The organism is Bacillus sp. FDAARGOS_527 (genome assembly GCF_003812125.1).
Taxonomy (GTDB): Bacteria; Bacillota; Bacilli; order Bacillales; family Bacillaceae_G; genus Bacillus_A; species Bacillus_A paranthracis.
Genome location: NZ_CP033795.1, coordinates 5,115,001 through 5,277,296 on the forward strand (window position 1 = coordinate 5,115,001; position 162,296 = coordinate 5,277,296).

At 35.3% G+C, this 162,296-nt stretch carries 133 protein-coding genes, 16 tRNA genes, 2 rRNA genes and 5 pseudogenes (1 of these 156 running past the window's edge); 118 read left to right on the forward strand and 38 right to left on the reverse strand.

The features are described 5' to 3' along the window. The 31 genes and pseudogenes from EGX95_RS29190 to EGX95_RS29340 all read left to right on the forward strand — a co-directional run. A 23S ribosomal RNA gene (locus EGX95_RS29190) occupies nucleotides 1-1,165 on the forward strand (it extends 1,758 nt beyond the left edge of the window). Between the two features lie 100 nt (nucleotides 1,166-1,265). Continuing rightward, a 5S ribosomal RNA gene (rrf, locus tag EGX95_RS29195) occupies nucleotides 1,266-1,381 on the forward strand. Nucleotides 1,382-1,389: 8 nt separating this feature from the next. Next, nucleotides 1,390-1,464 (forward strand) — tRNA-Asn (locus EGX95_RS29200). A gap of 2 nt (nucleotides 1,465-1,466) precedes the next feature. Then, nucleotides 1,467-1,558: transfer RNA gene (locus tag EGX95_RS29205), tRNA-Ser, on the forward strand. Nucleotides 1,559-1,575: 17 nt separating this feature from the next. Continuing rightward, a tRNA-Glu gene (locus EGX95_RS29210) sits at nucleotides 1,576-1,650 on the forward strand. 5 nt (nucleotides 1,651-1,655) lie between these two features. Next, nucleotides 1,656-1,731 (forward strand) — tRNA-Val (locus EGX95_RS29215). Nucleotides 1,732-1,755: 24 nt separating this feature from the next. After that, nucleotides 1,756-1,832 (forward strand) — tRNA-Met (locus EGX95_RS29220). A gap of 3 nt (nucleotides 1,833-1,835) precedes the next feature. Next, nucleotides 1,836-1,911, forward strand: a tRNA-Asp gene (locus EGX95_RS29225). 9 nt (nucleotides 1,912-1,920) lie between these two features. Then, nucleotides 1,921-1,996, forward strand: a tRNA-Phe gene (locus EGX95_RS29230). An 18-nt stretch (nucleotides 1,997-2,014) separates the two neighbouring features. Continuing rightward, nucleotides 2,015-2,090: transfer RNA gene (locus EGX95_RS29235), tRNA-Thr, on the forward strand. 10 nt (nucleotides 2,091-2,100) lie between these two features. Next, nucleotides 2,101-2,184: transfer RNA gene (locus EGX95_RS29240), tRNA-Tyr, on the forward strand. A gap of 7 nt (nucleotides 2,185-2,191) precedes the next feature. Further along, nucleotides 2,192-2,265: transfer RNA gene (locus tag EGX95_RS29245), tRNA-Trp, on the forward strand. A gap of 19 nt (nucleotides 2,266-2,284) precedes the next feature. Beyond that, nucleotides 2,285-2,360: transfer RNA gene (locus EGX95_RS29250), tRNA-His, on the forward strand. A gap of 63 nt (nucleotides 2,361-2,423) precedes the next feature. Further along, nucleotides 2,424-2,498, forward strand: a tRNA-Gln gene (locus tag EGX95_RS29255). 5 nt (nucleotides 2,499-2,503) lie between these two features. After that, a tRNA-Gly gene (locus EGX95_RS29260) sits at nucleotides 2,504-2,578 on the forward strand. A 14-nt stretch (nucleotides 2,579-2,592) separates the two neighbouring features. Further along, nucleotides 2,593-2,663 (forward strand) — tRNA-Cys (locus EGX95_RS29265). 10 nt (nucleotides 2,664-2,673) lie between these two features. Further along, nucleotides 2,674-2,755: transfer RNA gene (locus EGX95_RS29270), tRNA-Leu, on the forward strand. Nucleotides 2,756-3,088: 333 nt separating this feature from the next. Beyond that, entirely contained in the window at nucleotides 3,089-3,808 is a 720-nt protein-coding gene (locus EGX95_RS29275; RefSeq protein ID WP_000532947.1) for a YebC/PmpR family DNA-binding transcriptional regulator, read from the forward strand. Nucleotides 3,809-3,929: 121 nt separating this feature from the next. Continuing rightward, complete coding sequence (locus tag EGX95_RS29280; RefSeq protein WP_000436092.1) at nucleotides 3,930-4,391, forward strand: NUDIX hydrolase; 462 nt, start codon at nucleotides 3,930-3,932, stop codon at nucleotides 4,389-4,391. A gap of 487 nt (nucleotides 4,392-4,878) precedes the next feature. Further along, the gene (locus tag EGX95_RS29285) at nucleotides 4,879-5,655 is read left to right on the forward strand and encodes a transglycosylase domain-containing protein (protein WP_000664704.1); all 777 of its coding nucleotides are present in this window, start codon (nucleotides 4,879-4,881) and stop codon (nucleotides 5,653-5,655) included. A gap of 187 nt (nucleotides 5,656-5,842) precedes the next feature. Next, nucleotides 5,843-6,493 (forward strand): DsbA family protein, encoded by a 651-nt coding sequence (locus tag EGX95_RS29290; protein WP_000841313.1) that lies wholly within the window; start codon nucleotides 5,843-5,845, stop codon nucleotides 6,491-6,493. A 114-nt stretch (nucleotides 6,494-6,607) separates the two neighbouring features. Continuing rightward, nucleotides 6,608-6,681, forward strand: a tRNA-Gly gene (locus EGX95_RS29295). 301 nt (nucleotides 6,682-6,982) lie between these two features. Continuing rightward, the gene (locus EGX95_RS29300) at nucleotides 6,983-8,530 is read left to right on the forward strand and encodes an IS200/IS605 family accessory protein TnpB-related protein (RefSeq protein ID WP_000859069.1); all 1,548 of its coding nucleotides are present in this window, start codon (nucleotides 6,983-6,985) and stop codon (nucleotides 8,528-8,530) included. A 248-nt stretch (nucleotides 8,531-8,778) separates the two neighbouring features. Next, nucleotides 8,779-9,921 (forward strand): tRNA epoxyqueuosine(34) reductase QueG, encoded by a 1,143-nt coding sequence (gene queG, locus EGX95_RS29305; protein ID WP_000345218.1) that lies wholly within the window; start codon nucleotides 8,779-8,781, stop codon nucleotides 9,919-9,921. 44 nt (nucleotides 9,922-9,965) lie between these two features. Beyond that, nucleotides 9,966-10,853, forward strand: coding sequence for an amidase domain-containing protein (locus EGX95_RS29310; RefSeq protein WP_000260539.1), 888 nt, complete (start codon nucleotides 9,966-9,968; stop codon nucleotides 10,851-10,853). A 58-nt stretch (nucleotides 10,854-10,911) separates the two neighbouring features. Continuing rightward, nucleotides 10,912-11,400 (forward strand): tRNA (uridine(34)/cytosine(34)/5-carboxymethylaminomethyluridine(34)-2'-O)-methyltransferase TrmL, encoded by a 489-nt coding sequence (gene trmL, locus EGX95_RS29315; RefSeq protein ID WP_000538147.1) that lies wholly within the window; start codon nucleotides 10,912-10,914, stop codon nucleotides 11,398-11,400. Between the two features lie 127 nt (nucleotides 11,401-11,527). Then, nucleotides 11,528-13,611, forward strand: a pseudogene (locus EGX95_RS29320) (EAL domain-containing protein). A gap of 392 nt (nucleotides 13,612-14,003) precedes the next feature. After that, complete coding sequence (locus tag EGX95_RS29325) at nucleotides 14,004-15,899, forward strand: PrkA family serine protein kinase (RefSeq protein ID WP_000353279.1); 1,896 nt, start codon at nucleotides 14,004-14,006, stop codon at nucleotides 15,897-15,899. Nucleotides 15,900-16,346: 447 nt separating this feature from the next. Next, on the forward strand, nucleotides 16,347-17,522 hold the full coding sequence (gene yhbH / locus EGX95_RS29330; protein ID WP_000503504.1) for a sporulation protein YhbH: 1,176 nt from the start codon (nucleotides 16,347-16,349) through the stop codon (nucleotides 17,520-17,522). 127 nt (nucleotides 17,523-17,649) lie between these two features. Continuing rightward, nucleotides 17,650-20,631 (forward strand): NEAT domain-containing protein, encoded by a 2,982-nt coding sequence (locus EGX95_RS29335; protein WP_000827918.1) that lies wholly within the window; start codon nucleotides 17,650-17,652, stop codon nucleotides 20,629-20,631. A gap of 107 nt (nucleotides 20,632-20,738) precedes the next feature. After that, nucleotides 20,739-20,924: pseudogene (locus EGX95_RS29340) on the forward strand (GNAT family N-acetyltransferase); the annotation flags it as partial. A gap of 102 nt (nucleotides 20,925-21,026) precedes the next feature. Here EGX95_RS29340 and opuD read toward each other — a convergent pair. Then, entirely contained in the window at nucleotides 21,027-22,577 is a 1,551-nt protein-coding gene (gene opuD / locus EGX95_RS29345; RefSeq protein WP_000591583.1) for a glycine betaine transporter OpuD, read from the reverse strand. A gap of 268 nt (nucleotides 22,578-22,845) precedes the next feature. Here opuD and colA point away from each other — a divergent pair, with 268 nt between their 5' ends. From colA to EGX95_RS29375, 7 genes and pseudogenes are all read left to right on the forward strand, one after another. Further along, nucleotides 22,846-25,743, forward strand: coding sequence for a collagenase ColA (gene colA / locus EGX95_RS29350; RefSeq protein ID WP_001036387.1), 2,898 nt, complete (start codon nucleotides 22,846-22,848; stop codon nucleotides 25,741-25,743). A gap of 247 nt (nucleotides 25,744-25,990) precedes the next feature. Beyond that, nucleotides 25,991-26,539 carry an NfeD family protein gene (locus EGX95_RS29355; protein WP_000242441.1) on the forward strand — a complete coding sequence of 183 codons (549 nt, stop codon included), beginning with the start codon at nucleotides 25,991-25,993 and terminating at the stop codon, nucleotides 26,537-26,539. Between the two features lie 12 nt (nucleotides 26,540-26,551). Next, nucleotides 26,552-28,126: a flotillin lipid rafts scaffold protein FloT gene (locus EGX95_RS29360; protein ID WP_000155026.1), complete on the forward strand. Its 1,575-nt coding sequence runs from the start codon at nucleotides 26,552-26,554 to the stop codon at nucleotides 28,124-28,126. Between the two features lie 236 nt (nucleotides 28,127-28,362). Beyond that, nucleotides 28,363-29,352 (forward strand): annotated as a pseudogene (locus tag EGX95_RS31200) (cache and HAMP domain-containing protein); the annotation flags it as partial. A 126-nt stretch (nucleotides 29,353-29,478) separates the two neighbouring features. After that, nucleotides 29,479-30,339 carry a methyl-accepting chemotaxis protein gene (locus EGX95_RS31205; RefSeq protein WP_372424941.1) on the forward strand — a complete coding sequence of 287 codons (861 nt, stop codon included), beginning with the start codon at nucleotides 29,479-29,481 and terminating at the stop codon, nucleotides 30,337-30,339. A 151-nt stretch (nucleotides 30,340-30,490) separates the two neighbouring features. Further along, a complete protein-coding gene (locus tag EGX95_RS29370) occupies nucleotides 30,491-32,101 on the forward strand; it encodes an ATP-binding protein (protein WP_002026953.1) in 1,611 nt (536 codons plus the stop codon). Continuing rightward, complete coding sequence (locus tag EGX95_RS29375; RefSeq protein WP_000503453.1) at nucleotides 32,101-32,793, forward strand: response regulator; 693 nt, start codon at nucleotides 32,101-32,103, stop codon at nucleotides 32,791-32,793. The genes EGX95_RS29370 and EGX95_RS29375 overlap by 1 nt, the downstream gene beginning before the upstream one ends. A 42-nt stretch (nucleotides 32,794-32,835) precedes the next feature. On the opposite strand, the gene EGX95_RS29380 is transcribed toward EGX95_RS29375, so the two are convergent. Next, on the reverse strand, nucleotides 32,836-34,140 hold the full coding sequence (locus EGX95_RS29380; RefSeq protein ID WP_000880438.1) for a CitMHS family transporter: 1,305 nt from the start codon (nucleotides 34,138-34,140) through the stop codon (nucleotides 32,836-32,838). A 252-nt stretch (nucleotides 34,141-34,392) separates the two neighbouring features. On the opposite strand from EGX95_RS29380, the gene EGX95_RS29385 reads away from it, so the two are divergent. The 14 genes and pseudogenes from EGX95_RS29385 to EGX95_RS29450 all read left to right on the forward strand — a co-directional run bounded on the left by EGX95_RS29385 (nucleotide 34,393) and on the right by EGX95_RS29450 (nucleotide 47,368). Continuing rightward, nucleotides 34,393-34,647 carry a hypothetical protein gene (locus tag EGX95_RS29385; protein WP_000857645.1) on the forward strand — a complete coding sequence of 85 codons (255 nt, stop codon included), beginning with the start codon at nucleotides 34,393-34,395 and terminating at the stop codon, nucleotides 34,645-34,647. Between the two features lie 134 nt (nucleotides 34,648-34,781). Continuing rightward, nucleotides 34,782-35,285 carry a nitrous oxide reductase accessory protein NosL gene (locus EGX95_RS29390; RefSeq protein WP_001260483.1) on the forward strand — a complete coding sequence of 168 codons (504 nt, stop codon included), beginning with the start codon at nucleotides 34,782-34,784 and terminating at the stop codon, nucleotides 35,283-35,285. A gap of 235 nt (nucleotides 35,286-35,520) precedes the next feature. After that, nucleotides 35,521-36,393 carry an ankyrin repeat domain-containing protein gene (locus tag EGX95_RS29395; RefSeq protein WP_000287348.1) on the forward strand — a complete coding sequence of 291 codons (873 nt, stop codon included), beginning with the start codon at nucleotides 35,521-35,523 and terminating at the stop codon, nucleotides 36,391-36,393. A gap of 147 nt (nucleotides 36,394-36,540) precedes the next feature. Continuing rightward, nucleotides 36,541-37,221, forward strand: a pseudogene (locus EGX95_RS29400) (GNAT family N-acetyltransferase). 307 nt (nucleotides 37,222-37,528) lie between these two features. Next, nucleotides 37,529-38,095 (forward strand): glycerol-3-phosphate responsive antiterminator, encoded by a 567-nt coding sequence (locus EGX95_RS29405; protein ID WP_000472009.1) that lies wholly within the window; start codon nucleotides 37,529-37,531, stop codon nucleotides 38,093-38,095. Next, nucleotides 38,092-39,189, forward strand: coding sequence for an ABC transporter ATP-binding protein (locus tag EGX95_RS29410; protein ID WP_000571386.1), 1,098 nt, complete (start codon nucleotides 38,092-38,094; stop codon nucleotides 39,187-39,189). Before EGX95_RS29405 ends, EGX95_RS29410 begins: the two co-directional genes overlap by 4 nt. After that, the gene (locus EGX95_RS29415; RefSeq protein WP_000573564.1) at nucleotides 39,189-40,121 is read left to right on the forward strand and encodes a carbohydrate ABC transporter permease; all 933 of its coding nucleotides are present in this window, start codon (nucleotides 39,189-39,191) and stop codon (nucleotides 40,119-40,121) included. Before EGX95_RS29410 ends, EGX95_RS29415 begins: the two co-directional genes overlap by 1 nt. Continuing rightward, nucleotides 40,118-40,939: a carbohydrate ABC transporter permease gene (locus EGX95_RS29420; RefSeq protein WP_000635930.1), complete on the forward strand. Its 822-nt coding sequence runs from the start codon at nucleotides 40,118-40,120 to the stop codon at nucleotides 40,937-40,939. Before EGX95_RS29415 ends, EGX95_RS29420 begins: the two co-directional genes overlap by 4 nt. 21 nt (nucleotides 40,940-40,960) lie before the next feature. Next, the gene (locus EGX95_RS29425) at nucleotides 40,961-42,337 is read left to right on the forward strand and encodes an ABC transporter substrate-binding protein (protein ID WP_000060606.1); all 1,377 of its coding nucleotides are present in this window, start codon (nucleotides 40,961-40,963) and stop codon (nucleotides 42,335-42,337) included. 400 nt (nucleotides 42,338-42,737) lie between these two features. Next, complete coding sequence (locus tag EGX95_RS29430) at nucleotides 42,738-43,442, forward strand: metallophosphoesterase family protein (protein WP_000821958.1); 705 nt, start codon at nucleotides 42,738-42,740, stop codon at nucleotides 43,440-43,442. Nucleotides 43,443-43,654: 212 nt separating this feature from the next. Continuing rightward, nucleotides 43,655-44,326, forward strand: coding sequence for a response regulator transcription factor (locus tag EGX95_RS29435; RefSeq protein ID WP_001238631.1), 672 nt, complete (start codon nucleotides 43,655-43,657; stop codon nucleotides 44,324-44,326). 11 nt (nucleotides 44,327-44,337) lie between these two features. Further along, nucleotides 44,338-45,573 (forward strand): sensor histidine kinase, encoded by a 1,236-nt coding sequence (locus EGX95_RS29440; RefSeq protein WP_000486862.1) that lies wholly within the window; start codon nucleotides 44,338-44,340, stop codon nucleotides 45,571-45,573. A gap of 222 nt (nucleotides 45,574-45,795) precedes the next feature. After that, a complete protein-coding gene (locus EGX95_RS29445) occupies nucleotides 45,796-46,617 on the forward strand; it encodes a hypothetical protein (protein WP_000728566.1) in 822 nt (273 codons plus the stop codon). Between the two features lie 13 nt (nucleotides 46,618-46,630). Further along, on the forward strand, nucleotides 46,631-47,368 hold the full coding sequence (locus EGX95_RS29450) for a C39 family peptidase (protein ID WP_000621157.1): 738 nt from the start codon (nucleotides 46,631-46,633) through the stop codon (nucleotides 47,366-47,368). 44 nt (nucleotides 47,369-47,412) lie between these two features. On the opposite strand, the gene EGX95_RS29455 is transcribed toward EGX95_RS29450, so the two are convergent. Together EGX95_RS29455 and EGX95_RS29460 are read right to left on the reverse strand one after the other, a co-directional pair. Then, nucleotides 47,413-47,946, reverse strand: a complete 534-nt coding sequence (locus tag EGX95_RS29455) for a DUF4871 domain-containing protein (RefSeq protein ID WP_000719662.1) — start codon at nucleotides 47,944-47,946, stop codon at nucleotides 47,413-47,415. 115 nt (nucleotides 47,947-48,061) lie between these two features. Then, nucleotides 48,062-48,988 (reverse strand): DMT family transporter, encoded by a 927-nt coding sequence (locus EGX95_RS29460; protein WP_001066058.1) that lies wholly within the window; start codon nucleotides 48,986-48,988, stop codon nucleotides 48,062-48,064. 120 nt (nucleotides 48,989-49,108) lie between these two features. Here EGX95_RS29460 and EGX95_RS29465 point away from each other — a divergent pair, with 120 nt between their 5' ends. Continuing rightward, entirely contained in the window at nucleotides 49,109-50,509 is a 1,401-nt protein-coding gene (locus tag EGX95_RS29465; protein ID WP_000891889.1) for a MocR-like pyridoxine biosynthesis transcription factor PdxR, read from the forward strand. A 34-nt stretch (nucleotides 50,510-50,543) separates the two neighbouring features. Here EGX95_RS29465 and EGX95_RS29470 read toward each other — a convergent pair whose 3' ends face one another. The 3 genes from EGX95_RS29470 to EGX95_RS29480 form a co-directional block, all read right to left on the reverse strand. Continuing rightward, nucleotides 50,544-51,056, reverse strand: a complete 513-nt coding sequence (locus EGX95_RS29470) for a GNAT family N-acetyltransferase (protein ID WP_000351212.1) — start codon at nucleotides 51,054-51,056, stop codon at nucleotides 50,544-50,546. A gap of 146 nt (nucleotides 51,057-51,202) precedes the next feature. Continuing rightward, nucleotides 51,203-52,657 (reverse strand): sensor histidine kinase, encoded by a 1,455-nt coding sequence (locus tag EGX95_RS29475; RefSeq protein ID WP_063246578.1) that lies wholly within the window; start codon nucleotides 52,655-52,657, stop codon nucleotides 51,203-51,205. Between the two features lie 65 nt (nucleotides 52,658-52,722). Next, complete coding sequence (locus EGX95_RS29480; protein ID WP_000238954.1) at nucleotides 52,723-53,394, reverse strand: response regulator transcription factor; 672 nt, start codon at nucleotides 53,392-53,394, stop codon at nucleotides 52,723-52,725. 329 nt (nucleotides 53,395-53,723) lie between these two features. Here EGX95_RS29480 and EGX95_RS30980 point away from each other — a divergent pair, with 329 nt between their 5' ends. Further along, the gene (locus EGX95_RS30980) at nucleotides 53,724-53,846 is read left to right on the forward strand and encodes a hypothetical protein (protein ID WP_001068392.1); all 123 of its coding nucleotides are present in this window, start codon (nucleotides 53,724-53,726) and stop codon (nucleotides 53,844-53,846) included. 356 nt (nucleotides 53,847-54,202) lie between these two features. On the opposite strand, the gene EGX95_RS29485 is transcribed toward EGX95_RS30980, so the two are convergent. Both EGX95_RS29485 and fdhD read right to left on the reverse strand, forming a co-directional pair. After that, entirely contained in the window at nucleotides 54,203-54,709 is a 507-nt protein-coding gene (locus EGX95_RS29485) for a GNAT family N-acetyltransferase (RefSeq protein WP_000405875.1), read from the reverse strand. Between the two features lie 231 nt (nucleotides 54,710-54,940). Then, nucleotides 54,941-55,747 (reverse strand): formate dehydrogenase accessory sulfurtransferase FdhD, encoded by an 807-nt coding sequence (gene fdhD / locus EGX95_RS29490; RefSeq protein ID WP_000529213.1) that lies wholly within the window; start codon nucleotides 55,745-55,747, stop codon nucleotides 54,941-54,943. Between the two features lie 297 nt (nucleotides 55,748-56,044). Between fdhD and fdhF the strand changes: the two genes are divergently transcribed. The 7 genes from fdhF to EGX95_RS29525 all read left to right on the forward strand — a co-directional run bounded on the left by fdhF (nucleotide 56,045) and on the right by EGX95_RS29525 (nucleotide 67,560). Further along, nucleotides 56,045-58,981, forward strand: a complete 2,937-nt coding sequence (gene fdhF, locus EGX95_RS29495; RefSeq protein ID WP_000840658.1) for a formate dehydrogenase subunit alpha — start codon at nucleotides 56,045-56,047, stop codon at nucleotides 58,979-58,981. Between the two features lie 12 nt (nucleotides 58,982-58,993). Next, nucleotides 58,994-59,476, forward strand: a complete 483-nt coding sequence (locus EGX95_RS29500; RefSeq protein WP_001040529.1) for a helical membrane plugin domain-containing protein — start codon at nucleotides 58,994-58,996, stop codon at nucleotides 59,474-59,476. Nucleotides 59,477-59,632: 156 nt separating this feature from the next. Continuing rightward, nucleotides 59,633-61,504: a glycerophosphoryl diester phosphodiesterase membrane domain-containing protein gene (locus EGX95_RS29505; protein WP_001164732.1), complete on the forward strand. Its 1,872-nt coding sequence runs from the start codon at nucleotides 59,633-59,635 to the stop codon at nucleotides 61,502-61,504. A gap of 369 nt (nucleotides 61,505-61,873) precedes the next feature. Next, nucleotides 61,874-63,007: an alanine dehydrogenase gene (ald, locus tag EGX95_RS29510; protein WP_001219742.1), complete on the forward strand. Its 1,134-nt coding sequence runs from the start codon at nucleotides 61,874-61,876 to the stop codon at nucleotides 63,005-63,007. A 103-nt stretch (nucleotides 63,008-63,110) separates the two neighbouring features. Continuing rightward, a complete protein-coding gene (locus EGX95_RS29515; RefSeq protein ID WP_001284880.1) occupies nucleotides 63,111-64,526 on the forward strand; it encodes an amino acid permease in 1,416 nt (471 codons plus the stop codon). Between the two features lie 266 nt (nucleotides 64,527-64,792). Continuing rightward, nucleotides 64,793-65,170, forward strand: coding sequence for an ArsR/SmtB family transcription factor (locus EGX95_RS29520; RefSeq protein ID WP_000829678.1), 378 nt, complete (start codon nucleotides 64,793-64,795; stop codon nucleotides 65,168-65,170). A 23-nt stretch (nucleotides 65,171-65,193) separates the two neighbouring features. Continuing rightward, nucleotides 65,194-67,560 (forward strand): heavy metal translocating P-type ATPase, encoded by a 2,367-nt coding sequence (locus EGX95_RS29525; RefSeq protein ID WP_000796604.1) that lies wholly within the window; start codon nucleotides 65,194-65,196, stop codon nucleotides 67,558-67,560. 203 nt (nucleotides 67,561-67,763) lie between these two features. On the opposite strand, the gene EGX95_RS29530 is transcribed toward EGX95_RS29525, so the two are convergent. Beyond that, nucleotides 67,764-69,227, reverse strand: a complete 1,464-nt coding sequence (locus EGX95_RS29530) for a nicotinate phosphoribosyltransferase (protein ID WP_000222889.1) — start codon at nucleotides 69,225-69,227, stop codon at nucleotides 67,764-67,766. Between the two features lie 200 nt (nucleotides 69,228-69,427). On the opposite strand from EGX95_RS29530, the gene EGX95_RS29535 reads away from it, so the two are divergent. The 3 genes from EGX95_RS29535 (at nucleotide 69,428) to EGX95_RS29540 (ending at nucleotide 72,699) form a co-directional block, all read left to right on the forward strand. After that, a complete protein-coding gene (locus EGX95_RS29535; RefSeq protein ID WP_001187930.1) occupies nucleotides 69,428-70,687 on the forward strand; it encodes a helix-turn-helix transcriptional regulator in 1,260 nt (419 codons plus the stop codon). 14 nt (nucleotides 70,688-70,701) lie between these two features. Beyond that, the gene (locus tag EGX95_RS30020; protein WP_000733137.1) at nucleotides 70,702-70,830 is read left to right on the forward strand and encodes an NprX family peptide pheromone; all 129 of its coding nucleotides are present in this window, start codon (nucleotides 70,702-70,704) and stop codon (nucleotides 70,828-70,830) included. Nucleotides 70,831-70,998: 168 nt separating this feature from the next. Continuing rightward, complete coding sequence (locus EGX95_RS29540; RefSeq protein ID WP_000730387.1) at nucleotides 70,999-72,699, forward strand: M4 family metallopeptidase; 1,701 nt, start codon at nucleotides 70,999-71,001, stop codon at nucleotides 72,697-72,699. 63 nt (nucleotides 72,700-72,762) lie between these two features. Here the strand turns inward: EGX95_RS29540 and EGX95_RS29545 are convergent, their stop codons facing one another. Further along, nucleotides 72,763-73,311: a TVP38/TMEM64 family protein gene (locus tag EGX95_RS29545; RefSeq protein WP_000852210.1), complete on the reverse strand. Its 549-nt coding sequence runs from the start codon at nucleotides 73,309-73,311 to the stop codon at nucleotides 72,763-72,765. Nucleotides 73,312-73,709: 398 nt separating this feature from the next. On the opposite strand from EGX95_RS29545, the gene EGX95_RS29550 reads away from it, so the two are divergent. Further along, on the forward strand, nucleotides 73,710-74,228 hold the full coding sequence (locus EGX95_RS29550) for an RNase A-like domain-containing lipoprotein (protein ID WP_000822707.1): 519 nt from the start codon (nucleotides 73,710-73,712) through the stop codon (nucleotides 74,226-74,228). 15 nt (nucleotides 74,229-74,243) lie between these two features. Then, on the forward strand, nucleotides 74,244-74,516 hold the full coding sequence (locus tag EGX95_RS29555; RefSeq protein WP_000288797.1) for a hypothetical protein: 273 nt from the start codon (nucleotides 74,244-74,246) through the stop codon (nucleotides 74,514-74,516). Between the two features lie 48 nt (nucleotides 74,517-74,564). Here the strand turns inward: EGX95_RS29555 and EGX95_RS29560 are convergent, their stop codons facing one another. The 3 genes from EGX95_RS29560 to EGX95_RS29570 form a co-directional block, all read right to left on the reverse strand. Continuing rightward, nucleotides 74,565-75,827 (reverse strand): VanW family protein, encoded by a 1,263-nt coding sequence (locus EGX95_RS29560; protein WP_000777381.1) that lies wholly within the window; start codon nucleotides 75,825-75,827, stop codon nucleotides 74,565-74,567. A gap of 234 nt (nucleotides 75,828-76,061) precedes the next feature. Further along, entirely contained in the window at nucleotides 76,062-77,075 is a 1,014-nt protein-coding gene (locus tag EGX95_RS29565; RefSeq protein ID WP_123805806.1) for an LCP family protein, read from the reverse strand. A 190-nt stretch (nucleotides 77,076-77,265) separates the two neighbouring features. Next, the gene (locus tag EGX95_RS29570; protein ID WP_000668853.1) at nucleotides 77,266-78,444 is read right to left on the reverse strand and encodes a NupC/NupG family nucleoside CNT transporter; all 1,179 of its coding nucleotides are present in this window, start codon (nucleotides 78,442-78,444) and stop codon (nucleotides 77,266-77,268) included. An 89-nt stretch (nucleotides 78,445-78,533) separates the two neighbouring features. Between EGX95_RS29570 and EGX95_RS29575 the strand changes: the two genes are divergently transcribed. The 3 genes from EGX95_RS29575 to aspA all read left to right on the forward strand — a co-directional run bounded on the left by EGX95_RS29575 (nucleotide 78,534) and on the right by aspA (nucleotide 81,922). Further along, nucleotides 78,534-78,920 (forward strand): SMU1112c/YaeR family gloxylase I-like metalloprotein, encoded by a 387-nt coding sequence (locus EGX95_RS29575; RefSeq protein WP_002081606.1) that lies wholly within the window; start codon nucleotides 78,534-78,536, stop codon nucleotides 78,918-78,920. Nucleotides 78,921-79,027: 107 nt separating this feature from the next. Beyond that, complete coding sequence (locus EGX95_RS29580) at nucleotides 79,028-80,326, forward strand: hemolysin family protein (RefSeq protein ID WP_000353304.1); 1,299 nt, start codon at nucleotides 79,028-79,030, stop codon at nucleotides 80,324-80,326. Between the two features lie 162 nt (nucleotides 80,327-80,488). Next, nucleotides 80,489-81,922: an aspartate ammonia-lyase gene (aspA, locus tag EGX95_RS29585; protein ID WP_000562155.1), complete on the forward strand. Its 1,434-nt coding sequence runs from the start codon at nucleotides 80,489-80,491 to the stop codon at nucleotides 81,920-81,922. 40 nt (nucleotides 81,923-81,962) lie between these two features. On the opposite strand, the gene EGX95_RS29590 is transcribed toward aspA, so the two are convergent. After that, complete coding sequence (locus EGX95_RS29590; protein WP_000109105.1) at nucleotides 81,963-83,582, reverse strand: L-lactate permease; 1,620 nt, start codon at nucleotides 83,580-83,582, stop codon at nucleotides 81,963-81,965. 811 nt (nucleotides 83,583-84,393) lie between these two features. Between EGX95_RS29590 and EGX95_RS29595 the strand changes: the two genes are divergently transcribed. After that, entirely contained in the window at nucleotides 84,394-84,681 is a 288-nt protein-coding gene (locus tag EGX95_RS29595; protein WP_000081427.1) for an ArsR/SmtB family transcription factor, read from the forward strand. 191 nt (nucleotides 84,682-84,872) lie between these two features. Beyond that, a complete protein-coding gene (locus EGX95_RS29600; RefSeq protein ID WP_000382683.1) occupies nucleotides 84,873-85,052 on the forward strand; it encodes an acid-soluble spore protein H in 180 nt (59 codons plus the stop codon). 38 nt (nucleotides 85,053-85,090) lie between these two features. Here the strand turns inward: EGX95_RS29600 and EGX95_RS29605 are convergent, their stop codons facing one another. Continuing rightward, a complete protein-coding gene (locus EGX95_RS29605; RefSeq protein WP_000338308.1) occupies nucleotides 85,091-86,440 on the reverse strand; it encodes a peptide MFS transporter in 1,350 nt (449 codons plus the stop codon). 381 nt (nucleotides 86,441-86,821) lie between these two features. Continuing rightward, nucleotides 86,822-87,787 carry an ABC transporter substrate-binding protein gene (locus EGX95_RS29610; RefSeq protein ID WP_001010252.1) on the reverse strand — a complete coding sequence of 322 codons (966 nt, stop codon included), beginning with the start codon at nucleotides 87,785-87,787 and terminating at the stop codon, nucleotides 86,822-86,824. A 172-nt stretch (nucleotides 87,788-87,959) separates the two neighbouring features. Between EGX95_RS29610 and EGX95_RS29615 the strand changes: the two genes are divergently transcribed. Genes EGX95_RS29615 through EGX95_RS29625 form a run of 3 tightly spaced genes read left to right on the forward strand, consistent with a single transcriptional unit; the run spans nucleotide 87,960 to nucleotide 90,853 of the window. Then, on the forward strand, nucleotides 87,960-88,964 hold the full coding sequence (locus EGX95_RS29615) for a FecCD family ABC transporter permease (protein ID WP_000925222.1): 1,005 nt from the start codon (nucleotides 87,960-87,962) through the stop codon (nucleotides 88,962-88,964). After that, complete coding sequence (locus EGX95_RS29620; protein WP_000760050.1) at nucleotides 88,961-90,019, forward strand: FecCD family ABC transporter permease; 1,059 nt, start codon at nucleotides 88,961-88,963, stop codon at nucleotides 90,017-90,019. Before EGX95_RS29615 ends, EGX95_RS29620 begins: the two co-directional genes overlap by 4 nt. Nucleotides 90,020-90,031: 12 nt before the next feature. Beyond that, nucleotides 90,032-90,853 (forward strand): ABC transporter ATP-binding protein, encoded by an 822-nt coding sequence (locus EGX95_RS29625; RefSeq protein ID WP_046951909.1) that lies wholly within the window; start codon nucleotides 90,032-90,034, stop codon nucleotides 90,851-90,853. A gap of 32 nt (nucleotides 90,854-90,885) precedes the next feature. On the opposite strand, the gene EGX95_RS29630 is transcribed toward EGX95_RS29625, so the two are convergent. Then, nucleotides 90,886-91,617 (reverse strand): class I SAM-dependent methyltransferase, encoded by a 732-nt coding sequence (locus tag EGX95_RS29630; protein ID WP_000885981.1) that lies wholly within the window; start codon nucleotides 91,615-91,617, stop codon nucleotides 90,886-90,888. Nucleotides 91,618-91,830: 213 nt separating this feature from the next. On the opposite strand from EGX95_RS29630, the gene EGX95_RS29635 reads away from it, so the two are divergent. The 4 genes from EGX95_RS29635 to EGX95_RS29650 all read left to right on the forward strand — a co-directional run bounded on the left by EGX95_RS29635 (nucleotide 91,831) and on the right by EGX95_RS29650 (nucleotide 95,095). Then, complete coding sequence (locus EGX95_RS29635) at nucleotides 91,831-93,021, forward strand: glycine C-acetyltransferase (protein WP_000095906.1); 1,191 nt, start codon at nucleotides 91,831-91,833, stop codon at nucleotides 93,019-93,021. A gap of 44 nt (nucleotides 93,022-93,065) precedes the next feature. Beyond that, nucleotides 93,066-94,031, forward strand: a complete 966-nt coding sequence (locus EGX95_RS29640) for an L-threonine 3-dehydrogenase (RefSeq protein WP_000723134.1) — start codon at nucleotides 93,066-93,068, stop codon at nucleotides 94,029-94,031. A 112-nt stretch (nucleotides 94,032-94,143) separates the two neighbouring features. Then, the gene (gene pyrE / locus EGX95_RS29645; RefSeq protein ID WP_000417033.1) at nucleotides 94,144-94,686 is read left to right on the forward strand and encodes an orotate phosphoribosyltransferase; all 543 of its coding nucleotides are present in this window, start codon (nucleotides 94,144-94,146) and stop codon (nucleotides 94,684-94,686) included. 79 nt (nucleotides 94,687-94,765) lie between these two features. Continuing rightward, nucleotides 94,766-95,095 (forward strand): NUDIX hydrolase, encoded by a 330-nt coding sequence (locus EGX95_RS29650; protein WP_001117692.1) that lies wholly within the window; start codon nucleotides 94,766-94,768, stop codon nucleotides 95,093-95,095. A gap of 38 nt (nucleotides 95,096-95,133) precedes the next feature. On the opposite strand, the gene EGX95_RS29655 is transcribed toward EGX95_RS29650, so the two are convergent. From EGX95_RS29655 to EGX95_RS29665, 3 genes are all read right to left on the reverse strand, one after another. Beyond that, on the reverse strand, nucleotides 95,134-97,017 hold the full coding sequence (locus EGX95_RS29655; RefSeq protein WP_001248870.1) for a vWA domain-containing protein: 1,884 nt from the start codon (nucleotides 97,015-97,017) through the stop codon (nucleotides 95,134-95,136). A 3-nt stretch (nucleotides 97,018-97,020) separates the two neighbouring features. After that, nucleotides 97,021-97,914 carry an ATP-binding protein gene (locus EGX95_RS29660; protein WP_000892979.1) on the reverse strand — a complete coding sequence of 298 codons (894 nt, stop codon included), beginning with the start codon at nucleotides 97,912-97,914 and terminating at the stop codon, nucleotides 97,021-97,023. A 127-nt stretch (nucleotides 97,915-98,041) separates the two neighbouring features. Further along, nucleotides 98,042-99,571, reverse strand: coding sequence for a cardiolipin synthase (locus tag EGX95_RS29665; protein ID WP_000743045.1), 1,530 nt, complete (start codon nucleotides 99,569-99,571; stop codon nucleotides 98,042-98,044). Nucleotides 99,572-99,803: 232 nt separating this feature from the next. On the opposite strand from EGX95_RS29665, the gene EGX95_RS29670 reads away from it, so the two are divergent. The 3 genes from EGX95_RS29670 to EGX95_RS29680 all read left to right on the forward strand — a co-directional run bounded on the left by EGX95_RS29670 (nucleotide 99,804) and on the right by EGX95_RS29680 (nucleotide 102,572). Beyond that, complete coding sequence (locus tag EGX95_RS29670) at nucleotides 99,804-100,040, forward strand: hypothetical protein (protein WP_000274352.1); 237 nt, start codon at nucleotides 99,804-99,806, stop codon at nucleotides 100,038-100,040. A gap of 30 nt (nucleotides 100,041-100,070) precedes the next feature. Continuing rightward, nucleotides 100,071-100,409: a hypothetical protein gene (locus EGX95_RS29675; RefSeq protein ID WP_001106391.1), complete on the forward strand. Its 339-nt coding sequence runs from the start codon at nucleotides 100,071-100,073 to the stop codon at nucleotides 100,407-100,409. Between the two features lie 459 nt (nucleotides 100,410-100,868). After that, a complete protein-coding gene (locus EGX95_RS29680) occupies nucleotides 100,869-102,572 on the forward strand; it encodes a putative bifunctional diguanylate cyclase/phosphodiesterase (RefSeq protein WP_000893364.1) in 1,704 nt (567 codons plus the stop codon). 31 nt (nucleotides 102,573-102,603) lie between these two features. On the opposite strand, the gene EGX95_RS29685 is transcribed toward EGX95_RS29680, so the two are convergent. Further along, nucleotides 102,604-104,001 carry an amino acid permease gene (locus EGX95_RS29685; protein WP_000448464.1) on the reverse strand — a complete coding sequence of 466 codons (1,398 nt, stop codon included), beginning with the start codon at nucleotides 103,999-104,001 and terminating at the stop codon, nucleotides 102,604-102,606. Between the two features lie 450 nt (nucleotides 104,002-104,451). On the opposite strand from EGX95_RS29685, the gene treR reads away from it, so the two are divergent. From treR to treC, 3 genes are all read left to right on the forward strand, one after another. Further along, complete coding sequence (treR, locus tag EGX95_RS29690) at nucleotides 104,452-105,162, forward strand: trehalose operon repressor (RefSeq protein ID WP_000987252.1); 711 nt, start codon at nucleotides 104,452-104,454, stop codon at nucleotides 105,160-105,162. Nucleotides 105,163-105,301: 139 nt separating this feature from the next. Then, complete coding sequence (treP, locus tag EGX95_RS29695; protein ID WP_000513933.1) at nucleotides 105,302-106,729, forward strand: PTS system trehalose-specific EIIBC component; 1,428 nt, start codon at nucleotides 105,302-105,304, stop codon at nucleotides 106,727-106,729. A gap of 13 nt (nucleotides 106,730-106,742) precedes the next feature. Then, a complete protein-coding gene (treC, locus tag EGX95_RS29700; RefSeq protein ID WP_000656096.1) occupies nucleotides 106,743-108,404 on the forward strand; it encodes an alpha,alpha-phosphotrehalase in 1,662 nt (553 codons plus the stop codon). A 32-nt stretch (nucleotides 108,405-108,436) separates the two neighbouring features. Here the strand turns inward: treC and gerKC are convergent, their stop codons facing one another. Genes gerKC through gerKA form a run of 3 tightly spaced genes read right to left on the reverse strand, consistent with a single transcriptional unit; the run spans nucleotide 108,437 to nucleotide 112,131 of the window. Beyond that, a complete protein-coding gene (gene gerKC, locus EGX95_RS29705) occupies nucleotides 108,437-109,561 on the reverse strand; it encodes a spore germination protein GerKC (protein ID WP_063246579.1) in 1,125 nt (374 codons plus the stop codon). Further along, nucleotides 109,542-110,648: a GerAB/ArcD/ProY family transporter gene (locus EGX95_RS29710; RefSeq protein WP_000185776.1), complete on the reverse strand. Its 1,107-nt coding sequence runs from the start codon at nucleotides 110,646-110,648 to the stop codon at nucleotides 109,542-109,544. Before EGX95_RS29710 ends, gerKC begins: the two co-directional genes overlap by 20 nt. After that, entirely contained in the window at nucleotides 110,629-112,131 is a 1,503-nt protein-coding gene (gene gerKA, locus EGX95_RS29715) for a spore germination protein GerKA (RefSeq protein WP_000139151.1), read from the reverse strand. The genes EGX95_RS29710 and gerKA overlap by 20 nt, the downstream gene beginning before the upstream one ends. Nucleotides 112,132-112,320: 189 nt before the next feature. On the opposite strand from gerKA, the gene EGX95_RS29720 reads away from it, so the two are divergent. The 11 genes from EGX95_RS29720 to EGX95_RS29770 all read left to right on the forward strand — a co-directional run bounded on the left by EGX95_RS29720 (nucleotide 112,321) and on the right by EGX95_RS29770 (nucleotide 122,632). Then, a complete protein-coding gene (locus tag EGX95_RS29720) occupies nucleotides 112,321-113,292 on the forward strand; it encodes a phosphotransferase enzyme family protein (protein ID WP_000401629.1) in 972 nt (323 codons plus the stop codon). A 159-nt stretch (nucleotides 113,293-113,451) separates the two neighbouring features. Further along, nucleotides 113,452-114,912, forward strand: a complete 1,461-nt coding sequence (locus tag EGX95_RS29725) for an alanine/glycine:cation symporter family protein (RefSeq protein ID WP_000387160.1) — start codon at nucleotides 113,452-113,454, stop codon at nucleotides 114,910-114,912. A gap of 143 nt (nucleotides 114,913-115,055) precedes the next feature. After that, nucleotides 115,056-115,784 carry an amino acid ABC transporter ATP-binding protein gene (locus EGX95_RS29730; RefSeq protein WP_154231092.1) on the forward strand — a complete coding sequence of 243 codons (729 nt, stop codon included), beginning with the start codon at nucleotides 115,056-115,058 and terminating at the stop codon, nucleotides 115,782-115,784. A gap of 12 nt (nucleotides 115,785-115,796) precedes the next feature. Beyond that, nucleotides 115,797-116,627: a glutamine ABC transporter substrate-binding protein GlnH gene (gene glnH, locus EGX95_RS29735; protein ID WP_000916483.1), complete on the forward strand. Its 831-nt coding sequence runs from the start codon at nucleotides 115,797-115,799 to the stop codon at nucleotides 116,625-116,627. 100 nt (nucleotides 116,628-116,727) lie between these two features. Next, nucleotides 116,728-117,384 carry an amino acid ABC transporter permease gene (locus EGX95_RS29740; RefSeq protein ID WP_001112677.1) on the forward strand — a complete coding sequence of 219 codons (657 nt, stop codon included), beginning with the start codon at nucleotides 116,728-116,730 and terminating at the stop codon, nucleotides 117,382-117,384. Then, nucleotides 117,385-118,029, forward strand: a complete 645-nt coding sequence (locus EGX95_RS29745; RefSeq protein ID WP_000345987.1) for an amino acid ABC transporter permease — start codon at nucleotides 117,385-117,387, stop codon at nucleotides 118,027-118,029. 205 nt (nucleotides 118,030-118,234) lie between these two features. After that, nucleotides 118,235-119,662 (forward strand): amino acid permease, encoded by a 1,428-nt coding sequence (locus EGX95_RS29750; protein ID WP_001187089.1) that lies wholly within the window; start codon nucleotides 118,235-118,237, stop codon nucleotides 119,660-119,662. Next, the gene (locus tag EGX95_RS29755; protein ID WP_000778864.1) at nucleotides 119,637-120,014 is read left to right on the forward strand and encodes an OsmC family protein; all 378 of its coding nucleotides are present in this window, start codon (nucleotides 119,637-119,639) and stop codon (nucleotides 120,012-120,014) included. Before EGX95_RS29750 ends, EGX95_RS29755 begins: the two co-directional genes overlap by 26 nt. Then, nucleotides 120,011-120,511: an HIT family protein gene (locus tag EGX95_RS29760; protein ID WP_002081592.1), complete on the forward strand. Its 501-nt coding sequence runs from the start codon at nucleotides 120,011-120,013 to the stop codon at nucleotides 120,509-120,511. Before EGX95_RS29755 ends, EGX95_RS29760 begins: the two co-directional genes overlap by 4 nt. 179 nt (nucleotides 120,512-120,690) lie before the next feature. Further along, entirely contained in the window at nucleotides 120,691-121,248 is a 558-nt protein-coding gene (locus EGX95_RS29765) for an RNA polymerase sigma factor (RefSeq protein WP_000869293.1), read from the forward strand. Next, entirely contained in the window at nucleotides 121,214-122,632 is a 1,419-nt protein-coding gene (locus EGX95_RS29770) for a hypothetical protein (RefSeq protein ID WP_000185141.1), read from the forward strand. The genes EGX95_RS29765 and EGX95_RS29770 overlap by 35 nt, the downstream gene beginning before the upstream one ends. 29 nt (nucleotides 122,633-122,661) lie before the next feature. Here EGX95_RS29770 and EGX95_RS29775 read toward each other — a convergent pair whose 3' ends face one another. Continuing rightward, on the reverse strand, nucleotides 122,662-123,657 hold the full coding sequence (locus EGX95_RS29775) for a helix-turn-helix transcriptional regulator (RefSeq protein ID WP_002026995.1): 996 nt from the start codon (nucleotides 123,655-123,657) through the stop codon (nucleotides 122,662-122,664). A 64-nt stretch (nucleotides 123,658-123,721) separates the two neighbouring features. Here EGX95_RS29775 and EGX95_RS29780 point away from each other — a divergent pair, with 64 nt between their 5' ends. Further along, a complete protein-coding gene (locus tag EGX95_RS29780) occupies nucleotides 123,722-124,246 on the forward strand; it encodes a dihydrofolate reductase family protein (protein ID WP_000085794.1) in 525 nt (174 codons plus the stop codon). Nucleotides 124,247-124,403: 157 nt separating this feature from the next. Here the strand turns inward: EGX95_RS29780 and EGX95_RS29785 are convergent, their stop codons facing one another. Beyond that, nucleotides 124,404-125,795, reverse strand: coding sequence for a sensor histidine kinase (locus EGX95_RS29785; protein WP_000822578.1), 1,392 nt, complete (start codon nucleotides 125,793-125,795; stop codon nucleotides 124,404-124,406). Nucleotides 125,796-125,806: 11 nt separating this feature from the next. Then, nucleotides 125,807-126,484 carry a response regulator transcription factor gene (locus tag EGX95_RS29790; RefSeq protein WP_000565489.1) on the reverse strand — a complete coding sequence of 226 codons (678 nt, stop codon included), beginning with the start codon at nucleotides 126,482-126,484 and terminating at the stop codon, nucleotides 125,807-125,809. Between the two features lie 173 nt (nucleotides 126,485-126,657). Here EGX95_RS29790 and EGX95_RS29795 point away from each other — a divergent pair, with 173 nt between their 5' ends. The 4 genes from EGX95_RS29795 to EGX95_RS29810 all read left to right on the forward strand — a co-directional run bounded on the left by EGX95_RS29795 (nucleotide 126,658) and on the right by EGX95_RS29810 (nucleotide 130,338). After that, nucleotides 126,658-127,905 (forward strand): cell wall-binding repeat-containing protein, encoded by a 1,248-nt coding sequence (locus EGX95_RS29795; protein WP_000738896.1) that lies wholly within the window; start codon nucleotides 126,658-126,660, stop codon nucleotides 127,903-127,905. Nucleotides 127,906-128,062: 157 nt separating this feature from the next. Further along, nucleotides 128,063-129,514 (forward strand): SulP family inorganic anion transporter, encoded by a 1,452-nt coding sequence (locus tag EGX95_RS29800; RefSeq protein WP_000487906.1) that lies wholly within the window; start codon nucleotides 128,063-128,065, stop codon nucleotides 129,512-129,514. A gap of 65 nt (nucleotides 129,515-129,579) precedes the next feature. Beyond that, a complete protein-coding gene (locus EGX95_RS29805) occupies nucleotides 129,580-130,002 on the forward strand; it encodes a universal stress protein (RefSeq protein WP_000277989.1) in 423 nt (140 codons plus the stop codon). 210 nt (nucleotides 130,003-130,212) lie between these two features. Further along, nucleotides 130,213-130,338 (forward strand): DUF4027 family protein, encoded by a 126-nt coding sequence (locus EGX95_RS29810; RefSeq protein WP_000738301.1) that lies wholly within the window; start codon nucleotides 130,213-130,215, stop codon nucleotides 130,336-130,338. Nucleotides 130,339-130,441: 103 nt separating this feature from the next. Here the strand turns inward: EGX95_RS29810 and opp4A are convergent, their stop codons facing one another. The 6 genes from opp4A to glpT form a co-directional block, all read right to left on the reverse strand. After that, nucleotides 130,442-132,223, reverse strand: coding sequence for an oligopeptide ABC transporter substrate-binding protein (opp4A, locus tag EGX95_RS29815; RefSeq protein WP_001039722.1), 1,782 nt, complete (start codon nucleotides 132,221-132,223; stop codon nucleotides 130,442-130,444). A 14-nt stretch (nucleotides 132,224-132,237) separates the two neighbouring features. Then, complete coding sequence (locus EGX95_RS29820; protein WP_000880733.1) at nucleotides 132,238-133,143, reverse strand: ABC transporter permease; 906 nt, start codon at nucleotides 133,141-133,143, stop codon at nucleotides 132,238-132,240. An 18-nt stretch (nucleotides 133,144-133,161) separates the two neighbouring features. After that, nucleotides 133,162-134,130: an oligopeptide ABC transporter permease gene (gene opp4B, locus EGX95_RS29825; protein ID WP_063246580.1), complete on the reverse strand. Its 969-nt coding sequence runs from the start codon at nucleotides 134,128-134,130 to the stop codon at nucleotides 133,162-133,164. A 14-nt stretch (nucleotides 134,131-134,144) separates the two neighbouring features. Further along, nucleotides 134,145-135,071 (reverse strand): ABC transporter ATP-binding protein, encoded by a 927-nt coding sequence (locus EGX95_RS29830; protein WP_001196377.1) that lies wholly within the window; start codon nucleotides 135,069-135,071, stop codon nucleotides 134,145-134,147. Next, a complete protein-coding gene (locus tag EGX95_RS29835; protein WP_000795378.1) occupies nucleotides 135,058-136,077 on the reverse strand; it encodes an ABC transporter ATP-binding protein in 1,020 nt (339 codons plus the stop codon). The genes EGX95_RS29830 and EGX95_RS29835 overlap by 14 nt, the downstream gene beginning before the upstream one ends. 283 nt (nucleotides 136,078-136,360) lie before the next feature. Beyond that, nucleotides 136,361-137,710, reverse strand: a complete 1,350-nt coding sequence (glpT, locus tag EGX95_RS29840; protein ID WP_000466372.1) for a glycerol-3-phosphate transporter — start codon at nucleotides 137,708-137,710, stop codon at nucleotides 136,361-136,363. Nucleotides 137,711-137,982: 272 nt separating this feature from the next. On the opposite strand from glpT, the gene EGX95_RS29845 reads away from it, so the two are divergent. The 10 genes from EGX95_RS29845 (at nucleotide 137,983) to inhA2 (ending at nucleotide 149,273) form a co-directional block, all read left to right on the forward strand. Further along, nucleotides 137,983-138,441 (forward strand): MarR family winged helix-turn-helix transcriptional regulator, encoded by a 459-nt coding sequence (locus tag EGX95_RS29845; protein ID WP_001132364.1) that lies wholly within the window; start codon nucleotides 137,983-137,985, stop codon nucleotides 138,439-138,441. Between the two features lie 19 nt (nucleotides 138,442-138,460). Continuing rightward, nucleotides 138,461-140,074, forward strand: a complete 1,614-nt coding sequence (locus EGX95_RS29850; protein ID WP_000437635.1) for an MDR family MFS transporter — start codon at nucleotides 138,461-138,463, stop codon at nucleotides 140,072-140,074. Between the two features lie 137 nt (nucleotides 140,075-140,211). Continuing rightward, nucleotides 140,212-141,183 carry a ribose operon transcriptional repressor RbsR gene (gene rbsR / locus EGX95_RS29855; protein ID WP_000104037.1) on the forward strand — a complete coding sequence of 324 codons (972 nt, stop codon included), beginning with the start codon at nucleotides 140,212-140,214 and terminating at the stop codon, nucleotides 141,181-141,183. A gap of 13 nt (nucleotides 141,184-141,196) precedes the next feature. Further along, nucleotides 141,197-142,093, forward strand: coding sequence for a ribokinase (gene rbsK / locus EGX95_RS29860; RefSeq protein ID WP_001132854.1), 897 nt, complete (start codon nucleotides 141,197-141,199; stop codon nucleotides 142,091-142,093). Continuing rightward, nucleotides 142,090-142,485: a D-ribose pyranase gene (gene rbsD / locus EGX95_RS29865; RefSeq protein WP_000716141.1), complete on the forward strand. Its 396-nt coding sequence runs from the start codon at nucleotides 142,090-142,092 to the stop codon at nucleotides 142,483-142,485. The genes rbsK and rbsD overlap by 4 nt, the downstream gene beginning before the upstream one ends. Before the next feature lie 18 nt (nucleotides 142,486-142,503). Further along, nucleotides 142,504-143,988: a ribose ABC transporter ATP-binding protein RbsA gene (gene rbsA, locus EGX95_RS29870; RefSeq protein WP_002081587.1), complete on the forward strand. Its 1,485-nt coding sequence runs from the start codon at nucleotides 142,504-142,506 to the stop codon at nucleotides 143,986-143,988. A gap of 2 nt (nucleotides 143,989-143,990) precedes the next feature. Next, nucleotides 143,991-144,926, forward strand: a complete 936-nt coding sequence (locus EGX95_RS29875) for an ABC transporter permease subunit (RefSeq protein ID WP_001074637.1) — start codon at nucleotides 143,991-143,993, stop codon at nucleotides 144,924-144,926. Nucleotides 144,927-144,940: 14 nt separating this feature from the next. After that, nucleotides 144,941-145,867, forward strand: a complete 927-nt coding sequence (gene rbsB, locus EGX95_RS29880) for a ribose ABC transporter substrate-binding protein RbsB (protein ID WP_000758968.1) — start codon at nucleotides 144,941-144,943, stop codon at nucleotides 145,865-145,867. Between the two features lie 34 nt (nucleotides 145,868-145,901). Beyond that, nucleotides 145,902-146,549 carry a fructose-6-phosphate aldolase gene (gene fsa, locus EGX95_RS29885; RefSeq protein WP_000667663.1) on the forward strand — a complete coding sequence of 216 codons (648 nt, stop codon included), beginning with the start codon at nucleotides 145,902-145,904 and terminating at the stop codon, nucleotides 146,547-146,549. Nucleotides 146,550-146,873: 324 nt separating this feature from the next. After that, on the forward strand, nucleotides 146,874-149,273 hold the full coding sequence (gene inhA2 / locus EGX95_RS29890) for a M6 family metalloprotease immune inhibitor InhA2 (RefSeq protein WP_001252993.1): 2,400 nt from the start codon (nucleotides 146,874-146,876) through the stop codon (nucleotides 149,271-149,273). Nucleotides 149,274-149,554: 281 nt separating this feature from the next. On the opposite strand, the gene EGX95_RS29895 is transcribed toward inhA2, so the two are convergent. Then, complete coding sequence (locus tag EGX95_RS29895) at nucleotides 149,555-150,727, reverse strand: MFS transporter (RefSeq protein WP_000873255.1); 1,173 nt, start codon at nucleotides 150,725-150,727, stop codon at nucleotides 149,555-149,557. 225 nt (nucleotides 150,728-150,952) lie between these two features. Here EGX95_RS29895 and bdhA point away from each other — a divergent pair, with 225 nt between their 5' ends. From bdhA to EGX95_RS29925, 6 genes are all read left to right on the forward strand, one after another. Continuing rightward, nucleotides 150,953-152,005, forward strand: coding sequence for a (R,R)-butanediol dehydrogenase (gene bdhA / locus EGX95_RS29900; protein ID WP_000645822.1), 1,053 nt, complete (start codon nucleotides 150,953-150,955; stop codon nucleotides 152,003-152,005). 118 nt (nucleotides 152,006-152,123) lie between these two features. Continuing rightward, complete coding sequence (locus tag EGX95_RS29905) at nucleotides 152,124-152,468, forward strand: potassium channel family protein (protein WP_000948234.1); 345 nt, start codon at nucleotides 152,124-152,126, stop codon at nucleotides 152,466-152,468. Between the two features lie 253 nt (nucleotides 152,469-152,721). Beyond that, nucleotides 152,722-153,573, forward strand: a complete 852-nt coding sequence (gene cerA / locus EGX95_RS29910) for a phospholipase CerA (RefSeq protein WP_000731014.1) — start codon at nucleotides 152,722-152,724, stop codon at nucleotides 153,571-153,573. Nucleotides 153,574-153,631: 58 nt separating this feature from the next. Beyond that, nucleotides 153,632-154,648, forward strand: a complete 1,017-nt coding sequence (gene sph / locus EGX95_RS29915) for a sphingomyelinase C (protein ID WP_002027006.1) — start codon at nucleotides 153,632-153,634, stop codon at nucleotides 154,646-154,648. Between the two features lie 110 nt (nucleotides 154,649-154,758). After that, nucleotides 154,759-155,931 (forward strand): amino acid deaminase/aldolase, encoded by a 1,173-nt coding sequence (locus tag EGX95_RS29920; protein WP_000373739.1) that lies wholly within the window; start codon nucleotides 154,759-154,761, stop codon nucleotides 155,929-155,931. Continuing rightward, on the forward strand, nucleotides 155,919-157,232 hold the full coding sequence (locus EGX95_RS29925; protein WP_000948936.1) for a D-arabinono-1,4-lactone oxidase: 1,314 nt from the start codon (nucleotides 155,919-155,921) through the stop codon (nucleotides 157,230-157,232). The genes EGX95_RS29920 and EGX95_RS29925 overlap by 13 nt, the downstream gene beginning before the upstream one ends. 7 nt (nucleotides 157,233-157,239) lie before the next feature. Here the strand turns inward: EGX95_RS29925 and EGX95_RS29930 are convergent, their stop codons facing one another. Beyond that, nucleotides 157,240-158,391, reverse strand: a complete 1,152-nt coding sequence (locus EGX95_RS29930) for a VanZ family protein (RefSeq protein ID WP_000127970.1) — start codon at nucleotides 158,389-158,391, stop codon at nucleotides 157,240-157,242. Nucleotides 158,392-158,563: 172 nt separating this feature from the next. Here EGX95_RS29930 and EGX95_RS29935 point away from each other — a divergent pair, with 172 nt between their 5' ends. Further along, the gene (locus EGX95_RS29935; protein WP_001268330.1) at nucleotides 158,564-158,767 is read left to right on the forward strand and encodes a hypothetical protein; all 204 of its coding nucleotides are present in this window, start codon (nucleotides 158,564-158,566) and stop codon (nucleotides 158,765-158,767) included. A 58-nt stretch (nucleotides 158,768-158,825) separates the two neighbouring features. Here EGX95_RS29935 and EGX95_RS29940 read toward each other — a convergent pair whose 3' ends face one another. Further along, nucleotides 158,826-159,638, reverse strand: coding sequence for an undecaprenyl-diphosphate phosphatase (locus EGX95_RS29940; protein ID WP_000434782.1), 813 nt, complete (start codon nucleotides 159,636-159,638; stop codon nucleotides 158,826-158,828). Nucleotides 159,639-159,770: 132 nt separating this feature from the next. Beyond that, nucleotides 159,771-160,304 (reverse strand): annotated as a pseudogene (locus tag EGX95_RS31210) (methyl-accepting chemotaxis protein); the annotation flags it as partial. A gap of 631 nt (nucleotides 160,305-160,935) precedes the next feature. On the opposite strand from EGX95_RS31210, the gene EGX95_RS29950 reads away from it, so the two are divergent. After that, complete coding sequence (locus EGX95_RS29950; RefSeq protein ID WP_001105825.1) at nucleotides 160,936-162,219, forward strand: 3D domain-containing protein; 1,284 nt, start codon at nucleotides 160,936-160,938, stop codon at nucleotides 162,217-162,219. Nucleotides 162,220-162,296 lie beyond the last annotated feature (77 nt).

Below are 162,296 nucleotides of genomic sequence, written 5' to 3' on the forward strand. Positions count from 1 at the left end.
CTTTCTTAACGGAAAGCCGCAGTGAATAGGCCCAAGCGACTGTTTAGCAAAAACACAGCTCTCTGCGAAGCCGTAAGGCGAAGTATAGGGGGTGACACCTGCCCGGTGCTGGAAGGTTAAGGAGAGGGGTTAGCGTAAGCGAAGCTCTGAACTGAAGCCCCAGTAAACGGCGGCCGTAACTATAACGGTCCTAAGGTAGCGAAATTCCTTGTCGGGTAAGTTCCGACCCGCACGAAAGGTGTAACGATTTGGGCACTGTCTCAACCAGAGACTCGGTGAAATTATAGTACCTGTGAAGATGCAGGTTACCCGCGACAGGACGGAAAGACCCCGTGGAGCTTTACTGTAGCCTGATATTGAATTTTGGTACAGTTTGTACAGGATAGGCGGGAGCCTTTGAAACCGGAGCGCTAGCTTCGGTGGAGGCGCTGGTGGGATACCGCCCTGACTGTATTGAAATTCTAACCTACGGGTCTTATCGACCCGGGAGACAGTGTCAGGTGGGCAGTTTGACTGGGGCGGTCGCCTCCTAAAGTGTAACGGAGGCGCCCAAAGGTTCCCTCAGAATGGTTGGAAATCATTCGTAGAGTGCAAAGGCATAAGGGAGCTTGACTGCGAGACCTACAAGTCGAGCAGGGACGAAAGTCGGGCTTAGTGATCCGGTGGTTCCGCATGGAAGGGCCATCGCTCAACGGATAAAAGCTACCCCGGGGATAACAGGCTTATCTCCCCCAAGAGTCCACATCGACGGGGAGGTTTGGCACCTCGATGTCGGCTCATCGCATCCTGGGGCTGTAGTCGGTCCCAAGGGTTGGGCTGTTCGCCCATTAAAGCGGTACGCGAGCTGGGTTCAGAACGTCGTGAGACAGTTCGGTCCCTATCCGTCGTGGGCGTAGGAAATTTGAGAGGAGCTGTCCTTAGTACGAGAGGACCGGGATGGACGCACCGCTGGTGTACCAGTTGTTCTGCCAAGGGCATAGCTGGGTAGCTATGTGCGGAAGGGATAAGTGCTGAAAGCATCTAAGCATGAAGCCCCCCTCAAGATGAGATTTCCCATAGCGTAAGCTAGTAAGATCCCTGAAAGATGATCAGGTTGATAGGTTCGAGGTGGAAGCATGGTGACATGTGGAGCTGACGAATACTAATAGATCGAGGACTTAACCATATAATATGTAGCAATGTTATCTAGTTTTGAGAGAACATAAAAAACTTGTTGACTTTTAAAGAAAATAAGTTATAATAATGATTGTCTCAAAAGAATAATGTCTGGTAATGATGGCAGAGAGGTCACACCCGTTCCCATACCGAACACGGAAGTTAAGCTCTCTAGCGCCGATGGTAGTTGGGACCTTGTCCCTGTGAGAGTAGGACGTTGCCAGGCAATATTATTCCGCAGTAGCTCAGCGGTAGAGCTATCGGCTGTTAACCGATCGGTCGTAGGTTCGATTCCTACCTGCGGAGCCATTGGAGAGCTGTCCGAGTTGGCCGAAGGAGCACGATTGGAAATCGTGTATACGTCACAAGCGTATCAAGGGTTCGAATCCCTTGCTCTCCGCCATAGGATTTATAATATTTGGCCCGTTGGTCAAGTGGTTAAGACACCGCCCTTTCACGGCGGTAACACGGGTTCGAATCCCGTACGGGTCACCACTTTTGGAGGATTAGCTCAGCTGGGAGAGCACCTGCCTTACAAGCAGGGGGTCGGCGGTTCGATCCCGTCATCCTCCACCATATAAACTATATGAATAATATTATCGCGGGGTGGAGCAGCACGGTAGCTCGTCGGGCTCATAACCCGAAGGTCGCAGGTTCAAATCCTGTCCCCGCAACCAAATGGTCCCGTGGTGTAGTGGTTAACATGCCTGCCTGTCACGCAGGAGATCGCCGGTTCGACCCCGGTCGGGACCGCCATTTTAATAAGGCTCGGTAGCTCAGTCGGTAGAGCAGAGGACTGAAAATCCTCGTGTCGGCGGTTCGATTCCGTCCCGAGCCACCATTTACTTTAATAAAATACGCCGGCTTAGCTCAATTGGTAGAGCAACTGACTTGTAATCAGTAGGTTGGGGGTTCAAGTCCTCTAGCCGGCACCATGTAAGTTTCGGAGGGGTAGCGAAGTGGCTAAACGCGGCGGACTGTAAATCCGCTCCTTCGGGTTCGGCAGTTCGAATCTGCCCCCCTCCACCATTTACATAGGGGCATAGTTTAAAGGTAGAACTGAGGTCTCCAAAACCTCCAGTGTGGGTTCGATTCCTACTGCCCCTGCCAAATATATTTACACAACATGGCGGTTGTGGCGAAGTGGTTAACGCACCGGATTGTGGCTCCGGCATTCGTGGGTTCGATTCCCATCAGTCGCCCCATTTTTATTTTAAAAATTATAAATAATCTAATGGATACTTACATATAATTAAGTAAGAATTCGATGGGCTATAGCCAAGCGGTAAGGCAACGGACTTTGACTCCGTCATGCGCTGGTTCGAATCCAGCTAGCCCAGCCATTTTTGCGGAAGTAGTTCAGTGGTAGAATACAACCTTGCCAAGGTTGGGGTCGCGGGTTCGAATCCCGTCTTCCGCTCCAGAAAAATTTTATATGGCGGCATAGCCAAGTGGTAAGGCAGAGGTCTGCAAAACCTTTATCACCGGTTCAAATCCGGTTGCCGCCTTTTCTTTTGTGCCGATGTGGCGGAATTGGCAGACGCGCACGACTCAAAATCGTGTTCCTTCGGGAGTGTCGGTTCGACCCCGACCATCGGTATCACGAACGGCGTAATAAAAAGACTCTACACCAAATGTGTAGAGTCTTTTTATATTTTCATCACACTACAAAATAAGCATAAATAGTGTGTTGGTGAAATGGTAGGATTTTTTTTGCTAAATTATGTTATGTGCTTCTAAAATTCGTAATAAATGTAGGAATTCATGTATAATATAACTTGTCGAAAGAACAAAATGATAGTAATTTATATTATGTCTGTAATATGAATCAAAAATGAACTTTTTATATTTCTTTTAAAAATGTGTTGAACACACATGATATTTCATATTAATATTTTTATGTAGATTTAAAACGGGAAAGAGAGTGGAAAGTATGGGTCGTAAATGGAATAATATTAAAGATAAAAAAGCATCAAAAGATGCAAATACTAGCCGTATATACGCGAAATTTGGACGTGAAATTTATGTAGCGGCAAAACAAGGCGAGCCAGATCCGGAATCAAACCAAGCGCTTAGAGTTGTATTAGAACGTGCGAAAACATACAATGTTCCAAGAACAATTATCGATCGTGCAGTTGAAAAAGCAAAAGGTGGTTCAGAAGAAAATTATGACGAGCTTCGTTATGAAGGATTCGGACCAAATGGAGCTATGGTAATTGTAGATACACTTACAAACAACGTAAACCGTACTGCAGCAGATGTACGAGCTGCATTTAGCAAAAACGGTGGTAACATGGGTGTAAACGGTTCTGTAGCTTACATGTTTGATGCAACAGCTGTTATCGGCCTTGAAGGGAAAACATCAGATGAAGTTCTTGAGATTTTAATGGAAGCAGATGTAGATGTACGTGACATCCTTGAAGAAGAAGATGCTGTTATCGTGTATGCTGAACCAGATCAATTCCATGCAGTACAATCTGCTCTTAAAGATGCGGGTGTTGAAGAATTTACAGTTGCCGAATTAACAATGCTTGCACAAAACGATGTAACACTTCCTGAAGATGCACAAGCACAATTTGAAAAAATGGTTGATGCATTAGAAGATTTAGAAGATGTACAACAAGTTTATCACAACGTAGACTTAGGAGAATAATACGATAAAAGCCCCTGTTCGTTTAACGAATAGGGGCTTTTTTAATAAAGGTATTTTATTGTAAACAGGGAATATGCTTATAGGGATATATGAAATATTCATTATTACTAGGAGGCTTAACCTGGAACAAAAAACACCAAAACATATCGTTGCTGTAGCAGGCTATTTAACAAATGAAAAAGATGAAGTGTTATTAGCAAAGGTACACTGGCGAGCTGATACGTGGGAGTTACCAGGAGGACAGGTAGAAGAAGGGGAAGCACTCGATCAAGCTGTTTGTAGGGAAATGCTTGAGGAGACGGGTTTAACTGTGAAGCCGCTTGGAGTTACAGGAGTTTATTATAATGCTTCCATGAACATTTTAGCTGTCGTTTTTAAAGTAGCATATGTAAGCGGTGAAATAAAAATTCAACATGAAGAAATACAAGAGGCTAAATTTGTAGCTTTAAACGAAGAGAACATAAATGAGTATATAACGCGTCCTCATATGAAATCCAGAACGCTTGATGCGATGAGAGCAACCCATTTCATTCCGTATGAAACGTGGGAAGTGCAGCCGTATAACTTAATAGGAAGATTGTAAAGAAAAGAGTAGCCGATTTGAGATACAGTCAAATCACTACTCTTTTTTGTATACTGTTTAAGAAAAAGGTCAAAATAATAATAGCGTTAGTATTGATTTAAAGAACATTTGTTCTGTATAATATATGATATATTATGTACATTTAGATTACTAGATACTCAAAAGTATATATATTGGTAGATGATATAATGAAAATAGGGCGCTTTAATAGAGAAAGTATAATAGCCTTAAGATCTAATCTGCTATTGATTTAGCATAATCTATATTCAATATTTCAGATGAATAGTAGATAAAAAAGGACTGTGATACAATACTTTTTTATCCCGCTATTTGCCGGGCAGCCAGATTGGTGGGGGTCTGATGAAAGTTTCAATTTATACCTTACAATGATGTAAGGTACGTGTAAGAGAAATCGATGGGATATTTTTTTACAACAAGGTATTCTTAAAGTAAGAGTTATACGCTATGTGGAAAAGAGGTGTTTAAGATGAAAGAACGAGTATTATCTAGGGTGAACTATCATCAAAAAGTTGCATTAAATCCAATGACTAAGTTTTTTTATAAAGCCATTATTTTATTATTATTGTTAAGTTTTACGTTATTATTCATTGGAAATGTAATGATTGAGAAAAGTGATATTAGTAAATTACATGTACCGGCTAAGTTAGAGGTACCAGAATCATTGACACATGCATTTATTGCGACAGAAGATAAAAGGTTTTATCATCATAACGGTTTAGATTATATAGCGATTGTCAGAGCGTCTGTTGAAAATATAAAAGCTGGTGGTGTTGTGCAAGGCGGAAGCACAATTACACAGCAGTTATCTAAAAATGCTTTTTTAACGAATGAACGTACATTTTCTCGTAAGTGGAAAGAGATTTTCTATACGAAAAAAATTGAACGTACATTTACGAAGGATGAAATTTTAAAATTGTATGTAAGCAATATTTATTACGGAGAAGGAGCATGGGGAATTGAAAAAGCAGCAAACCTATACTTCGGTAAAAAGGTAAGCCAATTAACGTTGGCTGAAAGTGCAATGATGGCTGCTGTAGTAAAGGCACCTGCTTATTACTCACCTGCACAAAATTATGATAAGGCCGTAGAGAGACGAAATGTCGTTTTGAGATTGATGGAGAAAGAAGGCTATATCAATCATGATGAGTATGTGCAAGCAGTTAGTGAGAAGTTAGTAATTCGGCATGATATAAAAACAGAGCAGTCAATGTTAAATAGTGCTCGTGAAAAAGCAGTAAGCTAAAGGAAGTTCCTACATAGGAGCTTCTTTTTTTGAATAAATTGTGACAAATTGTGACACAATATCGTCACAATTATTGTGTTTTTGTAATTTATGTGAGCGTGTTCATTGCGTGATGTATATAAGTGTTGATATTATGTGTATTGTGTACAATGCTGTATACAGAATATGAATTTAAAGAGGAATGTATATGAAATCAAATAAACTCATGGCCCTTGGTATAGTTTTTTCTATTGCAGTATTGATTGTAATCGGAACGATTGCGTATAGCATCATAAATGACAAAAAAGATAAAGGGAATGAGATGTTTGCTTATTCCACACAACAATCTTTAGGGAAAGATGATGCTCCGGTTAAGGTAGTTGAATTTGGAGACTTCAAATGTCCCGCTTGTCGTACTTGGGATGTAACAGTATTGCCACGATTAAAAGAAGAGTATATTGATAAAGGTAAAGTGCAGTTATACTTTATTAATTTTCCGTTTATTGGGAAAGACTCTGATTTAGGTGCAGCAGCTGGTGAAGCAATTTATAAACAAGATAAAGATTCATTCTGGACTTTCTATGATGAGATTTATCAAAGTCAAAAGAAAGATACCGAAGAATGGATTACAGAAGAATTACTTCTTAACATTGTGAAAGAGAAGCTTCCGAAAGTTGATGTAGATCAATTTAAGAAAGATTTACACAGTAAAGAAATAAAAGAAAAAGTACGTAAAGATTCAGATCGTGCTCAAAAATTAAAAGTTCAAGGTGCTCCTTCAGTATATATAAACGGAAATCTTGCAAATCCTGATTTCGATAGTATGAAGAAGGCGATTGATAAAGAATTGAAAAAGTGATGAGCTACTCATCACTTTTTCGACTTTTTTCGATAAAATTCTTGCTTCCGCTTTTTTTACATGCTATACTACTTTACATAAGTTATTCTAATATCTTATATGTATTTCATATTTGCGGGTGTAGTTTAGTGGTAAAACAAGAGCCTTCCAAGCTCTGGTCGAGAGTTCGATTCTCTTCACCCGCTCCAAATTTTATTAAATGTTTTTCTATAAATTGTGATCAACGCAGTGTTTCGTTTCCGAGATAAACGAGGCATTGCGTTTTTTAATGTTTGGAAAACGTAATTGTATGCGAAAATAGAAGTAAAGAATAGTATTCCAAAAGTGAATTGCTAACTAATAGATCGTTACATAAAGGATGGATTCATCTGAGGAGGAAATAACAGTAAATAAGAATCTATAAAAAACTATAAAAATTTACAATTACAGGTTTTATATTTTACAGAATTCAACCTATAATATTTTCAGGTGATGAAAAGGGGGAAAAGGATGAAAACAACACGTACTTGTAAAATCAATTCTATTACAAAAGAACAAACGGAAGCTTTAATTACTTTGATCCGTACGTTCGAAAGTGCAAAACGATATAGTTTTAATCGTTTGATTGAGGGCGAAAACGAGAAAGAATTGATAAAAAAACTACAACCTAAATATTTATTAAATAAACGTTTTTGTGAAGATGCAATTTTACAAGTGCAAACGATCCTTTTCTCTCAAAAAGAACTTCTTCCTGTTTACCTAGAAAACAATCAAAAAAAGTTAGAAAAGACGTTACAAAAAATAGATGATTATGAACGCGGCAAAAAAAGACCTAAACAAGTTTCATTAGAAACTTGTTTAATTGGTTTAAGAAAACGAAAACAAAAATTAGAACAAAGAATTGAAACGTATGCAAAACATATTAAAAATAAAACATTACCTCCTATTATTTTTGGTGGGCGGAAAAATTTCTATGAAAGAATGAAAAACAAGATATCCAATCAAGAATGGAAAGATTTACGTACAAGGCAATTATATTCTCGCGGAGATAAAAGTAAAAAAGGGAATTTGAACATGCGCATTACAGTTGATGATTGTGGGCAAGGATGGTTAGAAATTGCAAATCCATTAGGACGAACAAATGGAAAAACAAAGAGCCCCCGAATCAAAGTTCCGATTATGATTCCATATCGTTTTTATCATCAAATTACAAATGTCGTTATGGGAAAGCAAATCGGTGTAAATTCAAAAGGAAAACCGATTATAGAGCATCAAAAATATAGTGTAGAAATCATTCGTAAACAAAATGAATTTTATGTAAATATTACGTTTGATGAAACAGAAATAGGTCGTGTACTAGATTTCAAGGAAACACCACAATCAGATGTAATTGCAGGAATTGATGTAAATCCGGACCGCATTGCAGTTAGTTTATGTACAAAACAAGGTAATTTTAAAGGTTCAAAAATTTTTTATCTACACAATCTGAATACATTTTCAACAAACAAACGCGCAACGATAATTGGACAAATCGTACAACAAATTAAAACATGGTTATTGGAAAACAATGTAGGTGGAATTGTTTTAGAAGATTTAAAGTTTCAACAATCTCATGATACTGATAAATACAGTAATCGTAATTTCTATCAATTTACGTATAAAAAGATGTTGAACAGTTTAATTCGTATGGCTCTTCGTAACGGATTTTCTGTTAAAACAGTAAACCCCGCTTATACAAGTGTGATCGGAAAATTAAAATATAGTAAAAATTTCGGTATTAGCGTTCATGAAGCAGCCGCATTCACGATCGCAAGACGTGGATTAGAATTGCAAGAACAATTACCACAAGAAATTATATTATTATTAAAAAACCAAATTACAACAAAACTGCGTATTCTTGTTGCTTCCATGGAAGAAAGTAAAAAGAATACGCAAAAAGTATATAAAAAATGGTTACAAACAATTCAAACGTGGAAAGAATATCATAATTGGAAATTGTGGAGCATTCTTCACAAAACTGTTTATATGAACAATCAACAATTCGTATTTAAAATTTAAATGAGAAGGGGGGGACTGGTTTATTTCTTATAACCTCTTGCATACTACTGACTTGGATGAATGGTAGTATGCAAGGACAGATCGTTCCTAACAGGAACCTGCCGTCATTCTTTCACAATAGGTGGATGAAAAGGTCACAACCCTTACGGACAGGAAAAAGGTGAGATTCCTTTTCGGTAGTTGGCATTTGACTTGGTTCGCCAACAATTTATAGATTTTTATAAGAATTTCAAACCAGGCGATTAGGAATGGATTTTGAACAATTAAAGCAAGATGTAATTGCGTATAGTAAAACAATTGGTATAGATAAAATAGGCTTTGCTAGTGCTTCACCATTTGAGGAATTAAAGCAGCGCTTAATCCAGCAGCAACAATTAAATTATCAATCTGGATTTGAAGAGCCTGATATAGAAAAGAGAACGAACCCACAGCTTCTATTACCTGGTGCAAAATCAATTATTGCGATTGCATTAGCGTATCCTTCAAAATTAAAAAATGCACCATTAAGTAAGCGTGGAGAACGCCGCGGGATTTTTTGTCGTGCTTCTTGGGGACAAGATTATCATCTCGTTTTACGAGATCGTTTGCAGAAATTAGAAGCATATTTAATCGAAAAACTTCCCGATATAGAAGTTAAGTCAATGGTTGATACGGGTGAATTAAGTGATCGAGCTGTTTCAGAGCGTGCTGGTATTGGATGGAGCGGTAAGAACTGCTCTATTATTACACCTGAATTTGGTTCGTATGTATATTTAGGAGAAATGATTACAAACGTTCCATTCCCACCAGATCAGCCGATAGAAGATCAATGCGGGAGCTGTACAAAGTGTATTGATATTTGTCCTACAGGTGCTTTAATACAAGGAGGACAGTTAGATTCGAAGAAGTGTATAGCATTTTTAACACAGACGAAAGGATTCCTACCAGAAGAGTATCGCGACAAAATAGGTAATCGTATTTATGGATGTGATACGTGTCAGACAGTTTGTCCGAAAAATAAAGGAATGGATTTTCATAATCACCCTGAGATGGAACCAGATCCTGAGTTAGTTAAACCGTTATTAACACCGCTTTTAACAATTAGCAATCGTGATTTTAAAGAGAAATATGGAATTATGTCTGGTTCATGGAGAGGTAAAAAACCGTTGCAACGAAATGCGATTTTGGCACTTGCACATTTTAAAGAAGCATCAGCAATTCCAGATTTAATAGGTGTTATGAAAGATGATCCAAGACCAGTGCTTCGCGGGACGGCAGCGTGGGCGCTTGGGAAAATTGGTGGAGACGGTGTGGGCGAAGCTATTGAAAAAGCGATGCAACGTGAGAAAGACGAAGAGGTTCTTCATGAAATGAATCGCGGACTTGAACTGTTAGCGCAGAAAAAAGAGTAGATAATATCTCCCTTTTTCATATTGTAATATGGGAGGGAGACGAAATGGTTGTAAAAATAAATATTGAAAAGCAAGTCCAACACTTTTTAGCATATATAACAGAGAAACGAACAAATGTAGATGGTATTGCTGAAGATTTATTACAAATAGCAAAGAGAAAGAAACAATTATTTCAAAAGCGTAATGCAGAGATAGTAAAAGCAACTGCGGATGTTTCTTTTATGAGGCAATTAAATAATAGCAATCATCAAGAAATTGATTATCAAATACATTTTAAATATTTAATTAAGCATAAAGAATTATTTTATATTGAAGAGGAACAATTAAAACGAAGAGTTTGTTTAAATAATAGCCGGATAATAGGTGATTATGCTATTGAAGTGCCAGAAGCAGTTGGAATGAGTGAGACATTAGAAAGGGAAGTTACAAAAGAGAAGTACGGTTCCTATCAGTACAACCGTTTAGAGGCAGTTAAATATGCAGAGCGTTGGTGGGATGATCGAAACCCTGCATATCGTAATTTCCCTGATAATTGTACGAATTTTATTTCTCAATGTCTTCATACTGGAGAAGTACCAATGAATGGATATCCTAATATTCGTAAAGGATGGTGGCAAAGGGAGAATCAGTGGAGTTGGAGCTGGGCTGTTGCACACTCTTTTTATTGGTATTTGTCAGGTGCTACATCAGGACTTCGAGCTGAAGCTGTAGAAAGGCCAGAGGACCTTATTCTTGGTGATGTCATCGCTTATGATTTCGAGGATGATGGTAGGTGGAACCATACGACGATTGTAGTAGCAAAAGACGCAGATGGTATGCCACTTGTAAATGCACATTCAGCGAATAGCCGTCGGCGTTATTGGAACTATGAAGATTCTAGTAAATATACACCACAAATGAAATATAAATTCTTTCATATTATTAATGGGTAGAGATTTTTCGCTCAAGTGGTATAATACGTAGTAGACAAAAAACAGAGGTGAATATCGCGTGGGAGTACATGTTGTTTTATATCAACCAGAAATTCCAGCAAATACAGGGAATATTGCTCGTACTTGTGCAGCAACTGGAACAGAATTACATTTGATTAGACCGCTTGGATTTTCAACGGATGATAAAATGTTAAAGCGTGCAGGATTAGATTATTGGCAGCACGTGAAAATTACGTATTATGATTCAATTGAAGAGTTTTATGAGAAAAATAAAGACGGTGAATTCTTCTATTTAACAAAGTATGGCGAGAAAGCTCATACAGCGTTTGATTATAGCAAACGTGAGAAGGATTACTATTTTGTATTTGGAAGAGAAACGAACGGCTTACCAGCTAATGTAATCGAAGAAAATTTCGATCATTGTTTACGTATTCCAATGACTGATAAAGTGCGTTCATTAAATTTATCTAATACAGCAGCTATTTTAATTTATGAAGCATTCCGTCAACAAAATTATCCAGGATTAGATTTAGAAATTGTTTATTAAAAGTCGCCATATGGCGACTTTTTTTCTAAAAATAAAAATAATATGTAATCATACATTTAAAAAAGGATACATATTCATATAAAATGGGATATATGAATAAAAATAGATCAGACGGGTTGAGATAAATATGAAGGAACAATATAGTAATCAAAATACCTTTTTAAGTATGATAGATATGGATTTAATAAGAAGAGGATTATTACATGCTATTCAAGATTTAGTATTTATTGTTAAAGTTATTGATGATGAAACATTTACATATATTTATGTAAATAAGTTAGGTATGGATTATGCGAAGCTAAGTGAAGAATGTTATGGAAAAACTTTTGCAGAAGTATTACCGGAAGATACGGCGGAAATATTGCAAGTGCAATATGCAAAAGTAGCGAGCGAAGCGAAAGCACATACCTTTTGTGATGTAGTTAGTTTACCAACTGGTAATTTACATTATGAATCTTCACTTAATCCTGTATTTGATGAAGAAGGAGTATGTCAGTTTATTATTTGTATTACAAGGGATATCACAGCTCAAATAGAGGAGAAGATGGAGATAGAGGAAAAACAAATGCTGTTTAAGTCATTACTAGAATATAATAATGACTCCATCATATCTATAGATTCTATAGGAAGAATTACATATGCAAATCCAGCAACGTATGAAATATTTGGATACCGATTTGAAGAATTAAATAATAAGTTTATTTTTGAATTTATTAATAAAGAATATGAAAAAGATTTTCAAATTATATTTAAAGAAGCCATGCAAGGAAGGGCAAAGCAAATTGTTTCAAAGAAATATGTTCATAAAGAAGGGTACGAGCTCTATATTTCCTTGAGAACTATCCCGATTATTGTAAATGGTGAAATTGTTGGAGTATATATTGTTACAAGGGATGTTACAAAGCAAATATTAAATGAAATGAGAACGGAATATTTAGCTTATTATGATCAGCTAACAGGATTAATGAATAGAATTTCATGTACAAATAAGTTAAATGATTTTTTAAATGAGAAGGTAGCTTTTGCGTTTATCTTTATAGATTTAGATGAATTTCACCTTATTAATGATACGTTTGGTCATAAAGAAGGAGATAAAGTGTTACAAAAAGTTACAGAATGTTTAAGCAGTTTTCAAATACCCGGTATACACTTATTTAGAGAACACGATGATCAATTTGTTATGTTAATAGAAAATATAACGAAAGAACGTGTAGAGGGAGTTTCCAAAAACATACTGAAAAGGATTAGTGAACATTTTGTAATCGAAGAAGAGGACGTGTATTTAAGTGCTTCAATCGGAATTGTAATGGCTCCAACAGATGGAGAAGATGAAAAGATATTATTCCAAAGAGTTGATGCTGCTTTGGAAAAAGCAAAAGAAAAAGGAAAAGGGCATTATCATTTTTATTGCAGTGGGTTAGATTGTGAGCGTGAACAAAGATTTATAATAGAAAACCAATTACATCGTGCTATAGAAAAAAATGAATTCTTCTTATATTATCAGCCGCAAATTAATATTGAAACGAAAAAAATAGCTAGTATGGAGGCTTTAATAAGGTGGGAGAATAAAGAATTAGGATTTGTCTCTCCCAATCAATTTATTCCGCTAGCAGAAAGAACAGGATTTATTATTAAGCTTGATGAATGGGTAGTAAATGAAGTGTGTCGACAAATACGCGAATGGTTAAATAAAGGATATGAAGTTGTCCCAATTGCAGTTAATATTTCAGCCAGGCATTTTCGCTCTATTACATTAATAGAGATGATTACACGAGCTTTACATAAGTACAATGTACCAGCTCATTTATTAGCGATAGAGGTTACAGAAGGAGCCCTTATACATAAAGATATATCGAAAAGAGTATTGCTACAATTAAAAGAACAAAATTTAAAGAACAAAATTTAAAGATTCATTTAGATGATTTTGGTACAGGGTATTCATCTTTGAGTTATTTAAAAACGTATCCAATTGATACTTTGAAAATTGATCGTTCTTTTATGGAAGGTATACATGTAGATGAACGCGATACGAATATTACGGCTGCAATTATTCATCTAGCTCATACGTTGGAATTGAATGTAATTGCAGAAGGGGTAGAAAAAGCGGAACAAATACAATTTTTGAAGGAAAAGAATGTGAAGTTTGTACAAGGTTATTATTATAGCCGCCCTTTATCAAAATATGATGTGGAAAATGTGTATTATAAATAATCGATAAAAAAAGTGATGTGCTAAGAAGCACATCACTTTTTATGTGTACCGGGTTTATCATTGTAACCAGATGTAAAAATAGCTGTAAGAAATGTGAGTGATACACCTAAAATTAATAATAATTTCATACTAATATCCTCCTATTTTTTCAGTTTACGAATCTGAAATATGAATCGAAATGTATGTAATGTTCTTGGAAGAAAAGAATTTATTTAAAATGAATAGAGGTGTAAAAACTTTAATACCTATATTATACAGAATTTTCTTTGAATTTTGGAGAGAATTTTATAACACTACTGTATATTTCATTTTGATTTAAAGAATGTTTAAGGACATCCTAGCATACCTTTTATAATAATCCGATTGAACAAGGAGATGGGGGAGGAGCTATAATGGATATTCTAAAAAAAATTGAACAGCATCGAGAAGCAGAAGAACGCTTACAATGGGAAGGTACGTTTGCGGAGTATTTGGAGCTTGTGAAGGAAAGACCATGGGTGGCTCAAACAGCACACTCTCGCATTTACAATATGATAAAAGATGCTGGAATTGAAGAAGTTGATGGTAGAAGAAAGTATAACTTCTTTAGTAATCAGCTATTTGGGTTAGAGGATGCTTTAGAACGTCTTGTAGAGGAATATTTTCATCCGTCTGCAAAACGATTAGATGTTAGAAAACGTATTTTATTATTAATGGGTCCTGTTAGTGGAGGTAAATCAACATTAGTTACGATGTTGAAACGAGGATTAGAAACATATTCAAGAACAGATCGAGGAGCAATTTTTGCAATTAAAGGGTGCCCAATGCATGAAGATCCACTTCATTTAATTCCGCATCATTTACGAGATGATTTCTTTGATGAGTATGGAGTAAGAATTGAAGGGAATTTATCACCACTCAACGTTATGCGCCTAGAGCAAGAATATGGTGGGAGAATTGAAGATGTAGTTGTGGAGCGTATTTTCTTCTCTGAAGATCGCCGAACTGGTATTGGTACATTTAGCCCTTCTGATCCTAAATCACAAGATATTGCAGATTTAACAGGTAGCTTGGACTTTTCTACAATTGCAGAATATGGTTCAGAATCAGATCCACGAGCGTATCGCTTCGATGGAGAATTGAATAAGGCAAACCGTGGGATGATGGAATTCCAAGAGATGTTAAAATGCGACGAGAAGTTCTTATGGCATTTATTATCGCTTACGCAAGAAGGGAATTTCAAAGCGGGAAGATTTGCGCTTATTTCAGCAGATGAATTAATTGTAGCGCATACGAATGAAACAGAGTATCGCTCTTTCATAGCAAATAAGAAAAATGAAGCATTACACTCAAGAATTATTGTAATGCCAGTTCCATATAATTTACGAGTGAGTGAAGAAGAACATATTTATGAAAAAATGATTCGTGAAAGTGACGTGTCCGATGTGCACATTGCACCGCATACACTTCGGGTTGCAGCAATGTTTACGATTTTAACTCGTTTAAAAGATCCGAAGCGTCCAGATATTGATTTAATTAAAAAGATGCGTTTGTATGATGGAGAAACGGTAGAAGGTTATAATGCGATTGATGTAGAGGAGTTGCAACGCGAATATCAAGATGAAGGTATGAAAGGTATTGATCCTCGTTACGTTATTAACCGCATTTCTTCTACAATTATTCGAAAAGAGGTACCATCTATTAATGCTCTAGATGTGCTTAGATCTTTAAAAGATGGATTGGATCAGCATCCATCGATTAGTAATGAAGACCGAGAGCGCTATATGAACTTCATTTCATTAGCAAGAAAAGAATATGATGAAATTGCTAAAAAAGAAGTACAAAAAGCGTTTGTTTATTCGTATGAAGAATCCGCTAAGACACTTATGGATAATTACTTAGACAACGTTGAGGCGTACTGCAATAAGTCGAAATTACGTGATCCGTTAACAGGTGAAGAAATGAGCCCAGATGAAAAGTTAATGCGCTCGATTGAGGAGCAAATTGGAATTTCAGAAAATGCTAAAAAAGCATTCCGGGAAGAAATATTAATTCGCATCTCTGCTTATGCACGTAAAGGAAAACGCTTCGACTATAATTCGCACGAACGTCTTCGTGAAGCGATTCAGAAGAAGCTATTTGCTGATTTAAAAGATATAGTGAAAATTACAACATCAACGAAAACACCAGACGAAAATCAGCTGAAGAAAATTAATGATGTTGTTGCACGTTTAATTGATGAGCACGGCTATAATTCTTCTTCAGCAAATGAATTATTACGCTATGTAGGTAGTCTGCTAAACCGATAGTTTGATAACAAAACGCTGTCTCTTGTATTTTGCGGGACAGCGTTTTATTATCCAGTCATATGTGTAAAGTGTCATACCTTGTCCAAATGTAATAAATTAAGATGCAATTTTATGAATTTATTGTCAATTATTTTTACAATATGCATATGATAGAGTAACCAACCATTCATACGAAAAAAGCCAACACAATACAATATGTTGCAAAGTGTAAATGTGTGCAACTATGCATTGTGTTTCTTTCTTATCAAAGGCTGAATGATTCTTTTCTAGTATGTGAGTGGCAAAATTTTGTTTAGGATGCTCGGAGTATTATATGAAAAACGTTATATATGTTTATGGGATGATTTTCGATGGGCAGTTACCTTTCATTCTAGCTGGTACAGTATAAAACAAAATTTCTAGTTTGCTGTTCATATAGGAAGACAATTACAGTAAGGAGGGAAAGAAATGGGTGAAGAAAACCAACCAAATTATACGATTTCACAGGAAAACTGGTCCCTCCATCGCAAAGGATATGACGACCAACAACGCCATCAAGAGAAAGTACAAGAGGCAATTAAGAATAATTTACCCGATCTTGTAACAGAAGAAAGCATTGTTATGTCTAATGGTAAGGACGTTGTAAAAATACCGATTCGTTCTTTAGATGAATATAAGATTAGGTACAATTATGATAAAAACAAACACGTTGGGCAAGGAAATGGTGACAGCAAAGTTGGTGATGTCGTTGCGAGAGATGGATCAGGTGGTCAAAAGCAAAAAGGACCAGGAAAAGGGCAAGGAGCAGGGGATGCGGCTGGAGAAGATTATTATGAAGCTGAAGTCTCTATTTTGGAATTAGAGCAAGCATTTTTCAAAGAATTAGAATTACCTAATTTAAAGAGAAAAGAAATGGATGAAAACAAGATTGAACATGTTGAATTTAATGATATTAGAAAAACGGGATTATGGGGCAACATCGATAAGAAAAGAACGATGATATCCGCATATAAACGAAATGCGATGCGTGGTAAAGCATCTTTTCATCCAATTCATCAAGAAGATTTAAAGTTCCGTACTTGGAATGAAGTATTAAAGCCAGATTCAAAAGCTGTTGTATTAGCGATGATGGATACGAGTGGATCGATGGGAATATGGGAGAAATATATGGCACGGAGCTTCTTTTTCTGGATGACGAGATTTCTACGTACAAAGTATGAAACAGTAGATATTGAATTTATTGCCCATCATACAGAGGCAAAAGTAGTTCCAGAAGAAGAGTTTTTCTCAAAAGGAGAAAGTGGTGGAACAATTTGTTCTTCTGTATACAAAAAAGCACTCGAGCTAATTGATAATAAATACTCACCAGACCGCTATAATATTTATCCATTCCATTTTTCAGACGGTGATAATTTAACATCAGATAATGCTAGATGTGTAAAACTTGTTGAAGAATTAATGAAGAAGTGTAATATGTTTGGATATGGGGAAGTGAATCAGTACAACCGCCACAGTACCCTCATGTCAGCCTATAAAAATATTAAAGATGAAAACTTCAGATATTATATTTTAAAGCAAAAAGCAGACGTATTTCATGCGATGAAGAGCTTCTTTAAAGAAGAATCAGGAGAGAAAATGGCATAACCCCTTTTTGAGGGGTTATTTTTTGTAAACTTTTTATTTTTTTAGTTGACAATGATAATGAAAATCATTATCATTTATTCGAGAAATGATTACATTTTAATTTATATATTTTGGAGGAGATGTCAAGTTGAAAAGAAATAAAAGAAAACATATAAATGCAATGATTATAGCGGCGACGTTATCACTTCCGTTTGCTGTTTATTCAACACCTGCTTTAGCGGCAGTAGCAATTGAGGCGAATAAAACGGGACAAGGTTTAGAAGATGGTACATATGACGCTGTTATTAAAGCGTATAAAGATAAAACAAATGAAGAGTCTATGGCAGCTGTTTATATAAAAAATCCGAAATTAACAGTTGAGAACGGAAAGAAAATTGTAACAGCAACGTTAAGTGATAGTGATTTCTTTCAATACTTGAAAACAGAGGATATACATACTCCAGGTGTGTTTCATGATGTGAAAGTAATATCAGAAGATAAAAAGAAAAATGGAACGAAAGTGATTCAGTTTGAAGTAGGGGAATTAGGGAAGAGATATAATATGCAGATGCATATTTATATTCCGACAATGGCTTATGACAATAAGTATCAAGTACAGTTTGAAGTAAACACATTAAATTTAGAAAATAATGTTCCAGAAGAACAAAAGGAAAATGAAGAGGATAAATTGGATCAACAAGATAAAAACGGAAATGTAGTATTAGATAAGCAATTACAAAAGCATATTAATAAATATAACTTGAATAGAGAAAATTTAGATACCCCAATAACTAAGGAAGATTTATTAAAAGTTAAATCTTTAATAGTCGTTGAAGCCAAAAGTAAAGGAATAAAAGACGTAAGCGGTCTAGAATATATGAAGAACTTAGAAAACTTAACGTTGGAAGAAGTTAAGTTAGAAAATATAAAATTTATCTCGAATTTGAGGCAATTGAAATCATTAAGTATAACCTATGGCGAACTTGAAGATATTGGACCTTTGGCTGAGTTAGAACATATTGAGAGTTTAAGCTTGAGAAATAATAAAATTTCAGATTTAAGCCCACTAAGTCAAATGAAGAAGATTAAATTGCTAGATTTAAATAGTAATTATATAAAAGATATTAAACCATTATTTACAGCGAAATCTTTAAGGACTTTGACTGTAGCAAATAATCAAATTAGTAATGCTAATCTTGCTGGGATTGAGCAACTGAAGAATGTGAAGAGTTTATCTTTAAGTAACAATGGACTTACTAATATTGAACATATTACACCAATGAAAAAATTAGTAGAGTTAGACCTTTCTAAAAATGAATTAGAAAACATCGAACCTTTATCAAGAATGTCTACTGTACAATCACTTAATTTAGAAGAAAACTATATTTCAGATATAACACCACTTAGTCAATTAACAGGTTTATATGATTTAAAGCTAGCGTCAAATGAAATTCGTGATGTTAGACCGGTTCAAGAGTTAGGAAAAAGAATGTACATTGACGTTCAAAGACAAAAAATCTTTTTAGATGATGTAGAAAAAGATAAGGAAGTTAAAATACCTATCTATAATTTACAAGGAGAGCCACTCGATACTATTCAATTAAAGAATGGAGATGGAATAGTTAATAATGGTTCTGTTAAATGGAGTACTACCGGTGAAAAAACATACGAATTTATATTAGATATAAAGCCAGAAGAAAATCGTATTAAGTTTAATGGAATAGTAATTCAAAATGTTGTTGAAAGGTTAGATGAAATAAAAGAGGATAATGAACAAAAGGAAAATGTAATTCTCGATAAAACTTTACAACAACATATTAATAAAGAGAATTTAGGTAGAGAGAATTTAAACACTCCCATCACCAAAGAAGATTTATTACAGATTAAAAAATTAGAGATCCTTAAAGAAAAAGGAAATGAGATAAAAGATATAACAGGTTTAGAGTACATGACGAACTTAGAAAATCTCACTTTAGAAGGAGTAGGTCTGAAAAATATTGAGTTCATCTCAAACTTGAAACAATTGAATAATGTGAATGTATCTCATAATCAAATTGAAGATATAACACCACTATCTTCATTGGAAAATTTACAGTGGTTAAATCTTGAAGACAATCATATTAAAGATGTAACGGTTATTGGTTCCATGCTAAACCTATTTAGCTTAAATCTAGCTGGGAATGAGATTCGTGATGTAAGGCCGTTAATACAATTAGGCCAGTGGGGAACAATTGATGTTAGAAGGCAAAAGGTCATTTTGGATGATGCAGAAATAAATAAAGAAGTGAAGATACCTGTATATGATTTAGAAGGGGAACGAATTGAAAAGATTACGTTAAAGAGTGCAGGTGGAATGCTTACTGATGAGGGAATCATTTGGAGTACTCTAGGAGAAAAAATATATGAATTTGACTTGGATGCAGATCATTATGAGACGGGCATATTATATAGTGGCATCGTCATGCAGAATATAGTAGAAAAATTAATACCGAAAGAAGAAGTAAAAGAGCCGGAAAAAGAAGTTGAAGAAACAAAAGAAGAAGTGAAAGAAACGATAAAAGAAGTTGAAGAAGAGCAAGAAGAAGTAAAAGAGCCGGAAAAAGAAGTTGAAGAAACAAAAGAAGAAGTGAAAGAAACGATAAAAGAAGTTGAAGAAGAGCAAGAAGAAGTAAAAGAGCCGGAAAAAGAAGTTGAAGAAACAAAAGAAGAAGTGAAAGAAACGATAAAAGAAGTTGAAGAAGAGCAAGAGGAAGTAAAAGAGTCAATAAAAGAAGTTGAAGAAGAGCAAGAGGAAGTAAAAGAGCCAATAAAAGAAGTTGAAGAGGTAAAAGAAGAAGTGGACGAGCCAACAACAGGAGTTGAAGAGGCGAAAGCTGAGATAAAAGGAACAGGAAAAGAAATTGAAGGTTCAAAAGACGCAGTAAATCAATCCACAGTAGTCCAAGAACAAAACGTGAATAATCAAGTTGTGAAAGAAAATAAACCAGTTGTTAATAAGCAAGAAGAAAGTAAGAAATCATTAGGAGCAACAGGTGGACAAGAGAATACATCAACATTACTTTCAGGCATAGCGTTAGTTCTTTCAGCGATGAGTATGTTTGTATTTAGAAAGAGATTATTTAAGAAATAAAAAAACGTTTTATCTTATTATAACGTAAGATGATTATATGAGTTTTTGAGAAGACATTATCATGGCGATTTCATTTTGAAATATGCTTATGGTGATGTCTTTTTTAGAAGGAGATAAATGGAAAAGGTGTCGGAGAGCGGTTATTACAAGCTGCAATTCAATATATTTTCTCGTTCCAAGGGATGAGAGAGATAGAACTATGTTTGAATACGAATAATGATCGTGCGATGAAGTTGTACAAGAAAGTAGGTTTTGAAGAGAAGGCATGTTTACAACACTATATAATAGAGTAAAAACCCATTCATATGAAAATGATATTTCATATGAATGGGTTTTATTCATTTACTTTTTTCCGCATTCATCACAGATTTAGAAGTAATTTGAGGCGCTAATTGTTACATAACTTTTTTTATTTTTTTCGGAACTTCTTTCGTTTGCGAATTAATATCTTCTTTTCGTAGCTCTTTAAAGAGTGAAGTAACCATAAGGACGACTACGATAGAAAATGGTAGTGCTGCGATGATCGCTGCAATTTGCAGTGCATTTAATCCTCCAGCTTGTAATAAAATAGCTGCGATGATCGCGATTGTTAATCCCCATATAAGTTTTAAACTATTTTTTGGTGATAAGCTTCCGTTACTCGTTTGCATAGAAACGACAAATGTTGCCGAGTCAGCAGAAGTAACGAAAAATGTGGCTACTAAAATTAACCCGATAATTGTTAAAAATGTAGAGAACGGTAGATGTGAAATAACAGCAAATAATCCAATCTCTGTACCATTTTTTGCGATTTCATCAGCTATACCAAGCGATTGGAACATTTCCATATGGATAGCGGTACCGCCAAATACTGCAAACCAAAATGTGCAGATGAGAGTTGGGACTAATACAACTCCAAAAATAAATTCTTTTATTGTGCGTCCTTTAGAAATACGGGCGATGAATGTACCGACGAATGGAGACCAAGAGATCCACCATCCCCAATAGAAAATAGTCCAGTTTTCAATCCAAGAAGAAGATTTTTCATTAAATGCTCCTAAATTTAATCCCATACTAGGTAAAGCTCCAATATAAGAACCGAGTGTAGATGTGAAATATTTCATAATAAATACAGTTGGTCCTAAAAGTAAAAAGGAAATGAGTAAAATACCTGCAAGAGAGAAATTTAAGTTACTCAAATATTTAATCCCACGATCTAAGCCAGTTTGTGCACTTGTTAAATATAAAACAGCGAAGATGGCGATAAGTATGAGCTGTGTAAATAAAGTGTTATGAATAGAAGGGAATAAATAGCTTAATCCTCCGGCGATTTGTTGAGCACCAATCCCAACAGATGGTACAATACCGAATACTGTGGCTAAAACAGCTAAAATATCGACTGTTTTTCCGATAGGAGAATTTTTCGATCGATTAAATAATGGAGTAACTGTAGCCCCAATTGTGCTACCTTTTTGTTTGCGGAATGTGAAATATGCAATTGTTAAAGCAACCATTGCGTATAGTGACCATGGAAAGAGACCCCAGTGGAAAAACGAATATTGCATAGCGAGCTTGGCACTTTCCTCTGTACCTGCTTTTCCTGTTAGTGGATCTGTAAAGTGTGAAATCGGTTCAGCGATTCCATAAAAGAGGAGTCCAATTCCCATTCCTGCCCCAAATAACATGGATAGCCAAGATGGATAACTATACTTTGGTTTTTCTCCATCTTTACCAAGACGAATAGAACCGTACTTAGAAAATGCTAAATAAGCGGCTAAAATAATCATTGCGGTCATAAGTAGAGAGTAAAACCATCCAAATTTATTGAGGATAAATGAATTTAAAGAAGATGTAACGCTTTGTAAATCATAGCCTTGTATCCAACTTGCCGGGGTAATTCCCCATATGATGAATAATGTTGTTAGCAAGATGGAGATATAAAATACACTGTTCTCTTTTTTTATCATAGAATCCCACCCTTGTTTAATAAAGTTAACAATTATATTAATCATAACAATTAAAGGGTTAATTGTCAAAAAATTCGATTTTTAACGTGTGTAAAAGGACTGTTTAATCGCTAAAGATTCATAACTATTGGCGGCTAGATAGTGGGGAGATTGTTCACGATATGTACAAAATGTAAGAAGAAATAATATGAAATATTGCATTTTATATTGTTGTATCTAGATTTTATGTTAAATTCTTGGATGGAATATTAAAATAGGGGGCAAGGATATGAACAAGAAATCAAAGATTAATAAAGTTATGCTTAGCATTAGTACAATGGCTCTATCATTAGGGGCGCTTCAAGCTCCTGCATCAGCAGAAGAAAAAGTACCGTATAACGTGTTGAAAACGAAACCAGTTGGAATTGAAAAACCAGTAGATGAGATTGGGCACGTTTCTAAAGCGGAGGAAACATTATCGTTTCAAGAACGTTTAAAAGTAGGAGACTTTTCACAGCGACCAGCATCTATTCCGAACAAAGCGGCAGTAAAGCAAGTTAAGGAAAGTTATTCAATGGCTGATTTAAACAAAATGAATGATCAAGAATTAGTTGAAACGTTAGGCTGTATTAAGTGGCACCAAATTACAGATTTATTCCAGTTTAATGAAGATGCAAAAGCTTTTTATAAAGATAAGGGGAAAATGCAAGTCATTATAGATGAATTAGCTCATCGAGGTAGTACGTTTACGAGAGATGATTCAAAAGGAATTCAAACGTTTACGGAAGTGCTACGTTCAGCTTTTTATCTGGCATTTTATAATAACGAATTAAGTGAATTAAATGAAAGAAGTTTCCAGGACAAATGTTTACCTGCTTTAAAATCTATCGCAAAAAATCCAAACTTTAAGCTTGGTACAGCTGAACAAGATACAGTCGTATCTGCATACGGTAAATTAATTAGTAATGCGTCAAGCGATGTTGAAACAGTTCAATACGCATCGAATATTTTAAAGCAATATAATGATAATTTTAATACGTATGTAAATGATCGAATGAAGGGACAAGCAATATACGATATTATGCAAGGGATTGACTATGATATACAGTCTTACTTAATTGAGGCTCGTAAAGAAGCGAATGAAACGATGTGGTATGGAAAAGTAGATGGGTTTATTAATGAAATAAATCGTATTGCTCTTCTAAATGAAGTAACACCAGAAAATAAGTGGCTCGTTAATAATGGAATTTACTTTGCGAGTCGTTTCGGGAAGTTTCATAGCAATCCAAATAAAGGATTAGAAGTTGTGACACAGGCAATGCATATGTATCCACGTTTAAGTGAGCCGTATTTTGTCGCAGTAGAACAAATTACAACAAATTATAACGGAAAAGATTATAGCGGGAATACAGTAGATTTAGAGAAAATACGTAAAGAAGGAAAAGAGCAGTACTTACCAAAAACGTATACATTTGATGATGGATCTATCGTATTTAAAACAGGAGATAAAGTATCGGAAGAAAAAATTAAGAGACTATACTGGGCTGCAAAGGAAGTAAAAGCGCAGTATCATCGTGTAATTGGGAATGATAAAGCGTTAGAGCCGGGCAATGCAGATGATATATTAACGATCGTAATTTATAACAGTCCAGAAGAGTACCAATTAAATAGACAACTGTATGGATATGAAACGAACAACGGTGGAATTTATATTGAAGAAACAGGAACATTCTTTACATATGAACGCACGCCAGAACAAAGTATTTATAGTTTAGAAGAATTATTCCGCCATGAGTTTACCCATTATCTTCAAGGGAGATATGAAGTGCCAGGTTTATTCGGAAGAGGAGATATGTATCAAAATGAAAGGTTAACTTGGTTCCAAGAAGGAAATGCAGAGTTTTTCGCAGGGTCTACTCGAACAAATAATGTAGTACCGAGAAAGAGCATCATTAGTGGATTATCATCTGATCCTGCAAGTCGTTATACAGCAGAGCGTACATTATTTGCTAAATACGGTTCTTGGGATTTCTATAATTACTCGTTCGCATTGCAGTCTTACTTATATACGCATCAGTTTGAAACATTTGATAAAATTCAAGATTTGATTCGTGCGAATGACGTGAAAAATTATGATGCATATCGTGAAAATCTAAGTAAAGATCCTAAGTTAAATAAAGAGTATCAAGAGTATATGCAGCAGCTAATCGATAATCAAGATAAATATAATGTACCGGCAGTAGCGGATGATTATTTAGCTGAACATGCCCCAAAATCATTAACAGCAGTAGAGAAAGAAATGACTGAAACGTTGCCGATGAAAGATGCAAAAATGACAAAACATAGCTCCCAATTCTTTAATACATTTACATTAGAAGGTACGTATACAGGTAGTGTAACAAAAGGTGAGTCAGAAGATTGGAACGCAATGAGTAAGAAAGTAAATGAAGTTTTGGAACAACTTGCGCAAAAAGAATGGAGTGGCTACAAAACTGTTACAGCATATTTCGTCAATTATCGTGTAAATAGCTCAAATGAATTTGAATATGATGTAGTCTTCCACGGTATCGCAAAAGATGACGGAGAAAATAAAGCTCCAACGGTTAATATAAATGGCCCTTATAATGGACTTGTAAAAGAAGGTATTCAATTTAAAAGTGACGGCTCAAAAGATGAAGATGGAAAAATCGTTTCATATTTATGGGATTTTGGAGATGGAAGAACAAGTACAGAAGTAAATCCAGTACATGTATATGAAAGAGAAGGTTCATATAAAGTAGCGTTAATAGTAAAAGATGATAAAGGGAAAGAGAGCAAAAGCGAAACAACGGTTACGGTTAAAGATGGAAGTTTAACAGAATCAGAACCAAATAATCGCCCGGAGGAAGCAAATCGTATTGGACTAAACACTACGATAAAAGGTAGCCTTATCGGCGGGGATCACACTGATGTTTATACATTTAATGTAGCATCAGCGAAAGATATCGATATTTCCGTTTTAAATGAGTATGGAATCGGGATGACATGGGTACTTCACCATGAATCAGATATGCAAAATTATGCTGCTTACGGTCAAGCAAATGGCAATCATATAGAGGCAAACTTTAATGCAAAACCAGGTGAATATTACTTGTATGTATATAAATATGATAATGGCGATGGAACTTACAAATTATCAGTAAAATAAGTGCTTTTCCAATGTATGTTTAACTTTACTTTTTGTGGAAAATAGTATATTATATAGATATATAATATATCGGTTATTTACTAGGAGGAGCCTGTCACAATAGGCTTCTCCTGTTCTTTTTTAGGGGACCTGTCTTACAGGCTTTTCTTTAAAATTTAAATAACTGAAAATTAAGAACAATAATCTTTGAAAGAGGTGGGGCATACACATAACAAAAAAGGGATTGTTTAAGAGAGGGGGATAAGAAATGGTTTTGTTTGGTTATCCACTTGAGACAATTTATTTATACGGATTTATTATTGCTACTATACTCACTGTGATTTATATCTTTTTTGGGGATATATTTGAATCCATATTTAGTTTTGGAGGCGGATCTGTATCCGTTGTTACTTTATTACTTAGTTTTTTCGCTATGTTATGTGGACTTAGTTATATAGGAGAATATTTATTTTCCTTTAATAGTATTCTTATTTTCGTGGCTGCATTTGCTATATCCTTTATTGGTGTATTCATAATGAAAATATTAATTTTAAAACCGATTGCAGAAGCAGAACAAAATACTGTGCAACGTATGGATGAATTCATTGGTTGCAAGGGAGAAGTCATTACGACAATTCCTACAGAAGGATTTGGTGAAGTATTAATATCCTCTCAATTTGGAAGTAATGCAATTCCAGCTAAAACAATTGGGAAAAAAGATATTTCACAAGGAACTGAAGTTATTATTGAGGGAGTCCAAGATGGTGTTTTGCTTGTACAAAACATCGCTTATTCTTTAAAAAAACCAAAATTATAAGGGGGAATTCACATGACGATTCCATTAATTATTGGTGGAGTTTTACTCGCAATTTTAATTCTACTCATTTTAGTATTCATTACGAAGTATCGAACAGTTGGACCAGATGAAGCGTTAATTGTTACAGGGAACTGGCTTGGTGGTGGGAAAAATGTAGTTACCACTGATGATGGAAAGAAGATTAAGATTATTCGCGGTGGCGGTACATTCGTAGTGCCAATCATGCAAAGAGCAGAACCTTTAAGCTTACTAAATTACAAGTTAGAAGTGGGCACACGCGATACGTATACGAAGCAAGGTGTTCCAGTTACAGTAAATGGTGTTTCTATTATTAAAGTAGGTTCTACAATTGAAGAAGTATCGACAGCAGCTGAGCAATATTTAGGAAAAGAAACAGAAGAGTTAAAAGTAGAAGCGAAAGAAGTTTTAGAAGGTCATTTACGTGCGATTTTATCTTCTATGACAGTAGAAGATGCGTATAGTAATAGAGAGCAATTTGCTCAAAAGGTGCATGAAGTAGCTTCTACAGATTTAAAGAAAATGGGTCTTCGTATCGTTTCCTTTACAATTAAAGAAATTATGGATAAGAACGGTTACTTAGATGCACTTGGTCAGCCGCAAATTGCGACGGTTAAGCGTGATGCAACAATTGCAAATGCAGAGCGTGAAAAGGAAGCGCGTATTGAAAAAGCTCGTGCTGAGAAAGAAGCGAAAGAGGCTGAATACCAACGTGATGCCCAAATCGCTGAAGCTGAAAAACATAAAGAATTAAAAGTACAATCTTATAAGAGAGAGCAAGAACAAGCTCGTGCAGATGCAGATCTTTCTTACGAATTACAACAGGCGAAAGCGCAACAAGGTGTTACAGAAGAGCAAATGCGCGTTAAAATCATTGAGCGTGAGAAACAAATTGAATTAGAAGAAAAAGAGATTGCGCGTCGTGAAAAGCAATACGATGCAGAAGTAAAGAAAAAAGCAGATGCAGATCGCTATGCTGTTGAGCAATCAGCGGAAGCAGAAAAAGTAAAACAAATGAAAAAGGCAGATGCGGATCAATATAAGATTGAAGCTGAAGCGAGAGCACGTGCGGAAGAAGTACGCGTGGAAGGTTTAGCGAAGGCGGAAATCGAAAAAGCGCAAGGTCAAGCAAAAGCGGAAGTACAAAAAGCACAAGGTACGGCGGAAGCAGATGTTATTAGGTTAAAAGGTTTAGCAGAAGCAGAAGCGAAACAAAAAATTGCAGAGGCATTTGAGTTATATGGCCAAGCGGCAATTATGGATATGGTACTTAAAATGCTTCCAAGTTATGCGAAGGAAGTTGCCAGTCCACTTAGCAACATTGATAAAATTACAGTTGTCGATACAGGCGGCGGTGGTAAAAATAGCGGCGCCGGAAAAGTTGCAGGTTATGCGACTGATTTAATGGCAACGATGCAAGAAACATTAAAAGCTTCTTCTGGCATTGATTTAAAAGAGTTATTAGAAGGATTTGCTGGAAAAGGAGCAGTACAACAATTATCAAACGATAAACCTGTTGTATCAGTAGCAGAAAATGAGAAAAAAGAAGTAGCAAAAGATAAAGAATAGTATAGTGGGTGGAACCTCTAGTAAGTGAGATACTAGAGGTTCTTCTGTGAATTGTTCGAATAATTTACATTTTAATATATTGTTTTAATTATTTAATTTATATAGAATGAAAAAGGTATGTATTAATTCTTTAATAGAAAAAGAGATAAAGAGTTGATACATTTTAATCGTATAATTTATATAAAGAAATTAAATGTAAGGTAATTACATTTAAAACGGTATGGAGGGGTAGAAATATGCTTCAAGGGAAATTAAGGAGAAGTAGTTTAAAAGCAAAGTTACTTGTGTCATTTGTTATCATTTTAGTTCTTCCAAGTATTGTAATTGGTTGGACGTCTTATCAACAAGCGAAGACAAATTTTAACGAAACAATTTTACAATCAGCGGAAGATAACGTAAAGATTTTAAATAATGTTATTAATAAAGAGATAGACAGTAAAAAGGTAGACGCAGTATATTTTACAAAGTTATTTAACGGAGTAAGTTACGGAACTGATCAGCTTCAAAATGTGCAAAATAAATTAGAAGAATATAATAAATTACATCCAGAAATAGAAGCAATTTATACGGGGGCTAGTACGGGACAATTTATTCAATCACCGTCTATTCAAATGCCAGATGGGTATAATCCTACCGAAAGAGATTGGTATAAAGAAGCAGCGAAAAAAAGCGGAGAAGTGGTTATCACAGCCCCATATAAGTCAAGTACAACAGGGAATATTGTTATTACAATAGCAAAACAAAATGAGGATAAGAGCGGTGTTCTCGGTATTGATTTAATTATTAATGATATTGTAAATACTTCAAAAATGGTCAATATCGGCAAAAAAGGATATGTAGCAATCTTCGACCAATCTAAACATGTAATAGCACATCCGACGATGAAACCGGGTGACAAAATAGAAGAAAAACTGGAGAAGGAATTGTACAAACAGGAAACAGGTGATTTTAAATTCAAACTCGATGGTGATGATCGCAATATTACCTTTATAACAAATAAGCAGACTGGATGGAAAATAGCAGGAATTATGCCTTCAAAAGAAATTATTGAAGCAGCTAATCCTATTTTCTATAAAACGCTAACTGTTATTGGTATTTCATTAATAATTGGTGGGATTTTAATTTACTTCATAATTGCTTCTATCATTAGTCCGTTAAAACAACTTGTTATATCATCGAAAAAGATTAGTGAAGGCGATTTAACAGAAACAATTACAGTTCATTCTAAAGATGAAATTGGACAGCTAGGAGAAAGTTTTAACGAGATGGCGACATCATTACATCAGGTCATTTCTAATATAAATACTTCAGCAAGTCACGTGGCGGCATCTTCAGAAGAATTAACAGCTAGTATGAAGCAGACAAGTGAAGCGACGGAACAAATTACACAAGCAATAGAGCAAGTGTCGAGCGGGGCTGAAATACAAACGAAAGAAGTTGAAGAAGGTGCAACATTATTAGAAGAAGTTACAGAAGGAATTCAGCGTGTTGCAGATAGTTCTTCATTAGTATCCACAGCATCTATGTATACGAAGAAAAAGGCTGAAGATGGTGGAAAGTTAGTTGAACAAACTGTGAATCAAATGCAATTAATCCATGAGTCTGTTTCACAATCAGATAAAGTTATTGTTTTGTTAGATGATAAATCAAAACAAATTGGAGCAATCCTTGAGGTGATTCAACATATTGCAGAGCAGACCAATTTATTAGCATTAAATGCTGCAATTGAGGCTGCAAGGGCTGGAGAGCAAGGAAGAGGATTTGCAATTGTAGCAGATGAAGTACGAAAATTAGCTGAGCAATCAGGACAGTCTTCTACGGAAATTGGAAAACTAGTGAAAGAAATCCAATTTGATATCAAGGAAACGGTAAGTTCTATGAAGCTAGTTGGGACAGAAGTACAATCAGGGCTTGTAGTTGCAAATGAAACGAAGCAAAGCTTTGCTGAAATATTGAAATCTACGGATGATACAGTAGTACAAATTGATAACATGGTAGGTGTAGCGAAGCAAATGACGGTAGATGCAAGACAAGTAAGTGCATCTATTAATGAAATTGCAGCTACAATTGAAGAAAATGCAGCAAGCGTTCAAAATATTGCTGGTTCCTCTGAAGAACAATTAGCTTCAGTAGATGAAATAAATGCAGCAGCAGTCCATTTATCACAAATGGCAGAAGAATTACAAGAGATGATTGGTAAGTTTAAAGTGTAATAACGAATGTTAAGAAACGGGGTAATAATTTTACTTCGTTTCTTTTTTTATGAAGAGAAAAAGAAAGAAATATAGAGTAACCGTGTTATGATTAAGTATAACTAAAAAGACTGTATATTCTTTAAATTCTATCTTTAATCATGTTAGGGGAATGGTTTTGAAATTTAAAAAATTAAAACTCCAACCGAGAATCACATTAACTATTAGTACACTTATTCTTGTTGTACTTATGCTAACGAGTTATTTATTTTATTACATATTATCTGAAACGGTAGAAGAGCAAATTGGCAAAAGAGCTTTGCATGTTGCGAAAACAGTTGCTGCTATACCAGAAATCAAGGAAGCTTTTCAAACAGAAAATCCAGCTTCTATTATTCAACCGATTGCGGAAAAAATTCGAATTGATACAGATGCTGATTTTATTGTAGTTGGAAATAAAGAAGGGATTCGTTATGCACATCCTAGGAAAGATAAAATAGGAGAAGCAATGGTTGGCGGAGATAACAAAGGAGTTTTATTAGAAGGGAAATCTTACGTTTCGAAAGCAACTGGATCATTAGGCCCTTCATTACGTGGAAAAGTTCCAATCCGTAATCAGGAAAATGAAATCATTGGTGTGGTATCTGTTGGATTTTCAATGGATGATATTCATGGAGCGGTAGAAGTGTATGGAAAGCGTGTGTTTTGGATTACAATAATAGGTCTATTAATTGGAGTAATCGGCTCTATATATTTAGCTGGCAGTATAAAAAGAATGATGTTTGGGATGGAGCCAGAAGAAATTTCATCTTTATATGAAGAGCATAGTACAGTGATTCAATCTGTACGTGAGGGGATTATTGTCATTGATCAACATGGCATAATTAGTTTAGTTAATCAAGCAGCCTATGATATTCTTTCGCTAGATGAACAACGAAATATTATTGGAGAATTTATTTTAGATGTAATTCCTAATTCAACGATATTAGATGTACTTCAAACTGGTGAAGAACAGTTTGACCGCCAATTAAATATAAAAGGGCAGGCTGTTATTGCGAACCGTCTACCTATTAAAGTAAAGAATAAAGTAACTGGCGTTGTATCGAGCTTACGTTTGAAATCTGAAATGGATCAGTTAACAGCAGAATTATCTCAGACAAAGCAATATACAGAGGCATTACGAGCGCAAACGCATGAATATAACAATTTGTTGTATACGCTTTCAGGTCTTATCCAGCTAGAATTATATGAAGATGCTTTGGAGCTTATTCATAAGGAAACAGCGGTATATCAAGATTTTGTTCAATTTATTATGAAACGAATTCAAAATCCATGGTTAGGTGGGATTTTAATTGGATTCTATAATAGAGCAAGAGAGTTGAAGATTGATTTTATGCTAGATAGAGAGAGTAGCTTAGACAAATTAAGCCCGCATATTGAGAGTAATTATGTCGTTTCTATTTTAGGAAATTTAATTACGAATGCATTTGAAGCGATTGAAAGAAATGAAGAATATGATAAGAAAGTAAGAATGTTTGTAACTGATATCGGAGAAGAAATAGTCATTGAAGTGGAAGACTCAGGACAAGGGATTCATGATGAGGTCATTACTAGCATATTCTATAAAGGCTTCTCGACGAAAGAAGGCGAGAAGCGAGGATATGGATTAGCAAAGGTGAAAGAGTTAGTAGAAGATTTAAATGGAAGTATCGCAATTGAAAAAGGGGATTTAGGTGGTGCATTGTTTATTATTGCATTACCAAAAGAGAGAGGCGAATTGTAATGGGTGAGGAGATTGAAGTATTGATTGTAGAAGATGATATTCGAATTGCAGACATTCATCGTCGTTTTACTGAAAAGATTGAGGGATTTAAGGTAATTGGAACAGCGACGACTGGGGAACAAGCGAAAGAATGGCTAGATCTTGTGAAGCCACAGCTCGTTTTATTAGACGTGTACCTACCTGATATGCAAGGAACGGAACTTGTCACATATATTAGACATAATTTACATGATACAGATATTATTATGATTACAGCTGCATCGGAAACAGATGTAGTGAGGCACGCCCTGCGAGGTGGAGTAACAGATTATATCGTAAAGCCACTTATGTTTGATCGATTTAAAACAAGTTTGGAAAATTATCAAAAAAAGCTTTTACAGCTAAAGAAAAATAATCAGTTATCTATAGAACAAATTGAACATTTATGGTCTCAAAGAGGCGTAAAGGGAAATGAAATAGAATATGCCCCGAAAGGGATAGACCCTTTAACTTTAGCAAAAATAAAAAAGCATATGTTAACAGTAAATGAAGAAGGTATTACTGCGGAAGTGCTAAGCGCAATGGTCGGAGTAAGTAGGTCAACAGCGAGGCGTTATTTAGAATATTTAATATCAGGAAAGAAAGTTCATGCGGAGCTTATATATGGGAGTGTAGGGAGACCAGAAAGAAGATATTTTCTTGTTTCTTCATAATAAAAAACAGTAGAGGATATATGTCCGCTACTGTTTTTTATTTTATATTGGAATAATCCCAATTACAATTCCAGTAATCAACATGACCATTGTCGTTCCAACTGCCCACAATAAAGTAAAACGTTGATGTTCACCAAAATCAACTTTGGCCATTCCGACTAATAAATAAGTGGATGCGACAAGGGGGCTTAATAAGTGAACAGGTTGCCCGAGTAAGGAAGCGCGTCCCATTTCAGCTGCACTAATTCCGTAAGTGGCAGCAGCTTTCGTTAAAATAGGTAGTACACCGAAATAAAATGCATCATTGGACATGAAAAATGTGAATGGCATACTAAGAAGAGCTGTAATAATTGGTAGTTGTGGTCCAAGAGCGTCTGGTATAAGAGTTACTACACTTTTAGCCATTGCATCTACCATTTTTGTTCCTGATAAAATTCCAGTGAAAATCCCAGCGGCAAATACGAGAGAAACAACCGCTAATACGTTTCCTGCGTGAGAAGCAATACGCTCTTTCTGTTGCTCTAAGTTCGGATAGTTAATCATAACAGCAATAGCGAAAGCGATTGTAAATAAAACAGGTAACGGCATAACTTCTAGTATGAGACAGACAAGTAAGGTAGCAGTTAATAAAAAGTTAATCCATAGAAGTTTAGGGCGCTTATGAACAGCAGCTTCTACTGTTGCAGCTTGCTCATCTGTTGTTTGCATTTGTTTTAAATATTGTATATCCATAATTCCTAAACGTTTTCTTTCTTTTTTTCCAAGATAGTAAGCAACGAAAACTACCCAAAGTGCACCAGCAATCATTCCTGGTATAAGTGGTGTAAAGAGCTCTGATGCGTCTAGTCCAAGTGCACTCATAACACGAGCTGTCGGTCCACCCCATGGTGTAAGATTTGTCACCCCTGCACCTAACATAACAACCCCAGCTAATATAAGTGGATTCATCCCAAGGCGTTTATATAGTGGATACATTGCGGAAACAGTAATCATATAGGTTGTCGTTCCATCCCCATCTAATGAAACGATAATAGTAAGAATTGCTGTGCCAACAACAATTTTTAAAGGATCCCCTTTTACAAATTTCAAAATCCTACTAATGACAGGATCGAATAAACCGCTATCAATCATAATTCCAAAATATAAAATAGCAAACATAAGCATAATACCAGTAGGTGCTAGTTTTTGAATTCCCTCTAACATCATAGGTCCCATGTCTGCATAAAATCCTCCAATTAAAGCGAAAGTAATTGGAATTAATATTAATGCTACTAGTGCTGACATACGTTTTGTCATAATTAAAAACATAAAGACAAATACCATTGCAAATCCAAGTAGTGCTAACATGTAATCTCCCCCTCAAAAATGATTACGCTTTCAAAATAAAATAAAAATTCAGAAAAAGGTTTTTTGTTTATCATAAAAGCATCTATTTGAATGGTAAATAATTTGAAAAATAACATCATTAGAAGCATAATTTTTATTTTGGTCATTTTGTTCACGGTAGTTAATTTGAATTTTTAAAAAGTAAGCTGCTCTCCATAAGAATGGTAGAATAAGATGAAAATATTGAAGTGTGAAATAGGGAGTAGATTTTATATGAAAACAAGAATGGAAGAGATTTGTAGTTCTTATGAAGGAAAAGTAGAAGAGATTTTTGTTAATGAATCTTCTTACGTATATGAGTGGGAAAAATTAATGATGATCCGAAAAAATAACGGTGAGCTTGAAAAGGTTGCAGTCGGTATCAGTGGAAATATAAGATTAGTAAATGTAGTTGTTGGGCAGCAAATTCATACAGATACATTATTAGTTAGATTAGAAGATGATTTATTAATTACAGGCTGTGAATGATGAGAGATGTGTAGATATGACTACACATCTTTTTTGTTCTATATATTACAAAAGACACATTGTTTTTTCACAAATCGCACACAAGTTTTTGATATGCTCCTTGTAGAAGATAGGGTTAGGGGGGAAATAATACAATGAGAACAAGGTATGTGATGTTTGCTATATGCTTATTCTTTGTCTTTACAATTGTAGGATGTGGTAAGAAACAAGCAGAGGCTGTGGCAATTGATGAGAAGCATGATAAGTGTGATATTTGCCAAATTGGGGTAATGGATAATCAATTTGCAACAGAAATCATTTTAGAAAATGGAAAAGCATTAAAGTTTGATGATATCGGTTGTATGTATAAATGGATGGAGATTAATTCAGGTGAAAAGACGAAAGAAAAATTTGTTCGAGATTATGATTCGAAAGATTGGGTTTCGTTAGAAGACGCTACTTATGTATATGATAAAACAATTACAACACCAATGGCTTATAATGTCATTTCATTTAAAAACAAAAAAGATGCAGAGAGCTTTGTATCTAACTATAAGGGGAAAGTTCTCTCGTATAAAGAGCTAGCAGAGCATAAATGGGAAATGAATAAAGAAATGATGGGGAACACGAAAAAGGGAAATCAAGGTGGGCATCATTAATACTAGAAAAAGTGTAAAATTTTTAGAAGAACGGTTACAATGGAATGTAGTGACCTAAAGCAATCATCTATGTACTTTTTAGAAATGTATACAAATGCGGTAAAATCGTGCTAAACTAATTGCTTCATAATGTTAATGATGAGGCCAGCAGGCGTATCATGCCAATAGGTTGAGAAACATAGTATAAGTTTAAGATAATCCGATTAAAGAAGGAATATAAAGGGCTTATGGATAAATGTACTCAAGAAGAGTTATTGTATGTGATGGAGGAATGGTTAAGAAAACATTATCTTTCATAGGAGCTGTAGTTGTGAGAAAACAAAAAATTTTATTATGTATGTTATTAGGACTTTTAATGACGGTAGTAGCTTGCGATAAGCAAGAAGAGCCAGAATCGAAACCGGTTCATGTGAAAAATGAAAAGAAAAAAGAGAAGCATAAAGAACAGGAAGAATCTAAAGAAGAAAAAAGTATAAATTTAATGGACAAACAGTTGCTACTTTCTGCCACTCTTGGAGATACAGAAACAGCTATGAAGTTGATCCAAGATGGAGCGAATATAAATGTAGAAGGTGACAACGGAGAAACACCTGTCCTTGCAGCAACGTACCAAAATCATGTAGAGACAGTGAAAGCATTAATTGGTGCAGGTGCTAATATTGAAATTAAAGATGAGAAACAAAGTAATCCACTTCTTTATGCGAGTAGAGAAGGCTATACGGATATTGTAAAAGTATTAATTAATGCAGGAGTTAATACGAAAGAAACGACTAAGTCAGGTGGAACAGCACTTATTTCTGCATCTGAGCGTGGCCATGTAGAGGTCGTAAAAGAATTGTTAGAGCATACAGATATTGATGTCAATTATAAAAATGCTCGTGGTGGAACAGCTTTAGTAGAAGCAATTGTATTAGGAAATGGTAGTGAAAATCATAAGAAAGTAATTCAAATGCTTATTGACCACGGGGCAGATGTAAATATGGCCAATAAGGAAAATATTACGCCACTGCAATATGCTGAAAAAAGAGGTTTTAAAGATATTGCAAATATGTTGAGGGTAGCTGGAGCGAATGAAGTAGTACAGCCACAACCGCAACCGGTAGAATAACAAGTATGAAATAATCCCATTTAGATAGACAGAATGAAGAAGTCATTGAGTATGATGGATTCAGTAATGTGTATGTAAATGGGATTTTTGTTTTGGGCATGAAAAATAGATTATGAATGGTATATGGAGTAACTAAGGAGAATATAAATGAGGCTCTCAGAACTTGATTTAATAGCAATTTAGGTAGAGGTTTTATTTGTTCATAATTAAGTAGGAAAAATGAAATATGTAAATGAACAAGGAAATCCGAAAGCACCACGCTGTTTTCTTGGCAGAACTCGTGAAGGGAGTATAACGAGATATCATTGTGATCTGGATGATGAAACGGTAGGTAAGATTGAGAAATTAATTCGAGAACCTTCAAATCATATAGAGATAGCAAAGATTATCCATGTATTAAATGAAGAAAGAACAGTAAAAAATATTTGGATGGGCCCTGCTTTCATGTTCTCTAATAATTTACATAAGCCAACTAGAACAATACAGATAACAGAGAAGAATAAAGAGCTTTTGCGAGAAAATTTTCCTAATCTAATAGAACAGATGGAGTGGAGGCAACCTTACTTTGCAATTGTAAAAAATGAAAAGGTAGTTTCTATATGTTGCAGTGCTAGGAGTACACCTGTAGCTGCTGAGGCGAGTGTGGAAACTTTAGCGGAGTTTCAAGGGAATGGGTATGGTACTGATGTTGTTACAGCCTGGGCGATATCAATACAAGAAGAAAACTGCATTTCACTTTATAGTACTTCTTGGGATAATTATGCCTCACAAGAAGTTGCGAGAAAACTAAAATTGATTAACTATGGAATGAATTTGCATATTACTTAAATTTTAAAGATAGTTGTTTGCTGTTGGGGGTTATTCGTATATCTAGATTAATGTTAAGAAAATATGGTGAATATTAACATTCGATTAACAGCTAATTAACAATCTATCAAAACTGACTTAATAAATGCATACTATAGTAAAGGTAACAAAATAACTAGGGTAGAGAACATTTGAGAACACCCGCTTACATATAACGTGCCACTTTCTTAGGTGTGCTCTATTCCCTAGAGTTCAAATAAGGAGAAAGGTGTTCTATGTAAGTAGGTGTTTTTAGTTTGGATAAAAACAGAAAAGCTAGGTGGAATGAATGTTTAAAGAACCTTATATTGCGATGATAAAGGATTGGAAAGGATACAACACATACAAAAAATTACCGAAAACAGTTTTTCTTATGACGGGTTCAATGCTGGAGTTACCAGAGCGTGTATATGAATTACAGAAACATGGACATGATGTCTTTCTTCATTGTGATTTTATACAAGGTTTAAATACGAATACAGAGGAAGCACTTTTGTATATTCAAGACGTTATCGGAGCACAAGGTATTATTTCAACAAAAGGATCGACAATTCGAAATGCCAATAAAATTGGATTAAAAACGATCCAACGTATTTTTATTGTCGATACTTTATCTCTTACAAAATCAATTGAAAATTGTAAAACGACTAAACCGAATGCAGTAGAGATTATGCCTGGTATTATGCCTTCCATTATTAAGCAGTTAGCGGAGGAAATAGAATTTCCTATCATTGCAGGCGGACTGATTCAAACACGAGAAGATGCGGAAATTGCTATTCGTGCAGGCGCAAGTGCAATTTCAACGAGTCATTATGAAGTATGGATACAAGAAGAAAAAAGGAGTGCAACTTTGTGATTGAATTGAAAAATGTTTCAAAGGTATATAAAAATGCAGAAGAGACAGCGGTTAAGGGGGTATCGGTTCACATTAAAAAGGGTGAGTTTTTTGTTTTAGTTGGGCCTTCAGGATGTGGGAAAAGCACATTATTACGAATGATCGCTGGCCTAGAAGAAATTTCTTCGGGGGATTTAATTATTAATGAACGTGTTGCAAATGATTTAGAGCCGAAAGATCGTAATCTATCAATGGTATTTCAAAATTATGCACTATACCCACACTTATCTGTAGAAGAAAATATTTTATTTGGACTTAAGGTAAGGAAAGTACAAAAAGAAGAGCGGCAAAAGAGATTAATGGAAGCTATTGAAATGGTAGGGCTGAAAGAGTATGTGAAAATGAAACCAGGTCAATTATCAGGTGGACAAAGACAGCGTGTTGCGCTTGCTAGAGCGATTGTGAGCCAAGCACCGATTTGTTTAATGGATGAACCACTTTCGAATTTAGACGCGAAATTACGTGCGCAAATGAGAATTGAAATTAGAGAAATTCAGCAGCGTTTAGGAATTACAATGATTTACGTTACTCATGATCAAATAGAGGCGATGACTATGGGAGATCGCATCATGGTTTTAAATAAAGGAAGCATACAGCAAGTTGGAACACCGCTTGACATCTATAACGAACCAGCAAATGAATTTGTTGCAAGTTTTATAGGGTCTCCTTCGATGAATATAAATGATGGAGAAGTAAACAAAGAAAAAGGTGTATTACATATAGGGCAATTGCAAATTCCGTTATCTATTGGACAGTTAAAGCAATTACCAGAAGGAATAATTCGCATAGGCATGCGTCCTGAGCATATTGCCCTGTCTGAGGAAGGACAAGAAGTTACATTGCAATCTGTAGAAGTATTAGGCAACGAATCTATATTAAACTTCGCAATAAATGGAACAACTTGGAGTGCAAAAGTCATTGGACAGCTAATCCTGAACAAAGGTGACAAAGTAAAATTATTATTCTCACAAGATAAGTTATGCTTCTTTCATCAAAATACGAATGAACGATTAAAAGTGGTAGCTGAAGAAGAGTTGAAAGTGGTGGCGAAATAATGATTGAAGTAGGCAAGTTACCAGCCCAAGCAAAGGTGGCAAAAAAGAAGAATTTATGGAGTAGAACGAAAGATTTAAGAATAGGATTATTATTTTTAGCGCCATCTATTTTATTGTTCTCGATTTTTCTTTTTTATCCATTATTTAGGACGATTTACTATAGCTTTTATTTAACAGATATACACGGAGAAGCTAATCTTTTCGTTGGCTTAGAAAATTATCAATACTTATTTTCTGATCCTGCTTTCTACAAAAGCATAAAGTCAACTTTATTATTTGTTGTATATACAGTGCCTACGAGTATTATACTCGCTTTATTTCTTGCATTGATTGCAAATGGAAAAGTAAGAGGTATTGGGGTATTCCGTGTGTTATTTTCTTCCACAATGGGAATATCAGTAGCTGCTAGTGCAGTGATTTGGTTATTTTTATTTCATCCAAGTGTCGGGTTATTCAATAATATATTAGCTTCTATGAATCTTCCTGCAATTGCATGGTTAACGAGTCCGGACTGGGCACTATTCTCTGTATCAGTTACAACGGTTTGGGTGAATACAGGATTTGCATTTTTAGTTATATTAGGTGGTTTACAAAACATTGATACGTCTTTATATGAGAGTGCATCTATAGATGGTGCTAGCTATTTATATAAGCTTCGTCGTGTTACATTACCGATGTTATCACCAACTTTATTCTTTATCGTGACAGTAACGTTAATTAGTGCGTTCCAAAGCTTCGGACAAATTGATATTTTAACGCACGGTGGACCAAATGATGCAACAAATTTAATTGTATATTCGATTTATAAAGAGGCATTTGTGAATCATCAATTTGGAACAGCAAGTGCACAAGCGATGGTATTATTTATTTTCATTTTCATTGCTACATTACTTCAATTCAAGTTTGCTGAGAGAAAGGTGCATTATAAATGATCGTTAAACAGTGGAAACAAAATTTCCTATTATATATGCTGCTCATAATTAGTGCAGTAATGGTATTTTTTCCTGTGCTGTATGCGTTTTTAATAAGCTTTATGACACCAGACGATATTCAAATGAGAAGGATATTTCCAACTCAATTTACTTTTGATAATTTCATTAATATTTTTCAGAAAGTACCACTTTTTACATATTTATATAACAGCTTAGTTGTATCGACAGTTGTTATGATTGGACAACTTATCGTGTCAAGCTTAGCGGCGTATGCTTTCGTCTTTCTTCAGTTTAAGGGAAGAAATCTTATTTTTTTCCTGTTTATTTCAACGATGCTTATTCCGTGGGAAGCGACGATGGTACCTAACTTTTTAACGATTCAAAACTTTGGCTGGATCAATAGTTTCGCTGGGATGACAGTGCCGTTTTTTGCAACAGCTTTCGGTATTTTCTTGTTACGCCAACATTTTATGACACTTCCGAATGAACTGAAAGAAGCTGCTTTTATTGAAGGGATTGGAAATGTAAAATTTTTGTTCAGCGTTGTAATTCCGTATTGTAAAACGAGTTTTATTACGCTTGGCGTATATAGTTTTTTAACAACATGGAATATGTACTTATGGCCACTTTTAGTGACCACTGATGAAAAGGTAAGAACAGTTCAAATTGGTGTGAAGCAGCTTCAATCTCAAGAAGTTGCAACTGATTGGGGAAGCGTAATGGCTGGCGTTACGGTTATCGTTATACCAACATTGATTCTATTATTTTTAGGACAAAAGCAATTACAACAAGGATTAACAAAAGGTGCAATTAAATAACTAAGAGAAGGTGAGATTAAAATGAGTCTAGTTAAAAAAGGTGCTGCTCTATTAATGGTAGCAACAATGGCATTATCTAGTGCTGCTTGTTCAAATAGTAAAACAGAGGGAAAACCTGAAGCACAGGCAAAAGTAGCACCAGTTGAAAAAAATGGTGATAAAACTGTAATTCGTTTTTGGCACGCGATGGGTGGAAAAACACAAGGGGTATTAGAGGGACTTGTTGCGGACTATAATAAGTCACAAAATAAATACGAGATAAAGCCAGAGTTCCAAGGGACATATGAAGAGTCTTTAACGAAATTTAGAACGATGTCTGCTACGAAAGAAGCGCCAGCTCTTGTTCAGTCGAGTGAAATTACAACAAAATATATGATTGATAGTAAAAAGATTACGCCAATTGATAGTTGGATAAAAAAAGATAAGTACGATACTTCAAAGCTGGAAAAAGCAATTACAAATTATTATTCAGTTGATGGAAAAATGTATTCTATGCCATTTAATTCATCTACACCAGTATTAATTTATAATAAAGATGCTTTCGCAAAGGCGGGCTTAGATCCAGAGAAAGCTCCAAAAACATATGCGGAATTGCAAGAAGCAGCGAAAAAGTTAACGGTTAAAGAAGGCGGAAATGTAAAACAATATGGATTTTCAATGCTGAATTATGGTTGGTTCTTTGAAGAATTGTTAGCGACACAAGGCGCTTTATATGTAGATAATGAAAATGGTCGTAAAGATGCTGCAAAGAAAGCTGTATTTAACGGTAAAGAAGGACAGAAAGTATTTGGGATGCTAGATGAGTTAAATAAAGCTGGTGCACTAGGAAAGTATGGAGCAAGTTGGGATGATATTCGTGCCGCGTTCCAGTCTGGACAAGTTGCTATGTATTTAGATTCTTCAGCTGGTGTTCGCGACTTAATTGATGCATCTAAGTTTAATGTAGGCGTGTCATATATTCCATATCCAGAGGATTCGAAACAAAATGGTGTTGTTATTGGCGGAGCATCATTATGGATGACGAATATGGTTTCAGAAGAAACACAACAAGGTGCTTGGGACTTTATGAAATATTTAACGAAGTCAGACGTACAAGCAAAATGGCATACTGCAACAGGTTATTTCTCTATTAATCCAGATGCATATAATGAACCATTAGTAAAAGAGCAATATGAAAAATATCCACAGTTAAAAGTAACAGTAGATCAATTGCAAGCGACGAAACAATCTCCAGCAACACAAGGTGCTTTAATTAGTGTATTCCCAGAATCACGAGATGCAGTTGTAAAAGCATTAGAAGCAATGTATGACGGAAAGAATAGTAAAGAAGCGTTAGATGAAGCTGCCAAAGCGACAGATAGAGCAATTAGCATTTCAGCTCGTACGAGTCAAAAATAAGAGAAAGCCGTATCCGAAAAAGGATACGGCTTTCTTTAGGAGATAAGGGATCAAAAAAATGAAGAAGTCTTATCTCTTTTATATGAGTAAAGGGTCTAGAATGAATCTTGTCCTTTTCATTATTTGTTTAACTCCATTGCAACTTGTTTACCATTTACGAAAACCTCTGCCACTGCTACTAAAACTTCCATCACTTTTTTCATTTCTCATCTCTCCTTGTTTTTTGTTTCATTTCTTACTTTTAGTATAAGGAAATATAGCAATTGCAACTATCGAATTGAATGACAAGAGACTTACATTGTTGTAAGGATAATCGTTGTATCTGTAATAAATACGGTTTTAAAATACAATTCTGAAGTTTCTGTCGTTTTGAATTATAATTAGAAAGAGGGGTGATAATATGAAAAGAATTCTTGTTATTAGTGATATTCATGGCGAAATAGAAAAGTTCGAACAGTTATTAGAAGAAGCTCAATACGATGCAAAAAAGGATCAACTAATTTTATTAGGGGATTATGTAGATCGTGGTCCAAATGCACGTGCAGTAATTGAAAGGGTAAAAGAGTTAAAAGAAGATGGAGCCCTCGTTCTAAAGGGAAATCATGAAGATATGATGATTAAGGCGTTAACGACTGATGAGGAACGTTCATGGAACCATTGGGTAAAAAGAAACGGTGGAGATAAGACTTTATACAGCTATGGATTTGTAGAAGAAGATATTGTAGTTAATGAGGAAGACTTCCAAAAACCAATTTTACAATCGCATGTTTTAGAAGAACATGTAAAGTTTATTCAAGAATTAGATCATTACATTGAAACAGAAAAGTATATATTTGTACATGCTGGTGTTGAGCCATTGAAACGGGTTTCTGAATGTGAACCATATACGTTAATGTGGATCCGTAATGAGTTTCATAATGGATATAGCGGTGAAAAGGTTGTTGTATTTGGTCATACGGAAACAAAAACGCTTCACGGTAGTGAGAATTGCGGCGTGTATTTTGGTAGTAATCGAATTATTGGAATTGATGGCGGTGCTGTATATGGCGGCCAGCTAAATTGTTTAGAATTGCCGAGTAAAAAGGTGTACGTAATAAAAAGTTGAAAGAGATAAGGAGAATCTTATTTCTTTCAACTTTTTATTAAGCAAAATTTAAGGAAGAGTTTTTATAATTAATCTTTAAAATTCTATATCAAGAAAAAGTGTAGAAAGAACGAATTAAAAATGAAGTTACAAAATATAATGATATTCTTTTGTTAGGAAAAGCAGGAATGTGATTATAAATAGAATTGAATGATATGGTGGAAGGTGAGAATATGCGCTTACTCGTAGTAGAAGATAATGCTTCCTTATTAGAGTCTATTGTCCAAATATTACGCGACGAATTTGAAGTAGATACAGCATTGAATGGAGAAGAGGGGTTATTTCTAGCGTTACAAAATATATATGATGCAATTTTGCTTGATGTGATGATGCCAGAGATGGATGGTTTTGAAGTAATTCAAAGAATACGTGATGAAAAGATTGAAACACCAATCCTGTTTTTAACAGCGAGAGATTCTTTAGAAGATCGGGTGAAGGGATTGGACTTTGGTGGAGATGACTATATCGTTAAGCCATTTCAGGCTCCAGAGTTAAAAGCGAGAATTCGTGCTTTACTACGCAGAAGTGGTAATTTAACAACAAAGCAGACTATTCGATATAAAGGGATTGAACTGTTCGGAAAAGATAAAGATGTTCAAGTAGATGGACAAAGTATGAAGCTAACATTAAAACAATATGAGCTTCTAGAGTACCTTGTTCAAAATAGCGGAAAGATTTTAATGAGGGAACAAATTTTTGATCGTGTTTGGGGATTTGATTCAGATACGACAGTGGCAATTGTAGAAGTGTATGTACATCATTTACGTAAAAAATTAGAGCCATTCGGTTATCAGAAAGATATTCAAACCGTTCGAGGTATTGGATATATATTAAAAGAACAATGAAAAAGGGAAGTATGTTTCAGAAGACGCGCATTCGATTGACTATATTGAATTCATTAGTATTTATCATTTTGATAGGCGTATTAGGTAGTATCATTTATTCTTACACATATAAGCGTATTTATAGTGGAGTAAATGAATCGATAGAAAAAGCCGTTCAACATAGAAAGAATGCAGATGATAAAAAACTACCTAAAAAAATTAGGGGATATCCTCCAATTGGGGATCCAAGGATAATGGAGTTAACTTGGATAGGAAACACAGTGGAGATAGGTGTTGAAAACGGTAAACGTCGTATTATCTTTGAAGACAATTTGGAAAAGTTTTCGCCAAAGAAATTAGGGATTTTGCAAGATATAGAAGTGCAAGGACTATATTTTAGGACGTTTGTATTTCAACAAGATGGAAAAATAGTTCAAATCGTACGCGATATAACAGCTGAAGAAGAAATGTTAAATACTTTATTTCTAATTCTTACTATAGGTTGTAGCATAGGAAGCCTCTGTGCAATCGGTATCGGCTTTTTCCTAGCTGGTAGGGCACTCGTACCTATTCAAAATTCATGGGAAAAACAGCAGCAATTCGTTTCTGATGCGTCACATGAACTAAGGACACCGCTTGCAGTTATTCAATCAAAAACGGATGTTTTATTCCAGTCACCATCCGCTACGATAGAAGAAAAAGCGATGGATATTTCTACAATTTCAAAAGAATGTAGGCGGTTATCAAAACTCGTTAGTAATTTATTATTGCTAGCACGCTCTGATTCTAATCAAATTGAGATGGATAAGAAAACATTTGAACTCGATAAATTGTTAGAAGAAATAGTAGCTCCATATAAGGAGATTGCTTCTTATCAAGAAAAAGAAATGATATTAAAAGTAGAACGTGGCGTATCTTTTATGGGTGATAGAGAGCGGATTCATCAAATGATGGTCATACTGTTAGATAATGCGATGAAGTATACGAACGAAGGCGGTCATATTCAAATCAATTGCACGCAAACGAGTAGTTCAATTCGTATACAGGTGAAAGATGACGGGATAGGAGTGAAAGAAGAAGATATTCCGAAATTATTTGATCGTTTTTATCAAGGGGATAAAGCAAGAAGTACGTCAGAAGGAGCTGGATTAGGTCTTTCAATCGCAAATTGGATTGTAGAGAAACATTACGGAAAAATATCAGTAGAGAGCAAATGGGAAGAGGGCACTTGTTTTGAAGTGATTTTCCCTAAACACCAAAGAATATAAGTGAGAAGACGATCTTGTTTTTACAAGGTCGTCTTTTTTTAAGGGAAAGTTAAGAAACTATTTTTAACATGTATTCTATACGGAAAGTTCGCCGCATGAAGAAGCGATTATAAAAAGGTGTTTGAGCAGATTATATCAATCAGAATGTTATTTCGATTATGTGTAGTATTAAAAAATTTATGGGCATGATGGAAAAGAAGTTGTAAGAGGGAGGAAGTAATTTTGAAAAAGAAAATGATGATGGTATTCACTATTGGAGTAATGAGTTTAAGTATATTAGGGGGTGCCTCTCCTTCTGAAACATCAAAGGGAAAGACAGATTACAAGCAGCGCAGCAAAGAACAATTAAACAACGGAAAGATACATGCTGTGCATACAGAAGAAAAGGCGGAGAATTTAGGGATTGAAACGGCAGGGAAAGAACAAATTACGCTAGAAAAAGAAATCCATGAGACGGAAGTAGGAAGGGAAGCAGAACAGTTAGGAATTTCGATTGAAGGAAAAGACGTTGGAACTCTTTCAGAAGAAATCTATGAAACAAAAGTGAAGCAAGAAGCGTTAAAGCTAGGCCTATCAATAGAAAACACATCAATTGTAAATTTGATTACTCAAATTAATACGATTAAAATTAGCGATGAAGCGGATAAATTAGGTATTTCAACAAATGGAAAAGAAATAGAGGACATTGCGGAAGAAATCTATGGAACGAAAGTAAGAGAGGAAGCAGGGAAGTTAGGTATTTCACAAAAAGGAAAAGAGATAGAAGAGTTAGCACAAGAAGTATACGAACAAAAAGTGCAAGAAGAGGCAAAAAAATATCATATTGATTTATATGGTAAAGATATATATCAAGTATTAAGTGAAATTAATGAACAAAAGGTGTTACAAATGGCAGATGAGCTTAATATCGATAAAACGAATATGAATGCTCAAGAACTAGCAGAAAAAATAAAAAAAGATCAGCCTGAAAAAGGAAAAGAACTAAATTTTGTACCGGTGATTCGCACGGATGCTGACGCGTTTTATTCTTATTTAACAAACTAAGAAAGGCGTGAGAGTGATACGAAGGTTTAAGTGGTATATATGTATAGCATTACTAGCTATAGCAGTATGGAATGTATATACAAATGGAATTACAAAGTATATGGAAAAGTTAACATTCTTCAATATACAAAGTGAAAAAGAAGCGGAGTTTAGTAATAATGGTGAAAAGGTCATCTTATCAAATGTACCTTTCATTCAGCAGTTACCAGAGTTAGATAGAGGCTGTGAAGTGACGAGCTTAGCGATGATGTTACAATACGCAGGTATTACAGTGGATAAGATGAAATTAGCAAACGAAATAAAGAAAGTTGATTTTATGAACGATGGTGTACGTGGGAATCCGAATGAAGGATTTGTAGGAAATATTTATACCTTTTCTGAATCAGGATATGGTGTATATCATGGACCACTTTTTCAATTAGCGAAAAAGTATTTACCTAACAAAGCTGTGGACTTAACAGGGAAGAGTATAGAAGAGCTTTATAAGAGTGTAAAATCAGGACAACCGGTAGTCATGATTACGAATGCAACATTTGCGCCATTAGATAAAGATGAATTTACTACATGGGAAACAAATAGTGGAGATGTTTCTATTACGTATAATGAACATTGTGTAGTACTTATTGGATATGATAAGGAATTTGTATATATTCGAGATCCTCTAAGTGATAGTTTAGATGTAAAAGTACCGAGAGAAAGTTTTGAAAAGGCATGGGTGCAAATGGGGAGTCAGGCGATTAGTTACATATAAGATGGGTAAATAAAAGGAAGGAGGCTGAAACAGCCTCCTTCCTTTTATTTATTTTCTGTGGCATTGATTACAAACTGATCATAATATTTTTCATTCACGTATATATTTAATACCCATAATCCAGATGAAGGTAGTGACATAGTGAGTGGGAGTTCGGTTGTAGTAGAATCAATTGTATTTGAAGTAGTCCAAGTTGGTTTAGAAGTTTCTTGTTGAAAGAGTACGGGTGTTGGCGTTACTGACCCTTGTTTTAGTGCAATAATAGAGAGTTTTCCAGTTGGCCTTTCAGAATCTAAAAAGTACCACATTATTTCATTTTGTTCATTTGAGATAATAGAGGTATCAGCCATTGCGATTTTTCCTTCGATGCCTTTTAAAGGTATTTTTCCATCTACGAAGGATGGAGCTTCTTCCCAATTCACATCTTTTAAAACACTAAGATGAAAGAAGGAAGGTGCATTAACTTGATTGGATGATGTTGCGACAGCTTCTTTTTTAGGTACTTCGGAATCGGGTTGAGCTTGCGAGCATCCAGTGATGAGAAAGGAGAAAAGTAGCATAGTTCCAATTTTTTTCATGGTGTCACACTCCTAATTTTTACTGTTAGTGTAATTGTATTTGCTAGAAAGCGGGACAATTCCTTTAAAGTATAAAAAGAGGTCGTAAGTTTTGTACGACCTCTTTTGACATTTTTTATATTTGTTCAGTTGAAAAGGTTAGTTCTCGTTCTTTTTGAGGCATCGTTAAGAAAATAACAGAAAGAATGATACATACGCCGCCTAGTAATTGATACGCTCCAAATGATTCATTTAGCCAAGCGATTGAAACGATAGCTGCTACAAGTGGTTCAATGCTAGATAAAATGCTCGTTTCTGTTGCTGCTAAATATTTCAGACTACCGATATAAAGAAGGAAAGAAAGAGTGCCACTTATAATGATAAGGATAAGCATAGAAAAAGTTTTTGGTGTAAAGGTTTGTGAAAGTTGACTCCATCCAAACGAGCGATTAAAAATAAGCAGGGCGATGCCGCCGATTAGCATCCCCCAGCCAATTACTATGGTTGTTCCGCATTCTTTAATAAGAGAAGCTGGATGGAGGGTATAAAATGCAAATCCAATTGCTGTTAATAGGCCAAAAATAATGGCTTCTTTCGATAAAACAATATTTTCAATTGAACCGTTTGTAATAATAAAGTACGTTCCCGTGAGTGCAGTTATAATTGCGAGTAGTTGCATAGAAGCAGGGAATTTTCTTTGTCCAAATGCGACATAAATGGTAATAAGAACAGGACCTAGAAATTGAAATAATGTCGCTGTGACCGCGTTACTAATATGAACTGTTTCGATAAAGGCATATTGCGCACCGAGCATGCCGAGAATAGAGAAAATAATAAGTTGTATAGAATGTCTAGAGTGTTTCCAAATTTGAAATATGTTTTGTTTCTTTATAAGTAAAAAAGATAAAATAAATAATCCCGCAAGCAACAAGCGAATTGTTAAAAAATCAATTGATGATACGTTAGTATGTTGAAATAGCCACTGAATCATCGGGCCAGATAATCCCCATAAGGTAGCTCCTGTAATAATCATAATGAGTCCAATCCGTCTACTATTGTTCATAATCATGCATCTCCTCTCGAGTATTTGATTTTTTATGTGTGACATGATAAAAGGAATTATATATAACTTCTGGTACTGTAAAAAGTATCAGATTTTAGTTTTATTAAGGGGTCAGATATTATGTTAGAATTAACGCCTAATTTAAATATGAATAGTAAAAAGGCATTGTACGTGCAATTGTATGAGTATATAAAAAAAGAGATTAAGGATGGAACGATTCCGGCTTTTACAAAATTACCTGCAAAAAGAAAACTGGCGAGTTATTTACAAGTGAGTAAGAATACAGTAGAAGCGGCTTACGAGCAATTACTTGCAGAAGGTTACATTGAGTCGATATCAAGAAAAGGTTATTTTGTATGTAAATTTGAACAAATGATGGATGTAGAAGGAAGCGAAGCGAAAGTAGAAGAAGTATCGTTTCGGGAGGAGAACTATACATTTGATTTCACACAAACAGGGGTTGATACAAAAACTTTTCCGTTCACTATGTACCGCAAGCTTATAAATGATGTATGGCAGCCGCGTAATAATGATTTACTTTTTCTTGGACACCCTCAAGGAGAATTAAGCTTACGAGAGGAAATTGCGAACTATTTGTATGAATCTAGAGGTGTACGTTGTTCAGCTAGTCAAATTGTATTAGGTGCGGGAACACAAATATTAGTGAAGTTACTTTTTCAATTGTTGAAGGGAAGTAATTACGCTGTTGAAAATCCAGGGTACCATAGGAAAATGGTCGTTTTTGAACAGGGAGAAAAGAAGGTTCAAATGTTGTCTTTAGATAGGGACGGCATTTGTATGGCAGATTTAGAAAATAGCACTGCAAATGTTGTATTTGTAACTCCTTCTCATCAGTTTCCATATGGAATGATTATGCCTATTACGAGAAGGACGCAGCTTTTACAATGGGCAAAGAAAGAAGAAGATAGGTATATTATTGAAGATGATTACGATAGTGAATTTCGTTATTCAGGAAAGCCAATTCCGGCACTACAAGGGTTAGATACAGATGGGAAAGTTATTTATATGGGGACGTTATCAAAAGCTTTGTTGCCCTCATTACGGATGAGCTATATAGTATTACCGAAGAATTTAATTAAAAAGTATCAAAAACAATATTTATTTTATACACAAAGTGTTTCAAGAATGGATCAAGAAGTGATTAGAAAGTTTTTACATGAAGGTTATTGGGAAAAACATATTCATAAAATGCGTGTCGTCTACCGGAAAAAGAGGGATCGACTTGTTTTTGAAATAGAGAAGTATTTCTCTAATCATGTTGAAGTGATAGGAGAAGATTCGGGATTACACATTTTATTAAAAGTACATAATGGAATGCGAGAAGAAGAACTCATTCAAGAAGCTGCAAAATATAGTATTAAAATATATCCTGTTTCTACGTACTATAAAGACGGTACTGCACCTGAAAATGTCGTTTTACTTGGGTTTGCGATCTTATCAGAAGAAGAAATTGCGAAAGCGATTCAACTATTAAATACAGCGTGGTTTAGAAAAAAGTAAAAAAACATCCTCATACATGAGAGGATGTTTTTTATTATTTATTTTCGTCTAAGAATAAGACCATATGCTCTTCGTCCCAATATTGTCCGTTATATTTTAATGAACGTTCTTGTACACCGAATGTTTTAAATCCTAATGATTCATAAAGTTTTTTTGCTCCATCGTTGCCAACAACAACATCAAGCATAACTTGTTCCACCTCTAAAGATTTAGCAAGCTCAAGACATTCTTTAATAAGTGCTTTCCCTGCTCCAAGTCCGCGTGCTTTTGGAGATACATATACAGAACCGATTTTAGCTTTATGTTCTTGTTTTACATATGGTTTCGTTTCCAGCGTTGCAACCCCGATTAATTTTCCATCTTTAAATGCACCTAGCGTATAGTTTTCATCTTGTGCTAATTTTTGTGCTTTATATTCAATCGCACACTCTTTATTAATAATATCTTCATAAGAAGAGCTGAAAGCCTCAGGGTTTTGCTTTAATCCTTCTACACGAAGTTCTAAGTAAATTTCCGCTTCGTCTTTTGTTAATACATGGATATCCAATTATATCACCCTCCAAATCTTTGACAAATGTATCTTTATTTTATATTGAAATAAGAATAATTTCAAAAGCTTAGCTTATATAAGCTGATTTTATGAACAAAATAACACCAGTAGTTTTTACTACTACTGGTGTTTTCACACACATATTATTCAAAAGGTAGCTCGATTATAAAGTTTGTTCCTACGTCTAATTTGCTTGTTACTAGAATGGAACCGTTATGCAATTCTACAATTTCTTTCGCAACAGCTAGCCCGATACCTTTTCCTCCAGTAGCTCTCGTTCTGGATTTATCAACACGATAAAAACGATCGAAAATATGCGGAATATCTTCCTCAGGAATACCTTCACCTTCATCTTGTACACTTATTGTAAAAGAATTTGTTTCTGTGAGTACGCGTATCGTAATAGTGGTGTTTTCTAGCGAATGTTGATAAGCATTGTGTAATAAATTTAACATAACTTGTTCCATACGTCTTTCGTCTATGCAAACTTCTAAATCGTCTTTGCAATATACATGGAGTTGCATTTGTTTGTTAGTTAATGTTGTTTTTGTTTTTTCAACCATTCGCTCTAAAAAAGGCCTAAGAAGCACTTTTTGTTTTTTTATAACAAATTGGTGTTGTTCTAATTGTACAAGCATAAATAAATCTTGAACGAGATCAGTTACACTATCTGTTTCATCCTCAATGATTTGTAAGTATTCTTCTCGCTCTTCTTTCGTTAAAGTGTCTCTCTTTGCCACTTTCGCATAACCTTTCATATAGGTTAATGGAGTTAATAATTCATGAGCAACACTAGCGAGAAACTCACCTCTTTCTTTTTTCATATAAGTCAGTTCACTGGATAAATCTTCAATCGTTTTTGCTAAGCTTCCAAGTTCATCATTCCGTTTAATACCTAATTGAATTGGCTTATTTAATTTTGACATTTTTTCTGTTGCCCTCTTCATTTTGATGAGCGGTTCTGTAATAACACGAGAAAAAATAAAGACAGAAATAGTCGTTAAAATAATCGTCAAAACACTAATAATAAGAAATTGCTTCATGAGTTTAAGTAACATGTTTTCTAAGAAAGATGTTTTTAATAACATATATAACTTTCCTTGAAACTTTGTTGTGTTAAGTGGGCTTACTGTGGTGATGAATTTTGATTTTTTCCAGTTTCTTCCAACGATTAATCCGCTTTCTGGGACAGATTCTGTTTTACAAGTAAGTTGTTTTTGCATTTCTTTTGTTACGGGTTCTGAGGTGGAAATAATTTTGCCGTTATGGTCAGTAATAATAATAGCTATATCGGAGTTAGAAATTGATTCCGATTCAACTAAGTGTGCAGCCGCATTCGCAATATCGAACTCGGGGTACACGGGGCGTTTAGGATTTTTATTATGTTCAGTGTGTTGCATTTCTTTATAATATTCATCCCGTCTCTCGCGGTTTTTAATTTTTTTACTATAGCGATTACCTTTTTCTAAAAGAGTGAGTGTTTCCTCTTCAATGCGCATTTTAGAAATACTTTTGTAAAAAGATACGAAAGCAATTGTTTCAATGCATAAAGCTAATATTAAAAAGTATGTCCCGATTTTAAGTGAAAGTTTACTCATTTTCTCACCATACCTTATTCATAATAAAGGGTCAGTGGTATACTAGTTTCCACTGACCGAAGTAATTATTCACTTTTCCATTTATATCCGACCTTATAAACAGTTTCTAAGTAATTTTCAACTGGAAATCCTTTTTTACGTAATTTATCACGGATATTGCGAATATGTGAATCGATTGTTCTATATTCAATGTCTGTTTCATAACCCCAAATTTTTTCGATTAAATCATCTCGGCTATAAGCACGGTTTGTATTTTGTAAAAATAGTCCAAGTAACGAAAATTCGATAGGAGTCAGTGAGATTTTTTCATCATACACTGTGACAGTATGTTTCGTTTTATCCCACTCAATACCATTGAAGCTAACAAATCCATCTTTCTTTGTACGGCGTAATATAGCCTCAATTCGTGCAACTAATACATGCTCATCAAATGGTTTTGTAATATAGTCATCTGCGCCGATCGTAAGGCCTTTTACCATATCGTAATTTTGATTACGAGCTGTTAGCATAATGATTGGAACGTTGGAAATTTGACGGATTTGATAGCAAGTATCCCATCCATCCATATTTGGCATCATTACATCTAACAAAACAATATCGAAGTCTTTTTGTTCTATTAACTTTAGTGCTTCAAGGCCAGAGGTAGCTTTCATACAAAAATAGCCACGAGGACTTAAGAACAGATCTAATAATCGTAACATACGTTCTTCATCGTCTACTAATAAAATTTTTACCATAATCTTGTGCACCCCAAACTGTTCATTCTACTTGTATAGTTTACATGAAAATGATAAAAAACTCTTTTTATGTGATTGAGTGGAAGAGTGATTTCTCGCTCAGAGTAATTGACATAAAAAATGCACTGGTTTTGCACAACTATTTTTTATAATAGAAAACGTAGCGACACAAAATACCCTATGTTGCGACATAACGTCATGTCATTTTATTTATAAAATGACAATTCCATTCTATTGTGTATGTGAGATAGAGAGGGTTTTCGTATTCACCTCGCATCGGATAAGAAAAATTTCCTATCTCACACTTTTTTTAAAAGGAGATCATACACATGAATCCAAAAGAAGAAATTTCAAAAAAAGAAAAGCAAGATCGTAATACGGTTGTTATGTGCGTTGCCGTATCTATGGTTATTATTATAAGTTGTGTAAATAAAATTTTGGGGATTTTATAATATAAAAAAGCTTATTGCTTCTTAAGAAGCAATAAGCTTTTTTCGTTGTTAGGGGGAGTATTTTTATATAATAAACCAAGGTAAAATTGCTAATCCAGAAGTTACAATTGCTGTAGTAAATATTAAAAGCATAGCTCGTTTGTTTTGTTTCATGTCACATTCTCCTCTACATATCAAGTACATGCGATCAGCGTGGGATGTAGTTCCCCACTGAGTAAAGTTTCACTTTATATTTTTAGTATAATGAATGGAAAGGTTTGGTACGATCGATAAAGGTGACATGAAGATTACATTGTTGTAATGAAAAAAGCATCTTTCTTAATAAAAAGATGCTTTTGGAAAACTAGATTGAAGTATTAATCATTTAAGAATAGAACCATATGTTCTTCGTCCCAATATTGACCGTTATGTTTTAATGAACGCTCTTGTACGCCGTAAGTTTGGAAACCTAATGACTCATATAATTTTTTTGCTGCATCGTTACCAACTACAACATCGAGCATAAGTTGTTCTACATGTAATTTATCGGCATTTTCAATAATTGCTTTAATAAGAGCTCGTCCTGCTCCAAGGCCACGTGCTTTAGGGGAAACAAAAACGGAACCGATTTTTGCTTTATGTTCTTGTTTAATGAAAGGCTTTGTTTCTAAAGTAGCAATGCCGATTAAATCGTTATCTTTGAAGACCCCTAGAGTATACTTATCCGGATTGCTTAATCGTTTTGCCATAGCAGCTACAGGATCCTCATGTTTAAGAACATCTTCATAAGAAGAGCTAAAAGCTTCCGGGTTCTTCGTTAAACCTTCCATACAAACTTTTAAATATATTTCTGCGTCCTCTGTCGTTAATAAGCGAATTTCCATCGTTGTAACCTCCTTGGTCGATTTTAAATCAAATAAATCCATTACATATATAAGAATGTGTATGCGTTTTGTTAGCAGTCTCTTTTAATGTGTAAAAGAATGAAAAGATATATGCTACAATGTTTTGTTTTTTAATATGTAATGAAATTATATATTAACTTTATTAACTATTCAAGCGTTTAATATATTACATTTTCATAACTAAAATAACTCCTCGATTGAGGAGTTATTTTAGTTATTCGATCGATAACCATCAATTCGATGTGGATGCGTGTAAATATTACAAGAGTCATTTCTAATAAATCCTACGACAGTAATGCCTAAATCGTGAGCGAGTTGCAATGCTAGTTTTGTTGGAGCGGATTTAGATAGAACAATTTCACATCCGATTTTTGAAACTTTGAGTAAAATTTCGGATGAAATACGCCCGCTAAATGCAATGATTTTTCCTTTAACAGATATATCGTTGCGTAAACAATGTCCATATATTTTATCTAATGCATTATGTCTTCCAATATCCATTCTTGATAGGAGGATATTGTTTCGATCACATAGCGCGGTATTGTGAACACCGCCGGTTTGGCGAAAGGTAGTAGAAGATTGTTGTAAAGTATTCATTAAGTAAAAGCATTCTTCAGGAGTAATTTTTATATGTATATCATGTAAATCTTTTGCTTTTGCTGCATCGTTAGCGAAAATAAAACCTTGTCTACCTTTTCCGCAGCAGGAAGTGATGTATCGTTTATTATATAAATTTTGATAGAGCGGATTTATTTTTGATGATGTTACATGGACAATTCCGTTATCTTTTTGAACCCATAGTTCTTCAATATCTTTATAGGAAGAAATAATCCCCTCAGAAATTAAAAAACCAATTACCATATCTTCAATATAATTTGGTGTACATACGACTGTTACATATTCTTCACCATTCAATTTAATAGTAATAGGAGATTCTGTAACAATCTCATCAGTTTGTTTTGAAAATGTACCAGAGTGATAGCGTACAATTGTATAACTCTCTTGCGTAGGTCCCATATGAAATTCCCCTTTTATATGTATTTTCTCCCACATTCATCATAAAACATTGAAAAAATAAAAACATCTATTAGAAGGAAGGTATCAGATTATTTTGGTTATTATTGTATATATACGATATAATAGAAATGTAGAATAGTGAAATTTTCAAGCTTTCGTAGTGATACCTTATAAACATCTAGAATCGACTTCATAAGAAAAGTATTTAGGCAGGGCGTTTCAAAAATATGTACAACACATTTGTGAAAACGGATTCACAAATGTGTTGTACAGTTGGTTGTAAGGAGAGGGGAAACTATGGCAGAACAGACAGTCCGTGTAACCGTGGATGGTAAAGAATTTTCAGCATCAGGTGAAAAGACGATACTACAATTATTTAACGAGAGTAATTTGGAACATCCTCAAATTTGTCATGTACCAGAAGTAGATCCAATTCAAACTTGTGATACGTGTATTGTAGAAGTAGATGGGAAGTTAATGCGTGCTTGTTCAACGCAAATAGAGAATGGTATGCATATTGAAAGACAGTCACAGCGTGCGAAAGAGGCGCAGACTGAGGCGATGGATCGAATATTAGAGAATCATTTATTGTATTGTACCGTATGTGATAACAATAACGGTAATTGTAAGGTTCATAATACAGTACATATGATGGGAATTGAAGAACAGAAATATCCGTATGAGCCGAAAGTAAGTGCTTGTGAAGTGGATATGTCACATCCGTTTTATCGGTATGATCCAAATCAATGTATTGCTTGTGGACAGTGTGTAGAAGTATGTCAAAACCTACAGGTTAATGAAACGATATCGATAGACTGGAGCTTAGATCGTCCGCGTGTTATATGGGATCATGGTGTAAGTATAAATGACTCATCTTGTGTAAGTTGTGGGCAGTGTGTAACAGTATGTCCATGTAATGCGTTAATGGAAAAATCAATGTTAGGTGAAGCTGGATTCATGACAGGATTAAAATCAGATGTGTTAGATCCGATGATTGATTTTGTAAAGGATGTAGAGCCTGGATATAGTAGTATTTTAGCAGTTTCAGAAGTAGAGGCTGCGATGCGTAAGACGAAAGTGAATAAAACAAAAACTGTTTGTACATTTTGTGGTGTCGGTTGTTCATTCGAAGTATGGACGAAAGATCGCCATATATTAAAAGTGCAACCTGTTTCTGATGCACCGGTTAATGGCATTTCCACATGTGTAAAAGGTAAATTTGGATGGGACTTTGTAAATAGTGAAGATCGCATTACGAAGCCATTAATTCGCCAAGGAGATATGTTTGTTGAAGCTTCATGGGAAGAAGCGTTAGAAGTTGTGGCTTCTAACATGCAACATATTAAATCAGAATACGGCAGCGATGCATTTGGATTTATTTCTTCTTCGAAAGTAACGAATGAAGAAAATTATCTTATGCAAAAACTAGCTCGTCAAATATATGGAACAAATAATGTAGATAACTGCTCGCGTTATTGCCAATCTCCAGCAACTGATGGTTTATTTAAAACTGTCGGTATGGGCGGCGATGCTGGAACAGTGAAAGATATAGCTGAAGCAGGCCTTGTCATTATCGTTGGTGCGAATCCAACAGAAGGACATCCTGTACTCGCGACGCGTGTAAAACGTGCTCATAAATTACACGAGCAAAAACTGATTGTAGCAGATCTTCGTAAACATGAAATGGCAGAGCGTGCGGATTTATTTATTCATCCGCGCCAAGGTACAGATTACGTATGGCTTGCTGGTATTACGAAATATATTATTGATCAAGATTGGCATGATAAAAAGTTCATAGCTGAAAATGTGAAGAACTTTGATGAATATAGCACAATGTTAGAAAAGTATACGCTTGATTATACAGAAGAAATTACGGGAATTTCGAAAGAAAACCTGAAAGAAATGGCTCGTATGGTATATGAAGCAGATGGAACTTGTATACTTTGGGGAATGGGTGTAACGCAAAATACAGGAGGAAGTACAACATCTGCTGCCATTTCCAATTTACTGCTTGTTACGGGGAACTATCGTCGTCCTGGTGCAGGCGCATATCCATTACGAGGTCATAATAATGTACAAGGTGCTTGTGATATGGCGACATTACCAAACTGGCTTCCAGGTTATCAAGCAGTATCGGATGATACGCTTCGTGCTAAGTTTGAAAAAGCATACGGCACAACGATTCCGAAAGCACCAGGATTAAATAATATCGCAATGTTACTTGCGGCAGAAGAAGGAAAACTACGTGGTATGTATGTCATGGGGGAAGAAATGGCTTTAGTCGATTCCAATGCGAACCATGTGCAACATATTTTAGCGAATTTAGACTTCCTCGTTGTTCAAGATATGTTCTTATCAAAAACAGCTCGTTTTGCTGATGTTATTTTACCAGCGGCACCAAGCTTAGAAAAAGAAGGAACGTTTACGAATACAGAGCGACGTATTCAAAGATTATATGAAGTATTAAAACCACTAGGTGATTCAAAACCGGATTGGTGGATTTTACAAAAAGTTGCTCGTGCACTCGGCGGGGATTGGAATTACGAAAGTCCAAGTGAAATTATGGACGAAATCGCATCGCTTGCACCGTTATACTCTCAAGCAACGTACGATCGTCTAGAAGGCTGGAATAGTTTATGTTGGGGTAGTCATGATGGTAGTGATACACCGCTATTATATGTAGACGGATTTAACTTCCCAGATAAACTAGCTCGTTTATCATTAGATGAATGGGTACCACCAGTTGTAGCGCCAGATGAGTATGATTTACTTTTAAATAATGGACGTATGCTAGAACATTTCCATGAAGGGAATATGACGAATAAGTCGGCTGGTATTTTATCTAAAGTATCTGAAGTGTTCGTTGAAATTTCACCTGAGCTTGCTATAGAGCGCAATGTGAAAGATGGTGGTCTTGTAGAATTAGCATCACCATTTGGCAAAATTAAAGTACAAGCGCTTATTACTGAGCGTGTAACGGGGAAAGAGCTATACTTACCGATGCATGCAACGATAAATGAAGAAGCGATCAATATTTTAACTGGGACGGCAACAGACCTTTATACGTGTACACCGGCGTACAAACAAACGATGGTGAAAATGCGTGTATTACGTGAAAAAGGAAATCGTCCGTTACCATCTTCAAACCCGCGAGATAAAAAGCGTAATCCGCAAAATGGTGTTGAAATCGAGCAAAAATGGCAAAGAAAACAATACGTATCACTCGTGGACTAGGGGGCGGAGATAGTGGCGAAAGAGATTACTTTAATTAAAAAGAAAGTTGTAACAGAGGAAGAACAGAAACAGCAAGTAGCAGATGAACTTCTAAATGAGCTATCTAATAATCGTGAAGCAGTAGAAGAAACGATGCAGCTGTTAGCGCAGTTACAGAAGGCTGGAATATTAGATGCGGCGATTAGTTTACTTGCTGCTAAGGAAGATGTTTCAAAAATCGCTGTGGAGCAATTAAATCGTGAACCAGTTAAAAATGCACTTAACAACATGATGGGGGCGGGGGAAGCATTATCTTCAGTTGATCCGGAAGTAACGAAACAAATTACATCCAGCTTAGTTACGGGATTACAATTTGCAACAGATGAATTAAATAGTGGTAAAAAAACAAAAGTGATGGATTTCTTTAAAGTGTTAAAAGATCCAGATATCAATAGAGCCATTACATTTGGTTTTAGCTTCTTGAAAGCATTTGGACAAGGGTTAGAGAAAAAATAGAGTAGATGAAAAAAGTGATGGGGAGTAACCATCACTTTTTTCATTGTATGTATAAGAGTGTTCATGTTAAGCGGAATATATTATTATTAAAAAGATGGGTTAGAAATGGAAATATGGAATCCATCTCAAATATCGTTTTAGAATGTGGAGGAATATATGCAACACCGTAAAAGACTATCTATACCAGGGGTAATGGGACATTCCTTTCAAACAGTTAAATTTGCTTTTTGGAATGTATTAACCTTTCAACTTGCTTATAAATTATTAGCAGCGATTGTATTCGTCCCGCTATTTGGGATCATTTTTAATAAGTTGTTGTATTTTGGTGGGTATGCAAATGCGACGAATGATGAGTTATTAGCGTTTTTAAAGACACCATACGGCATTTTGGCAATCGTAATTTTATCATTGTTAGCGCTGTTTCTTATCTTTACGGAATTTGCGGTGCTTATTATTATTTCGTACTTTGCTCATAAAAGGCAAAAGGTGAGATTACGTCCAATTTTGTATAAAACAGTAACGTATTTACCTACTCTTTTCACATATTGCTTACCGGGATTTATTTTATATGCTGTCGTATTATTACCTCTTTTAAATATGGGATATGAAACAGCATTAATCCCGCAAATTCAAATTCCTAACTTCATTACAGGAGAACTGTTTAAGACAACGATGGGACAAGTGGGTTATTACACATTCTTTGCTGTAGTTGCGTATTTGAACCTTCGCTGGATTTTTGTTCTACCTATTGTTGTTTTAGAACAAAAGCCATTTCGTGTGGCAGCACGTAAAAGTGCAAAGTTAGTAAAAGAAAGCTTTTTTAAAGTACTATTCTTTTTAGTAGGATTTTTTATTTCGATAGGAATTGTCTATGTCCTATTTTTAGGAATATATTTATTATGTTTATGGGGTGTTTATGAATTTACAAACCCAAAAGGGACATTTGCATTATTAGCGGAATCAACAATGTCTGTATTTCTAACGAGTACATTGTATTTATTTAGCTTTATCGTGACACCATTTTATATTATGGCGATTACGAGATTGTATCTACAAAAGGTTCCAGTTGAAGATGTTTTATTAGAAGAAGGTTTAGATTATTCGAAAACGAAAGCAGATAAATGTTTCTTCCAAAAACATCGTTGGAAATTTATTGGTGTATATATTGTAGGAATTATTACGGCGGGAATGGTTGTTGCCTTCATTGTGACCTTTATTACAAATACATATAAAGAACCAATTATTATGGCTCATCGCGGTTATATTTCAAAAGGTGTAGAGAATACAAAAGAAGCTTTGCAAGGCGCTATTGATGCGAAAGCAGACTACGCTGAAATTGATGTTCTGCAAACAAAAGACGGTGAATTAGCAGTTATACATGATTTGAAGTTGAAACGCCTTGCTAATGCTAATGTTCACGTGTCAGATTTAACGATGGACGAGTTAAGACAACTTACTCTGAGTCAAGATGGGTTTTCAGGACAAATAAGTACACTTGATGAGATTATTAAGCTGGCAAAAGGCAAAATCAAACTCAATATTGAAGTGAAGCTTCATGGGGGCGAAAAAGATTTTGTAAACAAAGTATTAAAAACGATTAAAGATAATGAATTTGAAAAGCAATGTGTCATTCAAACGTTACACTATCCGCTTATAAAAGAATTTAAGCGTGCAAATCCAAATATAAAAGTAGGATATATATTGTATGCAAGTAGAGCTCACTTAAAGAATGTGAAGGCTGATTTTTATGTAGCAGAAGAATACATGCTAAATAAGAAATTAGTAAAAGAAGCAAGGAAGTTAAACAAGCCAATTTACGTATGGACGGTAAATGATATGGAAAGTTTAAAGGGATATTATAAGTTAAACGTAGATGGTATCATTACCGATTATCCTGAATCGGCACGTGAAACAATTAAGATGTTAAAAGAGCAAGAAGAGGAAGAAAGTGATCTGTTTGATAAAATTACTGAAACAACAGATGATTTATTTTCCAAGTTATTTATAAGTTATCCAGCTGCTAGTTAAATGCTAGCAGCTGTTTTTTTAGGGAAAGAATATATCCCTAAAGTATTGTTTAAACTTATAACTGTATATGTATACGGCATCATTGGTATTTCTTACATTGTTATATTATTGTCAAATAATAAATGATTGCTGCTTATTTTAAAGGAGTATAATAAAAATAGAGTGATAGATAATGGGATGAAACGAGAATCCTAATAGAATCAATGTTTTATATATTTACACTATTCTAAATATATAAACTTTAAAAATATGGTATGTTAGCGTTTTCATAACTTTTAAGTTATGCTAGAATAAGGACATAAGTTATTAATTATTACAAAAAGAAAAAAGACTTTCTTTTTTCTGTTAATTATAAGGGGGCATTTCATTATGCGTATTGGGGTACCAGCAGAAATTAAAAACAACGAAAACCGTGTGGCAATGACACCAGCAGGTGTTGTACATTTAATTCGTAACAATCACGAAGTATTCATTCAAAAGGGTGCAGGTTTAGGATCTGGTTTCACAGATGCTCAGTATGTTGAAGCGGGAGCGAAAATTGTTGATACAGCTGAAGAGGCTTGGAACATGGAAATGGTTATGAAAGTTAAGGAACCAATTGAAAGCGAATACAAACACTTCAGCGAAGGTTTAATTTTATTCACATACTTACACTTAGCTCCAGAACCAGAATTAACAAAAGCATTAATCGAAAAGAAAGTTGTTTCTATTGCATATGAAACAGTACAATTAGAAAACCGTTCTCTACCATTACTTGCACCTATGAGTGAAGTAGCTGGTCGTATGGCTGCACAAATTGGTGCACAATTCCTTGAGAAGAACAAAGGCGGTAAAGGAATTTTACTTGCAGGTGTTCCAGGGGTTAAACGTGGTAAAGTAACAATCATCGGTGGTGGACAAGCTGGTACAAATGCTGCTAAAATTGCAGTTGGACTAGGTGCGGATGTAACAATCATCGACTTAAGTGCAGAACGTCTTCGTCAATTAGATGACATTTTCGGAAACCAAGTAAAAACTTTAATGTCTAATCCGTACAATATTGCAGAAGCTGTAAAAGAGTCTGATCTTGTAATCGGTGCAGTATTAATCCCAGGTGCAAAAGCGCCAAAACTTGTAACAGAAGAAATGATTAAATCAATGGAACCAGGTTCTGTTGTTGTAGATATCGCGATTGACCAAGGTGGTATTTTCGAAACAACTGACCGTATTACAACTCATGATAACCCAACTTACGAAAAACACGGCGTTGTTCATTATGCAGTTGCAAACATGCCAGGTGCGGTTCCACGTACATCAACTCTTGCATTAACAAACGTAACAGTACCATACGCAGTACAAATTGCTAACAAAGGCTACAAAGAAGCTTGCTTAGGCAACTCTGCATTACTAAAAGGTATTAACACATTAGATGGCTATGTAACATTCGAAGCAGTTGCAGAAGCTCACGGTGTAGAGTACAAAGGTGCTAAAGAATTATTAGAAGCAGAAACAGTATCTTGCTAATAAAAGCATTATACAAAACAAAATCGAACAATATATAAAACAACATGATAAGAGCTAAGAGATAATACCTCTTAGCTCTTCTTGGCAAAAGGGGGCATACATCGTGGCCAACCTATTTAAAAAGAAATCCGTTACGCAATTGTTAGGGGAAAGTAAAAGTAAAACTTTAACGAAAACGCTAGGGGCATTTGACCTAACAATGCTAGGGATTGGTGCGATAATCGGTACAGGAGTACTAGTATTAACAGGATTAGTAGCAGCAAGAGATGCTGGTCCAGCAGTTATTTTTTCATTCATGATTGCAGCGATTGTTTGTGGATTTGCAGCATTATGTTATGCAGAAGTTGCATCTACACTTCCGGTTTCAGGTAGTGTGTACACATATTCATATGCGACAATTGGTGAGTTTATTGCCCACCTAATGGGATGGACATTACTATCTGTATATGTCGTAACAACTGCCGCAGTAGCTGGTGGATGGACGGGTTATTTTAATAACTTAGTGAGTGGATTTGGATTAGAAATTCCAACAGAGCTGTTAAAGATTCCATCACAAGGTGGAATGGTGAATTTACCAGCAGTAGTCATTACATTAGTTTTAACTTGGTTACTATCAAGAGGTACGAAAGAAAGTAAGCGTGTGAATAACATAATGGTATTAATTAAAATTGGTATTGTTATTTTATTCATTGCAGTTGGTGCGTTTTACGTACAACCAGAAAACTGGACACCATTTGCACCATACGGCATTAGCGGAATCTTTGCCGGAGGAGCAGCAGTATTCTTCGCTTTCTTAGGATTTGATGCATTAGCAACTTCTGCTGAAGAAGTAAAAAATCCACAACGTGATTTACCGATTGGTATTATTGCTTCGTTAGTTATTTGTACAATTATTTATGTTGTAGTTTGTCTCGTTATGACAGGTATGGTTTCTTATAAAGAATTAGATGTACCAGAAGCTATGGCATATGTATTAGAAGTTGTAGGACAAGATAAAGTAGCTGGTGTAATCGCAGTTGGAGCTGTAATTGGTATTATGGCTGTAATCTTTGCTTACATTTATGCAACGACACGTGTATTCTTCGCGATGAGCCGTGATGGTTTATTACCAAAATCATTTGCGAAAATTAATAAGAAGACAGAAGCACCAGTATTCTCAACTTGGTTAACGGGTATTGGTAGTGCATTAATTGCTGGATTTATCGATTTAAAAGAATTGTCGAATTTAGCGAATATTGGAGCGTTGTTAACATTTGCGATGGTAGGTGTGTCAGTTATTATTCTTCGTAAAACACATCCGAACTTAAAACGTGGCTTTGTGGTACCACTTGTACCAACGCTACCGATTATTTCAATCGCATGTTGTCTATTCTTAATGTTTAACCTACCATTAACAACATGGATTTACTTCGGTATTTGGTTAGCAATTGGAGTAGTTGTATACTTTGTTTATTCGAAAAAACATAGTCATTTAAAAGACGATGGAAGTTCGCAGGATAATTTAGAACAAGCTAATTAAAAGCTTAATTAAAAGGGATATAAGTATAGTAAGCCTTGTGCGTCTAGGGAGCGCGCAAGGCTTTTTCTTTTGTACAAAGTGTACATCTTTTTTTGTATGAGAATGTAATTGATGCGGAAAATATATGTAGATCTTTTTAAAATATGAACGAAATGTTCAAAAAAATGTATTAGATTTCATTGACACATATGAGTAGGCGCTCATATAATAAAGGTATAAGATATATGAACAGTTGTTCATATGTTCAATTAAAGAGGTGAGCTATAATGGCTGAAAATAAAGTAGAAACACCGCAGGAAACTTGTTCTCAAACGGTAATTCATGAGGAAATCGTGGATCAAGTGAAGCAAACAATTCCGACTGATGAAAGTTTAAGTAAAGTAGCAGAATTATTTAAAGTATTAGGTGATCGTACACGTACGAGAATATTACATGCGTTATTTGAAGCTGAAATGTGTGTTTGTGATTTAGCGTATTTATTAGGAATGACACAATCATCTATTTCACATCAGCTTCGTGTATTAAAGCAAGCGAAACTTGTAAAGAATCGTAAAGAAGGAAAGGTCGTTTATTATTCGTTAGCTGACCAGCACGTAATTCATATCTTCGAGCAAGCGTTTGAACACGTAAACGAGGAAGAATAAAAAGAACGCGAGGAGGGAGAACGATGGCTGAAGCATTAGTGAAAAAGAAACTGATGTTAGAAGGTTTAGATTGTGCGAACTGTGCAATGAAAATCGAAAAAGGTGTTGGAAATATAGAAGGAGTAAATTCTTGCTCTGTAAATTTTGCAACAAAAACAATGGTTTTAGAGACAGAACAAAATAAAGAAAACGAAGTTGTTACAGAAGCAAAACAACTCGTTACAAAATTAGAACCGCACATTAAAGTGCAAGAAGAAAAAAGCACAAAAGTAGCAAAAGAAGTATTTATATTAGAAGGTTTAGATTGCGCAAATTGTGCGATGAAGATTGAAAATAAAGTGAAAGAAATGCCGACTGTTTCAACAGCAACTGTTGATTTCGTATCAAAGAAATTACGAGTTGAGGTAGCGAATAAAAGAGAATTAGAAGCGACTGTAGCCAATATAACAAATGTCGTTCAAAAGTTAGAACCAGATGTGAAAGTTCTTCGTGAAGAAAAGGGTGGTCATGACCATGGACATAGTCATGATCATGGTGAAGCAAATGTGAAAAAGATGGTAGGACGATTAGTGGTCGGCGGAATTTTGACAGCAATTGCTGCATTAGCTAGCTTACCACAAATGATCACAATTCCGTTATTCGTCCTTGCGTATGTATTAATCGGTGGAGATATTGTTTGGAGAGCGGTAAGAAACATAACTCGTGGCCAAGTGTTTGATGAGAACTTCTTAATGGCAATTGCCACACTAGGAGCTTTCGCGATTCAACAATACCCAGAAGCGGTTGCAGTAATGTTATTCTATCAAGTAGGGGAACTATTCCAAAGTATTGCGGTAAACCGTTCTCGAAAATCAATTACTTCATTAATGGATATTCGTCCTGATTACGCGAATGTAAAGGTTGGTAATGAAACGAAACAAGTATCGCCAGAAGATGTACAAATCGGTGATTATATTATCGTGAAACCTGGTGAGAAAGTACCATTAGACGGAAAAGTAGTTGAAGGAACATCAATGGTAGATACTTCAGCATTGACTGGTGAATCTGTACCACGTGAAGTTGAAGCTGGAAATGATGTACTAAGTGGTTTTGTGAACCAAAATGGTGTATTAACAATTGAGGTTACAAAAGAATTTGGTGAATCAACCGTATCAAAAATTTTAGATTTAGTTCAAAATGCAAGCAGTAAAAAAGCGCCAACAGAAAACTTTATTACGAAGTTCGCGCGTTACTACACTCCAGTTGTAGTAATTACAGCAGCGATCATGGCGTTTATTCCACCACTTATTTTAGAAGGAGCTACATTCTCTGATTGGATTTATAGAGCGTTAGTGTTCCTAGTAATCTCTTGTCCATGTGCGTTAGTTGTATCTATTCCTCTTGGATTCTTTGGAGGTATCGGTGGTGCATCTAAAAGTGGTGTGTTAGTAAAAGGAAGTAACTATTTAGAAGCTTTAAATGATGTGAAATATATTGTTTTTGATAAAACAGGCACATTAACAAAAGGTGTCTTCAAAGTTACAAAAATGGAACCGAGCGAAGGTATTACAAATGAAGAATTATTAGAGTATGCAGCATTTGCTGAAGTATATTCTAACCATCCAATTGCACAATCGATTCGAAATGCATATGGAAAATCAGTTGATGAAAAAATGATCGATGATTATAACGAAATTTCTGGTCACGGTACAGTCGTAAAAGTACAAGGAAAAGAAATTTTTGCAGGTAATGCTAAATTAATGAGAAAAGAGAACATTACATTTAAGCAACCAGAAACGGTAGGTACATTAGTTCACGTTGCTGTAGATGGAAAATATGCAGGTTATATTGTTATCTCTGATGAGGTAAAAGAAGATTCAAAACAAGCAATTCAAAAGTTAAAAGAACTAGGTATTAAGAAGACAGTCATGTTAACTGGTGATGCAAAATCAGTTGGTGAAGCTGTTGGTAAGGAATTAGGTTTAGATGAAGTTCACGCAGAACTATTACCGCAACAAAAAGTAGAAGAGATTGAAAAAATTGATGCAGCGAAGCATGGAAAAGAAAAAGTCGCTTTCGTTGGTGATGGTATTAATGATACACCGGTATTAGCGAGAGCCGATGTTGGTATTGCGATGGGTGGTTTAGGATCAGATGCAGCAATTGAAGCGGCAGATATTGTTATTATGACTGATGAGCCATCAAAAATTGCAACAGCTGTAAACATTGCAAAACGTACACGACGCATTGTGTGGCAAAATATTATCTTTGCATTAGGGGTAAAAGGATTAGTTTTACTACTTGGTGCTTTCGGTATTGCAACAATGTGGGAAGCTGTTTTCTCAGATGTTGGTGTGACACTACTGGCAGTGTTAAATGCAATGCGTGTACTACGAGTGAAAGATTTATAAAAAAAGAGGGCGCAACCTGCGTCCTCTTTTTTAGGTTATTCTGTTGAAATTGACTCAATAAAATAATAACAAATATTATTTTATAAATAAATAACTTAATATTTAAATTTACAAATAAAAAATATTTGTCTTATTATTTTAATATATTTTCCACAAAGATACATATAGTATTGAAAAAACAGAGAAGGAGCAGCTTCTCTGTTTTATTTTTGTATCTTTTTTTCAACTTGTTCTCGAACAGTTTGAATGTAATTCATTTTATGATCCCAGCATTCTTGACTTAAATCGACAGGGTATTCTTCAGGGTTTAAAGTTCGCATATATTCTTCCCAAAATAGAGAGAGGCTCTGTTCATTATATTTTTGAATATCTAATATACTTGGTAGTTCATATGTTCTTTCACCGTTAACGAAAATGTCTTTATGCAGTTCACGGGCTTCAAAGTTTGTTACGAATTTACTTATATATGTGTGAACTGGATGGAACATTTTTAAGCGCTCTTCTTTTCCTGGTTCTTCAGAATCTAAAGCAATATAATCGCCTTCAGCATGATCGTTCACTCGATTGATAATGCGATAAATTCGTTTTAGTCCTGGAGTAGTAATTTTTTCAGGGTTAGATGAAATTTTAATTGTATCATTTAACTTTCCATCAGTATCTTCAATCGCAACGAGTTTATAAACAGCCCCTAATGCTGGTTGCTCAAAGGACGTAATCAATTTTGTCCCAACGCCCCATACATCAATTTTTGCTCCTTGAGATTTTAAATGCATAATGGTGTATTCATCTAAATCGCTAGAAGCAATAATTTTTGTATTTGTAAACCCGGCTTCATCTAGTAGTTTTCTTGCCTTTTTAGATAAATAAGCCATATCACCACTATCAAGGCGAATGCCATAAAAATCGATACGATCCCCAAACTCTTTCGCGACGCGAATTGCATTTGGAACACCAGATTTTAATGTGTCATATGTATCAACGAGAAAGACGCATTTTTTATGTGTCTCAGCATATTTCTTAAACGCGACATATTCATCACGATATGCTTGAACGAAAGAGTGAGCGTGTGTGCCAGCTACAGGTATTCCGAAGCGTTTCCCAGCCCGTACGTTACTTGTAGATGAGAAACCACCAATAAAGGCAGCTCGTGTGCCCCAAAGGGCTGCATCGAACTCGTGGGCACGTCTTGTGCCGAACTCTAAAAGTTCATCGTTATTTGCAGCGTGCTTCATACGAGCTGCTTTTGTTGCAATTAATGTTTGGTAATTCACAATGTTTAACAGGGCAGTTTCAATAATTTGTGCTTCGCCAAGCGGTGCATCAACACGTAATAAAGGCTCGTTATTAAAGACAACTTCACCTTCTTGCATACTACGAACCGTACCAGTGAATTTCATGTTTTGTAAATAATGAAGGAATTCTTCTTCAAATTGCAATTCTGCTAAATAAGCGATATCGCTTTCGGTAAAGCTGAAGTTTTCTATGTACTCTACAATTTTTTCAAGACCGGCAAAAACAGCATAACCGTTCTCGAATGGAAGCTTTCGAAAGTATAAATCAAACACCGAGCGGCGATTGTGAATACCATCTTTCCAATATGTATAAGCCATATTAATTTGATATAAATCTGTATGTAAGGCATAGCTATCGTCTTTATAATAAGTCATCGCGAAAACACCTCCATAATTTGGTTATAGTATACCAATTTTTCACCGCTTGTAGCAAAGAATGGATATGAAGGTGTAGTCAAGAGGGAAAAAAATGAAATAATGCATATTTTTTAGAAAATTAACATTTATCAATTTATATTTCTCAAGATTTTATGTATTATTAGAGTAATGGGGGTAAATGAGAATGGAGGAGGACAATGCAACAAACATTAGAAAAAATAGGCAAACAAGTCTTTTACAAACGGCTACAGCAAAAAATGACACAAGAAGAATTATGTCAGGGCATTTGTTCTGTCTCATACTTAAGTAAAATCGAAAATGGAAAGATCGAAGCATCAGAAGAGATTCTACAATTGCTCTGCGCAAGATTAGAAATTGCCGTGACGGATTTGAGAGATGTAGAAGAAGATGTGAAGGGGAAGTTGGATGAATGGTTGAATGCATTAGTTCATTTGGACAAGCCACAAGTAGAACGCATATATGAAGAGCTGCAAGGTGAAATGAAGCATGTTTTGGATTTTGAAATTATAAATTATTATAAGTTACTTTATACGCGGTATTTAATGATGAAGCGAGATTTACCTGCTGTAGAGGAAGAATTGGATAAGTTGAAAAAGGTGTATAAGAAATACTCACCTTTCCAGAAGATGTTATATACGTATAATAAGGCATTGTTATATTCTGTGCAGTACAAATATACACAGGCATTGGAATACTTGCTAAAGACAGAAGCGATGGCGAAAGAGTTAGGTTATTATGAAACAGGAATATATTATAATTTAGCGCTAACTTATAGTCAGATGGAAATAGACCACATGACATTATACTTTGCTAACGTGGCATTAGAAGGCTTTAAAAGTGAATATAAATTCAGAAATATAATTAATTGCAAGTTTTTAATTGCTTTTAGTTACACTAGAAAAAAACAATATAACGAAGCTATGGAAATTTATAATCATATCATAAGGGAAGCGACTTCTTTTGCTGATAAAGATAATATTCTATCTATTGCTTTGAATAATATTGGTTACCTGTATTATCGTCAAAAAAATTATACTAAGGCAAAAGAGTACTATATAGAATGCCTAAAGTATAAAAAAGAAGAGGATATGAACTATATTGATGCTATGTATGAGCTTTCGTTACAGTGTATTCAATTAGGAGAAATCGAGGAAGCAGCTAAATGGATTGAAAAAGGCATCATTGCTGCAAGAAAAGATGATAGATATAAAGGGATGCTATATTTATTATTAAGTTTACGATACAAGCATTTTGAAGAAAGGGATGTTTATAAAAAATTTCTAGAAATAGAAGTAGTTCCTTTCTTTAAAGCAGAGGAAAATATAAAAGATTTAAAGAAAATATACTTAGAACTAGCTGAATACTTAGAAGAATGTTCAGATTTTAAAGAAAGTAATCGCTACTATAAGTTAGCGATAAATTTATTAGAAGAGTAAGGAGGAGAAATAATATGAAAAAGTTAATTGCAGGAACATTTGTAGTTATGGCGATTGCGGCGGTGGTATTGGATATTCAGTATGCATGGAAGCCAGATACTCTTGGTCAAGAAGCTAAAACAGTTCAACAAATTAATTCATAATTAAAAACCCCTTTCCAACCGGAAAGGGGTTTTTTCAATATTTGTTCCTCAAAATTCTACAAAACTTGAGAAAATAATTATTTGAATTTTTAGTATATTAATAGTGGAAACATAATGCTAATATGAAACTACTCTTTTTCAAAAAATAATTTATTAGGGGGAAGGTTCATGAAAAAGAAAAGTTTAGCGTTAGTGTTAGCGACAGGAATGGCAGTTACAACGTTTGGAGGGACAGGCTCTGCATTTGCGGATTCTAAAAATGTGCTCTCTACTAAGAAGTACAATGAGACAGTACAGTCACCGGAGTTTATTTCTGGGGATTTAACTGGAGCAACTGGTAAGCAAGCAGAATCTGTTGTGTTTGATTATTTAAACGCAGCAAAAGGTGATTATAAGTTAGGGGAAAAGAGTGCGCAAGATTCTTTCAAAGTGAAACAAGTGAAGAAAGATGCTGTAACTGATTCAACAGTATTACGTTTGCAACAAGTATACGAAGGAGTACCTGTATGGGGTTCTACGCAAGTAGCTCACGTAAGTAAAGATGGTTCTTTAAAAGTATTGTCTGGAACAGTTGCACCTGATTTAGACAAAAAAGAAAAGTTAAAAAATAAAAATAAGATCGAAGGCACAAAAGCGATTGAAATTGCGCAAAAAGATTTAGGGGTTACACCTAAATATGAGGTAGAACCAAAAGCGGATTTATATGTATATCAAAACGGTGAGGAAACAACATATGCATACGTTGTAAATCTAAACTTCTTAGATCCAAGCCCAGGAAACTACTACTATTTCATTGAAGCAGAAAGCGGTAAAGTATTAAATAAGTTTAATACAATCGATCATGTGACGAATGATGATAAGTCACCAGTTAAGCAAGAGGCTCCTAAGCAAGATGCAAAAGCAGTTGTAAAGCCTGTAACAGGAACAAATAAAGTAGGAACGGGTAAAGGGGTATTAGGAGATACGAAGTCGCTTAATACAACGTTATCTGGATCATCTTACTACTTACAAGATAATACACGCGGAGCAACAATTTTCACATATGATGCGAAAAACCGCTCGACATTACCAGGAACATTATGGGCAGATGCAGATAATGTTTTCAATGCAGCGTATGATGCAGCGGCAGTAGATGCTCATTACTATGCAGGTAAAACATATGATTACTATAAAGCTACATTTAATAGAAACTCTATTAATGATGCAGGAGCACCGTTAAAATCAACAGTCCATTACGGAAGCAATTATAATAATGCATTCTGGAACGGATCACAAATGGTATACGGAGATGGTGATGGTGTAACGTTCACTTCATTATCTGGTGGTATTGATGTTATTGGTCACGAATTAACGCATGCTGTTACGGAAAATAGCTCGAATTTAATTTATCAAAATGAATCAGGCGCATTAAATGAAGCGATTTCTGATATCTTTGGTACTTTAGTAGAATTCTATGATAACCGTAACCCAGATTGGGAGATTGGTGAAGATATTTACACGCCTGGTAAAGCAGGAGATGCACTTCGTTCTATGAGTGATCCAGCGAAATATGGTGATCCAGACCATTATTCTAAGCGTTACACTGGTTCAAGTGATAACGGTGGGGTTCATACAAACAGTGGCATTATTAATAAACAAGCTTATTTATTAGCGAATGGCGGTACGCATTACGGTGTAACTGTAACTGGTATTGGTAAAGATAAGTTAGGTGCAATTTATTACCGTGCAAACACACAATATTTCACGCAATCTACTACATTTAGCCAAGCTCGTGCTGGTGCAGTACAAGCTGCAGCTGATTTATATGGTGCAAATTCTGCGGAAGTAGCAGCAGTTAAGCAATCATTTAGTGCTGTTGGTATTAACTAAGGATTTTAAGGATAGCTATTAAGAAAATACCTCAAAAATAAAGAAGGAGCCTATGCTCCTTCTTTATTTTTTTCTCCATTTTTTCCACAAATAATATAATCCGATACAACCTGCGATTGTCACAATCCACTTCGCTTCATTTGTTCCGTTCATAACATGATAGGCCGAATATACTTCGATTAACAAAGCCGGTATTTTCCCTATCGTACTGGCAATACTGAAGGATAGTAATGACATTTTGCCTAGAGCGGCAAATAAAGTCACGATACTTGATGGGATGAAAGGTATGAATCGAAACGATAGAACGAGTAGAAAGGCCTCTCTACCTTCTACATAAAGTAGGCGTTCTACCTTTGGGTACTTATTTACTTTACTGTGAGTGAATTTCTGAAGGCCTATACGATAAATATAAAACGAGATAATAGCCCCTAATGCCTCACCTGCGATCGAAATAAGGGTTCCATTTGTTACACCAAAGAGCTGTATGTTAATAGCGGTCAAAAAAATACTAGGGATAACACCTAAAAGGCTAATGACTATGTTGATTAAGATACTAAGTGGAATTGCGATTGAATAATAGTCTGTTAAGAAGTTTTGAATTGTTTCAGCCATTGTTTAAAATCCTTTATCTTTTTTTGCATTACACCATATTTCCATTGTGTAGGCAAGTACAAATTTACATAATGTAGAAAAACGTTAAAAAACACCATTATTATACCTTATATGGGTATTAGGTATATGAAGAAAGGGGTATATTTTACTTTTTAAAAAAATGCAAATAAAACCTTTATTTAAAAGGTTAATAGATAGTTTTAGGAGGAGGTTTAACTTGGGAAATAATCATAAAAACATAGGGGTATGTTTATGTAAGGGGCGAAAATAGCGGTTTTATGAAAAACGGGTGGTAATATGGCAAAATAGATGAGGAATTTAAAAAATGTTGTATGTTTTTTCGGTGTGAAATTGACTTTTAGTGAAGTTATGATAATAATCATGAAAGAGGTGATATGATGAAACGAATAAGTAGTCTTTTCTTGAGTAGTTTATTGGCATTAATACTGATCTTAAGTGGATGTGCAGGAAAAGAACAAAAAACAGAGAAACAAACAGGGAATCAATCGACATCAGTAGAAAAAATTAGTGATAATATTTTAGACGAAATGGAAGGGCCACCTAAAAATGGTCACACGATTGAAAGACATGTAGGCAAATCAGAAGAGGATTTGAAGAATCGCTTGAAGACAGATAAAGTATCCGCAGCAAGTACATACTATGACAAGGAAACAGCGACGAAAGCTGTAAAAGATAGTTTGAAGCAGCATGATAAGGAAATTCAAGATTGGTTAAAAAATTCTAAAGAGGCTCGTCTCGTATTAAATACAACACATTCATTCCCGGTTGGAAAAACGGTAATAAAGAAAAATATGAATGTAAAAGACAAGTTAGTAAAAACTGTTACTGTTTTAGCGAGAGATAAGTCAGGAGATTTAGGATATAAGATCATTACTTCTTATCCATCTGATAAATAAGAAGGGGGAGTAAATATGTATACGACATTACAATATTTTTTAAAATCGTATTGTACGTTAAGTATCCATGAAGATGAAATAGTAGGCGTGATGGAAGAGTTTATAGAGCAAGAAGACGAAGAAATTGTTTTGAAATTACGCGATGAATTATTATATATGAAGAAAAAGGATGCTTGGGAAGAGGCGTGCGTATTAGTTGCGAAGCAAGGAAATCGTATGTGGTCGTTAGAAGAAACGAAAGACCATCTTGCAACCTTTTTATTATTATTGGAAAAGAAAAAGGCGTGAGTAGATCACGCCTTTTTTGTTTTTGAAATTTTTTCGTTTGATAGTATCTTATTGTTTTGGAGCGCTTTTATATACGCTTTTTGAAATTTGTCCATTAGATATTACTTCACCGTTTTGTGTTACTTTTTTATATGTAACTGCTGTTATTTTATCATTAGTCCTACTAATTACTTGAGAAGAAACCTCAACATTTTTACCAGTATTTGTACCGAAAATGCGTGTAGTAATACTACCTCCATTTGAAAACGCTTGAATATAAATATGATTGCCTGTATTGTTTTTAAATTTTAAATCTGGACCATAATCTGCTACTGCTGCATCTTGCCCAAGTGGTAAATAATTTACTGGCATAGAATGATTACTTCGAGAAACAATTCCCAAATCTGCTCTTAAAGCTGCGCTATATAAAGTACTACTCACTTGGCAAACGCCTCCGCCTGCACTTTGTATAACCTTACCTTGTGAATATACGGCTGCGGATTTATAACCGTGAGCAGCATCCGTTACACCAACGCGGCCATTAAAACTAAATGTTTCATCAGGTGCGACAATAACGCCACTTAAAGTATTAGCTGACTTATTTACGTTAAAGGATTGATTCCCGTTACGACCAGCCATTGGAGTCGAATATTCAGCGATTACTTCTTTAATCCCCATTTTCTGTATATCTTCTGTAGAACGTTCAGGTTTTAATAGTGTAACTGGCAACGTAATGTCAGATGTACCAGAAGTAATGGCCTGCTGCGTTAAATCAGTTAACTTTCCTTTATCGATTTTTTCTCCATTTTGACTTTGGCTAATATTTACTGTAGTGCCTTCAATACTTAATTCTGCATTAACAGGATTTTTTAATGTTTCATTATATTTATCCTTCATAAAGCTTTCATAAGCAGTTGTATTTAATTGGGGTGTTAATTTATAGTCACGTTTTAATTCACCGTTTTCAGCCTGCTTCCGCATTTTGTAACGATTCATTGCATTTCCTTCTTGTTCTTTAAAGATTTTGTCGATAACATCTTTTTCTTTATAATTTATTCCTAAATCTTTCCATGTGTAAGTTTGTTTATCATTTTGGAATATGTAAGTAAGTGATTTTTGATCTAACTCAGTTATCTTTTGATTAATAATAGCTTGAATATCTTTTTTATTTTTTCCATCGAGAGAAATACCTTCAAATGTAGTATTGGGTAATGCAGTAGTATCTAATTGATTATTCAGTTTGGATACATATTGATATCCACCAATACCGCCTACACAAAGTAATATGCCTCCAGTAATTGCAGAACCGATCAGTATTTTACTTAGCTTCATTTATTTCCCCCCAGAAATTTTTGTATAAATATATGTATTACATTTTTTGTATAAAAATGATGAAAATAACATTATATACGTACTAGTATACTATTATTTTCACTGTGTGTGTAATGTTTTTATAAAATATGTTACACTGTTGTAATAATTGTCTCTTTTTGTCACAATATGTACGATAAATATGTTGAAAATTATAATAAAAAGGCTGTCTAGAAAGTTCTAGCAGCCTTTTTATTATAATTTTTTATGTTCATTTTTATTCGTAACACCGAGATGTTCTTGTAGTGTTGTCGAAATATTATCGACGCTTTTTTCGTTTGGAACGTAATAATAAATACCACCTATATATTTATCAGTACCTTCTACTTGCATTTTATCCATTTTTAAATTGGAATCCATTGAATTTTTTGCAATTGTCATCATATCATCAAAAGTTAAATTTGTTTTTAAGTCTTTATCAACAGCGTCTAATAAACCACCGATTTTATTAATGGAATTCAGAGATAGTGCCTTTTCAGCAATAGCTTCTAAAACAAGCTGTTGTCGTTGACCGCGCATATAATCACTATCGATATGACGAGTTCTCGCTAGTGCCAGTGCTTCTTCTCCATTTAAATGTTGACGTCCCTTTTTAAGGTGAATTGCATCTGCTTCATCTTTACTATTTTGTTCTGTGAACTCCACTGGAACATCTACAGTAATCCCACCAAGGGAATCAACAATTTTGATAAAGGATTTAAAGTTGAATTTTACATAGTAATCAACTGGAACATCTAAAAAGTTCTCTACCGTATCAATTGTGCTATCTACACCACCGAATACGTGCGCATGTGTAATTTTATCGTATTTATCACGTGATTTAATATAGACACGTGAATCACGTGGAATACTGACAAGCTTAACAGATTTATCGTTTTTATTAATGGTTGCAAGTAATAGTGCATCTGTACGAGTTGCTTTCCCATAATTCTTGTCTCTAATATCACTTTCATCAACACCCATAATAAGTACGGAAATGTTGTCAGTCATAGGTTTAACGGCTTTTTCACGTTTGCTGGATTTGTCTCCGCGACCAAGTTCAGAATAGGCATTATTTAAAATTGATTTTGCTTTACTGTATATATGGAAGGAGTAGCCTCCTGCTCCAAGTGCTATAACCAGTAATGGAATAAGAAGGAACCAAAGTAGACGTTTTTTCTTTGAGCGTCCCTTTTGGGCTCGAGTATCTTTGTGCATATCGGATTTCATCATTTTTTCTCCTTTAAAACTATCAAAGTGTATACATCTAGAAGCGCATTCAAACACATAAAAAATATTGTACGCTAAATAAAAGCGATTGTACATGTATAAAAAATAGATGTCTTGATTATTTATAAAGACATCTATTCGTTATTGTATACAAAAGATAGGGATAAGAAAATGATAAAATTTTACCTAATTACAACATAATGCTTACGATAATTGCAGATAAAATGCTAACGAGAGTTGCTCCGTATAGTAATTTAAGGCCAAATCTAGCAACGACGTTTCCTTGTTCTTCGTTTAATCCTTTTACCGCACCTGAAATAATGCCGATAGAAGAAAAGTTAGCAAAAGAGACGAGGAAGACAGAAATAATACCAACTGTACGAGGAGAAAGGCTATTAGAAATTTTACTAAGATCCATCATGGCTACAAATTCATTCGTTACAAGCTTCGTTGCCATAATGCTACCAGCTGTGACAATTTCAGTACTTGGTACACCGATAAGAAACGCAATTGGTGCAAAGACGTAGCCGATTAATTGCTGGAAAGTAATGCCGAATATAATGAGGAATAGGTCATTAATACAGCTCATTAATGCGACAAATCCAATGAGCATAGCACCGACAACGATAGCTACTCGAAAGCCATCTAGAATGTACTCTCCAAGCATTTCAAAAAAGCTTTGCTTTTCGCCTTTTATTTCTAAAATATCTTCATCATCTTTCACGTCGTAGGGGTTAATAATCAGTACGATAATAAAACCGCTAAATAAATTGAGAACGAGTGCGGTTACCACATATTTAGGTTCGATCATTGTCATATAGGCACCTACGATAGACATAGATACAGTTGACATAGCAGATGCACAAAGTGTATAAAGACGGTGTTTTGGAATTTGAGCTAATTGTTTTTTGACCGTAATAAAAACTTCTGATTGGCCGACAATGGCAGATGCGATAGCATTATAAGATTCTAATTTCCCAAGACCATTTATTTTGCTGAGGAAGTAACCGATCCAACGAATGAAAAATGGTAGTATTTTGAAATGTTGCAGTATACCAATTAAGACGGAAATGAAGACAATTGGTAATAAGACAGTAAGGAAAAAGGGCATTTCACCTTTATTGGCAAGGCCGCCAAATACGAAGTTTATACCATCAGCAGCATACTCGAGTAGCTTTGTAAACAGACTGGAAATGATCCGAATAAGTATGAGACCAATTTCTGTATTTAATAACAAATAGGTTAAAATTAACTGTATAATAAGCATGATGAAAATAGGTTTAAATTTAATATGTTTCTTATTGTTACTAGCAATATAAGCAAGGAAGAAAACAACGATAAGTCCCACGAAAAAAGTAATAAATTTCATAGTAAGCCCCCTAAAAGAGATATTCTGCTATATATGTTTTTCATTTCAAGGGAGAATATGCATCTTTGGTAAAGAAAGGAATAGAGAGCATGAATATATGTAGAGTGCACCACGTTGCAATTATTTGTTCGAATTATGAAGTGTCAAAGGATTTTTATAATCGAATATTAGGTTTTAAAGCGATAAATGAAGTATATAGGAAGGAACGAGATTCTTATAAGTTAGATTTATGTGTAGGAGAAGAGTATCAAATTGAATTATTTTCATTTCCAAGTCCGCCTGAGCGCCCGAGTTTCCCAGAAGCGGCTGGACTTAGACATTTAGCATTTGCTGTTACAAATATAGAAGAGGCTGTGAAGCATTTACGCCAATGTGGTGTTAAGACGGAATCAATCCGTATTGATGAAATAACGGAGAAGAAATTTGTCTTTTTCCAAGACCCTGATGGTTTACCTTTAGAATTGTATGAGGTTTGAAATTGGTGAATTTTATATAGGGTTGCTTTTGAGTAAATGAAGAAACTAAAGTGAAACTTCTTTTTTAAAGGAGGTGTCACTTTAGCTAAGAAGGCTAAAGGATATATGTGGATATTTTAAAATTACTGATGGTAGTCATTCTTATTGCATTAACAGGTTTTTTTGTAGCTGTTGAGTTTGCAATTATTAAGGTGCGTAGCAGTCGTATTGACCAACTCGTTAGTGAGAAACGACGAGGAGCATTGGCAGCAAAAAAAGTAACTTCAAATTTAGATGAATATTTATCAGCATGTCAGTTAGGTATTACAATTACCGCTTTAGGGCTTGGGTGGTTAGGAGAGCCGACCATAAAACATTTACTCGAGCCGTTGTTTTTAAAACTGCATTTATCTCCTGCAATTTCCAGCACAGTTTCATTTATTATTGCCTTTGCAGTGATTACGTTTTTACATGTTGTCATTGGTGAACTTGCTCCGAAGACGTTCGCTATACAAAGAGCAGAGCAAGTTAGCTTATTATTATCAAAGCCACTTATTTATTTTTACCGAGTTATGTATCCGTTTATTTGGGCTTTAAATGGTTCAGCAAGGCTTGTAACAGGTTTATTCGGATTACATCCGGCTTCTGAACATGAAGTAGCTCATTCGGAGGAAGAATTACGGTTAATCTTATCTGAGAGTTATGAGAGCGGAGAGATTAATCAAAGGGAATTTAAATATGTAAATAATATTTTTGAATTTGATAATAGAGTGGCAAAGGAAATTATGGTGCCTCGTACGGAAGTTGTGGGTTTATATGAGGACGAACCATTTGAAACACATATTAAAATAATCGCACAAGAAAAATATACGAGGTATCCTGTATTTGGTGAAGATAAAGATGAAATCATTGGAATGGTTAATGTAAAGGATTTATTTATTCGTTATATGGATGGTAATCGGGACGAGGAGTGCTCGATTATGCCATATACAAGGCCGGTCATTGAAGTGCTAGAAAATATTCCAATTCATGATTTACTATTACAAATGCAAAGAAAACACATTCCATTAGCTGTGTTGTATGATGAATATGGCGGTACAGCGGGGATTGTTACGTTAGAAGATATTTTAGAAGAAATTGTTGGAGAAATCCGAGATGAATACGATGAAGATGAACACCCGCCTATAGAGCATATAAGTGAAGGGTGTAAAATCGTAGAGGGAAAAGTGCTTATTAGTGAAGTAAATGATTTATTTGGCATACACTTAATCGCTGATGATGTAGATACAATTGGTGGGTGGATTATGGTACAAAAGCAAATCGTTGCTGAAGGAGATATTATTGAAAAACACGGCTTTTCTTTTAAAGTTCTGGAAAAAGATATGCATCAAATTAAACGAGTGGAAATAAAGAAGGGGGAAGAATGATTTTCTATAAAAGGTATATATAGAAAAATAAATGTTTGCGCTTTCAAAAAAGGTGCTATATAGTGAAGGTGGACACTGAAAAATTCTTCTGAATGATACTCGTATTTTTAGAGGGCGAATTTTTTAAATAGGGATTTAGAATGAAAAGTATAGGTGATGAAAATGATAGCAACGAAGGATATACGTATAGAAAAAGATTTTTTAGGTGAAAAGGAAGTACCAAGTAGAGCTTATTACGGTGTACAAACATTACGCGCTGTAGAAAACTTCCCGATTACAGGATATCGCATCCATCCGTCACTCATTACGGCAATGGCAATTGTGAAAAAAGCGGCGGCACTTGCAAATATGGATACTGGTTACTTAGCCAAAGACATTGGGCACGAAATTGCAGAGGCAGCGCAAGAAATTGTTGATGGAAAATTCCATGATCAATTTATCGTAGATCCAATTCAGGGCGGTGCTGGAACTTCTATTAATATGAATACGAATGAAGTAATTGCTAATCGAGCGTTAGAACGTATGGGATATGAAAAAGGCGAGTATGCAAAAATTAGCCCAAATACGCATGTAAACATGGCTCAATCGACGAATGATGCGTTTCCAACGGGAATTCATATTGCAACTCTTATGATGTTAGAAGAACTTCTTATTACAATGGAAGAACTTCATGCTGCTTTCCGTGCAAAAGCAAAAGAGTTCGATCACGTCATTAAAATGGGACGTACACATTTACAAGACGCTGTTCCGATTCGTCTTGGACAAGAATTTGAAGCATATAGCCGCGTGCTTGCGCGTGATATAAAAAGAATTAAACAATCCCGCCAACATTTATATGAAGTGAACATGGGAGCGACAGCTGTTGGTACGGGATTAAATGCAAATCCTACGTACATTGAACAAGTGGTGAAACACTTACGAACATTTAGCGGATTCCCACTTGTTGGTGCAGAGCATTTAGTTGATGCAACGCAAAATACAGATGCATACACAGAAGTATCTGCAGCATTAAAAGTATGTATGATGAATATGTCTAAAATTGCGAATGACCTTCGTATTATGGCATCTGGTCCACGTGTTGGATTGGCGGAAATTCAATTACCAGCTCGTCAGCCAGGTTCATCTATTATGCCAGGTAAAGTAAATCCTGTTATGGCAGAAGTAATTAATCAAGTCGCTTTCCAAGTAATTGGTAATGATCATACAATTTGCTTAGCGTCAGAAGCAGGACAACTGGAGCTCAACGTAATGGAGCCTGTGCTTGTATTTAATTTAATTCAATCTATTAGTATTATGAATAACGGATTCCGTGTATTCCGTGAATATTGTATTAAAGGAATTACAGCAAATGAAGAATTGCTGAAGCAATATGTTGAGAAAAGTGTTGGCATTATCACAGCAGTTAATCCTCATATTGGTTATGAAGTAGCATCTCGTATTGCACGTGAAGCAATTGAAACAGGAAAATCTGTTCGGGAGTTATGTTTAGAACATGGTGTACTGACAGAAGAAGAATTGGATATTATTTTAGATCCATTCGAAATGACGCATCCTGAAATTGCTGGAGCTTCTTTATTAAAGAATAAGAAGATGTAATGTGAAAAAACACCGATCCATTTGGATCGGTGTTTTATTTTTAAAAGATATTAAATACAGCGTTCAATTGAAGTAAGCTAATGATAGCTAAGAAGATTAAACTGTATTTCATTGCTGTTTTAAATAGGGCAGATTCTTTACCAACTAGTCCAACTGCGGCACAAGCAACTGCTACAGATTGTGGTGAAACCATTTTTGCCATTGTACCACCTACTACGTTTAATGCAACAAGAGTAGAAGGAACGATGTTTAATTGATCTGCAGTTACTGCTTGAAGCGGTGCGAATAATGAACCACTTGATACTACTGAACCTGTAATAAATACGCCAATCCATCCTAAGATTGGAGAAAGAACTGGGAATGCATTACCAGTAGAAGAGAATGCAAGTCCAAGTGTAGATGACATACCAGAGTAGTTTTCCACGTAAGCTAAAGCGATAACGCTACAGATTGTATACACTGGAGCTTTTAGTTCTTTTATTGTTTCAACCATTAATTCTTTAACCATTTTACCTTTTACGCGGTACACGATAAGTGAAACGATAATCGCTAATACGATTGCAGTAGTTGTAGATGAGAATACATCAAATTTGAAAACAGCTGCGAAAGGTGTATCAGCTTTTGTAATTGGTGTAGTTTTCATAACAGCGTTATGAAGACCAGGGAATTGAATGTTAAATACTAGGTTTGCTAGTGCGCCATCCGGAGCAAATAGAGCTTTAATTGGTTTTAAATTAAAGATTGTTACGAATGCAGTTAAGAATACGAATGGAGACCAAGCATATAAAATTTGATTGAATGTATGTGATACTTTTTCTTCTTGTTTTTCTTCTTTAGTAGAAGATTTTGGCTGCCAAACACGTAAGAATAATGCAAGAGAGATCATACTTACAACGGCTGCGAAAATATTAGTAAGTTCTGCACCTAAGAAGTAAGTTACAACGAACTGAGTAATTGCGAAAGAAACACCACTTACAAGAATACCTTGCCAAGTTTCTTTAATACCTTTCATTCCATCGACCATTGAAACAAGTAAGAAAGGTAATACAATACTGATGAATGGTAAGATAAGAACAGTTTGACGACCGATAGTTAATGCATCTAGCTCAGTTAATTGTGCTGGTACTGTAACTGGGATACCCATAGCACCCATAGCACCACCAGCGATATTTGCTACTAAACAAATACCTGCTGCTTTTAATGGATTAAAGCCCATACCTACAAGTAGTGCAGCTGTAATAGCAACTGGAACCCCTAGACCAGCTGCGCCTTCTAAGAAAGCACCGAAAGAATAAGCGATTAATAATACTTGTAAGCGTTGATCATTTGTAATGCTTGAAATACTATCACGAATGATGTTGAATTGCTCTGTTTTAACAGTTAATTTGTAAAGGAAAATTGCTGCGATAACAATAGTACAAATTGGATAAAATCCAGATAAAATACCGAATCCGGCAGATGCTAAAGCTACTGTTGCTGGCATTTTATAAACGAATATAGCAAGAATAATAGCGACAATCACACTGTAAAGACCAGCGATATAACTTTTCATTTTCAGTCCCATTAAACAAATGATGAAGCAGAAAATTGGAAGTGCTGCGATTAGAGCAGATAACCAAATATTGTTTAATGGGTCATAAATTTGTGTCCAAGTACTCATAATAATGACAACTCCTATCTATTTTATGTGAAGAAATTCACATTATTTGTGAAACTATTCACAATCAACTTACATGCTTAGTATATTCTCCTTCAACACTATTGTCAACGTAAAAAAGTATAATTATTCCATAATAGTGTTAAAAGAAATGCTTTGTTCATAAAGTCGACAAAAAGCCCACTCAAATCTATTCGAGTGGGTGAGATAAATTATTTGCATATTCTTTTCTTGTAGTTGTTTATACATTATTGATGCTACAGTTCTATAGTAGAGACCGTCTTTGTATCGAATATAGAGTTGCAGAATGTACCGTTTGTCCTATTTGATCAAGTCAGGAGTGGGACAGTAAATGTACTTAATAGGAAGTGTTCCATCATAGTTCAAGCGATTGAATATTAATTAAAAAGTAATAAGTTAATATTTAATGTTACGGCAGCTCTTTTTACTGAAAATTCCTTTTAGCGTAACAAAGAGGTTAAATATAACCCAAATACGTTACGATAGGTTATCAATTATAGACGGTATTTTACAATATCATTACTGCACGTTGCAATGAGGTGAAAATATAACAAAAAGCCTGATAAAACAACATTTGCAAGCAAAGTATTTGCAGCCCGTTGTTTTGCTTTTTCGTTATATCATATAGTATAATATTCAAAATCAGCAAGGAATTTTTCCTGAGTTCTTTGTTGGTTAAGGTGGAAAAAATTTTCAGCTTTATAGGTTGATAAAGTTATGTCGTAACAGGAAATATAAGAACAGATATATAAATAAATAAAAAGAAAATAAAAACGAAAATGAGGGGAACTTTATGAGCCAAAATCAATTCGAATGTCATATTTCAGAAGAAGATGTACAAATGTTAAGAGCGTTAGCGCATCCGTTGCGTCTACGCCTAGTAATGGAACTAATGCAACGTGGAACATGTAATGTAACACAATTACAGGAAGTGTTAGAAATTCCGCAATCAACAGTTTCGCAACATTTAACGAAATTAAAACAAAATAAAGTAGTACGCTTTGAACGACGAGGACTAGAAGTGTATTATCAAATTCATAATGATAAAGTAAGTGAAGTAGTAAAAACATTATTTTCTTAAAATTTGAATATTATGGAAAAAGACGTATGGGACATACGTCTTTTTTTATTTGTCAGAAAGGTGACATGAGAGAAAATGTTGGAATGTAAGGAAGAAAAGGCTATTAATTAACATGCTGCTATATGGAATATATTCTAAAGGGAAAAGAAAAGATAGAAAGGAGTGTAGCAAGTAAAAGGAGGAATGGTAGTATGGATGTAAAACGTGTGAAACAAATTTTATCTTCTTCAAGTAGAATTGACGTTACATATGAGGGCGTACCAGTATGGATTGAGAGCTGTGACGAGCAGAGTGGGGTTGCTCAAGTGTATGATGTATCTAATCCTGGAGAAAGCGTTCACGTGAACGTGACGGCTTTAGAGGAGAAGTAATAGAAAAGACGCTTCTACATTTAGAAGCGTCTTCTTATTTATTCCATCATATGTGCAATTTTCTTAGAGAACATAAGAAGTACTAATCCGAGTACGATTACGATAATACCGATACTTGCGAATACTTCTAAATATCCTAAAGATTGAGTGAAAGCAGCTAATTGTCCTGCTAGTAAGTTTGCGAAACCAGTACCAGCTAACCATACACCCATTAATAATGATGCTAATTTAACAGGAGCGATTGCACTTACCATAGATAATCCGATTGGTGATAAGAATAATTCACCAATTGTATGGAACATGTAAGTGAATACAATGAATAGTAAGTTTGCTTTCATTGTAATGTTACCTTCGTCGCTACCAGTTTTTAATACAGCTAAAGTTAGAACTAAATATCCAATCCCTAGTAAAATCATACCAAATGCCATTTTTGTTGGGATTTTTAAATCACCATTTTTTGTTTTCGAAAGTTTAATCCATAATGCAGAAACAGGTAATGCTAGTAAGATAATGAATAGTGGGTTTACAGATTGGAACCAAGGTGTTGGAATTGTAAATCCACCAATTGTACGATCCACAAACTTATCTGTGTAAAGTGTTAAAGAACTACCTGCTTGCTCAAATCCTGCCCAGAAGAATACTACGAAACAAGTTAAAATTAAAATTGCAGCAGTACGTTTTTTCTCTTGTGTTGTTAAAGGTTTTTTCTCGATTGCTTTTGCATTTTTTTCTTTAGATTTTTTCCCTACAACAGTTGTTCCGATAGACCCTAAGTAACGAGGTGCTAAGAAATTAAAGGCAAGTTGTCCAATAATCATACCGATACAAGCTGTTAAGAAACCGTATCTATAATCTGCGAAGTAACCGCAAATGAAAGGAGCGATAAGAGCACCTAAGTTAATTCCCATGTAGAAGATAGTGAAGGCACTATCACGACGAGAATCGTTTTCGCTATATAATTGACCTAATAAAGTCGAAATATTTGGTTTGAAGAATCCGTTACCAATAACTAATAATCCTAATCCTAAAAATAGTCCAGTTTTTGTGTTCATTGAGAATAGTACAAAGTTACCAATTGCCATGATAATACCACCAATAGTAATGGCATGGCGCTTCGTAATGAAATGGTCAGTTAACCAACCACCGATAATCGGTGTGAAGTATACTAACATTGTGAAAATACCGTAAATTTGAACTGCAACTGCTTTATCAAATCCTAAACCGCCGCTTACTAAGCTCGTTGTTAAATAAAGAACTAATAAGCCACGCATTCCGTAATAACTAAATCTTTCCCATGCTTCTGTAAAGAACAACAAGTATAACCCTGGTGGATGTTTTTTTGGTGATTGTTGCTCTCCAGCTTTGTCTAATTTTAAAGCTGCATCCATGTTTGTTTCCCCCTAATCCTGTATAACGGATATTTATGTAATCATTTTAATTTACAAAATATTTAGAAGTCAATAGAATTATATGGAAATAGAAAGAAAATTTCTAAAAAAGTTCTATTTTACTTCGACCGTTACTGTATTTTGCCCTGAAAACGAGATGATAAGCGTTTTCAAATGTAATAATTGAATTCTAAAAGAAAATAAAATAGTGATTAATCAGAAAATTTAGATTAAAATATTTATTCTGATATAGAGAAAATATATTTTATTTACTTTTATAATATAACATATTGGGAATAAAAATACAAAATGAAATAATGTGACATTTAAGTGAATTGAAAAATAACCAGCTCCATAGAAGGGGAGCTGGCTAAGGGAATATTATTTAACAAAGCGTTTTTCGATATCATCTAATAGTAAGTTAGCAGCCATTACGCCACCAGCTGTATTCCAAATCACATCATCAACTTTGTATGCTTTACCATTTTTTACTGCATTTAAGTTTTTAAATAGCGGATCATTGATATATTCTTTTTCTAATTCAGAGCCTTTTTTCTCATTTCCTTTATCGAATGTGAAGTAGAATAATACATCGCCATCCATTGCAGAAATACGTTCTTTAGATACGTTACGCTCTGCGAAGTCATCTTTATTTTGATCGCCAGGACGTTTAAATCCAAGTTCTTTTAAAATAACACCAGAGAATGTATCACCATGATAAATACGAACATCACCAGGCATGAAGCGAACCATAGAGATTTCTTGGTTTACTTTATCGCCTAGTTTAGCTTTTAAATCTTTCATACTTTTATCGTAATCAGCTAAAACCTTTTCGCCTTCTTTTTCTTTATTTAATGCTTTCGCATAAAACTTGAAGTTATCTTTCCATTCACCGCGTAATGTTTCAGAGAACACAGTAGGTGCAATTGCTTTTAGTTGCTCGTACACTTTTTCGTGACGCATTTTGTTACCGATAATTAAGTCTGGTTTTAAAGAAGCGATAGTTTCTACGTTCACTTGTCCTTCATCACCAACAACTTTTACATCTTTCATTTTATCTTTAATATGTGGATACCACGGATCACCAGTCCAAGATTTTACAGCCCCAACTGGTTTCACACCTAGCTCAAGTAAAGCTTCAGTTCCTTCGTTTGTTAAAATAACTACACGTTTTGGATTAGCAGGAACTTCTGTTTTACCCATTGCATGTTCAACTGTAATCATTTCTTTTTTTGTATCTTCTTTTGTATCTTCTTTCGTATTTGATTTTCCACAAGCACTTAAAAGTAGTGAAAAGGCTAATAAAAATACAAATACTGTAAACGATTTCTTTCGCATGAAATTCATTATGTACCCCCTACATAGTGAGAATTTTTTTCAATAGCAAGCATGATATTAAGCCTTTATCTTTTGATTGTCAATATATACGGGTGAAAATAATTCTCATTTCCGTTGACAATGAGAATTAAGTTGAAATACACTTACAACGTATCATTATACATTGAAGGGGAAACGCTGCATGTTATTAAAAACAAATCGAGCAAAATGGATTGGATTATTTGTTGGAATCATTGCAGTCATTACTTGTATTTGGGGAAGTATTATTTTCGGATATACAAATACGAGTTGGAATTTAGCGTTAGATGCTTTTTTCCATTTTAATGGGTCCAATGAACATATTATTATTCAAAATGTGCGTCTACCAAGAGCATTAATTGCAGCGAGTGTTGGTGCTAGTTTAGCCATTGCAGGTTGTCTTATGCAAACTTTAACGAAGAATCCACTTGCTTCTCCAGATTTTATTGGGTTAAATTCAGGTGCTGCTTTCTTCATAGTTGTAGCAATTGTTATTTTTTCCGTGACATCATTATCAGCTTTCACGTGGATTGCCTTTTTAGGAGCGGCAATTGCAGCTGTACTTGTATTCGCTTCTAGTTCTTTAGGAAAAGAGGGGACAACGCCTCTTAAGTTAACATTAGCAGGTGTCGCAATTAGTGCGTTATTTTCATCATTAACACAAGGATTACTTGTTTTAAATGAAAAGGCGCTTGAAGAAGTATTATTTTGGCTTGCCGGATCTGTGCAAGGAAGAAAGTTAGAAATTTTACAATCTGTATTCCCGTATTTATTAATAGGATGGATTGCATCTATTATGATGGCAGGGAAAGTAAATACATTAATGATGGGGGAAGACGTTGCAAAAGGACTTGGTCAAAGAACGATTTTAATGAAATCATTCATACTACTTATTATTGTCCTGTTATCTGGTGGTTCAGTTGCGGTCGCTGGTCCGATTGGATTTATTGGTATTGTTACTCCGCATTTTGCCAGATTTCTTGTTGGAGTAGATCACAGGTGGAGAGTACCGTATAGTGGCTTGTTAGGTGCAATACTATTAATCTTAGCTGATATAGCAGCAAGATATGTCATTATGCCACAAGAAGTACCGGTAGGGGTTATGACAGCATTTATCGGAGCCCCATTCTTTATTTATATTGCACGTAAGAGAGGGCTTAGCAAATGAAGAAGTATATTCCGTTTCGTATAGGAAAAGGCGAGCTCTCGTTTTTAATGTATAAACGAGCTTGTCTCGTCTTATTCAGTTTACTAGTTGTTTTAATAGGATTATTTTTTGCGAGTGCAGGTATGGGAGACATGAAAATTGCTCCTTATGATGTATGGCAAGCGATTACTGGAAATGGCGATGCGATGTCCAATATGGTTGTAAATAAGTTTCGTATGCCGCGTATTTTAATTGCCATTCTTGTAGGAATCGCACTTGCTGTAGCAGGATGTATTTTACAAGGTCTCGTTCGAAATCCACTTGCTTCTCCGGATATCATTGGGATTACAGGTGGTGCAAGTGTTGCAGTTGTACTGTTTTTAGCTATATTTAGTGATAAAAATAATGCGCTAACCGTTAGCATTCATTATATGCCGTTAGCAGCCTTTGTTGGGGCAACAATTGTAGCGCTTTTTGTATATTTATTTGCATGGAGAAATGACGGGTTATCGCCGATTAGTCTTGTTTTAATTGGTGTTGGGTTTTGGGCATTAACGAAAGCGGCAACGACTTTGTTTATGTTGTTAGCGCCAATTTACCAAGCGAGTCAAGCGAATGTATGGATTACAGGTACTGTTTACGGTTCTTCATGGCAAAATGTTATGGTACTTGCACCGTGGGTTCTCACTTTAACGGTAATATCATTTATAGCTGCTAGACATTTAAATGCGCAAGAGCTAGGGGATGATATTGCGGTAGGACTTGGTGTTCCTTTAACGAAGTCACGCGTATTCATGTTATTACTGAGTACAGCTTTAATTGGTGGAGCAGTTGCCTTTGCTGGAGGAATTGGATTTGTCGGTTTAATGGCACCTCATATTTCACGAAGACTAGTTGGTTCTTTATACGGTGCATTACTCCCAGTTGCGGCGATTGTTGGTGCAATTTTAGTACTTGCTGCAGATTTAATTGGGCGTACAGTTTTCACCCCACTTGAAATTCCAGCAGGAGTATTTACATCAGCAATTGGTGCACCTTATTTTATTTATTTACTTTATAAAAGTCGGAATTCATAAAGGGAGATGAATATGCAAAAAGCATTGGAGACGAAACGTTTGACGTTGTCTTATGGTGAAACGATTATTATTGATGAGTTGAATTTAGAAATTCCAAAAGGCGAAATTACAATCTTTATCGGTTCTAACGGTTGCGGAAAATCAACTTTATTACGTTCACTAGCTAGATTATTAAAGCCAACAACTGGTGACATTTTGTTAGATAATCAAGCCATTCAAAGTATGCAAACGAAGCAAATTGCTCGTCAAATGGCAATTTTACCGCAAGGACCGCAAGCACCTGAAGGGCTTACAGTATTGCAACTTGTAAAGCAAGGACGTTATCCATATCAAACATGGCTGAAACAGTGGTCAGAAAAAGACGAGGAAATGGTACAGAAGGCACTTGCAGCAACAGGGATGACAGAATTTGCTGAGCGTGATGTGCATGCTCTTTCAGGTGGACAACGACAACGTGCTTGGATTGCAATGACGCTTGCACAAGATACAGATATTATTTTACTGGATGAGCCTACTACCTATTTAGATATGACTCACCAAATTGAAGTGCTTGATTTATTATTCGAATTAAATGAAACAGAACAAAGAACAATTGTCATGGTATTACACGATTTAAATTTAGCATGTCGTTATGCAGACAATATTGTAGCCATTCAAGATAAACAAATATATGCACAAGGTAAGCCAGAAGAAGTAGTAGATGAGAAGCTAGTACGTGATGTATTCCGAATGGAGTGTCAAATCAGTACAGATCCATTATTTGGGACGCCACTTTGTATTCCGCATGGAAAAGGAAGACGTGTACGTAAAGAGGTTGCTCAGGCAATAAGATAATGAAAAAGACGATGAGAGGTTCATCGTCTTTTTTATTTTCGGCAAGAGAATAAGAGAAAGAGGGGAATACGTAAACGACGTTCATATTCTTCCGCGCTTTGAAAATAAGTTTGATCTGGTGTAGCTTCTTTTAAATTTGTAATTGTAAATCCAGCTTGTTGTAATAGTGTAAAATATTCTTCCATTGTACGATGATATTTAATAACTTCTTGATCAATCCAACGTTCAACGCGTTTACCCATTTTAAAATAATCATCGACGAGCCAGTTCGTTCTTTTCCCGCTCGTTTGTAAGCTTTCAAATGAAGAGGTAATAATAGGATGTTGAACGCTAAAAGTAAAGGTTCCATTTGTTTTTAAAGTTTCGTACACATTTTGAAAAATGATAGGAAGATGTTCAATATAATGTAAGGCGAGTCTAGATGTTACTAAATCAAAAGTAGCAGGGGGGTATGTGTAGTCTTTGAGGTTTAAAAAATGGACGATCCCATTTTTATCTTCTAGTTGTTTTTTAGCTTTTTTATACATAAGTTCGGAGCCTTCAATACCAGTGTAAGAGTGGCAGTCTTTTTCTAATAATTCCTTGCCAAATTTTGCGTCACCGCAGCCTAAATCGAGAATTCGTTTTCCTTTCACATCACCAATGAGTTGAAAAAAGGCTGGCTTTTCAAGTGATTCATTTGGGCTATTTTCTCGGTATCTTCGTTTCATATATTGTTCAAAAAATGCTTCGTTATTATATACATTAGATTCAGTAAATGCCATGATTGAAGCCCCCTTACATATTTTTTTTATTCTACCAAATATGAAAAGTAAATGATAGATTTCTTGTAATGAATCATATATAATCTAGAATTGTAAGCGGTTACTTTAAACTATTTTTCTATAATAAATTCTGAAAACGTGTTAAGCTAGTAGAGGGATTATTAGAACTATTAAGACAATAATTCGCTTACATGAACGATGGGAGGCTTCACGATGTCTAGTAAAACACTTGCAAAATTTTTAGAAGAAAATTTAGAGGATTTAAAATCAAAGGGGCTTTATAACGTAATTGATCCGCTTGAGAGTTCAAATGGACCGATCATTACAATTGGCGGAAAAGAATATATTAACTTATCTTCAAACAACTATCTTGGATTAGCAACAGATAGCCGTTTGCAAGAAGCAGCAATTGGTGCAATTCATAAGTACGGCGTTGGAGCAGGAGCGGTTCGTACAATTAACGGCACTTTAGATTTGCATATTAAATTAGAAGAAACAATTGCAAAGTTTAAACATACAGAAGCAGCAATCGCTTACCAATCAGGATTTAACTGTAATATGGCAGCGATTTCAGCCGTTATGGATAAAAATGATGCGATTCTTTCAGACGAGTTAAACCATGCTTCTATTATTGATGGTAGTCGTCTATCAAAGGCAAAAATTATTGTTTATAAACATTCTGATATGGAAGATTTACGCCAAAAAGCAATCGCGGCGAAAGAATCAGGTCTTTACAATAAATTAATGGTAATTACAGACGGTGTCTTCTCAATGGATGGAGATGTTGCAAAACTACCAGAAATTGTTGAGATTGCAGAAGAATTAGATTTAATGACATACGTAGATGATGCACACGGTTCAGGTGTACTGGGTAAAGGTGCAGGAACTGTAAAGCACTTCGGTCTGTCTGATAAAGTTGATTTCCAAATTGGTACATTATCAAAAGCAATTGGGGTAATTGGTGGATATGTAGCAGGGAAACAAAACTTAATTGACTGGTTAAAAGTTCGTTCACGTCCATTCTTATTCTCTACAGCATTAACACCAGCTGATGCTGCAGCTTGCATGAGATCAATTGAAATCTTAATGGAAAGCACAGAGTTACATGATCGTCTGTGGGAAAATGGTCGCTATTTAAAACAAGGATTAAAAGAACTTGGCTTTAACATCGGAGAAAGTGAAACGCCAATTACACCTTGTATTATTGGGGATGAAGTGTTAACACAAGAATTTAGTAAACGTCTAAATGAAGAAGGCGTATACGCAAAATCTATCGTGTTCCCAACTGTAGCAAAAGGAACCGGACGCGTTCGTAATATGCCTACAGCAGCTCATACGAAAGAAATGTTAGATGAAGCAATTCGTAAGTATGAAAAAGTAGGGAAAGAAATGGGCATCATTTAAGTAACGACATCTTTTGAATAGCTTGCAAATGAGGAGTGGGGAAAATGAAAAAAATTCTAGTAACCGGTTCTTTAGGGCAGATTGGTTCTGAACTAGTAATGAAACTTCGTGATGTATACGGCGCATCAAATGTTATTGCAACAGATATTCGTGAAACAGATAGTGAAGTAGTAACGTCTGGTCCTTTTGAAACGTTAGATGTAACAGATGGACAAAAACTACATGATATTGCAAAGCGTAATGAAGTAGATACAATTATTCATTTAGCAGCTTTACTTTCAGCAACGGCGGAAAAAAATCCGCTATTTGCATGGAATTTAAATATGGGCGGACTTGTAAATGCATTAGAAGCAGCTCGTGAATTAAACTGTAAGTTTTTCACACCAAGTTCTATCGGTGCATTCGGTCCATCAACGCCGAAAGATAATACGCCACAAGATACAATTCAGCGTCCTACTACGATGTATGGGGTAAACAAAGTAGCAGGAGAATTACTATGTGATTATTATCATCAAAAGTTTGGTGTTGATACGCGCGGTGTACGTTTCCCAGGTTTAATTTCTTACGTAGCTCCTCCAGGAGGCGGAACAACTGACTATGCAGTTGAAATTTATTATGAGGCGATTAAAAAAGGCACATACACCTCATACATTGCAGAAGGAACATACATGGATATGATGTATATGCCAGATGCTTTACAAGCGATCATTTCATTAATGGAAGCTGATCCAAGTAAACTTGTGCATAGAAACGCGTTCAATATTACAGCAATGAGCTTTGAGCCAGAGCAAATCGCAGCAGCAATTCGTAAACACATCCCGACGTTTACAATGGATTACGCTGTAGATCCTGCTCGTCAAACAATCGCTGATAGCTGGCCAAACTCTATTGATGCAACAGCAGCGATGAAAGAGTGGGGCTTTAAAGCAGAATACGATTTAGACAAAATGACAACGGACATGTTGGCTAAGTTAAAAAAAAAGCTCACAGCTGAGTTAGTGATGAATTAATAAAAAGGGTCGATTCTTAGGAATTGACCCTTTTTGTTTGTGTTTTGGGAATATACAAATAATTGCAAATGTGATAGAATGAGTTAATTTGTGTGTAAAGGGGAGACAGGGAATGGAGAAATGGGAGTTAGCAAAGGAAATTTACAATACGTCACGTTTAACGGGAACATTTAAGCTTCGATCAGGACAAGTATCAAATCAATACTTTGATAAGTACTTATTTGAATCTAATCCAGTACTGCTAGTAGAAATTGCTAAGCAATTGAAAGAGCTCATTCCTCCTGAGACAGAAGTGCTGGCAGGTTTAGAGATGGGAGGAATCCCAGTAGCAACAGCATTATCTTTACAAACAGGTATACCAGTTGTATTTGTGAGAAAAGAAGCGAAGAAGTACGGTACATGCAAGTTAGCAGAAGGCGTTGATATTGCTGGGAAAAATGTTTGTGTTGTTGAAGATGTTATTACGACAGGTGGTCAAATACTATTAAGCACGAAAGATTTAAGAGAACTAGGCGTGAATGTACATCATGTTTTAGGCGTAATTGAACGAACAAAAGAGGGAAGAGAAAACTTATTAGAAGATGGCTTACAACTACATTCTTTATTTACAATGGATGAGTTAATTGAAGGAGAAAAGCAACATGCAAAGAGTTGATGTCGTATATGCACTAATACATGACGAAGAAACAGATAAAATATTAATGGTACATAATGTAGAATAAAATGTTTGGTCATTGCCGGGTGGGGCTGTTGAAAAGGGTGAAACGTTAGAGAAAGCTCTAGTAAGGGAAGTAAACGAAGAGACAGGTTTAACGGCTATGGCAGGTGGACTTGTTGCGATTAACGAAAAATTCTTTGAAGAATCAGGGAATCATGCACTATTATTTACATTCCGAGCGAGTGTAGTAAAAGGGGAACTTATGGCAGAAGATGAAGAGGAAATTTCCGCAATAGAGTGGGTGGATCGATCAATCGCAAATGAACGATTCCCATTCTACGATGGAGGATTCGATTCATTATTAGCAGTAGCCATTCCATACAAGTTTCAGCCAGAAACAAAGTGATTGAAAGAAAAAAACAGGAGCGCAAAGCTCCTGTTTTTCTATTCAATCGTCTTCAGTAATAACTTTTTCAATAGTGGTTTAATCTTCAGACGTAAATCTTCAGCGTGATTTGCAACTAAGAAGTGATGGTTATAAATGTTCTTCATTAATTGATAAGTTGCTTCTTTCGCTTCGCCTTCTTCGATGAAAATTCCGATTACTTCCATACCACTTTTACGAGCAAGTTTGACAGCTTCATGCGTATCTAAAATACCGTCTTGTTGGTAGTCTAGCGCAGAAGGTTCACCGTCTGTGAAGACAAGTAAGAATTTATGTTTTTCTGGTCCTTTTGCAAGCTTTTCAGAAACGATACGAATAATATATCCGTCGCGGTTATCTTCTTCTTCGCGAAGCTGCATAATTTCTGGACCAACGTTTGGTAACGTTGAGTTTTTATACGTTACAACTTCATGGATAACGTTCGGCTTATCTTCAGGTTTAGCACTAGAAGCATCTTCCCAAAATCCGCTAATAGCGTGCGGGATTTTTAAAGATTTCAACGCTTCATGGAATAGGACCACACTCTTTTTCGTTTCTTCCATTTTGTTATACATAGAACCAGAGCAGTCTACTAATAGTTGGAATGCAACGTCGAGCTCTTGTGATTCTTGCCCTTTTTTATAAAACATGCGAGGCTGCTTTTCAGTATAAATACGAAGGAATTTCTTACGAAGTCTTCCGTAATATTTATCACTATTTGCATTCGTTTTATTTTCAATCGTTTTTTCGATAATTTTCTTTAATTCTTTTACATCTTTATTAACGACTGATTTGATAGCTTGGTAATCCTTTTTCTCATCAGGATTTGGTTTACGTGCTTCTTTAAATGTATGAGAAGCGCCAGTGTTATATTTACCATATGCACCATCATTTTGACTAGAAGCGTGAGAAGCTCTTGCTTCTTTTGTGTCAGCACCATCAAAGTTAGATTGTGTACTTTTTTGAGAAGTACCTTGTACAGAGCCAAGTGCTTGGTCGCCATCTTCTGATTCGCGAGCAGTGTCACCCATCATATTTGTTTTTGTTCCGCTTTCTAATTCAAAGCGTAAAAAGTTCTCGTTTTCATTGTTTTTATTTTCACGGTGCCATGTTGAGAAGCTTTCATCCATTTTGTTTTTATTTTCATCGTCATCTATGAGCTGCGTATCATCGTTTGCTAAATCTTCGACGCGACAGTTTTTTTCATCTGCAATGACAGATAAATAAAGCGGTGCATGCCCGAAATAGTTGTTCAGCATATCACTTTCAAGAAGCTCCTCTAAGCGATAGCGAATTTTCTCAACGATATACATAATATCTTCCGTATTACGAGCTTGGAATGTTTCATGCAAAATAGCTTCAATTTGCTCGAAATATTCATTATTAAACATTTCATATTTATCGCTCGTTAATGAAAGATAGCATAGACAAAATAGACGATCACCGTGATAGTTACGAACACGATTGATTTCATTTTGTGAGCTAAAGTAATTGCGATACATTTCTTTTCTTCTTTTAAAAACATGCTTTGTGCCAGGGCGTAAGTTTTTTACGATTTCCTCAACACGTAAATCTTCTAATAGAACAAATAATTGTGTTAAAAACTTTTTTAAGGGTGATTCTTGCAATTCAATTGCATAAGAACGAATTAAAGTCATGTCCGAGTAATGTTTATTACCAAGTGCTTTTAAAAACACTTCGCTTTTTAATCCGATTACTGTATCCTCTTCTTTTCGATCATCCCAAAAGTGACTAATGACAACCTTTTTTTCAATTTCGTCGTAGTATGCTTTATAGCCATACTCAAGGTAGGCATCATCTTCTTTGAGAAGGGCATACATTAAGTTTTCCATTTGTAGAAACAGCGACGCATCAATTTTTTTGTCACTAAAAATTTGTCTCATGAATTATCCCTCAAAGAAATAACTTTCTGCTAATTCACGGACAGTCATTTGTTCTGTTTCATCGTTTAATTTTGCGATAATACTACGTTCAATTGCACGCATAACGGGAATATATACACCTAAATCACATGCATCGATAATGCCACGAATACTTGCTGCTTCTTCACTTACGCGGCCATCACGAGCTAAAGGCATAAGATCGCTTGCAAATGCAACGAACTTTTCAATTGTTGTAACATCTTTTAGTTTTGATTCTGCTAATAATAGTTCTTTTAATGTATCACCTTGGATGTAGGGAACTTCAATAATAACGAAACGGTTTTTTAACGCTTCGTTTAGTTCACTTGTTCCAACGTAGCCTTCATTAATTGCTGCGATTACACGATACTCATCATCACCGTATACAACTTCTTGTGTAAATGGATTTGTAATCATTTTACGGTAATCTAATGCACCGTGAAGAAGTGGTAACGTTTCAGGTTTTGCCATATTGATTTCATCAATATATAGGAAATGGCCGTTCTTCATTGCTTTCATAAGAGGACCGTTAACGAATGTAACTTCAGATGCGCCATCTTTCGTTTGTAGTGTGTTGTATCCTAAAATACCTTCTACATCTAAATCGACAGAACAGTTAATACTATGCATTGGTTTTTGGAATAAAGAAGAAAGTGTTTCAGCTAGTACGGTTTTACCACTACCAGTCGGCCCTTTTAATAGAATATTTTTGCCAAGAAGAAGTGCTGTAATGGCATCTTCGATAATGCTATTATCAGATGCTTTATATATTTTTGTACCGATTAAATGTGCATTTTCACCAGCTTCTTGTTTATTCTTTTCGTGAATTGTAGAAAGCTGCTGTTTTAAATCAGCATGTATATGAAATTGTTCTAACATGTATGTCCCACCTAACATTATTTTCATAAAGTAATACATCTTATGATAACTTGTTTTAATATGGTATGCAAAGAAAAGGAGAGGGGACAAATATAAAAGAAAAAGCAATCAATTGTACATTGATTACTTATAGTAAAGGAGAAATGAGCCTCATAAAAGACTCTAATATTCGTTTTTTGATACTTCTTTTTTGGAAAGCGTTCCATTTAATTTCAGTGGAATGCTTAAAGTCTTCTTCAAAATCACGTTTAATATTATGAACAGTTTCTGATTCATACAGTACGCTAATAATTTCATAATTCAATTCAAAGCTTCGTACATCCATATTTGCTGTTCCGATTGTTGCAATTTTATCATCAACAAGTACAATTTTTGCATGCATAAAGCCATCTTTATAACTATAAATGGAGGCACCAGCTTTTAAAAGTGGAGTGAAGTAGGACTGAGATGCTTGGTCACTAATAATACTATCACTTTTACCAGGATATAAAATGCGTACATCTATGCCAGATATTGCACTTAAACGTAATAATGTTAAAGTTTCTTGATCTGGAATAAAGTATGGTGTAGCAATCCAAATAGATTTTTTTGCCGAGCCCATAACAGCTAATAATGTATTGCGAATGCTCTTATCATCTGAGCTTGGCCCGCTTGCTACAATTTGCACGGCACCTTCTGCACTTGAAATTTCTTTACCTGGGAAGTATTGTCTATTCATAAATTGATCCCAAGAATAGGTTTTCAAACCACTAGATGCATAGAGCCAGTCCTCTAGAAAAATTGCTTGTAATTTATATAACGCTTTTCCTTCGAGTTTTAAATGACTATCACGCCAAACGGGAAACTTTTTTGAACGGCCAAGATATTCATCACCGACGTTAAGTCCTCCAGTAAAACCGATTTCTCCATCTACAATGACGATTTTACGGTGGTTACGATAATTGACGGTTTCAAGTAACCAAGCTGAAAAAATAGGATCAAATTCAACAATTTCAATCCCAGCTTCTTTCATAGGTTTTAAAAAGCGTCTTCTTAACGTATTACTTCCTAATCCATCATAAAGGAAGCGTACAATAACACCAGCTTTTGCTTTGTTTATTAAAGCATCCCGAACTTTTGTACCAATCTCATCAGATTTATAAATATAGTATTGAATATGTATATGATGTTTTGCTTGCTCGATAGCTTGCAAAATTGCTGAAAATGTTTGATCTCCGTTTGTTAAAAGTTTGGTAGTTGTTCTATCTGCGGCAGGCCCGCCTCCAAATTTTTGTACAACTTCTGTTAAATGGGTAGAGCGTTCACTTAATGGGACTTTGAGTGATAACTCTAGTCGTCTTCCTTCTAATATTTCACGGAATAATTTTCTTTGTTCTTCTGAACGATGGAGATGCTTTTTTCTTCTCCAACGGCTACGCCCGAAAATAGAGTATAAAAGTACACCTACAACGGGAAGAAGTGCTAATACTAAAAACCACGCTAAGGTACTTTGAGGAGACCTATTTTCGATAAAAATAACGAATGAAATTCCTACAATTGTGATGGACCAGAGAACGCCGACAAATGTATATAACGAAATATACGATGTATTTAATAGGAAAAGAACGATAGATACAATTGTAAATATTAATAGTAATTGGACAATAGGTTTCTTCATTTCTATATAATTCCTCTAATCTTTCTTCAATATAGACTTCCTAAATAGCGGATGTAATGTGACATTTTTATCCCACTTTAATGGGCAGTAAGCCCCCCACTGATTAAAGTTTCACTTTATTATAAAGTGTTTTCTGTTTTTTACAAAATGTAGGTATTTCCCCATACTTTCCGCATTTGTCCTACATACAGTGTATTGTTACGTTTTTAAAGAGAAAAGGAAGGTGAATAAAATGTATGGTCGTCCAATTGGAGGATTTGGTCACGGTGGTGGTTTCGGTCACGGAGGTTTTCATGGTGGTTTTGGACATTCACCATTTTTTGGTGGAGGTTTCTTTCCAGGGTTTGTAGCGGGAGCATTACTCAGCCCTGGATTTGGTTATGGCGGATATGGTTATCCGTATTACTCGGATTATTCTTATTATACAGGTTACCAACAAGATCCATATTATTCTTACAATACCTATTAAGATGAGAAAATGGAAAAGGAGAGGGGAAATATGAATTATATAGAAAATAACGGATTGTATTATCGTAATCATCATCATGGAGGGCACCATCATAACGGCGGACATCACCACCATGGTGGGCACAATCACCATGATCATCATCACCATCACGGAGGTGGATGGGGCTGGGGTGGCGGCTCATGGGGCGGTGGATTTTTCCCTGGAAGTTTTGCTGGAGGTGTGTTAGGTGGGCTTACAGCAGGTGCATTAACGGGTGCAGCAGGTGGAGGCTACTATCCAGCGCCGTACCCAGTAACTTATCCAGCGCCATATCCAGTGCTATATCCAACACCATATCCGGGGTATCAACAAACAACATATCCGTATTAAATAAAAAAAGAGGCTATCCTCTTTTTTTGTTTAATAAAGTATTTATTTATAAAATACTTCCAAAATTAAGGTGAAAATATGTTAATATTTTGTTATTATAATTCAAAAAACATATATAATAATTTTAATTTATCCCGCATTAAAGGGTAGTAAGCCCCCCACCTCAAAATTCAGCGGAAGCAAGGAAGTTAGGCGGAGATCAACACTCCCCACTGATTAAAGTTTCACTTTATATATATGTTCTTGAAGAGTTGTATAGAGTTAGCTATAAGAAACTGCTACGTATAATTGAAAAGGTATTATATTGCTTTTTATTACAAATAATATTATGTTATTTTAATCGACATATTTCAAAACGTGATGTATGTAAAGGATGATTATTAGGAAATGAAATATCTCTATTTCTATGAAAAGAAACAAGTTGTGTTTTAGTCAGATAGGAAGCAAGGAGAGATGCGCATGCTAGAACAAAGAGGTCATGCATTATATGAATCTTCATTGCGAGATTTAAAGTTAGCATTAGATGAGTCTTCAATTGTTGCGATTACAGACCGAAAGGGTCTTATTACATATGTAAATGATAAGTTTTGTGAAATCTCCAAATATACACGAGAAGAGTTAATAGGGAAAGATCATCGTATTTTAAATTCAGGACATCATCCGAAAACATTTTTTCAAATGCTATGGAAGCGTATTTTGAGCGGTAAAGTATGGAGAGGTGAGATTCGAAATCAAGCAAAAGATGGTACATATTATTGGGTTAAAACAACAATTGTTCCATTTTTAAATGAAAAAGGAGAGCCATATCAATTTATTGCGATCCGAAATGATATTAGTAGTAGGAAAGAAGCAGAACAGAGGTTGCGGTTAAGTGAAAGTCGTTATAGGGAGCTTGCGTATCATGATGCTTTAACGAGTTTACCGAACCGTTTACAATTAATAACGACTGTTAACGAATTGATTGCAGATAAAAAAGAGTTTGGTATGATTTATTTTGATTTGGATCGTTTTAAATTAGTAAACGATACGCTAGGTCATATGATAGGAGATTTACTTTTAAGCGAAGTTGCTTCACGGTTGCATTATGTGCTAGGAGAGAAAGATGTTCTGGCTAGGCTGGGTGGCGACGAATTTGTGTTGTTAACAAACAATCATACACAAGATGAGATGAGGCAGCTAGCGACATCTGTATTGTCATGCTTTCAGGCACCATTTATGCTTGAAGGTCATGAAGTATACATTTCAGCTAGTCTAGGACTGTGCTCATATCCTCAAGATGGACAAGATGTAGAAACCCTATTGAAGAATTCAGATTTAGCTATGTATAGTGCGAAAGAACAGGGAAGAAATGCAGCGTGTTTCTTTACAGATGAGTTACGTGCGAAAATAAATCGTAGAATGAAAATTGAATTTGCTTTGCAAAAGGCAATTCGTGATGAAGAGTTAGATGTGGCACTGCAGCCTATTATTGATTTGAAAACGAAGAAATATACTGGTATTGAAGCTTTAGCGCGTTGTTCGACAGAAGAAGGACCTATTTCACCAGGCGAATTTATCCCAGTAGCTGAAGAATCTGGACTTATTATAAAATTAGGAGACTGGGTATTAGAAAAGTCATGTCGCTTGTTTAAAACATTGCCAGAGTATGAAGAAGGACTAAAGTTATCTGTGAATTTATCCATACAACAATTAATGCAAAAGCGTTTTATTTTATCTGTACGTAGCATTTTAAGGAGAACTGGATTTCCCGCAAATCGTTTAATTTTAGAAATAACGGAAAGCATTGCTGTTCGTCATTTTGATTATATTATTGCTACATTACAAGAATTAAGAAATATGGGTATTTTAATTGCTTTAGATGATTTCGGAACGGGTTATTCTTCCTTATATTATTTAAAACAACTACCGCTGGATATAGTAAAAATTGATCGTAATTTTATTCGTGAATTTCATTATGATCATGCACAGCCAGAGCGAACGATTGTAAAATCTGTTATTGAAATTGCCCATAGCTTACATTTAGCAGTAGTTGCTGAAGGGGTAGAGACAGTAGAGCAAGAAAGCTTATTAAAATCGATGGGCTGTGATTATGTACAAGGATTTTATTATGCAAAACCTTTATCTGTAGCAGAGTTAAAGGAAAAGTTAATTATAGACTTCTAATAAAAAAGAGAAGCCAGAAGCTTCTCCTTTTTTAATTCATTTTTTGTGAGTCTTTCATTAGTACAGGATAAAGAATAAGACCTAATACGAACAATCCGATTCCTAAGAAGAACGTTTTTAAATCAGCAGTTCCCGTTTTGATAACCCAAATAGAATATATGAATGCTAATGTAGTAATGATGCCGTCCTTTATTCGAGAGCCAGGCATTATATCATACGTTTCTCCTGTAATAACTAATTTGAATTGGTACAGCGTAGAAACAAGGTATGGAATTAAATAAGCTAATGTTGCTACAACGATAGCGAAATTATAAGCTTCTGATACGGTACCAGAAATCGTTGAGAATAAGAAAATTTGCGTCATCACATTTGTAATAAATAATGATTTTGAAGGACTACCTTTTTTATTTGTTTTCGCGAAAAATTTAGGGAAAAGCCCATTTTTTGCTGCCTGATAAGGAACCTCTGAACTAACAACGATCCAGCCAACTGTAGATCCAAATAAAGATACAAGTGCAAGTAAAGCCATTATATATGCGCCTTTATTGCCAATTGCTAAATTTAATGCGTCTACTAATGGTTTTTGAGAGTCTTTTAAAGCATCTTGAGAGAGAGCTCCCATTGTAAGTAGCGTAATTGACATGTAAATAAGAAGAGCGATAATTAATCCGAAAATGGTAGCTTTTTTTACATCCCGCTGAGATTTTGCACGATTAGAAAGCATGACAGCCGATTCAATACCGATAAATGCCCAAAGTGTTGCAATAGCAGCTGAATTGATTTGTCCACCTAACGAAATGGATTGTCCTGCTTCATTCATAAATGTTTGCCCGTCTCCGAAATTAGAGGCATTGAAAATGAATAATGTGATTACAATAAACATTGTAAATCCGATAATTTTTGCAATAGTAGCAAGAAGATTCATATTTCCAGCACGATCAATATTTTGAGAAAGAATATATTGAATTCCCCATAACATAAGGCTACATACGAGGAACGTTAATCCTTTTCCAAGTTCTAGTGAAAATCCGTTCGTTGAAAAGAGAATTTGCTTACTTTGTAAAACTGGAAAGAATGTTGATAAATATCCAGCAAAGGAAATAATAACGGATGCTGTTGCAGCCCAGTTCGCAGCCCAATATCCCCATGCCATACTATAGCCTGCAACTTTACCCGCTTTTTTTGAAGGGAACATCGCTTGAGCATAGCTTTGTGGCCCCGCTTTTAATTCTGGTTTTCGGATTGCTAAATTTCCAAATACGAGTGCAATCATAAATACACCAAGTCCTGTAATACTCCATGCAAGTGTAGAACCCATTGGACCTGATACTTGTGCTAAATTTGCTGGGAGCATAAATACGCCACCGCCAACCATATTCCCGATAACAAAAGCTGTTAAAACCCATAATCCCCATTTTTTCGTTTCCATTTTTGTTAACTCCTTTGTAGTAATATTTGCTTAAACATCATTTTTTACTAGCTTTTTGGCAATAAAAAAAGAGCCATGTAGATAAAAAATACCTACATGGCTCTTCGCCAAAGCGTAGGTACAACGGGAATAACCCTTGTACCTACGCGTAATTTTTCCGCTAGGTTTCAAGGGTTACGTATGATGATGATGTTTTTGTGCAAATGTAACTACAATTGTTGTATAAGTAAGCATAGTTCTTTGCTCCCTTTCTCCTCTGATTTTGAAGTTAGTATACTACATGTTTTTTTGAATGAAAAGAAAAATATAAAAATTTTTATAAAAATACGTTTTAGAGATTAAATATTTACCTTTATTTTTCCTATACTGGAAAATAAGTGAGAGATTGGCAGAAGAGTGTAGCATGGTATAATACATATAGAACTAGAAGGTGACAAGGGGCTATTGTAGATGATGAGTAAGTATGAACAAATTTATACAGAAATCAGTAATTCTATTGATAATAGGCAATTAAAAGAGGGATGCAAAATCCCATCAGAAACTGAATTAATGAAGCAATATGAAGCGAGCCGCGGTACTGTAAGAAAAGCTGTAGATTTATTACAAGAACGTGGATATGTTCAAAAAATACACGGAAAAGGTGTTTTTGTTTTAAAGCGAAAAAACATTGAATTCAACTTTGGTGGTATTGTAAGTTTCCAAGAAGAAAATGAACGTTTAGGACGCCATTGTATTACAGAAGTCGTGGAAATGGAGAAAGTAAAAGCGACAAAAGAGGTTGCAAAGCTATTAAATGTGAAAGAGAAGACAGAAATAGATCATATTAAACGCGTACGAAATATTGATGGAGAAAAAGTAATTTTGGATATCAATCATTTTGTATCGGAATATATCCCTGGATTAACGAGTGAAATTGCAGCGGAATCTATTTATAAATACATTGAGAAAGAACTAGGTCTTCATATTAGTTACTCACAGAGGGTAATTGAAGTGCAACCATGTACAGAGGACGATAGAAAGTATTTAGATTTAAATGGAACAGACTATGTTGTCGTTGTGAAAAACTTTACGCACTTTTATGATGGAAGTCAGTTCGAATATACAGAATCACGCCACCGCTTAGATATTTTTCATTTTTCGGATGTGGCGCGGAGAAAATAAGGAGATGGAACGCAATAACGTTTCATCTCTTTTTTTATAAAAATTTTCAAACTCGTATATATGAGTGTTGACTAACTTATATATACGAGTTAATATGTAATTGTAAACGGTATCAAAAAAAGAAAAGAGGGACGGGAATATGGGGAAAGACTATCGTAAAACAGCAGAGGAAGTGTTGCAGTATATTGGTGGGAAAGACAATATTGAACAAGCTGCACATTGTGTGACGAGACTCCGTATCGCTTTAAAAGATGAAAGTAAAATAGATAATGATAAATTACAGTCTGTTTCATTAGTGAAGGGAGCGTTTCATAACGCTGGGATATTTCAAATTGTAATCGGTCCAGGGGATGTAGATCGTGTTTACGCTGAATTGATAACGCTTGCAGGTATGAAAGAATCGACTGTAGCTGACGTAAAAGATTCTGGAAATCAGAAGTTAAATCCAGCTCAAAAGTTTGTAAAAATATTTTCTGATGTATTTATGCCGATATTACCAGCGATCGTAACAGCTGGTTTACTAATGGGTATTAACAATCTATTAGGCGCAAAGGACTTATTTTTTGATGGGAAAAATTTATTAGATGTGTATCCGAACTTAGGTGGGCTTTGGGATTTAATTAATATGATGGCGAATACAGCATTCGTATTCTTACCAGCACTTGTCGGTTGGTCAGCAACGAAGCGTTTTGGTGGTAGTCCGATATTAGGGATTGTTATGGGATTAATGCTTGTGCATCCAGCATTATTAAACGCGTGGGATTACGGAAAAGCAGCAACTGGTTTAGACGGACAAAAGATTGAGTACTTCGATATTTTAGGATTATTTCAAATTGAAAAGGTAGGGTATCAAGGTCAAATCTTGCCAGTTTTAGTAGCAGCATTTGTATTAAGTAAAGTGGAAATCTTCTTAAAGAAACATGTACCAAATGCAATTCAATTGTTAGTTGTACCAATTACAACGATTGTCGTAACAGGTGTGTTAGCATTAGGGATTATTGGTCCAGTTACACGTCATATTGGAGATTTATTAACAGTTGGATTAGTAGGTGTATATGAAACAGTACCGGTAGTTGGAGCAGTATTGTTTGGAGCATTATATGCACCACTTGTAATTACAGGTATGCATCATATGTTTATTGCTATCGATTTACAATTAATTGCACAACACGGTGGTACATTCATTTGGCCAATGATTGCCCTTTCTAACATTGCGCAAGGTAGTGCGGCACTTGCGATGTTCTGGATTTCTAAAAATCAAAATGATAAAAGTATGGCATCTACATCAGCAATCTCGGCATATTTCGGTATTACAGAGCCAGCTATGTTTGGTGTAAACTTACGAAATAAATTCCCGTTCTATGCAGCGATTATAGGATCGGCTGTGGCAGCAATATTTATTACGTTAAATGGTGTATTAGCACCTGCTATCGGAATTGGCGGATTACCAGCATTTATTTCTATCATTCCGAAATCGATTCCAATGTTTATTGTCGGAATGATTATCGCAGTTGTAATTCCATTTGCGTTAACGTGGTTATTTGCAAAACGAGTAAAACAGAAGTAGGAGGAAGTTAAACATGAAGGATTGGCATAAAAGTGTAGTTTATCAAATTTATCCGAAGAGCTTTAATAGCTATTACAATAAAGAAACCGGTGATATAAAAGGGGTTACAGAAAAACTAGATTACTTAAAAGAACTCGGAGTAGATTATATTTGGTTAACACCGATATACCAATCGCCACAAAATGATAATGGATACGATGTAAGTGATTACTACAATATTGATCCATCTTACGGAACGATGGAAGAGTTTGAAGAGCTTTTAGAAGAAGCGAAAGCACGTAACATTGAAATTATGCTTGATATCGTTGTAAATCATAGTTCGACGGAGCATAAGTGGTTTAAAGAAGCGAAGGAAGATAAAAACAGTCCATATCGTAATTACTATATTTGGCGTGATGAAAAAAATAATTGGCAATCTAAGTTTGGTGGGTCTGCTTGGAAATATGATGAAAAGACAGAGCAATATTATTTACATCTATTTGATGAGACACAAGCGGATTTAAACTGGGAAAATGAAAAACTTCGTGAAGAAGTATATGATATGATGCGCTTTTGGCTTGATAAAGGGGTAACTGGATTCCGATTAGATGTTATTAATTTAATTTCAAAAGATCAACAGTTCTTAAATGATGACGGAAGTACGGCGACAAGTGATGGCCGTAAATATTATACAGATGGCCCGCGTGTTCATGAATATTTACAAGAAATGAACCGAAATGTTTTTGAAGGGAAAGATGTAATTACAGTTGGAGAAATGTCATCTACGACAATTGATAATTGTATTAAATATTCAAACCCTGAGCGTAATGAATTAAGTATGACGTTTAGTTTCCATCATTTAAAAGTAGATTATCCGAATGGAGATAAGTGGACGAAAGCGAATTTTGATTTCATTAAATTAAAAGAGATTATGTCTAATTGGCAAATTGAAATGCAAAAGGGTGGAGGATGGAATGCATTATTCTGGTGTAATCATGACCAGCCTCGTATTGTGTCACGCTTTGGTGATGATAGAGAGTACCGAAATGAATCTGCGAAAATGTTAGCGACAGCGATGCATATGTTGCAGGGTACACCTTATATTTATCAAGGTGAGGAAATCGGTATGACGAATCCTAAATTCGAGTCTATTGAGCAATATCGCGATGTTGAATCGTTAAATATATATGATATAAAGCTGGAAGAAGGATTATCAAAAGAAGAGATTATCGGGATTTTAAAACAAAAATCTCGTGACAACTCCCGTACTCCAATGCAGTGGAATGAAGAGATGAACAGTGGCTTTACAACAAGTACACCTTGGATTTCAGTGGCTGAAAACTTTAAAGAAATAAACGTAGAGAAGGCATTAGAAGATAAAGAGTCTGTATTTTATCATTATAAAAAGTTAATAGAACTTAGAAAAACGTATGATGTAATTACAGAAGGAGAATATGCTATTTTGGATAAAAATGATCCTAAGATTTGGGCATATACTCGTACTACAGAAAGTGAAGTGCTGCTTGTTATAAATAACTTCTATGGAGAAGAAATAACGTACTCTGTACCAGCGCACGTTCAATTAGATGGAATGAAACAAGAAATACTACTGTCGAATTATACAGATGCTAGCAAGGATATTACAAAACTTAACTTAAGACCATATGAATCAATTGTTTATCGATATACGAAATAAAAAGGTTGTATGCCCGAGCGGCATACAACCTTTTATTTTAGGACACCACTATACAAAATATTTACCTCTACCTCAGGTTTGAATTTTACTTTTGCATAATCTTTATTCCAATTTTTTTTCTTCCATAAGCCAGGATGATAAGCAATAAGATGTCTTCCAATACCGAAAGCATCACAATTTGCTTTTTGTAGTTTGTTTGTTATTTTTTTCGCTTCTTTCGTAAGCTGTTTAGATAGTTCTTTATTTAGTTTTTCTCTGTCAGCCATTGTATACAGATTATCTCGCGGGGATTCAAGCGCTATAACTTTTAATTGAAGCTTAATGTGAGCATAAACATTTCCTTTTTTATCTGTTGTTATTTTTAAATCGCGTTTTAATTTCCGATTGCTCACTTCCATTGTTAAATAGTCAGATGTCTTCTCAGATTCATCGCTAGTAAGTTTTTGAGTTATACGGGCACTTGTTCCCATTTTTCCGGTTAATAACACGAATAAAACAGATTGTTTCAAAGGTAAATGCTCAGTTAATTTATCATTGTTAAATAAAGCTAACCCGTTTGTAATTACTTCTTTTCCTTTTATTTTTATAGAAGGGAGGGTAAAGTCTTTACCGGGATCTAACATTTTTGTAGCAGCTGTTTCTAAAGTTTCTTTTGGAAATACACTCATATCTTCTAAGCTTTTCACTTTTTTCTTTAGAAAATCTCCAATTAGTAAATTTCCTACTTTCTTTTTTTCTAGTATCTCGGATGTTTCACCATCTACTGCAATAAGTTTTACTAAAGCAGTTGGGTTTGTTGGGTCCCGAAAGCTGACATCTAAATAGGGTAGTATACCTTTTTTAAAAATTTTGGTTCCTAGTAATTGAACACCATATTTAAAATAACGAATATTTCCAGTCACATTTTTTTTCAGTGCATCGCTTGTATCTCTTATGTTATGCCCAGTTGCTGAATGTATTTCATTCTCGAATGAAGATTGTTCTCCACTTGAACTTTTTACGAGCTCAATTGTTTGCTGGAGTTTATTCTCTTCTGTAATATCAGATCCAATACTATAAGCTAACCTTGCGTCCCTTAATGGTTCTTGATCCCAGCAGCCAGAAAGGAATGCACTAGTACATAATACAAAAAGTAATTTAACTCTTTTTTTGAACATACTGTTCTCCTTTCTTATTTCTTATTACCGAATAAAGTAGAAATAAAAGAGGGAGGACAACGATGAAAATATAGGTGAACTTATCTGTGAAAGTTGCAATTACTTTTAATTCTTCAGGTGTATCGATAAATAAGGCTACACTAAAAGCAATAATACCAACGATTGGAACGGCCTTTTTATGATTACCAAGATTGAATATATGTCCAATTCCTATAGAAGCAGCGCAGTAATAACTAGCGATAGAAGCTACAACGGTTATCATCCAAATTGGTATGAATAGTAAATCAGTTCGGTCTATAATCCCGATATGCAAGGAGCGTAATAAGTAAGCAACTGGTTCTGGAATAAGCTCAATTTGCTTTGGGCTAAATACGATAAAGCAAATCCAAACAGTAAAAGTATAAAAAAGAGTTACAAATCCATTGGCGATAGAAATTGCCTTTAGTTTTGCGACAGAACTGCCATTTACTTTTGGAAAAGCGATAAGAATGATTTCAAAACCATACATGGCTGTAATTGTTTCCTTGGACGCTTGAATTATATTCCACCAGCCGGCTTCTGTAATGGGAAAAATATAAGAGAAATCAGCTCGGGAAAGCCCTAGGGCAATTAAAAGGGCCATTGGAATAATGAGGATAGAGGCCATGACATAAAATCGTACGATCACTTTAAAAGTGTTATAAGCTACATAACAACAAGCTATTGTAAATAGCATGAGAATGGCAGACCAAGGAGTAGCTTGTAAAATCCATACTTTAATGACATTACAAGCATTCAACATAACCGTCATACCAATAAGAGTAAAGTAAAAAACATAAGCAAAACCTAATAGTTTTCCAAACTTATTACCAAATAGCATACAAACACTTTCATACATATCTGCATCAGGGAATCGTTTTAAGAAAAGCCACATAAGTAAAATAATAAGCTGAATCGCAAGCCCGGCGATGAGCGCGGAAATCCATCCACCACCTTTTGCTATTGGGTGAAGACGGTTAGGCAGGGAAAGTATACCCACTCCAATTTGGCATTGAATAACGAAAAAGGTAAATTGAACTAGCGAAATTTTACTTTGCGTGTTTGTCACCGTCCTCATCCTCTCTCGTTACATGTTGGCGCTGCATTTTTTTCGGTTTTGGATCATGTGGTCGTTCCCAAAATGACCAAATTGGTAGTCTTACAAAAGAATCTTTCATATCTTTAATCCGCATTGGTGCAACAGGAGAAAGATATGGTGTATGAAAAGAATGAAGCTGACATAAATGAACGAAAGTTATAATGAGACCGAATGATATTCCTACATATCCGAATAGGGCAGCAAGAAGCATTAATGGAAAACGAAGAATTCGAACAGCTGAACTCATATCGTTTGATGGAACGAGAAAAGATGAGATAGCAGTTAAAGCTACAACGATAATCATCGTATAAGAAACAAGTCCAGCTTTTACAATTGCATCACCAATTACTAAACCGCCTACAATACCGATTGTTTGTCCAACTCTGCTCGGCAAACGAATACCAGCTTCCCGTAATAACTCGAAAATTAGCTCCATTAAGAGAGCTTCAAAAATAGGAGGAAGTGGTACTTTCTCTAATGAAGCTTTAATTGTATACACAAGTTCGAGCGGCAATACATCAGGATGAAAGGCTACAGTTGCGATATATATAGCTGGTAAGAGAAAAGCAATCAAAAAACTCACTAAGCGAATCATTCGGACGAAAGAACCGACAATCCAGCGGTTATTATAATCGTCTGGTGATTGATAGAAGGCAAATAACGTAACAGGAACGATAAGCGCTGTTGGATCTCCATCAGATAAAATAGCAACTCGTCCTTCCATTAAATTTGCTGCGACTCTATCTGGCCGCTCTGTATTTAATTGCTGCGGAAATGGCGAGAAAGATGTATCTTCTATAAATTCTTGTATGTATCCTGGTGACATAAGTGCATCCGTTTTAATCGTTTCTAATCTTCTTTTCACTTCTGTAATTAAATCGTCATTCGCTATATTTTGCATATAAGCAATTGCCACTTTCGTGTGCATTTCTTCACCGATTGTAAAATACTTAACAACTAAATTTGGACTCTTAATGAGTTTACGAATAGAGGTTAAATTAGTTGCTAGATCCTCTACAAAACCAGTATGTGGTCCACGTACAATGCCTTCATTATCAGGTTCTGCTATATCTCTCTTTAACGATAAAGTTGTTTCAAAAATACAAAAACTGTCGACTTGTTCATGAAAATATAATGATTTTCCTTGTAATAAAAGTTGCACACCGTAATTTAAATTTGTTTCTTTTTTCATATTTAATGTGGCAAAAGCTTTATCTAAAGACAAATCCGACCGAGTTAATAAAGGCTCAAGAGCTAATTGATGGATTAAATTGGGGTCTGCTAAAGATTCGATATATAAGATTGTTCCTTTTCCGTTTTGAAAAGGAAGATCTAATTTTTTTATATCGTCTGAATGGGAAAGTTTGTTTTCAATGTAATTAATGTTCTCCGGAAGTGATGGAAACATATGCTTTTTGTTATTATCTTGTTGTGAACTTTCCTGTTCGGTCATAATTTCCACCTCTTTTAAAGTGCAATTGTTTCTGTTAATTTTTGTCGTTTGTGAGAAATTTATGCTTGAATTATTTTTTTAAAAAGAGGGTTGAAAGTTACGTTACATTGTCTTTTGTACATTATTCAATTTCATAGCAGTACTTCTCACATTTATGTCGAATTAAGAAGATATATAGGAGGGATACATATGGAAATAGCTGTAGAACGTGTTTTTACAAAAGAAATTTTAGCAAGAGCAGCAAAGACATTTCATGTAACAGTGGAAGAAAAGCCGCTTGGAGATTTTGAGAATTATATTTTTAAGGCGAAGGGTGATAATGATGAAGACTATGTATTACGTTTAACGCATTCGTCGCATCGCTCTAAAAAAGAAGTCGAGGCTGAACTAGATTTTTTACGATATGTTGCAGAGAACGGAGCAAAGGTAGCAGGCCCCCTGTACTCAACGTTTCAAAATCTTGTAGAAGAAATCGGAGCAGAGGATGAAACTTTCTTTTTCGTTTCCTTATTTACATATGCAAAAGGTGAGCAAGTAAAAGGAGAGGAATCACCATATTGGGGAGAGGCTTACTTTGAAGCATGGGGAAAAGCGATTGGACAACTGCATCGTCTAACAATGAACTATCCTAAAACAGATCATCGTGATACGTGGGAAGAAGATGAGAGTGGGATTGTTAATGAATTAGAGGATAATCAAGTGAAAGAGATTGCAGCGGTATTAATGGATGAAATTAAGGCTCTTCCAGTTGAAAGAGAAACGTTCGGTCTTATGCACGGTGATATTCATCCAGGTAATTTTCATTATGATGGTAAAGAGCTAACAATCTTTGATTTTGATGATGCGGCTTATAATTACTTTATACATGATTTAGCGATGGTTCTATACTACTCTGTTCTATTTACACCGTGGACAGTGGAAGAGAAGACGACGTTCGCTCGTAAACAGTTACAAGTGTTAAGAAAGGGATACGAATATGAGCATAGGCTAGCTGATAGTTGGTATGAATCGTTACCACTATTTTTACGTTTACGTGATATAGGTTTATATGGAACACTTCAAAAGAAGTTTAAAGGGAAAGATATGCCTGATAACTTCTTGAAATTATCAGAAGAGCTATACGAAAGAATTATAAAAAGAGAAGCAATTGTGAATATATAATACATTTAGTTCAAAACAAAGTATATAAAACAAATATATACTTTGTTTTTTTATACAAAAATATGTTTACTTTATTAAAATAATATTGTCCTAGATTCAGTATACACTTATAATTTTATATATATTCTGAATATTATTTATAAATAAGGAGGGGGAATGGTGGAAGCTTTCGTAAATTGGTTAAATAATATTGTTTGGAGTCCAGCACTTGTTTATTTATGTTTAGGAGTAGGTTTATATTTTTCCATTCGAACGAAGTTTTTACAAGTAAGACATGTAGGAGAAATGGTGAAGCTGACATTTCAAGGAGAAAAATCAGAAGCTGGTGTTTCTTCATTCCAAGCGTTAGCACTTTCGTTATCAGGACGTGTTGGAACAGGAAATATCGCTGGGGTAGCAACAGCGGTTGCATTCGGTGGACCAGGAGCTGTATTTTGGATGTGGGCAGTAGCCTTTTTAGGTGCAGGATCAGCTTATGTAGAATCAACACTCGCGCAAATATATAAGACGAAACATCAAGGGCAGTTTCGTGGTGGACCTGCTTATTACATCGAAAAAGGTCTAGGAGTTAAATGGTATGCTTTAGTATTCGTTGCAGCGACAATTCTTGCAACGGGGCTTTTACTGCCAGGTGTGCAAGCAAATAGTATTGCCGTAAGTTTAGAAACAGCTTTTGGAATTAACACTACCGTATCAGGGGCTATATTAGTTGTCGTATTAGCTCTTATCATTTTCGGTGGAGTAAAGCGAATTGTTAACGTAGCGCAAGTTGTCGTACCGTTTATGGCAATAGGCTATATTTTAGTAGCTTGCGTCATTGTTGCTATGAATATTGAAAAATTGCCAGAAGCATTTATGTTAATTATAAGAAGTGCGTTTGCATTAGAAGCAGCATTTGGTGGTATTATCGGTTTAGCAATTTCTTGGGGAGTAAAACGTGGTATTTATTCTAATGAAGCAGGGCAAGGAACTGGGCCACATGCAGCGGCAGCAGCTGAAGTATCACATCCAGCTAAGCAAGGCTTAGTGCAAGCATTTTCCGTTTACATTGATACATTATTTGTTTGTTCAGCAACAGCATTTATGATGATTATTACAGGCATGTATAACGTATTTGATGCAAGCGGAAAAAACTTTATCGTAAATAAATTAAATGGTGCACAGCCAGGACCGGGATATACACAGGCAGCAGTAGAATCTGTTTTCCCTGGATTTGGAAACGGTTTCGTTGCAATCTCGTTACTATTCTTTGCATTTACAACAATTATGGCGTATTACTACATTGCAGAAACGAATATCGCGTACTTAAATCGTGATAAAGACCGTCCTTGGATGTCTATGGTATTAAAATTTGTATTTTTAGGAGCTGTATTCTACGGTTGTATAAAAACAGCAGCAACGGCTTGGGCTTTAGGTGATATCGGTGTAGGGATTATGGCATGGGTAAATATCATTGCGATTTTATTGTTACAAAAACCTGCATTAGTTGCATTAAAGGATTATGAAAAGCAGAAGAAAGAAGGAAAAGATCCAGTATTCGATCCAGGGCCATTGGGAATTAAAAATGCTGATTTCTGGGAACATGAATACGGAAAAGATAAGAAAGAAGAAGTATCTTAACTTAATAGAATAGAAATGAAAAAGCAAAGGGAAAATGCCTTTGCTTTTTTTTTATGGACAAAATGAGGCTAGAAGTTATTTTTTTGCCTATTTTTGAATATAAAAAGAATGTACATGCTTTGTTAGGGGAAGGGGGGAGTATGTTGATAGAGTTTCGTAACGTAAATAAATATTATGGCAACTTTCAAGTTTTAAAAGATATTAATGTGCAAGTGAAAAAAGGTGAAGTGGTAGTAGTTGTTGGACCTTCAGGATCAGGAAAAAGCACGTTGCTTCGGTGTATAAATCAGCTAGAGACAATTACAGATGGAGAGTTAATTGTACAAAATACGGAGGTACACAATGCGAAAACAGATATGAATGAATTACGCCGAAATATTGGAATGGTCTTTCAACATTTTTATTTATATCCACATAAAACGGTTCTGCAAAATATTACACTAGCACCTATTAAAGTAAATAAAATTTCAAAAGAGGAAGCTGAGAAAACGGCGATGTTTTATTTAGAGAAAGTAGGAATCCCGGAGAAGGCCAGTGTATATCCACATCAATTATCTGGTGGACAACAGCAACGGGTGGCAATTGCTAGAGGACTTGCGATGCAGCCGGAAATTATGCTATTCGATGAGCCTACGTCTGCTCTTGATCCGGAGATGATCGGGGAAGTACTTGATGTTATGAAAACGCTAGCTAAAGAAGGGATGACGATGGTCGTTGTCACGCATGAAATGGGATTTGCACGGGAGGTAGCCGATCGGATTTTATTTATGGATGATGGCAAGATTATTGAGGATACAACACCGGCGCAATTTTTTGCAAGTCCTGAACAAGAAAGAGCACGTTTATTTTTAAGCCGAGTGTTAAATCATTAAAGGAGGAATTTTATGCTTAAAATGAAAAAGTTGTTCACCTTAATTGTATTTTCATGTTTATTCGTACTTGTCGTTGCTGGGTGCGGAAGTAAAAAAGATGAGGCGAAAGAAACGAATACGAAGCAAGGCGGGGCCGTTGAGCAAATTAAGAAGCGAGGGAAACTAGTAGTTGGGGTGAAGAATGATACGAACTTATTTGGATTGAAAAACCCTTCAACAGGGCAGGTAGAAGGATTTGATGTTGATGTTGCAAAGGCGCTTGCGAAAAAAATTCTCGGAGATGAAAAGAAACTAGAATTAAAAGAAGTAACGTCTAAAACGCGTATTCCACTACTGAAAAACGGTGACATCGATGCAATTATCGCAACAATGACAATTACGGAAGAACGTAAAAAAGAGGTCGATTTTTCAGATGTATATTTTAAAGCAGGGCAATCGTTACTCGTGAAAAAAGGGAGCGATATTAAAAGTATTGATGATGTGAAAAAGGGCGTAAAAGTGTTAGCAGTAAAAGGTTCAACATCGACAAATAACATTCGTCAAAAGTCACCGGAAGCGACTGTATTAGAATTTGAAAATTACAGTGAGGCATTTACGGCGTTAAAAGCAGGAAAAGGTGATGTTTTGACGACAGATAATGCAATTCTTTACGGTATGGCAAAACAAGATTCAAATTATGAAGTTGTAGGGAAAATTTTTACGGATGAACCGTACGGAATCGCAGTGCAAAAAGGTGCAGATGATTTAACGAAAGAGATTAATAGCTTGCTAAAAGATATGAAAGCGAATGGAGAATACGATAAATTGTATGAGAAATGGATTGGGCAAAAACAAGAGAAGTAAAGTGAAACTTTAATTAGTGGGGCTTTATTCCTATTGAAGAGTAAGAGTGAGAGGATGAGGGATGCTCATCCTCTTCTTGTAAAGAAAGAGGGGAGAATATGTGCCTGATTTTTCTATATTAACGAATAACATTGATATGTATTTAGAAGGGTTTAAGTATACAGTTATGTCTAGTGTAATTGCATTAATAGGAAGCTTTATTTTAGGAGTGATTTTGGCGGTAATGCGTATTGCACCGATTCGCATTTTAAATTGGTTGGGAGCTGCTATTGTAGAATTTGTAAGAAATATTCCGCTCGTATTAATTGCATTTATATTCTATTTCGCTTTACCTGTAGTAGGAATTACTTTAAATGGTTTTGTAGCAGGAACGGTTACGCTTACCGTATATACTGCAGCGTTTATTGCGGAAGTCATTCGCGCTGGTATTTTATCCGTTGCAAAAGGTCAAATGGAAGCAGCACGTTCCTCAGGATTAACGTATGTACAGGGAATGTATTATATTGTTTTACCCCAGGCGATGAAAATCGTAATCCCTCCTTTAGGAAATCAATTTCTCAATTTAGTAAAAAACTCTTCCATACTCGGAATTATCGCTGGTATGGATTTAATGTATCAAGGAGATTTAATTTCAACGAAGACATTTGTTACGTTCGATGTCTATATATTTGTCGGGATGTTTTATTTAATATTAACAATTCCGCTCAGTATGCTAGTGCGTTATTTAGAAAAACGCTTAGCAAAGGAGGCGGTGTAAATGGATTTTAAGGGAGCAATTACAGGAGATCATATCCTCTTTTTATTAAAAGGATTACTTATAACGTTAGAGGTAGCGCTCGTAGCAATTGTACTTAGCTTTATTATTGGTAGTGTAATAGGGATTGTACGGTACACAAAAATCCCTGTCTTCTCACAAATACTAGGTTTTATCGTTGAAGTAATTCGGAATTTACCGTTACTTTTAATTATATTTTTTACGTATTTTGCACTGCCTGAAGTGGGCTTGAAATTAGAAATTATAACAGCCGTAATTGTCGCTTTAACAATATTTGAAGCTGCAATGATATCTGAAATTGTTCGAAGTGGTCTATTATCTATCGAAAAAGGGCAAATCGAAGCAGCGAGGTCTTCCGGATTAACGTATGTTCAAGCGCTGTGGTCTATTATTTTGCCACAAGCATTAAGAAGAATGGTCCCGCCGCTTGTTAGTCAGTTTATTTCATTACTGAAAGATACGTCGCTCGCAGTTGCTATATCATTACCAGAGCTTATGCATAATGCTCAAATTATTAGCGGACAAAATGTAAATTATATGATTCCGACATTTATAGTAGTAGCTTGTATGTATTTTATCGTAAATTATAGTTTATCAATTTTATCGAGAAGGTTAGAACTTCGGTGACTCTTACAATATATGTAAGGGTTTTTTCCTTGTTTATCCTTATTTTCCTCTAAATAGAATCTAAATCTTACGATAATTCGATTTTTTATATTATTTTATCAGAAAAGTTTTAATTTTATATAGAAAATGTAATCGCTTTCGTGTATATTTTTATTATCAGAAAATTTTAACAAGATATAGGGGTATTGGTAGGGGGAGGATTTAGATGCAGCAACCAACGAATGAGAAATTACATCGTACGATGAAGAGTAGACATTTATTTATGATCGCACTAGGTGGTGTAATCGGAACTGGTTTTTTCTTAGGTTCAGGTTACACCATTAATCAGGCTGGACCAGGGGGAGCCATCCTTTCATATTTAGTAGGCGGATTTATTATGTATTTAACAATGCTTTGTCTTGGAGAGTTAACGGTAGCAATGCCAGTTTCAGGTTCTTTCCAAAAGTATGCGACGAAGTTTATTGGACCAGGAACGGGCTTTATGATCGGCTGGCTATATTGGCTTGGCTGGGCAGTAACAGTAGGACTAGAGTTAACGTCAATCGGTTTAATGATGAAAAGATGGTTTCCGAATGTTGATGTTTGGGTATGGTGTCTCGTATTCGGCGTTATTTTATATGCTTCAAACGCAATTTCGGCGAAAAGTTATGCTGAATTAGAATTTTGGTTCTCTAGTATTAAAGTAATTACAATTCTTGCATTTGTTGTTCTTGGTGGTAGTGCATTATTAGGATTTATATCATATGACGGAAAAGAAGCAGCACCTCTTTTCTCTAACTTTGTAAGCGATGGTGGATTATTCCCGAATGGACTAGCTGCCGTATTACTTACAATGATTACAGTTAACTTCTCGTTCCAAGGAACAGAGTTAATCGGAATTGCAGCGGGAGAAAGTGAAAATCCAGAAAAAACAATTCCACGTGCAATCCGTAATACAGTATGGCGCATTATGTTATTCTTCATTTTAACAATGACGATTTTAGTAGGATTAATTTCTTGGAAAGAAGCAGGCGTAATTGAAAGCCCATTCGTAGTCGTATTTGATAAAATTGGTATTCCATACGCAGCTGATATTATGAACTTTGTTATTATTACTGCGTTATTATCTGTAGCGAACTCTGGATTATATGCAGCGACGCGTATACTATGGTCACTTGCAAATGAAGGAATGGCACCAAAGTCTTTCCAGAAAGTAAATAAGCGTGGTATTCCAATTACAGCGCTAGTTGTAACAATTGCTGTAGCTGCTTTATCTTTATTAACAAGTTTCCTTGCAGAAGATACAGTATACATGTACTTATTATCGATAGCTGGTTTATCAGCTGTATCAAGTTGGATTATTATTGCCTTGTCGCAACTGCGCTTTAGAAGTCAGTATATAAAAGGCGGAGGAAAGTTAGAGGATTTAAAATATAAAACACCATTATATCCAATTGTTCCTATTTTAGCTTTAATTACAAATAGTATCGTTGTTATTAGTTTAGCGTTTATTCCAGAACAAAGAATGGCGTTATATTGTGGTATTCCATTTATCATTTTCTGCTATATATATTATTATATTAGTAAGAAACGGCAGAAACCGATGAAAGTGGAGATGGAAAAAACAAATGAAACTAACAATCAAACAAGATGATATTGAGGCAGATTTATCGTATGGTCAATTAGCGATTGGAAAAGAAAATGGGTATTCACCGTTACAATTACTTGTTTCTTCTATCGCAGGATGCAGTGCAATTGTCTTTCGAACAATTTTAGAAAAAAAACGTATTACATACGATACGTTTACAATTGAAACGGAAATTGGTAGAAGTGAAGCATTATCAAAACCAGTTGAAAGTGTTCATTTGCACTATAAAATTAAAGCACACAATATTACAGAAGAGCAGTTGGACAAGGCGCTGCAGCTTGCAGTGAAAAATTGCACAATTGTTCAGTCTGTAAAGGATGGTATAAAAGTTACGGAAACGATTGAACTAATAAAATGAAACATAAAAACGTGAGAATATGGCTCTCACGTTTTTATGTTTTAGAGAGAGGAGAAAGTGTAATGGATTGTTTAGGATGTAAATTAGCAAACGAAGAGGAAAAAATATATAGAGTATACGAAGATGAGTATGTAACATGTTTTTTAGATCATGAACCTTTCTATCCAGGCCATACTTTAATTGTACCGAAGCAGCATGTTGTAGAAGTAGATGAATTAGATGATGTTGTAGCAAAATCCATTATGGATGCTTCTAAGCTTATTGCAAAAGCGATTAAGGCATTATATAAACCAGATGGAGTTACAGTTTGTCAAAATGGTGGAGTATTTAACGAGTTAACACATTACCATATGCATGTCGTACCAAGATATAAAGAGCGCTCGTTTGCTGAGTTTTATATGGTACAATCGGGAGAAAAACAGAATCATAACTTTGAAGAGACAAAGCGTTTGTTAAAAGAAGCGATAGAGCAAATACTACATATTGAAAAGGTGTAAAAGAATTTTTCTTAGAGATACAGTCAGGAAAATTCTAATATTAAAAAGCCCAATTTCTCAGTTAAAATAGAGAAATTGGGCTTTTGTTTATTCTATTATTAAATTTTACCTATAAAAAGATTTTGCAGTGTCACAAAGTATAGCGCTCATTCGTTATATAGAGTGAGAGGAGGAATTATATGAAAGTTACAAACAACGATTATGAAAAGATGGAAGAGCTATATGAGTTGTATGAACAAAAAGTTTATTATGTAGCGTATTCTATTTTAAATAATATTCAGCAGGCCGAAGATTCGGTTCAAGAGACGTTTATTACTCTTTATAAGAACTTGGAAAAGCTCCATAGCTTGAGTACTGAAGAGCTTAAACGCTACATTTTGAGGGTTGCGAAAAACAAGGCGATTGATAGCTACCGGAAAAATAGACGACATGAAACATTTTTAGAAGAATATGAAAGAGAATCAATAGAAGCAGTAGATGAAAATATTGAAGAGTGGGAAAAACGTAAAATGTCTGAGGTTCAAATTGATACATTGCTAACAGAATTAAGTGAATCTAACAGACAGGTGTTTAAGTATAAAGTCTTCTATAACTTAACGTATCAAGAAATTTCAAGTGTTATGGGAATAACGGAGGCTAATGTCCGCAAGCAGTTTGAGCGTGCTCGAAAACGAGTTCAAAATATGATAGGAGGTATACAACATGACGAATTCAAAGAACTCCAAAGAAATGTATGAACTTGCTGAAAAAATTGCTTTAGATGATTTTGATAAACTCGAAGAACGACATGAATTTTCACATACATATACGCGTAAAAAGAAATTGTTTATGGAGGAAATGAAGCTGAAAAATGGACAACCACAGAAAAAGCGTAAAAAACATCGTATGTTAATCGCTGCTGCTTGCTTATTGATTGGTATGCCGACAACCGTTTTTGGTGCAGTGAAAGTCTATAATATGATTGTCCAAAAACAAAATTACGAAGTAAATGTTTCGGTAACAAACAAGGACTCAAAAAAGAGTGATAAGTGGTATAAGCTGAAAATAGGTAAATTACCAGAAAATATGGAAGCAATTGATGACTCTGCTATGAAATATTCCTTTAAAGATAACTACGCAATGGGTGGATTTTCATTCGTTCTTTGGAGAGTAGGAGGGAATTCAGATTTTCCAACTCTGTACTCGAAAAGTTATGAAGAAAAAGAGATAAATGGTAAGAAGGCAGTAATTGTCCATAGAGAAAATGGTAATAAAGATTTAATGTTTAATAGAGTAATTTTTCTCTATTTTGAGGAAGAAGGAATTATGTTACAAAGTTATATTGGAAATGATATAAACGAAGAACAAATGATAGATGTGCTAGGGAGCATTTCACTTGAGCCCACGTCAAAAGAAAAGTCATCATATATAAGCGATTATGATAAAAAGTATTTTAGCCAAGAAAGTAAAACAACTAAGGTAATTCCTTTGAAGAAGGATAGCAAACGACTATTTCATATAGGGCAAAAGGTTCCAGTAACGATATCTATGGATAACAGTCAAATTGAATATGTGATAGAGAAAGTTGAAGTTTTTGATTCAATTAAAGATTTTAAGCAAGAAAACTTTAATGAAATGGGATTAGGAAGACTAAGCGAGAATCAAGCTTTGGATCAAGCAGGACAATTGATACCGTATAGAAGGGATAAATATAAAATTGGAAATGGTAAAGATTCGATTGATCAATTAGTAGAATCAAAATTAGTTCACCCTAAATTCGTTTATCTGACAACAACAGTTAAAAATATAGGTAAACAGAAGACAGAAGAAATTTATATGCATCCATCCATACAAGTGCTTCAAGGTAAAGGAAATGCATGGAAGTATGCTGGGAAAGATGGAATCGCAGAAAAAAATATTATGACAGGCGAAGTTGATTATTTAGAGCCTCATGGAGATGGAAAAAGCTTCTACAATATTGGTAGTATCCAACCAGGACAAACGGTGAAGGTTAACTTAGGTTATTTTGTAGATGAGGATAAACTAGATTCAATCTTTTTGGATGCTTTCCATTACAGAGGGAATGGTGGCACTGAAAATATGAATGCGGAATATCGTTGGTGGATTGATATTCGTCAATAGTAACAAAGAGACTAAAAAGCTGCTTATATTTAGCAGCTTTTTTCGTCTTCATACATATGTAAAATTTCTTTCGCACGTATACGTAAACCATCTATTAATTCTTTCGGTTCTAACACTTGTGCATCTTTTCCAAGCCTATAAAATAAAGGGGTAATAAAGTTTATTTCACCTTTATCAATTGTTGAATGTATATATCCTGTTCCGTCCTCATTTACTACAACGAATTCTTCAAGGTAAGGCACGCTTTTACATTGGCGCACACCTTCTGTCGTTAATAAAACATGTAACTGGATAGGAATGTTTATGACGTTAGAGCTAGAGTCAAACCATTCTTCTAAATTCATGAACGTACTTTCACTTTCTTCTGTTGATAATATAGAAAGAATACGATCAACGCGATACAGTAATACTTTTTTTCTACTGAAGTCATAGGATGGTAAGTACCATAGCCCGTCATGAGCATATACACCGATAGGATGAACATGTTTTGTTTTTATCCCCGATTTAGATTCATATTGAAAGTGTAAATTTTTATTTTCAATAGCCGCGGTTAATACTTCGTTTAAAAGAGGGGTATCAATTGTACGCTTCGGATTCCAAAAAGCGATATAAGAACGTATTTTATCAACTTTCGTTTTCGCATCATGTTGTAGGGAGCTATACAGTTTATGTGTAACGGAATTGATTTCTGTGTTAAAAGGCAAGTCTCGATAGTAACTTAAAGATTGAAAAGCAAAAAAGATGGAGACTGCTTCTTCTTCCGTAAATAAGATAGGTGGAATGACTCTATTCGTTAATACTTTATAGCCGCCGTTACGACCTTGTTCTGCGTAAATGGGCAACCCCATATCACTTAAATCTAAAATGTATCTATGGACAGTACGAACGGAGATATTAAATTCATCAGCTATTTCTTGCGCTGTAAATGTCTTTTTGGCAGAAGCAAATATAAGAATATCTAATAAGCGTTTAGCTTTTGACAAATGTATCACCTTTTTTCTTTTTAACGTGACATAAATTGTCATGTTTTATTGTTAGTATATTGTTTACATCATATGTTATCAAGATGAGATACAAGGAGGAAAAGATATGTCACGTGAAATCGTTTTATTTATTGCGGCGAGCTTAGATGGATATATTGCGAAAGAAAATGATGATTTAGAGTGGTTAATGGAAACGGAAGGAGAGGGAGATAACGGTTATACAGAAATGTATGAAACAATTGATACGATAATCATGGGAAAAAGAACGTACGATTATGTAGTAGAGCATATGGAAACATTCCCGTATGTAGATAAAAAATGTTATGTTTTCTCTAACTCAGAAAAAGGTTCAAACGAACACGTGGAGTTTGTAAATGAAGATGTAGTGGAGTTTACAAAAAGGTTGAAAGAGCAAGAAGGATCTAAAATATGGATGGTCGGTGGAGGGAGTCTACTGAGAGAGTTCTTTAAGAATAATCTAATTGATGAATATGTTGTTACGATTACACCACATATATTAGGTTCTGGAGTTCCGTTATTTCAAGACAAGAACCCGGAAATTCATTTAACTTTAACGTATACGAAACGTTTTGGACAATTTGTAAATTTATATTATAAAGTGAAACTTTAATCAGTGGGGGGCTTCATCCCACTGATTATTAGTTGAACCAATCGGACTTTTAGGGGCAGTTGATCCCCCACCTAAATTCTTTGCTTTCGCTGAATTTTGAGTTGGGGGTCTTACTGCCCATTAAAGCGGGATAAAGTAAAATGATAAAGAAACACGACTACTGATGGTAGTCGTGTTTCTTTACAGATGGTAATGAAATGATAAAGCAAGACCCGTGATCGACTTCGCTCGTTACAGTAATATTCCCACCGTGCAGCTCTACAATTTCTTTCACGATAGATAATCCTAAACCAGTTCCGCCTGTAGCTCGTGATCTCGCTTTATCAACTCGATAAAAGCGGTCGAAAATGTGAGGGAGGTCTTCAAGCGGAATACCTTCACCTTCATCTTCAATTGTAATGGAAATACTTTTATGTTCTTCAGTAACAGAAATGTGGATAAGAGAATACTCTTTTGAATGTCTATAAGCGTTATTTAAAATATTCACCACAACTTGTTCGAATCGTTGTTCATCTAAGTTTACTAGCAGTGTAGGAGGACAAGAGAAAGAAACTTTAATGTACCTTTCTTTATACATGGCGTTTACTTTTTCACATATACGCGTAAGGAAGGTGTGTAAATGCACTTCCTTTACTTGAATAGAAAAGTTATGTTGTTCCATTTGTGCAAGGGAGAACAAATCTTGAACTAAGTTTGTGATGTAATCAGACTCATCTTTTATAATAGATAAATACCGCAAACGTTGCTCAGGAGATGTTGCTTCTTTTGAAGCAATGTCAGCATAACCTCTTACGTATGTTAATGGTGTTCGTAATTCATGAGCAACACTTGCCAGAAATTCACTTCGCTCTGTTTTCATATAATGTAAATCATTTGCGAGTGTTTGAATAGATGATGCTAGTTCACCAATTTCATCATTTCGAGTAGTCGTTAATGAAACTGATAAATCTCCTTTACTCATTTTTTCAGTGGCATGTTTCATGTGTAACAATGGTTTTGTTAACAAACGTGATAATAGAAAGATGGTGATGGCTGTTAATAGAAAAGTAATGCCTCCAGCAATAATAAATTGTCTTGTTAGTCCATTCACCATTTCTTCTATTGATGCCGTTCCAAGAAACATATATACGTAGCCTTCCGTTTTTCCTGCGACTATAATTGGACTAACCGTACATATATAATTAGATGTTTTCCAGTGATTCTCTATAATTGCTCCGTCATGATCTGTCCGCGTTTGCATCTTTTCAATATGCTTTTTTATAGTAGTATTTATTTCATTGGATTTAGCTAGTACTTCCTTATTTGCATTTGTAATAACAACAGTGGTTTCGGCTTCGGATTCCATTAGTGCAACATGAGAGATTGTTTGCTTATCAAAATACTTTTCAAGGACATCTCTGTGACTATTTCCGCGCTTTAATAAAGCTGTCATTTCTTCATTTACTCTATTGTTGACAAGACTATAATAAAGCGAGACAAATAGAACACTTTCGATTAAAAGTGTAACAATCAAAAAATAAAATCCGAGCTGAATAGAAATTCGCTTCATTGCTTTGCTCCTTAATCTAGAGTATCAACCCATCGATAGCCAACTCCGTACACAGTTTTTAAATGATCATCAATAGGGAAATTTACTTTTCGTAATTTATCACGCAAATTACGAATATGTGAATCGACAGTTCTATCTTCTGTATTTGTATTTAATCCCCAAATTCGTTCAATGAGCTGATCACGGTTCAATACGTAGTTCACATGACGTAAAAATAATCCGAGTAAAGAGAATTCAATTGGTGTAAGAAGAAGTTCTTCGTTATAGACAGAAACGAAATGCTTTGCCTCATCCCATAAAATGCCGTGATATTGGATTTGCGTTCGTTGATTCGTTCGCCTTAAAACAGCTTCAATTCTTGCGAAAAGCTCTTCTTCATGGAAAGGTTTCGTTACGTAATCATCTGCTCCGATTTTTAATCCTTGGACGACATCTATCGTTTGATCACGAGCTGTTACCATAATGATAGGAACGTTACTAAATGAGCGGATTTTTTTACACGTTTCCCATCCGTCCATCGTTGGCATCATAATATCGAGTAAAACAAATTTAAAGTTTTGATTTTCTATATGTGAAATTGCTTCTTCTCCGGATCGTGCACATATGCAGTTATATCCAGTGGGAGTAAGATAAAGTGTTAATAATTCAAGCATTCTCGGTTCATCGTCTACGAGCAGTATATCAATCATAGAGAGCCCTCCATATGTAATCTTTGCTTAAATTGTAATGCAAAATCATGAAGAAATGGTGCAGATTATAATGCGTCTGCATAATTTCTTCAGAATTGCTTGTTATTGTAAAGTTGAAATTCCATTTTAGGTAATGATATTGGCTCGAAAATGATTCATACGGAGGCGGTATAGTGAAAAAAATGACCCGAGTTTTTGGGATAACAATAATTACAGCAGTTGGTCTTGCGGCATGTGGACAAACAAATACAGATCATAAAAATCATGAATCTAAAGAAGAGAAGAAAACAGAGCAGAAGGAAATGAAAATGAATCAGGAAGTAACTGCACCGAAAGAAATGAATCAAGGTGCATCAAATGATTTATTAACAACAAGTTTAAAAAATGTAACGAGATTAAACACAAATGATCCTCTGCAAATGGCAGTATTAACTTCGCAGACGATATGGCCAGCAACACATAAAGAGAATCAGCCAGGCGCTGTTATTTTAGTACCAGTAAACGAGTGGCAATTAGGTATTGCAAGTGCAGACCTTATTCATCATCCGAATAACGGACCAATTCTATTTATAGAAAAAGAAAAGGTACCCGAGATGACGTTAAAAGAAATAAAACGGCTAAATCCGCTCGGAACGAAAGATGGAACACAAATTATGGTGATGGGGGATGTCGGTGCATCTATCCTTGAGCAATTAAAAGATTATAAAGTAAAGCAAATAAAAGAAACGGATCCAGCTACATTTGCTAAAGATGTGGATAAAGAATATGCTGATATAACAGGAAGCTATCCAAATAGTGTTATTATCGGTTCGTCTGAAGAAGAAGGACGTTTATATACAACACCAGCTGTAAACTGGATTTCTCATATGCCAGAACCGCTTTTATATACAGAGAAAGATAAGGTGCCAAAAGCGACGATAGAGGCATTAAAGATGAGAAAAGATAAAGCGAATATATATGTATTAGGACCAGAAAAAATCATTTCAAAAGAAGTGGAAAAAGAGTTAAGCAAATACGGGAAAGTAACGCGTATTAGTGGAGAGAATCCAGTAGAAAATTCTATTGCATTTGCAAAGTTTAAAGATGAAAAAACAAAATTTGGATGGGGGTTCACAAAACCAGGACACGGTGTATCATTTGTTTCAAGCAAAACACCAGACTTAGCCGTTGCAGGAGCACCTTTTTCACATATGGGTAAACACGCACCTGTTATCTTATTAGAGGAAGGAAAAGCTTCACAACCAGTGTATGATTTCCTTGCTACTATTCAACCGAAGTTTAAAAATGACCCAACGCTTGGACCGTATAACCACGGCTTCTTATTAGGAAGTACGAGTGATATTTCATTTGAAACACAAGGAATATTAGATGAGAGGTTAGAGATTGTGCAAGAAAGTGGTCAAGGGCACGGTGGACATTAATGAAATGAGAGAAGACGCTGCTAAGGTAGCGTCTTTTTCTTTAGGAAACTTTTACATAGCAAAAATCTCTCTACTCGTTATATAATAGCCTTCGTGCAGTCGGCTTAGATTTTCTTATGGAGAAAATCAAATGAGAAAAGAGTAGAGGAGTGGTATTTTGTTTCAAACGATAAAAAATGATTGGTTTTCTAATGTGAGAGGGGACGTTTTATCAGGAATTGTCGTTGCTTTAGCATTAATTCCTGAAGCGATAGCTTTCTCTGTTATTGCAGGTGTGGATCCGACCGTTGGGTTATACGCAGCCTTTTGTATTGCTGTTACCATTTCATTTGTTGGTGGAAGAACTGGGATGATTTCAGCTGCAACAGGTGCAATGGCATTATTAATGGTAACGCTTGTTAAAGATCATGGTTTGCAATATTTATTTGCTACCACAATATTAACAGGTATTGTCCAAATTATTTTTGGCGTGTTCAAACTGAGCTCATTTATGAAGTTTGTTCCGAAATCTGTTATGAGTGGTTTTTTAAATTCACTTGGGATTTTAGTTTTTACAGCGCAATTGCCGCATTTTAAAAATGCAACTTGGCAAATGTATGCACTTGTCGCATTAGGACTTGTAATTATATATGTATTTCCACGTATTACGACGGCTGTACCGTCTACACTTATTTCCATTATTATTGTGACGAGTATTGCAATTATGAGCGGATTACAGTTGAAAACAGTAGGGGATATGGGAAGCTTACCGAAAGAATTACCGTTCTTTAGCATTCCTGACGTGCCTTTTACGCTTGAGACATTAGGGATTATTTTACCGTACGCAGTTATGCTTGCAATTATCGGTTTACTAGAGTCATTATTAACAGCTTCAGTTTTAGATGATATGACGCATACGGAAAGTAATAAACATAAGGAAGCGCGTGGGCAAGGTATTGCAAATATTGTCGCTGGTTTCTTCGGAGGAATGGCAGGATGTGCAATGATCGGACAATCTGTCATTAATATTAAATCAGGCGGACGAGGTCGTTTATCAACATTTGTAGCGGGCGGATTTTTAATCGTATTACTATTTGTTTTAGGTGATTATGTTGTTCATATTCCGATGGCAGCTTTAGTTGCGGTTATGATTATGGTTTCAATCGGAACATTTGATTGGAACTCTGTAACAACGATTCATAAAGTACCAAAAGGGAATGCATTTGTTATGATCGTAACAGTTGTGGTTGTCTTAATTACACATAATTTAGCATTAGGTGTAATTATCGGAACAGTAATTAGTGCGGTTTTATTTGCATTCAATATGGCAAAGATTCACGTGAAACATTTATATATTGAAAATAAGAAAATATACGAAATTCACGGCCAACTTTTCTTTGCATCTACGGCAGATTTTATAAAACATTTTTCATTTGAGGAAGATGTAAAAGAAATTGAATTGAATTTTACGCACGCACACGTATGGGATGATTCAGCAGTGGCATCAATTGATAAAGTTATCATGAAGTATGAACAAAGTGGCGTGAAAGTAAGTATAACGGGATTAAATGAACGTAGTGCAAAACTTGTTACAAATTTAGCTAATTATAATAAAAGAATTGCTAGTTAGAAGCCTCCTTTTTAGGGGGCTTTATTATATAATACGAGTAGGATAACGAAAAGGGGATTCAGCATATGTATAAACAAATTATATTAGCATGTGATGGTTCTGAACATGCACTTCGAGCGGCAGAGCACGCGACACATATTGCAAAATTTAACGAAGAAACAAATGTTGAAGTGGTGTACGTTGTAGATAATAGAACGGCAAAATCAGATATTATACAAGGTCAAACAGATTTAGAAACAGTATCAGCTAGCCGAAAAGATAAATTAAAAGAGATTGAAGGTTTATTAAAGAAAGAGAACATTTCTTATAAAATTACGATATTACATGGCGATCCAGGAGATACGATTGTTCAATATGTAAATACAGGAGATATAGATCTTGTTATAGCTGGGAGTAGAGGGCTAAATACACTGCAAGAGATGGTGCTTGGTAGTGTGAGTCATAAAATAGCAAAGCGTGTGAAATGTCCGGTGATGATTATTAAATAAAATTGAGTGAGATATTCTGTAGTGTAAGCAGGGCCTTGATATAATTCAAGGTCTTTTTTTACGTATAAAGGGGGGAAAGAGAGGGCATAATAGATACATAAGTTTTAAGAAATGTTAACTTACAAATTTGTAAGTTTGTTGTCAGAAAAATCGATGTTATGAAAATTATTCCATTGGTAAAATAAAAATAACGAAGGGGAGATAGGGAGGATGAAAAAGATGAAAGCACTTCAAAATTTATCATATAGCCAAGGTGTCAGTCTTATTTGTTTAGGGGGATTTGCTGCATCTGTTACGTTAGCCGTTGTAATAAAGATGATTCATCAAATCTTTTGATTTTAGAGTGGGGAAGGAATTGGTTGTTATGAATAGTCAGAAAAGGATTGTAAATAAAAAATAGCTCTTAGCAGTAAGTAAATGCTAAGAGCTATTTTTATGATTATTTTTCTACTTCTGGTTTTTCACTTGTTACAGTAACGTCTTTCCATTGTGAAGTAATTTGGTTCACTTCGGCATTGACATTAAAATCTTTCACGCGCTTATTAACACCTGTTAAATCGAATGTGTAATGAATTGGAATCATCGGTGCTTCGTCATGAATTAATTTTTGCCATTTATCGTATACTTCTTTACGATATTTTTCATCAGTAGCTTTTTCTGATAATCCAGCGTCTAATAATTTAGTATTTTCATCATTTACCCAGCGTTGATAGTTAAATCCAGCATTTTTACCCCATAGACCAGAAAGGTCAGGATCAGAACCAGTGTTCCAAGCACCAGAGAAAATATCAACCTTTGGATCATCTTTTTTAATCATTTCACGCATAGCATTAAATTCATGTAAGCGTCCATCAACAAGTTCTACTTTTAAGCCAATATCTTTCCAAGATTGAATATAGAATTTAGCCAGTGGTTCACTTGTTTCGCTACCGTTACTAGCTAGGAAGTTAATTTTAAATTCATTACCTTTTGGATCCTCGCGGAATCCGTCACCATTTTTGTCTTTATAGCCAGCTTCATCTAATAGTTTTTTCGCTTTATCTACATCTAAGTTATATGCGCCAGCATTGTTATTATGGTACTTTGGCATAGATGGTGGAATTGGAGAGTTAGCTGGAACACGAAGTCCGTGATATACTTTTTCTCCTAATTTTTCTCTATCAATTGCATAAGCCATTGCTTGACGTAAACGAACATCTTTGAACTTATCGTTATCCATTACAGCTTCATTCTTTGCTTTGTCCATATGTCCAAATTTAAATCCGATATAAGTGTAAGCCAGCGCAGTTTTTCCTACTAGTTGTGTATTTTTTAATTTACTTACGTTTGGATATTGATCAGCAGTAATTGATGCAATATCAATGTCACCTTTTTTCAGAGATGCACTAACAATAGATGGATTTACAACTTTTAATGTTACATTTTTTAGTTTAGGTTTGCCAGCCCAGTAATCATCGAAGCGCTCATACTCAACTGATTCACCAGGAACGATTTTCTTCACTTTAAATGGTCCGAATCCAATTGGATTTTGACGAATCTTATCAGATTCAGCTAGTTTTTCAATCGGTACATCGCCTAAATATTTTTTAGGTGTAGGATATGTCCAAATACCAGTTTTCAGTGAAGGGTTTACTTCTTTATAAGTAATCGAAATTGTTTTTGGATCGACTACTTTAATACCAGAGATTTTTTCAGCTTTTCCAGTGTGATATTCTTCCATACCTTCAATCATTTGCATTTGTGTATCGTAACGGATACCTGTATATTTACTATTACCAATAATCAAGTAAGAATATTCTAAATCCTCAGCGGTTACAGGGTTACCATCGTGCCATTTTACATTATCTTTAATCTTAATAGTAATTGTTTTTTTATCTTCAGAAATTGTATACGTTGCAGCACCGTCATTTGTGATTTCCCAGTTTTTATCTGAAGCTAATAAACCTTCATCAAAGAAATCCATAATTTCTGAATCTGGAGCAACTTCATACAATACCCTACTTAAAACACCAGCAAAAGGTGAATTTGAAACGAGTCCATATGTTAATGATCCGTCTTTAATTTCTTTACCATCATTTTTTACAGCAGCACTAAATTTATTTGTTTCTACTTTTTTCGTGTTTGCCTTTTTGCTACCGCTATCAGCACCCCCACATGCAGATAGTAATAATGTTGAAGCAGCAAGTGTACTTAATACTTTGTACAATTTTGGTTTGTTCATAATTTCTCCACCCCTTAACCTTTTCTTTGTCTCGCATCAGCCGCACGCTTTAACGCTTGACCAATAAAATTTATACACAGCATCAACACTAAAATCATGATTGATGCGGGTAACCAAATCCACCATTTTTCTTGCAATACATCCGGGTTTGTTGCATAACTTACAAGTGTACCAAGACTCGGTGTACTTTCTGGTAGACCAAAACCTAAGTAAGTTAAACTAGATTCAATCCCGATGTTACCAGCAAGATTTAATGTAATATTTACGATAATAATAGAACTTAAATTAGGTAATATTTGTTGGAAGATAATCTTCCAATTTGGTGTTCCTAACGTTTTGGATGCGGATACGTAATCAAGTTCTTTCTCAGTTAATACTTTAGAGCGTATAAGCCTTGCTTTTCCGACCCATAAGAAAGCGGTCATTATGAGAATAAATGTAGTAATATTGAAAGTTGGAACGAGTGAGATAAATACGATAACAATCATTAAGAATGGTAAAATCATCATAAAGTCGATAAAACGCATGATAATGTTATCGACAACTCCTCCAAAATAGCCAGCAATTAGTCCCATCGTAAGACCGATAAGAGTTGATAAAAGAGTGATAGCTAAACCAACTGTAAAGGAATTACGTGTACCAATAATTAATTGTCCGAAAATATCACGGCCTCCATAATCAGTTCCTAGCCAATGTTCAGCAGAAGGAGGATCATAAATGGCGAACAAATCGACTCGAACGATATCTTCTTGTTTCATAATAAATGAAGTTGTATAAACGGCTATTAATATTAAAGCTAAAAAGAATAGGGAAAACATTGCTAGTTTATCTTTACGAAATTCTCGCCACATAATGGAGAAACCAGAAGGGCTCTTTTCGTAATGAATGACTTCAGTTTGTTTTTCGGGATTTGCTAACATAACGTTTCTTCACCTCCATTAATCAATACGAATACGTGGATCAACGATGCTTAGAATAATATCGGAAAGAAGAGTCCCGAGTAGCGTTGCGAATCCAGTAAATAATACAAGAGCAGTTACGACACTGAAATCACGTTGAGTGATAGATTGGAAAAATAGTTGTCCAATTCCAGGGTAGCCGAAAATATTTTCTAGAATAATAGAGCCACCAACTAAACCTGTAATTTCATATCCTAAAAATGCTGCAATTGGTAAAAATGAATTTCGTAAAATATGTCTGGAATATACTTTAGATTCTGGTACACCTTTTGCTTTTACTGTGCGTACAAAATCTTTATGTTTCGTATCAATAATTTCACTTCGTAAATATTGTACAGTTCCTACAGTGCCAATTAATGCCCCAGATAAAGCTGGTAAAATCATATGATTTAATTTACTTAAATAGTAATCAAATGATCCGGCTGCCACTTGTGGATCAACGCTACCACTTGTAGGGAAGATCGGGTATAAAAAGCCGAATAAGAATAACATTACTAATCCGAAAATAAATAGGGGGGTACCAAATCCTAAAAAGTTATAGAGTGTAATGAGTCGATCAGCCCACGTATCATTCCAACGCCCACTTATAACGCCAAGTGGAATGGCGATTAAATAAGTAAGAATAAGAATTAGAAGAGCTAACAGCACTGTATTACCAAGGCGTTCCCCAATAATATCTGTTACTTGTATTTTATGTGCGTAAGAAATACCGAAATCCCCTTGTACGGCATTTGAAATCCACCTTACATATTGTGTGGGAATAGGGTTATTTAACCCGAGTTTCTCACGTTGTTCTTCAATTACTTTTGGATCGGCTTTTGGGTTTGCTAGTTCAGCGCCACTTAATGCATCACCTGGCATTGCTTTAGCAAGTGTAAAGACGAGTACGCTTAATACGAATAATTGCGGTATCATAACTAAAATCCGGCGTAATATAAATTTCCACATGTTTTATCACTCCCTTATGGTAATGCCACCCGGTGAGTTGGCGAGATTGGTTTTAAATCGTAAGCACGTCCATTTTCATTGAAATAATTTTCGTATGATTTTTCGTACTCAGTGCTTACTTCACGACGCAATTTACGCTGTTGTTCGCGGTTTTCCGGACGAATATCAGGAATAGCTGATATTAGGCGCTTCGTATAGATGTGCTGTGGGTTATTATAAATTTCAGCACTAGTTGCTTCTTCCACAATGCGTCCGCGATACATAACACCGATACGGTCACACATATGGCGAATTACACCTAAATCATGACTAATAAATAAGTATGTTAGTCCGAGTTCAGATTGTAAATCTTGTAAGAAGTTTAAAACTTGCGCTTGTACTGACACATCAAGTGCAGATACAGGTTCATCTGCGATAATAAGCTTCGGCTTTAGTGTAAGTGCGCGTGCAATACCAATCCGCTGTCTTTGTCCACCGGAAAATTCATGTGGGTATTTATAAATAGACTCTGGATTTAAGCCAACTTTATCAAGATAATCTTGAACAGCTCTACGCTCTTCATCAGGTGAGAGTTTCTCAAAATTCCGAAGTGGTTCAGCGATAATATCCATAACACGTTTCTTCGGGTTTAAGGATGAATAAGGATCTTGAAAAATCATCTGAATATCTTTTCGCTGTTCTCTTAGTTCTGAGCGACTTAATTTTGTTAAATCTCTATTATTAAAATGAATGCTACCGCCTGTTGCTTTTGTTAAGTGCATAATTGCTTTTCCAGTTGTTGATTTGCCGCTCCCAGATTCCCCAACGATTCCGTACGTTTCGCCAGGTTGTAGTTCGAAGCTTACGCCATCAACAGCACGAACGTAATCTAATGTACGACCGAAAATACCACCTTTAATTGGAAAGTGTACTTTTAAATCTTCTACTTTAAGCAGTGCCATGAGTTACGTCATCTCCTTTCTTATCTTGGAAGTTAAAATGTTTGTAGCAAGTGCAACGTACCCAATGGTCTGGTTTTACTTCATGTAAAACGGGATTTTCTTCATGTTGATCAGGTCTAATCCACGGAATTCGTGCTTGGAATCGACAACCTGTGCGAGGTAACTTAGCTAATGTCGGCACAACACCTTGAATAACATGTAATTTTTCCTTTTCAGCATACGCAGATGGAATGGAGTTTAATAGAGAACGAGTATATGGGTGAAGAGGGTTGTTAAAAATCTCTTCAACTTTTCCTGTTTCTACAACTTGTCCAGCGTACATAACGACGATACGATCGGCTGTTTCTGCGACAACACTTAAATCATGAGTAATTAAAATGATGCCCATTTTCGTTTGTTCTTGAATAGATTTTAGTAAGTCTAAAATTTGTGCTTGGATGGTTACATCAAGAGCCGTTGTTGGCTCATCTGCAATAATAAGTGCTGGGTTACAAGCAATTGCAATTGCGATAACAATTCTTTGTCTCATTCCGCCAGATAATTCGTGTGGGTATTGTTTATATGTAAGTTCTGGTTTTGGAATACCAACTTGATGAAGTAGTTCTAAGGTGCGTTCTTTCTTTTCAACTTTTGAAAGGCTTGTGTGGTAGTCTAAATTTTCTTCGATTTGTTTTCCAACTGTCATAAGAGGATCGAGTGCTGTAAGAGGTTCTTGGAAAATCATACCGATGTTTGATCCGCGTACTTTATTCATCTCTGCGGCTGACATCGTTAGTAAATCCTTATCTCTATAGTTAAGCTGCCCTTGTAATTTTGTATTTGCTTCATTATGCAGTCGCATAATGGAAAGGGCAAGTGCACTTTTTCCGCAACCTGATTCACCAACTATCGCGACAATTTCATTTTCATGGACAGTTAACGAAACATCATCAACTGCGGCATGATATTGATCTTGTATGCGAAAGGAAGTCTGTAAGTTTTCAATGCGAAGAAGTGGATTCTTCATGGCTATCCCTCCATCTTTCTGAAAAGACTAAATATTTTGTATGTTGTTGTTATTTTAATATAAATTGACAATGTTTGACAAGCATAAGTTGAGAAAATATTCAAAAATCTTTTTATATAGAGATTGGATGCATGTATATAAGTAGTTGAAGCGCTTTGAAAACGCTAACATGTATAAGAGAGGGAAATAAATCTTTTGTAAGAAAAAAGTATTATATGTAGAAAAAAGAGAGACGTTCTGGAAAGAACAGTCTCTCTTTTTTTGATAAGAATAATATTAGTGCTTAAGCTTGCTTTTGTTTTGGAGATCCTGTCTTTAAAGTAAGAGCAAGGAAGAACATTGCAAGTACACAAGATACAAGTAATAAGATGAATCCGCCATCCCATCCGAATGCATCGACGATAAAGCCCATAGCGGCACTAGCGAAAGCTGCTCCGCCTAAGTAACCGAAGAAGCCAGTTAATCCAGCTGCAGTTCCAGCCGCTTTCTTTGGTGCTAAGTCAAGAGCGTGTAGACCAATTAACATAACAGGTCCGTAAATTAAAAATCCAATTGCAACAAGTGCGATACTATCAACCATTGGATTACCAGGAGGGTTTAGCCAGTATACAAGAACGGCGATAAATACACCAACCATAAATAAAATACCAGCAGGTGCGCGGCGTCCTTTAAATAGTTTATCACTCATCCAGCCGCAAAGAAGTGTACCTGGAATACCAGCCCATTCATATAGAGCATAAGCTGTACGTGAGCTACTATGAGTAAAGCTTTTTTCTTCTACTAAATAAGTAGGAGCCCAGTCTACAACACCGTAACGTACGAAATATACGAAAACGTTCGCAATAGCGATGTACCATAAAAATTTATTGTTTAGTACGTATGTAAATAAAATTTCCTTTACTGAAAGTTCGCGTTCGCGATCTTGTACTTTTTCATCTGGTGGATATTCTCCAGTATGTTCTTCAATAGAAGGTAATCCGCAAGATTGAGGTGTATCTCTCATCGTAATTAATACATAAATACCAACTAAAATTGAAAGAATACCTGGGAAGTAAAAAATACTTTTCCAGTCATTTGCAAAGAAATATAACCCTAATGTTACAAGGGAAGGCATAAGTGCGCCACCGACATTATGAGCGACGTTCCAAATAGACATTTTTGTACCACGTTCACTAATAGAGAACCAGTGAACCATTGTACGACCACAAGGAGGCCATCCCATCCCTTGTACCCATCCATTTAAAAACTGAAGTACAAACATAAGTATAATGCTCGTTGTAATGAAAGAAAATGAGCCGAAAATAATATTAATGATACCTGATAAAAATAGCCCAGCTGCTAAAAAGTAGCGAGGATTACAACGATCGGATACGATACCCATAAGAAATTTACTTAATCCGTAAGCGATAGAAACTGCTGAAAGGATAACCCCAAGCTCCCCTTTACTAAAGCCTTGTTCAATTAAGTATGGCATTGCTAGTGAAAAGTTTTTTCGAACAAAGTAGTAGCCTGCATAGCCGATGAAAATACCTAAGAATACTTGTAAACGTAATTTACGGTATTCACTATCAACGCGATCAGCTGGTAAGCGTTCCGCGTGGGGCGCAGGTTTAAAGAATTGTGTGAAAAACATAAAATGAAAATCCTCCCCAAATTAATTCGAAGTGTCGTAAGTCAGAGAGAATATAAAAAGGCCATGAAATATAAAAAAGTTTCCTTTTTTATGATTCATAGCCGTGTACTCCGATTCTCCGTGACTGTCAATATTAACTTCGTCGAAAATTATACAACTTTGTGACAAAAATGTAAACGTTTTTATAGATAAAAAGTGTTGACGGATTTTGTTCGTCGGATTAATATTTAAATACGTTAAATATTTTATTGTTTAAATAAGAGGTGGATAACATGCCAAATGATATGACGCATATCGATAAAATTCAAGCTCTTGCCTTTTCGATTGGAAAGAAAATGCAGACAGAGTTATTAGAACAAATGCAAGCAACAGGACTTACACCACCGCAGTTTTATATTTTAAAGATTTTAGATCATTATGGAGCTTCAAGGGCGACAAAATTAGCAAAAAAGATGTATGTAAAGCCTAGTGCAATTACAGTGATGATCGATCGCTTAATTGACCAAGAGCTTGTAGAGCGTTATCACGACAAAGAGGACCGTCGTGTTGTCGTCATTGAGTTAACCAAAAAGGGGAAAGCTAGAGTAGAAGAGGCAATGACCGCTCGTAATGAGCACATTGCAAAATATTTCTCGCATTTAGAATTACAAGAAAGAGAAGATTTGTTACGCCTCTTTGAGAAGTTAGAAACAATTATTTGCGGGACACAAGAGAAAAAAGAGAATAACTAAGAGGAATTGAGGAGATTACATGGAGCAACAAGAAAATATAAATAGAAAGTTGTTGTTAATCGGTTTAATCATTGCGATGCTATTTGCTGCCTTAGATGGAACGATCGTTGGTACAGCAATGCCACGTATCGTTGGTGAACTAGGCGGATTAAGCTTAATGACGTGGTTAACAACAGCTTATATGTTAACATCAACGACAGTTGTACCAATCGCAGGTAAATTAGCGGATTTACTTGGCCGTCGTAACGTATATATAACAGGGCTAGTTATCTTTATGGTTGGCTCAGCATTATGTGGTATGGCAAATGGTATGACAGAATTAATTATTTTCCGTGGTATTCAAGGTCTTGGCGGCGGTATTATGATGCCGATGGCTATGATTATTATTGGAGATATGTTCACGGGGAAAGAACGTGCGAAATGGCAAGGTATTTTTGGTGCGTTATACGGTCTTGCTTCTGTAATTGGACCACAAGTGGGTGGTTGGATTGTAGATGCAGTGAACTGGAGATGGGTATTCTACATTAACTTGCCAGTTGGTATTTTAGCAACAATCTTTATTGCAATGGGATTAAAATCACATAAACAAACAGGACCAATTAAAATTGATATCGCTGGGATCTTTACGATGATTCTCGGTGTTGTAAGTTTATTACTTGCATTAACGTTTGGCGGGAAAGATTACGCATGGGATTCTTGGCAAATTATCGGGTTATTTGCATTAGCTTTAATTGGTATCGTTAGCTTTGTTATCGTTGAAACGAAAGCGGAAGAACCAATTTTACCGATGCATTTCTTTAAAAATCGTACATTTACATTACTAAATGCGATTGGATTCTTTATGAGTATTGGAATGTTCGGTGCGATTATGTTCGTACCATTCTTCATGCAAGGAATTGTAGGAGTAAGTGCTGCTGAATCAGGAACAATTATGACGCCAATGATGATTACAATGATTGTGATGAGTATTATTGGCGGGCAACTTGTATTAAAAGTTGGTGTAAAACCACAAATTATTACAGGAATGCTTATAATGGCTGGAGGGTTCTGGTTATTAACAACGATGGATATGCACACAACTAAATTGACTGCTACTTCTTATATGATGGTTATCGGTTTAGGAATGGGTCTTGTAATGCCGACATTAACATTAGCGTTACAAGAAAGCTTCCCGAAAAAAGATCTTGGTGTCGTAACATCATCAAGTCAGTTCTTCCGTCAAATCGGCGGAACATTTGGTATTACAATTTTAGGATCAATCATGAATAACACTTCAGGTACAACGTTAACAAAAAATTTAGTACCTGTATTAGATACATTCCCGAAAGAAGCGGGACAAATGGTAACGAAATTTAAAGATATGATTCATACAGATCCGCAAGGCTTATATTCAATGTTATTTAGTCCAGAGGCATTAAAACAAATGCCAGAAGCATTCGCTAATAGCATTGTACCAATTTTGAAAAACTCTTTAGTAGACTCACTTCATACTGTATTCTTAACAGGATTAGTATTTATCGTAGTAGGCGCTATCTTTACGATTTTCTTACAGAAGATTAAACTGTCAGATCGTAAAAAAGATGCTGAAGAGCCAGCTACAGAGGAAAAAGAACAAACTGTATCCTATTCGTAATGAAAAAGCATCGCCTTATGGCGGTGCTTTTTTGAGTATAACCTTAAAAGCTTTTTCGTGAGAAATGATTGACGTATTTCTAGAAATACGTTATATTATCTTCTGTAAACGGTTACATGAAATGGAGAGGAAAGAAAATGAGTACGATTAAAGACGTTGCAAAATTAGCGGGAGTATCTGTTGCGACCGTTTCCAGAGTGTTAAATAAAAATGGATATGTTCATGAAGATACGTTAAAGAAAGTAGAACGAGCGATTGAGATGCTAGACTATAAGCCTAGTACAGTAGCGCGTTCACTGTATAATAAAAAATCTCGTTTAATTGGCTTAGTTGTTCCAAATATCGTGAATCCATTCTTTCCAGAAGTTGCACGTGCCGTAGAAGATGTAGCGCATAAGCAAGGGTATACAGTTGTACTTTGTAACTCTGATGAAAGTTTAGAGAAAGAAAAGCAATATATTGATGTACTTAGGCAAAATAATGTAGATGGATTTATTGTAGCGACAAATCCACAAAATAGTGTGAATTACATGAACTTGTCAGTACCAGTCGTTGCAATTGACCGTATGTTTAATGAGCGTATACCTGCTGTGTATGCAGATAACTATGCGGGAAGTCAGGCAGCGACAAAGTTATTAATAGATAAAGGCTGTAAACATATTGCGCATATTCGTGGACCGCGTGACGTAAGTACAGCTAATGAACGTTTTGAAGGCTTTGTAGACGTTATTACGCAAAATAATCTTTCTTATATGATTGCAGAGAGTACATTTGATCCAGCTAATAGTGAGCGTGTAGCGGTGGAACTATTAGAAGAATACCCGCATATTGATGGAATTGTTGCTGGGAATGATTTAATTGCAATAGGTATCGTAAAGGCTGCGCTTCAAAAGGGGATTTCTATTCCGGATGATTTACAAATTATCGGATTCGATGGAATTTCTTTAACAGAGATGATGTATCCATCTATTACAACTGTTGCACAGCCAATTTATGAAATGGGGAAAGTTGCAACAGAACTGTTGTTAGAGCAGATGGAAGGAAACGTATTAGAAGAGAAACACTATCGTTTACCGATTGAAATTATAGAACGAAATACAACGAAATAAGGAGATGAAATAGATGCCAAATATTGCAGTAGTAGGTAGTATTTCAATGGACTTAGTGGCCGTTTCAAAAAAACGTCCGAAAGCAGGGGAAACAGTAATTGGTGAAGCATTTCATACAATTCCAGGAGGGAAAGGAGCTAACCAGGCGGTTGCTGCAGCTAGATTAGGCGCAAATGTAGCGATGGTTGGAGCGGTAGGAGACGATAATTATGGAACTGTAGTTAGAAAAAATTTAGAGAACGAACGCGTTTTTATCGACTATGTGGTACCGGTTACAGATGCGGCGACAGGAATTGCTCATATCGTTTTAGCAGAAGAGGATAACAGTATTGTTGTCGTGCAAGGAGCGAATGCTCTTGTCAATGAGTCGGTTGTAAATCGTTCAAAAGATCTTCTTATAAAAGCTGATATGGTTGTGCTTCAACTAGAGATTCCGCTTGAAACAGTAAAATATGTATTAGCTATTTGTGAGGAACACAAAATCCCGGTTATGTTAAACCCAGCGCCAGCACAAGTGTTATCAGAAGATATTTTAGAAAAGGCAACTTATATTACGCCAAATGAACATGAGTGTCGCATCGTATTAGATGATTTCACATCACCAATTGAAGAGTTACTGGCTAAATATCCAAACAAACTATTGATGACAGAAGGTTCTAACGGTGTACGTTTCCATAATGGTACGGAGATTGTACATGTTCCTAGCATTGCTGTTGATGTAGTAGATACGACTGGAGCTGGTGATACATTTAATGGTGCATTAGCAGTTGCGCTTTCTGAAGGAGAAACACTTCAAAAAGCAATTCGTTTTGCGAATATTGCTGGTGGTCTTTCTGTAACGAAGCTTGGAGCACAAGGCGGTATGCCAACGAGAGATAGAGTACGTGAAGTGCAGGTGATTGTCGGATGAAAAAGCACGGCGTATTAAACAGTGAGATTGCAGCAGTGCTTGCTTCACTTGGACATACGGATACGATTGTAATCGCTGATTGCGGTTTACCAATTCCTGACGGAGTAAAGAGAATTGATCTAGCTGTTGAAATAGGAAAACCTAGCTTTTTAGATGTATTGCAAGTGGTAGCGGATGATATGGCAATTGAAAAAGTGACGTTAGCAGAAGAAGTCATTAACAACAATGCGGAAGTAAATAAAGAAATCGAACTAAAATTAATAGAACCAGCGTTTGAATATGTATCTCATGAACAATTTAAAGAGCATACAAAGAAAGCGAAGGCCATTATTCGTACAGGCGAGGCTACGCCTTATGCCAATGTAATTTTACATGCAGGCGTGATTTTTTAATAAAGGGAAGTGATGGGAATGCGTATTGAAATGAAAAATATTTCAAAGGCGTTCAATGGAAATCCTGTTTTGAAGAATGCACAATTTATGATTGAAACAGGAGAAGTCCATGCATTGATGGGGGAAAATGGAGCGGGTAAATCAACGCTCATGAAGATTTTAACAGGTGTATACAAAAGAGATGGTGGAACGATTACGATTGATGGACAAGAACGAACTTTTAAAAATGCGAAAGAAGCTGAAGAGTACGGTATTGCATTTATACATCAAGAATTGAACATATTATCGAATTTAACAGTAGCTGAAAATATGTTTCTCGGTAAAGAGTTAATGTATGGGAAGACAGGTATTTTACGTACGCGTCAAATGAACGCGATTGCGCAGCAGCAACTAGCGGAGTTAGGATTACATGTAAAAGGCGCTATGTTGGCAGGAGAGTTATCGGTTGGCCAACAGCAAATTATCGAAATTGCGAAAGCACTAATGACGAACGCGAGCGTTATTATTATGGATGAACCTACGGCTGCATTAACAGATCGTGAAATTGAAACGTTGTTTACCGTCATTAATAAATTACGTAAAGAAGGCGTTTCATTCGTTTATATCTCACACCGAATGGAAGAAATTTTTTCAATATGCGATGCCATTACGATTTTACGTGATGGGGAATACGTCGGAAAGAGATCCATTCCGGAAACATCGTTTGATGAGGTAGTGAGTATGATGGTGGGGCGCAGCATTGGTGAACGTTACCCAGAACGAAATAGTCAAATTGGCGATGTTATTTTTGAAATGCGTAATGGAACGAAAAAAGGGAAGTTTGAAAATGTATCATTTCAGGTGAGAAAAGGTGAAATCCTTGGTGTTGCTGGTTTGATGGGAGCTGGCCGTACAGATATTATGAAAGCGATATTTGGATACGAACCTTTAGATTCTGGCCAAATTTTTATAAATGGACAAGAAGTAAAGATTGATAGTCCGATAGATGCGATTAGACAAAGAATCGCTTTCATTACAGAGGATAGAAAATCTGAAGGGTTAGTGCTAGATTTCTCAATTCGGGAAAATTTGGCTTTAACGAATTTAGAAAGTCTTTCAAAGGGGAGTGTCGTAAGTAACGAACTAGAACAACAGTTTACGGCGGACATGATGAAGCTTCTTAATGTGAAAGCATCTAGTGGAGAGCAAGCGGTAAAATCTCTTTCTGGTGGAAATCAGCAAAAGGTTGTAATTGCAAAATGGCTAGGTATCCACCCGCAGTTACTCATTTTAGATGAGCCAACAAGGGGTGTTGATGTTGGAGCAAAAAAAGAAATTTACTCTATTATGAATAAGCTTACCGAAGAAGGAGATGCCGTTATTATGGTATCATCTGAGCTTCCAGAAGTTTTAGGGATGAGTGATCGCGTTCTTGTTATTCATGAAGGAAAAGTCGGCGGCATTTTAGAGAAAGATGAGGCATCACAAGAGTCTATTATGGCACTAGCTACAGGGGGAGAGTAAGGATGGCTAAGAAGGGGAATGTATTACAACAACTTGGGTCTTTAATTGGACTAGCGCTAATTATTGTAGTAATTACGGCTTTAAATCCAGCGTTTATTGAAATTCCAAATTTATTTAATATACTGCGTCAAGTATCGATTAATGCGCTTATTGCATTCGGAATGACCTTTGTAATTTTAACAGGGGGTATTGACTTATCGGTAGGTTCTATTTTAGCATTATCAAGTGCACTTGTTGCTGGAATGATGGCAAGTGGCATGGACCCGTTCCTTGCGATGACAGTTGGATTATTAGCTGGTCTTGTAATGGGAATTGTAAACGGTATCATCATAGCGAAGGGAAAAGTAGCTCCATTTATTGCGACTTTAGCAACAATGACTATTTTTCGCGGGTTGACGCTTGTTTATATGGACGGACGTCCGATCACTGGTCTTGGTGATCATTTAATGTTCCAAATGTTTGGCCGCGGTTATTTTCTTGGTATTCCGGTACCCGCTGTTACAATGATGATCGCTTTCGCAGTACTGTACTTCATTTTGAAGAAAACGACATTTGGTCGCCGTACATTTGCAATTGGTGGAAATGAAGAAGCAGCAGCATTATCAGGTATTAATGTTACGAGAATTAAAGTAATGATTTACGGTCTTTCCGGAATTTTGGCAGCGCTTGCAGGTATTGTCTTAACATCACGACTAGATTCTGCACAGCCGACTGCAGGTACTTCTTACGAATTAGATGCAATTGCAGCAGTTGTATTAGGTGGAACTAGTCTTTCTGGGGGAAGAGGATGGATTGTTGGTACATTCATCGGTGTACTTATTATCGGTGTACTAAATAACGGTTTAAATTTATTAGGTGTATCTTCTTTCTTCCAACAAGTTGTAAAAGGACTTGTAATCTTACTAGCTGTATTAATTGATCGCCGAAAAGAAGCGTAATGGAGGGACAGTTCATGAAGAAATGGTTACTTATATTCGTTGCATGTATTATGGTCATTACTGCTGGTTGTTCAATGGAACCACCAGAATGGGCAAAGGATTCTAGCGATAAAGGTCGAAATAAAACTATTAAAGTTGGATTCTCTGTTTCAACTTTAAATAATCCCTTCTTTGTAACTTTGAAAAAAGGTGCAGAAAAGAAAGCGAAAGATAGTGGCATCGAATTGATTGCTGTTGATGCACAAAATGATGCAGCAAAGCAAACAAATGATGTTGAAGATTTAATTCAAAAAGGTGTCGATGTAGTTGTTATTAATCCAACTGATTCAGATGCTGTTGCTTCAGCAGTAAGTGCAGCAAATGCAGCGAATGTTCCTGTTATTACAGTAGACCGCGTTGCAAATTCAGGTAAAGTTGTTTCTCACATTGCCTCTAATAACATTGAAGGTGGTCAAATGGCTAGTGATTACATTCGTGAATTAGTTGGCGAAGGAGCAAACGTTGCTGAATTAGAAGGAATCCCTGGATCTTCTGCTGCTCGTGAGCGCGGGAAAGGATTCCATAACGTAGCGGATAAATCTTTAAAAGTAGTTGCTAAACAAGCGGCTGATTTTGATAGAGCAAAAGGATTATCTGTTATGGAAAACATTTTGCAAGCGAATAGCGACATTAAAGCCGTGTTTGCGCACAACGACGAAATGGCATTAGGGGCACTTGAAGCATTGAAGTCTGCTGGAAAAACGGATGTAGTCGTTGTTGGATTTGATGCAACAGAAGATGCTGTGCAAGCGGTTAACGATGGGCGTATGGCTGCAACAGTTGCTCAAAAACCGGAATTAATCGGAGAGAAGGCGATGCAAACAGCAAAAGAGATCACGCAAGGTAAAAAAGTGGACAAATCTATTCCGATTGAATTAGAGCTTATTAAGAAAAATAAATAAATATAAAATGAAAATTAGGAAGGAAGAATAACAAATGAAATTCTTTATTGATACAGCAAACATTAACGAAATTAAAGAGGCAAATGCATTAGGCGTATTAGCTGGAGTAACGACAAATCCATCACTTGTAGCAAAAGAAGGCGTAGACTTCCACGAGCGCATTCGTGAAATTTGCAGCGTTGTAGAAGGACCTGTAAGTGCAGAAGTAATTAGCTTAGAAGCAGATAAAATGATCGAAGAAGGAAAAGAGTTAGCGAAAATTGCTCCAAACGTTGTTGTAAAAGTTCCAATGACAACAGAAGGTTTAAAAGCAGTAAAAGCGTTCTCTGACTTAGGAATTCGTACAAACGTTACATTAGTGTTCTCAGCAGTTCAAGCATTACTTGCAGCTCGTGCTGGTGCAACATACGTTTCACCATTCTTAGGTCGCTTAGACGATATCGGTCATAACGGTATGGACTTAATTCACCAAATCGCAGAAATCTTTGCAATTCATGGTATTGAAACAGAAATTATCGCAGCATCTGTACGTCACAGTGTTCACGTAACTGACGCAGCATTAAACGGTGCACATATTGCAACAATCCCAGCAAACGTAATTGCTTCATTAGTGAAGCATCCATTAACAGATCAAGGAATTGAGAAATTCTTAGCTGATTGGGAAAAAACACAAGAGAAATAATAGAAAATCAAGAATCCTAGTTTAATTGACTAGGATTCTTTTTTATTTAAAAGAATTTTCATGCAATTTTGCATATTGTCTTTTAAATTTGTTATATAAACTATTTAATATATACAAATCACTCTTTATTTTTCATATTTTGATATAGACAGATAGAGAGTCTGACCAGAAAACTGGAGGGCATGATTCTATAACAGAAAGCTTAATGTTTATAGAATTATGCCTTTTTATATAGGGAGGGCAGAAAGTAGAGCTTTTGATTTAAATGCACTTATTTATCCCACTTTATCTGAATTTTAAGTTTTATAAAAGGAGAGAAATGAAATGAGAAGAAAAGCGCCATTTAAAGTGTTATCGTCATTAGCAATTGCGGCAATTATCGGATGCACATCTGTAATGAGTGCCCCATTAGTATACGCAGAAACACCAGCAAAAGAGAAAGAAAATGTGTCTACAACACCAATTGATTACAATTTAATTCAAGAAGATCGTCTAGCGGAAGCGCTGAAAGAAAGAGGAGAAATTAATCCAGCATCTTCTAAAGAAGAGACGAAAAAGGCTGTAGAGAAATATATTGAAAAGAAACAAGGGGACCAGGCAAATAAAGAAATTCTTCCAGCTGATACTGCTAAAGAGGCATCTGATTTCGTGAAAAAAATAAAAGAGAAAAAAATGGAAGAAAAGGAAAAGGTAAAGAAACCTGAAAAAAACGTTAGCCCTGAGCAAAAGCCTGAACCAAATAAAAAACAATTGAATGGGCAAGTTCCAACATCTAAAGCAAAGCAAGCGCCGTATAAGGGATCTGTTCGAACGGATAAGGTATTAGTGTTACTTGTTGAATTTAGTGATTATAAACATAATAATATTGATCAAACACCAGGGTATATGTATTCGAATGACTTTAGTAGAGAGCATTATCAAAAGATGTTATTTGGTAATGAACCATATACGTTATTTGATGGTTCGAAAGTAAAAACATTTAAACAATATTACGAAGAGCAGTCTGGCGGTAGTTATACGACAGATGGATATGTAACGGAGTGGCTAACAGTTCCAGGAAAAGCATCTGATTATGGAGCTGATGGTAGCAGTGGTCATGATAACAAAGGTCCAAAAGGCGCACGTGATTTAGTGAAAGAAGCTTTACATGCAGCTGCTGAGAAAGGGTTAGATTTATCTCAGTTTGATCAGTTTGATAGATATGATACAAACGGGGATGGGAATCAAAATGAACCTGACGGTGTAATTGATCATTTAATGGTAATCCATGCTGGTGTTGGTCAAGAAGCAGGTGGTGGTAAATTAGGTGATGATGCGATCTGGTCACATCGTTCAAAATTAGCAGTAGATCCAGTAGCGATTGAAGGTACAAAATCAAAAGTAGATTACTTTGGTGGAAAAGTAGCAGCACATGATTACACAATTGAACCAGAAGATGGAGCAGTAGGTGTGTTTGCGCATGAATTTGGACATGATCTTGGATTACCAGATGAATATGATACGAAATATACTGGAACTGGTTCACCTGTCGAAGCTTGGTCATTAATGAGTGGAGGTAGTTGGACAGGGAAAATTGCAGGAACAGAGCCAACTAGTTTTTCACCACAAAATAAAGATTTCTTACAAAAGAATATGGGTGGCAACTGGGCAAAAATTTTAGAAGTAGATTACGATAAAATTAAGCGTGGTGTAGGAGTTCCTACATATATTGATCAAAGTGTTACGAAATCAAATCGTCCAGGTGTTGTACGTGTTAACTTACCAGGCAAAAGTGTTGAAACAATTAAACCGGAGTTTGGAAAGCATGCATATTATAGTACAAGAGGCGATGATATGCATACAACATTAGAAACACCGTTCTTTGATTTAACAAAAGGAACAAATGCAAAGTTTGATTATAAAGCAAATTATGAGTTAGAAGCAGAGTGCGATTTTGTTGAAGTGCATGCAGTAACAGAAGATGGAACGAAAACATTAATTGATAGACTTGGAGAAAAAGTAGTCCAAGGAGATAAAGATACAACAGATGGAAAATGGATTGATAAATCATATGATTTAAGTCAATTTAAAGGCAAAAAAGTGAAACTACAATTCGATTATATTACAGATCCAGCTGTAACATATAAAGGTTTTGCGATGGACAATGTAAATGTAACTGTTGATGGACAAGTTGTATTTTCTGATGATGCAGAAGGACAGTCTAAAATGAATGTAAATGGTTTTGTTGTTTCTGATGGGACAGAGAAGAAAGCTCATTATTACTACTTAGAGTGGAGAAACTATGCGGGATCAGATAATGGTTTAAAAGCAGGAAAAGGTCCAGTGTATAATACAGGTCTTGTCGTTTGGTATGCAGATGATAGTTTCAAAGATAACTGGGTTGGGGTGCATCCAGGTGAAGGATTCCTTGGTGTTGTAGATTCGCATCCAGAGGCACTTGTTGGCAATTTAAACGGAAAACCAACTTACGGTAATACAGGTATGCAAATTGCAGACGCAGCATTTTCATTTGATCAAACACCAGCATGGAGTGTAAATTCATTAACACGTGGACAGTTTAACTATTCTGGATTACAAGGCGTTACAACTTTTGATGATTCAAAAGTATATAGTAACAACCAAATTGCAGACGCAGGAAGAAAAGTTCCGAATCTTGGACTTAAATTCCAAGTTGTTGGACAGGCAGAGGATAAATCAGCAGGCGCTGTTTGGATTAAACGTTAATAACAGAAAAGCACATTCTTCATATGAAGAATGCGCTTTTGAATTTGTACAGTAAGTTATTATTTTAGCTTATGTAATACAAGTGTCTGTTTATATGTAGTGTATCAAATTATGTAGGGAAAGGAAATATTTCCGAGGAAATTGTCGAAGTATCGTTGGTATTGATACACTTTTTTGTAAAAGAAGAAATGTAGTATTGCCTTTACCATTCAATTTATTTACATTGTTACTTAGCTACACACAAAAGTAATATATTCGGCAAAAAAAAGACAACGATGGCATTAACCCATCATTGTCTTTTTTACTTTGCCTTTGTTTTTTATTTTGCTTCTGACATAAATCATTCCGGCAAATGTTAATAAGAATGCAGTTCCGATAACGAAGCTAACGCTAGGGGATGCCCCGATTGCTCCAACTGTAAAGGATCCAGCAACAACTCCTAATGAGAAGAAAGCATAAAACAATCCGAATGCTTTTCCGCGTTTATCATCTGTCGTATTTTCAACAAGTAATGCATTTATCGATGGGAAAAGGATAGCGAACCCAATGCCATAAATCATCATAACGATAAAGAGCATGCCTTTTGTTGCGAATAATCCAAGTAAAGATAATGCTAATGCCATTACTGCAATACCAATTAACATTAGTTTTGAACGATTAAATCGATCGTAAATACGATTTGTTGGCAGTAAGAAGAAGAGGATAGCGGTAATGCCGAATACACTTAACATCATGCCTGTTGTAGATGCTTTAAGGGCTAATGCTTCAACCTTTACTGGTAACATATAAGTGACAATTCCTTGTGAAAACATGAGTGTGAAAGCACCAATATATGCCTGTAATAACGGTTCTGATTTCAATAGTTCAAACATATCTTCTTTGTTCATCATTTGTGTTCTTGAAGTATCTTTTCTTGATACGTTATTTGGTAAGAAGAAGAGAGATACGATTGTACCAAGAACCATTAAAATAGAAATGGTAATGAACACCCACTCTATACCGGCAGTTGCTTTCATAATTCCGCTAAAAGAAGGTCCTACAATTGCCGCTGTTCCAACAGCAGCCCCAGATAGAGCCATTGCCTTACCTTGCCTTGCTGCAGTTGTTTGTTTTGATAAAAACGTAAAGGCAGCAGGAATTAAAAATCCGTCACTAAAGCCATGCATAAAGCGCACAACTAATAGTTGTTCACCACTTTGAACAACAGTGTATAACAAGACTATGAAACTCGTAAGTCCCATGCTTATATAAAGTATTTTTTTTGCACCAAATTTATCGACAGCAGCGCCAGCAATAATATTACCGATCATATTAGCAAATGAGTACATGCCGACAACTAGCCCAATAATAAGAGGGGATCCTCCAAGACTTTGAGCGAACGTACTCATAATAGGTAATTGTGAAAATGTATCTAGAAACGCTACGATAACAATAAAGTAAATAAAATATTTCAAGCGATATTCACCTCTCCTATGCTATTATGGCATAATGCTAATTTCAACCGCAATGAAATTGAATTAACAGATGTGGAAAAAAGTACAAAGTGACAAAATATTGAACGTTATTTGTTAAAATTTAGTGGGAACGAGATTGTTTTTTTGAAATATATGGATAGAAGTATTATAATAGATTTGTAAACTTCACCAGGTTAATTATATACATAGAGAGGGATGTATAAAATGAAAGCATTACTTTGGCATAATCAACGTGATGTAAGAGTAGAAGAAGTACCAGAACCAACTGTAAAACCAGGAGCAGTTAAGATTAAAGTGAAATGGTGTGGTATCTGCGGGACAGACCTGCATGAATATTTAGCAGGACCTATTTTTATTCCCACAGAAGAGCATCCATTAACACATGTAAAAGCACCGGTTATTTTAGGTCATGAGTTTAGCGGTGAGGTAGTTGAAATCGGTGAAGGCGTTACATCTCATAAAGTGGGAGACCGCGTCGTTGTAGAACCAATTTATTCTTGTGGTAAATGTGAAGCTTGTAAACATGGACATTACAATGTTTGTGAACAACTTGTTTTCCACGGTCTTGGCGGAGAAGGCGGCGGTTTCTCTGAATATACAGTAGTACCAGAAGATATGGTTCACCATATTCCAGATGAAATGACATATGAACAAGGTGCACTTGTAGAACCAGCAGCTGTAGCAGTTCATGCAGTACGTCAAAGTAAATTAAAAGAAGGGGAAGCTGTAGCAGTATTTGGTTGTGGTCCAATTGGACTTCTTGTTATCCAAGCAGCTAAAGCAGCAGGAGCAACTCCTGTTATTGCAGTCGAGCTTTCTAAAGAACGTCAAGAGTTAGCAAAATTAGCAGGTGCGGATTACGTATTGAATCCAGCGACTCAAGATGTATTAGCTGAAATTCGCAACTTAACAAATGGTTTAGGTGTAAATGTAAGCTTTGAAGTAACTGGTGTTGAAGTAGTACTTCGTCAAGCAATTGAAAGCACAAGCTTTGAAGGACAAACTGTAATTGTTAGTGTATGGGAAAAAGACGCAACAATTACTCCAAATAATCTTGTACTAAAAGAAAAAGAAGTGGTTGGTATTTTAGGATACCGTCATATCTTCCCAGCTGTTATTAAATTAATTAGCTCTGGCCAAATTCAGGCAGAGAAATTAATTACGAAAAAAATCACAGTAGATCAAGTTGTTGAAGAAGGATTTGAAGCACTTGTAAAAGATAAAACACAAGTGAAAATTCTTGTTTCACCTAAATAATATAGAATAGTAAAAAGTAGCTCTTTTCTAGAAATAGAAGAGGGCTACTTTTTTTCTATACAGAAAGGTGATAGACTTTCCTGTAACTACAGGTATTTTGTTTGGAAGGGGAAGTCTAATGCTTTCATTTATGTTGACATTGAAACGGATGCTAAAAGCTTGTTTACGAGCGTGGAAAGATAAAGAATTTCAAGTATTATTCGTATTAACATTTTTAACATTAACATCCGGTACGATTTTTTATAGTACAGTTGAAGGATTACGTCCTCTTGACGCTTTATATTTTAGTGTGGTCACGTTGACGACTGTCGGTGATGCTAATTTTAGCCCGCAAACTGATTTTGGAAAGATATTTACAATCTTATACATATTTATTGGGATTGGATTAGTATTTGGATTTATTCATAAGTTGGCAGTTAATGTACAACTGCCGAGTATATTATCGAATAGAAAAAAAGAGTAAAGCATGTGGATGCTTTACTCTTTTTTTACATTAGTTTAGATAAGCCTTAATAATAGTTTATTAGAATGAAAGTGTATTCATTCATTATATTCACTGTGTATAAAGTTATAATGATATGAAAATCTGCATATTTTAATTTAGTGATAGAAATTTCGTGAAAGGTGGGATATTCTAGTCATAGGTTAACCGGACGACATCATAGGATCCTAACAAAAAGTTTACAATAATTCGATTATAAAATGGAGGATTTCAGATGAAAAAGAAAGTACTTGCTTTAGCAGCAGCTATTACAGTAGTAGCTCCTTTACAAAGCGTTGCATTTGCTCATGAAAACGATGGGGGAAGTAAAATAAAAATAGTTCACCGCTGGTCTGCTGAAGATAAACATAAAGAAGGCGTAAATTCTCATTTATGGATTGTAAACCGTGCGATTGATATTATGTCTCGCAATACAACACTTGTAAAACAAGATCGAGTTGCACAATTAAATGAATGGCGTACGGAGTTAGAGAACGGTATTTATGCTGCTGACTATGAAAATCCTTATTATGATAATAGCACATTTGCTTCACATTTCTATGATCCAGACAATGGAAAAACATATATTCCATTTGCAAAGCAGGCAAAAGAAACTGGCGCTAAATATTTTAAATTAGCTGGTGAATCATATAAAAATAAAGATATGAAACAAGCATTCTTCTATTTAGGATTATCTCTTCATTATTTAGGAGATGTAAACCAACCGATGCATGCAGCAAACTTTACAAATCTTTCGTATCCACAAGGATTCCATTCTAAATATGAAAACTTTGTAGATACGATAAAAGATAATTATAAAGTGACGGATGGAAATGGATATTGGAACTGGAAAGGTACAAATCCAGAAGAGTGGATTCATGGAGCGGCAGTAGTAGCGAAACAAGATTACTCTGGAATTGTAAATGATAATACGAAAGATTGGTTCGTAAAAGCAGCTGTGTCACAAGAATATGCAGATAAATGGCGCGCTGAAGTTACGCCAATGACAGGTAAGCGATTAATGGATGCACAACGTGTTACTGCTGGATACATTCAGCTTTGGTTTGATACGTACGGAGATCGTTAAGTATTTAAAAAAGGTCAAATCTCACAATAGAGTATTTGACCTTTTTATTACTATACACATGGAGGGATGGAACGTGAAAGGTAAATTGCTAAAAGGTGTACTTAGCCTTGGGATTGGTTTAGGAGTTTTATACGGAGGATCTTCAGCTCAAGCAGATACGTCTACAGATCAAAACAACATTTTGAAAGTGATGACGCATAACGTGTACATGCTATCAACTAACTTATATCCGAATTGGGGACAAAGTCAGCGTGCTGATTTAATTGGGGCGGCAGATTATATTAAAAATCAAGACGTTGTTATATTAAATGAAGTGTTTGATAATAGTGCTTCAGATCGCCTTTTAGGAAATTTGAAGAAAGAATACCCAAATCAAACAGCTGTATTAGGTCGTAGTAACGGAAATGAATGGGATAAAACGTTAGGTAGTTATTCATCTTCAACGCCTGAAGATGGAGGCGTTGCAATCGTGAGCAAATGGCCGATCGTTGAAAAGGTTCAATATGTATTTGCAAATGGATGCGGGCCGGATAATTTATCGAATAAAGGATTTGTATACGCGAAGATTAAGAAAAATGATCGTTTCGTTCATGTAATTGGGACGCATTTGCAGGCAGAAGATAGTATGTGCGGAAAAACTTCACCTGCATCTGTACGTACAAACCAGTTAAAAGAAATTCAAGATTTTATTAAAAATAAAAATATACCAAATGACGAGTACGTCCTATTTGGTGGTGATATGAATGTGAATAAAATAAATGCTGAGAACAATAGTGACTCAGAATACGCATCAATGTTCAAAACATTGCACGCTTCTATTCCATCTTATACGGGACATACAGCAACTTGGGATGCGACGACAAACAGTATTGCAAAATATAATTTCCCTGATAGCCCTGCCGAGTATTTAGATTATATTATTGCAAGTAAAGACCATGCGAACCCGTCATTTGTAGAGAATAAAGTGTTACAACCGAAATCTCCACAGTGGACTGTTACATCATGGCTCAAAAAATATACGTATGATGATTATTCTGATCATTATCCAGTAGCAGCAACTATTTCTATGAAGTAGTCCTAAAAAAGTTTCTTCTTAAATAGGAAGAAACTTTTTTATTTTGTAGAGGAGATTCCAACTTTCTTTCCAATATGTATAAGACATATAGAGAAGAGGAGAGAAAAAATGTGGATCGAGGAATTTTTAAAGAAGTTCCATTACCGTGTGCATTTTTGGATGAAGTAGCTTTAGATAGAAATATTCAATTGATTATAGAATTAAGTGGCAATAAGAAGATTCGTATAGCGAGTAAATCGTTACGTTCTGTTCCGGTTATGCAAAAGATTTTAGCTGCAAATGAACGATTTCAAGGTATTATGTGTTTTTCACCTAGGGAAGCTTTATTTTTAATTGAACAAGGATTCAATGATTTATTGCTCGGATATCCTGCTTATGATGAAAGAGCGTTACATGAAATAAGTTTGCTAACAAAGCAAGGGCTCATTATAACTTGTATGGTGGATTGTGAAGATCATATTGTTTATTTAGAAAAAATTGCTGAGAAGTCTAAAGGATGTTTTCGTGTTTGCTTAGATATTGATATGAGTAGTCTTTTTTTTAAGTTCCATTTTGGGGTCAAAAGATCACCGGTAAAAGATGTGCAAGGTGCTTTGAAAATAGTAAAAAGGTTGAAAGAATCATCATTTTTAATACTAGATGGTGTAATGGGATATGAAGCCCAAATTGCTGGGGTAGGAGATCACATACCGAATCAACGAGCGAAAAGTAAAGTGATTTCATATTTAAAGAAGAAATCAGTGTTAGAAGTTAAAGAAAGAAGAGGACATATCGTAAAAGAAATACAAAATCTAGGTATTGAACTAAGGTTTGTAAATGGGGGAGGCACAGGAAGTATAAAAACAACTGAGCAAGATCATTCAGTTTCAGAGATTACAATAGGTTCGGCTTTTTATGCCCCGAAGCTGTTTGATTATTATAAAGAGGTGCAATTTCATCCAGCTGTCGGATTTGCTTTACCAGTTGTGCGTAAACCAGCACCAACAATTTACACTTGTTTAGGTGGTGGATATATGGCCTCAGGAGCAATCGGAAAAGATAAAGAACCTGAGATTTGGAGGCCAGATGGTGCCAAACTATTAGCTTTAGAAGGTGCTGGTGAAGTGCAAACACCGATTTTCTATAACGGTGAGGAACGAGTAGAAATAGGAGATTGTATCTTGTTTCGCCATAGTAAAGCTGGAGAGTTATGTGAGCGGTTTCCGTTTTTATATCGTGTGAAAGAAGGAGAGATTATTGGGAAGTATTCAACATATCGGGGGGATGGCCAATGCTTTCTATAAAGGGACAAAAATGGAGAAATTGGACAGGGAATGTAGAAGGAACACCGCATTATACGATGTATCCAGAAAGTATACAAGATGTAGTAGAAGTTGTAGAGCTTGCACGAAAGAAAGGGAAGAAAATTCGTGTTGTCGGTTCAGGACACTCGTTTACACCTCTTGTGCAAACGGAAGAAATTTTAGTTTCTTTAGATGAATTGAAGGGAATTGTGAATATTGATACGGAAGAAATGGTTGCCGAAGTATGGGCAGGAACAAAGTTACATGAGCTAGGGAAGTTACTTGAGGAAAAAGGTTATGCGCAAGAAAATTTAGGGGATATTGATTCGCAATCTATCGCAGGAGCAATTAGTACGGGGACGCATGGAACGGGTATTACCTTTGGAAGTTTATCAACACAAGTTATAGAGATTACCGCAGTTTTATCTACAGGTGAGAGTATAGTTTGTTCGGAAACGGAGAATGTACAATATTGGAGAGCTTTTCAGTTGTCGCTTGGAATGTTAGGTATCATTGTAAAAATAAAACTGAAGGTTATTCCAGCCTATTCACTCGTTTATAAAAGTGAAAAACAGTCATTATCTACTGTAATGAACAAGCTAGAAGAATATAAGAAGAATCGCCATTTTGAATTTTTTGTTTTTCCTTATTCAGATGAAGTGCAAGTGAAAATTACAAACGAAACAACGGGTAAAAAAAGTGATTTGAAATGGCATAAACTAAAGGTAGAGTTACTTGAAAATCAGATATTCTCTTTGTTATCTAAAGGATGTAAATGGTTTCCTTCTATAAGTAAAGGAGTAAGTCGATTATCAGCTAAAGCTGTACCGAATACAAAAATAATTGGTCCGAGTTATGAAGTATTTGCTACATCGCGTGCGGTTCCATTTTATGAAATGGAGTATAGTGTTCCTTCAAAGTATATGCAGGCCGTTGTAGAAGAAATTTCAAACCTTATTGAAAAGAAAAAGTATAAAGTGCACTTCCCAATTGAATGCCGTTATGTGAAAAGGGATGATATATGGCTCAGTCCAGCGTATGGAAGAGATTCTGCGTATATAGCTGTTCATATGTATAAAGGTATGAAGTATGCTGCTTATTTTGGTGAGGTGGAGAAAATTTTTCTAAAGTATGAAGGACGCCCGCATTGGGGAAAAATGCATACGTTAACGTACGAAAAATTACAAAATATATATCCAGAATTGCATTCGTTTCTAAAGGTGAGGAAATTATTAGATGAAGCAGAAATGTTTTCAAATCCTTACACAGAAAAGTTATTTACGATTATGAAAAAAAGCTGACAAAGTATTACTTGTCAGCTTTTTTTAGTACAATCGCATTTCTTGTTTGACTAATTCGCTCGTAAAATAGTAACTTATCACGACTAAATACATGTAATAAAACATGAATAATAAATAGACCGTTAATTACGAGTTGGAATAATAATATAACTACTAATACTAAAGGCTCTTTAAGATTTAAGATAGAGCTACTAGAAAGAATATAATTGATTCCACCTAAAACGAAATAGAATATACCATAACGGATGAATAGTTCCTTCAACGTAATACGATCTGATTGTCCTTTCACGTAAATACGAAGCAATGCTTTACCGATTGTCTTTCCATTCGTAAAGTATGGAATGATAATAAAGTAAATAAAGATCGAACACGTTATGAAAATGAGTTCGTATATGTTCGTGTAAGATTGAATATTAGAAACAAAGAAAGAATTTCCTTTGTTTTTAATGACAGGTACAACGATGGATAAGAAAATCCAATCAATTTGCATCGCGATAAAGCGACGAACGAATCCGACTGGTTTCGTTTCCAAATCAATATGACTATCTAATTCGCTTGCTTTCGGAAGGAAGTACGTAAAAATTGGTGCAATGATAAAGCCGATTACGCCGCCTAATGTATTTAAAAACAGATCATCTATATCAAATAAGCGGTACGCACAATTGTATATACCGTATAGTCCAGTCACTTGTGTCAGCTCGAAAAAGAGTGAAAGACAAAAAGAAATACAAATTGTTTGTAAGAAACTACGTCGGAAATAATACCGTAAGTAAATACCGAATGGAACGGTTAATAGAACGTTAAATGCTACTTGTAAAAACGCAGATTCTTTTAATAGGTAGAAATAAGTAGCTGGTTTCGTTAAAATTGCCGAAGTATGATTACTAATTTCTTGTATGAAATAAAATGGTGATAGTTGCATGTGTTGTGTATTAGCCGGTTGTAGGCTACAAGTATCATATGTTTGTGGTAACGGCAAAATCACAAGAAAATAGGCATTTAATAAGTAAAGTAATAATGAGTACAAAATAAATGAACGCCATTTATTTAAATAACCGTACTTTCGGTAGTTAAATATTAAAAAAGGTATTAAGAGGAACATTGCTAAAATAGGAAATAAAATAAATGCTGTTTTTATTGGAAATATATATGCAGTCAAAATGAAGCTCCTTTCAATGAAAATTCGTTTATCATTATAACGTTAAAAGAAGCGTAAAACAAAATTAAAATATTTCGAAATAGAAAAAATTACAAATTTCAACGGAATTAAGTTATACTAAATTTAATATAATGATATTATGATTATTATAAGTTGAGAGAGGGTACAAAATATGCGATATGAGCTTTTTTCTGTAAGTGGGGATCATATTACAACTTTTGAAAGTGCGTGGCGTTTTCAAGAGGGAGAACAGATTTTTGTTCATGATGATCAAATAAAACGAAATTTTATTATTATCCGCCTAACGCATGATGTATTTCAACAAAATAAACATGTTATTCGTTTGTATTGTCAAGAAAAGAAAGTATATGCATAAAAAAACGAGTCGTTCTAGTGTAATAGAATGACTCGCTTTTTGATTTGTAAGTTTTACCTTATAAGAAAATAAGAGTAAGTACACCTACGATAATGCAATAGAAAGAGAAATATTTTAAATTTCCTTTTGCCATAATGTTCATAAACCATTTTAATGAAATATACGTCATGATAAATGTTGCGATAAATGCAACGATATATGGTACGAATAGTGTATCTAGATTTGGATCTTTTGCAATGTCTGTAATACTTAGTAATAAACCACCTAAGCTAACAGGGATATATAGTAAGAATGAGAAACGAAGAGCCGTTTCTTGCTTCATACCAAGTAACATCGCTGCTACGATTGTTGCACCTGATCGGCTTATTCCAGGAATTAGTGCGCAAGCTTGTGCTAATCCGACGATAATTGCGTCTTTCATAGAAAGATCGCCATCATTTTTACGTCCACGCAAGTTTCTAATAATCCAAAGTCCGACAGCGGTAATAAGAAGGGAAATCCCAACCATTTTCACACCTTTTAAGTACTGATCGATGTAATCTTTAAATAAAACACCAATAACACCTGCTGGAATGGTCGCAATAACAAGGTAAATAATAAAGAAGAAATCTGATTTTGCATCTTCTGCTCTTGTAAATATATAAGATAGACCATTCTTTGTTAGACGAATTAAATCATTTCTATAAATAAGTAATACAGCTAATAATGAAGCTGAATTAACAAGTAGTTCAAAGCTAAACCCTTCGATTTTTAGTCCTAGCAAATGCTGTGCTAAAACGAGGTGACCACTTGAAGAAATCGGAATCGGTTCTGTTAGTCCTTGGAACAGACCAAGAATTAAATATTTTAAAATGTAGTAAAATTGTTCCATAATAACCTCCTTGTTTAATAGTCGAAAGAAACAACTTGTCCATTATAACAAAGATACGGATGAATATTGAGAAGAAATAAATATTCGAAATATAATAAAAATCCCTTATAGCAGTATAAGGGATTTTTATTATTAATGAGAAACTGCTGTTTCTTCAAGACTTTTCGTTAATTGAACATCGACTTTCTCAGCATCATGAATGTGATTCATAATAGTAGTATTTAACTTTTGGAACATTTGTTGTGTAGTAGCGAATTCTCGTAATATATCATCATTACAAGACTTTTGGTTTTCAATAGCTTTAATAACATTAGTAGCACCGTTTTGTAACGTTTGAATCATAATTAAAATATTTTCAATTCTAGCGTTTGTATCGGCACTCATTTCTACACCTTCATCGACTAAATGCAAATTATCTTTTGTATTATCGTATGCTTTTTCAATTTCTTCTTGAATTTTTTTCGTTAAGTTGCCAATGTTTTTTGTACTTTCAGCTGTACTTTCAGCTAATTTTCTTACTTCATTGGCAACGACAGCGAATCCTTTACCGTGTTCACCAGCACGTGCAGCTTCAATGCTTGCATTTAAAGCAAGTAAATTTGTTTGTGCTGCAATGTTTTGAATGACTTCTACAATTTGCTCGATTTCTTTTGAGCGTTCACTTAAATGATTCATACTATTAGACGTACGTTGAGATTGTTCGCCTAATTTGTTAATTACAATAAGTAAACGGTGAACAGATTCTTTTCCTTCATTAGAGCAGTCAATGATTTCTTCAATAGATTGAATTAAGCTTTGTTCTTTTTGTAACATTTCATTATTTAATTCATTGGAATGTGTAGTGCGTGTTGAAACATTTTCGAAACATGAGCTTAATTGTTGAACTAAATTTTGAAGTGTATTGTGCTGGTTATTTACAAGTTGATGCTCTTGAACAACGCTTTGTACACGATCGTGGATAGAAGAAATAGTCTCTTGTTGTTCGATATCCTTTTGTTTTAATTCTGCTTCTAGTTCTTGTATACGACTTTCTAATTGATCAATTTTATGTTGGAGTGATTTCTTTTGAGTAAACATATATTTATTTCAACCGCCTTTAGAAGTTATATTTTCTCTATATTTGGATTTTAGCATCTTTTATAATTTTTAAATATAGGAATTGTTAAATATTTAAGAATCTATTACATTTTATGCATAATTCCCTTTTTTTCGTCATGAAAAATAAACTGTATTTAATGGTATTGTAAACAAACTGTAAAATAAATCATGTATAACTGTATAAGAAGGGAGTCGGATTATGAACTATTTTAAGCGAATCAGTAGTCTAGTATTAGCAGGAATTATAAGTCTTTCTAGTACAGTCGCTGTTAAAGCAGAGTCAAACGACGAGAAACTTAACAACATGCAACAGCAATTGCAGCAAAACGATGCAGAAATGCAAAAGAAAGAGCAAGAGAAGCAAGCTGTTAGTAAAGAAATTCAAGGTATCGAAAACGAACTACATAATTTAAATAATACAATTGCAAAAAATAAAGAGGATCAAGCTGCTATTCAACGTAAAATTGATGAAACACATAAGCAGATTGAGCAAAAAAAGGAAGAAATTGTCGTTTTAGAGGATAAAGTCCTTGCTCGTAAAGATATTATGAGAAAACGTATGGTTTCTGTTCAAAACAGTTCAAATACAAGTTTAGTAGTAGAAGTTGTAGTAGAGTCAAAAAACTTTGCAGATTTCTTACAACGTATGAACGCAGTTTCTACTATTTTAGAAGCTGATAAAGAAATTTTACGTCTACAGGAACAAGATCTTCGTCAAATTGAAGCAGACAAGAAAACAATTGACGAAAAAGAAGCATCTTTAGTGGTAGACAAACAAAAATTAGCAAAAGCACAAGCTGATTTGCAAGATAACTTGAAAAAGCGTCAAGCTAACTTACAAACAGTTCAAGCTAAATATAATCAGGTTGCAAGCCAACTTAATTTAGCTGCAGAAGAAAAGGCTAAAATCGAATCAAACATGAAGGCAGTACAAGAAACGATTGCTCGTGAGCAAGAAGCAGCAAGAATTGCAGCAGAAGAGCGTGCAAAAGCGGAGGCAGCTGCAAAGGCTGAGCAAGAAGCTTTAGCGAAAGCGCAAGCGGAAATTGCTGAAAAGCAAAAGCAAGCAAAAGCTAGTAAACCAGCTGAACCAGTTACTAATAATAATTCGAAGGTAGAACCTCCACAACCTGAACCATCTCCTAAGCCAACTGCTGGTGGGAAAGAAATTTATGTAGAAGCTACAGCTTATACAGCTGATCCAGGGGAAAATGGTTATGCACCAGGTCAACAAGTATTCTCTGCATGGGGACCAGGTGGTAAAGGTTATAATCTAACTGCAAACCCAGGAATGAAATTAATTGCTGTAGATCCAAATGTTATTCCATTAGGTAAAACTGTAAATGTTGAAGGTTATGGAGTCGCAATTGCAGCAGATACTGGTGGAGCGATTAAAGGTAACAGAATTGATGTGTTAATGCCTGATAAAGGGTCTTCTAGTCAATGGGGAAGAAAAATCGTTAAAGTTACAATTTTAAACTAACACGTAATCCAACTTTACAATATGTAAAGTTGGATTTTTTTGTAAAAATAATGTTAAGTTGAGTTTACATTTTGTTA

Bases quoted from the DNA above. Each gene is read 5' to 3' on its own strand.
- EGX95_RS29775 (WP_002026995.1), bottom strand. From the start codon at position 123,657: ATGACAATTTATGTCACGTTAAAAAGAAAAAAGGTGATACATTTGTCA.
- EGX95_RS29475 (WP_063246578.1), bottom strand. From the start codon at position 52,657: ATGAGTAAACTTTCACTTAAAATCGGGACATACTTTTTAATATTAGCT.
- rbsK (WP_001132854.1), top strand. From the start codon at position 141,197: ATGCCAAATATTGCAGTAGTAGGTAGTATTTCAATGGACTTAGTGGCC.
- EGX95_RS29660 (WP_000892979.1), bottom strand. From the start codon at position 97,914: ATGTTAGAACAATTTCATATACATGCTGATTTAAAACAGCAGCTTTCT.
- EGX95_RS29875 (WP_001074637.1), top strand. From the start codon at position 143,991: ATGGCTAAGAAGGGGAATGTATTACAACAACTTGGGTCTTTAATTGGA.
- EGX95_RS29605 (WP_000338308.1), bottom strand. From the start codon at position 86,440: ATGGATGCAGCTTTAAAATTAGACAAAGCTGGAGAGCAACAATCACCA.
- EGX95_RS29610 (WP_001010252.1), bottom strand. From the start codon at position 87,787: ATGAATTTCATGCGAAAGAAATCGTTTACAGTATTTGTATTTTTATTA.
- yhbH (WP_000503504.1), top strand. From the start codon at position 16,347: ATGGGTGAAGAAAACCAACCAAATTATACGATTTCACAGGAAAACTGG.
- EGX95_RS29590 (WP_000109105.1), bottom strand. From the start codon at position 83,582: ATGAGTACTTGGACACAAATTTATGACCCATTAAACAATATTTGGTTA.
- EGX95_RS29575 (WP_002081606.1), top strand. From the start codon at position 78,534: ATGAATATATGTAGAGTGCACCACGTTGCAATTATTTGTTCGAATTAT.
- EGX95_RS29460 (WP_001066058.1), bottom strand. From the start codon at position 48,988: ATGAACAATAGTAGACGGATTGGACTCATTATGATTATTACAGGAGCT.
- EGX95_RS29745 (WP_000345987.1), top strand. From the start codon at position 117,385: ATGGATTTTAAGGGAGCAATTACAGGAGATCATATCCTCTTTTTATTA.
- EGX95_RS29790 (WP_000565489.1), bottom strand. From the start codon at position 126,484: ATGATTGATATACTGCTCGTAGACGATGAACCGAGAATGCTTGAATTA.
- EGX95_RS29935 (WP_001268330.1), top strand. From the start codon at position 158,564: ATGCGATATGAGCTTTTTTCTGTAAGTGGGGATCATATTACAACTTTT.
- fsa (WP_000667663.1), top strand. From the start codon at position 145,902: ATGAAATTCTTTATTGATACAGCAAACATTAACGAAATTAAAGAGGCA.
- inhA2 (WP_001252993.1), top strand. From the start codon at position 146,874: ATGAGAAGAAAAGCGCCATTTAAAGTGTTATCGTCATTAGCAATTGCG.
- EGX95_RS29370 (WP_002026953.1), top strand. From the start codon at position 30,491: ATGGTTTTGAAATTTAAAAAATTAAAACTCCAACCGAGAATCACATTA.
- EGX95_RS29405 (WP_000472009.1), top strand. From the start codon at position 37,529: ATGTTTAAAGAACCTTATATTGCGATGATAAAGGATTGGAAAGGATAC.
- fdhD (WP_000529213.1), bottom strand. From the start codon at position 55,747: ATGGGACCTACGCAAGAGAGTTATACAATTGTACGCTATCACTCTGGT.
- ald (WP_001219742.1), top strand. From the start codon at position 61,874: ATGCGTATTGGGGTACCAGCAGAAATTAAAAACAACGAAAACCGTGTG.
- EGX95_RS29655 (WP_001248870.1), bottom strand. From the start codon at position 97,017: ATGAGACAAATTTTTAGTGACAAAAAAATTGATGCGTCGCTGTTTCTA.
- EGX95_RS29595 (WP_000081427.1), top strand. From the start codon at position 84,394: ATGAGCCAAAATCAATTCGAATGTCATATTTCAGAAGAAGATGTACAA.
- EGX95_RS29765 (WP_000869293.1), top strand. From the start codon at position 120,691: ATGAAAGTTACAAACAACGATTATGAAAAGATGGAAGAGCTATATGAG.
- EGX95_RS29620 (WP_000760050.1), top strand. From the start codon at position 88,961: ATGAAGAAGTATATTCCGTTTCGTATAGGAAAAGGCGAGCTCTCGTTT.
- EGX95_RS29830 (WP_001196377.1), bottom strand. From the start codon at position 135,071: ATGGCACTGCTTAAAGTAGAAGATTTAAAAGTACACTTTCCAATTAAA.
- EGX95_RS29845 (WP_001132364.1), top strand. From the start codon at position 137,983: ATGCCAAATGATATGACGCATATCGATAAAATTCAAGCTCTTGCCTTT.
- EGX95_RS29540 (WP_000730387.1), top strand. From the start codon at position 70,999: ATGAAAAAGAAAAGTTTAGCGTTAGTGTTAGCGACAGGAATGGCAGTT.
- EGX95_RS29420 (WP_000635930.1), top strand. From the start codon at position 40,118: ATGATCGTTAAACAGTGGAAACAAAATTTCCTATTATATATGCTGCTC.
- aspA (WP_000562155.1), top strand. From the start codon at position 80,489: ATGATAGCAACGAAGGATATACGTATAGAAAAAGATTTTTTAGGTGAA.
- EGX95_RS29465 (WP_000891889.1), top strand. From the start codon at position 49,109: ATGTTAGAATTAACGCCTAATTTAAATATGAATAGTAAAAAGGCATTG.
- EGX95_RS29940 (WP_000434782.1), bottom strand. From the start codon at position 159,638: ATGGAACAATTTTACTACATTTTAAAATATTTAATTCTTGGTCTGTTC.
- treP (WP_000513933.1), top strand. From the start codon at position 105,302: ATGGGGAAAGACTATCGTAAAACAGCAGAGGAAGTGTTGCAGTATATT.
- EGX95_RS29625 (WP_046951909.1), top strand. From the start codon at position 90,032: ATGCAAAAAGCATTGGAGACGAAACGTTTGACGTTGTCTTATGGTGAA.
- queG (WP_000345218.1), top strand. From the start codon at position 8,779: ATGGATTTTGAACAATTAAAGCAAGATGTAATTGCGTATAGTAAAACA.
- EGX95_RS29275 (WP_000532947.1), top strand. From the start codon at position 3,089: ATGGGTCGTAAATGGAATAATATTAAAGATAAAAAAGCATCAAAAGAT.
- EGX95_RS29520 (WP_000829678.1), top strand. From the start codon at position 64,793: ATGGCTGAAAATAAAGTAGAAACACCGCAGGAAACTTGTTCTCAAACG.
- glpT (WP_000466372.1), bottom strand. From the start codon at position 137,710: ATGTTTTTCACACAATTCTTTAAACCTGCGCCCCACGCGGAACGCTTA.
- opp4B (WP_063246580.1), bottom strand. From the start codon at position 134,130: ATGTGGAAATTTATATTACGCCGGATTTTAGTTATGATACCGCAATTA.
- EGX95_RS29430 (WP_000821958.1), top strand. From the start codon at position 42,738: ATGAAAAGAATTCTTGTTATTAGTGATATTCATGGCGAAATAGAAAAG.
- EGX95_RS29390 (WP_001260483.1), top strand. From the start codon at position 34,782: ATGAGAACAAGGTATGTGATGTTTGCTATATGCTTATTCTTTGTCTTT.
- EGX95_RS29550 (WP_000822707.1), top strand. From the start codon at position 73,710: ATGAAACGAATAAGTAGTCTTTTCTTGAGTAGTTTATTGGCATTAATA.
- EGX95_RS29485 (WP_000405875.1), bottom strand. From the start codon at position 54,709: ATGGAAATTCGCTTATTAACGACAGAGGACGCAGAAATATATTTAAAA.
- EGX95_RS29925 (WP_000948936.1), top strand. From the start codon at position 155,919: ATGCTTTCTATAAAGGGACAAAAATGGAGAAATTGGACAGGGAATGTA.
- EGX95_RS29810 (WP_000738301.1), top strand. From the start codon at position 130,213: ATGAAAAAGATGAAAGCACTTCAAAATTTATCATATAGCCAAGGTGTC.
- EGX95_RS29425 (WP_000060606.1), top strand. From the start codon at position 40,961: ATGAGTCTAGTTAAAAAAGGTGCTGCTCTATTAATGGTAGCAACAATG.
- EGX95_RS31205 (WP_372424941.1), top strand. From the start codon at position 29,479: ATGAAGCAGACAAGTGAAGCGACGGAACAAATTACACAAGCAATAGAG.
- opuD (WP_000591583.1), bottom strand. From the start codon at position 22,577: ATGATAAAAAAAGAGAACAGTGTATTTTATATCTCCATCTTGCTAACA.
- EGX95_RS29375 (WP_000503453.1), top strand. From the start codon at position 32,101: ATGGGTGAGGAGATTGAAGTATTGATTGTAGAAGATGATATTCGAATT.
- EGX95_RS29415 (WP_000573564.1), top strand. From the start codon at position 39,189: ATGATTGAAGTAGGCAAGTTACCAGCCCAAGCAAAGGTGGCAAAAAAG.
- EGX95_RS29555 (WP_000288797.1), top strand. From the start codon at position 74,244: ATGTATACGACATTACAATATTTTTTAAAATCGTATTGTACGTTAAGT.
- fdhF (WP_000840658.1), top strand. From the start codon at position 56,045: ATGGCAGAACAGACAGTCCGTGTAACCGTGGATGGTAAAGAATTTTCA.
- rbsA (WP_002081587.1), top strand. From the start codon at position 142,504: ATGCGTATTGAAATGAAAAATATTTCAAAGGCGTTCAATGGAAATCCT.
- EGX95_RS29385 (WP_000857645.1), top strand. From the start codon at position 34,393: ATGAAAACAAGAATGGAAGAGATTTGTAGTTCTTATGAAGGAAAAGTA.
- EGX95_RS29640 (WP_000723134.1), top strand. From the start codon at position 93,066: ATGAAAAAAATTCTAGTAACCGGTTCTTTAGGGCAGATTGGTTCTGAA.
- EGX95_RS29750 (WP_001187089.1), top strand. From the start codon at position 118,235: ATGCAGCAACCAACGAATGAGAAATTACATCGTACGATGAAGAGTAGA.
- EGX95_RS29600 (WP_000382683.1), top strand. From the start codon at position 84,873: ATGGATGTAAAACGTGTGAAACAAATTTTATCTTCTTCAAGTAGAATT.
- EGX95_RS30980 (WP_001068392.1), top strand. From the start codon at position 53,724: ATGAATCCAAAAGAAGAAATTTCAAAAAAAGAAAAGCAAGATCGTAAT.
- glnH (WP_000916483.1), top strand. From the start codon at position 115,797: ATGCTTAAAATGAAAAAGTTGTTCACCTTAATTGTATTTTCATGTTTA.
- EGX95_RS29805 (WP_000277989.1), top strand. From the start codon at position 129,580: ATGTATAAACAAATTATATTAGCATGTGATGGTTCTGAACATGCACTT.
- EGX95_RS29285 (WP_000664704.1), top strand. From the start codon at position 4,879: ATGAAAGAACGAGTATTATCTAGGGTGAACTATCATCAAAAAGTTGCA.
- EGX95_RS29835 (WP_000795378.1), bottom strand. From the start codon at position 136,077: ATGAAGAATCCACTTCTTCGCATTGAAAACTTACAGACTTCCTTTCGC.
- EGX95_RS29615 (WP_000925222.1), top strand. From the start codon at position 87,960: ATGTTATTAAAAACAAATCGAGCAAAATGGATTGGATTATTTGTTGGA.
- EGX95_RS29325 (WP_000353279.1), top strand. From the start codon at position 14,004: ATGGATATTCTAAAAAAAATTGAACAGCATCGAGAAGCAGAAGAACGC.
- EGX95_RS29570 (WP_000668853.1), bottom strand. From the start codon at position 78,444: ATGAAATTTATTACTTTTTTCGTGGGACTTATCGTTGTTTTCTTCCTT.
- EGX95_RS29535 (WP_001187930.1), top strand. From the start codon at position 69,428: ATGCAACAAACATTAGAAAAAATAGGCAAACAAGTCTTTTACAAACGG.
- EGX95_RS29905 (WP_000948234.1), top strand. From the start codon at position 152,124: ATGCTTTCATTTATGTTGACATTGAAACGGATGCTAAAAGCTTGTTTA.
- EGX95_RS29290 (WP_000841313.1), top strand. From the start codon at position 5,843: ATGAAATCAAATAAACTCATGGCCCTTGGTATAGTTTTTTCTATTGCA.
- EGX95_RS29785 (WP_000822578.1), bottom strand. From the start codon at position 125,795: ATGAAGCGAATTTCTATTCAGCTCGGATTTTATTTTTTGATTGTTACA.
- EGX95_RS29380 (WP_000880438.1), bottom strand. From the start codon at position 34,140: ATGTTAGCACTACTTGGATTTGCAATGGTATTTGTCTTTATGTTTTTA.
- EGX95_RS29395 (WP_000287348.1), top strand. From the start codon at position 35,521: ATGTACTCAAGAAGAGTTATTGTATGTGATGGAGGAATGGTTAAGAAA.
- EGX95_RS29685 (WP_000448464.1), bottom strand. From the start codon at position 104,001: ATGGAAACGAAAAAATGGGGATTATGGGTTTTAACAGCTTTTGTTATC.
- EGX95_RS29505 (WP_001164732.1), top strand. From the start codon at position 59,633: ATGCAACACCGTAAAAGACTATCTATACCAGGGGTAATGGGACATTCC.
- opp4A (WP_001039722.1), bottom strand. From the start codon at position 132,223: ATGAACAAACCAAAATTGTACAAAGTATTAAGTACACTTGCTGCTTCA.
- EGX95_RS29720 (WP_000401629.1), top strand. From the start codon at position 112,321: ATGGAAATAGCTGTAGAACGTGTTTTTACAAAAGAAATTTTAGCAAGA.
- EGX95_RS29635 (WP_000095906.1), top strand. From the start codon at position 91,831: ATGTCTAGTAAAACACTTGCAAAATTTTTAGAAGAAAATTTAGAGGAT.
- treC (WP_000656096.1), top strand. From the start codon at position 106,743: ATGAAGGATTGGCATAAAAGTGTAGTTTATCAAATTTATCCGAAGAGC.
- colA (WP_001036387.1), top strand. From the start codon at position 22,846: ATGAACAAGAAATCAAAGATTAATAAAGTTATGCTTAGCATTAGTACA.
- EGX95_RS29435 (WP_001238631.1), top strand. From the start codon at position 43,655: ATGCGCTTACTCGTAGTAGAAGATAATGCTTCCTTATTAGAGTCTATT.
- EGX95_RS29780 (WP_000085794.1), top strand. From the start codon at position 123,722: ATGTCACGTGAAATCGTTTTATTTATTGCGGCGAGCTTAGATGGATAT.
- rbsR (WP_000104037.1), top strand. From the start codon at position 140,212: ATGAGTACGATTAAAGACGTTGCAAAATTAGCGGGAGTATCTGTTGCG.
- EGX95_RS29760 (WP_002081592.1), top strand. From the start codon at position 120,011: ATGAAACATAAAAACGTGAGAATATGGCTCTCACGTTTTTATGTTTTA.
- EGX95_RS29310 (WP_000260539.1), top strand. From the start codon at position 9,966: ATGGTTGTAAAAATAAATATTGAAAAGCAAGTCCAACACTTTTTAGCA.
- sph (WP_002027006.1), top strand. From the start codon at position 153,632: ATGGAGGGATGGAACGTGAAAGGTAAATTGCTAAAAGGTGTACTTAGC.
- rbsB (WP_000758968.1), top strand. From the start codon at position 144,941: ATGAAGAAATGGTTACTTATATTCGTTGCATGTATTATGGTCATTACT.
- EGX95_RS29360 (WP_000155026.1), top strand. From the start codon at position 26,552: ATGACGATTCCATTAATTATTGGTGGAGTTTTACTCGCAATTTTAATT.
- EGX95_RS29355 (WP_000242441.1), top strand. From the start codon at position 25,991: ATGGTTTTGTTTGGTTATCCACTTGAGACAATTTATTTATACGGATTT.
- EGX95_RS29675 (WP_001106391.1), top strand. From the start codon at position 100,071: ATGAATTATATAGAAAATAACGGATTGTATTATCGTAATCATCATCAT.
- EGX95_RS29950 (WP_001105825.1), top strand. From the start codon at position 160,936: ATGAACTATTTTAAGCGAATCAGTAGTCTAGTATTAGCAGGAATTATA.
- EGX95_RS29755 (WP_000778864.1), top strand. From the start codon at position 119,637: ATGAAACTAACAATCAAACAAGATGATATTGAGGCAGATTTATCGTAT.
- EGX95_RS29480 (WP_000238954.1), bottom strand. From the start codon at position 53,394: ATGGTAAAAATTTTATTAGTAGACGATGAAGAACGTATGTTACGATTA.
- EGX95_RS29665 (WP_000743045.1), bottom strand. From the start codon at position 99,571: ATGAAGAAACCTATTGTCCAATTACTATTAATATTTACAATTGTATCT.
- EGX95_RS29530 (WP_000222889.1), bottom strand. From the start codon at position 69,227: ATGACTTATTATAAAGACGATAGCTATGCCTTACATACAGATTTATAT.
- EGX95_RS29300 (WP_000859069.1), top strand. From the start codon at position 6,983: ATGAAAACAACACGTACTTGTAAAATCAATTCTATTACAAAAGAACAA.
- pyrE (WP_000417033.1), top strand. From the start codon at position 94,144: ATGGAGAAATGGGAGTTAGCAAAGGAAATTTACAATACGTCACGTTTA.
- gerKC (WP_063246579.1), bottom strand. From the start codon at position 109,561: ATGTTCAAAAAAAGAGTTAAATTACTTTTTGTATTATGTACTAGTGCA.
- EGX95_RS29680 (WP_000893364.1), top strand. From the start codon at position 100,869: ATGCTAGAACAAAGAGGTCATGCATTATATGAATCTTCATTGCGAGAT.
- EGX95_RS29440 (WP_000486862.1), top strand. From the start codon at position 44,338: ATGTTTCAGAAGACGCGCATTCGATTGACTATATTGAATTCATTAGTA.
- EGX95_RS30020 (WP_000733137.1), top strand. From the start codon at position 70,702: ATGAAAAAGTTAATTGCAGGAACATTTGTAGTTATGGCGATTGCGGCG.
- EGX95_RS29525 (WP_000796604.1), top strand. From the start codon at position 65,194: ATGGCTGAAGCATTAGTGAAAAAGAAACTGATGTTAGAAGGTTTAGAT.
- EGX95_RS29670 (WP_000274352.1), top strand. From the start codon at position 99,804: ATGTATGGTCGTCCAATTGGAGGATTTGGTCACGGTGGTGGTTTCGGT.
- treR (WP_000987252.1), top strand. From the start codon at position 104,452: ATGATGAGTAAGTATGAACAAATTTATACAGAAATCAGTAATTCTATT.
- EGX95_RS29770 (WP_000185141.1), top strand. From the start codon at position 121,214: ATGACGAATTCAAAGAACTCCAAAGAAATGTATGAACTTGCTGAAAAA.
- bdhA (WP_000645822.1), top strand. From the start codon at position 150,953: ATGAAAGCATTACTTTGGCATAATCAACGTGATGTAAGAGTAGAAGAA.
- rbsD (WP_000716141.1), top strand. From the start codon at position 142,090: ATGAAAAAGCACGGCGTATTAAACAGTGAGATTGCAGCAGTGCTTGCT.
- EGX95_RS29455 (WP_000719662.1), bottom strand. From the start codon at position 47,946: ATGAAAAAAATTGGAACTATGCTACTTTTCTCCTTTCTCATCACTGGA.
- EGX95_RS29565 (WP_123805806.1), bottom strand. From the start codon at position 77,075: ATGAAATCCGATATGCACAAAGATACTCGAGCCCAAAAGGGACGCTCA.
- EGX95_RS29560 (WP_000777381.1), bottom strand. From the start codon at position 75,827: ATGAAGCTAAGTAAAATACTGATCGGTTCTGCAATTACTGGAGGCATA.
- EGX95_RS29630 (WP_000885981.1), bottom strand. From the start codon at position 91,617: ATGGCATTTACTGAATCTAATGTATATAATAACGAAGCATTTTTTGAA.
- gerKA (WP_000139151.1), bottom strand. From the start codon at position 112,131: ATGACCGAACAGGAAAGTTCACAACAAGATAATAACAAAAAGCATATG.
- EGX95_RS29850 (WP_000437635.1), top strand. From the start codon at position 138,461: ATGGAGCAACAAGAAAATATAAATAGAAAGTTGTTGTTAATCGGTTTA.
- cerA (WP_000731014.1), top strand. From the start codon at position 152,722: ATGAAAAAGAAAGTACTTGCTTTAGCAGCAGCTATTACAGTAGTAGCT.
- EGX95_RS29820 (WP_000880733.1), bottom strand. From the start codon at position 133,143: ATGTTAGCAAATCCCGAAAAACAAACTGAAGTCATTCATTACGAAAAG.
- EGX95_RS29545 (WP_000852210.1), bottom strand. From the start codon at position 73,311: ATGGCTGAAACAATTCAAAACTTCTTAACAGACTATTATTCAATCGCA.